Genomic DNA, 224523 nt, shown 5'->3' with positions numbered 1-224523 from the left:
CCGTAAGCTTCGCCGCACCCCGGCCAGACATAGAGATCGCTACCACAGAGAAGGTCGGCCACCGCCGCAGGCGCATGTTCGCCCGCCCAATCCAGCCGCTCCGCCGGAAACCCGGCAAACGCCTCTCGCACCTCCGCGCGCGATGGACCGTCGCCGACAATCGTCAGCGTCCACGGAATGTCGGCAACCAATCGCAGGGCGGCCGCGAGCATCCGATAGCTGTCCATCTTGTCGCCTGGACGCATCATGGCAACCGCGATCAGGCGGGCCTCGTTCGGTTTCGGGCCCGACGGGATCTGAAAACGCCCGACATCGATGAAAGGTGCCAACATGGCAAAGCGGCCGCCAGGTATCGCCTCTTCGAGCCCTTCGCGATCGCGTGTCGTAAAGCAGATGTTCACCGCCGCCTGCCTTGCGCCGGCTGCGACCGCGTTCTGCGCGAGCCTCCTCGCCCCTTCGTTGCGGCGCGACGAATGGGAGCTTTCCGCCGTCACATAGGGAATGGCGAATTCCGCAGCCAGGGCGGGGCCGATGAGGTCGGGGGCCTTGTAATAGGGATGGTAGCAGAACCAGGCATCCGGCGGCCCGTGCTTTGCCCAGGTCCGGCGAAGACGTGCGATCTCCGCATCCGCTTGCTGGCGCAAGCCCCAATATGCCGCATCCGACGCTTCACGCGAGAAGGCACGCAGTTGCGACGCGATATGGACGTCGTGTCCGGACAGCCTGAGCGCTTCGATCAGCATGCGCGCCATCTGCCTGTCGCCGGAAGGGACCGGGTGATCGGGAGATTTCAGCGGTGCGTAGAAGGCGATCCTCATTCGCCGCGACCTATCCCGCCTTACCTCTCCGATGTCAACATCACGGCGACTGCGGCCACCGGCAGCGCCCCAATCGACCTACTCCGCGGCCGCCTCCCCTCCCTGTGGCGCAGCCAAGGCGGCGTTCTTCTTGGCGATGGCATCGCGGGTTGCGGCGGCTGCCGCGGCCGCTTGCGTCTCATCGCCGGCGACCTGGACGGTCGGCGAGGCAAAATTGATACCATTGGCGTCAAACGCCTCCTTGATCATCGCCTGGGCGCGGCGTCTGATCTGGGTCTGGTGACCCGGCTTGGTGGTCATGGCAAAGCTCAAGGTGATGCCGTAGTCGCCGAACTGCTCGACGCCCTTCATCTTCACCGTTTCTATTATCAACGGACCAAGTTCTTCATCCTCGAGCAGTGCTGCCCCGACCCCCTTCACGACCTTCTTCACCTTGGCGACGTTAGTGTCGTAGGAGACGTTGATCTTGAACTTGTCGATGACCCAGTCGCGGCTCATGTTCTGGACGGCCCCGAGCGTGCCGAACGGAACCGTGAACACCGGTCCGCGGTGGTGGCGCAGCTTGACGGAGCGGATGCTGAAGGACTCGACCGTCCCCATATAGCTGCCGCTCTGGATGTATTCGCCGACCCGGAAGGCATCGTCCATCATGTAGAACACGCCGCTCAATATGTCCTTGACGAGGGTCTGCGAGCCGAAACCGATGGCGACGCCGAAAACACCGGCACCGGCGATCAGCGGACCGACCGCGACACCGAGGCCGGAGAGCACCATCATGCCGGCGACGACCGCGATGAAGACTGCGAGAAAATTGCGCAGGATCGGCAACAGGGTGCGCAGCCGCATGCTGCGGGCGAGTTGCACCGGGTCGGCAACATCGACGCTGGCCCGCTTGACGTGGAGATTGATGAACTCCTTCGTCAGTTGCCAGATCAGATCCGCGGCGAGCAGGATGACGATCCCGGAAAGTACGCCCCGGAAGACGCGGTTGAAGACGTCGTCTTGCATCATCGCGCTGCCGTTGAAGCGGAAGACGACTGCGAGCCAGGCGGCTGCGAGCGCGATGATGGCGAACCGCGCCCCGCGATCGATCATCACGTTGCGCATCACCCGGACGTTGTCGGCCGCTTCGGCGTCCAGCATGGTCCGCGTCGTGGCGCTGACGAAGCGCAGCAGCGGCGGCAGGCCAAGAACATAGACGCCGAGCCAGAAGAGCACCTTCATGCCGGCAACCCAGACGAACCACAGCAGGATAAGGAACGCGACGAGCAGCGCGTTGCGCAGGAAGCGTCGCCCGGCCGTGATTTCGGCGACGGGCCGGCGGAGCACGGTGTCGATGCCGATGCCGAGGATGATGAGCCCGAGACCGGCGGCGGTCAGATCCCGCACATCGGCGGGGAAGGAAAGGGCCTGCATCGTGTCCATGACCGCCCACACGAACGCGACCGCGCAGACGAACAGCACGAAGCGCCTGTGCCAGAACCTCGCCACATCCGGCGTTGGCGCCATGCCGACCTGCGGCGCACCGACTTCCTCCGCATTCTCGTCTGCCGGCCTCAAGGCCGCAGCGACCGCGATCAGCAAGCGAGCGACGATCCAGGCAATCAGCAATGGCGCGACGGCTGCCTCCAGACGCTTCGGCCAATCGGCGAGCACGAAAGCTGAAATTGCCGCGATCGCGAAGACGATGAGCGGGGCGATGCGTAACAGTGCGGCCAGGCCCGCTCCCGACGTCGCGGCACTTCGGCCGGCACTGCGGCGGAGGAAATAGCGCAGCAGCAATTCGGCGCCATAGCCGACGACGAGCACGAAGCCGAAAGCGCGCAGGATCGGCATCGACCCCTCGTGCATCTCGCCCGCGATCCGCTCTCTGGCAGCCATCCACTCGGGAACCATACGCGGTGCGGCATTGCGCATGCCGCCAAGATGGCTTCTGATTTGCGCCACCCATTGCGAGGCAACCCCGCCCGGCGGCACGTCGGCCACCGGCGGCGGCGTGGCCTGCTTGGCCGCCAGCCATTGCCGAACCTCCGGATCATCCAGCAACTCGATCATCTGCTGGACCTTGGGCGGCGGCGCCACCGCCGTAGCAGCCTCTTGAGCCGCCAGCGGACCGGCCAGGCCGAAAACCAGCTGAAGAAGGAATACGAACAGGACAAGGACTGCGCCTCGCCCGCCAAGCCTCAAGGTCGAACTCATGCAACCGCCCCCACGATAGCCTTGGATCATCGTGCAACGCCAACCATATCAAATATTTGCGGCGAACGTCAGGTCGGAAAACGCTCGGCCGCTTTCAGACCCGCAGCGCTGCTGCAGGAGATCGCCATCGACGCCGACAAGGGTGCAACCACCGCGCCAGGCCCTTCGGGAGGCGCTACCGCGATCGACTGTTAGGCATTCGTAAGTTCTTCTTCGATGCCTGCTTCAATACGCATGAGGCTAGCGCATCCCATTCGGCAAGTATCTGCTCGGGCATGTAACTTTGCGCGCTCGCAGCAGCCTTCGCCCCCAGTCGTTCCCTAAGCTCTCGATCTGCAAGCAGCCTGTCGAGTGCCTTCGCAAGGGCTTCGACATCCCCATTCGGCACCAGTATGCCGTCGCTCTCGTGCGTTATCATCACCCGAGGCCCCCAATCGCATTCAAAGGAAACAACGGGCAGTCCGGAGGCCATTGCTTCCAGCAAGACAATTCCCCATCCCTCGTAACGCGAGGACAGGACAAACGCATCTGCGGTTTCAATCCAAAGCCCCGGTCGTTCGGTGATCCCGGGCAGTTCTACGCGTTCCCGCAGTCCGAGCGCATCGCGCAATGCCTCGAGGCCACTCCGGTCTTCACCCTCCCCCCAAATGACCAATCGCCATTCGGGATGAGCCTCCGCGATCCTGGAGAAAGCGTTCAGCAAGAGGTCGAAGCCCTTCTGCTGGGTCAATCGGCCAACCGCTGCCAGAATGCTTTTTCCACGCCTATTCTGCCAATCCCGCGGCAGGTCGACCGGATTGGCGATAACCCATCCGTTTCGGCGAATGCTGGATGGAAAATGATCCAGCGCCCCTTGGGTCATCGTGACCAGACCGAATGCGCGAGGGTAAAGGCTTGCCTGCAGCCGCCGCCAAAATGGCCCGAAGGGCTGCGAGGCGGGATTGTTGCGCTCGGAAACGACGACCGGAATCGAAAAGCCGGTCGTCGCCAGGAGCGTCAGGACATTCGTTCGCGTCAGAAAGCTCAAGACGAAATCCGGCCGAGACCGTCGGATGGCGGACCGCAAGCGTGCAAATCGCTGAAATACAAGGAAGGCCGAGCGCAACTTCGAGGCTCTGCGGGGCGGCACACCCAGGCGGACGACGGCGATCCCGGGGTCAAAATCGTAGTAAGGCTGGGCGTCCGGCCGCTCCAGCGTGATGAGCGTCACCGTGCAGCCGATGCTGTTCCAATGGTTGGCAACGAGATTTACGACGTGTTCGGTACCGCCCGCGCCCAAGGCTGGAACGATGATCGTTATCCTTGCCCCGGCGATCCCCGGCAATCCGGGCACCCGAGAATCTTCACGCTTGTCCATCGCGAAATGCCCTCCCACCGTTGTCCAGAGATCGGAACGAAGACCACGCCTTGGCTGCTGTCGGCCGCTAGACGGATCCCCAGGGTTGCCGGCGGCGCCACGGCCCTGCTCGCGCGCCCCACGGCGCGATGGCAAGTGCGTTGTCGACAGAATGCGAACTTTTCATCTGATAATCAACTTGGAGAACCGACTTTCTCAAAGCTCTGCCACCGGCGCTGATCCTGGAAAGCTCTCAGGAACACCGAAATTCAATATCCGCTTCGCCTCAAGATACTCGAGGGCGAAGATGACCGCTCTGAGCCCATCCCTACCGGCGGGCGATCTGCTAAACTGGTCGAATGATGACAACCAATCAATACAGTTTTCGCAAGGTGACTCTCGATGATCTCGATATGCTCATGGGATGGCGATCGAACCCGCATGTCCGTGAATGGTGGGATTCAGATGAGCCATATGATGAAGCGGACTTGGCTGATCCTCGGGTAGCGCGCTGGATTGTTTCAAACGCCGAGCGCCCATTTGCGTTCATGCAGGACTACACAGTTCACGGGTGGGAAGATCACCATTTTGCCCATCTTCCCAAAGGCTCGCGGGGAATTGACCAGTACATCGGAGACCCCGAAATGGTCGGTGTTGGGCATGGATCAGCATTTATCAGCATGAGAATGCAGGCTCTCTTTGATGAGGGGGCACCTGTGATCGCGACTGATCCGCATCCAGACAATGCACGGGCGATAGCCGTCTACAAGAAGCTGGGTTTCGAGCCGTTTGGGCCACCTCAGGAAACACAGTGGGGTCTGGTCTTGCCCATGTTGGCTAAGAACTAAGCGTCGCGCATGCAACGGCAGCAATGTCCCGCGCTGCCGACATGCGCGGAGGATTGGTCAAACACGGCGGTATGCCGAAAGCCGACATCGGCTGGCTATCGTTTATGAGTACACGGCCTAGTATGCCGAGTGTTTCTACTGGCTGAGTCACTAAACGCATGATAGAAATACAGAACAATGACTTTGTAATTTATACGCGCTTGAATTTCTCGATAGCACGGCAGCTTACATCTCCCTGGCGCACAAAGAGCAATGCAGGTAGAGCGGGCCACAGCAGGGCCAGCATGTGTCGGCGAAGTGGTCGCCCGGCTGATCGACCGCTTCATCCAACATCCGCCGTCATCTGACCGGGCAAGACAACCCGATCGGAGCCCTCCGTTGCCTGCTGGCACCCAGCGGAAGGATCTGCCGGATCGCAATTCCAGGGCGATCTCATCCGATCGCGCGGAAAGGTGATAAGGCACATGAAAAATCTGATCATGCTGTTGGTCTCGCTGACCCTGTCGCTGGGCGCCGTGGAAACAATGCTGCGCATGTTTACACCGTTTCCGATCGGCACGCAGTCGCATCGGCGTATCGACGAGAAGTACGGCTATCGGCTCGATCCTGCCCTTGGCGACGTCGACGAGGACGGCTTCCGGAATCTGGCGGGCGCACATCACGGTTTCCAGGTCGCGGCTGTCGGCGATTCAATGACATATGGCAACAACGTCGACAGCGCTCATGCCTGGCCGGCGGCCTTCGCGGCAATGACAGGCGAACCCACCTATAATTTTGGCGTTGGTAGCTACGGAATTTACACGTACCACGCGCTCGTGCTCGACGCGCTGGCTGCCGGCGCGAAAGGCGCTATTGTCGCCGTTTTCCCCGGCAACGACTTCGCAATAGTATTTTCCGCGTGCGATATCATGGATGCACGTTCCGACTTCTGGCATGCGGAGCAGGACCGACTTCAGTTGCAGGCCCTCGCCGGTCGGGCCGGTGGCCCCTCGCAATGCACCAAGGCGCGGTCGGCAAGCCTCAAGACCAAGCTCTTCGAGAATGTCGCTATTCTGAGCGCCTACCACTATGCGGTAAGGGACTGGGCGAAGAGCCTGTACGCTCGCTTTTTCGCGGACGGTGATCGTCAATTATCCGAATACTATTTATTTCCGGACGGATGTCCGCCCGTGTCGAGGCGCTATGCCGCCGAAGCGGGTCAAATGGCCGATCTGAGCGCGCCCGAGATCGCCGCAATGTTTGCGGATTTTGAACGCTTTGCGGCCGATTGGGCCGAACGAGGGCGGGGCCGGGTCGGCCTTTTGGTTCTTCCGACAAAGGAGCGTGTGATCTACGAACATCTGCGTCGCCGGGGTCAACTTGCAAGCGCCGACCCCGGTTTCATCGATAGCGTTGAACGTCAGCTAGCGCTTGAAGAAAAAATCCGGGAGATCGCCGAGCGGCTTGATTTGCCCTATCGCAGTGCCGCTCCTGCAACTGCCGACGCGTTGCAGGACGCCATCCTGGCCGGACAGCGCTTTTATCCGGACAGCGATGGCCACCCGTTTGAATCCGGATACAAAGCTTTCGCAAATACCGCGTCGTCGCTGTGGGATGAAATGAAGGCGAAGGCTTCCGAGACGCGCCAGTAAGAATGCGCGGACACTGCATCGACTGCTTGCCAGCCAATGCTTCGGCCGTTGCGTCGCAGGGAACTATGACGTCCGGCGGCGCGCTTCTCTCGTCGGGCTGGCGCTTGCCATGACCTCACGCAGAACCTGTGCAGCCCTCCCCACGGCAGCCGTGTCGAGAGCGGGATCGACGAGGAATGCGAGGCTCGTCTCTCCGAGTTCCCGCGCGTTCGGCAATCGCTCAACCGGCCCCATGTCCAAGTTCACAAAAGCCTTCTCGAGGTAAATCTCCGAGCAGCTACCGGTGAAGCAGGCGACCCCGGCACCGTTGATCTCCCTGACGATCCGGTCCCTGCTCCATTCCGGCATCAGACGCTCCGGCCTCAAGAAAGTGTAGAACCGATACCAGGCATGCCGGGTTCCCGACGGCGGAAGGGGCGTACGCAGAGCATCGATCTCCTCGGCGGCCTTGGCGAGGATGGAAGCATTGTGCGCCCTGATGCTGCGCCATTGCTCGAGGCGTAGCAATTGTCGCGATCCCAGCACCGCCTGGATAGACGTCATGCGCCAGTTTGTCCCGATCGATTCGTGCAGCCAGCGGAACCCGGGTGCGTGCTCTCTGTTGTAGACGGCATCGAAAGACTTGCCGTGGTCCTTGCGGCTCCACGCCTTCTGCCAAAGCTCGTCGTCGTTCATCGCCACGAGCCCGCCCTCGCCTCCGGTGGTAATGATCTTGTCCTGACAGAATGAGAAGACGGCGATGTCGGCGAAGCTGCCGATCGGCCGGCCATCTATTTCGGCTCCATGCGCCTGGGCGCAATCCTCGATCACCCACAGCCCGTTTTCGCGCGCGAATGCCATGATCGCCGGCATGTCACAGGGCCACCCGGCAAGGTGGACGGCGATAATACCCTTGGTCTTCGGTGTCAGCTTCGCGCTGATCGTTTCCACGGTGATGTTCTGGCTATCGCGATCGACATCGGCAAAAACCGCGACGCCGCCCGCCATCGGCACCGAAGAAGCCGAGGCGATGAAGCTGCGTGGGGTCACGATCACCTCGTCGCCCGGCCTGAGCCCGAGGGAATACAGCGCCAGGTCCAGCGCCACCGTTCCGTTCGCCAGGGCCACCGCGTGTTTCACCCCAAGAAAGCGCTCGTAACGCTGCTCGAAATTGCGGACATGCGGTCCCGTCCAGGCATTCACCTCCCCTGATCGAAGGACCGAGACGACGTCCTCGATCTGCTCTTCGTCGTAGATTGGCCAGCGCCCCATGTTCCCCTCCCGCTCGTATTTCATCCGCCTCCGGCAGGGCCGGAAAGAGTGCATCGAAGGTCCAACGGACAATGCCGCGGTCAGTGGTCTCAGCTCAAACGACCTGTCGAACCAGAACGAAGGCTTCGGCCGCGGGGCGCATCACTGTCGCGCCGCGCAAAGTGGCGAGCGCACGCAGCGCCGCGATGGAACGCTCGTGCGGCGGTTCGCGCAGCTGCGATGCAAAGAGCTGCATTGCCTTGACCTTCGCCTCGAGATGTTCGGTGATGTCGACGAAAAAATTCGGCAGAAACCCCGGAGACAGGTACGGGGCATTCCAGTTCGTTTCCGAGAGCGTTTCATAGGCGAGGATCAGCTTCGGATACCCCGCTTCGTGCGGTCGGCAAGCAACCAGCGCCGAGGTGAAGGTCACCTGATGATCCATATGCATGTCGCCCACAAAGGGAATGAGCACGGTTTGGGGGCGCAGACGCCGAATAAGGTCAAGCAGCGCACTGTTGACGGACGCGTGCGCGGTTTCCGCAAGCTGTGCAGCAGGCAAACGAAGCCAAAGGGTTTCCCGCACGCCTAGGGCCTGGTGCGCCTCCCTCGCCTCGGCCTGGACTTTGGCGATAGTCGCGGCGTCGAAGGTCGGCGGCTTTCCCTCGGTTACGATCGCGACAAAAACCTCTTCGCCGCATGAAGCTAGCTTTGCGATTGTTCCGCCAGCGCCAAGCACCTCATCATCAGGATGCGGAGCGACGACCAATGTGCGTCCAAAAGAGAAATGCGAGCCGTCCATGGAACCTCCAACAGACCTTGCCGCCTTCCACGCGCACCCCGCGTGGCCAACAATACATATGTCCAGACTTTGCGCAGGACTCCCTTATCCCAAGCCGGCCCGAACCATCGCCTCTTTCACCGGACCTGCTGCCCAGCCCGCTATCGCATGATCACGCGTGCTGCAGACCGCGAGAATGACGTAAAAGAAAATCCTGAGCAACTTTTAGATGCATATCGTTTACGCGCTCGCCGAAAATGATTGTCCTTAGGGTCAACAGGAGAATTCGCACATCGAGCCAAAGACTCGCGTGCGCGACATACCAGAGGTCAAGCGCGATCTTCTCCTCGTCCGACAGCAACGTATTGCCATTGACCTGTGCCCAACCCGTCATACCTGGAGCGACCAGCGAGCGCAGGCGGCCAAGATCACCAAAGCTTGCAACCGTCGCCAACGGGAGCGGGCGCGGCCCTACGATCGACATGTCGCCCACCAACACGGCAAGGAGTTGCGGCAGTTCGTCGAAACGAAGTCTGCGAAGCACCGACGTCGCAGCCGTCTGGCGCATTTGGTCCGGCAACAATGCGCCGTCCGGTCCCCGCGCGTTGGTCATCGTGCGAAACTTCGTAATCGTGATGTCATGCATACCCGCGCCGGCGCGTGCCTGGGTGAAGAACAACGGCAGCCCAAGGCTCAGCCAAACGACGATCGCTGTTGCCGCCATCAGCGGCAGGCAGAGGACGAAAAGCACCCCGCCCAGCGCGCACTCGAGAGCGCGCTTGAGACGGTATGGTCCCGACGCGGCAGGCAAACGAAAAGCGAAGACTGCGTGCTCTCGAATGGGCTTCACTTCAGTGTCCTTGGGTCGTGGAGCGCGGTTCTCGCTCCCCCTTGCCTGCGAACCTTACATTCCGGCGATACTGACCACGACAACATCGCCCGGCAGCATTTCCGTGACGAGGGACGCTTCAAAGCTGGTCGGTTTGCCGCCAACCGGGTTCCGACGGATCTCGTAGGCAAATGAGACTTGGTTTTTTCTCGATTCATCCTTGGCCACGGCGGCCATGAGGAGGATTTGCTCTTCAGCGGCGTGTTGCTCCGAAATCAGTTTCTTGATGGCAATTTCACGCTCTTGGAGCTGGGTCAGTATGTCCTTCTTCCTGTCGGCGGCGAGCTTTGCCAGCTGCAGCTTCAGCTCGCTCAACTCCTGGCGCGTACGCGCGAGAGTCGCGAAGGTTTGCAGGAGTTGGGCCTTCTCCGTTCCCGCGCTGTTCTCCGCGCGAGAGAGCTCGCTTTCGGTGTTCAGCCCCCGCTTGCGCAGCGCGCCGATGCGCTCCACGTCCTCAAGGCTGTTGCTCACTATGTCCTTTTGCTGCTGCACGAGCTCGTTCAGGATCTCTATCCCGCCCTCGGCCTGGGCGATCCCTTCCGTCAGAATTTGCGCTTGCGATCTATAGGCGGCGAGATCCTCCTTGAGGATCTTCTCCTCGAGCTCGGTGACGCTATCAAACGGCAGGCCTTCGACATAGGTGCGGGCGATCTCCGGGACATCGTTCAGGTCGATCTTCTCGCTGGATTTCAACTGCGCCGAGAGCCTCGCCGCATAGACGGCTTCATGAACGATTTCGGCTGTTGCTGCTTCTACCTCCGCACGCAGGCGCGCGCGTGTGACGAGCCGGTCGGAGGCGTTCGACGCGACGATCTGCATACCGCCTGCAAGGCCGATGGCCTGCTCTACCGTCAGACCGCTGAAGAAAGGAAACGAACCGGGGGTCCTGACCTCACCGAGGACGAAAATTGGCCTGAAGGTCGAGATGTTAAGAGACAGCTTTGGATCGACGAGGATGTCGCGTCGGCGATATTCGTTGCCAAGCTTTTCCAAGGCCTCCGTTATCGTGAGACCCACGATGTTGACCCCGCCGATGAGCGGGAACTGTGCTTCGCCGTTGCCGGAAACGGTCGCGGTGATCGGCAGTTCGGCATCGTCGAGGAAGTCAAATGTCAGAACATCCCCGGTATTGAGCCGATAGTCACTGGCAGACGCACGCGCCGCCGGACCGATTAGAAGTCCGATTGCCAACAGCACGATCGCCAAAACATACGCGCCCCAAACCCGTAGGGGCAAGCTCATGGCCGTTAGCGGAGGTAATGTCCCCATCGCAACCGCCCTCCAAAAAGCAATAAAGAAAACGCTATCAAAATATCTCGCGCGACTATATTCTCCCACATACTGTCACGTCAAAGGATTTTAGGTATTTTTTGCGCCGGTAGTTGTGACCGACGAGGCGACTTCCTTGCCGCTCGCACACGACTGCGCCGAGGGGTGCTCGCGGGTGTTCTTGCCCCTGCGATGTCAGGCTCACCCCTCTAGATTTGCAAGGGCATCATGCCATGCCCGTAGGGCGGCGCCTTATTCATCAGGCGGCCTCGTTGGAGGCAGGAGGTCTCGTTTGCCGATTCGAAAAAAGTTGGCCAAAGATTTCAACCGCCTCCATAAGATATTCGCTCGGGAGAAAACCCTGAAGAGCCGCCTCGGGAACATAGGGCATCTCCTCACTGGAAACGCGCTTACCTCACTGTTGGGCCTCGTTGGCTTCGCCTTGACGGCTAGGGCGCTCGGTCCCGCCGAGTATGGCATCCTGGCGCTTTGCCTCACCTACACGAGCGCCGTGGAGCGGCTGGTGAACTTCCAGTCCTGGCAGCCACTGATCAAATTCGGCGCGCAATCGAAGAGCCCGGAAACCCTCGCTTCGTTGTTCAAGTTCGGCCTCATGCTTGACGTCTCCGCCGCGGCGACCGGATACATGATTGCCGTGGCGCTCGTGTGGGCCTTCGGTTCCTGGATCGGGATTTCGTCCGAGATGTCGGGGCTCGTCACGCTTTATTGTACCGTTCTGCCGTTTCAGATCACCGGCATGCCGATGGCCGTGCTGCGGCTGTTTGGAAAGTTTAGAACGATCGCCTATGGCCAGGTCGCTTCGAGCGTTTTCCGCATGGGATTGTGCGCGATCGGCTTTGCCATCGGCGGCACCTTGCATGAATTCGCCCTGATATGGATGGCAGCCCAGATCTTCGGATCGCTGACCGTCGTGTTCCTTTCGCTTGCGGAGTTGCGAAGACAAGGAATGCTGGCGAGCATGCTGACGGCTTCTGTTCGCGGCATTACGGCCCTGTTTCCAGGTCTCTGGAGATTCGCGATCTCGACGAACCTGTCGTTGACGCTGCGTTCGAGCGCCAACCAGCTCGACACGCTTCTCGTCGGATATCTGGCCGACCCGACTGCCGCGGGTCTCTATCACATCGCCAAGCGCATTGGCCGAATGACACTGCAAATTGGAGATCACGCGCAGGCCGTGCTCTACCCCGATTTGGCGCGGGCCTGGGCCTCGGGCGCAATCGAAGAGTTTCATCGGGCCGTCACACAAATGCGGGTTCTTCTTCTCGGCTTCGGCATATTGCTGGTCGGCGGGGTATATTTGGCGATCGATCCGGTGCTGAGACTAGCCGTCGGCTCGGAATTCGAGGCGGCAGGGCCGCTGGTCGTCGTTCAATCCATTGCCGTTACCATCATGTTGTATGGGACGGTTACCCGCGCAGCCCTCCTGGCCATGGGCCGGGAGGACCGGGTTCTGAGCAGCGTCCTCGTCGCAACGATTGCGTTTCATGCCACCGCGTTGACGCTGATCCCGCGGGTCGGCCCAATGGGCGCCAATTTGGCTCATATCGTCATGGCCACCATCTTGCTCTGGATGATGACCGTCGCGTATCGCCAGACACAGGCGAGACATTAGAAAGAACGCCGAGGTAGACTTGAGCGGTGCGCCGACTACTTGCCCAAGTTGAGCCCGTCCATTACTATGCGGCGGTCATGTTTTTGTAATTTCCTGATGCATTTTGGTCGTTTCGTTTGCACGATTTTTCCTACGAGAGGCGGTGCAGGTCGAGTTGAAGCCAGGCTGCGGGCGGACGATTTGCCAGCTTCAGCCCAATCTAAGTGATAGGCATTCGCGAACCTGTCGCGCATAGCTGTGCCCTTGTTCCCGGGCCAGCGCGAGCGCTGTGACGGAGGGAAATCCATGAAGTTGCACGACATCGATTTTCTGATTATCGGCGCGACAAAGAGCGCCACGACATGGCTCCAGCAATCACTGCAACAGGATCCGCACATATACATGCCGGCTCCGGAATTGCATTATTTCAGTCGTTACTACGATCGTGGAGACGAGTGGTACCTTTCCAACTTCGAAGGAGAGAAGGATGGAGGTCTCGTCGGCGAAAAATCCAACTCCTATATGGATACCGAGGGCGCAGCCGAGCGGATAAGCCGAAAACTTCCCAACGCCAGGCTGATCGCGCAATTGCGTAATCCCATCGAGCGCGCCTACTCGGACTACTGCATGCTATACCGCAGGGGCGAAGTCGGCCGCGACATCGCCCAATATCTCGATCCACGCCGCGGCGCCGGCGGACGCTTCCTGAACGGCGGGCTCTATTTTCAGCAGCTGCAGGCTTACCTTGATCGGTTTCCAGCCGAGCAGATACTCGTCGTTCTCTACGAGGATATGAATATCGATGCGTTTGGACAGCTCGATCGCATCCGAAAGTTCATGAGGATGACTGACAATCTGGCGCTGCGGCCGCTGGAGAAGAAAGTCAAAGACAAGGCGGAGCCGGTCGTCAACCCGACTTTGCGCCGTCTGCTGCGCCCGTTCAAGCCTATGGTCGCTCCTTTCAGGAACAATGCGGCCTTCAAGAAAATACGGTCATTCGCCGCAGCCGAAGTGGAGTACGCGCCGTTGTCCCGAGAGCTGCGGGAACGCATGAGCGATTTCTATGCCACGGAGATAGAGAAGCTCGGCACCATCGTCGGCAAGGACCTGAATGGGTGGCTGAGAAATGGGAGCGTTCAGCAATGAGGACCCCACTATAGCGCCCACGGTGAACTCACCTGCAGCCGTCAGCAGTTGCGGGGGCGCGAAAGTCCAGCACGAGCCTTTCAATCTCCGACCCCCCGCCCACGCGCTCCAGTGCGGCAAACGATCCGTTGCCGCTTAGCTCAAACAGGGTGCCAGCGTTTTCCCGAGCGCGGTTGGTGCGGGCGATCACGAGCAAGGCGCCCGGACCGCGGAGGTAGGAGTGAATGTTCGCAATCGCGGTACGAATCTGATCCGGAGAAAAGTATCCTGTATTCAGGATGTTGGCGGCGCGTACCATGTCGAATCGGCGGATAAAGCGCTCCGACCGACGCATAATGTCATTCTCGACGAATACGATTTCACCATTCGATGGCAATGACCGGGTAATCATTTGCACCGGCCTGCTCATACCGGCCTCTATGCGTTTGCGCAGGAATGGCCGTAGAACGATGCGCCCGAACATGAGTGGAATAAACGCAAGCGTCACGTAGTCCAGTTTTCGAACCCATGGACGAACTGCGACACCCCGGACGTCATACTGCAGCGGCCAGCCCTCCGGGTCGCAGAAAACTCTAAACCCTGGAAACACTTCGACGATGTGGGCCTCGATGAAGAGATCGGTTGCGACAATGCTGGCAGCACCGCCACAATCAGTCAGGAATCTGGCGAGTTCCACCGTTGTTATCCCGACGGAAACGCCCACGTCGAGGACCTCGCGAAGCGAACCCACGCGCTCCTCGACATAGGGCCGGAACGCCGCCTCCAGGTCCCGGAAGCGCGACGGTTGGGTCAGCTTGAAAGTGCCGTTTCGCATTTTGAGATTGGCGAAGAAGGCAGATTCCAGCGCCACGTCGATCGTATCCGTACCCGATGAATAGAATTTGCTGGCACTCAAGGTCATGACTTATCAACCCGTCGTATCCAGTGAACCAAACGAACACGCCCTCACGGAATTCCCGCGTGGCGCATTCAATGACATGTCTTTGTCCTTAAATCGAGGACGATTTAAGGACAAAGACATGCAGTAGAGCGCATCGCATTCAAACATATTCATGCGCTGCGCTTCAGGCTTGGTTCTGCAGGCCGCAAACCGCTGCACACTTTTGGGCGACATGCACTGGCTCATTGTTGACCCGGGGGCAGTTGGACATCGCCGCCTTCGGGATCGCCGGCCATGAAATGGAGAAACTCCTCCAGGTTTGTCCACCCATCGCCATCGATGTCCTGCTGACCATCATCGGCCTTCATAGGGTCGATGCCGTTTTCGAGCTCCCAATCATCTGATATGCCGTCCATGTCCGTGTCCTGGTACGGCGTTCCGGCTTCAAGCTCGGGCCACCCGCCCACGTTGCGCGGGTCGTTTTTCAATAGCTGCCCACTGCGACTCTTCACATCCTCGACAATGCGTCTGTCGACCCCGTCGCGCTCGGGCTTCGTGGCGCCGGCATTCGCCAAGACCTCGTCATAGGCCACCATCGGCGCAGAGGCGCGGACCATCGGCACCTCGAACGGTTTCGCCACAGCAAACCGTCTTTGTTCCTCGGCTAGAACCAAGCTGTCATCTTGGCCAGGTTCGGTACGATAGGGTTCGTCGTAGTTGTCCTTGACGTAGATCGAGTGCCCGAGCCCGCTTTCGATAAAGAGCTGCACGAGGTGGTCGTTGCGCAGCTTCTTCCCCGCGATCTTGTAATTGCCGATCACATTGGCCTGAATGTGCGTCCATTCATCGCCGAAGCTCACGACATATTGCCACACTGGCGAGAACATAACATTGTTGACGACATCCGCGATTGCGCCGGGATTCTTCATTTTTATCTGCGGATTTCTGAACTGGCCGAACGCAAACAGCGAGTGGTGCACCGAAACGTTGCCGCCTTTTGTGAACAACATGTTGCGTGCGCGATTATCTTTCCCCGGGCCGCCATTCAACAGCGGCTCACTGGCAATTCCCCATTGCCAGGTGAAATTGCTGGCATCTTCCGAGTCTACCGTCTCGTCCGATCCCCAGCTGGCGGAAATATGATCAAGCATGATATTTTTTGCCGCCTCGGAGTACATTCCAAGACCGCCGGAACAACAAGCCTTGCGCGCATGCGGGCCAGGGCGAAGGCGGATGTGCCTTATGATCACGTCGTTGGTGAAAATTTCAATTGAAGGACGAATTTGCCTCTCACCGTTGCGGATGGCGATCCCCCCGCCCGGGGCCGTCTCTCCGGCAATGGTCAAGAACGGATTTCGAACCACCAACGATTCCTCGCTCAGAGTAATCGTACCGCCCGTGCGGAAAATGCAAACGCGTGGCCCGGATGCTTCGACGCAATCGCGCAGAGATCCAGGTCCTGACTCGTTCGTGTTGTCGACATAGATCACCTTCCCGCCCCGCCCTCCTACGGAAGCGGCGCCGAAGCCTTCGGCCGTAGGAAAGGCGCGCTGCCTACCGTCTGCAAGCTTGGGTGAAAGAGGCTCCCGGACTGCCGTTGCCGCCCCGGCCTCCCGCAAAGGCACGGTCCACGATCCAAGCAGCAGCCCTGCCAACATCAGAGGGCGAGCGACCCTGGCAGCAAATGCGCTTGCGTCCCGCGATTGAGTGATTTTCATCATCCTCTAGTGCCCACCTAATCGAGGCTGGTTATTCCTATTGTGGTCACGGAATTGCCGTTTGTCGGGCACTCGAATACACAGGAGCGGGGGCACGACAAAGGTCTGGGCCGTGCCAGTCTATCATTCTGGACCCTCGCGAGCGGCCAAACGCGCAGCCAGCACAACTCTCCCGCGCCCTTGGATGCTCATCGCTCAAAGATAGCCGTAGCGTCTGAGCATCCAGCCGCACAACCGCTCGAAGGAGACCTGCTGACCGGCGGGCATTCGTGCTCGCCACGACTCGTCTTTGGAGAGTGCGACAGACCCATTCATACGCAGCCGGTTCCCTGCGACCTGGTGCCCGGGACCAACGGGCTCCCCGTCTTTCAGAGAAGAACCGATTTGGTGAAGATCAAGGTCCAGAAACGCGCCGATTTGCTGCATGACGGCGACGGGGTCTGACGCGAAATCCTCATACCTCACGCGCATCACCTTCTCCGGGCCCAGCTTTCGTGACAGATACTCGACCGCAAGATTGACTACGCTCCATCGCAAAGCCGTCCTGAATACCGATTTTCGTCTGATCTCCTTTTGCAGCCCGGATTTCGTGTCACGCTCATAAGGTTTTAGCAGCGACCAGGCCACGCCGCGCCCGTCGCGCACCATGTGGATGACGCGCATGTCAATTCCCGGGATTTGTGCGAGTGCCATTGCCCTTCCCGGCAACTTCGAAGAATCGACGATTATTTGCTTCCCGGAACGGGACACCATCGCGTTTATCAGACGCTCGGTGTGACGCGCATACTTTGCAAAGCTCTTTCCAAGATCCAACCCGGAAAGCACTCTTATCAGGATGGATAGCCCCTCGAACTTCGTTTGAAGTGCACAATACTCCGACATAAGGTCGGGGTCCGGATTTGCGGACCATTCTTGGCAGACGGCGCTCCAGAAGCTGCAGTCGCGAATTGGATTACCGCATGCGCAATATTCATTGTTGCGCCAAACGTGCCGTGTGAGCGACGTTATCTCGCCCGCCCCTAACACGGCGCCGTGCTGGCCCAACGCAATGTCGAGTATGGTGGTGCCGCTGCGTCCATAACCTGCGATATAGGCAATACGAGCTGGTTGCGAGGGCATCATAGGAGCCTTTCATGTGCGACCGCTTGAGCTTGCCTTCCATTTCCCGCTTGCGCGGGTCAGGGGCCGGCTGGCGCATGTGGACTTTCACGTTCCCACCAGAAGATGGGGTTCCGACTGCAATCTTGCCGCAACGGCGCGTGCGTTTCGAGTATGTCAGAGCCGTGCCTACAGCGACCTTTGCGCGTCCGATTAGACGCACGGCCCTCTAGACAGATCAGAATGAAATCGCCGCAACCTCTTAAGAAATGACGCGAGCCGCGCGGGGCCGGTCACCTCCCAAGTGCATGCTGGGAATGACTGCCGACGCCTCACTCGACCAAACAAATGAACAAAGCAAATAAATGATAAGGCATCAGCCCAGGATTAGCAACCCTGGCAAAATTTACTATATTTCTTCCTTGACAATACTTCTCACCGTCGTCCGCCGACTATTTAATTTATTGCACTGGAGCACAGGCGAGTTCGGTACGCCTGCTCTTGAAAGAGACGGCCTCGGTTTCAGAAATTTTGCTCTATTCAAGGCTGTACTGTCCGCCGGAACTGCGCAAATCCGAGTCCGCAGCACAAGAAGACTGGGATCGTCCAATACCTCGCATACATGTGCGGATTGAACAGAGCGACCGTGAGAAAGACGACGAAAGTCGTAAACATCGCTGCCAGTGCCCTCTTATCTGCGCCAGCCTTCCTGAGCGTGATTCCATGCAGCACACCGACTGCTGAAAACATGATCCAGCCCATGAGCGCAAGCAGTCCGCCTTCGACCCAGAGGAGAAGATAAAGATTGTGAACGGGAGCCTTTTGTGCACTTCTCTCTCGGAATTGATCCGCGCCCAGACCCACCAGGGTAATCCGTTCATCGGACATCATTTGCAGTGCTTCCTCGATAAGCGCGGCTCTCGAGACGAAAGTTCCGGCTTCAGATATATCGCCCGAGGAAAGCGCACCGAGGACACGCGTCTGAAACGTCTTGGGCAACAGGTCCTTGTTTCCAAATCCCGCCACGACCGCAGCAAGTATTCCGGCTCCAAGCGCCAAACGCAACAACAACTTAGGCGTAGAAACGAACGCCGTGAAGACAGCCAGACAAAGCAATGTTACGAACAAACCGCTATTCGAGCTCGTAAGGATCACGGTGCCAATAAACAATGCCAGTATTGGCAAGGCCACATATGACTTGATCCGCCCTGTCGCCCAAAAAAAGAGCGGAATAGGTAGCGTCAAGGCATTCATCGCCGCAGCCAAATTCGGGTTTCGAAGGACTGTAGCCAAACGCCGCCCCCCGGTAACGACGCCCTTTCCTTCGCCAGGCACATAGCCGATCGCATAGAAGGTAATGATGCCATGTATATCTATGAGGATTATGCTGACCAAAAAAATAACCGCCAGACGATACGCTTCCTTGGGTTCCTCGCGGATCAGAATGAACAATAAGAATACGTAGGCGAACAAATACTGTGCCGTCACAATCAAGCCCCGGTCAGGGCTGTTCTGGGAGAGGCTGCCAATCATAAGCCCGACGAACAGGAGCATGAACGCGATAAGCCAAAGTGCCGTCGCTTCGCCGAGCGGTTTACTCCAAATCCGTCCGGTTATGAAAAGAAGAAGAAAACTCAAACAGAAAAAGAAATCACTGAACGTAAAGAATAGTTCGGAAAACCGCAGTGTTGCATAGGGCGCCAAAAAAACGCCCAAATAGAGGATAGCCCGCTCGACAGCGGACAAGGGCCCGTGCATGGCGCGCGGATGGTTGTCGGAATAACGTGTCGTTGTTTTGCCGATTTCTGACACTGTCGCCTCGCGCCGCATTTCGCACCCCGTCACCGGGTATGGACCTGTACCCTGTCGGCACCCCGCATATCGCCTGTGCGTAGTAAACCTTCGTAGACCGCCGTGATTGCATGTACGTGGCGCTCGATGCCGAAGCGGGCTTGTGCTTCATGACGAGCTGTTTCCACGATGTGCGCAAGATAGGCAGCATTACCGAACAACTTTAAGCAAGCTTCGGCGAATTCAGCGGGATCGTCCGGGCGAACGAGCATGCCCGTCTCGCCGTCCTCGACCACTTCGGGATTGCCTCCTGAATCTGATGCGATGACTGGCGTTCCCAGCAGCATTGCTTCGACAAGCGTCCTTCCGAGGGGTTCATTCACCGCGGTTACCAGAAGAGCATCCAGCCCTGCGATCCATGGTTCGCCCGGATAACGGAATCCCATGAAATGAATGCGGTCGCTCACACCAAGTGCTTCCGCCCGCGACCTGGCGGCGTCGTCAAGCCCGTTCACGGCGGTGCCAAGAAACAGCCCGGCAAATTCGACATCCGGCTCCAGCCGCTGCAGGGCTGCCAGCACTTCCACGAATACGATCGGCCGCTTGCGATCAACCAGGGTTCCCACATATCCGAGAAGCTTTGTTTCGGGCGGGCAGCCGATGGCGGCTATGACGTGTTTTCGGCTCTCTTCACGCTCGACCCCGACCATTTTCGTGACGTCGAATGGACTATGAACGACACTGCACTTGGACGCCGCGGAGAAAAGCCCAGGGCGCGGCGATGCAAATTTCGAAACGGCGACGAGACGGTTCGCAAGCCAGGGCGCGACGCGTCGCAACCCAAAGGAAGATGCATCGCCGCGGTGATGCCAGAGGTGCTTCGATCCCGCCAGCCGTGCTGCAAGACCCCACATGAGATGGGCGCGACCGTCGTTCGTGTGCACGATCGCGACGTTCCTGGCTCGCAAATATCTGACAAGCGCGGGAAGAGTTCGCGCGACGTTGAGCACTGCCGCGCCGTTGTGCGCGCCAAGCCGCTGCAAGCGGTTGGGAACGGGCGCTGGTTCAAAGTCGATGCCTTCCCGGCGAAACAGCTCTGCGACCGGGCCTTCGGTTTCGTGGAGGACAACCAACGGCGCGAAGGACTTGGGAAGGTTTCGTATCAGTCCGAGCGCGGACAGATGGCTTCCGCCGATGAAATCTCCTATGAAAGGAAAGCACACGGTCCGCTGCTCGCCGTTACTCATGTTGAATGCTCTCCCAAACTGTTTTCGAAGAGTTTCCGGACTTATGCTTGGATTTGTTTCTCAACTCCTACGGCCCACAAGCTCTTCTGGTTTGTGCAACAAGCGCTGATTCCGGGAACGAGGCGGCATCAGAAAGCTTCCTGCTTATTCAAAGAATGAGCGCTTCGGCTGGTGAGCCTTGTTCGATGTAAGCGACCGATACCGGATCATCGGCCAAACTATTGGCAACCACCATTACACGATGTTCGACGGAGATTTGGGCGCTGCTCTCGCCGAAAGCACGGGCGAAGTGGCCGCTTCCTTGGGCAGGCGGTCGGCGGTTGCACCATTGCCGCGGGAAAGGCTCCTGATCCAGCCACTGGTCGGGAAGCGCTTTGAGGTTATCACATAGCCTCCATAGCGGTGACGCTTATGAACTTCAGGATTGACTTGGTTGATTGCGGTACCAATCAGCGGCGCATGGTTCATCCGGAGCTGCGAAACAGCCGCCAGCAATTGGTCCTCGGTCGTCTCGCCCCAAGAGACCATGAGGATGACGCCGTCAACAAAGGGTGCGAGCCAAGTCGCGTCCCCCGATGTGAGGACGGGTGGAGCGTGAAGCACGATGAAATCATAACCGCTCTGCTTCAGCGCCAGGATCAGGTCGCATAGTTTGTCAGAGTCAATTGATCTGAACGGCTCCGTCATCGCCAACGTGGCGTCAAGGAAGCCCAATCCCGGCAAGGTAGGAATCGTCTGCACGACATCAGACAGGGTTGCTTCATTCTTGAGATAGCGCTCGACGAGTTCGGGGGAGCGCCCCATGCTTTTCAAATAGAGAACGCTGTGCTGATGGAAATCCAGGTTCACAAAAGCGGTGGGACGGCCGTCTGCTGCTGCGGCAGTTGCAATCCCCCAAGCTGTCGAGGCGTTTGCAATGTTGTGGCGACAGGACGTGATCATCACAACGCGATGCAGTTGCTTAGCCTCTGAGAAGCGGGAAGCCATATAGATCGACCGCTCCGCTTCTGCGGATGTCACGTTGCTCCAGTCCGGTATGCATGACGACCGCTTCGTGCCGAGGGAGGACAAATGCTTCGGAAGCTTGGGCACGTAGCCTAGGTTGGGTATGCGCAGAAGTTCTGCTGTGCGTTGTCCGCTGCGGATTCGCGTGTCAGTGGCTTCGAACAGGAGCGCGAGCAGAAAGGCCAACAAGGTCGAACCGGCGAATGCCGCCGGAACCATGATACTCGCCTTGGGAAACGATGGTGAATTCGGAAGTTCGGCCGCTGATACAATTCGAGCACTTGGCTTCAGAGATTCCGCTTCAAGGTCCAGCAGAATACGACGAACCTCCTCTTCGATCATCCTGCGCACGCCCGCAATCTGCGAATCTGCATCGATCATCTGAGGGTGGTTCTTACCGAACTTCGCGGCGATCTCGGCTCTCGTCTGCAGCAACCGGGCCTCTTCGGACCGCAATGTGACCAAAAGCGGCTGTGTCATGCTTTGCCGAAGGAACCCCACGGCGCCGCCCGTATTTAGGGCCCGCTGCTTGTCGGCGATCCGCTCGTCCTGTTTGAACTCGAGCGAAGATTCAACGTACAGGTTAGCGATCGTATTCGCTATTTGCTGGGCAAGTTTAGGTTCCGGATTTGATACGGTAATCCTAACCGCCAGGCTCTCACCAGTCCGGCTAACATCGAACTGGGGCAATAGTGACGAGATTGCCCGGTCCCGTTGCGTTTTCAGATCCGGCACATTTCTAACAGGATCGGGCGCCCGGTCGATTCCGAACATTCTTTGAAACTGTCTAAGAAGTCCGCCACCAATGTCCCGCGATTGCTTGGCCCCGCCAGCATAGGGGTTGAAGCTGGGGTTGTTGATGAGCTTCAATCTGTCGACCACACGGCCAGCGAACTGCCTGGACTGCAGAACATCCATTTCGGTTTCTGCCGCAGAACGATCGCGGTCAAGAGATGTCAATGAAGCATCGGTGGCAAATGGTCGAACATCTTTGCGTTCGAGCACCAGCTCGGAACTGGCGGTGTAGGTTTTCGGCAGCGTGAATGATGCTATGGCGGAGAGCAAGGTGCACCCGACAATCACCGACGCAAGAAGTCGCATGCGGCGTTTGACCAGGGCCCACGCATCGAGCAGTCCTACCGAATTCCCATTGCGCTGGACCGCAAGTTCGACACTTTCTCGGTAGTGGGCGCGAGCAGTTAGGCTGCCATCAGAACCGAATGTCATCATGGAAACCATCAAAAGCAACAAATTTCTCTATCGGGCTAGATTAGTGAAATGTTTAAAAAGGCGCAATAAATTAGTTCGCCCGTCGCCACCTGTGGTTTAACCGAAACAGGCTTAACCTATTCAAACCCCTCAACTTCTGCCGCTTCCTGCCGACGCGGCGAGTGCAGGATTTACCAGGGCACGGGTGCTCGAAACGCGCTCGGAAATCGCTGCCAGGGACTATTACGTTTCACAAAACGCCCTTTGCGTGTGCAGGGCAAGGGGGCAGCCGCCTTCTTCTCTTGCCGCGCAAATCGACGATGCGGTTGCGAGAGGATCTCGAAGATGTAGCGCAATCGTGGCGGGCTGCCGCTCGGTCGAGTAGCCTTGCGAATACTGCCGACAAACTGGCTGTTTCCTGCGCTGGACACCGCGGTCGTTATTGTGTTCAATGCAGCCCGCATTGCATCACGTCGTTTATTGCCGGCCGGGAGGACTCCCGGCGCTTTTCAATAGCTCGGCCGTTGTAGATCATGCGTATCGTGTTCGTCGGCGCCGTGGAGAGCTCCAAAATCGCTCTGGAAGCGCTCATAGGGATGGCGCGCGCTCCTGCACTGGTTGTCACCCTGCCACCCGAACTGGCCGGACGACACTCCGATTTTGCCGATTTGGGAGCCGTCGCGCGCACCGCCGGGTGTGCCGTTTGCTACACGACCGACATCAACCACCCTGCGGTGCTGGAGGCGATGGCGTCGGTTGAACCCGACCTCACCTTTGTCATCGGCTGGTCGCAAGTCTGCCGGAAGCCATTTCGAGATGTGGCGCCGCTGGGCACCATCGGGTTCCACCCGGCCGCCTTGCCGCGTTTGCGCGGTCGCGCGGTTGTTCCCTGGACGATACTGCGAGACGAGGATGTGACCGGATCAACGTTGTTTTGGTTGGATGATGGCATAGATTCCGGCCCCATCTTGCTTCAGCGACTGTTCACGGTCGCGGCCGACGAAACCGCTCAAAGCCTTTATGCCAAGCACACAACAAATCTGAGCGAGATGGTGATTGAGGCGGCAACGCTGGTCGAGACGGGTAACCCGCCACGGATAGAGCAGGATCATGATCAGGCAAGCTACTGCGCGAAGCGAACGGCCGAAGACGGCCTGATCGACTGGAATGCTCCTGCCGGCTCGGTGCTCCGGCTTATCCGTGCTGTCGGCGCGCCCTACCCCGGCGCATTTACCTTTTACGGCGGTGAGAGGATCCGTATCGACGCAGCGGTACCGTTGGAAAACTCTGGCCGCTTCATCGGATTGGCGGGCCAGGTTCAATGCCATTCGCAACGCGGTTTCGTCGTACTATGTGGCGATGGCGCGTGTATCGATGTGCTCGCCTGGGCCTCGGCCACTGGCAGGCGCCCGCCTGTACACGGCAAGTTCGATCGACACGCGCCTGAGGCCTGCGCGAGGGATTGAGGATCGACGAGAAGCAAGCCAGGCTCAAGTCGGTCCGCCCTGGTTGCAAAGAGGCGATCGAAGACCGAGCTCAGGCGCGACGCTTCGGTCTCGCCGGTTGCCATAAGGGGAGCACGGACGTTGCGCCAGGTGCGGTCGCCGCTGCGGTGAGCGACGAGCGCCTTTACGGCCGGGACGACCGGGTAACGAAGCACCTCATCCACCAGGCTATTGATCCGCTCGTCCCCTCGCCCGTCCTGCGCCAGAGGCAGCAGGAACTGCGGGCAGACGTTCGCCAGTCCGGAAATCGCCCCCTCTCCTCCCAGGCGCACGCCTTCAGCCAGATAGCGCTCATCGCCGATCAGGATGGCGAGATCCTTGTGGGCGGCAAGCAGCTTCTGCGTATAGCCCCAGTCGCCGGACGAATCCTTCACGCCGGTGACGACGCCGGGGAAAGCATGCCTCAGGCGGCCAACCAACTCGACCGACAGGGCGACCGCAGTAACCGAGGGGATGTTGTAGAGGATGACGCCGCCTGCCGCCGCTCCCAGTTTTTCCAGGACCTGGCTGAACCAGAAAAACAGCCCTTCGTCGGAAATTCCCTTGAAGTAGAAGGGCGGCGGCAGAAGAAGGCTGCGGCTGCCGAAGCCTGCGGCCATCCGCCCTTGGGCGACGGTTTCCTCTACGGAAGCAGCGGCAGCGCAGACGACGACGTCCTTCCCGTCGATCCCCGCGCCGGCAAGAGCATCCAGCGCCTGCTGGCGCCCGGCAATGTCGATCGAGGCGCCTTCCCCGGTCGTGCCGAAGGCGGTCACGCTGCTGCAGCCATTGTCCAGGCACCAACGCGCGTGGCGGGCGAAGCGGCCAAAGTCGATGGCGCCGTCCGGTCGAAACGGCGTCGTCATGGCGGCGGAAAGGCCAAACCGGCTGGATGTCTCGGGCATCATGATGCTTCCTCTTTCAGGCATTCGGCAGGGTATTGCCGGCGGTGCTGGGTTAGCGGAGCTTGACATAACATCCACGCTTGCTAAGGTACAGTACCTTACATACAAGAAAGAAGCCGGGATGCACAGTGTGGAGCGGGAGCGTCAGGGAGAGCATGCGCTGGAGGACTTGCGAGCCGAACTCGGGGCACAAGCGGTCCTGACAGGCAACGACATTCCCTTGCGCAACAGGAACGACTGGAGCAGCAAGCCTCCCGGCCAACCGCTTGCGGTATTGCGGCCCAGCAATGCTGCCGAAGCGGCGCGCGCTGTAGCCGCCTGCCGGGTGGCCCGGCTGCCTTTCGTGCCCCAAGGCGGCCTGACCGGCCTCTGCGGCGGCGCAACGCCCGAACCGGGCTGGGTCGCCATCTCGCTCGAGCGCATGGTCGGCATCGAAGAGATCGATCCCGCCAGCGCGACGATGACCGTCAAGGCAGGCACGCCGCTCGAGGTCGTGCAGAAGGCTGCCGATGAAGCGGGATTTCTGTTCCCGCTCGACCTCGGCTCGCGCGGGTCCTGCGCGATCGGCGGCAATCTGTCGACCAATGCCGGCGGAAATCGCGTCATCCGCTATGGAATGACGCGCGATCTCGTCCTCGGCCTCGAGGTGGTCCTGCCGGACGGAACGGTGCTGACCAACCTCAACAAGCTCTTGAAGAACAATGCCGGCTACGATCTCAAGCATCTCTTCATCGGATCGGAAGGCACGCTCGGCATTATCACCCGGGTGGTCCTGAGGCTGTTTCCCAAGCCGCGCTCCACCGCGGCCGCCCTCTGCGCCTTGTCGAGCTATGCGGATGTGGCGGCGCTCTTGGCCGGCGCCCGCAGCGGGCTCGGTCCTATCCTCTCCGCCTTCGAGGTAATGTGGCCCGATTATTGGCAGGTCATCACCGAGCGGCTGAACGTCCGCTCGCCGGTCGCTTCAGGCCACGGTTTCTACGTTCTGGTCGAAACGCACGGATCCGACGAGACGACCGACAGCGCGCGGTTCCAATCCTGGCTGGAGGAAATGATGGAGAGCGGCATTCTGGCCGATGCCGCGGTCGCCCAATCCCATGCCCAGGTAAAGGACTTCTGGGCGGTGCGCGACGCCTGCGCCGAATTCGGCACCGGGATCGGGCCGCATATCTCCTACGATATCGGGCTTCAGGTCGACCGGATGGACAACTTTGCCACTCGATGCAAGGCGGCCCTCGAGGAGGGCATTCCCGGCTGCGAAAGCGTCTATTACGGACACATCGGCGATGGGAACCTGCATCTGGTCGCCTGGGTAGCGGGACTGCCGCTTGGCCACCAACCCAAGGAGGCGATGGACACGATCATCTACGGCCTGGTGCGCGATTTGGGCGGCAGCATTTCGGCGGAGCACGGCATCGGCACGACGAAGAAGAAGTGGCTGGGCCACGCTCGCAGCGACGCCGAGATCGCGCTGATGCGGGTCCTCAAGGGTGCGCTCGACCCCGAAAATCTGCTCAACCCCGGCAAGGTCATTTCGCTATGAACCGGTTGTTCCAGGCCGTCGAGGCGCTGCTGGCCCTTTTGCTTGCAGCCATGGTCGTCATGGTCTTCGGCAATGTGGTGCTGCGCTATCTCTTCAACTCCGGCATCGTCGTCTCCGAAGAGCTCTCCCGCATCTTTTTCGTCTGGATCACCTTCATCGGCGCGGTCGTGGCGATGCGCGACGGCTCCCATCTTGGAATGGACACGTTCGTACGCGCCCTTTCGCGGCGCGGCAGGATCATCTGTTGCGTGCTCAGCCAGAGCCTGATCCTGGTCTGCTGTGCCATGTTGCTGCGCGGCACATGGCTGCAGCACGAGATCAATGCCAGCACTTTGGCGCCCGTGACCGAGATCCCGATGATCTGGGTCCATGGCGTGACCTATGTCGCGGCCCTTGGCATCGGCCTGCACGCGCTGGCCAAGCTCTGGCGTGCGGTGACGGGCCGGATTCTCGATAGCGAAATTCTCGAAATCAGCGAGAGCGAGGAGATCCCGCCGCTTTCCGCAGCGGAGAGGATCGACCGATGACCATCGCGATTTTTACCGGCTCGCTGATCGGCGCCATTGCACTGGGCGTGCCGATCGCCTTCGCCCTGTTGATCTGCGCCGTCGCGCTCATGCTGCTGCAAGGCAACATCGATACCACGATCCTCTCGCAGAAGATCATCGAGGGTGCCGACAGCTTTCCGCTGCTCGCCATTCCGTTCTTCATGCTGGCCGGCGAGCTGATGAATGCCGGTGGCATTTCGAAGCGGATCGTCACCTTCGCGCTCACCTTTGTCGGTCACCGTCGAGGCGGCCTCGGCTTCGTTGCGATTTTTGCCTCGGTGCTGATGGCCGCCATCTCCGGGAGTGCTGCGGCGGATGCGGCGGCGATCGGCGCGCTTCTCATCCCGATGATGCGCCGCGCCGGCTACGACGTGCCGCGCTCCGCCGGTCTGATCGCGGCCGGCGGCGTGATCGCGCCGGTGATCCCGCCCTCGATCGGTCTCATCGTCTTCGGCGTCATCGCCAATGTGTCGATCGGCAAGTTGTTTCTGGCCGGGATCGTTCCGGGATTGATGATGGGGCTTTCATTGCTGCTTGCCTGGGTGTGGGTTGCGCGCCGCGACAACACCAAAATCCTGCCGCGCCAGGACTGGGGTGCCCGGTTGCACGCCGGCATCGAAGGCATCTGGGCCCTTGTCATGCCGGCCGGCATCATCGGCGGGCTCAAACTCGGCATCTTCACTCCGACGGAGGCCGGTGTCGTTGCCTGTGTCTATGCCTTCGTGATCGGCGCCTTCGTCTACCGCGAGCTGCCGCTGCGCCAGCTTCACCCGATCCTCGTCGCCGCCGCCAAGAGCACCGCCGTCATCGTGTTCCTGATCGCCACCGCGCTGATTTCGGCCTGGCTGATAACCCTGTCGGAGCTGCCGGCGCAGGTCGAGGCGATGCTCAGTCCCTTCATGGACAACAAGATCCTGCTGATGGCCGTGATCATGATCATCGTCGTAATCGTCGGCACCGCGCTGGATTTCGCACCGACCCTGATGATCCTGACCCCCGTCCTGATGCCGGTGATCAAGCAGGCGGGCATCGATCCGGTCTATTTCGGCGTCCTGTTCATCATGAACAACGCGATCGGGCTGATAACGCCGCCCGTCGGCATCGTGCTCAATGTGATGTGCCGGGTCGCCAACATATCCATGGGCGATCTGATGAAGGGCCTGTGGCCGTTCCTCTGGGCCGAGCTCGTCGTTCTCTTCCTGCTCGTCCTTTTCCCCGATCTCGTCCTGGTTCCACTCGACTGGCTTACGCGCCGATAAAATTCATAGGGAGGATTGAAACATGCGCATGCTCATCACACGAACCGGATTTGCGGCGGCCATCGCCGTGACCGCCGTCTTTGCTGCCGGATCGGCCCATGCCGAGTTCGAAGAGCGGACGATCCGCGTCTCGAACGGCGTCAGCAAGGAACATCCCATGGGCAACGGCCTTGCCGCCATGGGAGCTTGCACGCTCGAGAAAACCGGCGACAAGATGACGATCCAGCCCTATTGGGACGGTGCTCTCGGAAATGACCTGACCGCGACCCAGAGCGTTCGCACCGGCTCGCTCGAGATGGTGCTGACATCGACGGCGCCGCTGACGTCAATCGTTCCGTCCTTCGGCGTCTTCGACCTGCCCTTCCTGTTCAACGACGAAAAGGAAGCCGACCAGGTGCTCGACGGCAAGGTCGGCGAATGGTTCTCGGACAAGCTGCCAGCAGTCGGCGCGGTCAACCTCGCCTGGTGGGAGAACGGCTTCCGCCACACCACAAATTCGCGCCATCCGATCACCAAGGTCGAGGACTTCCAGGGCGTGAAGATGCGCGTGATGCAGAACAACATCTTCATCGACACCTTCAAGGAACTCGGCACCAACGCCGTGCCGCTCGCCTTTTCGGAGATCTATTCGGCACTCGAGACCGGCACGGTCGACGGTCAGGAGAATCCCTTCAACAACATCGAGAACATGAAATTCTACGAGGTTCAGAAGTACCTGACGCTCACCAAGCACGCCTATAGCCCGACGCTCGTGCTGTTTTCCAAGAAGGTATGGGACGGGCTTTCGCCGGAGGAGCAGACCGTCCTCAAGGAATGCGCCCTCGTGGGCCAGAAGGAACAGCGCAAGGTCAACCGGGAGAAGTCCGAGGTGAGTCTCGCCAACCTCAAGGAGCAAGGAATGGAGGTGAACGAGATCACCCCCGAGGAGATGGAGCGGCTACGCGACAAGCTCAAGGTGATCTCCGAACGCCACGCGGCATCGATCGGACCCGAGACGCTCGACCTCGTCTTCGGTGAGCTCAAGCGCATCCGCGCAGATTGACCCTTCTTCGGGGCAATCCACACGGCGCCGGCCTTCTTGTCGCCGTCCGGCGCCGTGTATATATCTCTGGCATGCTGCCCACAAAACCCGGCCTAAATGGAGGCGAGTTTTTCTCGAACGGCGGCAAGCGCCTGCAAATGGATCCTGCCATGCCATCATTGAAGCTCGAGCCGTCACAATCTCTGGCCCAGAAGGTGGCATCGCGTCTCAGACAGGCAATCATCGAGGGCGAGTTCCCGCCGGGGGCCGTCATCGCCGAGGAGATGCTGGCGCAATCCTTCGGCATCAGCCGGACGCCGGTTCGCGAAGCCCTGAATCAGCTGCAGTTGCAGGGTTTGGTGGTGATCCGCCCGCAGGTCGGCAGCTTCGTGTTCAGCCCGGATGCCGACGACATCGCGATGCTCTGCGAGTTCCGGACGATTCTGGAGCCCCAAGCCGCAAGACTGGCTTACCGGAACGATCGGTCGGGCACGCTCGCGGCGCTCGAAACGGTGATCGGCGACATGGAGAAAGCCGTGGCGGCCAAGGACAAGGTCGCCTATGGCCGCGCCGATACCGCCTTCCATGAGACCTTCGTCAACCACTGCGGCAACCGCTACGTTCAGGAATCCTATCGGCTGGTGGCCGGGCGCGTTGCCGCCCTCAGGACGAACTACAGCGCCCCGATCGACGTGCAGACGCCCCGCTCCTTCAAGGAACACCGCGCCTTCGTCGAGCTTTTCGAGAAGGGCGCCTTCGAAGAATTCGACCGGCTGATGCGGATCCATGTGACCGACACCGCCAAGACATACACGGCGGCGCTTCGCCTGTGATCCTTTCACGCCTGCACCTGTGCAAGTGCGACGCCTGTTGCCGCAAAAGCAAACTTCGGCTGCCCGCCAACTGGGCAGCGCGAGAGGATCTACGCGACATCGACCGGCCAGGCGAGAAGCCGACCTACACCCGGTCAGCTTTTGAAGAACTTATAGTATGAGGCGATCTGGGCGGCCGTGTTGGATGAAAGCTTGAGTTTGATTCCGATACGATCCCCTCGGTTCCACCGAACAATGCCGGTGAGAAGCCCGAGCTCCGCGCTGCGGATCGTGACCTCCTGGCCGGTCCGGGCGCCGATGTCGAAAAAGAGCTGAAAGCAGATACCCTCCTCGGAAAGATCCTTGACGACCCCGTTGCTCGATCCGGTCTTGCAACTGACGTTTCCGGTTATCTGGGTCTGCGTTCTCGCAGAAACACGCTGAACACTGTCCTTGTAAGGCATAGCTTCCTCGCGGAGTTATTTTCGTTATTTAGAGGTAGCCGAAAAAAGTAAATCAACCCATAATATTTGCCGGTTTTCTCGGTATTGCGATAATATTAAATCTGTATCTGAAAATTTCAATTTGACTAATTTGATTCCTATATTCACGGCATCATTGAAAATTGCCGAAATATAGCAATCTGCATCCCTGGACTACCTATTCGCCGCGCGCTTCGACCATCCGACGGACCGGTCAGGCGACGCCCTCAGGCCGAGAGCCTGCCTGGCTCGATCAAAACCGTTTCCACATACCGCCGTGCGGCGTCCTGATCGAGCGGCTTCGACATGTGGAACCCCTGCACCAGCCGGCATCCCAACTGGCGAAGCGTCCGCAACTCATCTTCCGTTTCCACACCTTCGACAATGCAATCGATTCCCATCTCTCTTGCCAGCGAGAGCATCGACTTGACGATCTTGTAACCCGTCGTCCGTTCCTGCAGGTCGGCGACGAAGCAACGGTCTATCTTGAGTTTTGTAATCGGCAGCGTTTGAAGCTGGGTGAGGCTCGAATATCCGGTGCCAAAATCGTCCAGTGATATACCGCATCCGAGCGCCTTGAGGGCCTCAACCGCCTGCCTGGCGTGCGGGAAGTCGTGCATCATCGCGGTCTCGGTGATCTCGAAATCGACTCGCCTCGGGTCGAAACCACTTTTCAGGACGATGCTGGCAAGCCGGAGCGCACCGCCGGCCGAACATAGGTCCTTCGGTGAGAGGTTGAACGACAGCCGCAGGGGCTCCGGCCACTGTTGCGCCGCGCAAAGCGATTGCTCCAGAAGATGCCGCGTCAGTTCACTGACCAGACCAGCCTTCTCCGCAATGGGAATGAACTGTGCGGGCGAAACTTCACCGAGTTCGCGACTTTCCCACCGCGACAACGCTTCGAAGGCAGCGACGCGCCCCGTCTCCAGGTCGATGATCGGCTGGAACGCAACCGCGATCTCCGAACGCAGGTCCGCGTCGCGCAAAGCCTGTTCGATGCTTGCGTTTCTCAGGATCGCAAAGCTATGCTCCCTGCAAAACAGAACGGGCCGCCCGGTCCTGTTTCGCTTCGCCTCGTAGAGCGCGTAGTCGGCGTATTCGAAAACCAGATCGGGCGCGGCCGCGTGATCCGGATAGACGGCGAAGCCGACAGATGCGGAAATCAGGACGCTGATGCCGTCCAGCACATACGGCGCCGCGATTTCCTCGCAGATCCGTTCGCCGAGGTTGAGCAACCCGGCCTCTTCAGCATTCGCGACGATGATGGCGTATTCGTCGCCGCCCAGTCTGGCAAGGAAGGCGTCGCCTGGACAGGCGCGCTCCAGCCGGCGCCCGACCTCGACCAGCAGGCTGTCTCCCGTGGCATGACCATAGAGATCGTTGACGGCCTTGAACCCGTCGAGATCGAGCATGGCGACTGCCAATCGCGATTGCCTCGACGAAGCCGAGGCACATTCTGCCGTCAGTCGCGCAAAAAAGCTTCGTCGGTTCGGCAGATGCGTAAGGCTGTCGATATTCGCCAAGCGTTGGTTCTCTCGACCGAGCGCCTCCGTTCTCAGCTGAGCTTCGACCTGCGACGTAAACTCCCTGTAGTTGCCCACGAGAATAAGAAGAAAGGCCCCGGATACCAGAACGACATTCAGCGCCATTGTCAGGAAAACGATGTTTCCAGTCGGCACCAGAAAAGCGAAGAAGACAGCATTGGTCGCGAGGCCGACGACAATGGCCGCCGGCAGCAGATGCGTGAGGCAGGAAACACTGCCAATGATCGTTATCGCCATGAAGAAGATGATATGCGACTGAGCGTACCCGTCCCCAAATGGGAAAAGGGCCAGGGCCCAAGCGGAGAGTGCAAGGGTGATAAAGCCCGAAAACCGGCCCGCGCGAACCAACGCAATCTCTGCGACCCCATCCTCTGGAGTGCCAGCGCCAAGCTTCAGCCACGATATCGCCTGGCTTCCACAGAGCATTGTCAGAATCAACGGGCAGTATAGACCCAGGGTCAACGGCACATGATCAAACGCTGTAAAAGAGAGCGCCCACATGTTCACGATGCATATGACATGCATCAGTGGAACCTGCCTTGCTATTACTTTGCATCTGGCCCTAAGCAACGCCTCTTTATACTCAACAGATCTGGATAAACCCGCGTCCTGAATTAAATTGCTTTCGCACACAGGTTCGCCCCTACTCACCTATTCGCTAACACTGAATTGCAATTTTAGAATGCTTTAACTGTAACGTCGAAATCCCAATCGCCATCCTATTTGGTCGCTGAGCCCCGGTAGAGCATCCAATCTTTGCGAGCACCCCCGGCAGCAAAGAACACGACCTTTTCGCTCGTGCTGTCCGTGGCGCTCTGCAGCGCCTTTTCCGCATGCCCGACCAGTTCTGAAGCCGTGTTGGCGTCATAGGTGGTGCTGCAGCCAAACCGGGCGATGACGGCAGGCATCCTCGCCTGGCGGCTGTCGAATGCCGCAAGGCAGCTCTTTCGAAGGTGATCCGCCATTTTCTGGATCTCCGCCTCTGCGGTTGTCCAGACAAGGATGCCGATCTGCGGCCGCTCGAGCCAGGCGGCAAAGTCGGTAGCCTGGACGGTGCGGGCCACGGCGAAACCGAGGCGTTCGAGAACGGCTTCCTTTACCTTGATGAGTTCCTTGGCGTCAAAGGGCTCGAGCACAAGAAGATTGCAAAGCAGGAGCGAGACCCCGTCCGGATAGTGTTCGCCACCATAGAGCTCCGCCAGTTTCTTGTTGAAACCACGCCGGTTGGCGAGATTGGTGAGAAGGTGCGTGAACTTTGTCCGCTCGAACTCGTCGACATCGCTGGTAATCGCCGCAACGGCCGATATCTGGTTCGATACACGCTCGAGGATCTGCGTATTCGCCGAGCGCTGCACTTCTGTCATCTGACGGATCGCCTGAAGCTCCGACTGGATCGTGTTCGTGTCGCGCGGATCGACCGAGGAAATCTTGCCCGTCGCCTGGCCAAGCATCGTGGTGTAGTTGGACAGCGAATTCTGACCCGATAACAGAGACTCCTTGAGCGTCGTCAATTCGCTCTGCAGGCGATTTGCGGATTGGTCGTGGATCGACTTCCCGAAGTGATGGGGCAGATAGGCGCGCGCCAGGGCCTCGAGTTCCTCCTCGGAGATCGGCTTGCCCAGCCGCGCGAATTTTTCGCGCAGTTCCGGATTGTTGCCGCTGACGATCTCATACATCAGCTCGTAGTTTACCGGGGAAGCGTCGATTTCCAGCCGGTTCAGTGTAGCAAATACGCTGTAGAAAAGTTCCTTGCGATTTTGCAGCGCAAGCTGTTTGGAAGATGAATTCACAATTGCCATCATGCAGCGCCTTTAAAACAAGCGTCACAGGCAGCAAGCGCCTGCGGCGACGTCGAACAGGTAGGCGTGAGGTCAGGACCTCGCATAGAAATTTGCGGCGGCAGGAATTGTCGAGTCCGACCCGCGTTCATGCGGTTGTATTGGCGCTAGATGCGCCGATCAGACAACTCAGAGTAAAACTTGGCCGATTAAGAATTGGTGAAGTCGAGTGGCAGTATCGAACTTGAGCACCTACGGTACCAGGCGTTGAAGGTTGGATGCCCTCGAACTTCCTCACGCAAGTTCGTATTGCTCGCAGCCGTCTGGAAGGCGGGCGCTGCATTCCGGATGTCGACTGGCACGCTCGCGCGTGTTCAGCGCTGAACTCGGCAGCCGTCAGCCGGCGAAATCGCAGCCAACGCCGCTTTTTCGCGGAGACGCGTGTCGAGCATGTTGTGGGCACATTGCATGATGTCCAGGTCGTAGATGTGACCAATGGCCGCCAGTTCGCTCATCAATTCGCCTATGACCAGGTCAACGCGTCGGGGAGCTTCCGTGTCATCGCGCATCATGACGGCCTCAAGCTGCTCAAACGATCCACCGACAGCACGGTAGAGCTCCAGCGCCGAAAGTAGGAGTTTCCTCTGGCGCTCGACGAGATCGCTCACCGAACTTTCCCCACAGGCGGCCATCAGCCCAACGGCTTTGTTCTGAAATTCGCTCATCAATATCAACTCATACGGAAGTCAACTATGCTCGCACGAATATCTCCAAAAGTTGAACACTGTTTTAATTTCAACCACACCGGCACCCGAGATCAAGCGCCTCCTACGGTATAATCGATATGGCCTCCCTCAGACATCCTCTGGAGGCGCGAAGAAGCAGTTGACGTTATCCTCGGTCGGGTGAAGGCAGATGTGATACTCGCCGTCTCCGGACGGGATCTCGTCTCCGTAGGGAATGAAGAACCGGTGACTTCTGGTGGCGAGCGGATGATCCCCGGGGCGAAGGGTAACGGAGAATCCGCGAGCCCCTTTCCTGACATCAGCGGCGGGGATGGCCGCACAGTCGCCGCCGACGTCCTTGTCCTTGCAGCACGCGGGCGGGTAAGTCCAGCCGCTGCCTGCCTGGTGGGCGTTGCTTCGCACGGCAAGAAGCATCGAAAGTCCGGCAATGGTGATCACGGACATGACAAGCGATGCGGAAGTCATCGACGCTCCTCCGAACCCGCTGCCCTGATCCAAGGAAAAGAGCACAAATCCCGATCGCCTCGCGGGCGGAGCATAGCTGCTCCCTCGGGCTCGACTCCTGTCCCTGGGCCTGGTCGCTCCGCATATTATCCATACCTAATTTATCATGGTCCCGATTGTTTGGCAGCCCGAGTCCGCCCTTTGCGGGCCGCCGCTGCACCCTTGCAACGTGGCCTCGGGGCACAGCATTCGACCTTGGTATTAATCGCACCCGATTAAATCTAAACCGCTTGACACAATTCATCGCGCCATCTATTTAGATCGCATCCGCTTAATTCGGATGCGATCAACGAGGACAGATAAGGATTTCACCATGACTGAGAAGCTTCTTTTCACCGGCAAGACTCACAACACCGGCGGTCGCAACGGCGGCACCCGCAGCAGTGACGGCCAGCTCGATCTTCGACTGCCGCAGCCGCATCCGGCCGCCGAACAGCTCTTCGGTGCCGCCTGGTCAGCCTGTTTCATCGCTGCCGTTGGCGTTGCCGCCTCCCAGAGAAAGATCAAGCTCCCCGCCGATGCCGAGATCGATGCCGAGATCGACCTGAATGTCGACGACGGTTCCTATTTCCTCAGGGCACGCCTCAATGTCAGCGTGCCGGGCGTCGATCGCGAACTCGCACGCGAGCTGGTCGATGCCGCACATGATATCTGCCCCTATTCCAAGGCAACGCGCGGCAACATCGACGTTTCCATCAACCTGGTCTGATCGGGATCGGTCGGGTCTGCCTGCCTACCGTGCAGACCCGACCTCCACTGATCTGGAGAATAGGCGATGATCGGCGGCCACCTGCACGCAACACGGGCCCATAGCGAGTTTTCGCTCGTGCTCGATCCGTCCGTCTACGAGGCGGCGGTTACGCCAAAGCTGCCGAGATGATGGAGGCAAGTGAGCTTGCGATGGCGTCCTCCAGCTAGGCAAAATCTCTAAGCAACCGAACTGCTGTTGGATCGGTCCGGGCACGATGCTCGGTTACACACCGCGTTGCATCGACGCCATCACCGGCCCAAGAAACCATGAACCGTACGAAGAAGGGCGGATCTGCGTCTCTCTTTACCGGCCGGATTGCCTGTCATCGATGAGGTCTTCGTTAGGCCGGAAAGGTCGTTTTTGATTTCCGGGTGGTCTTTCAACAGAGATAGGAGAGCCGGCCCGCCAACTTCATACGCTTCGAGCACGGTCAGCGCTTCATATTGGATCCTATCGTCGGCCGTATCCATCTGAGCGCTTATGGCCCCCGGCGCGAGTCGTTCAACATCCTTGCCGTCGCCAAGTGCCGAGGCGGCGCCTGAGCGGACGACGATCAAGCTCGGTATGTTGTCATGGGCCAGAACGTCTCCGGGCGCGTAGCGCCGGAGCCTAGCCGAGGCTTCCAACTCTTGCAGTTCTTCCTGGCTAAGACCCGCAAATATCAGGTTGGACAACAACAATTCCTGCAACGTCTCTCCCCGGGAGGCATATCCGGTCTCGAGTTTTTCCACGAAGAGGGCGGATGACGCCGGCGGGGCGAGGGATATGCCCATCGCCCCGCATTGGCGGTAGGCGAGATCGAAAATCTCGTTTCGGGCAAGAGTTCTGTCAGCGGGATGCCTCACGTGGAATTGCAGTTCGATCTCTATGGCAAAGGCATCGACGCCGATGATCGCGACGACGGGAGCGGGATCATGCACGATGGTGTTTGCCCCGATCATTGCTTGCCGCATCGTCTCGGCGACAAAGGACGGAGTGCGCGTCGGTTTCACCCGAAGCATCAGGACCACCCGATGCGTCTCATCAGGGCGGCTGATGTTCGTCAGCCCGATCTTGGCCAGAAAGCTGTTCGGCAAGACGACGATGTTGTTGGCTGACGTCAGGATATGGGTTGAGCGCCAGGTGCTTTCGACGACCCGCCCCTCGGTGCCGTCGGTCAGCACAATCCAGTCGCCGATTCCATACGGGCGCCCCAGCGTCAGCGCCAGGCCGGAGAAGACGTCGTTCAGGGTGCTCTGCAGCGCCAGCCCGAGGATGATCGCGATGACACCGGAGGTCGCGAGCAGCGTCCCTATCGCAAAGCCACCCACGAAGGCCAGAAGCGACAGCGTCACGCCGAGATAGACCACGGCGATGATGAGGTCCTGCAACAGTCGGGCTTCGCGCGGTCTGCCATCGAGGACGATGTAGATGCGGACGAAGCCGATCACCGCCCAGGCCAGATGCACCCACCACAGGGTCTTGGCGGCGACGAGCATGCCGCCGCCCTCGCTCATCGGTTCGAACCTGTGCGGAGCAATCCCGTTTGCGTACATTATTGCCGTCATGGCACAGAAGAAGGCGATCTGGACCACGAGGCGCGCGTTCGGACGGCCACGCCCCTGCAAATGCCAGACGATGATGCCCACGACCCCCAGAGCGACAATCTGGAAATGCGGTGAGACGAACAGATCGTGCATGCTAGGGTCTCCCGAAGGTAGGGGTGCCGCCAACGACGGAGCTCCCTATGGCTTTCCCGGTTCGGCCCGCGAGCCACGCAGAAGATTGTCGCGCAGCTTCGCCACGCTCTGCTGCACGTCGTCAAAATCGTCTCCGAGCCCGGTGGCGTCCGCCAGTGACGCACCGGGATCTGTATCTACGAGGTTACGACCGGCGGGGGTCAGGCTCACGCGAACCTGCCGCTCGTCATCCGGGTCGCGACGACGACTGATGAAGCCGACCTGCTCGAGCTTCTTGAGGATCGGCGTCAGCGTATTGGATTCGAGGAAAAGCTTTTCCCCGAGCTCGCCGACAGTCTGGTCGTCCTTTTCCGAGAGCGCCACCAGGGCGATGTATTGCGTGTAGGTCAGGCCAAGCTCGTCCAAAATGGGCTTGTAGGCGCGGCCGAAGGCAAGGTTCGCCGAATAGATCGCGAAGCAGAGGAAATTTGACAGCTTCCTTCCCCCCTTACCTGCCTCCGGACGCTCGGACGCGGGGACGTTCGGGCTCTTTGCAGTCGGGGCGGTCGTCATAGGCAGATCCAATCCAGGTTCCGATTCGTTGACCCTCTATATAAATCGTATCCGATTTAATCGCAATGGTGGTGGCGCGGGCTCGAACGAGGCGCGTCACCGTGAACACAATCGGCCAGCGGATGTTGACTCACCATTGGGTGACGGCTGCAAACATAGCAGCAAACAACGCCTTTTAGGTGAATTTTGAATAGCCGCGAGTTTTGTGACGCAAAGCTTCGGATGCCCCTGATCCCTCACCCTGCACTTTCCAGTGCATCTAGGACCTTGGTCCGATAGGCGCCGGTAAAGGTCCGATGCCAGTTGTTGAAATCGTCACTGGGTGCAAAATTGAGGTTGCGAGCGCCAACGAACCAAGCCCCCACCCCCGCCGTTGGCGTGAGAGGTCCCAGAGCAGCGCCCGAATCCCTTTCTGCATCGCTCTGGGACCTTTGATCCCTGTCATTGCCAGGCGAAACGCCCCGGATCACTGCGGACCAGGCATCCTGACGTTACGCTCCCCGGGCCCTGCGCCGCTGCGCAAGGCCCGGGGAATGGGCTTACTGCGCCGTCGCCTCGAGGTCGACCTTGTCGAGAATCAGCACGGGGTTCTCGGAAGCCGCAACGAGGTCGAACGCCCCGATGCCGTTTTCGGCCTTGGATCTAACGGTCAGCGCGAAAGTCCCGGGCTTGGCGATGAAGCGTGAAAGCGCATCGACGGCGCCCTGCAGCTTCGGCTGGTCCGCCGCAAACTGCTGCAATACCGCCGCGGACATCATCGTCAGCATGCCGCGCGCCTGATCCTCCGTCATGCCGTTTTGTTCGGCGTAGAATTTGATGCCCTTGGCCATGCCGCCCCTGTCCTCGATCCTCAGCTTTATCTCCCGCGCAGTCAGCCCCAACAGCGCCACCTGAGTCATGGCGATATCGCCGGAGAAAAAGTCCTTGGTGAATCCGCCCATCAGGCCGGAAAGGGAGAAACCGCCCACATCCTTGCCGCTCAGCGAAATGTCCTTGATCACCAGATTCTGGTTGGGCTCGTCCCAAGCCGCTTCGAGGTTGGAGGAGACGACCAGCTTTTCGAAGCCCAGCTTGCGGAGCTCCGCGAAGGTTTCGTCCTGCCCTTCTGCCGGCACCGGCACGCTCAGATCCTCATAGCTGACACGGATATCCGTCGGAATGCCGTTATAGGGCTTGGTGAGCGCCAGCTCATAATTCTTGAGCCCGAAGCGGATGCGTTGCGGAACGGCGGCAGCAGGGGCTTCCTGCGAAGACTTGGCAGCCTCATCCGGCTGCTGATCCGCCCCATCCGCCTTTTCGGCCTCGGGCATAAGCCCTTCGGCAGCTTGCGTATCCGCTTCGTCGCCGTAGCCTTGTGCATCGCTGTCGGCTCCGGACTCTGGATTGGCCAAATCGACATCGATGCCCGCCACGCGGATCGTGCCGAATTCCGGCAACAGCGTCGTGAAGGGGAAGGTTTCAAGCTGCTCATCGTTGAGCCCTGCCATCTTCTTCAGCGCTTCCAGGGTGGAATCCCAGGAAAAGCCGGTAACGCTCGCTTCAGCGACCTTGACGTAGTCCGCGCCCTCGCCCATCGACATGCCGTGCAGGGACGAGTCGAATTTCCGTCCGTCCAGTCTCACCACCATGCGATCGACAGCGAGCCCGATCTTCTTGCCCTTGTCTTCGGCTTCCCTTTTCGGCGTGTCGATCCTGAGCCCGAACATCTCCATATCGCCCTTGCCGATCATGTCGACCAGCGACAGGATCCGGACAAGGAACGCTTGGCGCTCCTTCGGCGCAAGGTCCTCGGGGTTCGTGACCGTCTTCAGCTTCTCCAGCGTTTCGAGAAGCGGCTCGGCCGGCATGCGCAGACTGAACCCATTGCTGCGCATCTCGTCATAGGCGAAATGCGACTCGCTGTCCGCGAAGGTGATTGCCTTGGCGGAAAGCGGACCGTAGAGCGGCTTCGGCTCCTTGTCTTCAGGACCGGCCTTTTCCGTGTAAAGCCGGGCCATATAGGCCGCATCGAAGTCCTGGCCCGTCATTGCGCCGATCGAACCGGTCAGGCGCTCTTTCTTCGTTCCACCGAGCCCGTCGGGAATCTCCATGGCGAATTCGAAGCTGGCGCCGCCGGCGGAATAGCGGGAGACGCGACCGTTCGCGATGTCGTCCAGGCTCACATTCCTGTAGACCGTCTTCTGCTCGCTGCCGGCGATCGCCTGGGTGATGGCAATCTCGGGTACGGACACGCGCTTTGCCGCAAAGCGTTCGATGCGTTTCGACAGCGGGGCAGTGTTCGTCCTGCTGAAGATCTCGGCCAGCGTGCCAAGCTCGAAATCGGCGTCTTCGATGCTTGCATGCGGTACGGAGACCTTGCCCGTTGCAGCCGCCATGTCGACGCCGTTCACCTCGGCCATCCCATTCAGGAAGAGGACTTTGGGTCGTCCAGCGACCGACGCTATGTGGACGTTGACGCCGTCGGCGACCGGCAGCGTCACGTCGCGCAGATGAATTCGCCCAAGGAAATCGACCTCGATGGCGCCCGCCTTGCCGCCACGCTTGGCGACGAATTCCTCGACTTTCCTTTCGACCACCATCTTGCCGCCGGCGCCCCCCGCTGCAGCGATTGCGACCACCGCGACCGCTGCCCACAGCCACTTGCGCCCGCCCTTGCCCGTTTCCGTCCCTGCCTCTTCCACGATTTTCGTCCTTTCACGACGCGAATGATTGAAACTTCGTGCCCGCTGACTAGACATGCGCAGTTGTCTTCGCAAGTTTTGCGGTAGTGCTTTTCACCGATTTCTTCTATGGGCTGCAGTTTGATCGCCACGGAAATCGGTTTACGCATGCAACCTGTCCGGACGGTGCGTCCTTTGCGCGAGAAGCCTGTTGCGGATTTGCAGTGACATCAGAAGAGGTAGCATGAGAACCTTCGCCACAATCCCCTCGGTCATCATAGGTCTCGTCGCGCTTGGCGCGCTGAGCATCATCTTCGGCTCCTGGTACACCATCGATCAGGGCGAACGCGGCGTCGTGCTGCGTTACGGCGCAACCGTCGGAACTGCGGATCCGGGGCTCGGCCTGAAACTGCCGCTGATCGATTCCATCGTGCGTATTTCCGTGCAGTCGAAGGCTGTCGTCTACGAGAATATGGAGGCCTACAGCCGGGACCAGCAACCCGCCACCGTCAAGCTGTCGGTCAACTACCGCATTCCGATCGATCGAGTCGCGACCGTCTATGAACTCTATGGCTCCGAAGACGGCTTGCTGAGCCGTCTGGTCGAGCGCAAGGTCTTCGAGGAAACCAAGACCGTCTTCGGCCGCTTCAACGCGGTCACCGCCATCCAGGAGCGCGGCCGGCTGAATCAGGAAGTCGCGGCAGCCATTCAGGAAAGTGTCAGCGGGCCGGTCATGATCGACAGCGTGCAGATCGAGAACATAGATTTCTCGGATGCCTATGAGGCCAGCATCGAACAGCGCATGCTGGCAGAGGTCGAGGTGCAGAAACTGCGTCAGAATGCAGAACGCGAGAAGGTGCAGGCGGAAATTACCGTCACCCAGGCCAATGCGCTTGCCGACGCGCGTCGCGCCGAAGCGCAGGCACAAGCGGATGCCGTCCGCCTCCAGGCGCAAGCCGATGCCGAGGCCATCAAGGTGAAGGGTGAGGCCGAGGCAAAGGCGATCAAGGCGCGCGGCGATGCGTTGCGGGACAATCCCGGCCTCGTTTCCCTGACCCAGGCGGAGCGATGGGACGGACGCCTGCCAAGCACCATGCTGCCGAACGGCGCGCTGCCGATGATCGACCTGAAGGCTCCGTCGACGGCGGAGGGCGAATCCGGCTTCACGCAATGAGCCGCGGGTGAAAACCGTCGGCGACTTGGTGATTTTCATCTTTCCGGGCGGGGCGCCGCACCTTGCCCACAACGGGAGGAAAGCACGTGCGAAACCGCGTCCTTAAATCTTTCATGGTGCCGGTCCTGGCCTTTGGCATAATTTGTCCCGGCACGCCTGACGCCGTGCATGCTGAAACGAGCGCCACGACTGTCGTCCAGACCTATCTTGCCAACGGCCAGATCGGCGAGGCGGACGAGCAACTGCTGGCGCTGACCGCGGCGGCCACCGGCAATGCCGATGCACAGCTCGGTCTCGGGCTGGTTCGAGCAGCGCGGGCATTCGAGAAACTGTCGCAGGCGCTCTATCGTGTTGGCTTCGCTTCAAAGGCCGAGGGCTATCAATCGCTCTTCGGCCTGCGCGCACCAATTCCGCTCAATCCGAATCCCGAGCCGGTCACCTATGATGCGTTTCGCGCCATGTTGGCGGCGTTCATCGCCGATCTCGAATCGGCCGACCGGGCCCTGCAGGCGGTTGGCGATAGGCCCGCCAAGCTCAGCGTCGATCTTTCCGCCGCGCGTTTCGACTGGAATGGCGACGGCAGGCTCGGTCCCGAGGATCATTTCGGCATGGCCATCTCCGATATCGACGAAAGCGGCCATGCGAAGCCGTTCGTCGTGGGTTTCGACACCGCCGACGCCAAATGGCTGCGCGGCTACTGCAACCTCCTGATGGCGGTGACCAAGGCCTGGCTGTCTCATGATTTCTCAGAGAGTTGGGATTACAGCTTTCCCTTGCTGTTTCCGCGGGCCGTGTCGACAATGGCGGCGGCCGAGGGTGGCGATGTCCACGGCAGCACCGCGTTCGGCCTGGAGAAGCAGCAGGCCGATGACCTCGCCGACCTCGTCACACTCTTGCATACCATCCGATGGCCGGTGAAGGACAAGGTGCTGTGGGCCGAGGTACGCGACCACCTCAAGTCCGTCATTGCCCTCAACCGCGAAACGTGGGCCTTCATCGGCAAAGAGACCGATGACGATCATGAATGGCTGCCCGGGCCGCGACAGACATCGGGCGCATTGCCGTCCTTGAACGTTACCGAGGAACGGGTCCAGGCCTGGCTCGGTCTGCTCTCCCGTTTCGAAGCGGCTCTCGATGGCAAGCTCCTGATCCGGCACTGGCGTTTCGCAAAGGGCATCAACGCTGCCAAACTGTTCGAGGAGCCGAAGTCATTCGACTTGATCCTGTGGGTAACGGGGCCGGCGGCCCTGCCCTATCTCTCAGACGGACCGGTGATGGACGGCGATGAATGGAACCAGATTCTGGCGATCTTCGAAGGAAATTTCGCCGCCTATGCCTTCTACTTCAACTGAGGGCGAGCGACGGCAGCGCGCCGACCTTCTGGTGCTCCCAGTAGCGGCGGCATTGGGCATGCGAGGACTGAAATACATATGATGACTTTCAGTTCAAAGTGCTCTTAGCGGGATGTGCCTGGATTTTTGGTGCTCTGATCTAAGGTTCGGAGCTCCACGCCGCCCCGGGGCGCTTCCCCGGAAAAAGTGCGAAGAACGATATGTTAGCATCGGCTGAGCGCGTCAGGTACGGCCGCGTTCTACGCGGTTGACTCTGTCTCGATGTCATCATATGACTGCCAATCACATCATATCAATTCATGGAGAAGGTCCTTTGTCGCCAGATGAGATCAAGTCTCGCATCGCTTCGGGACTATTGTCGTTTCCCGTCACCCACTTCCACGAAGACCTAAGCCTCAATCTCGAAAGCTATCGTGGGCATGTCGAGTGGCTAGCCGGCTTCGGCGCGGCGGCCCTCTTCGCCGCCGGCGGCACTGGCGAATTCTTTTCCCTCTCGCCGGAAGAGGTCGGTGATGTGACACGCGCGGCGAAGGAGGCTTCGGGGGATGTGCCGATCATTGCCGGCTGCGGCTACGGCACGGCGCTTGCCAAGGAAACGGCCCGCCGGGCCGAAGCGGCGGGAGCCGCCGGTCTCCTGCTGCTGCCGCACTATCTCATGGAAGCGCCGCAGGAGGGCATCTACCGGCATGTGAAGGCCGTCTGCGAATCGACCGGCCTCGGGGTGATCATCTACAACCGGGCGAACTCGGTGGCCAATGCCGAAACCGTCGCCCGTCTCGCCGACGCCTGCCCCAATCTCATCGGCTTCAAGGACGGCACCGGCAAAGTCGATCTCGTCCGCCACGTCACCGCCAAGCTCGGCAATCGCCTCTGCTACATCGGCGGCATGCCGACGCACGAGCTCTTTGCCGAAGGCTTCAACGGCGTCGGGGTGACGACCTACTCCTCGGCTGTTTTCAACTTCGTGCCCAAGCTGGCGCAGCGCTTCTACAAGGCCATGCGGGCCGGCGACCGCGCCACGATGGAAGAGATCCTGCACAGCTTCTTCTTCCCCTTCGCGGCCTTGCGCGACCGCGAGCAGGGCTATCCGGTATCGATCATCAAGGCGGGCGTCGAACTCATCGGCCGGACACCGGGACCGGTGCGTCCGCCGCTGACCGACCTGAAGCCGAAGGAAAAGGAACTGCTCTGGGCGCTGATCGACAAGGTCGCAGCATAGCAGCCAGGGGTCTTCCACAACCGGTGACATGCAACTCCGGGCGGCGTGGCCCACCCGACACCGGTCGGGTGGGCAACTGTCATTGAAGGGAAGCTTCCGCAGACTTTGCCTTGCCGGCCGACCTCAGCACTTCATCGAGGATGAGAGGCAGGAGACCGCCGGCCTTGAGCGTGCGGATTTCGACATTGGTTTCTACCGCCGCGCCTGCCTCGAAGGAAAAGCTAGAACCGTCTTTCCTCAGGATCGTCACCGGCACCGGCCAACGGGGAGAAATCGTCGCCGGGTCCGCCGAGACTTCGACAACGTCTCCCGGCTGCAGCTTCAGCCGGCCGGGACCGAACTCCGCCGGCAATCGCAACGGCAAGATCCCCATGCCGATCAGGTTGGAGCGGTGGATGCGCTCGAAGCTTAAGGCGAGCACGGCGCGCACACCGAGCAGCGAGACGCCTTTCGCCGCCCAGTCGCGCGAAGAGCCCATTCCGTAGCGTTCGCCGGCGACGACGACGACCGACTGGCCGTCGGCGCGATAGCGGCGTGCCGCGTCCAGGAGCGGCAGGACCTCGCCCGACGACGCGTGAATGGTCGAGCCCGGCGGCACGTCGCCGAGCATGTTGCGCACCGTCTTGTTGGTGAACAGTCCGCGCACCATCACCTCCCAATTGCCGCGCCGCGAAGCGAAGACATTGAGGTCCGCCGGGTTCTCGCCGCGCTCGACGAGATGTCGGCCGGCCGTGCCGCTCGCGGGAATCGCGCCCGCCGGCGAGATGTGGTCGGTGGTGATGTCGTCGCCGAGCACAAGGAGCGGATGCGCCTCGTAGCGGCCGAGCAAGGTGCCGTCGCCGAAACCGGCAAAGGGCGGTCTGCGGATATAGGTGGAAGCTTCGTCCCACGGAAAGAGTGTCGTCACCGGCGCACCGAGCTTGCCCCAGACCGGGCTTGCCTCCGCCTCCTCATAGGCCGGCTTGAAGTCGCGCGCACTGGAAGCCTGCGCCAGGACTTCGTCGATCTCGGCGCCGGTCGGCCAAAGCATGGAGAGGGTGATCTTCCTGCCATCGGCGGTCGTTCCGACCGGATCGGTCAGAATATCGAGCCTCACCGTACCGGCGAGCGCGAAGGCGACGACCAGCGGCGGCGAGGCAAGGAAGCCGGCTTCAAGCTGCGGATGAACGCGGCCCGGAAAGTTGCGGTTGCCCGACAGCACCGCGACCGGCACGATGCCGCGCTCTTCCATGGCAGCGGCGATCGGCACTGTGAGCGGACCGGAATTCCCGATGCAGGTGGTGCAGCCATAGCCGACGATGCCGAAGCCGACGGCTTCCAGGTCTTGGAGCAGACCGGCGCGCCTGAGATAGCGCTCCGCCGTCGGCGAGCCGGGTGCGAGCGAGGTCTTCACCCAATGGGGCGGCTTCAGTCCGAAACTCCGCGCCTTGCGGGCAAGAAGCCCCGCGGCGACGACGAGCCGCGGATCGGAGGTGTTCGTACAGCTGGTGATCGCGGCAATCGCCACCGCGCCGTCCTGCGGCCCATCCGTCCGCTCCTCCGTGCCGCGCCCCGCGAGCATGGGCTCGATTGCCTGGAGGGTGGCGCCGGCGGGAAGCCGGTCCTGCGGACGTGTCGGCCCGGCGAGGCTGACTTCCACAGTCGAAAGATCGAGCTCCACGACGGCGGTGTAACGGGGGTCCGTATGCGGATCGAACCACAGGCCGGCGCGCTTTGCATAGGCCTTGACGAACTCGACCTGATCGCGGGCGCGCCCCGTCACTTCGAGATAATCGAGCGTCTGCTGATCGATCGGGAAGTAACCGCTGTTGCCGCCGAACTCCGGCGCCATATTGGCAACGACGGCGCGGTCTCCGGCGGTCAGCGTCGACAAACCGGGACCGAAGAATTCGACATAGCGGTCCTGCAGGTCGACTTCGCGCAGCATTTCGGTGACGGTGAGCGCCAGATCGGTCGCCAGCACGCCGCTCGGCAACGCTCCGGTGAGTTTCACGCCGACGACGTCCGGGACCCGGAGCGTCACCGGCATGCCGAAGAACACGCTCTCCGCCTCGAGCCCGCCGACGCCCCAGGCAAGCACGCCAATGCCGTTGATCATCGGCGTGTGGCTGTCGGTGCCGATCAGCGTGTCGGGCATCGCCAAGCGGACGCCGTCGACGCACTTGCTGGTCGCAACACTTGCGAGCCTTTCGAGATTGAGCGTGTGCATGATCCCGGTACCGGGCGGGTGCACGGTAAAGCTGCTTAGCGTGTTCGTCGCCCATTTCATGAAGCGGTAGCGCTCGGCGTTGCGCTCGAACTCGCGCGCCATGTTCCTTTCGAGCGATCCCGCCTGACCGAAGAAATCGACGCCGACGGAGTGGTCGGTCGAAACGTCCACCGGCACGACGGGATTGAGAAGGGCGGGATCGCCGCCGGCCTCCGCCAACGCCGAGCGCATGCCGGCGATGTCGACCAGCGCCGGACCACAGGTGGTGTCGTGCATGAGGACGCGATTGGGGAGAAAGGGGATTTCGCGCTCGCTCGTGCCGGTATCGAGCCAGTCCAGGATCGCCCCCTTCGCCCTCGCACCATCATCGCCGGCAGTACGAAGCACATTCTCCAGCAGGATGCGGTGGATATAGGGAAGGCGCTTCAACGCCTCGCCTGCCTCCGCGGGAAGATCCACGATTGTATAGTCAACGCCGTCGACGCGGAGATGTGCCAGCTTTGTCCCGGGCATTGATAGCCTCCCGCTTCGAGAACGAGTGGCCCTTAAGGGCTCAGCGGAAAATTACATATTATAATTATAAAATGCAATATCGATTGCATCGCAAGAGGTGCGCGCTGTCCTCCTTTCGCAGCGCCGCCGATATCCGGTCGGAACATACCCGCGCAGAAGTCCGTTTGATTGCTCATGAAAGGAGTGCGCGATGAATCAGATAATCTACTTGGTCGGACTGGTTGTGGTCGTGATCGCCATATTGTCGTTCTTTGGCCTGGGCTGATCAGCAGGAACGGCGCATGCGATCGGCTGACTAACGCCGGGCGCCAACGCGGCGACACTGAAGGCAAGTAGAGGGGCAATCAGAGCCGCGGACAGAGAAGCCTTCGAGGAAGATCAAAACTGTTCAGACGCGCGACGCCGGAGAACAGGCCGCGTCCCTGCGGTCTTAAACCCGCGGCGTCTTTATCCGGCTTGCGCCCATGATGTGGGTGTACAGAAAGGCCGCCGCTTCCGTCCGGCGTCCGGCCTCGACGAGGTCGAGAATATGCAGGTGCTCGCTCGTCTGCCGGGGCAGCCGGCTTCGGTCGATGGTGATGTGATACTCGATCAGACGACGCAGCCGGTTGATGCGCTTGATCGCATCGAGGAAGAAATCGTTCTGCGAGCAGGCGACGAGCATTTCGTGAAATTCGTTGTTCGCCTTGAAGATCTCGGCGCGCGACCAGGTCTCGTAGCCGCCCTCTCCCAAGGCGGTCTGCACGGCGCGCGCCTTCCTGAATTCTTCCTCGTTCGGCTGGAACGTCGGCAAGAGCATCGCCTGCTGCTCGATGACCGCGCGGAAGACGTAGCCCTCCTCGTAGCTCTTGCGCGACGTCAGCGTCTCGCGGAAAGCCCAGCCGTTGCCCGGCAAGCGTTCCATCCAGCCCTCTTCGGCGATCCGGTGGAGCGACTTCAACAGCCGGCTGCGGGCGACGTCATAGAGGCGCATCAACTCGTTCTCGCTGACGCGCTCGTCAAGCTTGCCGGCAAGGCGGTCCTCGGCAATGCGGAAATAGAGCGGATCCTCCTCCTCGCGCTGAGGCTCGCCCTCGGGTTTCGCCGTCTCGACCTTCGCCGCGTCCATGGCGAGGAAGTAGCCGCGGTTCGGTTCCGCCCGAACGATTCCCATCGTCTCGAGCTTCTTCAAGGCGGCATTGACCGGCGCGCGGGAGACGCGAAACGCATCGGCGAGCATTTGACAGGGCAGATGCTCGCCGGCGCGCATCTCGTTGGTTTTCACGAATTCGAGAATGTTTGCCGTGATCTGCGGGGATACGCTTTGTCTTGCCATGGTTCGTCGTATGGTTTCGGCTCGGTAGCGAGCGCGCTCAACGTCGATTTATGCATTCGCCATCGCGTTTGCAAAAGGCGTTTTTCTGTCCACCTCAATCCTCGTCCTGCTGGAAGCGCGACAATCCCTTGAAGACGAAAGGGGCGATCAGCGCGATGGTGGCGACGGCGATCATGATGGCCGAGCTTGGATGCTCAAGGAAGACCATCGGATCGCCAAGGCTCATCTGCACCGAGCGCCTGAGGGCGTTGTCCGCCAGGGGGCCGAGAATCAGTCCGACCACGGCCGGCGCCACCGGGTAATCGTAGCGCCGCATCAGGAAGCCGACGACGCCGAATGCGCTGAGCAGCAGTAGTTCGACGACCGACGGATTGGCGGCGATCGTTCCCATCGAGGCAAACACCAGGATTCCGCCATAGAGCCAGGGGAGCGGGATGCGCAGCAGCTTCACCCACAGGCCGACGAGCGGCAGGTTCAGCACCAAGAGCATCACATTGGCGATGAACAGGCTGGCGACGAGGCCCCAGACGAGATCGGCGTGCTGGGTGAAGAGCAGCGGCCCCGGCTGGATATTGTACTGCTGGAAGCCCGCGAGCATGACGGCGGCGGTCGCCGAAGTCGGCAGGCCGAGGGTCAGGAGCGGAACCAGAGTGCCGGCGGCCGAGGCGTTGTTCGCCGCCTCCGGGCCGGCCACGCCCTCGATCGCACCCGAGCCGAATTCCTCGGGCTTGCGGCTCAGCTTCTTCTCCATCGTATAGCTCAGGAAGGTCGGGATTTCGGCGCCGCCGGCCGGCAGGGCGCCGATCGGAAAGCCGACAACCGTCCCGCGCAGCCAAGCCTTCCAGGAGCGCGACCAATCTTCCCCGGTCATCCAGATCGAGCCTTTGACCGGAATGGGCTTTTCCGGCTTGTAGAGGTGGCGCGAGGCGACATGAAGGGCTTCGCCGATGGCAAACAGTCCGACCGCGAGCGTCGTCACCTCGACGCCGTCAAGCAGCTGCGGCACGCCGAAGGTCAAGCGCGCCTGCCCGGTCAGCTGATCGAGCCCCATCAGGCCGAGCCACAGGCCGAAGGCGAGGCTGGTGAGGCCGCGGAGCGGCGAGGAACCGAACGTTGCCGAGACGGTGACGAAGGCGATCAGCATCAGGCCGAAATAGTCCCAGGGGGCGAACTTGACCGCGACCTTGACCAGCGGTGGGGCCAGGAACGCCAGGGCGAAGGTGGCGACCAGCGCGGCCACGAAGGAACCGATCGCGGCCGTCGCCAGCGCCGGGCCGCCGCGGCCGGAGCGGGCCATCTTGTTGCCCTCGAGCGCGGTGACGACGGCAGCACTTTCGCCGGGCGTGTTCAACAGGATGGCGGTGGTCGAGCCGCCATACATGCCGCCATAATAGATGCCGGCGAACATGATGATCGAGCCGCCCGGATCGAGCTTGAAGGTCACCGGCAGCAGGAGCGCGACCGTGAGCGCCGGACCGATGCCCGGCAGCACGCCGACGGCCGTTCCGATGAACACGCCGATCGCCGCGAAAATGAGGTTGGCCGGCTGGATCGCCAGCGAGAAACCCTCGATGAGCAGATTGATTGCGTCCATGACCCCGCCCCCTAGAACAGCCGCTCGAACGGACCTTGCGGCAAGGCGAGGCTCAGCAGCTTGTTGAACAGAAGGAAGACGACGAGGCCCATGACGATGCCGATCACGAGGTCGACGATCAGCGCCTTGCGGCCGAAGGCGCGCGCGGTAAAGGCGAACAGCAGGGCCGAGCCGAGGGTGAAACCGGCGCCGAGCCAGATCGAGCCGATCAGCCCCGAGAGGGCGACTGCGATCCAGCCGATCGCTTTCCAGTCGGCATCTTCAGCTTCAATGGGCAATGCTTGGAAAGCGGCGAACAAATGTCCGATACCCAGCACGGCCAGGAAGAGACAGATGAAATAGGCGGCGGCATTGGCGTCCATGCCATAGGTGGCGCGGGCGGTCATCCGGCTCGCATCCCAGTAGGTCACCGCCGCCACGGAGAACAGCACCATCGCAACGACCACCGCCGGGCGGTTTGCCGGTTTCAAGCTTCTCTCGATCATGATTTCCTCAATCGCGCAGTCGGGGGAGACGATCGCCTCCCCCGTGCCATCGTTACTGCGCAAGGCCGATCGACGTTAGGATCGCGCGGACCCTTTCGGTTTCGGAGGCGATGAAGCCCTTGAATTCGTCGGACGGAGCATAGTAGTCGGTCCAGCCGCGCGCCTTGACGATGTCCTTCCACTGCTGCGACTTGACGGTGTTGTCGACAGCCGCTTTGAGCGCATCGAGATCCGCGCCTTCGACGCCCGGAGGCGCGAAGATGCCGCGCCAGTTGACGAGCTCGATGTCGAGCCCCTGGGCCTTCAGCGGCTTGGCTTCGACGCCTTCGATCGGCTCCGGATAGGAGATGGCGAGCGCCCTGAGGTCGCCCGACTTGATCTGCCCCTCCCATTCGCCGTAGCCGGAGACGCCGGCGGTCGCCTGACCGCCGAGCATGGCGGCCAGCGCCTCGCCGCCGCCGGAATAGGCGACATAGTTGATCTTGCTCGGATCGGCACCCGCCGACTTGGTGATCAGCGCCGCCAGGATATGGTCGGCCCCGCCGGCCGATCCGCCCACCCAGATTGTGGTCGCCACATCCTTCTTGATGGTCGCGAGCAAGTCGTCGATCGACTTGATCGGCGAGTCCCTCGGCACCACGACGACGAGGGGATCGCCCGTCAGGCGCGCCAGCGGGGTCACCTGGGTAAGGTCGACCGGCGAATTGTTGGAGATGCTCGCACCGACGAGCGTGATGCCGGCGACAAGCAACTGATCGGCCGCACCCTTGGCGCTGCCGACGAACTGGGCGAGACCGACCGTGCCGCCGGCACCGGGTACGTTGACGACCTGGACGCTCTTGGCCTCACCCGTCGCCATCATCGCCTCCTGCAGCGAGCGTGCGGCCGAATCCCAGCCCCCACCCGCCCCGGCCGGCGCCGTGATGGTCAGTTCGAGGTCGCTGGCAGCCGAGGCGCCCGGAAAAAAGGCGGTTCCGGCCAAAGCAGCCAAGCAAAGGGCGGTTCTCAGAAATTGTCGCATGCGATTGCTCCTCCCAGATGGAAAATGAACGGCGAGCCTCCTGGCCGTTGCGCAGCAAGCTGCATTAAATAATTATAAAATGCAATAGTGGGCTAAAAGAATGGACCGACAAGATCCTGGCAGCCCCAATGACCAGCTCTGCGACGCCGGCAACGGTCGCGCTTATTTTCGAAATTCTTGAAGAGCGGACTATCGGTCGGCGCGGTCATTGCTATTTCGACCCGACCTTTGCCGAGTCGCTCGGTCCGATCGGCGAGCACTAGAGCGACATGCTTGACTTCACCGCCTCGCCGCGCCGGCCGGAGAGCCGGCTGAGTTGTCAGGTCCGCATCGCCGACGCGCTCGACGGCATGACGGTGCACATTCCGGCCGTGCAGTAGGGAGAGCGGACCGAAGGGAGGACACGATCGGCGACCTCGAAGCGATCACGCTGCATATCGCCGCCGGCAAGCGCACCTTGATCGTCGGCGGCGGCTATATCGGACTGGAGGTCGCCGCGGCGGGTATCGCGGTCACGCTCGTCGAGCTGCAGGAGCGCATCCTCGGCCGCGTCGCCGCCGCCGAAACCTCCGCCTATTTCCGGACGCTGCACGTCGGACGCGGCGTCAAGCTTCTCGAAGGCGTCGGGCTTGCTGCCCTCGAGGGCAGCGACCGCGTCCGTAAGGCACGGCTTTCGGATGGGTCTTCGATCGACGTCGATCTCGTGATCGTCGGCGTCGGCGTCCGCCCGCGCGTGGCGCTTGCCGAGGCAGCCGGACTGGCGGTCGAGAACGGCATCTCGGTCGATGCCCGGGGCAGGACGTCCGAGGCCGGGATCTGGGCGGCCGGCGACTCTGCCTCCTTCCTGTGGAAAGGTCGACGCCTGCGCATCGAAAGCATGCCGCATGCGATCGACCAGGCCGAGGTCGTCGCCGCCAACATCCTCGGGGCGGACCGCGATTATCGCCCGAGACCGTGGTTCTGGTCGGATCAGTTCGACGTCAAGCTGCAGCTCGCCGGGCTCGACAGCGGCTACGACCGGATCGTCGAGAGAAAGGGTGCCAAGCCGGGCTCCTGCTCCTATTGGTATTTCGCCGGCGAGACATTGTTGGCCTGTGACGCGATCAACGATGCGCGCGCCTATATGACGGCCAAGAAGCTGATCGATGCAGGCCGATCGCCCTCGCCGGCCGATGTAGCCGACGGCGTGCTCGCCTGACCCAAGCCGACGTCAAGAGCTATGGGGACGCGATGCCTTCACGCGCAAGCGCGGGAGAAGATCGGGCAGGCTGACCGGCCGCAGGTCTCTGGCATCGACGCCTACGTCGAACTGCCGCGGCAGCGGTTTCAAGCGGCCATGGGAATGGCCGTGCAGGTTGATCGAGTGCTTTCCCATCTGGTTCCAGGTCCGAAACGGATAGTGGCAGAGAATGAGACGCTGGCCGTCGACGGTCAGTTCCGCATAGTGTTGTATGCTCCGCCAGCCGCTCGCTTCGACGGTGCCGGGCGAATCGTTGTTGCCGACGATCAGGTGCTTCCTGCCGTTCAGCCGCGTAAGCAAATCTTCCGCAAAGCCCTTCTTCTTCGACGCGAAATCGCCGAGGTGCCAGATCTCGTCCTCCGGCGAGACCGTGTCGTTCCAATTGGCAACGAGCGCAGTGTCGTGCTCCGCCAGGCTGGAGAAGGGCCGGCGATCGATGTTGAGCACCCGCGGCTCGCCGAAATGCGTGTCACTCGTGAAATAGATCATCCTGGCAACCCGCGACCTTCCGGATGCGACGCTAGTCGGAAGTCACAGGAACGAACATCCCGAGCTTCACGTCCTTCAGCACGACATTCGTGTGAATTCGCTTGATCTGAGGATTCTGCGACATGATCTGCGCGGTGATCTCGTCGTATTGGGTGACGTCCTGGGCGGTGATGATCGCCACGAGATCGACGGACCCAGTCACGTAATAGACCTGCTGGATGTGATCCTGCTTGTCGACCCAGGTGCGGAATTTCGCGAGCGCATCGTAGTTCTCACGCTCGATCTCCATGCCGGCGATGAAGGTCATCGGATTTCCGGCGACCTTGCGGTCGACGAGGGCGATCTCCGCGGAAATGATGCCGTCCTCCCGCATCCTCTTGAGGCGGCGTTGAACGGCAGACGCCGACAGGCCGATGATGTCGCCGATCGCCTCCGCCTTGAGCTGACAGTCGCGCTGGACGATCTCGAGGATCTTCCGATCGAATTGATCCACTGGCTCCGTCATGGCTTCCCCGTCTCGGTGATTTGCCGCAGCTTAATATCTCATTCGCACGGCGTGCCGTATACGAACGGACGCACTGTCCCAATGCAAAATCAGACACTAGGACCGCGGCACGCCCGCATCTTTCTGGCGTTAATGCGGAAAATCCGCATTGCTGATGAAAAAGCGCGGCAAAGCCGCAGAACGAGACAATATTATCGCGGACCAAATAACCAGAAAAGCCGCCAGGAACAACCGAATGATGCGAAGCGCCGCCGCCCTGCTGGTGGAAGACGTCCATAAGAGCTATGGGCAGCACCAGGTGCTGAAGGGCGTATCGGTAGCGGCGCAAAAAGGCGATGTCATTTCGCTGATCGGATCCTCGGGCTCCGGGAAGAGCACCTTTCTGCGCTGCATCAACTTTCTGGAGATCCCCGACCGTGGCCGTTTCGTCTTCAGCGGCGAAGAGGTCCTGATGAAGCCGGGCCGAGAGGGGCGCACGCATCCGGCCAATTGGCGGCAGATCGAGCGGCTCCGCACCGGGCTCGGCATGGTGTTTCAGAGCTTCAACCTGTGGGCCCATAGGACCGTGCTCGAAAACGTCATCGAGGCGCCCATTCATGTGCTGCGGCAGAACCGCAGGGAAGCGACCGAGCGGGCCGAGGCGCTTCTGTCCAAGGTGGGCCTTTACGACAAGCGACACGCCTATCCCGCATTCCTATCGGGCGGCCAGCAGCAGCGCGCCGCGATCGCCCGCGCGCTCTGCGTCGATCCGGCGGTGATGCTGTTCGACGAGCCCACATCGGCGCTCGATCCCGAGCTTGTCGGCGAGGTGCTGAAGGTCATCCGCGACTTGGCGGAAGAAGGGCGGACCATGCTGCTCGTCACTCATGAGATGAAATTCGCCCGCGACGTCTCCAGTCACGTGATCTTCCTTGATCGGGGCCGCGTTGAGGAAGAGGGGCCGCCCGCCCAGGTCTTCGGTGCGCCGCTCAGCGCGCGCTGCCGCGAGTTCACCGGCAGTCTCAGCCATTGATCCGTTTTCCATTCCGACGAAAATAGAAGGGGTAGTCGAATGAAGTTGATGTCCATCCTGATGGCCGGCGTGGCCTTCTCACTCGCAGGTGCGGCCAGTGCCGAGGTGCGCTTCGGCATCATGAACGAAGCCTACCCGCCCTTCTTCACGAAGGACCCGTCCGGCAAGTGGGTCGGTTGGGAAATCGAACTGATGGACGCGGTCTGCGCCGAGATGAAGGAGACCTGCTCCATCGTCGACATGTCCTGGGACGGCCTCATTCCGGGTCTCGAGGCGAAGAAGTTCGACGTCATATGGTCGTCGATGTCGATCACCGAAGAGCGCAAGAAGACGATCGACTTCACCGACAAATATTACAACACCCCGAGCAAGCTGATCGGCGCCAAGGACGGCAAGTTGGGAGCGGCGCCCGATAGCGTCGCCGACAAGACCATCGGCATCCAAGTCTCGACGATCCAGTCCGAGTATTACAAGAAGTATTTCGCCGACAAGGCATCGGAACAGACCTATGCGACGCTCGACGAAGCCTTCCAGGACCTGGCTGCCGGCCGTATCGACTATGTCTTCGGCGACGCCATTCCTCTGGCGGAGTTCCTGAAGTCGGACTTCGGCAAGGATTGCTGCGAAGACAAGGGCAACGTCAAGGACGACCCGGCGATCCTCGGAACCGGCATCGGCGGCGGGCTACGCAAGGACGACACTGCATTGCGCGACAAGCTCGACGCAGCGATCGCCGCCGTCAGAGCCAGCGGCAAATATGCCGAAATCTCCAAGAAGTACTTCGACTTCGATCCCTATGGCGAATGACCGAAGGAGCGATCGGCGCGTGACGCGTCATGCGCCGATCGCCCTTTGCCTATGAACTCGATCAGATAGACCCCTGATGTCGTCCAGCCAATCGCTCCTGGAACTGCTCTCCCCCTATCCGCCCGGCTGGGGAGGCGTGCTGCTTGCCGGCGCGCTCTCGACCGTGCTGATTTCGCTTGGCGCCTATCTCGTCGGCATCGCCATCGGCCTCGTCGGCGCGGTTGGCAAGCTGAAGGGTAATCGCCCGGCTCGCTTCGTCCTCGATCTCTATACGACGGCCGTTCGCGCCATCCCGGAACTGATCCTGATCATCGGCCTCTATTATGCGGGGACCGACGGGCTGAACCGCATCCTCTCGGCCCTTGGCCTGCCGGCGATCGAGATCAACGGCTTCGTTGCCGCCGTCGCGGTGCTCGGCATTGTCCAGGGCGCCTATATGACCGAGGTGTTTCGCGGGGCGATCCTCGCCATTCCGGTCGGGCAGATCGAAGCGGCGGCCGCCTTCGGGATGAGACCTCGGCTGCGCTTCCGCCGCATCGTCCTGCCGGCGCTCATGCCGAATGCGCTGCCGGGTCTTGCCAATTTGTGGATGTCGGTTACCAAGGACAGCGCGCTGATCGCCGTGGTCGGCTATCAGGAACTGGCGCTCGCGACCCGCATCGCCGCCGGCAACACCAAGCACTATTTCCTGTTTTTCCTCGCCTCCGCCGCCCTCTACCTCGCCATAACGCTGATCTCCAACGTCGCGTTCGCGGCGCTCGAAAGCCGCTTCCGGCGCGGCCAGCCGACGACCGCATAGGAGGCGCGCGTGGATTTCTCTTGGATCTTTTCCTATTGGCCGCTGCTTGCCGCAGGCGCGGTCCAGACCGTGCTCCTGCTGGTGATTTCGGTCGGCTTCGGCTTCATTCTGGCGATCGGCCTCGCGCTGGCGCAGGTGATCGGCCCGCGCTGGCTCAAGCCCTTCGCGCGCGGCTATTGCACCTGCCTGCGCGGCACGCCGCTGCTGATCCAGCTGTGGCTGCTCTATTACGGGGTCGGCTCGCTGCTGCCGATGATCCCGGGCCTGCGCGCCAGCTTCCTCTGGCCGATCCTGCGCGAAGGCTTCTTCTTTGCAGCGGTGAGCTTCACCCTCAACTATGCCGCCTACGAGGCCGAGGTGCTGCGCGGCGCGCTGCTCGCCGTTCCGAAGGGCGAGCTCGAGGCCGGCCGGTCCTTCGGCATGTCTCCCTTTACGCTGCTCAGGCGAATCTGGCTGCCGCGCGCCATCCGCATCGCCTTGCCGACGATCGCCGGCGAGGTCGTGCTGCAATTGAAGGCAACGCCTCTCGCCTTCACCGTGACCGTGATGGACCTCTATGCCGTGGCCTACAAGGTGAGGCAGGACACGCTGCTGGTCTACGAGCCGCTGATGGTCGTGACCGTCTTCTATGTCTGCCTGACCCTCCTCATCACCCGCGCCTTCAAGATCGTCGAGGCGCAGGTTCCGGTGCGGCGCTAGCACGATGAACTGTTTGATGGATTTGGCGGCGCCCGAAGCCCAGATCGCGCCTTTTCTCGGCGGATCGGCAGCCGCTGAGCGGCCAAAAACATTCGGAGAACACTAGAGTCGCCGCCGAACGCATCTCGAAAGGTCTTCCATGCCCCTCAATCGATCGAGCACCATTGCCGTAGTGGATCGCCACAGCCAAGCGACGGCCCGGCCGCATTCTGCCGGCCGCCCGCTGCATTGGGAAACCCTGGCGCTCGACGCCGGCCTGGTCATCGATCCGACGACGAAGGCGATCGCCCCCAATATCTCGATGTCGGTCAACAATCTGCTTGCCCCGGGCGATGGCGCCTTTTCGGCCGACGGCGTCGAGGATCTGACGGCGCTGCCATATCTCTATGCGCGCTGGACCAATCCTACCGTGCGGCAGCTCGAGCAGCGGATGGCAGCGCTCGAAGGCGCCGACGACGCGCTCGCGACCGCCACCGGCCTCGCGGCGATTGCCGCCACCTTCCTGACCTGTCTCAAGGCGGGCGATCACGTGATCATCAGCGATGTCTGCTATGCGGGCGCCAGCGAGTTGGCGCGCCGGATCCTGCCCGACTACGGCATCGAGGTGACCGCCGTGAACATGTCGCGCCTGGACGCGGTTGCCGCGGCCTTCCGGCCAAACACCCGGCTCGTCCATTGCGAGAGCCCCTGCAATCCGATCCTGCGGTTGACCGATCTTTCCGCCGTGGCGGTGCTCGCGCACCAGCGCGGTGCACTCGTTTCGGTCGATTCCACCCTTGCCACGCCGGTCGCGACAAGGCCGCTCGCCCTGGGCGTCGATCTCGTCATCCACTCGCTGACGAAGTTCATTAATGGCCATGGCGACGCGCTCGGCGGAATCGTCTGCGGCCGCAAGGAACTCATCGAGAAAATCCGCTCGCGCGCCGGCGTCTATCTCGGCGCGTCGCTTTCGGCCCAGAATGCCTGGCTGATCATGCGCGGCATTGACACGCTCTTTCCGAGGATACGGGCAGTGTCGGAATCGGCGATTCAGGTCGCCCGGTTCCTTTGCGATCATCCAAGCGTCAAATCGGTCACCTATCCCGGATTGGAGACGCATCCGCAGCACGCGCTGGCGAGGCGCCAGATGAATGTCTTCGGCGGCATCCTCACCTTCCAGACGGACGACCCGCAGAAAATGGCGGTGCAACTCGCCGGCCGTCTGCGCCTGGTGCACTACGCCTTCTCGCTCGGCCACCAGCGCAGCATCGTCGTCCTTCTCGACACGAATGAGATGATGAAGGCGACCTATGAGCTGCAGGGAGCGCAGCTCGGCGACTACCGCGCCTTCGCCGGCGACGGCGTCTTCCGCATTTCGGTCGGCCTGGAGTCCGTCGACGACATCATCGACGACCTCGATCAGGCGCTCCGATGAAGACCCGCAACAAGATCTTGTCCGAACACCCTGGAGCGGCTGACCGAAATTGCGGCGGCGGCGGCCATCCCGTGCTGAATCACAAAATTGGAGTCCATCATCAATGAGTCAGATACGCATTCTCGACGGCGGCATGAGCCGGGAGCTGATCCGCCTCGGCGCCGAACTCAGGCAGCCGGAATGGTCCGCGCTGGCCCTGATGGACAGCCCCGAGATCGTCGGACGCGTTCACAGGGAATTCATCGACGCCGGCGCCGACGTGATCACCGCCAACAGCTACGCGCTCGTGCCATTTCATATCGGCGAGGCGCGTTTCCACTCCGAGGGACGCTCGCTCATCGCACTCGCCGGAAAGCTCGCGCGAGAAGCCGCCGATGACACGACCGATCGCGAGATCCTGGTCGCTGGTTCGCTGCCGCCGATCTTCGGCTCCTATGAGCCGGAGCGCTTCGACCCGTCGCGCGTGCACGACTATCTGAAAGTCCTCGTCGACGGCTTGGCGCCTTATGTCGATGTCTGGCTCGGCGAAACGCTGAGCCTGATCGCGGAAGCGGATGCGGTGCGTGCCGCCGTTGCCGCGACCGGCAAGCCGTTCTGGATCTCGTTTACCCTGGCGGACGACGCAGGCGCCTTGGAAGGTGGCGAGCCGAAGCTCAGATCCGGGGAAACGGTGGCCGCAGCCGCCGGCTGGCTGGCCGGATCCGGCGCCGAGGCGCTTCTGTTCAATTGCAGCCGTCCGGAGGTCATGGCGCGCGCTGTGGCTGTCGCGGCCGGCACGTTCCGCGAAAGACAGGCGAATATCGGGATCGGCGTTTATGCCAACGCCTTCGAGACGGAAGAAGCCGAGGGCGCCGCCAACGAAACGTTGCATCACACCCGCACCGACCTGACCGCCGATCGCTACTCACGCTTTGCCTGCGATTGGGTCGAGGCCGGCGCCTCCATCGTCGGCGGCTGCTGCGGCATCGGCGCACGCCACATTCACAACCTGGCACGCAGCTTCAAGGGCTAAACGGATTGAACGGCGAAAATCCGGAGAACGGGTGATACCCCCTCGCCGGGCCTCTCCCCCACAAGGGTGGAGATTGGCAAGTGGCTATGTCCCGCCGTAATCGAATGCATGGATCTCCATGTGCCGTGATTTCGGCATGCACAGGTTGGCCCTGGGGCAGAGCGGTATTTCCAGCCAATCTCCCAACCTGTGGGGGAGATGCCCGGCAGGGCAGAGGGGGTGCCTCCGATTCGGCAAATGCTTGAACCAGACGGCTACCCGCCCCCGGCTTCCCACGCCTCTCGGCGGTTTGCCGGAGCAGCGCGGCTCGCCGCTGCGATGCCGATCGCAATGACGACCAGCAGCGTGGCGACGGCGAAGGTGGCACGCATGGCGGCGGCAGTGGCTGCCGCAGTCTCGCTCGCCGCGGAAAAGGAGAAGACCGCTCCCATCATCGATGCGCCGGTGATCAGCCCGAGATTGCGCGAGAGGTTCAAGAGCCCGGCGACGGTGCCCCGCTCCTCCGGCTTCGCGTCCTTCATCACAGCGGTATTGTTCGCCGCCTGGAACAGCGCATAGCCGCCGGTGAGGATGACGAGCGGCATCACATAGCCGGCGACACCGAGCGCTTCCGGAACGAGCGAGAGTGCGAGGCAACCCGTCACCATCGTCGCAAGACCGGCGACCGTCATGCGCCCCGCGCCGAAGCGATCCACCAGCCGCCCCGCCGGGATTCCTGCCAGCGCCGAGACGATTGGCCCCGCCGACATCGCCAGGCCGGTGAACGCTGCGCCGAGCCCCAGGCCGCGCGACAGGTAGAAAGGCCCGACCACCAGCGTCGTCATCATGACGGTCGCGACGAGCATGCTCGTGACAAGGCCCGAACGCAGCCGTGGCTGCTGGAGCATGCCCATATGGACCAGGGGTGATGCCGCCCGGGATTCCACGAACAGGAAGAGGCAAATGCCGATGAGCGCCGCCAGCAACAGTACCAGGTTGGTCGTGCCGAACGTCCCGCGGCCGACCGTCATGGCGAGCGCATAGGCGCCGAGCGTGAAGACGAGCAGTAGCGTCCCGATAACGTCGAAGCCGGGCCGGACGGCCGTCGGTGCCGGACGATCCTCAGGCAGGGCGCGGTAGGCGACATAAAGGGTCAGGAGTCCGGCGGGCACCATGACCAGAAAGATCGCCCGCCAACCGAAGCCGGTAATCAGAACGCCGCCCAGCGAAGGGCCGAGCGCCGTGCCGATCGCGGACATAGTGCCGAGAAGTCCCATGGCGCTGCCGGTCTTTTCCTTCGGCACGACTTCGCCGACCAGGGCCATGGCCAGCGCCATCATCACCGCAGCGCCCAATCCCTGCATAGCCCGCGCTGCGACGAGAACGGACAGAAGCGGAGCGGCGGCGCACAGGGCCGAGGCCAGCGTGAAGAGTGCGATGCCCGCCAAGAGCAGCTTGCGGTGGCCGGCGATGTCGCCAAGCCTTCCGACGCCGATGATCAACGTCGTGATGGCGAGGAGATAGGCGAGAACGACCCATTGCACGTCCTGGAACGAGGCGGAGAAGGCCTGTGCGAGTATGGGCAGACCGACATTGGCAATGCTGGTTCCGAGAGATGCCAGCAATATGGAAAGCGAGAGACCAGCCAGCGTCCGGCGAACGGAGACGGTTCGCCCCCTGCCCGTCGCAATCGTATCCTGAAGGTATGATGTCATCGTCGGCGTCCCCTCGAAAAGCGTCGTCAAACAGGTAGACCCGTGACAGACATGGCGGAAGACGCACCGCTTGCACTTTATTCATGCACCCGACGCACCACAGCATGTCAAAGTGCTACAGCAACCTTTGCGCGCTCTATAGGACGCGCGGCGCTGTAGTTGCGCTCGACCCGAAGCGTTTCAGCGATGACGATGGGACGACTCATGCCGGGCGCGCCGTGGCGCTTCTGAATGCAGTGGAGTTGCAAGGCGCAGGATTGCCGTCAAGAAATCCCTTGAGCTCAGCATTGAATGCCAATGCGGATTCGACATTGACGATATGCCGTCCCGGCAATGACACATGATGACCCCTCTGCACATGCGCGGCAATGCTCTCCAAATCGGACGGCAGACACACCGGATCGTCTTTGCCGGAGACGGCAAGCACGGGATTGGCGATCCGGGCGATTTCCTGCCGCAAATCCGCGCCGGCCAGAGCTGCGCAACAGCCGATATAGCCGCCGACGTCTGTCGCGGCGAACGTGTCGAGGATCTTGCGGGCGATGCCCGGTTCAGCGGCACTAAACTCGGGCGTGAACCAGCGTTCGGCGGTGGCCCCAGTTAGCCCGGCAAGGCCATTTTCCCGCACGCCCGCAATGCGCGTGAACCAGCTTTCCGGGGTGCCGATCTTGGCGGCCGTCGCGCACACTACAAGCTTGTCCAGGCGTTGTCCGGCATGAATGCCCAGCCACTGTCCGGTCAGGCCGCCAATGGACAGGCCGCAGAAATGTGCCCTCTCGATCTCGAGCGCATCGAGCAGCGCGATGACATCGTGGCCAAGGTCGGACAGCGCATAAGGGGGCGGGGGCGCCGACGACAGGCCGTGACCGCGGCGATCGTAGCGCAGCACGCGATACTGCCGCGAGAGCGCGGGCACCTGCGCATCCCACATGCGCAGGTCGGTGCCGAGCGAATTGCACAGGACAAGCCAGGGCTTGCCGGCAGCGTCCGCGCCGCCGTCGATGCGGTAATGGAGATGGTGGCTCTTGAGATCGAGAAAGCGCATGGCTCGAGGGTTTTCGGTTGTGAGAGAATTAGGCGTGGCCTCCCGACAATCCGGCGTCGGCAGCAACGTGGGGAGCGGCGCCGAGCCGCTCACCACTCCCTTACGCTGCAGCGAGCTGGACCGCCTCGGCGCGGCGGGCGTTGCTGATCGCGAAGACCAGCATGGCGAGCGCCGAGACCGCCGCCGGGATCGCGAAGATCAGGAAGTTCTGCTGGAGCGGAAGTTCCTGCGCCAGAAGGACGCCGCCGAGTGTCGGGCCGACGATGGCACCGATGCGGCCCACGCCGGAGGCCCAACCCAACCCGGTCGAACGCACCGAGAGATTGTAGAGCTGCGCTACGCTCGCATAGAGCAGGATCTGCGTGCCGATCGTCGTGGCGCCGGCAACGAAGACCATCAGGAACAGCAGCCCCGCCGGCAGGTTGAAGCCGATCAGCGCGATAGAGGCCGTCGCTGCAACGAAGAAGGCGACCACCACTTTCGGCAGGCCGAAGCGGTCGCCGAGCCAGCCGCCGGCGATCGCGCCCGCCATGCCGCCGAAGTTGAGCGAGAAGAGGCTGAGCAGGCTCGCCTTTTCGGCATAGCCGGCTTCCTGCAGGACCTTCGGCAACCAGGATGAGAGCAGATAAACGAGCAGCAGGCAGCAGAAGAAGGCGAGCCACAGCATCAGCGTGCGCAGCGTACGCTGGTGACGGAACAGTTCGGCGACCGACGCAGACGCCCCCTTGGCTTCGGAGAAGACCAGCCTGTCGTCACCGCCAAGGCGCGCGGACGGGACGATCTTCGCATAGATTCGCTTGGCCTTTTCCTGTTCGCCCTGGCGAATGAGGAAGCCGAGCGATTCCGGCAGCTTCCACAGGATCACCGGCAACAGCACCAGCGGCAGCGCGGCGACGAAGAACATCGGCTTCCAGCCGAATTGCGGGATGAGGCCGATGCCGAGGCCTGCCGCGACCATGCCGCCGACCGAATAGCCGGAGAACATTAGCGCCACCATGGTTCCGCGAAGGCGCTTCGGCGCATATTCGTTCATCAGCGCCACGGCATTCGGCATCAGCCCGCCGCAGCCGAGGCCGGCGAAGAAGCGGAAGACCTTGAACTGTTCCGGCGAATTGGCAAGGCCGGTGAGAAGGGTCGAGACGGTGAACAGCAGGAAGCTGATCGCAATGCCCTTCTTCCGGCCGATCCTGTCGGCCAACGGCCCGAAGAAGAGGGCGCCGAACATCATGCCGAACAGCGCCCAGGCCTGCAACGCGCCGGCCTGCGGCTTGCTCAGGCCCCATTCCGCGATCAGCGTCGGCAGGACGGTGCCCGCGACGAATACGTCGTAGCCGTCGACGATCAGCAGCAGGGCGCATAGTCCCACCACCAACCACTGAAAGTTCCCGAATGGATTGTTGTCTATTGCTTCATTCACATCGATAGTGCGCATCATCGCTCCTCCCCGAGTCGTTACGCAGTCAGTCTTGAGATGTCAGCCGGTATCGCCGCCAGCCACGGGCAGCACGCTGCCGGTGATGTAGGACGCCTCGTCCGAAGCCAGGAACAGGATCGGCGCCACCTGTTCCTCGATGGTCCCGTAGCGCTTCACGAAACTGGATTGCTTCACCTGGTGGACGACCTCGGCCATCCAGCGCTTCTCCGCCTCCGTATCTCCGCCGGCATTGCGCGGAATGCGCCGCGGCGGCGCTTCCGTGCCGCCCGGGGCGGTGGCGACCACGCGGATGTTGCGCTCCGCCAGTTCCATCGCCAGCGACTGGGTGATGGCGTTGACGCCGCCCTTGGCCGCCGAATAGGGCACGCGGTGAATGCCGCGCGTCGCATTCGAAGACACATTGACGATGGTGCCGCCGCCGCGCGCGAAGAGATGCGGCAGCACCGCGTGGCAGCAGTAGAGCGTCGGCATCAGCGAGCGGCGGATCTCCGCGTCGATCTGCTGCGGTTCGAATTCACCGTAGGGCCGCATGCGGATCGCCCCGCCGACATTGTTGATGAGGATGTCGATGCCACCGAAACGCTCCTCGGCAAAGCGCATTGCAGCAGCCGCGCCTTCGTGGGTTTCCAGGTCAGTCTTGAAAGCCGCGGTTTCGGCGTCGCGCGCCTCGGCTGCCACATCGGCGACGAAATCGGCGCGATCGACGAAGACGACCCGTCCGCCCTCCTCCGCGGCGCGAATCGCCACGGCGCGGCCGATACCCTGCGCCGCGCCGGTTACCACCAGCACCTTGCCGGCAAAGCGATCCGCGAAGCGCGTCCCGTTCATGCAGCCTCCCTCACGGCCGCATTCGGCGTGAACTTCTCATAGTGAAAACTGTTCGGCTTCACGCCGTTGTCGTCGAAATGCCTGCGTACGGCATCGACCATCGGCGGCGGACCGCAGAGATAGACGTCGACATCGCCGCCGTGAAGCACCTCGGCGGGCATATGCTCCGTGACCCAGCCCTTGCGCGGATGGCTGGACGTTTCCTCGGCAACTACGGTCGCGAAGCTGAAGTTGGGCAGGCGCGCCGCATAGGCCTCGATCTCGTCGAGGAGAACCAGATCGAGATCGCGGGTCACGCCATAGATCAGGTGGATCTTCTGCTGCGAATTCTCGCGGGCCAGAGCCTCCAGCATTGATAGGAATGGCGCGAGCCCAGTACCACCGGCTAGGAGCAGGAGCGGACGGCCGACCTCGCGCAGGTAGAAACTTCCGAGCGGTCCCGTCAGCTCGAGCTTCGTGCCGACCTCGGCGCGCTCCAACCAACTGCTCATCAGGCCGGCGGGTATCTTCTTGATGAGGAAGCCGATGCGGCCTTCGCCGGGCGCCGAGCTGAACGAGTAGGAACGGTTCTGGCCGCTGCCCGGCACCTCGATATTGACGTACTGGCCGGGCAGGAAGGCAGGCGCGGCATCCATGTCCAGCTCGAGCACGATCGCCGCATCGTTGTGCGGGATGACGCGCGCCACGGTCGCGGAGAATTTCTGCTGTCCCGTCTTGCAGGCCACCGATGTCGTCGGCACCGCGATCACGCAATCCGAAGTCGGCTTCATCTGACAGGTCAGCACAAGGCCGCTTTCGGCCTCATCCGCCGTCAGCGCATCGTCGATGAAATCGTCACCAAGGTCGTAGCTGCCGCTCTCGGTCCGGCACTTGCAGGTGCCGCACACGCCGTCGGAACAGTCCATCGGCAGGTTGATCTTGTTGCGGAAAGCCGCATCGAGGACCTTCTCGCTGTCCTTGCACTCGATGAAGCGGGTCACCCCGTCCTCGAAGTTCAACGCAATTCTGTAGCAGGCCATAGAATCCTCCTCATCATTTCCGTGCCAGCCGGCAACGCCCCTCAGATGTGGTAGACGTCGATGACCTGGCGGATGTAGTCGTTCTTCAGCACGATCTTCTTGCTGGAGATCAGCAGCCCGTCTGTGCTCTTGCGCAGCGTGATGAACATGGTGCCGAAGAACTGGTCGGTGACCTTGTAGCGATGGTTCAGCGTGTGGAAGTTGTAGCGCACGTCGACTTCATCGCCCCGGACCTCCACGACTTCGACATTGGTCACGTTGTGGCTGGTGCGCGGCTCCGGCGTCGAGGCGCCGGAACGCTCGGTCTTGATGCGGAACACCCGGTCTTCCAGACCATCGCGGTTCGGATAGTAGATCAGCGAGATCTGCGACTGCGGGTCTTCGGTGATCTGGTCGTCATCGTCCCAGGCGGGCATCCAGTAGGTCACGTCCGACGCATAGCAGGTCAGCCATTCGTCCCACGCGCGATCGTCCAGAAGGCGGGCCTCCCGGTAGAGGAACGCGCAGATGGCCTCGTAGGAAATGCTCATGCGACGACTCCGTTCTTCTCAGCGGTCAGCGCCTCGCGCATCACCTTGGCCCAATATTCGTGCTGGCGGACGAACAGGCCCTCGTCCTCGCTGCGCTCGCCGGACAGGAGCGGCTCGATGCCCATTCGCTTCGCGTTTTCGTCTGGTCCGTCGATCCAGAGCGGTGCGCCCCGCGACAGGTCGTTCCAGAGCGCCGCGGTGCCGGCATAACCGGCCTGGCAGGCACGGAATTCCTCGAGGTCGTCGGCCGTGCCCATGCCGGACACGTTGAAGAAGTCCTCGTATTGACGGATGCGCAGCGCGCGGTCGGCCGCGCTTTCGCCCTTGGGTGCAAAACAGAAGATGTTGATCTCGGTCTTGTCGACGCTGATCGGGCGGTTCACGCGGATCTGCGTCGAGAACTGGTCCATCAGGAAGACGTTCGGATAAATGCAGAGATTGCGGGTCTGGTTGACGATGAAATCCGCCTTGTCCTCGCCGACGCGTGCGGTGATCTCGTCCCGGCGATTGTAGACCGGGCGGACCTCCGGGTTCATCGTGTTCGTCCACAACAGGATGTGGCCGTTTTCGAAACCGTAGACACCAGCGACGGAGCGGCTCCAGCTATTGGCATCGACCGCCTTCGTGCCCTCCTCCTTGCGGCGGCCCATCGTCGCGGCATAGTTCCAGTGCACGGAGCTGACGTGATAGCCGTCGCAGCCGTTTTCCATCTGCAGTTTCCAGTTGCCGTCGTAGATGTAGGACGAATTGCCTCGCAGCACTTCCAGTCCGTTCGGCGCCTGGTCGACGATCTGGTCGATAATGACCTTCGTCTCGCCGAGGAACGCCTCGAGCGGCGCCACGTCCTCCTTGAGGCTGCCGAACAGGAAGCCGCGATAGCTTTCGAAGCGCGGCAAGCGCTTCAGGTCGTGCGAGCCGTCCTTCGCGAACTGCTCCGGATATTGGGTGGACTTCTCGTCCTTGACCTTAAGCAGCTTGCCGGTGTTGGAAAAGGTCCAGCCGTGGAAGGGACAGGTGAAGCTGCCCTTGTTGCCGTGCTTGCGCCGGCACAGCATCGCCCCGCGATGGGCGCAGGCATTGATGACCGCGTTGAGTTCGCCGTTCTTGTCGCGGGTGACGACCACCGGCTGGCGGCCGATATAGGTCGTGTAGTAGTCGTTGTTTTCCGGAACCTGGCTCTCATGGGCGAGATAAACCCAGTTGCTTTCGAAGATGTGCTTCATCTCCAGTTCGAACAGATCTTCATTGGTGAAGATGTCGCGGCGGCAGCGGAAAATTCCGGCGTCCTTGTCGTCCTGCACAGCAGTGGCGAGCAGATGATCGAGGTCCCGGGCTTTGTCGATAGTCGCAGACATGACCTATCTCCCGCAAAGTGCGCGCTACCCGGCGCAGCCTTTGCACACAAGTCGTTGATGACGATGGTTGTCGGGTTGGCGGCTCCCTCGGGCCGCCTACCTTCTTCAGGCGGCGGCGCGCTTGCGCAGCTCGTTGATCTGGTTGTCGATGCCGTTGACCAGCGCTGTCAGGTGAATATCGAACTTGATCTCGGCGAAGGGCCCGCTCAGGCTGTTCGCCTTGATGCTGGACTCGTCGGTTCGTTCGACCAGGGTCGGAACCAGGCCGTCGCGCGTCGCATAGGCAAAATCGTCATTGACGAGCGGATCGCCTTCGATGTTGATCTGGGTCGTCAGCTTGCGGTGGCCGTCGGCGCTGATGAAGAAGTGGATGTGCGCCGGACGCTGGCCGTGACGGCCGAGTGCCGATAGCAACTGCTCGGTCGGGCTGCGTGGCGGCACGCCATAGCCGTGCGGCACGATGCTCCGAAACCTGTAACAGCCCTTTTCGTCGGCAATGATCGTGCGACGCATATTGAACGGCGCCTGCTTGCCTGTCGGGTCGAAGTGCGAATAAAACCCGCGCGTATCACAATGCCAGACTTCGACCATAGCACCCGGCAACGGCCTGCCGTCGGAACCATGGACGGTGCCGTGCATGATCAGGGTATGGCCGTTCTCGTCGGTGCCGTCGTCTAGTCGGGCAAAGCCATGCGACACGGGGGCGCCTGCCACGTAGAGCGGACCCTCGATCGTGCGCGGTGTCGGGTTTTCGATGCCGAGCGCCGCGTCGATCGCATCCAGGCGCTCGTCGATGAAGTGATCGAGACCGAGGCCGGGCGAGATCAGACCAGCCTGACCGGTAGCGCCGATTTCGTTAAGCCAGGCGATGCCGGCCCAATATTCGTCCGGGGTGATGTCGAGATCGTCGATGGCCTTGAACAGGTCCGACATCATCCGATGGACGATCTCTTTGACGCGCGGATTGCCGCCGTCCTTGTCGAGGCCGCTCAGGACTTTGAGAAAGCTCTGAATGTCGGGCCTGTCGAAAATCTTCACGCTCATTTTATCCTCCTCTTGAGCTCGGAAAGTCTGATGCGGCTCCGTTCACCGCAATCATGGTTCTAGGTGTCGTCCTCGCGGATCGCGGAGGGATGCCGGCAGAGCGGCGTGACCTTTATCGCCATGAAGGGAAAGAGCGGCAGCGCGGACAAGATCTCGTGTAGTTCCGAAGGCCCGCTCACGTCGAAGACGCTTACATTGGCGTAGCGCCCCGCCATGCGCCAAAGGTGGCGCCATTTGCCGCTCCGCTGCAGTTCCAGGGCCCGCTCCCGTTCGGTGGCCTTGAGCTCATTCGCCACCTGCGACGGCAAATCGTGCGGGATGTTGACGGTCATTTCGACATGAAACAGCATGATCTCACCCCACCACCCGGAGCCCTGTTGCCGACTTGCCATCTCTACGGAAGCGGTTGACGGCGTCGTCGTTGAGCGCGATGCCGAGGCCGGGCCCCTGCGGCAACGTGAGCTCGAAGTCTTTGAATAGCAGCGGCTCCTGGAGGATCTCTTCCGTCAGCAGCAGTGGACCGAAGAACTCCGTGCCCCATTGCAGATCCTTCACACCGGCCATCAGCTGCGCAGCGGCGATCGTGCCGATCGGTCCCTCCAGCATCGTGCCGCCATAGACGCTGATACCGGCCGTCTCCGCGATGGCGATGACCTTGGCGGCGGCGAACAGGCCGCCCGCCTGCTCGATCTTGATCGAGAAGACGTCGGCTGCGTGCGCCATCGCCGCTTCGAGCGCGCTTTCCGGACCGACCAGCACTTCATCGGCCATGATGGCGATCGATGAAGTCCGGGTCAGCCGGGCAAGCGGCGTGATGCCTGAGACCGGCTGCTCCACCAGCACGCAACCGGCGTCGGCCAGGGCCGCGATCGCATTGCGCGCCTCCCGCTCCCGCCAGGCCATGTTCACGTCGACACGGATCGACGCGATGTCCGGCAGCGCCTTGCGGATGGCAGCGACGTGGCGGATATCCTCCTCGATCGACTTGACGCCGATCTTCAGCTTGAAATCCTTGTGACGACGCCGGTCGAGCAGCGCCTGTGCCTCATCGATATCCTTTGCCGTCTCCCCGGAGGCGAGTGTCCAGGCAATCGGCAAGCTGTCGCGGCGTCGGCCACCGAGCAGTTCCGACATCGGCACGCCGAGGCGGCGGGCCTGACAATCGAGCAATGCGGATTCGATGGCACATTTGGCGAAATGGTTGCCCTTAACCGCCTTGCGCACCCGATCCATCGCGGCCTGCACCCGCGTCGCATCGCGGCCCAGCAGCAGAGGCGTGATATATTCGTCGATCGTGAGCTTCATGCCTTCCGGGCTCTCCGGCCCGTAGGCGAGCCCACCAATGGTGGTGCCCTCGCCGAGGCCCTCGATCCCGTCTGAGCAACGCACCCGTACGATCGTCATACTCTGCCGGCTCATGGTGACCATTGAGAGCGTGTGAGGCCGGATGGTCGGCAGGTCGAGTATAATAGCCTCGATCGAGACGATACGAACTTCCACGGACACCGCACTTACTCCCTTTATTTGCAGGAAGGCTAACGCTCGATTAGTGTCGGGTCCAAAACTATATAAGTCGAACTTTATACCCGGGAGGTATAATAGGGATGGAACTTCGCCAACTCCGCTACTTCGTAGCGGTCGCCACCGAACGCAATTTCTCGCGCGCGGCGGAAATCCTCCACATTGCCCAGCCGCCGCTCAGTCGGCAGATCCAGCAATTGGAGGAGGAATTGGGCGTGCATCTGATCGACCGGTCCAAGCGACCGCTGAGCTTGACGGAAGCGGGACGGTTTTTCTTCGAGCAGGCCTCGCAGATCATGGCCCGGCTCGACCATATCCGTGACCAGACCCGGAGAATTGGAAAGGCGCAGCGTGAGCGCTTCATCATCGGCTGCGTCGGCTCTACCCTCTATGGAGGCATGCCGGACCTCGTGAGACGCATGCGGCAGCGCTGGCCCGATCTCGATATCGAGATCCGCGAAATGATGTCGACGGAACAGGTGACGGCGCTCAAGGAGCGACGCATCGATCTGGGTTTCGGCAGGGTGCGCTTCAACGACAGGGAAGTCGAACGGCTGACGCTCCGGGAGGAGCGGCTGGTCGTCGCCTTCCCCAAGGGCCATCCGAACTCTGTTAGCAAGGAGCCTATCGCCCTTTCCGAACTCGAGGGCGAATCGCTGATCATCTACCCCTCAGCGCCCAGGCCGAGCTTCGCGGATGAGACCCTGAACCTGCTCGGTGAGATCAACATCCGTCCCCGGCATATCGAAGAAGTTCGCGAAATTCAGACCGCACTCGGTATGGTGGCCGCGGGCGCCGGCCTGTGCATCATTCCCGCCGCCTCGCAACGCCAGCGGCCGGACGATGTCTGCTATCGCATGATCGCCGACGAGAAGGCCACCTCCCCCGTGATCATGAGCTATCGGCGCAACGAGGCCGGCGGTCGGATCGAATCGATAAAGCAGATCATCCGCGAGATGTATGCCGACAATCCGCCATGGCTCCAGCTCTCCAACGTTCGTCTGGATGCGCCCGAGGATTGAGATCGGGGCGGGTTCTGCGTCATTGGGACTTGCTCATCGGTCGGCGCGAACTGTGTTATCGTCGCGCACATGTCGCGCCCCGATCTCAATCTCCTCGTCACTCTCGATGCATTGCTTGCCGAAGGAAGCGTCGTCCGCGCCGCTCGAAGGCTGCGGCTGAGCCCCTCCGCCATGAGCCGCCAACTGGCGCGATTGCGTGATGCGACCGGCGATCCATTGCTCGTGCGGGCCGGGCGCGGTCTCGTTCTGACGCCACGCGCCCTCGAGCTGCGCGAGCGGGTCGGCAGACTGGTGGAGGAGGTGGAAGCTGTGCTCAGGCCTGCCGATCGGCTTGATCTCGGCCAGTTGGTCCGGAGCTTCACGCTCCGCACCAGCGACGGCTTCGTCGAGAATTTCGGACCGGCCCTGATCGCCAAGGTCGCCGCCGAGGCGCCGGGCGTACGGCTGCGCTTCGTCCCGAAGCTGGACAAGGACAGCACGCTCTTGCGCGAGGGCAGCGTTGATCTGGAGACGGGCGTCCTGGGCAGGAACCAGGGCCCGGAGGTGCGCACGCAGGCTCTGTTCAGGGACCGTTTCGTCGGCGTCGTACGCGTCGGGCACGGGCTTTCCCAGGAGGAAATCACCCCTGCCCGCTACGCCGGCGGGCAGCATATTCTCGTCGCCCGGCACCGGTTCGAAAAGGGACCGATCGATGATGCTTTGGAAGCGCTCGGACTGGAACGCGAGATCGCGGCGACTGTCGGTGGCTTCTCACCCGCGCTGGCCCTGGCGCGAAGCTCGGATATGATCGCCACTGTTCCCGAGCGTCACACCGGCAATCTTCGTGCCCGCCTCTTCAGCTTTTCGCTGCCGGTAGCCATTCCGGAGATCACCGTGTCGATGCTCTGGCACCCTCGCCTCGATGCCGATCCCGCCCATCGCTGGCTGCGGGAATGCGTTCGGGCAACATGCGTCAGGGCGCCCGCTCGCCGGCCGTCGGAATGAGAAGGCGTGGCTCGTCGTACCTACGGCCGGCGGATCCGAAGCGCGACGGCTACTGGTGCCAGGATCGCTCAAGGAGGTGCGGCCCGGACGATACCGGGCGATGTCTTCGCTTGAACGCTTTCGCGCTGCGCGAATAGATGGGGGGCAGAGTTGGCTCCGAAAGGAGAAATCCCTGCACATGCGTCGCTCCGGCGATCCTGGCGGCCTCAAGCTGATCGTATGTTTCGATGCCTTCGACAACCACGGTCGGTACCGTACAGGAGGCCAGAGCGACTATGTCACGCAGCTTCAGCGCTGCGCCACTCCGGTGGCGCTCGGCGAAACACGCGTCGATTTTCACGAGATCGGCCGGGACCGACAAAGGCGAATTGCCGGTTCCGAACTTGTCTGTTGCGATTCGGTAGCCGATCGCGCGAGCGCTCCGGAGGAGGTCCGTAGCAATCGAGCGCGTTCTCAGCGACGAACTTTCCGGGACTTCGAGAACCAGCCGCGTGGCTAACGCGGCATGCCTGGAAAGGAAATCGTACAGCACCCGGCACATACGCTCGTCGCCCAGGATCTCGGACGAGATATCGCAACCAAGTGCATCCGACGGATGACACGCGAGCCATTCAAACGCCAGTTCGAGAAGGTCGAGGCCAAAGGCCAGATCAACCCCCGAGGCTTCGGGGAATGCTGAAAACTCTCCGCGGGTTCTGACCGTGCCGTCAGGCTCCACGAACCTCCCGAGGCATTCGGAGTAAAGGACATCGCTCGAGTCATTGACGGCGTTGATCTGCTGCAGCGAAAAGCCGATCCGCCCGCGCTGCATCGCCCGCACGGCACCGGCAATTGCGTCGTCACGTGTCTCCAACTTCATGGATCAAGCCGCCCCATCCAGATTATCGGACGAATGCCGACCGCTGCCGGCACCGTCCGCACTCAGCTTCACTCCGCAACACCCAGGTCGTCAGTGGTCGTTTCCGGCAGCGTCTCGCGTATCTCGTCGATCTTGCCGAATGTCGGTCCAACGCCGAGGATCTCCTTGGCCTCGGCGAGGTCGTCATCGGTCACGACGCCGTCTTTCGAGAAACCTTCAAGGGCCTCGCGGAGCGCTTCGTCGCTCAAGTCCGGATCGGTCGGGATGGCATCGGTGCCATTCTCGGCCTCGAACTCGGCATAGTCGATCGCATAGGCCGAGACCGCCGCCAGGCGCGGGTCGTTGGAGTTGAGATAGGCGTGATAGTTCCTGTTCAGCGAACTGAACCCGGGACGGGGCCCGGCGGCCTCAAGTTCCTCGTCAGGCAACGGGTCCGAAGGGTCCGAGACGTCCGAAGTGTCCGAGACATCCGCGGTGTCCGAGTCGTCCAGGTCGTCTAGTTCGTCCGAAGTATCAGGCAACGTCTCGCGTATCTCGTCGATCTTGCCGAACGCCGGGCCGACGCCGAGGATCTCCTTGGCCTCGAGAAGGTCGTCGTCGGTCACGACGCCGTCTTTGGTGAAGCTTTCGAGCGCCTCGCGGAGCGCTTCGTCGCTCAACGCAGGATCGGTCGGAATGGCGTCGGCGCCATTCTCGGCCTCGAACTCGGCATAAGCGATCGCATAGGCCGAGATCGCCGCCATTCGCGGGGAGTTGGAATTGAGATAGGCGTGATAGTTCCTGTTCAGCGAGCTGAACCCGGGACGGGGGCCGACGATTGCAGGTTCGACGATTTCAGGCTCGATGACTTCAGGCTCGACGCTCTTTGGCTTGATCTTGGCGACGTTACCGGTCTTCACCGGTTTTACTGCCTTGATCGTCTTCTTGGATTTGGTGCCGCGCGAGAAGAGCGACTTCAGGAGGTTATCGCCATTGCTCTTGCCGGCCCGCTCCTTGCTTTGCTTGCCGCTGCCGGAATGCGATTTGCCCTGACTTCCTCCGTGGCCGTTGCCGCCGCCATTACCGCCGCCGTTCCCACCACCATTGCCGCCGCCGTTCCCGCCGCCATTGCCGCCTTTGGCAAGAGCAACGCCCGAGGTCGCGAAGGTGGCGCTTGCCAGCGGGGCGATCGCGATGGCGAGTGCGACGACGCTCCGCCCGATTGTCTTGGAAATAGCCATGGCCGGCCTCCTTTGGTAAATACTCGCCCTGCTAGCAAGGGCGTCAAATTTCAAACCAGAGTGACGGTAGCTTGCGCGGCGTCGCAGCACCACGGCCGTCAGACTATTGCGCTGGCAGGTAGGACCTAGGTCTGATAGACCGTCACAAAAAGTCCGACCGACCATCTGGGAACATGGCGCGCCATTGACCCCTTGACCGGAGGCGATAATTTATCGACCTCAGTCGAACCGATGTGCCGCCAGCGAATCGAGCGGACAAGCCCGAGATTTGTCGTGCGAGCCAAAGACTTGATCACACGATGGAACGCGCAGCCGTTGGCCAAGCAGTTCCTGACGGCCGGCGGCATCGTCGCGACTGCGGCGATGCTGGTGGTCGGCGCATTCGTCACCAGTCTCATAGAGGACGCCGTCACCCGAAACTCGGCGGCGACCACCGCACTCTACGTCGACAGCGTCATCGCGCCACTCCTGCCAGACATGCAGACAACCGAAGTTCTCGACGATGCCGTCTCGCGCGCGCTTGACGAGACGCTGGGACAGGGTGCGCTCGGTAACCGCTTGCTGGCGTTCCGCCTCTGGCGTTCCGACGGCACCATTCTCTACGCCAACGAGGAGGAGATGGTTGGAAAGCGGTTCGGGCTCAGTCCCGAGTTAAAAGCCGCATTCGATGGCCAAATGGTCGCCCAATTCACGCCGGTCGACGACCTGGACAAAGAGACCGAGCGTTCGGCCAACAAGCCGCTCCTCGAAATCTACAATCCTGTGCTGCAGCCCTGGTCGGGACAGGTCGTCGCCGTTTCGGAATTCCATGAAATTGCCCATGATTTCCAGCTCAGCCTGGGCCGGGCCAGAATCCAGACGTGGCTGGCCGTTGCGGGATTTACGCTCGCATTCTTCATTGTGCTTTCCGCGATCGTGATGCGCGGCAGCAGAACCATCGATAAGCAGCGCCTGTCGCTCAAACAACGCATCGAGGAACTGTCTTCCCTGCTGTCGCAGAACGAGACGCTTCGTGGGCGCCTGCAGCAATCCTCGCAACGAGCAACTGCTCTGAACGAGCAGATGCTGCGACGCATCGGTGCTGACCTGCATGACGGCCCGGCGCAGCTCCTCGCATTTGCCTCGCTGAGGCTGGACAGCGATGCTGTGATGAACCCCTCGGCATCCTTGGAAAAACGCGAGCGCGAGGTCGCCGCCATCAAGGCAAGTCTCGACGAGGCGATGCATGAGATCCGGACCATATGCAGCGGCCTCGTCCTGCCGCAGATCGAAACCGCGAGCCTGTCGGAGATACTCGAGCGCTGCATTCACGCACACAAGCAGCGAACCGGTTCGGCAGTGGATTTGTCGCTGTCACGTCCGCCAGATCGCCTTTCCCCATCGGCGAAGATATGCATATACCGCTTTGTGCAGGAAGCGCTCAACAATGCTTACCGGCATGGCGGAGGCATTGGGCAGCGCGTGATGCAGAGCATCGACGGCGACAGGGTGCGGATCGAGGTCGCCGATGGCGGGCCCGGTTTCGACCCGAGCAAGATAAGGTCGACGAGCCTTGGGCTTGCCGGTCTGAGGGAACGGATAGAAAGTCTTGGCGGAACGTTTGAACTGAACGCGGCCGCTCCGGGAACGGTTGTCCGGATGTCGCTCGGCGTCGAGGAGATTGAGCAGATATGACGATTCGCGTTGCAGTGATCGACGATCATCCTCTGTTTAGAGAGGGCGTAACGAGAAGCCTGTCGGAGATCGACGGCTTCGAGATCATAGCCGAAGGGGGCTCGCGCGACGACGCGCTGAGAATTGCCGAGAACCTGGCCCCTGACGTGATGCTGCTCGATATTTCCATGCCCGGCAGCGGGATCGAGGCGGTCCCGCTTATTCTCCAGATCGCGCCGTCACAGAAGATCGTCATGCTCACCGTTTCGGAGGCTGGCGATGACGTCAAGGCCGCCTTGCAGGGCGGCGCCAAGGGGTATGTGCTCAAGGGGATCGGATCGAGAGCGCTGGCGGATGTCATCCGCACCATCGCCTCCGGCGAGAGCTACGTGGCGCCGGCACTCTCGGCCAAGCTTTTGTCCAGCAATGCACCGGCGCCCACAAGCAAGTTCGACGGTATCCACGACCTGACCAATCGCGAGCGCGAGGTTCTCAACCTTGTCGCATCAGGGATGAGCAACAAGCAGGTCGCACGGGAACTCAACCTTCACGAAAAGACGATCAAGCACCACATGACGCAGATCATGGCAAAGCTCGACGTCGCCAATCGGACCGAGGCCGCGATGGTGCTGCGCGACGCGCTTGACCGCCCGCTTTAGTCAATGAGGGATAAAAGCCGCTTCTGATCAGCCGAGGTGGCGCGCCGGTTTACGATCGTGCGTCCGCGGGCATCTTTCATGATGTAGCGGCCGTTCTTGATCTCCTCGCTGATACCCTCGACATGACGGACTTTCAGGACCGAGCCGAAACCTCCGACGGCCGAGCCTTTTGCGCTCGCCCCGCTCGAACTGCTGCTGCTCGAACCGCCTCCCTTGCCGTTGCCGTTGCCGTTGCCACCGCCATTGCCGTTTCCACCACCATTGCCATTGCCGCCACCATTTCCGTTTCCGCCGCCGTTCTTGGCAAGGGCGGATTGAACGGAGAGCTCAAGCGCAGAACCGGTAATGGTTGCCTTATAGGGAAGGCTCGCAGCGACCAAGCCGATCGTCGCCGTGCATAGCGCCGCCACGAACTTTCGCCTGTTGGTTTTCGCATTGCTCCGCAGCAAAATCATTGGCGCACCATTCGCCTGGCAGTTACCCAAAATCTGATGAGCAAAGGCCGGCTGATATCGAGTTCGGTGGAGTCGAGCCAATCCGGCGATCTTTGTCCTCGCCTTTCAAGTTACATTGCCCACGGCGCAAATCGATCGTCAACCCGTGGCGCGCCGGATCAGGCCTAATTGGACCTTTCTCACATCACGGCCGGACATTCGCCCAGTCCCGATCGGACCAAGGTCCTGCGAGAGCCGGTGGTCTCAGACGCCACGCCGGGGCCCGACAAAGGCAAAGAGAGCTCGCCGGACCGGACCGACGAGCTAGACCCCGCGCAGGAAGGGACGGCGCTGCGCGAAGACTTGCGGCAAGAACAGTTCCTTCGCCTGAAAGTTCCTTCTCGAGACGTCGCTCAGACCTATGCCACGCGCCGGTCAGACCAAGGGGCCGATGCACGTCAAGACTTTGAGCGGGCGCGCTGCGGAACACGTCAAAACACTGAAGCCCGGCGCGATCTGTACATCGCAACCGGGCTCCCAGTTAAAGGCAGCAGACGGGTTTGCTATTGCAGCGCCGCAGCGAGGGCTGCGTCGAGGCGCTCCCGCGCCTTTTTCGGCAGCTTGACGCCTTTCACCTTCTCGACATTGGCGGGGGCATCCCCGACGATGACGGCACCGACCATGCCCATGCCGACATGCGGCGCGCATTTGACGGCGTAGACGCCTTGCACATCGAATGTCACCTTGTAGGTCTCGTTCATCTTGCTCTTGAAGGCAGCAGCGCCGTCGGGAATCATGTCCTTGATGGTCTCGACATTGTGGCCCTTGTCGGTCGGGACGAAGGTGACGCTGTCGCCGGGATTGACCTTGACGAAAGCCGGCTCAAACACCATCGCACCATCGGCGCCCTTGTTCAGCATGTGAACCTCGAAATCGGCGGCGAATGCGGTACCGGTGAAAGCGGCAAGAATTGCGGCGACTGCCATGCCCTTTGCGAATGTGCGCACTTGAAATTCTCCTTGGTTTCAGAACCATTGGGTTCCTACGGCAAGGAAATAGGACAGAAACGGCACCCGCTCTTTGATGCTTGTCAAACAATTGCGGAAAGATGCTTCAGTCCCGCCCGCCTTCGGCGAGTGACGCCAGCCCCGGCAGATCGCAGATGATGAGCTTCTGGCGGCCACCCTCGACCAGCCCCTTGGCCTCCCAGGCACTGAGGATCCGCGACACGGTGTGCAGCGTCGTGCCGGTCATTTCGGCGATGTCCTGGCGGGAGATCGGAAAGTCGATGCGAATGCCGCCTTCTTCCTGCTTTCCCGCCTGCCGCGACAGGCGCAGCACCGCATGGGCGACGCGCCGCTCCACCTCCTGCGTCGACATCTCGCGGATGCGCGTGTGCGCCTCCTCGAGCCGCTGGCCGATCGTCTGCATCGTGCTGACGGCGAGGTGCGGGTTTTGCTCGACGAATTTCGGCCAAAGATCGGTCGGCCAGGACAGGGCGAGGCTTTCGGTGACCGCCGTCGCGGTACCCGGATAGTCCGAACGCTGCAGCGCCTTGGCAAATCCGAAGAGGTCGCCCGGATGGACGACGCGCACGATGATCTGCTGGCCGTCCTCGGTCACCTGGGTGACTTTCAGCCGGCCATGCAGCAGGAGGAAGAAGTGGCTGGCCGTCTGGCCCTGCTCGAAAACAGCATCGCCCTGCGGCACGCGCCGCCCCGTCGCGTGGCCGAGCAGCCTGTCCAGATCGGTGTCGCTCATCCTGTCGAACAGGGAAAGCGACCGCACGACACTCCGGTCGATCTTCATTCGAACTTCCTAACGCATGATCCCTCGGAACCGACTTAAGCACAAAACCATGCGGCAACCTACTGCATGTCTCCTTAAATCGACCTCGATTTAAGGACAAAGACATGCAGCAATTCAAAGTGCTACAGCGACCTTTGCGCGTCTGATAAGACGCGCGGCGCTGTAGAAATCTACAGCAGCCTCGGCGCGGCTCGACAGGCGAATGGCCGTAATTCCTGTGCGCATCCCTCGCGCGCAGGAAGAAAACCGCGGGTCCGCTTCGGAAAGGCCTTCTTCAAACGTCCAAGCCCTTCGACCTCAGTGTTGCAAGCAGAGGCGCGTACCACCGCGTATCCTTCACCAGGCGAAAGCCCACATTGTCCGGCGGCGCGCCGACGGCACAGCCGCCCCCCTTCGGCTGACGGACGAAGGAACTGAGGGCCGCCCGGTGCTTGCCGGTGGCGATATAGATCCCGCAGGAGGACGCATCGCTGGTCACGCCTCCCGCCCTGTCCAACACGACGCGCCGGCTGCAGGTCGTCGTCCATTCCCAGACATTGCCGGCGAAGTCCGCCAGCCCGTATTCGCTCTCGCCAAACTGCCCGAGCGGTTGCGGTTTCGGCTCTGCCGATGCCTTGCGCGCCGTCTCGCGGCGATAATCGGCGAGCCACCGCAGGGCGGGATTGGAACTATCGGCATCGACGCCGAGCGCATCGTCGGGAAAGCGCGAGCCGGCGGCAAAGGCGAGCTGCTCGTCCGCCGGCAGCACCCAGACGTCTCCCGTCCGCCGGCTGAGCCAGGCAGCATAGGCCTCCGCATCGTCGAAGCTGACGCCTGTTGCCGGGATCCGCTCAGGATCGCCCGGCACATGCTCGGGCTCGGCGGGCGGACAGGCCCCTTCCGCGACGCAGCGTGCATAGTCGGCCGCCGTCACCTGGTATTTCATGATGGTGAGCGGCGCGTCCATTCGCACGGTCACCATCGGGCCGTCCACGGCATAGCCGTTCTTGAAGTATTCTCCGGCGACGCGGTAGTCGAAATCCCGTGGAGCGATGACGACGACGGCCGGCTTGGCGACCGGGGCACCGACCGGCTCCTTGCCGATCAGTCCCGTTTGCTTGGCGAGGAGGCCGGCCAGAAGAAGGAGGAGGAAGGATGGGATCGCAAGCGAATTGGAAGTGACGTCTTTGGTTTCAGAAAACGCGGCCATGTCGGCCTCCTTGCGATGATCTCTTCCGCCCGCGCTGTGGCGGGGCGACGTGCGCCCCGGCGGTGCGGGGCGCACGCTGCTACGACTGCGTCAGGTACCCGAGGGGGCACGAACCGCGGTCATGAGATCGTCGTTCCAATCACCGGTCACAGTGAAATGGGCCGCGGCGCCGAGTTCGAAGGCTTCGATCAGGTTGTGGTTCACATAGGCGTAAATACCGGGCTGCTCGAAGGTGTAGAAGGCTGCGCCCGCGGTGCCGCCGGGGATGAACCAGGTTTCCTGGTCGCGGTCCGGGGGATTGCGGAACTTGCCGGTAGCCCAGACATAGTCGCCGTGGCCGCCGATCAGATGCGGGCGCGTGTCGCGGTTGGCCTGCGAGTGGACGATCAGCACTTTTTCGCCGACGGCCGCCTTCAACGCATTGTCCCCGGTGAGCGCCCCCACAGCACCGTTGAAGACGATGTGGGTGGGGGTGAGCGTGCGCATCACTTCCAGCGTATCGGCATAGGCATCGCCGGCGCTTTCGTATTTCTTGAAGTTGCCTTTCTCGTCACGCGGCACGTAGAAGTCCTGCTCGCCGACATAGTAGACCTTGTCATAGGTGAGCGACTTGCCCTCACCGTCGGTCAGGCCCTCGCGCGGCAGCACCATGATCGCGCCGTTCATCCCCGAAGTGACATGCCAGGGGACCATGCCGGGAGGTGCGCAATGGTAGACGAAGACGCCCGCCTTGGTTGCCTTGAAGCGCAGCACCGTGCTTTCGCCCGGATTGACCACCGTCAGCGCCCCGCCGCCGAGCGCACCGGTTGCCGAATGAAAGTCGATATTGTGCTGCAGCGTGTTGGTATCCGGATTGATGAGGGTCAGTTCGACATAGTCGCCCTGGTGGACCACCATCATCGGACCGGGCACCGAACCATTGAAGGTCATGGCATTGACCTCGGTCCCCTGCTCGTCGACGATGATCTTCTTTTCCTCGATCGTCAGCGTGAACTGGACCACCTTCGGACCGCCTTCGGCCCTCTGCGCGTGGACGTGCACGAAGGGCGGCTTCACCAGATCAACCTTGACGCGCGGCAGCGACGCGACGTCGACGGGGGGAGTCTTGGCGACCGCTTCTTCGGCATGCGCGGCCGCCGCACCGACCAGCGGCGTCAGCGCCCCCGCGATCGCCGCGCCGGCCAGCATGTTGCGGCGTGTCATCTGGAATAGCTCAGACATGGAACCTCTCCTTGAAAAGGACGGAGCGAATGTCGCCCGGTCGTTGTCATCCTAGGAGGGTTGGGGACCCACTCTTTGAGGTGGAGCAAATACCCAATTTCCACTGGTGCGACATTTTGGCAAAAAATCGCCACAACGGCGCCCGGCAGTCGATCCGGACCAGCCTCGGCACGCAGCCGAGCCGGTGTTTGCCAATTGTCAAAGAACCGCCGAGGCAACTCCGGTAGTCAGGAGCGAACCAGTCATCAGGAGTTGAATCATGAATGGATCAAAGACGGCAGAGCGGCCCGGCCACGTACCGCGCGGCCTGGCCCGCACGGGCCCGGTGCTCTTTTCCTACGGCTTTCGTCCCTTTTTCCTCGGCGCCGCGATATGGGCGATCGTCGCCATGAGCCTGTGGATTGCCGCGCTTGCGGGCCACATCGACCTTGGCGGCAGCTATGGCGCCCCTGCCTGGCACGCGCACGAGATGCTGTTCGGCTTCGCCTCGGCTGTCCTTGCCGGTTTCCTGTTGACGGCCGTGCCGAACTGGACGGGCCGGCTGCCGGTTTCGGGCTGGCCGCTCGCCGGATTGTTCGCGCTCTGGGTGGCGGGACGCGCGGCACTCACATCGCCGGATGCGATCGGCCTTTCGGTCGCCGCGGCCATCGACAGCCTCTTTCTCCCGGCCCTGCTCTTGATCTGCGCCCGGGAGGTGATTGCCGGCCGCAAATGGAAGGATCTGAAGGTCCTCGGCGGGCTGCTGGCACTGTCGCTTGCCAATGGCTGCTTTCATGTCGCGGTGATCACCGGAGACCATGCCCATATCGCCATGCGTCTCGGCATCTCCGCCTATGTGGCGCTCGTCACCATCGTCGGCGGGCGGATTCTGCCGAGCTTCACCCGCAACTGGCTGAATCGCTTCGGCCGGACCGACTTTCCGGTCCCCTACAACCGCTTCGACACGATTGCCATTCTCGCAGGCATCGTCGCCCTTGGCGCCTGGACGTTCGCTCCGGAACAGCCGGCAACGGCCCTTGCCGGCCTCGTCGCGGCGTCGCTCCATGCTGTCCGGCTCGCCCGCTGGCGCGGCTGGGCCACCTGGCCGGAAATGCTGCTCGTCATCCTGCATATCGCCTATGCCTTCGTTCCTCTCGGCTTTGCCGCCATCGGTTTCTCGGCGCTCGGCCTCGTCGAGGAACATTCGGTCATGCACGTGCTGACGGTCGGCGCCATTGCAGCAATGATGCTTGCGGTGATGACACGGGCAAGCCGCGGCCATACGGGCCACGCGCTGACTGCCTCGCCCCTGACCACCGCCGCCTATGCAGCCATCGTATTCTCGGCGCTGCTTCGTCCGCTGGCGGAGATGCTCCCGGAGCTGGCGGCCACCCTCTATGCCGCCTCGGGCAGCCTGTGGGTCGCCGCTTTCGGGCTATTCTTGATCGAATATGGTCCGATCCTCGTCAGCAAGCGGCGTGCCCTGCGCTGATCGCCGTGCAGTCCAGAAGCCAGAACGGCCCGGGAAGGATCCCGGGCCGTTTTCATGTCCGTCTTGCGGCAGTCGTCTCAGGCGCTCATCATCTCCGGCGTCCAGGCCGGCTCATACGTAAGCCGAACTTCGGCATATTCCACGCCCGGCACATACCAGACGCAATTGCGAACGGCCTCCTTCAGATATTCGCTGGCGGGGCAGCCCTTTGTCGTGGTCGTCATCGTCACCTGGGCGATCCCGCAGTCGTCGACGGCAACCTCGTAGATCAGCCCGAGATCGACGATGTTCTGGCCGATCTCCGGATCGATGATCGTGCGCAGGGCGTCGCGAATGGCATCCCGGACGGCTTCGTTCGTCGCTTCGCTCATCGTCTCACGCCTTCGGCGTTCCGACGCGGACGAACATGCGGAAGGTGGTGCGCGTCTCGTCGAAATTGCCGGCCCATTGATGCCCGCGCTTGGCGAGCTCGGGAAAGAGGAAGATCGGTTCGCGCGAAAGCAGCGCGAACAGGACGTCTCCCGGCCGCAGCCGCTCGGCGGCCGCGAGAATCCGGACCATCGGTTCCGGCGGATCGAGTTCGGTCAGGTCGAGATGCTCGACCGGGTCGGACCACACGCTGAGATCATCGGCGTCGGCGGAGGCCTCGACCGGAGCACCTGTCTGCCTCGGTGTGAACAGAACTTCCCAGTCGCCGCCTTCGATCTCCTGCGCCTCGTGGGCGAAGCCGCGGCCCTCCATCACCTTGAACAAGGGCTGCGGGCGGAAGGGCGCGAAGAGCCGGAAGGCCTGTCCGGGCTTCAGCCCGTTCACCGCCTCCATGATCGCCCGGAACGGTTCGCCGCCGCTCCGCAATATCGGCCGGACGTCGAGTTCCCTTGGCACGAGGGTCTGGGGCGTTAGGGTTTCGGACGCGGGGGTCATTGATTGCTCCTGTGATCGAGAGATCGGAAGAAAGAAATGGAGCTAGGCGCTCCGGCTGGATAGCGCATCGGCGGGGCGACCATGGAAAGCGCACGAGCGCGGACGAGTTCCACGATCAGGCCGACCGTCGCGCCGAACTGCGCCACAAGGGCGATCCGAAACACCGCCGGGCTGTCGGTAAAGAGCGAGAGCGTCGCCGCGGCGACGGCGCCATAATAGAGGCAAAGCCACACGCCTGCCCGCTTTTCCTCGACGAGGTCCTGCACGCGCGGCACCGCGGCCCGGCCGAGCACGGGACCGTAATATTCGAGCCAAGTCAGAAACGGGACGATCTTGTAGAGCTGCGCGAGGCCGAGGCCGGTCAGCCAGCCAAAGACGAAGAGATAGACGATCGCCGCGGCGCCTTCGCCGGCCGCCGATCGCGTGGTGGGAAGGGCGAACAGCACGGCGGCGAAGAAAAGCGCAGCGAAGGCCGCGTAGCTGGCGCGGATGTTGAGCTCCACGCTCTTGCGGCGGCGCGCGCGAAACAGGAGCACGAGATCGGTGGAATAAAGAACGACGGCGAAGACGGCGAAAAGTGCCGCGAGCGCAAGGGCCCATTTCACGGCCGCGCCACCCAGGGCAATTGCTGTCACACAAGCAATCACGAGCGCCAACGCCGCGGCACCGGTCCACCAGACGGCCCTGCTGGTTGCCCGCGGTTCATCGGGTGCAAGCATGAACATCGGCAGCAGACGGTAGCTGACGCCGATCGCGGTGAAGCTCAGCCATCCCGCCAGGCCTAGCGCCGCATGAAGCGGCACCGCATCGAGAACAAGCGCAATCGCCGCATCATGGGTAACCGCGCCCGATAGAACGAGAGTGAAGATGGCGCCGACAAGGATCGTTGCGACCAGCGCGCCGAGACCCACCGCGATGAAGCGGGCGGGAAGCGGCAGCGGACGTGCCGCAAAGAGTGTGGCTGCGATCATGATGGTGACCAGACCGAAGCCGGTCACCAGCAGCAGGCCCCCGAACGGCAGCAAGCCGGGTGACATTCCTTCGACGCCGGCAAGAGCCGCGAAACCACCGACGAGCAGAAGAAGTCCGAGAATGAGAAAACCCAGCGCCGGCAGTGCAAGCCGCCGCCCGCGAAGCGGAGCGGCAACGAGCACCGGCACGAACTGCAGCAACGCCCCTACCATCAGCAGGCCAAGCCAACCGATGGCGAGAATGTGCACCACGGCCAGAGTGACGGGGGCGTGGACATCCGCAGCGGGATAGCCGTAGCCGGCCGCCATCATGCCCTGGCCGATCACCAGGAAGAGGCAGGCGGCGGAGAAATAGGACATCGTCCATGGGGAAAGCGTTGCGCCTGGCATCTCATATCACCATGCTCGCGAGCGGTCAGTTCCGGGAAAAACGGATCAATGATCGGACCCGCAGCAGCACTCGCAGCCAGAGCCGTCCTCAAGCCGGGCGATCTCGACCCGCCAGACTTCCGGGCCCGCCTCCAGATAATCCCAACCGAACTGTCCCGGGAAATTCGTCTCCAGCTGATAATGCAGCGGGCGCGGATCGTGGTCGCTGGTAATCAGCATCGAGCCGCCGGGCACAAGGGCGCCGAGCATGCCGAAGATTCTGGGGTGGCGCTCGCGCGGCGGAACGGTACGGACGTCGATGGAGGGCTTGGCCTGTGTTTCCGTCATGGTCTTTTGATCACTCTCTGGCCGCCCCTCATGCGCTCCGATGCGGCGGCGGCTGGAACCGGATCGGAACTTGAGCGACCCTATCCCCAAGGCGGGTTTCGCAATTTGACCGTGAGCAAACAATTGCGAGAACGGTCTTTGTCGCATTCCTTGACATTGCTCAAAGAGAACGACCCGGCGCCTCTCTAGGATGCGGCCTGACTGTTTCCGCACCAGAAGGATATTCTCATGCAACCGGCTCTTGTCGCAAAATATGGCGAAGCACGCCTGCCCCGCTATACGAGCTATCCGACCGCGCCGCGCTTTTCGCCAGCCGTCGACGTCGGCACCTATGGCGACTGGCTTGCTGCCGCCTCGCCGCAGCAGCCGGCTTCGCTCTACCTGCATATTCCCTTCTGTCGTTCCATGTGCTGGTACTGCGGCTGCCATACGACGATCACGCAGCGCGACCAGCCGATCCTCGACTATCTCGACATGCTGCGTGAGGAGGTCCGCCTCGTCTCGGCAAAAACGCAAGCGCCGCTCACCATCGACCACGTCCATTTCGGCGGGGGAACCCCGACAATCATGCAGCCGGAGGAGTTCTTGGCGCTGATAGGTCTGCTGCGCGAGCATTTCGATTTTGCGCATACTGCTGAGATTGCGGTCGAAATCGATCCGCGCACCCTGGAACCGGAAATGGCAAAGGCTCTCGGCGAAGCCGGCGTCCGCCGGGCGAGCCTCGGCGTCCAGAGTTTCGACCCGGTCGTACAGATGGCGATCAACCGCATCCAGAGCGAGGAGCAGACCATGAACGCGGTCACGCGGCTGCGTGCGGCCGGCGTCGACAGCATCAATTTCGATTTGATCTACGGCCTGCCGCACCAGACGGTCGCGTCCTGCATCGCGACGGCAGAAGCCGCCATCCGCATGGGACCCGAGCGTTTCGCCGTCTTCGGCTATGCCCATATCCCGACCTTCAAGAAGCATCAGAAGCTGATCGACGAGAAGGCGCTTGCCGATGCCGAAGGTCGCGTCGCCCAGGCCGAGGCGATCGCCGCGACCCTCGTCGCCGCCGGCTACCGCCGCATCGGCCTCGATCATTTCGCCCGCCCGGACGACAGCCTGGCGATCGCCGAGGCGAACGGTCGATTGCATCGCAACTTCCAGGGCTACACCACGGACGCCTGCGAAACGCTCATCGGTCTCGGCGCCTCGTCAATCGGTCGGATGAAGGACGGCTATGTGCAGAACGAAGTGCCGCCCGGGCTCTACGCCCAGCAGATAGCCTCGGGGCGGCTCGCCACGGTGAAGGGCTACCGGCTGACGGACGAGGATCGGCTCAGGGCAAGCATCATCGAGCGGCTGATGTGCGACTTCGGCGTCGATGTCCCAGCGCTCGCCACCGCCCACGGCTTCGATCCGCAAATCCTGCTCCGCGACAACGCCAAGCTCGCAATGCTCGAAGACGACGGCATCCTCGACAATGCCGACGGCGTCATACGGCTTCGCGAGGGAGGACGCTTCCTCATCCGTGCCGCCGCCGCCGCCTTCGACGCCTATATCGAGCAATCGGGGCGCACGCACAGCAAGGCGGCGTGACTGGGGTTGGTTCGGGTAGAGGGCGAAAAGATACCCTGAGTGCCACAGCGACGTTTCACGCTACGGGATGCCAGCTTTGGGCACACAACAGTCGGTGGGCGGGCACTTTGTGAACGGCAAGCTGCGAGCGGGGCGTCGCCATCAGCCATAGGACGCCACCGCCTCGGAGTGCGTGACGATTGGCGCGCCGTTGAAGCAGGAGCCGACGAGCCGCCGCCACGCCTGGAAATCGTCCGAGTTGCGGAAATCGACCAAGTGATTGTCGAGCGTTTCCCACTTGACGACTAGGCGGTAGACCAGCGGCGTCTCGACAACTTGGTGCAGCGACAGTCCATAACAGCCCTTGGCTCTGAGGAAGAGCGGGGCGGCCTGACGGACGCCATCCTCGAAGACCTTCTCCGACCCTGCTTGACGGTGATTTCTGCAACCTCGATGATCACATACCCCTCCCGCGCCTTGCTGATGGTCATGTTCGGCGTCGATCGCCCGCTCCTCGCCGGTCGCGATCATCGTCCGGGTCGCATCGATCGAGGCGTAGATCCAGAAGATGCGCATCGGCTCGCTCGCCGAGGCGTTGATGAAGCGGTGCGGCACGTTCGCCGGGATCCAGGTCGTGTCATTGGGCCCGAGCTCATGCTGGACGCCGTCGATCTCGGCGATCGCCCTGCCGTCGAGAACCATCACGCACGCTTGACGCAAGAAGATCTCGCAACCAGACAGCGCCGGTGTCGTCGTGACTGCGTTTGTGCCACACCATCCGATAGCCGAACGCGCGCAACTCCAGCGGCGCCTCGACAAGGGTCAGACTTCTGCCCGCTGCAAGAGTGGAGGCGACGCGGCTCGGCAGGACCGCGATCAGATCGGATGCCGCGCAAACGAAGGCCGCCGTCGCGAAATAGGGTAGCTTGAGCGCAATACGCCGTTGCCGCCCAAGCTGCGCGAGGACCTCATCGACGTGGCTCCGTGGCTGGCCGGGAATGCCGACGTGGGCGTGCGGATAGGTCGTGAACTCGTCCAGGCTCAAACCTCCCTGGGCGTCGCGCTCACACGTCTCCAGCACCGGATGGTCGGCGCGCAGCAGGCAGGTGAGGGTCTCATTATAAAGCGTGCGCGTCATCAGTCCGTCCGGCACCGGACGATCACTATAGAGAACGAGGTCGAGGGGCCCGTTCTCGAGCTGGCTAAATGTATCGGTCGAGAACGGCACGATCTCAACGCTTGCGAAAGGCGCCTCTCGCGCGAATGCCTGCATCAAGCCCGGGAGCATGATGATCGCCGCTTGGTCGGTCATCGCGATCCGGAACAGGCGATGCGTTGTGCCCGGGTCGAACACGGCCGGCGTCACGAAACTGGTCAGCTGGTTCAGAAGACTCGCAAGCGGGACTGACAAGCTTTCGGCGCGAGACGTCGGCGTCATTCCGCCTTTGGACTTCAGCAAGAGCTTGTCCCCCAGGAGCGTGCGCAGTTTCGACAACGCACGGCTCACAGCAGGCTGGCTCATGTTCAACTGCTTCGCGGTGTGAGTGACACTGCGCGTTTCGAGAAGCGCGCGCAGCACGACGAGAAGATTGAGGTCGATGCCGCGAAAATCCGGCTGCCGCATAACGTACATCCATATTATTCAATCGACGCAAGATAGCGCACCCTCTACTGTGCCCGCAACGCACCGTGGGAGAGGCCGACTGCTCCCGTAACCTTCCGCCGGGCACAGCGATGGATGAAGTCAAAGAGGAATTCCGCCTTGGACCAGATGTTTCGCCAATGGGTGCTCTCAAAGCCTTTGGAAGGTCCGCTTGAACCGGATCACTTCCAACTGCGCGAGGTGCCGCTTCCCGATCCCGGGCCGGGACAAGCCCTTGTGCGTGTCCTCCTCGTCAACATCCACTCTGCCACGCGCAAGCGCATGGTCGCGGGTGGCACGAAGGTCGGCGCCACCGATCCGACCAACTTCGCCTGTGGCGTTGTCGTGAAGTCGCGCGATCCGGCCTTCCAGGAGGGCGACGTGATCCACTGCCAGGCCGGTTGGCAGGAGTATCAGTTGGTCTCGAGCGATGATGCCGCCATCGGCTATCCTCCGGTCAACGAACTCGTGAAGGCGACGAACGGCACCAACTCGCCCTTTCTCTATGTCTTCAGGCCAGCGCTCGTCCGGATGTGGTCGCCGTCCGTCCTGATGGACGTGCTAAGCACGTCCGGCTTGACGGCCTACTTCGGCTTGCGCGAGTGCGGCCCGCTGATGCCGTCCGATCATGTTGCGGTCGCCGGAACCAGCGGTTCGGTCGGGTCGATGGCGGCGCAACTGGCGAAGATCGCGGGCGCCCGGGTCATGGGCTTTGCCGGCGGAGAAGAGCGATGCCGTTGGGTGGTCGACACGCTCGGGATCGACGGCTGCGTCGACTACAAGGCTGACGACCTCGATGCCGAACTGCAAGCCCGCTTTCCGCAGGGTATCGACTTCTTCTCGGACGGCGTGGGCGGCCGCGTGTCGGAAGCTGCTCTGAAGCTGGTGAAGCCGAACGGCCGCATGTTCTCGTACGGCTCGGCCTCTGCGCTTTATGGCGAAGGTTCAGGAACTGGTGGACCTGCCCCTTCGATACGGCACATGATGGGCATAACGGACGAGGTGGAGCAGAAACTGCGCCAGCGAAACATCAAGGCCGAAGCGTGGATGGTCATCGACTTTTACCATGAGCGGATGAGAGCCGAGGACGACCTGTCTCGGTTGATGTTCACCGGCAGGCTGAAGCCGATCACGAACCTCGTCGAAGGCTTTGACAAGCTGCCGGGGGCCATTGCCGATCTCTATCGCAAGCGGCGTTCCGGCAAGCTGCAGGTCCAGTTCGGAACGCTCTAGGAGCCATGGCGAGGACCCCAAACGAAAGGCATCTTGCAGGAGGAAGCCGACCGATATTCAGTGTCTGGTCGCGCTGCATCGGTTGACCCAATGCCGCAAATCTCCGCGAACCAGACCCGATGGCCAATGGTCAGCCATTTGCCGAGCGTACGAACATGCGTCGGCGCTCGCTGTTGGCAGCGAAACGTTCAGTCGCTGAATAAAACCCGACCCGAATGCTGGAGTCGTTTTTCCTACCAACCACAGTCGTTTCTATATCCGGCAAGGTAGAGCGTTCATTCTACCATCGGCGGCATGAACACGACAAAACAGAAGATCGCGAGTGACCTCGACCGGCAGTTTGCCGAACAGGGTTTTGCCGAGCAAGGCGTGGAAGCGCTGCGGGCGGGAGCCGACGTGTCCTTGAGGACGCTCTACAAGCATTTTCCAAGCCGCGAAGCCATGGTGGTGGGAGCGCTGGAGCACCGTGACAAGGCCTATTTCGATTGGCTTGCGGGTGGACCAGAGAACGGCATCGATCACGTCCTTTATCCGATCATCCGTCTCGGCGACTGGTTGAGTGAAGTGGCCAACACCGGTTGTCTCTTTCTGAATGCCTTGGCGGAGCATCCCGACAGCATCGCAATCCGCGAGATCGTCACGGATCACAAGGCTCGGCTGGCCGATGAGTTTCGGATACGCCTCCGCGCCATCGCTCCCGACAGGGATGTCGAGCAACTCGCCGAGACACTTTTCCTTCTTCACGAAGGCATGACGCAGACAGCGCGCCTGCACGGGCGGGATCGGGCAACGGCTGCGGCCCTTCGAGCGGCGAAAGCAGCGCTTGCGGCCGAAGGTATCGCCTGAATTCTCTCCACCAACTCTAGGTCCCTGGGAGCCTGACACGTGAAGATCAAGGAAATCCATATCTATAGTCACGACCTGCCCGTGAAGAACGGCCCCTATATGATGGCGAATGCAAAGGTCTGGTCGTTGAAGACGACACTGGTTCGTCTCGTGGGCGAAGATGGAACGGAAGGATGGGGTGAGACCTGCCCTGTTGGCCCGACCTATGCCGAATCCCATGCCCATGGTGCACTCGCCGCGCTCACGGAAATGGCTCCGGGGCTCGTAGGCTCGGAAGTGTGGCCGCTCTCTCTTCAGCGCAAGATGGACAGCCTGCTGAACGGGCACAATTACGCCAAGGCAGCTATCGATATCGCCGCTCACGATCTTATCGGCAGGAAGCTGGGTTTGAGCGTCGCCCAACTGCTGGGTGGTGCGGCAAACGACAAGGTGCCGTCCTACTACGCGACCGGTGTCGGCGCTCCCGATGACATTGCCCGCATTGCCCGCGAAAAGATGGAAGAAGGCTATCCGCGGCTGCAGGTTAAGCTGGGCGGTCGTCCGGTCGAGGTCGATATCGAAGTCGTCCGCAAGGTGTGGGAAGTTATCAAGGGATCAGGCATGCGCCTCGCCGTCGATGCCAATCGCGGCTGGACCACGCGCGACGCGCTCCGCGTAAGCCGTGAATGCCCGGATGTTCCGTTCGTCATGGAGCAGCCGTGCAACACGCTTGAAGACCTCCAGAATATCCGGCCGCAGGTGCACCACGGCATCTACATGGACGAAAATGGCGTCAACCTGAGCACGGTGATTACAGCGGTCGGCACCGGCCTCGTCGACGGCTTCGGCATGAAGGTGACGCGCATTGGCGGTCTGCACAACTTCGCGACCTTCCGCGACATCTGCGCTGCCCGCAGGCTGCCGCATACCTGCGACGACGCCTGGGGTGGCGATATTCTCGCCGCCGCCTGCGTGCAGGCCGGTGCGACCATTGACCCCAAGCTCTGCGAGGGCGTGTGGATCGCGGCTCCGTATATCGAGGGTAATTACGACAGCAGGAACGGTATCCGTATCGAAGGCGGTCACATTGCACTTCCGAAGGGCCCGGGTCTCGGCGTCACACCCGATGCGGAGATCTTCGGCAACCCGGTCGCAAGCTTCTGAACGAATGGAGTGTAAGATGAAATTTTCGGGAAAGCTCGCTCTTGTAACCGGGGCTGCCGGTGGCATCGGCGGTACGATCGTGAAGCAGCTTCGGGCCGAGGGAGCCCGGGTGGCCGTTGCCGACCGCGACGTGTCGGGCGTTGAGGCTGATGCCCATTTGCCCGGCAACCTGCTGGAAGCATCCTATGCCGACGGCTTGCCTCAGGCGGCTCTCGACGCGCTCGGCGGGCTCGACATCGTGATCAACAATGCCGGTGTGATCACCCGCGGCAAGGTGACCGAAACCACCGATGCCGATTGGGATCTGTCGGTGGGCGTCAACGTCCAGGCGCCGTTCCGGATCTGCCGCGCCGCCATCCCGCTGCTTGCCGCCCGCGGCGGCGGCGCAATCGTCAACACCGCTTCATGCTGGGGCCTTCGTCCCGGCCCGAACCATGCAGTCTATTGCATGACCAAGGCAGCAATCGCCTCGCTGACCCAGTGCATGGGCATGGACCACGCGCACCAGAACATTCGCATCAATGCCGTCTGCCCGAATGAGGTCAATACGCCTATGCTGCGCACCGGCTTCATCAAGCGCGGCTTTGATCCGGATACGGCGGTGGCCGAACTCGGCAGAACCGTGCCGCTCGGACGCATCGCCGAGCCGGAAGATATCGCCGATGTCGTGCTCTTCCTTGCCTCCGATGCCGCGCGCTACATGTGCGGCTCGCTGGTTGAGGTCAATGGCGGAAAGGCGGTGGCCTGATGCGGTTCGAAGGCAAGGTTGCGCTGGTTACGGGTGGCCGTTCCGGCATCGGCCGGGCGATCGCCTCGAGGCTCCGGGACGAAGGCGCACGCGTGTTCACCGCCCAGCGCGGGGAGGACGTGGAATTCGAGGGCATTCCGGCGGATTTCGCTGATCCGGGTTCGGCCGGAAAAACCGTCGAAGCTGTGGTGGCCAAGGGCGGGCGGCTTGATGTGCTCGTCAACAATGCGGGCATGATGCAGGAAGCGCTGGTCGAGGACATGTCGCTTGCCGACTGGGAACGGACCATCGCCGTCAACCTCACCACGCCCTTCATGCTGATCAAGGCCGCGATGCCACATCTGAGGGCGTCAAATGGCGCCATCGTCAATATCGGCTCCATCGAGGGGCTGGGATCGAACCCGAAGCATGCGGCCTATTGCGCGTCGAAGGCCGGCCTGCATGGGTTGACCCGCGCCGTTGCAATCGATCACGGGGCCGAGGGTGTCCGCTGCAATGCGGTCGCACCCGGCTGGATCGACACGGATCTCAACGTGGATTTCGTCGAAAGCATGCCGGACCCGGCGGCCTTCCGCCGCGGGATCGGCCGCATCCATCCGGTCGGGCGCACCGGCAAGCCGGAGGAGGTCGCAGCGCTTGTCGCCTGGCTCGCCTCGCCGGAAGCAGGCTTCGTCACTGGACAGGTCTGGACAATCGATGGCGGTCGCATGGCAAAGCTCAGCCTGCCCTGAACGGCATATGGATGGCAGCAACAAAAAAAGCCATCTGTCTGCCTCCGCGACAGTCCGATCGAGGCGGTCGTGACGCTGCCGCACGGACGCGACAGCGTCCAGGCGATTACTTCGAGGCCTTGGCTTCCGCGATCCACTTATCCCAGTCGGCCTTGTGGGCGGCAATCCAGTCCTTGGCGTGCTTCATGATCTGCTCGTTGGATTTTTCGCCGTCGGCCACTTGCTTGTTCTCGGCGTTGATGTCCTCGACTGGAATTTTCACCAGCTCGAAGAACTTCTTGGCCGACGGGTTGGCGTTCACGAAGGCAGTGTTGGCGATGACCATTTGGTCATTGACCGGGAAACCAAGATTGCCAAGTCCTTCGACCGTGGTGTTGCCGGCCTGGCCATCGGGAAGCGACGTTTCCTTGACGTTTAGCCACGTGACGTCCTTCCCCGGCTGCAGGACGGCCGACACCCAGAGAGGCGTCCAAGTGTAGTACAGCACAGACTTGCCTTCCATCACCCGCTCGATCGCATCGGGAATGATGGTGAAATAGCCACCCTGCTGGTGTTCGACCGTATCCCGGAGCCCGTAGGCATCGAGCTGATGTTCGATGACGCGCTCACAGCCCCAGCCGGGCTCACAGCCGTAGAGGTCGGCCTTGCCATTGCCATTGGTGTCGAACAGCTTTGCCTTTTCCGGGTCCTTCAAGTCTTCAAGGTACTTGATGCCCTCACCATCAGCCGTCATTTTGTCGATCAGGTAGCCCTGGAGACTGTTGGAGGTGAGCTTGCCGAGCCGAACAAGCCTCTCGTCGCCGCCGCCCTCTTTCCAATAGGCTTCGTGCAACGGCTCCCAATGAGCTGCATAGAATGTCAGGTCGCCATTGGCGACGGCGACATGCGCGAGTTGAACCTGGGTCTGGGTCGGCTCGCTCACGTCGTAACCGAGCTCTTTCAGTCCCTCGGACACGATAAAGGTCTGAAAGAGTTCTTCCGTAATGCCGGACCAGGCGGCTTTCACCTGATCGGCTGCGGACGCAACGCTGGTCATCGCCAGCAATGATGCGCCCAAAGCAGCAATAGTCTTGATCTTCATGATGTCGGTTCCCTTTTTGATTGACGCTCACCCCCGAAACCGCGCAGCGCTCGGCGTCTACACGCTCTGCGTCAAGCTTGTCCTCCCGAGGATTAGTGAAATTCGTAACACAGGTTTTTCAAACGCCACGCCGCAAAAAAGTAGACCGCCAGGTGACTTTAATGCACTGATCTGATTGAGTTGTTGCCTCCGAAATCGCGCAAAATCTCGAGCCTCGCGCACCCGTCGCGAGACTGCCTCTGAACGCGCATTTGCATGACACGCGGGACCAACTGCCCGCGGACTTGACCCAACCGCCGCTTGCGTTTTTACACGGAGTCCGCGTACCGTGCTTTCTTCGGTGAGCGCATTCGGTTCATACGCGAGAGCCTCGTTTGGGTGGGGCTGCACCCGAACTGAAGGCGGTAGCATTTGGTGAAGTGGGTGGCCGAGACAAAACCGCAGGCCACCGCGACCTCGACGATCGGCTTGTTCGTCGATTCGACGAGCTGCCGGCCGCGATCCAGCCTCAGCTTGACATAATACTTGTAGGGCGAGGTACCGAGATAGGTATCGAAAAGGCGCTCCAACTGCCGCCGCGAGATCATTAGCGTATCGGTTATTTCCTCGAGTGAAAGCGGGTCCTCGAGATGTCTCTCCATCAAGCCGATCGCCTGGGGCAGTCTGTCGCTCGTGCAATATGCGCTCCACGGAGACCAACCGGTCTGACGATGCGTCCGGTCCCTGGCTCCTTCTGCAACGTTGCGCTTGCAGATCTCCGCCGTCAGGTGCGGGCCGAGGGTCCGCTCGAGAAGGGCTATCGCGAGATCAAATGCCGAAGTTTCGCCAGCACAGCTCCAAATACCGCCGTCGCCTGTGTAGATGGCGTCGGTTACCCGCGGCCCGGTGAAAGTTTCGGCAAAGGCCGCCATCCTCTCCCAGTGGATCGTGCACTCGGTATTCGTCAGCGCCCCCATTTCGGCAAGAAGCCATGATGCCGTACCAATGGCGACGACCGGAATGTTCTGCCGGATGCAAAGGCGTATCGACCCCGCCAATTCCCTCGGCACGCCCGGCTCTACGGCGCCGTCAGCAACCATAACCACCATCCTCGTGCTGTCGGAAAGCGGTATTTTCGGCATGACCTCCGAAAAGCGAAGCGGAGCGGGCATTGCCAGTCCAAGGCTGCAGGTTTCGGAAACGCCTGACCTGCTGGCAAATGTCCAGCGGAACCTCTGCCTGCCCAGGATGGCGTTCGCCTTCTCGAACGGTGCGAGAAAGGACGAAAGGCTTAGGAGCGAGAAGCCGGGGAACAGAAGGATCGCGATCGCGGCCGTTTCGTCACACGCGGTCGAGGTGCCTTCACAGGGAATGGCCGCTCCGTCCGCCGAGTGAGCGACCACTCCGTCCTTCCATTCCTCATATGTCATGTCTCTCCTCACCAGTCACAACGCGGCAAGGTCCGCCGACGCGTCAGTGATCCTCATTCAGCGCGTCGACAGCGGGGATTTCGCGGCTCCGCCGATCGATGTAGGCGCGAAGCTCCTCGTCGACAGCTTGATCGAGTTTGGGTTCCTGGTACTCGGACAAGAGATAGCGGGCCTGCTCGAGTGCGCGCTGCTTTATGTCCTTGGAGCCGTCGACGACCCATTGTTCGATCGAGTTGTTGTCGAAAAGCTTCGGGATGAAGAACGCTTTCTCGAAGTTCGCCTGGGTATGCGGATGACCGAGGTAATGACCGCCGGGGCCGACATCGCGAACCGCAGCGAGCGCCTCGTCGAAGTCGTCCCACTTGATGCCTTCGGCCATGCGGTAGCCCATCGCACAGACTTCGGAGTCCACCATGAATTTTGCGATGGAGCAGTGCATTCCGGCCTCGTTCCAGCCGGCCGAATGCCAGATGTAGTTCGCCCCGGACATCAGGACGGCCATCATCGTCATGGCACTTTCATATCCCGACTGTGCGTCGAATATTTTCGCACCGCCAAGCAGGTTCGACGTTCGCCAGGGAACGTTGTAGTGGCGGGCCATCTGGCCGATCATGAAATTCATGAGAGAAATCTCTGGCGTTCCGGCCATCGGCGCACCCGACTGCATCGATACGGTCGACAAATAGTGTCCATAGATCGCAGGGCATCCGCGGCGCACGACCTGCGTATAGGCGAGCGCCGAAAGGGCTTCGGCGTTGAGCTGGGCGACGGCAGCGGCCGTGGATGCGGGGGTGTTTGCGCCGCCGAGGACGAACGGAGAGCAGAGGACCGGCTGGTTTCGGCGATTGAAAGCCCGCATGGCTCCCAGCATGGTCTGGTCCCAGACCAGTGGAGAATTGCCGTTGCAGTTGCCGGTGGCGACGGCATGCGTTTCGAGGAAGTCCGCGCCGAACAGGATGGCGCACATGTCGAGCACGTCCTCGGCGTTCTTGGGCGACGTCGTCATACCCATGAACATCTTGTCCGAGTGCTTCATCGATGAATAGGTGATGTGAAGATGGCGGTGGGCCACCACGATGTCCATCGGCTCGACGATGTGATGCGCTGATGAGTGCAGCGCCGGCATCATATGCGCCAGCTTGTGGAAGGTGCCGAGGTCGGCGATCGTCGGGCCGCGCCGGACATCGTCGAGGTCGCGCATATAGGGAGCGCCCGTCATCGGCACGAAGATCGACTTCTTGCCTCCCAGTTCGACGTTGTTCTCGGGGTTGCGGGCATAATATTTGATCTCCGGCGGGATCGTCTTGATCAGGTCCATGACGAGCGCCCGGTCGAGATGGACGCGCTCGCCCCGGACGTCCGCGCCGGCGCGCTTCCAGTCCTCCAGCGCGATCGGGTCGCGGAACACGACGCCCACTTCCTCGAGGATGTCCATCGACGCGTTGTGAATCCGCTCGATCTGCTCCTCGTTCATGGGTGCCGTGTCGGGGAGCCCTCGGCTGAGCGTCGGCAACATCTGGAATTTCGGGGTGGTCCGAAGCACACGACGGGCGTCTCGCCCGCCCCTTCTGGCCGCGTTGGCTTGCACGTTCATAGCGCTGTTCTCCCTGCAATATTTCTGCTGTGCGGAAAGGGTTCGACGTCGCGCACGGACTAGACTAAAGACCGAGCCGTCTGGAATAACCAAATGCAAAAGTCTCACGCGGCAGTTGACTATTATGCTAGCGTGCGGCGTTCCTATAGATCCGGGAGTTGGGCCAAATGGTTCGTAGGTTCTACGACCTTCCGTCACTCACTACGCTTGCCGTTTTCGAGGCGTCAGCGCGCCATCTAAGTTTCAAACTGGCGGCAAGCGAATTGAACGTGACGCCCGGCGCGATCAGCAGACAAGTAAAGGCGATCGAAGAAGAGGTTGGCGTGCCGCTGTTCGTGCGGAACGCAAAGGGCGTCGCGCTCACCCCGGCAGGGGAAGAGCTGTACAGTGTCTTGGCGAGCGGTTTTTCCAAGGCGTCGGATGTCGTGCGCGCCATCAAACGCGGCGACCGAGCCCGCAATGTAACGATCGCCTGCAGTGACGCCTTCGCGACCATGTGGCTGATCCCGAGAATGCCGGATTTCTGGCGGCGATACCCGGATATCGCGGTCGATCATCTAATTTCCGACAATGCCAAGGATTATCGGCGAGCTGAGGTGGAACTGCGGATACGCTACGGTTACGGTGCATGGCTCGACGAGACGGCCGAATTGCTGTTCGACGATATGATTTATCCCGTCTGCGGGCCGGGGTTTGCGGCAAGACACGAGGGCGTGACCGCCGCAGAGCTGGCGGAATTACCCCATCTGCATGTGGATTGGGCCGATCCGGACTGGGCAGGATGGGAAGAGGTGCTGTTGCGGGCCGGGATTCCCCACGCGCTCAGCAGTGGCCGGAGGTTCAGCAAATTCAGCGTCGCCGTGCAGGCCGCCATGGCGGATCAAGGTGTCGCCGTAGGCTGGGATCGGCTGGTCCGCCATCTCATTGACGACGGGAAGCTTGTCAGGCTCACGGAGCTGACGATCCCGGCACCGGGCGCGTACTACCTGACGACCAACAACAACCGCGAACTGTCTTCCGCGGCCGGTGTTCTTCGGGATTGGCTGCGCGAGGTGGCCGAACAGGAACGCAAGATCGCGCCCGACCAAATGGCCTCAGCCAAACGACATGCTTGGTGAGGCGAGCGACAGCGTGTCCGGCGTGATACCCAGGCCCGGTCCGGTCGGTACCTGATGCTTCCCCCTCAATGCGGACGGGGTGCTTCTCGTCATAATTGCCTTCGATAAAAGGCCGGGCGATCCAACTTCCCTCGAACTTTGTCCGAGCGACGGTCGCACCGACTTGCGGCCGCGGCGATGATGTCGCCGCCCGAGACATCGTCGCAGGGAGGCGGCGGGCTGCGCCCCTCGCAAATATCCCTGACCGCCCTCCTCGATGATCCGACCGAATGGCGCTTCGATCGCGCGACGGCAGCCGAAATTAAGTCACGTGTGACGCTACTTTTTTGCGCCGGGTAACCAGGTCTCGATGTGATATTCAGGAGCATAAGCAAGCACTAACGAAAGAGGGAACAGATGGCAGAATGCGGATATCTCGATCCTTTCGCCTGTGGAAAGCTTCCGCTTGCCGACTGGATGACAGACGGCCTGCGCTGGGCCGTCGACAACTACCGCCCGTTCTTCCAGGCTGTGAAGGCACCAGTCGATTCAATGTTGCTGTCCTTCACCGCCGCCTTGGGAGCCGTGCCTCCGATGGTGGTGATCTTGGTCGTCGCGCTCGTCTCCTGGCAGATAGCCGGAGTGAGGCTCGCCCTCGGACTTACCGCCATTTTGCTCTTTGTGGGTTTCATCGGCGTGTGGCCGGAAACGATGCTCACATTGGCGATCGTCCTGACCTCGCTGCTCTTCTCGCTCGCATTGGGCATTCCGCTCGGCATATGGGCCTCACGGTCGGAAACGCTCTACGCGGTCCTGCGGCCGCTCCTTGACGGCATGCAGACCATTCCGGCTTTCGTCTACCTGGTCCCGGTGGTGATGCTCTTCGGCATCGGCAACGTACCCGGCGTCATCGTTACCGTCATTTTCGCCGTCGCACCTGTGATCCGACTGACATATCTCGGGATGAAACAGGTTCCTGGCGACGTGATCGAAGCGATGCGCGCCTTCGGCGCCACGGAATCGCAGCTCCTGTGGAAGGCGCAACTGCCCCTGGCGATGCCGACGATCATGGCCGGCGTCAATCAGACCCTTATGATGTCGCTGTCGATGGTGGTGATCGCCTCGATGATCGCTGTCGGCGGACTTGGGCAGATGGTGCTTCGCGGTATCGGCCGGCTCGACATCGGCATCGCGACCGTCGGCGGCGTCGGGATCGTCGCTCTCGCGATCGTGCTGGACCGCCTGACGCAGGCGCTCGCCAAGCCGCGGAAGAAAGGCGAATGGCTCAGCAGAGGCCCCATCGGGCTCGTGCGCTCCGTGGCCAGAACGTCCCGGACGGATTCAGCACAGCAATTGCCGTCGTCGGCCATCAAGAACTGAGGAGTCCAGCATGACTGATGCGGTCATCGAATGCAGGAACGTGTGGAAGATTTTCGGCGACAAGTCGAAAGAAGCGCATTCGGCGGTCACCGAACGCGGCTTGAGCAAGAAGGAAATCCTGGAGCAATATCGCTGCGTCGTGGGCGTAGCGGACGTCTCCTTCACCGTCGGAAAGGGCGAGATCTTCTGTATCATGGGGCTTTCCGGGTCCGGAAAGTCCACGCTCGTTCGCCATATCAACCGGCTTGTCGAACCGACAGCGGGCGTGATCCGCGTAGCCAACCAGGACGTCAACGCCCTTGAAGGCCCGCAACTGAGGCAGTTGCGCTCGCAAAGCGTGGGCATGGTGTTCCAGAACATGGCTCTGCTGCCCCACCGGACCGTCATCGACAACGTCGCCCTGAGCCTGGAACTGCGCGGCATGACCCGGGCTGATCGCCACGATATCGCGCTCGAAAAGCTGCGCCTGGTGAGCCTCGACGGCTGGGGCGACCGTTATCCCGATGAGCTTTCCGGCGGCATGAAGCAGCGGGTGGGGCTCGCCCGCGCGATGGCTGCCGATCCCGAGATTCTCCTGATGGACGAGCCATTCTCGGCGCTCGATCCTCTCATCAGGCGGCAGCTTCAGGAGCAATTCCTGGACCTCTCGAAAGTCCTCAACAAGACGACCGTCTTCATAACGCATGACCTCGACGAAGCGATCCGGTTGGGAACGCATATCGCCATCATGAAGGACGGCCGGTTCGTGCAGGTGGGAACCGCCGAGCAAATCGTGACGGAGCCCGTCGATGACTACGTCGCCGATTTCGTGAAAGGAATCTCCCGCCTGGAACTGGTTTCCGCCGGCAAGGTAATGCAACCCCTTGCCGACGGGCAGTCCTCAGCACTCTTCGGTCCCTCCGTCCTTGCGACAGACAAACTGTCGAAGCTCCTGCAGGTCGCGAAAGAGCACGATGGCGTTATCACCGTCTCCGATGGCAAACGGCCCGTCGGCGTGATTTCACGATACGATCTCCTGAATGCGGTCAGCGGATGAGTTTGAGGTTAGCAGCTTCCCCAAACTTGTCGGGTCACCTCCTGTTCCCGGCAAGTCCCTTCGCTGGCAATGACCCCGTCATTGCCAGCATTTTCCTTAGAACGGTGAAGGCGATACGGTCAGGCTTTGATGTAAACCCAAGCCTTGGTCCCGGATGCCAGAATGGTCTCAACCCGCTTGTAGTCCGAAACTTCGTAGGCGTCGGCAGCCGCCAACTCCGCTTCGGTAATCTGGAAGACAGTGCCTGAAATGGCGTCCGCAGGATCGGACGACGGCACGACGATCGGATGGTATTTCTCGCCGCTCTTTGCGATGACATCGGGATCCGTGATCTCGACCAGCTCCTTCTTGAAGCCGGGCATCGCATCCCCGCGACCCACCAAGAGGCGGCCAAAGGATGCCATCTGGACATTTTCCTGCTGAAGAGTGCCGTATGAGAAAAGATGGATGTGATCCCGGTCCATTATGGGTTCCAATCGATTCAGTTATTGCCGTCCGTGAAAGCCCAAGTCGAATAGTGCCCGCCTCGCCGCAGCATCTGGAGGGATGAATTTCCCGCGGTCGATTGGCCTATTCGAGATCGCTCGCTGCGACGTAGATCGCGGCAAGCGCCTCGAACCCAGCCTGGTCGTCGGCATCGAACCGGCCGGGGATCGGGCTGTCGAGATCGAGCACGCCAAAAATCCTGTCGTCCTTCATCAGCGGGATCACCAGTTCCGAGCGGGAGGCGGCATCACAGGCGATGTGTCCTGGAAATGCGTGAACATCCGGAACCAGCATGGAGCGGGCTTCCACGACGGCGGCGCCGCAAACGCCCTTGCCGGCGGCAATCCGCACGCAAGCGACTCTCCCCTGAAACGGGCCGAGCACCAGCTCGCTATCGGATTTCAGGAAATAAAAGCCCGCCCAGTTCAGATCGGGCACCAGATCAAAAACCAATGCGGAGAGATTTGCGGCATTGGCGACCGCATCGCGCTCTCCCTCAAGAAGCCCGCGAAGCTGACCGGCGAGCTCGCGATAGAAGGTGTCCTTGTCGTCCTGAGCGATGGTTTTCGTGACATACATGATGCAGTCCTCCATGCTTTCGAAGGACTATGCCATCCGGCAAACAAGGACGCTACCAGACCCCTCCTCATCGCCCTGCAAACAATGGAGCGACGGTCTCAAGGATGATCGACAGGACACGTTGGTCGTCCTTGACGTGATGCCTAAGCCGCTTGCATTATCGCAGCGATATGTCTATTCTGCAACCAGTTGCAAATAGCAATCACTCGAGAAGGAGTCGGATCGATGAAGCTATACTCTGCGCCCGGTTTCACCAGCTTGGCCGACCATATCGCGATGCTGGAGGCAGGCATCGAGTTTGACGTGGTCAAGGTCGACATCGAGACTAAACAGATTGAAGGGGGCGGCCGCTACACCGACATCAATCCGACGGGCTATGTGCCGGCCCTTGCGTTCGACGATGGCGAGGTGCTGACCGAAAATGTCGCGATCCTGGCATGGGTCGCCGATCGCACACCTAAGCTGGCGCCGCATGGCCATCTGGGCCGTTACCGCTTGCTCGAGATGTTGAGCTTCATCGCGACCGAGATTCACAAGCGGTTTCCCACCTACCTGTCGCTTCCGGAGGAAGTCAGGGAGCCGACTGGCCAGCAAATAGTACACTGGTTTGGCTTCGTCGCGGGCCGATTGGATCGGGGCTATCTGTTCGGAGAGACCTTTACGGTCGCGGATGCCTATCTCTTCCAATTGGCGTGGGGTGCGGTGCAACTCGGGTTCCCTCTGCCCGAACCGTTTGGCGATTACATCGCGCGGATCGAACAGCGGCCTTGGGTGCAAGCCGCGCTGCGCCGGGAGGGCCTCGCATGAGTGAACTCGTGATCCGCACTGATGGGGTCGAACTCGCGACGCAGGGCTTCGGCAATCCAACCCATCCACCGCTACTTCTCATCATGGGCGGGATGGCGTCCATGCTGTGGTGGCCAGACCAATTCTGTTGTCGGCTTGCCGAGCGGGGCCGTTTCGTCATCCGCTATGACCAGCGCGATTCCGGTCTTTCGACGAAATATCCCCCCGGTCAGCCGGGCTACACCTTCGACGACGCCGTCGATGACGTTTTCCGAGTGCTCGACGGCTACGGGATTTCGAAAGCCCATATCGTCGGCTTTTCCCTCGGCGGCATGGTGGGCCAGGTGGCTGCGCTGAAGAGGCCGCAGCGCGTTTCTTCCCTGACGGCGATCAGCACCTCACCGGTCGGAGTGGACACGTCCGACCTTCCGGCCAGCGGCGAGGATTGGATGGAACATATGTCCGTGGAGGCGGACTGGTCGGACCGCACAGACACGGTCACGTACCTGGTCGAGGACGCCCGCCTGACGGCGGGGACAGCGCATCCGTTCGACGAAGCCGGGACCCGCGCCTTCATCGAACGGGATTTCGACCGGTCCGGAGGCTATCTCAGCGCGGTCAACCATAGCGTCCTCTTCGAGGTCGGCGAGACATGGCAGGGCCGGCTGAACGAAATGAAGGTACCGCTTCTCGTCATTCATGGCACTGCCGATCCGGTTTTCGCAGTTGAGCACGGCGAGGCGCTCGCGCGCGCTGTAACGAATGCGAAGTTCATGAAAATCAAAGGTGGAGGCCACGAAATTCATCCCGGAGATTGGGAAGAGATCATTTCCTCTATCGACGAACATGCCAGAGCACGAACGTCCGCCGCGTGAACGAGACAAATGCCAAGGGAGGGTGGCAATAGATCGTGCCGATCGCAGATTCTCGGCGGATTTGAACAGAAGCCGAAGGGGACAGTATGTCGTTTACCGTACATTTCGATCCACCGTGCATCTTTCCTTCAGGGGATCGCGCGGCGAAACCTAACGCATATTGTTTTCACGACAATGCACTAAACGTCCTCCAATCTCTCCCGGCGATAGCGACTTGGCGGCGCAGCGTTGTGCTCGGCCCAGACCCGGCGCAAATGCCGGGTCGAGGAAAAGCCGGCGCGTTCGGCCACGCTTTCCATGTCGAGACGGCTCTGGGCGAGCAGGTCGCGGACCAATGCTACACGCATGGTGTTGACATAGGCCGTCACCGACAGGCCCGTATGTTCGCGAAAGAGCCGCGTCATGTGACGTTCGCTCAGCGCCCCGAGTCGCGCCAGATCGCCAAGCTTCCAATCGCGCGCGGGATCGCCCATCACTGCGTCCTGGATGCGGTGGATCGCCGGATGGATGTGATTTCGCCCGGAAAGCCAGGGCGACAATTGCGGATCCGAGCCGCTGCGCCTCAGATAGATCACCATGCGCCGGGCGACGGCAAGCGCAACTTGCGCGGAGGTCAGGCGTGCCACCACATGCAGCATAAGGTCGATGCCGGTCGAAATGCCGGCGCTTGAAAAACGGTTGCCGTCCTCAACATAGAGCCGATTCTCCAACACCGATGCGGATGGCGAAATCGCTCGCAATTCCTCGATGCAATCCGAGTGCGTCGTGCATTGTCGTCTGTCCAGCAGGCCGGCCGCAGCGGCGAGCAACGCGCCGGAGCAGATCGTCACCAGCCGGGTATCCGTGGTCACAGCCTTGCGCAGCCAGTCGCGCAAGTGCTGCAACTGAGGGCAAGCATTAAGTTCGGCTTGCCCTACCGAGAGACTGCCGGAGATAACCAGCATCGCCCCCGGCGGGAGTCTTTTCGGCAATGTCTCCAGACCGTCCAGCCTGAGCCCGATCGAGGTCGTCTGGCCTGGCGTCGCAGAAATGTAGCGGCAGTCGAAGCGGAGTAATTGCTGTTCGAGATTGGCGTAGCGCAGCACTTCAAGCGGCCCGGCGATGTCGATCAGCAGCGCCTCCGGCGGCACCAGCGTGTATACCGGAATGATCTGCGGTTCGTTTGCCGGGCCGGCCCTGCTCATGCGGCGAGCGCCTTTCTTCCCAGCGCTTCCTCGACCGTCGCGATCCGGGCGAAACGGCCGGAAAGCATCAGTTCCGTGCGTTTGCGGATCGCCGCGGCATCGAAGGTCTCCCCCGAGGCATGGGCCATCGGGAAGGTCAGCGTCGCTTCCGAGACGAAATCAACGTCCCAGCCGAGGTCGGAGGCATGTCGCGTGGTGGTCTCGCAGCACTGCTCAGTGCGGATACCGGAGATAATCAGGCGGCGGATGCCGTTCTCCACCAGCCAGACATCAAGGCCGGAACCGACCAGCGCCGAGTGGCGATGCTTGTGGAACGTGACGTCGGATTCGAGCCGCAATTCCTCGAGTGTGCGCACATAGCCGCTTTCGAGCGTGAAGGGCGCCTCGTCATCGACATGGAAGATCCGCACGATCGGGATGCCTGCGGCACGCGCGCCGTCGATCAGCGCTTGCTGGCGCTCAAGATAGAGAGGCACCTCCGCTGGATCCCAGTAAGGTCTCTGGCGGAAGGATTCCTGGGCGTCGATGACAAGCAGCGCCGATTTCTGTTCGGACATTTCTCGTACTCCTGAGTTTTGACGATAACCCAGGATAGCGCTTGCGATACAGGGGAAAAGCACGTCTTTGGACGCATTGCGGACATATCCGGCCAACTTGAGGGGGAGTGCTGTCTCCATCAGCCGATCATGGGTGCTACGCGCCTTTTTGCTGCAGAGCCGAGCGTTTTTGCCTCTGCCTCCTGTTCTCGATGATGGGGGGCCTAGGGCGAGAAGAACGTTGCTGCCGATGCGGCAGACAGAGTACCCTCTGATGCCGGGCACCTTGGAGGAAGCGATGCAACGGGAGCAAATCCGCCTCACCGGCGCAAGGGAGACCCTGCTGATCACGCTCCAAGCCAAGGCAACCGAGAGCGCCATGCCGGATTCGCTGCTGCGCGACCGCTTCGCCGCAGATGCCTTGCACCGTATCGATCAGGGCAGTCGGCACCTCACGGTTGGTCACGACATGACCATCGGCATTGCGCTGCGCGCCTATATGCTTGATCGCTGGACGGAGGCGTTCCTTGAGCGCTGCCCGGAGGCGACTGTTGTCCATCTCGGCTGTGGTCTCGACAGTCGTGTCTTCCGGATCGATCCTGGGCCGGGAGTTCGCTGGTTCGAACTGGATTTCCCCGATGTCATCGCCTTGCGTCAGCAGATCTATCCCGACCGTAGGGGCTGCGCGATGATTGCCTGCTCGATCGTCGAGGACGGCTGGATTGCGAAACTTCCTGCCGACAGGCCGGCCATGATCGTCGCCGAGGGCGTCCTGCCCTATTTGAAGGAATACCAGGTTGCGCAGGTTCTGCGGCGGATCGCCGGCCACTTTCCCTCGGGCGAAATAGCCTTCGACGCCTATAGCAGTTTCGCAATCCGACTGTTGCGCTTCAATCCGGCAATTCGCGCCACCGGTGCCTGTCTCCATTGGGCGCTCGACGACCCGGCAGAGATGGAGCGGCAGGTACCGGGGCTAAAGCTCATCGAGGATCGGTCGGATTGGGACACCGGACAGGTGGCGCGGATGTCACCGCCCGCCCAGATCGCCCTGCAGCTGTTCAGCACCATCCTCACTCCCTATCGTATGGGGCGCCTGGTTCGGTATGGTTTCTGAGACGTTCGCACCATAGCCAGGCAGCGCCGCGCCTCCAGGAGACCGAGGAGCTTGAGCTCTTCTGTGCGAGTTGATGTGCCGTCCGAAGGCGCAAGGCGGCCTGAGCGTTCCCATCGAGACCCGCTTGAGGGGGTCCCGAAAGGCTGACTTGCACAGAGCCGAGAAGCAGCGCACCATCATAAATAGTAAAACTTCCGTCTCCTGCTCCGATCGAGGACATTCGTTATTCCCGGTTGGCGATCGGGCGGCATCAACGACTGCGGTGGCAAGGCTGAATGGAGTTTCGCGATGAAGACGTTTGACAGACCAGGTTTGGCCGCGGACCGAGCGGCGGAAGCAAGGTCGATCAACGCGATAGCGGCTCAATCGACGCTGCCACACGAAGACGAGGTCTCGGGCGGCGAAGCATTCCGGGCGATCGATCGGATGCGTGAGGCGCTGAGTGGAATGGCGACGGGAGGTCTTTCTCCTGCCGCGTTGACACTCGCCTTTTTCGACTGGTCGATCCACCTCGCATCGGCTCCGGGCAAGCGCATGGAACTCGCCGACAAGGCAGGACAGAATTGGGGCCTTCTGCTGGCTTACATGGCCGCAGCCGCCACGCGTCCGGACGCGCCGCCCTGCATCGAGGCGCTGCCGGGAGACAACCGGTTTCGCGCCGAGGGCTGGCAAAAGCAGCCCTACACCGTCTGGGCGCAGAGTTTCCTGCTGTGCCAGCAGTGGTGGCACAATGTCACGCGCAACGTGCCGGGCATGACACCGCACCACGAGGACGTCGTCTCCTTCGCCGCGCGCCAGCTGCTGGACATGTTCTCGCCGTCCAACATTCCCTTTGCCAACCCGGAAGTGATCCACAAGGCAATGGAGACGGGCGGGGCGAACTTCACGCAGGGATTCCGCAATTGGCTCGAAGACGTCGGCCGGCTGGCGATGAAGCAACCTCCGGTCGGGACGGAAGCGTTTCGCGTAGGAACCGATATTGCGGCCACGCCTGGAAAGGTCGTCTACCGAAACCACCTGATCGAGCTGATCCAGTATGCGCCCGCGACGGAAGACGTCCTGGCCGAGCCAATCCTGATCGTGCCTGCCTGGATCATGAAATACTACATCCTCGACCTTTCACCGCATAATTCCCTGATCCGCTATCTCGTGGCGCGGGGCCACACCGTTTTCTGCATCTCCTGGCGCAATCCCACAGTGAAGGACCGCGACCTTACCCTCGACGATTACCGGCGATTGGGAGTGCTGGCCGCGCTTGATGCCGTCAGCGCCATCGTCCCCGAACGCAAGATCCACGCAACGGGCTACTGTCTGGGAGGGACGCTTCTGGCGATCGCCGCGGCCGCGATGGCGCGCACCGAGGACCAGCGTTTGGCTTCGGTCACGCTGTTTGCCGCCCAGACGGACTTCTCCGAACCTGGCGAACTGGCGCTGTTCATCGATCACAGCCAGCTGCATTTTCTCGACAGCATGATGTGGCATAGTGGCTGTCTCTCCGCCGATCAGATGGCGGGGGCATTTCAGCTGCTGCGCACCAACGATCTCGTGTGGTCGCGCCTGGTCCATGACTACCTGATCGGCAAACGCACCCCGATGACCGATCTCATGGCGTGGAACGCGGACCCGACCCACATGCCCTACAGGATGCATGCGGAATATCTGCAGCGCCTCTATCTCGACAACGAACTTGCCGCCGGCCGTTTCATCGTTGACGGACGCCCGGCTCACCTCCAGGACATCCGCGTTCCGATGTTCGTCGTCGGGACGGAGCGAGACCATGTCGCACCGTGGCATTCCGTCTACAAGATTCATTATCTCACCGACACCGACGTCACTTTCGTGCTGACCAGCGGGGGGCACAATGCCGGCATCGTCTCCGAGCCAGGCCATCCCCGGAGAGGGTTTCGCATCGCATTGACACGTGAGATCGATGCCAGCGTCAGTGCGGACGAATGGGCCGCGGCAGCCACGTCGAAGGACGGCTCATGGTGGCCGGACTGGGTCGAGTGGCTTGCCAGCCATTCAGCGCCCGAACGGGTGGCGGCGCCGATCTTCGGCGCCCCGAAAAAAGGCTATCCCCCGAGCGATGATGCGCCCGGCACCTATGTGCATCAGCGGTAACGCCTTTATCCAGGGGGATCGGCACCGGTTAGCTAAAGCAATTCCAAGAAAAGTGTTGTAACGGTTTTCCGTCCGGAATTGCGTAATTTCAAAGAGTTGGATCATTTCACCGGTTCAATGAAACGATGAAATGCTCTAAAGACAAGCGAAGCTTAGTCTCGTCGATCCGGCGTACGGCGCCGTCGGCTTGTCTCGGAAAAGAGGGTCAAAGAGGTAAATCGGCCGAGCCGTTGTGAAGCCGTGTAGGTGCACGGTCGTGCCCATGCGGCCCGTGATTTTCGCTCAGGTCACGAATGGGCGTAGCGGCTGCGAGTGCGAGATCGAGATGCTTTGTCCGGCGATCCAGCGCGCCAAGAAAGTCGTCGACCCTCGTATGGAGGTCACGGATGTCCTTCTTCATTTCTACCTGGAAGCGCTCGTCCCTCCGCCGCCGGAGGCCGCCGATCGCGACGACGGTTGCCATTCCGAAAAGAAGCAGGGCGAATACGGACTCTCCCTGGCCCACCACAAACGAGAGCAGAAGACCGAGGACGAATGCCTCGACAATGCTGGCAGTGTTACGGGAATACAGAGCGATCAATAGCGGCAAAGCAATCATCGAGGCAAGGACGAATGAATTGTAGGGTTCCAGATACGCGACGAGCGAGCCTGCCCACTCTGTCGCTGCTGTAAAATCCATCTTCGACTTTTCCACCGCGCCCACCGTTGTCCTGCTGTATCGTTCTTACAAGCGCTCCGTCTGCAGCCGAAAAAATAGCAGCGAACTGACTGGGCTGTCCTTGATGATACCGTAGTCTGTTGTTTCGCACAGCGTGCAAAGGGCGAATAGGCGATTATTTCGTATTACATCCAAATTGCTACCGGCAAGAAAAATTCCGAACGGCTTTGTTATATAGCAATCCTCACCAGTGGATATACAAAGGTGAATACTGATATGTCCCACAAGGTTATCTAAACAATTCTTCTGCGCTGTCGTATGATTGCCTCTTCAACGCCCAGGTGAGGGACATGCGGAGCGTCAATGCTAAAGCCAGATGAACTTGCACCGCCATCGGTTATCCTGCTCATGGACGACCTGCGCCTTCGTCGTGCCGCGGTTGAATCCTTGCTGACGCCTTGGGCCGAAGGCTTCGGCGCCATCATCGAGCTGGGGCAAATAGCCAGCATCGAGGGCACGGCGAAACCGCTTGGCGACCGGGCCATGATTCTGATGAACATCGGCAACGTATCGGTATTCCGCGCGGGGCTAGACGTCTCGCTCCGGCAATTTGTCGACCGAGCTATGGGGATACCTGTCGTTGTCATGTCCGATCGCAGCGACCCCGGGGAGATGGCCCGAGTATTCGAGGCCGGCGTGAGAGGCTTCGTGCCGACTAGCATCACGCCGGAACTCGCGCTGAAAGCGCTTACCTTCATTCTGAACGGCGGACACTTCTTTCCGCCGTCTGTGCTGCAACCGACGTCGCGACGCACTCGGCACACACTCTCGGCTCATAGCTCGGATTTCCCTTGCAAGCCAAGCAAAGGTTCCACTATGCGGTCAGGTCCGAACCGCGCGCCACGCATGCGGCCAGTTCTCATCCGCTCCTTGCGGGTGCCTGCACGCTCCCCAGGTCAACATCGCGCCAGACGACCGGAGGTCGCAAGACGGGTACAGCTCTCTGGTCAACGACCTCAGCTTTCCCGCAAGCCTCTGCGAAAGGCCGCACGGAAAGGTTCGACCAAATAGTCGAAGGCGGTTTGCTCGGCCGTTACGACCAGGACCTCCGCGGGCATTCCCGGAACCAGGACAAGTCCCTTGTCGAGCGAGGAAAGCTCGCCATGCGACACCTCCACGCGCGCGAGGTAGTAGGCCTGACCTGTCGCCTCGTCGACGATGCGATCGGCAGAGAGGCTTCGGACCACGCCTTTCACGCGCGGCAGGCCCCTGCTTGAAAATGCGGTGAGGTGGACAGTCGCGGTAAGCCCCACCGTCACGACATCGATATCGCCAGGAGCTATCCGCGCGTCGATGAGCAGCCGCTCCTCGGTCGGTACGATATCGAGGATCGGTTCGCCGGCGAGGACGACGCCGCCGACCGACTTGAAACGTAGGTTCACGACCTTACCGCTGACCGGAGCGGTCACAGTCGTTCGATCCAGAATGTCCTGGCTTGCATTGAGGCGTTCGGACACACTGGCGAGCTCTGCGCGCACTCTTTCGAGCTCCGTCGAGGTTTCCTCAGAGCGCGCGGCGCGGAGTGAGATGCGTTGGGTCGAGATCTCGCCGATCTTCTGCCTGATCTCGGCGATCGAACCGAGATACCGACCGCGTTCGCCCTGGAGGGCGGCTTGGAAGCGCTGGAGCGTCAGCATTTCTGGTTCGGTGACAAGGGCCTTGCGGAGCAGCTGCGCCTTTCCCGCGAGCTCCTTCGCGATAAGTTCGATCTGTCGCTCGGCGCTTTCCACTTGTGCTTTCAGGGCGCTGATTTGCTCCCTGAACTGGTTCTCCCGGTCGTCGAGAACCTGCAACTGAGCCGCGAATGACGCGCGGCGCATTTCAAAGATCGAAATCTGCCCCTGAACGACCTCGCGCAGCCCGCGATCGCCCTCGGCCAACATTTCGTTCGGAAAGAGGACCGCATCGTTGCCCGCCTGTTCCGCAAGCAAACGCAGGCGCGTTGCCACAAGGGTTCTCGATTGCTCCAGAAGCAGTTCGTTCGCCGCGGCCGCCTGAGTGCTTTGAAGGACTACGATCGGCTCGCCGGCCCGCACTAAATCCCCGTCCCGGACTTTTAGCGCCTGGATAATGCCGCCTTCCAGGTGCTGGACGGTCCGCCGGCTTCCGTCCGGGCTGATGATGCCGGGAGCTATCGCTCCGGCCGCGATCGGGGCAAGCAGCGACCACGCAAGGCCGCCGAGGACGAATATGACGATCACGGCAAAACCAAGCCGGACCGGACCCTTGACCACCTCGCGCACCGTGAGTGGTTCCGGCAAGATCTCTTGGCGTGGCGTCCTATTACCCGGAAGCGCAACTACGTTCGACCTGCTGTTTGTCACGGGATTGCCTTTCCATTCGAGGATTGAGAGTTCAGCGAATCCTTGTAACGGCTTATTCGCCGAGCATTTCAGTGACGCGCGGCATGCGTACTGGAGCCGCGCCGACATCGCGCAGTTGCGGCTCTAGGTGCTTTGACGCGGCGCCCGCCAACCGAAGCCTGCCGAGGACATCCTCGCGCGGGCCGAAGAGTTCGACGCGCCCTTCACGGAGCAACAGGATTTTGTCGGCCTGGGCCAGGGTCGACGGGCGGTGGCCGACAATCATGAGGGCGGCGCCGCGCTCCTTCAGCGCCCTTACCGCGGCGGCGAGCGCTGTCTCGCCGGACTGGTCAAGGTTCGCGTTGGGTTCGTCCAGGATGATGGTCTTGGGATTCCCGAACACGGCGCGCGCCAAGCCGATGCGCTGCCGCTGGCCACCTGACAACCGGGCACCTGCATCTCCAATCGGCGTCTCGTAGCCCTGCGGGAGGCGCTGGATCATCTCGTGGGCGTGCGCCAGCATCGCTGCCTGAACGACTTCGTCATCGTTCGCCCTCGTCATGCGCGAGATGTTATCGCGGACGGAGCCGGAAAACAGCTCCACGTCCTGCGGCAGGTAGCCGACATAACGGCCCAGCTGTTCTGGGTTCCAGTGGTGGAGTTCGGAGCCGTCGAGCCTGATTTCTCCACCCGACGGTGCGGCAATTCCTGCAAGCAGGCGGCACAACGTGCTCTTGCCGCTGGCCGATGGTCCGATCACCGCCAAGGCCTCGCCAGGCGTCAGCCGGAAGCTGACATTGTCTATCACGTGCGCCTTGGTCGCGGGCGCGGAATAGGAGACATTATTGAGGGAAATGTACCCATAGGGTTCGGGCAAGTGTATCCGCTGGGCCTCGGCGGGGATGGCCTGCAGGCGAGATTTTAGGCGATCATAGGCAATCCGGGTCGACAAGAAATTCCGCCAGCTTCCCATCGCGAGCTCGATCGGAGCGAGCGCTCGGCCAAGGAGAATCGACGACGCGATCATGGCGCCGCCAGTCACTTCGCTCTGCAAGACAAGATAGGCGCCAAGCCCGAGCGTGGCCGATTGGACGAAGAAGCGTAGGAACTTGGTGACCCCAAGTATCGCGGCGCTGCGTTCCGCCGAGGAGCGGGTTGCATCGAGCGAGGAACCGTTGCTCGCCCGCCACCGTTCGAGCAATCCGGGGAGCATTCCCATCGCCCGCACCACTTCGGCATTGCGGATCGTCGCCTCAGCTTGTTGGAAAGCCGCTATCTGCTTGGTGCTGGCGGCCTGGGACGCACGCCGGGTCGTCAGTTCGTTGAGCAGGCCGAGCAGCACCAGCAGCAGTGCGGCACCGACGGCAAGGATTCCCAGCGCAGGATGGAGCAACCAAATCAGGGCGAGGAAGACGGGCGTCCACGGCGCGTCGAAGAGCGCCGTCAGCCCTTGCGAGGACAGGAAGGACTGCACCTGGGCGAGATCGCGCAGAGGCTGTGCTCCGGCGTTGTCGCCGACCAGCCGGGCACGCACGCCACCCGAGATCAGCACTGGCCCTAGCCTGTCGTTCAGCCAGCATCCCATCCTAATCATCACCGAGCTGCGCAGGCTGTCGAGCACGCCCAGGACGAGTAGCGCACCTCCGGCGAAAACCGTCAGCATAGCGAGCGTCTCTACCCGGCCGGACACGAGAACGCGGTCGTAGACCTGCAGCATGTAAAGCGGCGACGTCAGCATCAGCAGGTTGATGGCGAAGCTGAATATCGCCAGCACCAGGAGAGACGAACGAATCTGTCCAGTCGCGTAGTCCAAATCCGTCTTGCTGCGCCGACGCTTGTCGGCCGATGCTTTTGCGGCCATTCCCAATCCCCTTATTGGTTCGGTCTCAGGCGATCAGAGCCGGATCGATGAACAGGTCGTTCGCAATGAGCGTATTGAGCGCCGCGGCCGCCTGGGCCTGGCTGACCGAGCCCTGGGCGCCCAATGCGACGTATGTCTGGTGGGTGCTACCAGTAAACCGGCCGGCCCATGTTGCCACGCCGCCGATGCTGATCGCGGTGAGCGCAATGCCCCCTGTTGCGTTGAGACTGTTCAGGAAGAGATCTTCACCGGTTTGATAGTCTGCAATCACATTGCCCGCGCCGCCGAGAATCCGGAACGTATCCTGACCGGCCACGCCGCCATCGGCGATTCCATCGCCGTACATGACCTTGGCCCCGGTTCCCGTTGCCGAAATATTATCGGCGCCGCTGCCACCCCGCATCTGGTCACTGCCGGAACCGCTGACCAGCTTGTTGCTCGCCGTGCTTCCGAACAATTGATCGTTGAAATTCGACCCGATGACGTTTTCCATCTGCAGGAGCAAATCTCCGTCGGCTTCGCCCCCTTGGCTGAGACTTCCGGACGTTCCGCTGAAGAGGCGCGCCAACACTCCGCCCGTGGAGGCGGAATAGTCGATCATGTCGATGCCTGCTCCGCCGATGATGAATTCTGCGATCCCGCCCGCGGACGAGCCGCCCGCACCGCTGCGGAAAGTGTCGTTTCCGCTGCCGCCCTCGAGGCGGTTCACGCTGCCATTGCCGACCAGAAGGTCGTCGAAATTGGAGCCGATGAGATTCTCGATCGTACTGAGTTGGTCGCCTTGCGCATCGCCGCCGACGCCGAGCGCCGCGCCCGTATTGTCGAGGACGATTGTGACGCCGGCGCCGGAGGTCTGATAGAAAGCGGTGTCGGTTCCAGCGCCGCCAATGAGCACGTCCGCGCCCGCGCCGCCTATCAGCACATCGTTTCCCGCGTCACCATCCAGCCGGTTGGTGGCCGATGCACCAAATAGCTGATCATCGAACGCAGAGCCAATGATGTTCTCCATTGTGACGAGAACGTCGTTCTGCGCGTCGCCACCGGTCGAAAGCGCCCCACTGGTTTGACTGTCCGACAACCTGGCGATCACGGCAGTGCCTGAAGTCGAATAGTCGGCCGTATCGATGCCTTCGCCGCCGATGAGGAATTCGGTCCCCGTGTTGGTGCCGCCGCGTATAAAATCGTTACCCGCACCGCCGTCGATGCGGTTCGTCAGGGCGTTGCCGATCAAAGTGTCGTCAGCGCCCGAGCCGGTCAGGTTCTCGATCGAGGTCAGTATATCGCCTTCGGCGTCACCGCCGACGCCGAGCGCAGCGCCCGAGTCGTCCAGCGTTATCGAAACGCCGGCAGCGGACGAAGAATATTCGGCGGTGTCTGTCCCGATACCGCCATTGATGAAATCCGCGCCGCCGCCGCCCATGAGGGTCTCGTTGAGTTCGCCGCCGTTCAGCGTGTCGATGAAGGCCGAGCCGATGATCCGCTCGATGAGCTGAAGCATATCCCCCTCGGCATCGGAACCGGTCCCGGTTCCGATTGCCAAGGGATCAACCACGGTCGTATTCAGGTTGATGGTGACGCCGGCCGCTGAGGTCGAGTAGTCGGCGGTGTCGAATCCGCCCTGGCCGATGATCTGGTCGGCCCCGGCGCCACCGGTGAAGGTGTTGTTGTTGCCGTCGCCGACCAGAATGTCGTTTTGGCTCGAGCCGGTGATGCTCTCGATGTTCACCAGGACGTCGCCGACCGCCGCGCCGCTGACTGCGCCAGTTCCCAGATTGATGCCGACGGCCCCGCCAGTGGCATAGCTCACGGTGTCGTTGCCCGCGCCGCCATCCATCTGGTCGGCTCCGTTGCCGCCCATCAGAGTATCGTCGCCGTTGCCACCGTCGAGGATGTCAGCCCCGTCACCGCCATCGAGGGAATCGGCTCCGGCCCCGCCGAGCAACGTGTCGTCGCCGCTGCTGGCGATCAGGTTGTCATTGCCGTCGCCGCCGTCAAGGGTGTCGCTGCCGATCGAGGCGTTGAGGAAATCATCGCCAGCACCGCCGCGCAGGATGTCATTGCCAAGGCTCGCGACTAATGTGTCATTGCCCTCGCCGCCGTCGAGAATGTCGTCGCCGTCGCTGGCGTTGAGGAAATCATCGCCATGACCGCCACGCAGCACGTCGTTGCCGAACCCACCATTGAGCGTGTCGTCGCCGCCGCCGCCGTAGAGGCGATCGTCGCCAAAGCCGCCATCGAGGAAATCGCTGGCCCCCGCCTGATCCTCTTCCACCTCGTCCGGGACGCCGTCCATGTTCTCGTCGTCTGGCACACCGTCCAAATTGACGTCGACCATGTTGTCGCCGATCAGGAGATCGTTGCCGTCCATGCCGCGCAGGATATCCTCCCCGGCGTTTCCGACGAGCTGGTTGTCGATCCCGTTGCCGCTGAGCTGGTCATCTCCGGCTGAACCGATCAGGTTCTCGATACTGCTCAGCGTGTCGCCAGCGGCGTCGCCTCCCGAACCGCGCGATGTCCGGCTGGGGTTCGACGGAAGCGAGACCGTGACTGCAACGGCGGAGGTGGAATAGTCGGCGGTGTCGATGCCCGCCCCACCGTTGAGCATATCCGCGCCAGCGCCGCCGCGCAGGATATCGTTGCCCGCATTGCCGTTCAGTATGTCGCTGCCAGCGCCGCCGTCGAGAAAATCATCGGTCCCGGCCGCGTTCAGCTTGTCGTTGCCAGCGCCGCCGTCGAGATAGTCATTGCCCGTGCTTGACGCTGCCACGGTGATGTCGTCGTTGCCGTCGAGGCCCTCTATCCGGAAGCTTCCATCGGCCGCATGGGTATAGCTGTTACCGTTGTTGTCCAGCTGGACGAGGCTATAGGCGGGCGACGAAAGCAGTGCGGACGTCGTGGCGAGGCTCGTGAAGGATTCCTGTGCCGCCGGACCGTCCTTGGCGGACAGTGTATTGACCGATGGCGATGCGCTGTTGTGGGACGATACGGTAGACGACCGACGGGAATTCGAACTGCGAGCCATTCTGCCCTCCTATATGCCGATGTGGCTTGCGGCGTAGCTTCTCGACATATGCTAGGGGGCATTTGCCCGAACTAACACAACGCGTTGGTGGACCCTTCTTCGGGCGTACACCCTTGGTCGGTGACTGCTCCACAGCCGCGCCACGGGCAAGTCATGACCGCCACCAGAGGTGGGCGTTTAGTTTGCTTGCAAAAAAGGGACCCTGCCAAAAACAGGGTCCCTTGCGCTCTGGAGAGTTGGGTAGCCTTTTCCCGGAGCGACTTTAGACGCTCGGCATCGCTTAGGCGACCGCGGCGTGGCCCACGGCGGTGATCGACGACAGCTCGTCTTCGATCACGAGGACAACGAGGTCCAGCTCGGCGGAGGTATCTTCGCCGATGGCCTCGACGTCGATTGCATAGGTCGCTTCGTTGCCGTCGATGTCGACGTCGACGCAATAGTCGACGTTGATATCAACGTCTTTGTAGTAGTCGATGTCGACGTCGGCTTCGAAAGCGAATTCCACTTCGACTTCGATTTCCTTCTCGTATTCGAATTCATTGGGGTCGTAGAAGCTCATAGTCTCACTCCTTTAGCGTGATCTGGCCAGGCTTTTGCTCTGACCATGGGAAGCTTAAGCCTGGCGCCAAGCAGAGGCAAAGTGGCAACCGACGTACAAAACTAAGGGAGTATGCGAATGCTCATAATACTATCGAGGAATTATTCTCATAAGCTCATGAACTTCAATCAAAATTCATTAGGATTCAACCCATGAAGATCTGAATGCAACGCAATTATATTTTGCGTATACATCATAGGTACCGAAAGAGCGCCTTTCAGAATCGCGCATGAAGCGGTTTATGCGATGGCGGCGACGACGACTGCCGTAACAGTAGATATCTGATCCTCCACAACGAACGCATCGGCGGACACGTCAGCCAGCGTGTTCGGGCCGAACGCATTGGCCTCGATGTCGAATGCCGCGAGGTTTCCGTCGATCTCGATGACGTAGCCAAGGTCAGGTTCGCCGCAGCCGCATTCAGGCCCAGGGTAAGGCGGCGGCTCCTCCTGGGGAGGCTGGGTTTCGGGAACGTACTCCGGAACCGGTTGCTGGGAGCCGGCACCTCCGCCGGCTGAAAACTGCAGCGCATGAACGCTGGCCGAGACTTCCGACACGGTCGTCGACCCGGTTTCGTCCTGTACCGTATAGGTAATCGAGCGAGTGCCGCCATAATAGACGTCGGCCCCGCCATAAACCTCCACCAGCGCAGCCGCGGCCGCATAAGCAAGGTCGTCGGGCGACTGCGCGGCCGCCACAGCCCTCACGGAGGCCGAGGCGGAATCAACATAGGTGCCGTCGGAAACGGTCGCGGTCACCTCAAGCTGGGCCAGCGTATCGGTCCCGACGGCTGTGGCGTCGGCTTGAACGCCGACGCCGAGCCCTCCGCCGTCGACGTTTAATAAATCCCCGACGAAAACCGTGGTCTCGGAGACATAGGAGGCTTCGGAATAGGTTTCGTCGCCAGCATCTCCGGTCGATGTCGAAACGCCGATGCTTACGCTCGATGTACGGGTCGCGGACATGTTTACCTCCACTATTTCGTCCAAAGTCGTCAAGGCACCATACACCGGGCGTTCGTCACTATCAGACGTTCAAATGATGGATAGTCCAATGGTCCTGGAAGAGCCCGAGGCTCGGAAGTGCTATAGATCGTTGGGGCAGCGTCAGGCGAAAGTAGCACTGTCTCTGGGGCGGCAAGGCCGCTTCGCTCGGGCGTACGGAAGCCGCCGTGCGGGCCGCTAACCGAGCAAGGACAAATGGTCGCCCAGTTGCAGGAGCAGTTGAGCCTCCTGACCAATCTGACGGTCGTCGGCATCAAGCGAGAGCGTCCTGAGCAGCGCTCCCGCCTGAGCGTCGCTGAAGGTTCCCCTGCGTGGCATGCCACCATAGCCCTGGTTGAGTGCGAAGAATTCGTCCAGCGTCAGCTCGGAGCGGCGGTCAAAAGTATCGAAGGTGATCACCAGGTCGTCCGCATCGCCGGACGAGCGCTGCATCGTGAACGCGCCTCGCCCGAGCGCGGCGACCCCGTCCAGTTCGGAAATGGCAAGGCGGTCGCCTTGTCCTATCGAGAAGTCCTGGATCACGTCGCCGCCGAACCCGCCGACGAGAAGGAAAAGATCGCTGCCGCTCCCGCCACTGTGGACGTCGCGGTCGTCGCCGCGCTGAGCGCCAAGCCGGAAGATGTCATCGCCAGCGCCGCCATCCAGGCAGTCGCGGCCCTCGCCGCCGCACAGGATGTCGTTCCCGGCTCCGCCGTTCATTGTATCGTCGTCGTCGCCGCCAAGGAGAAGGTCGTCTCCGTCGCCGCCGCAAACCGTGTCGCCGCCCTCGCCGCCGAACAACCAGTCAGCGCCTTCGCCGCCGTGCAGTCGGTCCGTGCCACCTTCGCCAAGGAGGGTGTCGCTTCCCGCCCCCCCTTGAACCGTGTCACGGCCCCGGCCTCCGAAAATCCAGTCATCCCCGGCGCCTGCCAGAACATTGTCGTCGCCGGCCCCTGAAAAGACGAGCGTGTCGCCGGGTCCGGTGCTGATCCTGTCCGGCCGCGACGAGCCGACGATCTCCGTGTAGGCCACTTCGCCGCTTACGGCTGCGCCCGCGGAGACCGTGACAGTCGAAAGCGCGTCCTCTACCGCCATCACGTCGGCCTGAACGTCCACGAAACTGTTCTCGCCCACCGCTACGGCATCGACGTTGAAGAACGCCGTATTTCCTTGCAGCGCCCCAATGTTCGCATCGTCCGAGACGTGAGATTCAGCCCTCTCGACCTGAACTTGGCGATCGAGATCGAACATCAAGTCTAGAGCGACGAAGCTCAGCCTCGTCGTTTCAGCCATTTCATCGGAACCGCTGCCACTCGCTCCGCCTGTCACCGTTTGCGCAGACACGATAGACAGATCGGCGCCAGCTATGGCCACGCCTGCATACGCTGACGCGAAGGCTGAGTCACCGCGTGCCGCCGCGGTGAAGCTGGCGCCGCCGATGGCGAACGCCGCGAGTCCTCGGTCCACCAGCTGAAGCCTGCCATTGGCACTGGCCGTGGAGTCCAGTCCGAATGCGTCGGCCCCGCCGAAGATGGTCACGGCAAGCGCGCTTTCGGCTGTCACCGACCTTGTGACAACCGGCGGACCTTCCCCCCGGCCGCTGGCGCCAAGGGGTTCGATCCAATGCGCATCGCGGCTGCTGACGTCGTACGAAGTAAAGTGACGGAACAGTGACGACCAGATGCCTCCGAACGTGTACGCTGGCATGTTTGCATATCCCCATTGGTTATTTCCAAGGTAAAGCCGGCGTCGCGGGAAAGCATCCGTTCAATCAGCCATCATCCCGAGTGAGAGCACACCATCGGAAGTATGATCGCTCAAATCGCAGTGTGCGTAAGAGTTTTGGAGTAAAGCTGAGAACAGAGACATCGGCGAAGGAGCACCTGCGCCTTCGTCTTCCAGGCGCTATCGGGCGCCAGGTCGCCGTAGCGCTTTGAAAAGCCGCCTAATTTCTTGAATCAGATGGGATTAAAGGAATTACGCGGTAGTGCCTCGTCTGAAATTATGACGGTTCCGGCGGCCTGCTGGTGATTGGCCCGCTTCCGGCGGCACTTGCGCCCCCGCCAGGTTGTTCGATCGCGATGCCCCTGCCCGCAAACGTGGCCGGAGCAACGCTGGACTGGACGCCGTCCTGAACAGGCGCGGCGCCAAGTCCCTTGTCCATGACCGCCGCGCCGAACAGAGCCGCCTGCGTCCTGTTTGAAGCGCCAAGTTTTCGCATTATCTGTCGGACATGCACCTTGACCGTCGATTCCTCCATCGCCAAGTCACGCGCTATATGCTTGTTGGACCTGCCTTGCCGTAGCCGCTCGAGCACCTCGTTCTGGCGCCGCGTCAGTCCCTCATTTTCATTCTTATGTTCCGGCGCCTGGCTCCTCACGGAGCGCGCCGTCGATGGGTATTGGTGAAGGAGGGCCTCGCGAGGAAAGAACGTTCCACCACCAAGGATAAAAGTCAGCGCCTGGCGAGCGATCCCAGGCTCCATGCTCGTGGAGAGGAAGGCCTGTTTGCCAATCTGGGCGGCCACGATCGCCTCCTCGGCTTCCATTCTGTCGGAAATGATTGCGCGTGGCGCGTTCGGAAACAACTCCCGCGCGCTCTTCGCCCAATTCTGCAGAACCCCCTCGCGAAGGGACGAGCCTCCTACGCTCAATATGACAAATCGCACGACCTCTCCTAACTGACTGTGCGCGGGCATCTCGTCAGGAGAAATTCCAACGGTTTCGAGACCGATCGCACCAGCCCACTCGTCGACCAGTGATGTAATCCCCGCTCGGCGTAACTCCAACGCGTCGATGACGAGAACGATTCTTCCTTCTGATTTTTTGGACATTGTCCGTCTCCATCTACATTGTGAAAATATCAAGTAAAAATTCTCTCTATCATAAATGGTATTATTCAGCCATAAATACTTTGTGTTGCGACGTGCTTATAATTCATTACAGTAATTTATCTTCAGTTTATGGCGTATCAAACATATATAAATAAATCAGTGATATATAAATAGATTTTTACTTATAGACTTACTCGAATATTTGTTGTATTACGCCAATATTAACAAAACAACTTGTATCTAACATAGGATGTGATTGATATCAACTTCGATTGCAAGTAGCATTATCCTGCAAAGAAGTGGTCGACACCCTACGTTCGCCATACCCGTCTAAAATGAATGCCACCTTCTTTGCCGTGGACGCTTTGGCGTCGCATCCTGTTTTAGAACCTCCGCATAAGAGTCTTGTGACAGTTTTGTATCTGCCACCCCGGTTGCTTAGGGATCGAAGAAGGGCTGCTGGACGAATTGGTCCGCCGTCGCCATCAGGTTCGGACACGGAGACCGCGCGTTCGTCAGCGTCCTGTGAACTGCTTGGGCAATGAATTCCGTAACCGATTCAAGCGGTATTCGGAACGAAGTCGGCGAGTACACTCTGCGAAACTTCCCGGATCGCACCAACGATTCGAGCTAATACGTCGTCGACCCTCGCCTCCACCGAGTTCCGACGAATTTGGTACGGTTCCCGCCACACGTGCGTCGCCAAGCCCCGCCCGTCGTCATCAAACTGTAACATGAAAGCGTATAACTCTGCCGGCGGAGTTCAACCGCCGGGCGCATGAGGCGTCGCGACCCACCTTCTGTTGGTATTTCCCCACTTCGAAAAGCCCGGTGTCGTTATGCGTTTGTCCGCGAAGCTTCCCCTCGCAGCGGCGGTTCTCGCCGTGTCCTCCATTGCCGCAACCAGCCTTGCCAGCCTTACCGTCAGCGCCGGTATCTCATCGCGCGCTGCAGTCGAAAAGCTCGAAGCGCTGGCCGACGCCCGCCGCAACGAGCTTCGCCATTACCTGACGACGATCGAAAACGACCTGCGCAATCTCCAGACGCAGAAGCCGGTCGCCAAGGCGCTCAGTGAGCTGAACACCGCCGCAGGGACCGGCGACAAGCCCCTTGCCGAGTTGCAGCAGCGCTATGTGACAAACAACCCCAACCCTGAAGACCGGCGCGCCCTCTACGGCTCCGCCGGGAAGGACGAATACGACAAGCTGCATGGCCGCTACCATCCCTTCTTTCGCCGCTTCGCGGAAGCGCATGGTTACAGGGACGTGCTGCTGGTCAATCTCAACGGCGACGTCGTCTATTCGCTCAGCAAGAAGGGCAATTACGCCGTCAATCTGATGGGCGACGCATGGCGGGAGAGTGGGTTGGGTCGGATCTTTCGGGCCGCGGCCGAAGGGACCGACAAGGACAGGCTCGCCTTTGCGTCCTACGAGAGCTACGCCGCGCTTGGCGAAAGACCTTCGGCATTCATCGCCATTCCGCTCGAATCGCTCGACGGCAAGATCGGCACGCTGATCCTCGAAATGCCGGACGCGCTTATTGGCGAGATCATCGGCAACAGAACCGGTCTCGGAGAAACAGGCGAGACACTCTTGCTGGATGGTAAGGGATTTTCCCTGACCGACAGCGCTCGCACGGCCGAGAACGACATTCTCAAGGCCCGGATCGACGAGGCAAGCGGGACGGCTACGAGTGGTATCGTCAGCAGCGGGCTCGACGATTTCCGGGGAGAAGAGGCGCAGATGGCCGCGACCAGCCTCGATGCGTTCGGCACGCGCTGGACCGTGGCAGCGGTCATGACGTCGCGCGAGGCATTTGCGGCGGTGACGGCCCTGCGCAACTGGACCGTGCTGGCTGCCCTGGCCGTGCTCGCCGCCGCAATTTTGGTCGCCATCTGGTTCTCGCGTCGCCTGACGCGGCCGATCAGCAGCCTCGTCGGCGACATGAGCCGGCTCGCCGGCGGTGACACGGCGCTCGCCTGCGCTGGCAGGACCCGCACAGACGAAATCGGTGACATGGCCCGCTCGGTCGTCGTCTTCAGAGATGCGCTCCTCGATCGCAGGCGCCTTGAGAACGAGGCCGAAGAGACGCGGATCATGATCGAACAGGAACGACAGGCCCGTGACGTTGCGCAAATGGACGTGTCTCGCCACATCAACGAAGCCGTGGAAATGCTGGCGACCGGGCTTGAGCGACTTTCACATGGCGATCTTACCGCACGGATTGACCGGCCTTTTGGCGAAGGCCTGGACCGTTTGCGCTCCGACTTCAACCTGTCGCTTGAAAGACTGGCGATCACGCTTGGCGATGTGAAGGCAAGAAGCGCCCATATCGAGGGCGACGCCGGTGAAATGCGCAACGCCGTAGGCCAGCTTGCAAGGCGCACCGAACAGCAGGCGGCAACACTGGAGGAAGCCACGGCGGCGCTGAACACGATCACCGTGACGGTGCAACGAACCGCCGAGCACGCCGCCTCGGCCACCAGGATCGCGGCAGCAGCAAAGTCCAGCTCGGATCGCTCGAGTGACGTCGTGAGCAATGCCGTCAGCGCCATGGGTCAGATAGAGGCGGCCTCGTCCTCGATTTCGCAGATCATCGGCACCATCAACGACATCGCCTTCCAAACCAATCTTCTGGCGCTGAATGCCGGCGTCGAGGCGGCACGCGCCGGTGAGGCCGGCAAGGGATTTGCCGTCGTTGCACACGAGGTGCGGGAGCTGGCCCAGAAATCGGCGCTCGCCGCGCGCGAGATCAAGGCGATCATCACCGCTTCCGGAGATGAGGTCGCGAGAGGGGTCTCGTTGGTAAGGGCGGCTGGCGACACCCTGAATGAAATCTCCCATCAGATTCATGCCATAAACGATCAGACATGGCAGATCGCGGGCGACGCCCGCGACCAGGCAAACGACCTGCGGCACATCAATCAGACGATGCTCGAGCTCGACGCGGTCACTCAGCAAAACAACACCATGGTCGAGGACAGCACCGCCATGACGCAGCGGCTCTCCAGCCAGGCCTCCGGTCTGTTCGAGCTTGTGGCGCGGTTTCGTACAGCATCCGGTGATGGGCTTCGCATTGCCGGATCGCCTCCAGAGGATCCAAGCCCCTCACGGACTGCTGCTTAAAGGGCGCGATGTGATCGAGCCGAGACGAGATACGGTTCAAGGTTTCAATTCGCGGCGCCTGGCGTCCGCGATAACCCCGAAATGGCGCCCGGACATGGAACGGAGACGCCGCTAAGCCCCTAAGCTATCCAAAAACGGCAGAAAGATCGGGATACATTTTTTCAGCCAAGCAAAGAAGGAGATCGCGGAGCCTTGGGTGCGACACCGCATCGGCCGCGGTTTCAAGCGGCGTCCATTGCAATTTCCGGACTTGCTTTTCCGGGAAGTCTACAAGCGTCTCCTTGACCTCGAGCAAATGGACATCGAGGTGGAATGCAAAATTGCTGCTGTCCTTGGTGTAGACGAACGAGCCGATCGTATCATTTGAGACGATGCCTCTGACACCCGCTTCTTCCAACGCCTCACGGGCCGCTGCAACCCCGGAGCTTTCCCCCGGTTCGATGCGTCCCTTCGGGATTCCCCAGCGACCGTTTCTGCGGCTCGCGACAAGCAATACCTCAAGAGAACTATCGGCGGACATTCGATAACAGATCGCGCCTGCTTGTTCGACGCGCGCTCGCGAACAACCGACGGCATCCGGTCGGTTAAGCATGCCTAGCGGAAGGAATTCCTCTCCCATCGCTCAAGGTCCCCAGCGAGATGGTCCAGACCTGCCGCAGCAGCTTGCTGCCGTTTATGACAGTTTTATGACTGACTGTGCAAGGAGGAAACATCGACGGGGGCAGCATGGCTTGCGGCCGGGCAAGCCGCTCAGCGGCGATCAAAGCGCCGCTCGGTCGGGCGACGCCGTTTCGTCTCAACGATAACGGTCCTGTCGGCCGCCAGCTTGGTCTTGTTCGCCGACACCTGTGTGGAAAGAGATTTCGGGGGTTGCTCTGGCTCCGCCTTCGGATTCTTCGGTTTCGCGGTTACTTCTTTCGCACCACGGACGCGCAGCCAGGCCTGCGCGGTCGTTGCATCGCCTTCCGACACTTCGCCGGCGGGATTGCCATTGAGATCGACGCGCGCTGCGCCGGCGCGCATGTTCGCGAGGTACTTGTCCGTCCTGGTGTAGGCGCGCAAGGCCCTGCCCAGTTCTTCATCCGACAGTTCGCCGTCGAGTGCGCGAATGTCTTGCCGAATGCCGATCTTCAAGGGCTTTGGTAGTTTCGCATTGAAGGCATTGGGCCACTTTTCCGACAGATGGCGGAAGAGTGCTGACGCTGATTTCGAGTGTTTTTCGGTCGGCACCATAGAGCTCCGCCAGTTTTGTTTCGACCGTCGATCGGCTCCTGTTAGCACAAGTGTGTGTAGGTAATCCGGCAATGGCCGCTGGTTGGCGTCTTTGCCTGCCACGCATTTGGTCCGACGCGGAAGGCATGCCGTCTCTGCCGCGAGCGCCTCCGCTGCTCCGCCCTTGCTGCTCCATCGGAGAACCGATGGCTCATCCGCGCGCAGCTTCAGCCTACGCGGAACAATATTCCAAGTTAATGCATCTGGGTCTCCAAAAGAGGACAGCGCCGGCCAACCTGGGACGCCAGAGCGCATTCCGTGCCCGCTCGTCCGGCCGCGCGACTTTGGACGATCCCGTTCATCGCAACTTCCGGGCTCGAGCGGAAACCAGCGGGTTTGCGGGTTACCGGCCTCAATATTTGGACGGCACATAGAGTTGCGGCGGCAGCACCTTGCGCTCGTAATCGGGATTGAAGACACGCTCCGGCAGAGAGATATCCTCGTGCGGCACATCCTCATAGGGGATCTGCTTCAGGAGGTGGTCGATGCAGTTGAGCCGCGCCCGCTTCTTGTCGTTGCCCTCGACGATGTGCCACGGTGCTTCCGAAATGTTGGTGCGCGCGAAGGTCTCCTCCTTCGCCTTGGTATAGGCCTCCCAGCGCACGCGCGACTGCAGGTCCATCGGCGACAGCTTCCACTGTTTCAATGGGTCGTGGATACGCATCAGGAAGCGCATCTGCTGCTCCTCGTCGGTGATCGAGAACCAGTATTTGACGAGGCGGATGCCGGAGCGCACCAGCATGCGCTCGAATTCCGGCACGTCGCGGAAAAATTCCTCCACCTCGTCCTCCGTCGCGAAGCCCATCACCCGCTCTACGCCTGAGCGGTTGTACCAGGAGCGGTCGAAAAGGACGATCTCGCCGCCGGCCGGCAGATGTGGGACATAGCGCTGGAAGTACCATTGCGTCTTCTCGCGGTCGGAGGGTGCAGGCAACGCCACGGTCCTGACGACGCGCGGGTTGAGCCGCTGCGTGATGCGCTTGATGACGCCGCCCTTGCCAGCGGAGTCGCGTCCCTCGAAGATCACCACCACCTTCTGCCTGTGGTAGACGACCCAGTCCTGCAGCTTGATGAGCTCGGCCTGCAAAGCGAGCAAGGCGCGGAAATAGTCGAGGCGTGGGATCGTCGGCGGATGCGTCTTGCGATAGATCTTCCGGATTTCTTCCGACAGGGCCGGTTCGGAAAGCTCAAGCTCGTAGTCTTCGTCAAGCGTGTCGGCCAGTTCGGCTTCCAGCCAGTCCGGGCGTTCCGCTTCGTCGTTTGGTCTTGTCATGACATCCTCCCTTCATCATCCCACACGGCAGAATAGCACCATCGCATGAGACTGATTTGACGGCGCGGAACGAGGCCGGGTTCGCGCGCAAGCTCGAACCAAAAGAAGCGCGTGGAACCGGTGCATTCCTGTGACGTTTCCCCAGCGGCACATCATTGGAGAACGACCATGGCCAAGAAGAAGCGCATTCCGAAAAAGATCGCGGGCGTGAAGGTTCCAAAGGGGCTGCGGCAATCGAAGATTTTGAGAACCATGATGGCCAGCAATGTCGGAAGAGATTTGCTCGCCAAAGCCATCACCGCAGGCGCAGGCGCAGCCGCCGCGGTGCTGGTCGACCACCGCGACGAGGTGATAGACGCCGGTGAAACGACCACCAGGAAGGGGAAAAAAGCCGTCGGCTTGGCCCGCCGGGCAATGCGAAGCGGCTTCTCCGCGGCAATGGATTCGATGAAGGACACCGTGTTTCCGGCCGGTCACAAGAAGAAGAATGCAAACGCCGAAAGCAAGCGACGCAAACGGGCCGCATTGCATTAGGTGATGCCAGCGAAACGTGGGGAAGAGACGATCGCCGTGCTCAGTCATCACGGTTGGATCGGTCCGTTCGCGCGTCGACGTCGGGGACCAGCGACTGCCTGGGCGTCGCCCTTTCTGAAACTGTCTCCCGCCCATCGTCCTGCTGCCCGCCTTTGTTCACGTAGTCATATATGTCGGCAATACCCACCTGTGCTGCCCGGGTAAGGCCGACACCCAACAGCCGCGCTGCGATCAAGGGGTGTTCGCGGATCAGCACGGCGATGGCGCGCACACTCGCTGCCACGATCAAGCGCGACGTGATGTTCTCGCCGTACTGGCGGACAAGAAAACGCTCGATGAACTCGATACCGTCCCCTTCTCCGTCGTCGCGTGATGCCGCGTTCGCCGGCGCGGAGCGATGCGCAGGAACCGGTTCCTTACCCCGTCTGGGTAAATCGCGGTCGTGAAGCACGCTCACTGCAGCGGAAAACGCGTCCTGCAGCGCGTTTCCCAAAAGACCGGCAGATTTGGCGCCCTTGCGGGTTGCTGCCTTGGCGGCAACGGCCATTCCTTGCTGCTTGCCGATAAGCACAGCCGCCGCCGCGCCGGCGCCTGCGGTAAGTGCATGGGCCAACAGGTCACGGCCAGGACTTGTTTTCAGCAACCTGCGCAGAACCTTCGATTTGCGCCAAGTCTTGGGAACCTTCACGCCCGCTATCCTCTTCGGGACCCGCTTCCTCTTGGCCATAGTCGTCCTCCTTGCGTTCTCCAACGAACAGCGAGGACGGTGGTTCCAGCAGCGAGTTAACCGGAGGAAGTTGGAATACGGCAAAGGCCACGCCAACGGGTTTGACTCTGGCGCCCGTCGCATCTCCAGAACAGAAATAAACCTGCTCTCGGAGGTGAACCGCAGCGCATCGTCCTCCCTTTGTTGCCCTGGGAGCGCGGAGGAGATCGCCTGACTTCGATTGGCTTCGGTTGCGCGTGACTGACGCCGGTGACCTCGTGTCTACGCCGCTCACCGCCAGAAACGCTTGGCCTCCGCAAAAGTGCCGTGTGCTTCGGCGGCATCGTGCAGAAGCTTCACCTTGTCATCTGCACAGAAAAGGTCTTGCGCACCCGGCACATCTGCAACGTCAAGTTTCGAGAGCATATCGGGAGCGGTCGCAAGATCGTTCAGGCTGCCGAGTTGGTCCTGAAGCCCCTCCATCGCCCCGATGAATCTCTTGTGACGCCTGATTTCCTTCTTGCTCTTGTAAAGCGGGCCGAAAAACTCCGCCGCATAGCGCAGTTTCTTTGCGGTGATGCGCAGTTCATGTCGGGACTCGTCATCGAGGTCGATCAGGTTGCGGCCACCCTTCACCAGTTTTTTCCAAAGCTTGTCGAGGACGCGCGAGGCGAAACGCTTCGATGGCAGGACAAGCACCGCCTCGCCCGCTTCGTCGCTTCGCCAGTCTCTCATCGAAATCCATTCGGCGAGGTCGATCATCAGCGCGCGGGCGCGCACGGAGGAGAGAGCCGCTTCAACCGCGCCATAAGCGTCGCTGCGGGCCTCCTGAAGACGGCTTGAAAGCTCTTCGCTTGTCGTGTTCTTGAGTATGACGTCGATGTTGCGCGCATCACCCAGTTCCGAGGCGAGCCAACGCAATTCGTCGCGCATGTGGTCGAACCGGCTATCCGCGAACAGTGATTTGCTGATGGAGAAAAGCGAGCGCAGTCGCCGCAGCGATACTCGCGCCTGGTGCAAGGCATCTGTATCGTCTGACCAGGACAAGGTCATTTCGTTGAGACGAAACTGCCTGATACACGCTGCCGCGATTTGCGCAAAGGCCGTTGCTGCGTTCATTTCCGCCGATAGCGGAGTGATAGTTGCTTTTGTGGCACCGGTCGCAGGGCCAAGCAGACGATAGCCGCGGTCCGCTTTGCTCAGCACTCCGATATGAGCGGGCGTTATCAGATTGAGTTTTCGGGTGAGTGCAAACAGCGCCGCCAGTGAGCCCGTCTTCATTTCAAGTTCGATTTCGCAGAGCGGTGCCTCGCGGTCCGCTGCAACGACTTTTCCAATATCCAGGGCGACTTCGATCGTGGCGTCGCCCTCCGCCACGTTCCAACGATGCCTCTTGACATGAACCTCGAACACGGGCGCGAGGCTTTCGTCAGTCCCTGCCACCAAGGGCAGGATCTCAGGATCGTCGATAACCGGCGTTTCGGCAGTGACCGGTCGTGGCCACTCGTCGCGTGTGAACGATTCGGCCGCGGAACCGTCGCCAGATTTGACCGTCTGGATCCGTTCATTGCCACTTTGCCGGATGCACAGCGATACGCCGCGTTTAGACAGATCCCGTCCTCCGGTGTCGAAGAAAACGGACCTTTGCCGAACTATCGTGGGTGAACTGTCGAAGGGATTTTGCTTCAGGAGCGACGACGCGCCTGATTGCGACAGCTCCAGCTTGAGTTCCGTTTGCTGCATGGTTGTCCTCGCCGGCCTCCCGAAGAACCGGGAGGAGGCATCGGATGGTCCACCATTAGGCTGTCACAAACAATCCTCAAGACCGGCGTCGGTCATCGCCGGAACAACTATAACTTTCCTTTTGCGAGGGAAGTCAGTCGCGCCGCGATGCCAGTTCCACCCATGGACGAGGCCGAGTGCCTGCAAGTAGGCAGCGCTAACGATACGATTGGCGATGGCCAACACGCTGTGATCGGCAACAGGCCGAAGCCACGTGTCGATTCTGATATTCCTTTTATTTCTGCCACTTAGCTCCTGTCATTCATGTGTCACGGTCGCTGGCTAATCACGAGCGGTAGCCTGAATTCCAACGCGCGAGGATCTCCATGCGTAAACTACTAACCGCTCTTGCCGCCGCCACCATGCTGGCCGGCGCTGCCGACGCAGCCACCGTCTATCCGCTCGATCGTGCGACGATCCTCGTCGGCTCGCCATTCGACTTCAAGGTCGAGTTCGACGGCGTCGTCAAGCAGGAGGACGTGAAGGTCACCATCAACGGCGAGGACGCCAAGTCCGTTCTCGGCGCCGACTTCGATTTCGTGGCCGAGGAAAAGGACAAGGAAGGCAAGAGCCTCGGTTCTGCCGTGATCCTGCGCGCCGCCAAGGTTGCCAAGGCTGGCGCCTACAAGGTGGAAGTCAGCGCCGGCGACGAGACGAAGACCGTAACCTGGGACGTCTTCGGCACCTCCGCCACGCCGAAAGCCAAGAACATCATCTTCCTGCTCGGTGACGGCCTGTCGGTTGCCCATCGCACCGGCGCCCGCCTGATGTCCAAGGGCATGACCGAAGGCAAGGCGAACGGACGTCTCTTCATGGACGACCTCGACCATATGGCCTTCATCGGCACCTCCGCGACGAATGCCGTCGCCACCGACAGCGCCAACACCATGTCGGCCTATATGACCGGCCACAAGACGGCGATCAATGCCCTCGGCGTCTATGCCGACCGCACGACGGACAGCCTTGACGACCCGCGCGTCGAAAACATCGCCGAAGCCGTACGACGGCTGACCAAGAAGTCGATCGGCGTCGTCTCCACCGCCGAAATCGAGGACGCCACTCCGGCTGCCGTTATCGCCCACACCCGCAAGCGCGGCGACAAGGCCGACATCGCTGCCATGTTCCTCGACACCAAGCCGGACGTCATCCTCGGCGGCGGCTCGGCCTATTTCCTCTCCAAGGACGTGGCCGGCTCGAAGCGCAAGGACGACAAGGACCTGATCAAGGCCTTCAAGGACGACGGCTATGCGCTGGCGACAGACAAGACGGAGCTCGCCTCCGCCGCCGGCACCAACAGCGGCAAGATCCTCGGCCTGTTCCACACCGGCAACATGGACGTGACGCTCGACCGGGAATTCCTCAAGAAAGGCACGGTCGGCAAGTTCCCGAACCAGCCCGGCCTCATGGACATGACCAAGGTCGCGCTCGAACAGCTTTCCAAGAATCCGGAAGGCTTCTTCCTGATGGTCGAAGGCGCTTCGGTCGACAAGATGTCCCATCCGATGGATTGGGAACGCGCCCTGGTCGAAACCATCGAATTCGACCAGGTGGTAGGCATGGCCCGCGAATTCGCCGCGACCAACCCCGACACGCTGATCGTCGTGACCGGCGACCACTCCCATGGCGTTTCGATCATCGGCACGATCGACGACGAAAAGCCGGGCACCGAGATGCGTGAGAAGGTCGGCGTCTACGCCGATGCCGGCTTCCCGAACTACGAGGACAAGAACGGCGACGGCTTCCCCGACAAGGTCGACGTGACCCGCCGCCTCGCCATCTTCGCCAACAACCATCCCGACTACTACGAGACCTTCCGTCCGAAGATGGACGGTCCGTTCGAGCCGGCGATCGAGAACGAGAAGAAGGAATACGTCGCCAATCCGGCCTATAAGGACGTCCCCGGCGCCGTGCTGCGCGAAGGCAACCTGCCGCGCAATGCCGATACCGCCGTTCACGCCGTGGACGACGTCGTGCTGCAGGCCACCGGTCCGGGCGCCGAGGGGTTCAAGGGCTATATGGAAGAGAGCGACGTCTATCGCGTGCTTGCCGATGCCTTTGCGCTCGGTGGCGACGAGAACATGTAATCTTCTCCGACACCTTTGTTCCGGGCGGCGCGAGCCGCCCGGAACTGCCATTTTGCGAACCAAGACGAGATCCCTGCCATGGGCAAGATTCGATCCGGCTACGGGTTCAGCCGGCGTGATGTTCTGGCGATGATGTGCCTGTCGTCGATCCTCCCGGCTGCCAAGCCCGCCCTCGCCGCGCCAACGCAACTGGGCTTCGACGAGCTCTATGGCAAGATCAGTCCGCTCGGGCTCGAATTTTCCGACAAGGTCAAGTCGCTCGATGGCCAGGACGTCGAAATGAGCGGTTTCATGGCGCCGCCCCTGAAGGCCGAGGCGAAATTCTTCGTGCTGACCGAAATCCCCATGTCGATCTGCCCCTTCTGCTCGACCGATGCCGATTGGCCGGACAACATCATCGTCATCTATCTCGACGAAGCGCAGACCTTCGTGCAGCCGGGCGTGCGCATCGCCGTCGCCGGCAAGCTCGAAGTCGGCTCCTGGACCGACCAGGAAACCGGTTTCTTAAGCCGGCTCAGATTGCGCAACGCCAGCTATTGGGTCGCTTGAAACCGCATGTTGTCTCTCGAACTCGCAGATATTTCCGTCACCTTTCCGGGACTGGCCGCGCCGGTGCTGGCGATCGAACGATTGAGCATTCCAGCCGGCGGACGGGTGGCGATCACCGGCGCCTCCGGTTCCGGCAAGAGCACCTTTGTCAACATCGTCACCGGCCTCGAACGAACACACCGGGGCCGCATCGACTGGAGCGGCACGGATCTGAACCGGCTCGCCGAAAGCGGCCGAGACCGCTGGCGGGCCGCACACGTCGGCCTGGTGATGCAGGATTTCCATCTGTTTGCCGGACTGTCGGCACTCGAGAACACCTTGCTGCCCGCAAGGCTCGCGCGCGCGGCATCCGCCGAAATTGTCGAGCGGGCGCACTATCTGCTGCAGCGGACAGGCGTGCAACGGCCCGAGCAGAGGATCGAGACCATGTCGCGCGGCGAAATGCAACGCGTTGCAGTGGCCCGGGCGCTCCTGCGGAAGCCGGGTGTCGTCATCGCCGATGAACCGACCGCCAGCCTCGATATCGAAAGCGGCGAAGCGGTGGGCAGCCTGCTGCTCGAACTCGCCGACCAGGAGCAGACGACGCTCGTCGTCGTCTCGCATGACAAGCGGCTGACGGACCGGCTGCGGCGCAAGATCACGTTCGACCTCGGACGGATCGTCGGCGATACCGGGCTGATGGAGCAGGCCGCATGATCCGCTTCATTGTCGCAGACCTTCGCAAATACTGGCTCGGCTCGACCGTGGTCGTGCTGATCGTGGCGCTCGCCGTGGCGCTCGGCGTTGCCGTTACGCTTCAGGAAAGGGCGCTAAGGCTCGGCAGCGCCCGGGCCGCCGACAAATTCGACCTGGTGATCGGTGCTGCCGGCAGCGAGAACCAGCTGGTGCTCTCCTCGGTCTTCCTGCAGGCCTCGCCGTTGCCATTGATGGATGGCCACGTGCTGGCGAAGCTCGCCGCGGATCCGCGCGTCGCCTGGGCGGCTCCGATCGGCTTCGGGGATTCGTTCACGGGTTATCCGATCGTCGGCACGACGACCGCGCTGGTGCACAATCTCGCCGATGGCCTGGCGGAGGGCCAGGTCTTTGCAAGGGAGGGCGAAGCGGTGATCGGCTCCGGCGTCGCCCTCAAGCTGGGTGATGTGATCAAGCCGATGCACGGTTCTGCAGAGGAAGGCGGGCATACCCATACCGAGCTCGCCTATCATGTGGCGGGACGCCTGAGGCCGACCGGCACGGCCTGGGATCGTGCCATCCTGGTGCCGATTGAGGCTGTCTGGGATATTCACGGGATGAGCGATCACGAGGAGGCCGAGGCAGAACCCGATCACGACCACGAAGCGGCGGCCGACGAGCACGAGCATCATGCCGATGCGGACGCTGCGATCACTGAAACCTGGGACGCCGACGTGCCCGGCCTGCCGGCGATCCTGGTGAAGCCCAAGACCATCGCCGATGCCTACAAGCTCAGACAGGAGTACCGCGCCGGCGCGACCCAGGCGGTGTTTCCCGCCGAGATACTGACACGGCTCTATGCGACCCTCGGCGATGCGAAGCGGGTATTGTTTGCGGTCGCCATCGGATCGCAGGTCCTGGTGGCGGCGTCCTTGCTGCTGGTCACGGTCATGCATGTCGCGCAGAGGCGGCGGCAGATTGGAGCACTGAGGGCCTTCGGCGCGCCGCGCGGCGCCCTGCTTGCGATCGTCTGGCTGGAACTCTTCGTCCTGGTGGCCATCGGCATCGCCACGGGATTCGGCGTCGGTTATGCCGCGGCAATGGTGATTTCCCAGGCGGTGGTCGATGGCAGCGGCGTCGCCATGCCGGTCGGATTCGCTCGCGAAGACATCGGCTTCGCAGTAACGTTGCTCGGCTTTTCGGCGCTGATCGCATCCGTTCCCGCCATCCTTGCCTATCGTCAGTCGCCAGCGTCCGCACTGCGTGGATGAGCCTAAACCTTTCCCTGGTAGGCCGATCGATCTGCGCCCCCGCCTGGGGGGGTGCGGTGGTGGAACCTCGATGCCGGATTGATGGGGGCAGGCAACGCTCGAACCGACGATAATCGATCAGCCCTGGGCTCGCACCGCTGGCATACGCCGCGTCGAGAGCAGCGATCACCCCTTCGGCCATTCACATGTTTGCGAGATCGATGGATTCGGCGATTCACCAGATCAGCCGGGTGGACATGTCAGGACCGGGCCGCTCGCTCCAGGACTGCGAGTAAACGCCGCTCCTCTGTCGGCTTGCCGACATTGGCCGCTCCGGCCAGAATCTCTCCGCCGACAAGCTCCGGCTTGCTGTACGCGCTTGCCACGACGAACGGTACGCTCTGGGCACGGAGCGCCTTCGCGACCGGGGTCACGCTGCCGTCCCTGAGGGTCACATCAAGGAGTGCGACGGCAGGCAATTCCTCGTCCAAAAGTCTGATCGCCTCTTCGGCCGTCGCGGCTGGTCCCAGCACGCGCCAGCCGCAACGCTCAAGCAAGAGTTTGAGATCCATCGCGATCAGGAACTCGTCCTCCACGATAAGCACGGTCTTGTGCATGAGACCAGTCTCGCATCATGAGACCGATCCTAACGGGGCGACGATCTCGACTAGCAAACCCGCCGGGGCATAGTTCAGTTCCACCCGCCCTCCCAATTCGCGGCTCACAGCGAACTCGATGAGCTGTGAGCCGAACCCCGAAGAGGCCGGCGGTTCCACCGTGGGGCCGCCGCTTTCTTGCCACATCAGCCGAAGACTTGGAGCGCTCGCTTCCTCGACCTCCCAGNGGACATGAATCTGTCCGGTGGGTGTCGAAAGCGCGCCATACTTAATCGCATTGGTCGCGAGTTCGTGCAGGATCAGGCTCAGCGACATGATTTGCTTCGGCGCGAGCGGGACGGCCGGCCCCGATTCGATGAGGAACCCTGTCGAACCCTCTGAATAGGGCGCAAGCGCTTGCTCAACGACCTCTCGAAGATCGGTCTCGACGGTTTGCGAGTAAGCTTTGTCGTGGGCCTGCACGAGCGCATTGAACCGGCCGATGAAAGCGTCCCGATATTCCGCGCCGGAGCGGCCGTCGGCCGTGGTCTGGCGGGCGATGGCCTGGACCAAGCCAAGCAGGTTCTTCATTCGATGCCGGAGTTCGCCTAGCAGCACATCCTTCTCGGCCTCACGTTGGACACGCTTTGTAGCATCCACGATGGAGAGCACCAGGGTGCGGCTGTTGTTGTCGGGATGGAACAGCCGGTGCGCACTGACGAGCATCGTCCTGCGACCGATGCTCGGAAAGTCGTGGTGCACCTCAAAGTCAATGACCGCTGTGCTCTTCGGGATCACTTCCTCGAGCAGGCGCCGCAGCTCAGGAATGTCCCATTGCCGATTGCCGAGTTCGTAGACGTGCTGTCCGATTGTATCGTCGCGGTCGACTTTGAAAGTCGTGAAGAACGCCCGGCTGGCAGACTTGACGCGCAGGTTCTCGTCAAGCACGAGCAACGGATCGGGGACTGTGTCGATTATGCCTTGCGCCTGGACGTGGCCATTCCGCAAGAGGCGATAGAGATCTTCCAGGTTCATCGCTATTCCCGCAGGCTCAACTTTTTCAGAAATATTACAGCATGCGTTGGTAGACATGCAAAGCGCCAGGTGCGACCAGACCGTCATCGTCATCCGGCAGGATGAATGGCACGGTTTGGTGGATACTAGCCGTCGCGATCCGCCTGATCAAACGTCCGCTACCCACCCCTCTCGCGACGGATGGAACCGGAAAGATCGGTAGAGTCGAGGTGTGGCGCGGGTTGCTGTAGGTCGAGCATATCTGTTTCCGCCCCTTTCGTCTGGCGGTGCCTTAGCGGCTCGACCGTGACTCCCGTTTCCACACCCCGCTCATCGAACCGGACATGCAGATCTCCCGCATCCGGCTCTCGGACAAGCTCTCACGCCTTCACCCACGGCACGCCACGTCCAAGTCGGGCGACGGAACCTCGCATAGCGGTTCCGCACATGTTGCCTTCGGCATGTCTGACTGCCTCGGCCCCTGCGATATCACGAATTTCGTGGCTCAATCCCACACCCCACACGATTGCTGTGTACGCTTCGCCGTGGTCGTCGCCTTCCACGTCGCAACACTCACTACCGGGCGGGCGCTACCCCTTCCCCGGACCGGACTTGCACCGGATGGAACGCGCCAGCTTTCCTGGCGCACCAGACATGTCGTCTCCTCCACGCCTGCTCCGATTGCTTCCGGATGGAGCGGTTGCCGGGTGGGACTTGCACCCACTGGAAAGCGCCGCCTTGGCACGGCGCACACCCTTTGCGGTCATGCGCGGCGCAGCGACCGATGCCTCGTTTCCCCTAGTGAAAGCGGAAATACCAGATGAGTCTGTGATCGGTCACTACGCGCCTAGTATGGCACCCCCACCAGCGCAACTGATGACAAGCCCGGGTGTGAGATAGCGCGCTTACACGATTAGAACGCCCCCGCACACGATGTGAACGGGGACTTTTTGGACGTTTCTCGGGATGTGGTGAGGCTTATCGTCCCCGGCCTTCAATCTCTATGAACAGCTTCACATCATCCCCGATCATGCCAAGCGCGGTCTTCAGTCCGAAATCGCTTCGCTTGACGGTTGTTTCCGCGCTGAAGCCGACGACGTGGCTCTTGTCCCAAGGGTTCTCCCCTTCCTTGTTGAAGGTGACGTCGAGGGTGGCTGACTGGGTAATTCCGGCGATCGTGAGATCCCCGACGATTTTGCCGGTCTTCTCCCCGGTCCGCTTGTATTCCTTTCCAGCGAAGGTGATGTCCGGGAACTCGCCTGCATTGAACCAATCGGCGCCTTGAATGTCGCTGTCGCGTTGCTTGTTGTTGGTGGAGATGCTCTCAACCTTGACCGTCACGTCGAGCGCACTCGCTTCAGGCTTGGCAGGATCGAATTCGAAGCTCCCTCCGAAGTCCCGCGCGACCCCGACCACACGCGAAAAGCCGAGATGGTCGATGAAAAACACGATGTTGGAGTGAACGATGTCGATATCGTAGGTTCGTGCCTGGGCCGGCCCGATTGATAGCGCGGCCGCCATGAGAACCGATACGATATAGGCGCATGCAAGCTTGATCATTGACATTCCTCCCTTGTCAAATTGGAAAGCTCGAACCGTATGAGATGATGGCGATGGCTATCCCGCTCGCCGCGGGCACCGCGCAGAGCAGCCCGAATGCGGCGAGACGCGCCATGCGGCTTTGAAGGCGGTCGATCCATCTCGTCCGCCTGGCGACCTCGGGGACGAGGAAGACGAGCGCAAGAATTGCAAGCGCGAGGAGATCAGCCTTGCGGGTGATCAGCGTCACCGCATAGACGACCGACAACATCCCTCCGGCCCCGCCCAGCAGGGCGGAGGTGGCGAAGGGATTGTCATCGCTTCCGAGGCTCCAGGCGACGACTGCCAGAAGCGCTATCGCGAACATCAGGCAAAGCTGCAGGCTCGACGACGATGCGCCGAGCAGGGCGATTGGAGCAAAGCCGGCAGAGAAGATGGCGAGAAGAAGCGTCCGCTTCGCGCCGTCCTCGGCGGCCGAACCGCCGAACTCCCGTTGCAGCAACGTCATCGACAACATGCCGACGGCCGCCGCGAAAACCACTTCCTGAGGGGCGGTGGCCAGCCGGCTCTGTCCGATGTACGAGGCTGCCGCCAGCGGCTGCATTAGCGCCAGCCAGCCCGCAAGGCGTGGACGATCGGCGAGATCGGTGGCGAAGCCAAGTAGGGCGCCGGCCAGGGATAGGTAGAAGATCTTGTTCACTGCGCCGACGGGCGGGAGCGGCGGAATCTTCTGGTAGACGAGGAAATACGAGGCCAGAAACGCCGTCGAAATGATCAGTCCGATCCAGGCGGCGTCGAGGCCCAGAATGCGGCGAAGTCCAGCCAACGCGAAGGCGGCTACTGAAACCGCAATCGTCCCGATGAGGATGGCTTCCTGCGGGGTGTCTCCCATCGAAGTCACCCTGTCAGCGAAACGAATTGGATTCGTGATTGCTGCAATACCGTTCTCCTCCCAGATCGGCGACAAAGCCCAACGGTCACTCGAATACCAATTGGTCTTTGAATTCTATTAAGTATCTAGTCTCCGAGTTTGTCAATTCCCTTTGGCTCACGGACGAAAAGCGCGCCTCAGCCGAGCCTTTCGGCGTGCCACTTCAGGTGATCGTCCATGAAGGTCGAAATGAAGTAATAGGAATGGTCGTAGCGCTCGTGCATGCGAAGCGTGAGACCGATGCCGGTGCCCTTCACCGCCTCTTCGAAGAGCCACGGGCGCAAGCCGTTTTCGAGGAAGCTATCCGCCTTGCCCTGGTCGACCAGGAATTCCGGGAAGCGCGCCCCGTCCTGGACGAGAGCGCAGGCGTCGTATTTTCGCCAGGCGGCCTTATCGGAGCCGAGATATTTCTCGAAGGCGCCGACCGACCAGTCGGCGGACGACGGCGCGACGATCGGGGCGAAGGCCGAGCAGCTCCTGAAGCGCCCGGGGTTCTTGAGCGCGATGGTCATCGTGCCGTGGCCGCCCATCGAATGGCCGAAGATCCCCTGGCGGTCCATGTCGACACGGAACTGCTCGCGGATCAGGGCCGGCAGTTCCTCGGTGATGTAGCTGTACATCTGGTAGTGCTCGGCCCAGGGCTCCTCCGTCGCATCGAGATAGAAGCCGGCGCCCTTGCCCATCTGCCAGTTGGTGAGCTCGTCCGGCACGTCGGCCCCGCGCGGGCTGGTATCCGGGCAGACGACGATCAGCCCGAGCTCCGAAGCCATGCGGCGGTACTCGCCCTTTTCCATCACATTGGCATGGGTGCAGGTGAGGCCGGAGAGATACCAGAGCACGGGGCGCGGCCCGCGCGTCGCCTGCGGCGGCACGTAGACGGCGAAGGTCATTTCGCCCTTGCAGGCCTTGGAGTCATGGGCGAAGACGCCCTGCATGCCGCCGAAGGCGGTGTTCTGCGAGATGATTTTCATGGAACCTCCTGAAGGGGTCGGGCGTCGAACACTTCACCGCACCCTTCCATCTGCCGCGCAACGCCCGGCCTGCACCGCGTCAGGCAAACGCCCTCTCGAGATAGGAAGCATCGAAGACGCCGGCCGCCGACCGGCGATGGTCCTCGTCCAGCAGCCTGGCGCGGATCATCAGGTCGATGGTGGTTTCAAGCGCCCTGTCGGGGATGGCGAGTCCGTTCGGCCACATGCCCATGTCGCGCATATAACGCAAGCCGCGGAGTGCAAGTTCGGCATCATCCGGGACGGTGATGCGCTCGAAGATCGGCAGGGCGATACTTTCCTTGGAAGGATCGTTGGTGATCCGGTAAGCCTCGACAAGCGCCTTCAGGAGCTTGCGCACCGTCTCGCCGTTGGCTTCGAGCCAGCTCGTTCTGGCGATGAGCGCGGCAAAGACGATTTCCGGAATGGCGTCGTTGACTTCGCCGATGAGATTGTAACCCGCCGCTTCCGCAATGAAGTTCCAGGGGGCCGGCTGCGGGGCGCAATCGATGTCTCCCGCCTGAAGCGCTTCCCACCGGCTTGTGTGAACGCCTGCAAGCACGAATTCATAGTCGCCCGGATATCTCAGCCCCTCGCGGGAAAGCAGCATCTGCGTGTAGATTGCCGTTCCTTCGGTCAGCGACGAGGTGCCGATTTTCTTGCCCTTGAGCCCGGCGATCGACCCGATCGCCGGCCCCGCGACGAGCGACATCGGCAGGCGGTTCGAGTTAGACGCAACGACGCGGAGCTCACCGCCCTTGACGTAGTTCGAGACAGCCCCTTCCGGCGGCGTGATCGCCAGATCTGCCGCCCCTTCGACGACCGCGGTCGTGGCCTTGTCGACGCTGCCCATGCGCAGATATTCGATCTTCAGACCGTGCTTCTCGAATAGGCCCTGATCCTCGGCCACGAAGACCGGCAGCCAGTTGAACCCCTGGGCACCGCCCGCCAATTTGACGATTGTCATGAACGTTCCTCCAATATAGCGGCGGCGAACTAGCGGTTCTGCGCCGTGAGCCTTTTATCGAGCAAGGGATAGACGCGTCGCGCATTGCCCTCGAAAATCGCGTGCCTGTCGTCGGCGCTCAGGGCGAGCGCGTCGATATAACGCTTGGTGTCGTCGAAGCTGTGCCCCGTCTCTGGATCCACCGCCTTCACGGCGCCGAGCAGTTCCGAGCCAAACAGGATGTTCTTCTTGTCGACCACCCGGAACAGAGTGTCGATGCCGGCCTGGTGATAGACGCATGTGTCGAAGAACAGGTTGTTCATCAGGTGCTCGGCAAGCGGTGGCTTCTCCAGCATGATCGACAGACCCCGGTATCGGCCCCAGTGATAGGGCGCCGCACCGCCGCCGTGCGGGATGATCAGGCGCAGCTCCGGGTGCCGTTCGAAAAGGTCCCCCTGGATGAGCTGCATGAACACGGCCGTGTCGCCATTGATGTAGTGGGCGCCGGTCGTGTGCAGACAGCGCTCGCACGAGCCCGACACGTGGATCATCGCCGGCACGTCGAGCGCGACCATTGCCTCCCACAGAGGATCCCACCACGCGTCGTAGACCGGCGGTGCACTCCACCGGCCGCCGGAAGGGTCCGGATTGAGATTGCAACCGACGAAGCCCTGATCGACGCAGCGCTCGAGCTCGGCAATGACCGCCTGCAGGTTACCGTCGACCGTCTGCGGCAACTGGCACACGCCGGCGAAATTCTCTGGAAACATGTCGACGATACGTTTGACATTGTCGTTGGAGATACGCGCCCACTCGCCGGCGATCTCCGTATTGCCGATATGATGCCCCATGCCGGAAGCACGCGGACTGATCACCGTCAGATCCGAGCCGCGCTCCTTCTGGAGTCGCAACTGGTTGGCCTCGATGATCGCGACCAGCTCCTCGTCGGATATGCCCGGATAGATCGGCCGTTCGCTCGCGCTGCCCTCCGCATAGGCGACCTGAGCCTTGCGGAAGTCATGGTGTTTCAGCGGCTCGGTGGTGAAGTGGCCATGACAATCGATGATAAGGGTCATCACGCATCCCACTTCGCGGGAAGAACGTTCACGCCGCGGAAGCGCCAACCCTTGGCCTTGATTTCCTGATCGGGGTCGAGACGCAGGTTCGGCAATTGCTTGAAAGCCTCTTCCAGCGCGATCTCGCCCATGGCGCGCGACAGGAAATGTCCCGAGCAGAAATGCGGACGGAAGCCGAAGGAGACGTGCTGCTTCTTCTTGCGGAACATGTCGAACTGGTCGGGATTGTCGAAGCGCGCTTCGTCGCGGTTCGCGGAACCCATGACGATCGCCACGGATGACCCCGCAGGTATCGTCGTGCCGGCGATCTCGAAATCTTCCCTGGCGACGCGCGGCGTCACGCCGATCGGCGCGATCCAGCGCAGGCCCTCGTCGAAAGCCTTCAGCGCATAGGCGGACGGATCTTCCGCCATGACCCTGGCCTGCTCCGGATTCGATAGCAGCCCGGCGCAGGCGTTTGCGGCCGCATGTCCAGGCTCCTGCAGGCCGCCGAGGATGATAACGCGCATGGTCGGCGAAATCTCTTCCAGGCTGCGCGCCGTGCCCTCCGGCATGCCGCCATGCATGACGTGGCTCAATAGCGTATTATTGGGCTTTGAAAGCGCCGCGTCATAGAGCGCGCCAAGCTGGTTGTCGATGTCCTCTAGAGCGGCGTCGAGCCGATCCCAGACGGCCTGATCGTTGGAGACGTTCTGGAGGCCCAGCGCCATGGCGTGGAACCATTCCACCAGATTATCGTTCGACGTTCCCGTCAACCCGATGAAGTCGCCGATGCAGCGCACCGAAATCGGCTCGAAAAGCTCGGTCGTGAGGTTCGCTTCGCCCTTCGGCTTGAGCTCGTCGAGGAACCGCTGCACGACAGGCCGGGTGAGACGCTCGACATAGGATCGCACGCGCTCCTGCGTGAGATTGAGGTCGATCCCTTCGCGCAGGCAAGCATGCTCCTCGCCTGACATGGTCAGGACATTCGGCATGCCCATGACGCGCGCTTCGGGCCGGTCCGACGCCCCCGACGGCCCGAAGATCTTGTCGTTCGCCCCGACCGTTCGGCAATCCTCGTAGCGCGTGACGAAGTACTCGTTGGTCCCCTCGAAGAAGGCGACCGGAGCTTCTTTGCGTAGTCGCGCGTAGACCGGATAGGGATCGCTGTAGAGATTCGTTCCCGTCAATGCAGACGCGTCGTTTGCCATTTTTATCCTCCCACAGAAAAACCGCTCAGACGCCAGCGCCGGACTCGGCGCCACTCCTTCCGTCTGACGGGACAGTTTCCAGTCGACCTCGAGACGCCGCGCACCTCAGGGCATTCGCATACCATTTGGATTTCAGATACTCATTAGTATTCCAGTTTTATATCTGTGTCAACGCGCAGAATCGACCAGACTCGCCCGACGTCGAAATCTCGGGGTTTGAACTGCATCCGGCGCACAGAAAATCCCCGCATCTCGTTCCCTGCGGTTCGGCTGAGCTTCTCACTCGCCGCACCGCCTCGGCGGGTACGGATATCCGGCGCAGGGCGCTTGCACTTTAGGATACCCTCTGGTATTTAGAAACTGTGCGGTATTTAACCGCTGCATGAATGTCAAACGAACTGGGAGGAAGTCATGGCGCAGACGATGCGCGCCGCGCGGCTGCACGCGGTCGGCGAACCGATGAGCATAGATCAGGTGGAGAGGCCGATTGCATCCGGTACGGACGTCGTCGTCCAAGTGAAGGCCTGCGGCATGGTGCCAAACCTCGGCAATGTGCTTGCGAACTGGGAAACGTGGTACCCGCAGATGCCGTTGCCGCCGCGACCTGCAATCCACGGCCTCGATCCTTCGGGCATCGTCCATCACGTCGGCGAGCAGGTCGTCTCGCTGAAGCCGGGGGACCGGGTCTACGTCAACCCGGGCCGCTTCTGCGGAGCCTGCCACGCCTGCTCCTCGGGCCATCCTCAGGCCTGCCAGCATTGGACGCTCGGCGGCTATTTCGGCTACAACCCGAAGAGCCTGGAAATGTTCAAGCGCTACTCCTATGGCGGATTTTGCGAATACATGCTGGCGCCGCAGGCGCAAATCGTCAAAATCCCGGAGAACATGTCCTATGTCCAGGGTTCGCGGATGGGCTATCTCGGCACGTCTTACGCGGCCCTGAAGAAATGCGGGCCGTTGATGGGGCGTTCTCTGATCATCAACGGCGCCACCGGAACGCTCGGCGTCGGCGCGACGATCTTCGCCTTGGCGATGGGCATCGGCAAGATCTACGCGGTCGCACGCGGCGACGAATTGCTCGCCCGTCTGAAGGCGCTTGCGCCGGACAGGATCGAGACCTTCTCCAACCGGACGGGCTCGAGCGCCGAGTTCGTCAGAGCCAAGACCAATGGTGTCGGTGCAGATCTGATGCTCGACACGCTCGGCGCCAAGGCACCGCTCGAGTCGATGCTCGACGCGATGAAAGGCGTGCGACGAGGCGGCCGGATCGTCAATATCGGCGGTACGGCCGGCGATCTGCCCGTCGATGTGAAGTGGTGGATGGATGAGCAGATGGCGCTGATCGGCTCGGTCTGGTTCACCGCCGCCGAAGGGATGGAAATCGCCGCCATGGTGGAGAGCAGGGTCATCGATCTCTCGGTCATGGAAGCCATGGTCTGGCCGCTCGAAAAGATCAACGAGGCGATTTCCGGCGTCACCAAGGGAGACGGCGGTTTCACCTACTACGCCGTGACGATCTAGCGCGGCACGCCGGCAGCGGCTGGTAACCAGCAGCCGCCGTGATCTTCGGAGCACGTTGCCGATCCAGGCTCAGGAACCATGGAACCCGCCCGGTCCTCCGGGCGGGTTTTGCTTATCTCAGCGACCGCAAAGTCCTCTGCAGCCCTCAACTCGCATTGGGCCGTATTTGACCCGTCACCTGCAGCACATCATCTTGGCGGACGATACCGCTCTATGGGAACGCGGCATCGCGGGCGCGCGTGCGGTCATCCGCATCGCATCCATACCGCTATCGGCGCTTGACTGCGCCTGTACCCTGAGATTGAAGCGGGCTCATACGCAGGCGGAATTGGCTTCACCGCTTGCATGACGGCTGAAAACGCGAATGCCCGCCTGGGTGAGGCGCGCATTCAGATCGAAAAAATACGGCGTCACGCCTCAGTGGTTGATCGCCTTGACGATCTCCTCAGTGACCTTCTTGGCGTCGCCAAGCAGCATCATCGTGCCGTCCTTGTAAAACAGCGTGTTGTCGATGCCGGCATAGCCGGAGCCGAGCGAGCGCTTGACGAACAGGCAGGTCTTGGCCTTGTCGACGTCAAGGATCGGCATGCCGTAGATCGGCGAGGTCTTGTCGTCGCGCGCCGCCGGATTGGTGACGTCGTTGGCGCCGATGACATAGGCGACGTCGGCCTGGGCGAATTCCGAGTTGATGTCCTCGAGCTCGAACACCTCGTCATAGGGGACATTCGCCTCGGCCAGCAGCACGTTCATGTGGCCGGGCATGCGGCCGGCGACCGGATGGATCGCGTACTTGACCTCGACGCCGGCCGCCTTCAGCTGGTCGCCCATTTCCCTGAGCGCATGCTGCGCCTGCGCCACCGCCATGCCGTAGCCGGGCACGATGATCACCTTCGAGGCGTTCGCCATCAGGAAGGCAGCGTCGTCGGCCGAACCCTGCTTGACCGTGCGCTGGACGCCGTCGTCGCCGCCGGCCGCGGCCGTCTCGCCGCCGAAGCCGCCGAGAATCACCGAGATGAACGAACGGTTCATGCCCTTGCACATGATGTAGGAAAGGATCGCACCGGAGGAGCCGACCAGCGCCCCGGTGATGATCAGCGCCAGGTTGCCGAGCGTGAAGCCGATGCCGGCCGCCGCCCAGCCGGAATAGGAGTTGAGCATCGACACCACCACGGGCATGTCGGCGCCGCCGATCGGGATGATGATCAACACGCCGAGGACGAGCGACAGAAGGACGATCAGCCAGAACACCGTGGTGCTCTCGGTGAAGACCAGCATGATCACCAGCGCGACGAGTGCCGCCGCAAGGCCGGCATTGACGAGGTGGCGTGCCGGCAACAGGATCGGCTTGCCGGACATGCGGCCATCGAGCTTCAGGAAGGCGATGACCGAGCCGGTGAAGGTGATCGCGCCGATGGCCACACCCAGCGACATTTCGACCAGCGCCTGCGAATGGATGTCGCCGATGGTGCCGATGCCGAAGCTCTCCGGCGCGTACATCGCCGCGGCCGCCACCATCACGGCGGCGAGGCCGACCAGCGAGTGGAAGGCGGCGACGAGCTGCGGCATCGCGGTCATGGCGATGCGCCGCGCGATGACGGCGCCGACACCGCCGCCGATGGCAAGGCCGACGACGATCATGACAAAGCCGCCGAACGACGGCAGGGCGAGCAACAGCGTCGTGACGATGGCGATACCCATCCCGATCATGCCGTAAGCGTTGCCCCTGCGGCTGGTGGTCGGATGCGACAGGCCGCGCAGCGCCGTGATGAACAGCACGCCGGAGACGAGATAGAGGAAGGCTGCGAAGTTAGCGTTCATCGGCCCGCCTCACTTGTCTTTTTTCTTGTACATGGCGAGCATGCGCTGGGTGACCAGGAAGCCGCCGAAGATGTTGACCGCGGCCAGCACCAGGGCGACGAAGCCGAAGCCGGTGGCAAGCCCGGAGGCGGAGATGCCGACCGCCAAGAGCGCGCCGACGACGATCACCGAGGAGATCGCATTGGTGACCGCCATCAAGGGCGTGTGCAGCGCCGGCGTCACCGACCAGACGACGTAGTAGCCGACGAAGATCGCCAGCACGAAGATCGCCAGCCGGAAGACGAACGGATCGATCGCCCCGCCGGTGGCGCCATGCGCCACCGCGCCGGCCGCGTCCGGCACGTATTCGGCCGCCGTCCTGACCGCCTCGACCGCCCGTTCGAGGTCGGTCAGCGCCTTGTCCAACAGTTCGTTCGCCATTTACTTGTCCCCCCCATTCGCGCCGCCAAAGGCCGGATGCACCACGGCGCCGCCGTGGGTCAGCGCCGTCGCCTTGACGAGCTCGTCGTCCATGTTCAGCGCCAGCGCCTTCGTCTCCTTCGAGACCATCGTCTCCAGGAAGGTGACGAGGTTCTTGGCATAGAGCAGCGAGGCGGAGGCGGCGATGCGGCCCGGCACGTTCAGATGGCCGACGACCTTGACGCCGCCGAGTTCGACGACCTGACCGGCTTCGGCGCCTTCGACATTGCCGCCGCGCTCGACGGCGAGGTCGACGACGACCGAGCCGGGCTTCATGGCATCCAGCATCGCGCGGCTGACGAGGCGCGGCGCCGGCCGGCCGGGGATCAGCGCCGTGGTGATGACGATGTCCTGCTTGGCGATGTGCTCGGCGACGAGCGCCGCCTGCTTGACCTGGTATTCCTTCGACATTTCCTTGGCATAGCCGCCGGCCGTCTCGGCCGCCTTGAACTCGTCGTCCTCGACGGCGATGAACTTGGCGCCGAGCGAGGCGACCTGCTCCTTTGCCGCGGGACGGACGTCGGTGGCCGAGACCATGGCGCCCAAACGCCGCGCCGTGGCGATCGCCTGCAGGCCGGCGACGCCGGCGCCCATGACGAACACCTTCGCCGCCGGCACCGTGCCGGCCGCGGTCATCATCATCGGCAGGGCCCGGTCGTATTCGTGGGACGCATCGATCACCGCCTGGTAGCCGGCAAGATTCGCCTGGCTGGACAGGACGTCCATCGATTGCGCGCGGGTGATGCGCGGCATCAGTTCCATGGCAAAGGCGGTCAAGCCCGCTTGCGCCATCCCGGCGATCGCTTCCTCGTTGCCATAGGGATCCATGATGGCGATGACGATGGCGCCGGATCGGTAGCCGGCAATTTCCTCGGCCGTCGGCCGGCGCACCTTGAGGATGACGTCGGCGCTCCCGGCATCGGCGGCGCTGCCGATCCGGGCGCCGGCCTTCTCGAATTCCTGATCCGGCATGCGCGCCCGCGCGCCCGCGCCGGCTTCGACGACGACGTCGAAACCGAGCGACTTCAGCTTCTTGACGCTGTCGACAGAACCAGCGACGCGCGGTTCGTCGGGACTGCTTTCCCTTGGAATGTACAAACTCAAACTCACCGCCACCTACCTCCGGCCGGACTGATCACTGAATCGATTTCTGCGCGACTGTTCAGTCTTCCGGCGCCAGCGTGATGATCATGCCGGCAAGCTCCGGCGTGAACGGAATCTGGCAGGAGAGCCGCGATTGCGGCCGGCGATGGTCCGAACTGTCGAGCAAGTCGTCTTCGTCCACGGAGAGCGACGGCAGATGCGGCTGGACGTCGTCGTCGACATAGATGTGGCAGGTGGCGCACGAACAGCAGCCCCCGCAAAGCGCCAGCAATTCGTCCACTCCTGCGTCGCGAATATGCTCCATCAACGAGATGCCGGCCCGCCCTTCGACGGAGACGACCTGTCCGTTTCGCGAGATCACTGTAAAGTTCGACATTTCACCCTCCCATTCGCTTTCTTACTCATGCAGCCAACAGAGATTTCAACCTGATGCCGCTGTTGGCCAGCACCTCGGCGCTGACTCGCGCGCCTCTTTCGACCAGCATCCGACCCTCGACGTAGTCTCTGGCGGAGTTGATGCAGTCCAAGGCGATCACCGCGCCGGCCTTCAGATAGATGAGGCTGAAGCTGCGCGCTGCCGGATCGCCGCGGACGATCGTCTCGTCGAAGCCGACGGAAAGCCCGACCGTCTGAAGCCGCAGGTCGTATTGGTTCGACCAGAACCAGGGTGTCGCCCTGTAGGGCGTCAGCTCTCCGCAAAGGGTCCTTGCCACCGCCATCGCCTGGTCATGGGCGTTCTGCACCGACTCGATCCGCAGCCCATGCGCGCTCGTGACCCGGGCGCAGTCGCCGATCGCGAAGATGTCCGGCAAGCTGGTACGGCAATATTCATCGACGTCGATACCATTGCATCCAGCCGCTCCGGCCCCGATCAGCGGGTCCACACAAGGCACTATGCCGATGCCGACGATGGCGATATCCGCCGGAAGCGTCTCGCCATCCTGCAGCACCACGCCAGTCAGGCGCCCTTCGCTGCCGATGAAGCCTGCAACACCGGCCTTGAGCCGGATTTCAACGCCATGGTCGCGATGCTCCTGCTCGTAGAACCTCGAGAGCGGCTCGGCGGCCACACGGGCCAGCACCCGATCCAAGGCTTCAAGCACGACGACCGACTTTCCGAGATTCGTCAGGGCGGCCGCAGCCTCGAGGCCCACATAGCCCCCTCCGATCACGACGACGCGTCGGGCATCCGCCAGGTCGCCGACGAGCCCGTCGACGTCCGCTCGATTCCTGATGGTATGGATTCCGGAGAGGTCATGTCCCGGAGAACTCAGGCGACGGGCACGCCCCCCAGCGGCCCAGATAAGGTGGCCGTAGCTGAAAGTCGCCCCACCGGCACAGACGACCTGTTTCTCCTCCGCGGCAATCTCGATCACCTTTTTGCCCAGCAACAGGTCGATATTGCGCGATGCCCAGAACTCCGGCGGCCGGATGAGGATGCGCTCGAAAGTCTTGCTGCCGAGCAGATAGTCCTTGGACAGGGGCGGACGTTCATAGGGCGGATCCTGCTCCTCGCCGAGGAGCCCGATCCTGCCTTCAAAACCATGTTGACGGAGTGATGTCGCCGCCTGGGCGCCACCGTGTCCGCTGCCAACTATCAGGCAATCGTAGTGCATCGCGCCCTCCTCCGGCCGCGTTAATTGCGGGTAGTTCTTGCTTCCACTGTTAAGGTTGCGCGCCCCAGCTCAGGTCCGCCCGGCCCCAATCAGGACGAAAGCCATCGTTGCCGGCGCCGTTCCCTTGTTTCGCCAGGCGTGGCGCGTGCCGCACTGGATCGCCACGTCGCCTTGGCTGAGATGCACCTCAGCCCCGTCATCGAGCTCCAGCCAGATCTCGCCGTCGAGAACGATGTCGTAGTCGATCGAATCCGTCGTGTGCATGCCGGGATTTTCACGCTCGAAGCGTTCTGCAAGGCCCGGCAGATGCAGGCGCTGCTCGGCGTCCGCCGCCGCCGGGTCGAAGGACGGATCGGCCATCACCGAGTCCGGCGGGAAGCGAACGATCATCAGGCGCGTCTCGCCGACCGAAGGGGTAATCCGGACATCGGGCAAGGCAGGGTCCGAGCCGTCCAGCGGCAATTCCGGACGGGCCTGCGTCGCCCAGCAGACCGACGTCATGAAACCGGGAATCGACGCGTGCAGGTGCGCGTTCGGCACGAGGCCGTCGCTGACGAAAACGGAGCGACCATTTCGGATGCCGGTGACAACCCGCCGCGGCAAGCCTGAATTGCTGTCAGTCGACATAGACGAGACCCTCCGCCAGAAGCTTCGGGCGCATGTTGTTTACGTCGAGGCTGAGCTCTCCCGCCGCGTAGCGCAGGCGCTTCTCCTCTTCCATCTGCTCCCGTTGACGCCCCTTCTCGAGCACTTCTGCCGCGTTGTCAGCAGGCACGACGCAGACACCGTCGTCATCGGCAACGATGACGTCTCCGGGTCGGACCAGGCAGCCGGCACAGACGACCGGAACCTGGACATTGGCCAATGTCGCCTTGACGGTTCCCTGCGCGAAGATCGCCTTCGACCAGACCGGAAACTGCATTTCCGTAAGCACCGCGATGTCGCGCACACCCGCATCGATGATGAGGGCGCCAATGCCGAGCGCCTTGGCGGACGTCGCCAGGAGGTCGCCGAAATAGCCGTCGTCGCAGGGCGAAGTCGGGGCGACGACCAGGATGTCGCCGGGGCGCGCCTGCTCGAGCGCTACGTGGATCATCCAGTTGTCGCCGGGCGCGACCTCGCAGGTCAATGCGTTGCCGGAAAGCTTCGCGGGACGGTAGATCGGGCGCATGTAGGGGGCGAGCAACCCTCGCCGGCCCTGCGCTTCATGAACCGTCGCAACGCCGAGTTCGCCAAGGCCGCGGACAATCGCCTCGTCGGTCCGTTTTGTGTTTCGCACTACCTTCGCCATGACGTTCCTCCCGCGGCGGTCGCAGCGACCATCAACGCAATATGTCGATCGTCCCTGCCGTTATCAGATACTAAATAGTATCTGAATTCTAATTGGAATGTCAATACTCGTCATCATGGGAAACCAGGTTAGATGCGCAAAAAAAGGGGCGCCTGCGCGCCCCCCAGCTGTCTGCCGAACATCATTCAATGCGAGGGTGTCTTCCCCTCGAAAGACATCAACTGGCCCAGCGGCTTATAGGCACTGCCATCGAACTGGAAAAGCTGAAGGCTCTCGATCGGGTAAACATCTTCTCCGCTCTTGGTGTTCAAAGCGATGCCGGATCGGAGAAGATCCAACTCGACGCCCTGGAGGTTTCGGGCGGTCTCCATCATGGACTCCCGGGTGGGAGCCTTCATCGATTCGAGCACCTTCACCAAGGCGTTGCCCGTCGTATAGCCGACCTGACCAAGCGCATCATCAATGGCAAACTTCGCCTTTGCCGCGTCGTGATCGGCGATATAACGCTTGACCCCGGCGTCATCTTCAGGCGCAGCGGCATTCACCTGCTTCAGATACTGGCTGGTGATCACTCCAGTTGCGTTCTCGAGGCCGGCGGGCTTCAGCGAGGCGACCGAGGCCGCGATGTTCGAGACGAGTGTCGTCGGCTTCCAGCCGCTTTCCGCCGCAAAGCGCACCGCTTCCGCGCCCTGCTTCGGGCCGGTGATCACCACCAGCGTGTCCGCTCCCGAGGCCTTCAAGGTCGACAGCTGCGTTTCCACCGTCGGATCGGCCGATGTCACCGGCTGGGCGGCGACGATCTTGATGCCGGACATGCTGATCGCGTCCTCGAGGGCCTTCTGGAAGGTCTGCCCCGTCTCGGTGTTGAGATAGAGGAGTGCGATTTTCGCCTCTGGCTTGGCCTCGATCAGGTAATGCGCGAAGACAGCGGCTTCGGTCGTGAAGGAAGGAACGAGGCCGATCTCCCATTCGGGACCGGCAAGCTCGTGGACGCCCGAATACATGAAGAGATTGGGCACGCCGCGTTGGGTGATATAGCGGCCGATCGCCTGGTTGTTCGGCGTGCCGGCCGTCGCGAGCACGGCGAACACCTCCTCGCGCTCGACGAGCTTGCGCACATTGGTGAGCGTGCGCTGCGGATCGAGCCCGTCATCCTCGACGATAAGTTCGATCTTGCGCGTCTTGCCGTCGCCCATCTTGACGCCGCCTGCGGCATTCATCGCGTCGATTTTCGTCCGGACGCCATCGGCGATCGCGCCGAGCGCCGCAACCGGACCCGTTAGCGGTCCAGAAATGCCGATCCTGACGGCGTCGTCGGTAATGCCGGGGGTCTCCTGCGCCTGCGTACCTCCCGCGATGAGCCATGTAAAAGCGAGGGCCTTCAGCAGGCTGGAAGATTTTCCTGGAACGCGTATCGGCATGTCATTCTCCTCCCAATTGACCGGGCACGGCGCCCGGGAAGCGTGACGAACTCTTGAATTTGAAGACACCCAGAATGGCCGCCGGAAGCTTCTCCATCCGCAATCCGGCAATGCCCTGGCGCGCAATCATCATCATGCCGATCAGGCAAAGCCCGTAGATCAGCCCGCCGAGCGCGGGATTGATATCGGTCGTGAAGCCCGGCACGAAGACGACGAACAAAGCCCCGATGAAGGCGCCGGCAATGCTGGTGATGCCGCCGACAATGCCGCCGATCAGGATGTCGATCGATTTCATCGGAAGGAAGGACTGCGGGCTGATGAAGCCGTTGAGGATGCAGAAGAGGCCTCCGCCAAGCCCCGCCAGCGCCGAGCTCACGGCAAAGGCGGCCAGCCGGCCCTTCGTCAGGTTGACCCCCAGAGCTTCGGCGATCACCGGATTGTCGCGCAGCGCCCGCATCATGCGGCCGGTATCGCCGCGCAACAGGCGCGTGACCACCACGATGGAGATGGCCGCACAGATCAGTGACAGCCCGTAGAGCCAGGCCTCTTGGCTGCCGGGAAACCATTTCGGGGCAAACGGCTGGTCGGTCGCAAGACCCGTCACGCCGCCGGTAAGCGTGTCCATCTTCAACAGCAACTGCGGAAATGCCGACGCCACGCCGAAGGTGATGATCGCCAACTGCAGTCCCTGCAGCCTCAAGGCGGGAAGGCCGATGATCACGCCGATTAGCCCTGCCGAGATGGCGGCAAATGGGAGCGTCGCAACCGGATCCCAGCCGAAACTGACATTGAGAATGGCCGTCGTATAGGCACCCACCCCGAACAACGCACCCTGTGCCAGGCAGATCTGCCCGGTAAAGCCGAGGAGCAGGTTGAGGCCGAGGATGGCAATGCCATAGGAGACGGCGATGCTGATCTCGAACAGCAGGAAGTCCGGAACGAAAAGCGGCAGGCCTAAGAGAGCGGCTACAAGAGCCGCCGGGGCGAATCGAAGAAGTTGCGTGCTCATAGCTTGACCACCGTGCGAGTACCGAAGAGACCGACCGGCCGAACGAGCAGGACGACGAGAGTGACGAGGATCGGGATCACCACACGCAGATCCGCACCGATGAAGGGCAGAAACGTTGCGCCCAGGCTTTCGGCCACGCCGACGATCAGACCGCCGATCATCGCCCCGAGCGGACTGTCCCAGCCGCCGAGGGTGGCCGACGCCAGGGCGTAGAGCAGGATCGGCATCATCATCGTGGGGCTCAGGAACAGCCGAGGCCCGACCAGAAGCGCCGCGACAAAGCCGATCGCTGCGGCGAAACCCCAGCCGAGCATCAGCATCCGTTCGACCGGAATGCCGACGAGAAGGCTCTTCTCGCCGTCATAGGCAGAGGCTCGCATGGCGAGGCCCAGCCGCGTGAAGCGAAAGACCACCCCCGTGAGCGCGGCGAGGCAGATGAGGACAGCGATCATGCCGGCAGCGCTTGCGGTTAGGCGCACGCCGCGAATATCCCAGCCGACATTCGGGAACATCGAGGGAAAGGCGCGCTGGTCGGAGCCCCACAGCCACAGCGAAAGCGCCTGGAAGACCACGAAGAGCCCGAGCGTCGCGACGACGACGGCTTCGACGGGAGCCGTGGAGACCGGCCTGATGACAAGGCGGAATACGCCGATGCCCAGCAGGAACGCCAGCACGCCGGCGACGAGAAAGGAGAGCATCATCGGCACGCCCCATTCACAGAGCTGCCAGGCACAATAGGCGGAGAAAGTGGCCATCTCGCCTTGCCCGAAATTGACGATGCGCGTCGCGCGAAAGATCAGAACCAGTGCCAGCGCCAGCGAAGCGTAGATGGCACCGGAAGCGAGCCCGTCGACGACGAGTTGGAAGAAAAGGACCATCTCACACCCCCAGATAGGACTGCTGCACAGCTTCATTGCCAAGCAGTTCCGCAGCCGCGCCGCTCACCGTGAAGGATCCGGACTCGAGCACGTAGGCCGTGTCCGCGAACTGGAGCGTGAGGTCGGCATTCTGCTCGACGATCAGCAGCGTCATGTCGTGCTCCCGATTGAGCGTCTTGAAGATCTCGAAAATCTCTTGGGTGATGGCCGGCGCCAGCCCGAGCGAAGGCTCGTCGCACATCAGGAGCTTCGGCCGCGACATCAGCGCCCGGGCAAGGGCCAGCATCTGCTGCTCGCCGCCACTGAGGCTGCCGGCCTGTTGGCGGCGGCGCTCGGCGAGACGCGGAAAGGCCGCGTACCAACGCTCCATATCTTGGGCGATCTGTCGCCTGTCGGTGACGGTGAAGGCGCCGGCCGCAAGGTTCTCTTCGACGGTAAAGTCGCCGAACGTGCCGCGGCCCTGCGGTATGTGCGCAAGGCCGAGCGCTACCCTTTGTGCGGCGTTGCAGCGGCTTACGTCTTTACCTCGGAAGTGGATTGTTCCGCGCGCCGGGACGAGGCCGGACAGCGCCCTCAGGATCGTCGTCTTGCCGGCGCCGTTGGCCCCGAGCAGCGCCACGATCGTGCCCTGCTCGACCGTGAAATCGACACTATGGAGAACATCGGCTGCACCATAACCGGCAGAAAGACCCTGTATCTTGAGCATCGTCATCGTGCCCTCCCGAGATAGGCGTCGATGACATCGGGGTTGGCTTTGACCTCTGCCGGTGTTCCGCTCGCCAGGTTGCGGCCAAGGTGGAAGACCTCGACGCGATCGCAAAGGCTCATGACAAGCCCCATATGGTGCTCGATTAGCACGATCGTGACGCCATGATGATCGCGGACACGGGAGACGAGCTCGCCGAATTCGGCGACTTCCCCATGGGTGAGGCCGCCCGCCGGCTCATCGAGGAGAAGCACTGTGGGTCGCGAGGCAAGTGCGCGGGCGATTTCCATGCGCTTTTGCGTCGCATAGGGCAGCGAGCCCGCCGCCGCCTCGGCAACCCCGGAGAGATTGAAGTCCTCCAGGATCGCCCGACAGTGCTGCTCCGTCTCGCTTTCCACGCGACGGGCACGCCCGGGTCGAAGCATCGCCTCGACAAAGCGGCCGCCGGTCAGGTGGTGGGCGCCGAGCATGACGTTTTCGAGAACCGTCATGGCGCCATAGATGCCGAGATTCTGAAATGTGCGCGCAATGCCGAGTCCGATGATCCGGCGCGCTGGCACGGCTTCGATCGCCCGTCCGTGAATACGGATTGAACCGGCGGTCACGGTGCTCAGCCGGGTAATGGAGTTGAACAGCGTTGTTTTACCGGCGCCGTTCGGGCCGATCAGGCCGCAGATCTCGCCGGCATTCACTGTCAGTGAAACGCCCTTGAGCGCGTGAATGCCGCCAAACCGGACATCGACATTTTCGATGGAAAGCACCGGGCCGCCGCCGGCGGCCTGCAGATCCACAGCCATCCTATCCTCCCCTGGGGCTGTTCACTCACTCCCGAGCCTGTCGGCGCGCCACTGCTCCTCTGCGGGCCGCTTGACAATTCTCAAGATACCGCAAAGTATCTGAAGTCCGATCGGTATGTCAATGCCTACTTTGAAGTGTAGGAACACGCCGCCGGATGCGGGGATCCAAAGCTCGCTTATCCCGCGTTGCCCATCCCAAGAGATTCCCCGGGCGGACCGCGCGGAATGCAACAGACCATAGCAACAGGAGACACACAGATGATCGATTCACGCTCTGCCCCTTACGCCATCCTCATGCTGCGGGTGACACTCGGGCTACTCTTTCTCGCCCATGCCGGTTTGAAGATCTTCGTCTTCACGCCGGCCGGAACGGCCCAGTTCTTCGCGAGCCTCGGCCTGCCGCCCGCCCTTGCCTATCTGGCGATCGCTCTCGAGACCGTGGGCGGCCTCGCCCTTGTCGTCGGCTTCTTCGCGCGCCTTGCCGCATTGGCGCTCATTCCGGTGTTGGTCGGCGCGATCACCACAGTCCATGCCGCGGCAGGCTTCTTCTTCACCAATCCGAATGGCGGCTGGGAGTTTCCGGCACTGTGGATTGTCGGTCTGGCCGCAGTCGTTCTTGCGGGTGATGGAGCGTTTGCAATACGCCCCACTCTGCGGATCAGTGCTGCCTCCTGAACGCCTTCCGCCTGGTCCGCGTCCGCAAAGTCGGATGCGGGCCACGCCGGGCCCGTGCATGCGATCAGCAGCCGGATATCAAGACACGAGATTGACGACCAGCTCAACACTCAAAACCCGATCGCGCGGCGTGGATTGTAAGCCTCTGGCCGCAACGATTCCGTAGGGCTGGCTGCGCTTACCGGCAGGATTTCGCTCGAGGCAACTTGTGGATGGTTCGGTGCGCTTTATCGCGGGAACGGTCCTTCGACGTCACGCAGGCGCGACATCTCACTGCGCCGTTTCCCGGATACCATAGGCTTCGTACATCGACGTCAAGGCAACTTTCACAAGTTCTCCAACCGTCGGCCCATTGGTGAAACTCGAGGCGGCGCCATAGGTGAGCTCGAAGACGATGCCGCCGAGCGCCGTCGGCCCGGCGGGCGCCTTGCCTTCGGGGAACAGCCGGAGCAGGATCCTGCCGAGACCTTCCCACTGCGCACGGAACAGGTTCGAATGGCGTTCGCCGAAGGTGGCGTTGCGTCTCGCATGGCGGAAAAGTTCCAATGCAAGCATTCCCCAGCTCGGGTCGGTGGAGCGTTCCTGCGCCCAATTGCTCAAGGTGTCGATCAGCTCGCGGGCGTTTTCGATCGGCCCGAGAAGCTTCTGAAGCTCGATCACGTCTTCGCCGGCATGCGTCTCGAGCAGGTAAAGGAAAATATCTTCTTTGCCATTGAAATTGGAGTAGAAGGCACCCTTGCTGAAGCCCGCCTCCTCGGCGATGCGCTCGATGGTGGCGCCCTCGTAGCCTTCGCGGGCGACGACCTCGCGCGCGGACGACAGCAGTTTCGCTTTCGTCCGTGCCTGACTCTGTTCCCGGGTCAATCGCGCCAAAATTACTCTCCCTGATTGCTATCGCACTCGGATACCCCTCAGTATCTTGAAAACGCCCGAACGTCAAATCAAAGCACGACCAGAACGCAGGTTGCCGACCAGAACACCATGAATTCCGGCCCCTGTTTCTGCCATCGCCAGTTCCATCCGTTTATGCGAAGGACGGCATAGCTGGCGCCAAGCAGAACGGCGACAGCCAGGCCTGCGGCGAACTGCGGAAAGATGTTGAGAACCAGGCCGGCGCCGGCAATCAGTTCCACGATGATGGTGATGATCACGAATGCGCCGGCCGGATGGAACCCGGCCTTGGCGAAAGTCGCCGAGGCTGGCCCGACATTGCGCATCTTTCCGAGACAATGAGGTATGAACCACAGGCCGCACAGCACCCGGAGGATTGATGTTGGTTCGAACAGGACATCCATTTCCACGTCCCCCTAGGCTGCCGGCTGCTTGAAGAGGCGTTTGTCGCTAGCGGCCGCTGTCGACTCACGCGCGCTTGCACCAGCCTCTTGCAGGTTTGCCTTGTCGGCACCCACGGCAAAGACCGATCCTCTTACTTCCATCCGCTCACCGCCCCGCGGCTGCTCTCCAGCAACGTCAAACATTCGAACCCTCCCTGTCTACGTCATTCAGCCGATCGCCGGGCCGCTTATCCGAGGCGACCGTCAGATCGTGGTGAACATCATTCCGAAACCGCATCTTGCTATTTCAGATACCAAATAGTATCTACAAACCGATACGAACGTCAATGCCGCAATTCGGCCATATCGAGCGAGGACTCCACATGAAATCACGCGCCGCGGTCGCTTGGGCTGCGAACAAGCCACTGTCGATCGAAACAATTGACATCGGCGGCCCCAAGGCGGGCGAAGTCCTCGTCGAGATCATGGCAACCGGCGTCTGCCACACCGATGCCTACACGCTTGCCGGTCTCGATTCGGAAGGCAAGTTCCCGGCGATCCTCGGGCATGAGGGCGCCGGAATCGTCAGAGAGGTCGGTCCCGGCGTCATGTCGCTGAGGCCGGGCGACCACGTCATTCCGCTCTACACGCCGGAATGCCGCGAGTGCAAAACCTGCCTGTCGCGCCGTTCCAACCTCTGCACTTCCATCCGGGCGACGCAGGGTCAGGGGCTGATGCCGGACAGAACGACCCGCTTCTCCTGCGACAGCGGCGAGATCTTTCATTACATGGGTTGCTCGACCTTCTCGAACTTCACCGTCCTCCCCGAGATAGCCTTGGCCAAGGTCCGCGAGGACGCCCCCTTCGACAAGATCTGCTACATCGGCTGCGGCGTGACGACCGGCATCGGCGCGGTCGTCTACACCGCAAAAGTCTGGCCGGGCGCGAATGTCGCGGTCTTCGGCCTCGGCGGCATCGGCCTCAACGTCATCCAGGGCGCCCGCATGGTCGGCGCCGACCGGATCATCGGTGTCGATCTCAACCCCGCCAAGGCCGAGATGGCGCGCCGCTTCGGCATGACCGACTTCATCAACCCGAACGAGGTAGGGGCCGACAAGGTCGTGGAGGCCATTCAGGATCTGACCGGCGGCGGCGTCGACTTCTCTTTCGATGCAACCGGCAACACCAATGTCATGCGCCAGGCGCTTGAATGCTGCCATCGCGGCTGGGGCGAGTCGATCATCATCGGCGTTGCCGAAGCCGGCAAGGAAGTCTCGACGCGGCCGTTCCAGCTGGTGACCGGACGCGTGTGGAAGGGAACGGCCTTCGGCGGCGCTCGCGGCCGCACCGACGTGCCGAAAATCGTCGACTGGTACATGGAAGGCAAGATCAACATCGACGATCTGATCACCCACAGCATGCCGCTCGACGAGATCAACACGGCCTTCGACCTGATGCACGAAGGCAAATCCATACGATCAGTCGTTCTGTTCTGAGGACGAAAGCCGCCGACACACATCGTTATCGCATTGCGTAACAAGGAGGATGCATGACAAATTCCATCTCTATCCACCCCCTTCTCGATCGTGGCGTCACGAGAACTGCCGAGGCCTTTGCCGGCGGCGTGCTCGTCTGCGCCTGCATAGAACGTCCTGTCAAAGTCAGGGTCGAGGGGCCGATCGCGCACAATCATGTTTGCGGTTGCACCAAGTGCTGGAAACCTGAAGGCGCGGCGTTTTCGATGGTCGCCGTCGCACCGCACGATAAGGTGACGGTCCTGGAAAACGGCGACAAGCTTACCGTTGTCGATCAGTCGGCACTGATCCAGCGGCATGCTTGCACGGAATGCGGCGTGCACATGTATGGGCCGGTCGAGCGCGAGCATCCCTTCCAGGGCCTGGATTTCATTCATCCCGAGCGTTTTCAGGAGAATGGCTGGCAGGAACCCGGATTTGCGGCTTTCGTCTCGTCCATCATCGAGGCGGGTGTAGATCCCGAAGCGATGGGCGGGATCCGGCAGCGCCTCATCGAGTTGGGGCTTGCGCCATACGATTGCCTCTCCCCGGCGCTGATGGACTACATCGCGTCCTGGACGGCGGCCAGAACCAACAGGGCGCAGCACAGCTAAGAGGACCGTCGGGGCCGGCCCGCTAAAGGCAGGTTAGCCCTGACGACCATCGAGCGCCGCCAGCAGCCGCGAAAGGCAACTAACCAGGAGTGATCATGGCTTCTTCAGGCTACACCTACGAGATATCGCTGAAGCTTGTTCGCGCACGGGACGGCAGCGTTCCGAGCGAACCCGCGTCGCTGACGTTCGAGCACGTCAGCCATGACGACATTCTCGCCATTGTCGAACGGGTGCGCCACCATTCCGGTCTCGGTCCGGACGCGTCTGCCGCCGTGGCTGTCGGGACAAAATTGCTCGGCGAAGTCATGATAAGCGACAAGAGGAATCCGTTGTTCGATCCGCTGCGGGCTGGACTTCACGCGTTTATCGCGTCGTTGAAACAGAAGACCACAACATAAGTGCCGGCGAAGGTCGTGACGACGCGTTCCTTGAGGAAGGATTAGGTGAAGTGAGCGGCCGCGATGACAGACTACAGTTACAGAAACGATCCCGCTGTGCCTCCCTTCCCTGACGATAAGCCCGTCTTCGTCTTCGACGGCCAATGCGGGTTCTGCTCTGCTTGGGTCCAATTTGCCCTGAAGCGCGACAGGCACCGAAGATATCGGTTCCTGTCCGCACAATCGGAGATCGGCGCAGCACTCTATCGCCACTACGGCCTTGAGGAGCGCTTGTACGAAACCAGCCTTCTCCTTGAAGCCGGCCGGCCTTATCTGCGCCTGCACGGCATCATCCGGCTTCTAGCGGGTCTTGGCTTCCCTTGGACGACAAGCCACGCTATCAGCCTCATTCCACGGCAATGGGCTGATGCGCTCTATGACCTTGTCGCGCGTAACCGCTATAGAATTGCAAGGAAATCGATCTCCTGTTTCGTGCCCAACCCGGTGGACGCTGATCGATTCATCTAGCACGTGGACTGCAAAACAGACCTTAGAGCCCATCATACGATACCTGTCTTTGCAGTTGAAAAGAATCGAACCGCAAACCCGCTCGTCACCCCGTCAAAGTGCCGGATGGCTGCGTGGCACTGGTAAACGCTAAAGCTTTTTCGGGCCCGGGCTGCTAAAGACTTGATCACGCCCATTCCTTCATCTGACTATTACGCCTCTCTACTCGCCGAGCTTAAGGACAGGATCCATACAGCTCGTCTGAAGGCGGCCGTCGCTGTCAATCGAGAACTCATCTTGCTCTACTGGAGCATCGGCAGCGAGATCTTGGCACGCCAAATCGCCGAAGGATGGGGCGCCCGCGTCATCGATCGGCTCGCCGCGGACCTTCGGCGCGATTTTTCCGAGATGACGGGCCTTTCGCCGCGAAACCTCAAGTACATGCGCGCCTTTGCTCAGGCATTCCCGGACGAGCAAATTGTGCAACAATTTGTTGCACAACTGCCCTGGGGCCATAACGTCAAACTCATGGAGGCATTGAAGAATCCTGAAGAGCGGCTCTGGTATGCTCGCCAAGCCGTAGAGCACGGATGGAAATTCAACCGCCACCTTGCATCCCGGACGGGCGGCATCTAAATTGGGCAGATGCTTGACCGTTCGTCCCGTTCCTCTTCGCCGCCAAATATCCCAATGGATGCGCTGAGCGAAGTCCTACGAGACTTTCGCTTGAGTGGCGTCAACTATGGCCGCTGCGAGCTCCGACATCCATGGAGCATCGCCTTTCCGCAACAATCGTCGCTTCGTTTTCACTTCGTGAGCCAGGGGCCATGCTGGATCCATACGGAAACGCATGACTGGCAGGAGTTGCACGATGGTGATCTGGTGCTGCTGCCGCAGGGCATCGCCCACCGGCTGGCCAGCGCGCCCGGTGTCGTCGACGACTCGCTCAAGAGTTGCCAAGTGACCAAGTTGGGTAGCAACGTCTGCGAAGTGGTGCGGGAGGGAACGGGTGAGACCAGCACACTTTTCTGCGGCTCCATGGCCTTGGGCGCCGGTGCGCTTAACCCCTTGATCGCCTTGATGCCCTCGATCATCAAGGGCTGCGATGTGGCCGGCAATGACCCGATTGTTGGTCCCCTGCTAGCGGCTATGACAGCAGAGGCCGCACAGCCGCAAATGGGCAGCGCAACCGTTTTATCGCGTATGGCGGACCTGCTCGTCGCGCGGCTCATCCGCTGCTGGGTTAATTGCAGCGGAGCCTCGACCACCGGCTGGCTTGCCGCGATCCGCGACCCGCATATCGGTCGCGTCCTGGCCGCCATGCACCGCGACCCCGGACATAACTGGACCCTCGAAAGCCTCGCCGGCGTGGCAGGTCAATCGCGCTCGATCTTCGCCGAGCGCTTCAGCGCTATTTTAGGGGAAGGTGCGGCACGTTATCTCGCTCGTCTGCGAATGCAGCTCGCCCGCGAGTTATTGGGGCAAAGCGGCATGTCAGTTGCCGAGGTCGCAACCCGTTTAGGCTATGAATCCGAGGCGTCCTTCGCTCGGGCGTTCAAGCGCATCACCAACGTCTCGCCGGGCGTTGTGCGTCGCAGCATTTCCGGACGAACGGACATGGATTTCGGATTCTAAGGCACATATCATCCTGCAAGACTGGTCTAAGAAGATCTCCCCACCCTTGGAGATGCTTCAATGACGGATACAACATCACAGTTTGACAGCGCGCTGATAGACATTGATGCCGTTGAGCCGGCCGCCTGGAGCGCGGCCACCTGGTTCGCCGTCCTCTCGATGGCGGCTACCAGCTTTGCCCTTGTGTCCGCCGAATTCCTGCCGGCAGGTCTGCTGACGCCAATGGCGAGCGATCTCGGCATTAGTAAGGGAACGGCCGGACAGGTCGTCACCGCCACCGCTTCCGTTGGCGCGGTGACAGCCTTGTTGAGCAATGTTCTCATCGGCAGATTGAACCGCAAGACTGTGCTGGTCGGTCTCAGTGCCTTGGCGATCGGCTCCAATATTCTTGCGGCGCTGGCGACCGATTTCTGGCTATTGCTGTTGGGCCGCGCCGGGTTGGGCATCGCGCTCAGCGGTTTCTGGGCCCTTTCAGTTGCCGTCGTGGCGAGGCTGGTCGGCACCAACGCGACGGGCCGGGGCATGGCGGTCGTCACCCTCGGCGTCTCGCTCGCCACCATTGCGGCGCCCTCGATGGGCGCGTTGATCAGCGACTGGCTGGGCTGGCGCTGCGCCATGGCCATGACAGCGGCGCTTGCCGCATTTGCCATGCTGTTGCAGGTTCTTAGCCTGCCGACGCTGCCTGCGAGCACAAGCAATAGCGTTGCCGATGTCTTCCGGCTGACACGGCGGCGTGGTGTTCAACTGGGAATGCTTGCTATCCTTTTGCTGATGACGGGGCATTTTGCCGGCTCGGTCTATGTGCGCCCTTTCCTCGAGCAAGTGACGCTCCTTGAAACCTGGCCGATTGCTCTCGCGCTGCTCGGGTTTGGCATTGCCGCAGTGATCGGCAATATTGCCGGTGGCCGAATGGCTGACGCTGATATCCGCACTGCCCTCATGGTCACCGCGGCGTTAATGGCGTTTGCCACCCTCGCTTTGGTGCTTTGGGGCGCGCATATCGTCGTCGCCTTCGGCTTCGCTACGCTTTGGGGCTTCGCTTTCGGCATGGCGCCGGTGGTGTTGCCTACCAATCTGTCCCGCGGGGCACCCGACGCGCTTGAAGCAGTGGGCAGTCTGATGGTCGTCTCTTTCCAGGTCGCCATCAGCATCGGCGCGGTGTTCGGCGGCTACGCCGTGGACAACTATGGCGCTACCGGGCCCTTAACCCTTACCGCCGTCCTTGCCGCATCGACGGTCGCCCTGGCGCTGCTGCAGCCCCGCGGTTAATAGCTTAATATTGCTCTGGCGGCTAACCAGGGCGCCTTGGCCTTGACATGCTTGCGGATGCGGCGAAAGCTCGGCGCATCCGCAAGGTGTTCCGGAATCGTATCGAGCGCGTGGGCGGTTCCTCGATCCCAGCTCGACCTCGAAGTGTGACAGTTGAGGGTAGGACTTGAGCCAATTCTTGTCCGCAGTGCGCCCAAACGTCGTCATGCCAACAGCGACTCGACCCAGATAATGCTCCCGCATCCTGACCGACCGCCCTGAGAGGATTAGAACTGCGGACCCGCCCATTGTGGGGGGGAACGTCGTCAAAGTGGTCGGATGGCTGCGCGTCGTTTGATCTTCGCCCTAGCCTGTTAAAGACTCATTTATGAGCACGCTCATTCCTTCATATGACGGTTACGCCTCTTTGCTCGCCGGCTTAAGGACAGAATCCGAACAGCCCGCCTGAAGGTGGCCGTCGCTGACGATGAGTTGTGCAAAGTTTGCGTTGACCGTTTCCGATCGAAGGGGCAGCGGCTCCGTCGATGCTTTCGGGTGCCTGCGTTCTCTACGTGCTTCATCGTTTCGGTAAAACAGCGAAATGATCAAATGATGACGTAGTCAATGGCTGTGGATCGCCACCAAGTCAGCATAAGCGGTTGGATTGCTGGCTAGCACTGGGTGGCCCTTAAACAAGGCTTCGCGCTCTGTCGGAAAGGACAGATAGTTGCCACCGGCCTCCTTGACGAGGCAGTAACCAGCCATGCAGTCCCAGGCGTGCATGTGCGGCTCGTAATAGCCGACGAGACGGCCGGCGGCGACATAGGCCAGCATCAGCGCACCGGAGCCATTGCGAATGAAGTTGCCGCCAATGCCGAGCAAAGCGGCGATGATCTGACCCACCCGCTCCGGCTCGACATAGGTGTTGCAGCCTATTCCGGTCATACCGTTCTGGATCGTGCGAGACGGATCGAGGTTCAATTTTATCCCATTGAGGCTCGCACCCTTGCCGGCGGCCGAGGCATAGAGTTCTCCATCGCAGGGCACATGGATCACGCCGACCACCGGCAGACCGCCATGCAGCACGGCGATCGACACGCACCACGTCGACATGCCATTGATGAACGGCGCGGTACCGTCGATCGGGTCCACGACCCAAGTATAGCCCGACGCATCCTCCACGTAGCCAAATTCCTCGCCGAGGAACCCGTCGTCTGGAAGTTCGGCGGCGACGCGCTCCCGAATCAGCACCTCGACATTCCGGTCGGCGATCGAGACAACATCCTGTAGATCGCGCTTGGTCTCGATCACCAGGGTGTCGCGCTTGTTGAAGTAGTCGAGCGCGAGCGCCCCCGCCTCCTGGGCAACTGATTTCGCTAGGGCAAAACGCCGATCGAGATCCTCTTCATGCATGCTCATGGTTTTTCCTTTCATGATAGGAGAAGATACGTCGCGATCGGCGCAACGATTAGGCACACTCTTTCGGAACGGCCACTCACTTAGCTTTCGATCGCGATACGGGTGTAAGCTTCCGGCGGAGCATCGTTGGCGCGCATGAGATCCTGCAGGAGGCGCGCCATTGCGTGCTCGATATCTGGCAAGAAAAGGGGTGTATTCTGCCCTGGATCGTCAGCGAGATCGTAGAGCCGGCTTTCACTCTCAAGGAGCGCGCCGGGACCGTAGTTCTCGAACATTGGCGACCGGTCGATAACCGGTACCTTGAGGATCGGCGCTCCCTTGGTGAAGGGCATCGGCTGCGCAAGCGAGGCTCCGGCGAGTTCCTCAGGCGTGAACGGCTCCCAGATATGCGTTGGCATCAATGTATATTGGTAAAGCTCCTGCGACCTAGGGTTGGGCGGGAAGCGGTGATAGGTATAGCGTCCGTCCGTCACGTTGATCGCACCGCCGAAATAGCCGAACAGAGCACCATGCCGAAGCGAGCGATCGGCGTCGAGCAGCGGCAGCAGCGAATGCCCCTGCATCTCGGCAGCGGCCGGCACTTCGAACAGATCGAGGAACGTCGGCGCGAGATCGATGGTCTGGGTCAGAGCCGACCGCCGGACGCCGGCGCCTGTCGGCCGGCGCGGATCATGGACGAAAAGCGGAATGTGCACGATCTCCTCGTACATGTTCATCCGGTTCTTCGCCCAGAAATCATGCTCGCCGAGAAGAAAGCCGTGATCGGTGGTGACGACGAGCGCGGTGTCGCGCCAAAGGTCGTGCGCATCGAAATAATCAAGAAGCTGGCCGATGAGGAAATCGCAAAGCGCGACGACGGCGTAGTAGTTGGCGCGCAGTTCCTCGCACTCTTCCGGCAGCTCGTCGACGCGGCCGTAGCGCGGCCAGTCGCGAACGGGACCGTTCCAGCCCGTCCTGGATTCTGCGCGAAACCGCTCGGGCGCGGTGAAAGGTTCATGCGGGTCGAAGGTCTCGATTTGCAGGAGCCAATTGTCTGCCTTTCGGTTCCGCTCGAGGAACTCCAGTCCCGCGGCGAAGCAGCGCACCGACGGGAACTCGCTCTCTTCCCTGATGAATTCGCGGTTGACGATGTTGCGCCGAAACTTGTCGCGTGCCGCCTGGCTGAATTGCCGATCATGATACATCTGGCGCAGGCGTTCCCATGGCGGCTCAACCATGGCTTTCCACGGATCGCCCTCCTGCCCGCGGATGAACTCGTAGCTGTCATACCGGGTGTGATAGGTCGCGCCGCCATCCTCGAAATAGTGGAAATGGTCGGTGACGAGATGGCTGTAGGAGCCGGCCCGGCGCAGCAGCTCGGGAAAGGAATTGTCGAAGGGCTCGAGCGGTCCCCAGCTCCTGTGGAGGAAGCTCAGCCGTCCCGTCTGCATGTCGCGGCGCGCCGGCATGCAGGGCAGGCTGCCGACATAGTGACGCTCGAATGTTGCGGTGCGCTCAGCCAAGCGGGTGAAATTCGGCGTCGGAACCCGCCGTCCCCCGTATGGCGCGAGCACGTGGCGGTTGAGCGAGTCAAAGAGTACGAAGACGGCCTTCATCGATCGGCTGTCCCTCATTCAGAGCTGCCGAATGCAGTACGGCGTTTGAGCATGTCGATCCCGTCCCGCGGCCACAGGAAAGCAGCGTCCCGGGCGCGCATACGTTCGTGCAGGCCCCCCATTCTCGCTGAAAAGAACCCGGCTGCAACTGGATTGTGAATAACCCCGAGCGCCGGTGCAGGCGGTCAGCCAGAGCTATCGGTCGTGGCGGCCCCACCTCGAGCAGGCCTCAGCCGGCGCGGCCGGCGCGCCTGACGAGCATGGAAATGAACGGCACGTCGTCACCCGATATCGTGTCGATCAGTCCATCGGCGATCCACTGCACCAGGTCCGGCAAGGGATCGCGTCCAGCCCGCCAATACTCGGCGAGCACGTCGGGGCGAGGCACGTGCACGCGGTTGCTGAAGCCCGCTTCGTGCAAGGCTTTCGCATCGTCGGGGTGGAACATGTCGAACTCGATCGACACCGACTTCGCGCCGCATGCTTTCAACACGCCAACAGGATCGGCTTGGCGGGCGTGGGTGATGGCTTCGGTCCTGAGGCCCGCATGGCGCTCGACCGCACGCTTCAGCGCCACATGGTCGAAGCTGATGACACTGACCCGGTCGACGGTGCCCGTTGATCGCAACAACGCAGCCACGCAATCAATGGCGACATCCGCCCGCTCCGCCTCCTTGATCTCGAGCACAACCCCCATGTCGTCCGCCTTCGCCCAATCGAGAGCCTCCGCCACCGTCGGTATCTTCGTTCCGGCGAAGGCGGGATGAAAGCGAACCCCTGCGTCGAGTCTACGGATCTGCTCAAGGCTGAGGTCCGCTGCAAAGCCGTGACCGTCTGTCGTCCTGTCGACGGTCAGGTCGTGAAGGATGATCGGCTCGCCGTCGGTGGTCAGCACGACGTCGATCTCGACCGTGGTCGCCCCGGCGGCCTTTGCCGCTTTCAATGCCGGCAAAGTATTCTCCGGGTAGTGGAGGCTGTAGCCGCGGTGGCCACAGACATGGACGCGTCCCGCTTCGCGGGCAAGGAAGCTGAAGGCCATATTCGACGTCTTCCTTCATCGTTGGAGCACGACCTCCTTACAAGCGCGCTCTGACAGTTTTGCGAACAACGAGCTCTACTGGGAAGTAGACCGAAGTCGGCGGCGAGTCGGGATTGGCGAGGCGCCGGTCGAGGATCGATACAACCTCGCTCGCAATCCGCCAAGGATCTTGCCGGAGCGTGGTCAGACTGTAGGAAGACCATGCGGCGATCGGCACATCGTCAAAGCCGACAATCGAAACGTCGTCGGGGACGCGCAGGCCGGCGTCGCGAAGGTGATCGAGCGTCCCGAACGCCATGAGGTCGTTCACGCAGAAGACCGCGTCGGGCGCCTGGTCGCTCGCCAGCAGGCGTCGCGCCGCCTCTTTCCCGCCATCATAGTCGGCGCGTCCGGTCCGCACGACCTTGGCCTCGAATCCGGAAGCGGCGGCAAATTCGACAAAGGCGTGCTCGCGAGCGGAGAGGCTAGAGCTCGGGTTCGCCCTGTTGATCACGGCGAAACGAGAGGCTCCGGCCATGCGCAGGACCTCAAAGGCCTGCTGCGCACCGTCCCTGTCATCGCAATGGACGCTGTCGAGGCCGGTCTCGGCTCGATTTACCAGGATCAGTGGCTGGCCGTTCCGCCGCGTGAGTTCGACAAGGCTGGCTGGCGGCGAGCCTGAGAGGAAGACGGTCGCCTCCGCCCGATAGCGCAGCAACTGGCGGCTGGCATTCGCAACGTCGTCCGCCGTGGGCCCGACGCTGATGATCGCCGGGATGTTGGAGCGCTCGATCAAGGCATGCGAGAGGGCGGCAATCATCTGAGCCCGGAATGGAGCGTCGGCGTCGGAGGTCACGAGCCCCACCAGCCGGCTCCGATTGGCATGAAGCCCGCGGGCGAGATCATTGACCTGATATCCGAGCGCCGCGGCTGCTTCCCGCACCTTGGCCAGCGTCGCCGGTGCGATGCTTGCGCCGGGGGTGAACGCCCGCGAAACCGCCGATCGGGACACGCCTGCGCGCTCGGCGACCGCCTGGGCGCTCACGAAACGGCCCTGATTGCTGTCTCTGCTATCCGACATCGGCCTGACCCCGCTGGACATTCCCCAAAGCGCCTTCATAATCATGTTGCACAGCTTTGCAACAACAATGACGGCACGATGAAAAGGGTGCCGCGGCACGGGAGAAAATCAGGATGATTCACTGGAAAATCGGAACTGCTGCGCTTCTGAGCGCGGCGTTGGTGAGCGGCTGCGCGGCCTTCCTTGCGGCGACGCCGCTCTTCGCGCAAGAAACCGTGAAGCTCGAACTCTGGTCGCGCCAGGATCCCTCTGGGCCGTTGCGCCCCGGCAACGTGATCAAGGCTGCCGAGCGGCTGAACAAGGAACTCGAGGCCGAGGGCTCCCCGAAACGCGTCGAGGTTGCCGTGCGCGAGAGTCCCGCCAAGGGCTTCGACGACGACGCACTGCAACTTCTCAAGGTCTTCGGCGTCGGCGAAGGCCCCGATATGTTCATCGCCGCGCACGAGTGGATCTGCGCTTTCCAGGAGGACGGCTTCGCTCTCAAGCTTGACGACTATATCGCCAAGTACCCTCAACATTTCGGCACGATCTTTCCGTCGCTCTGGTCATCGGCGAAGTGTCCCGATGGCACCTACGCGATTCCGCAGGACGCCGAAGCCAGGATGTTTTTCTACAACAAGAAGCTCCTGCGCGAGGCCGGCTACGACGCTGCCTTCGTCGACGCCATGCCGGAGCGGGCGTTGTCGGGCGACCTGACGTTGGACGAGGTGCTGGAGATTGCCAAGCAGGTCGTCGACAAGACAAAGGCGCAATACGGTGTCCTTCACCGGCCGAACAAGGGGCCCGACTACATCATGGTGTTCCAGGCCTATGGCAGCGACTTCGTCGATCCGGCAACCGGCAAGCTGCTCCTCGAGCGCGACAAGCTCGCCGCTGCCTTCGGCTGGTTCGAGCGCGGAGTGAAGGAAGGCGTCATTCCGGCCAACAACACCGCGATGGAGTTCGATGCGCTGCGGAAGGAATTCTACACCGGCAACGCCGCATTCTTCATGTACGGCATCTGGGACCTCGGCAGCGTCGCGTTCCCGACCTACGGGCTGCCGCAGGAGGAGAAGGCTTTCTTCGCTGATTGGGGCTGGATCGCCGGGCCGGCGCCCCAAAAGGGCGGCTCGCCGGTCAGTCTGACGCACCCGATCGTCTATGTGATTGCTGCCGACACGAAGGAGCCGGAACTCGCCGCCCGCCTGCTTGGCCACGCTTCAGCGGCCGACCTCAACACGGATCACGCGGTCACGACGACGCATATCGGCATCAAGCCCGAGCAACTCGAAGACCCGCGCTATGCCAAGGCCTGGCCGCTCGCCAGAGCAACCGAACTGCTGAAGATCACCAAGTTCCTGCCGAACAACTCGCAGTTCGGCGACCTCAACGGTATCATCTATGCCGGAATTCAAGGCATAGAGTCGGGGCGGTTGTCGGCGGAGCAAGCGGCAGACTTCGTCATCGAGGAAGCCTCGTCCTCCCTCGAGGACGTGATCGTCAAATAGGTCCAATCGGTCTCGCGACCGTCGATCCGGACGTGCCGGGTCGACGGTCGCGAAGCCCGCCCTGCGAGCCAAACGATGACGACGATAGCGGATCAACTCACGATCGAGCGGCGCGGCCATGCGGGATCAGCGGCGCGAAGGCGCACGAACTTCGTGATCTTTCTCGGCCCGGCGATCCTGCTGACGGTCTTCTTCTTCGTCGTCCCCGTCATAATCGATATCACAGTGTCGTTTACAGACCTCAGCCGCTCGCTCCGTATCAGCGAGTTCACCACCGAGCAGTACGAGAAGGTCTTTCGAACGGATCGCCGGTTGTCGCAGGTCATAGGGCTGACCTTCATCTATGTCTTCGGCACGCTGGCGATATTCAACGTCACCTTTGGCCTGATCCTCGCCATCACCACCACGGCGATCCGGAATGTCTCCGGCAGCTTCTTCCGGGGTGTGTGGCTGCTGCCGCGAATGAGCCCTTCAGTCCTCTATATTCTGCTCTGGCTTTGGGCGGTGAGCCCCACCGAGGCCGGCCTCGTAAACCAGGTCTTCATGCAGGCGTTCGGTCTCGACGCGCCGCTCGATCTGCTCACTTCGGCACCGATCGCTCTCATCATCATCTCGAACGGCTTCATCGGCGCTTCGATGGGCATGATCATCTTCACCGCCGCGATCCGCGGCATCCCGGAGCACCTGTTCCACGCGGCGGCAGTGGACGGCGCCGGGACCTTCGCAACGATCCGCTTCATTACGCTACCGGCGCTGCGTTGGCCGATCAGCTTTGTGACGATCTACCAGACACTTTCGCTGCTGGTCAGCTTCGAATACATCCTGCTCCTCACCAAGGGCGGTCCGTTCTATGACACGACTGTCTATGCGCTCTATGTCTACCGTCGCGCCTTCGAGAGCGGCCAATATGGCTACGGAGCCGCGCTGGCGCTTTTTCTGATCGTCATCGGGGTCATCGTCGCGCTCCTCGGCTGGCGCTTCTTCGATATGGAACGCCTGCTGCAGCGCCCGCGCATCGAGGTGCATTGAGATGGCCGCTCAGACAATCCCCCTGGCTTCCACGACGACAGCCGAACCGGCGGCCGACTGGGATGCATTGGCAGCGCAGGCCCGTGCCGTCCGCCGCACCAAGGCGGTCGTCCTCTACGCATTCCTGATCGCGGTGTCGCTGCCGATCATCCTGCCTTATTTCTGGCTCGTCACGATCGCCTTCTCGGCCAAGACAGGCGTTGCCGAGACCGCGGTGCTGTGGCGCTCGATGGCCGTGGTGGTGCCGGCCGTCGTCGCCTTCTGGCTGACTGCCGCGCTCGCGCAAGGCCGGCGCCAGCTGTGGATCGGCATTGCGGCAGTCGCCGCGTTCGCCGTCTTCGCCTTCGCCCTCCTGGTCGGCCCCGACCTCCACCTCGGCAATTTCATCTTTCTCTGGGAGCCGGACTTCGCCTCGGTGGTGCGGTCGCGGATCGGGGAAGTCAAAGGCGCGGTGCAGTTTCCCAATGTCTGGCATGCCTTCGGCAACTCGATCCTGATCGCCGGCGCGCAAACGGCCATCGTCGTCACCGTCGCCTCATTGGCGGCCTACTACCTGTCGCGCTTCCAGTTCCCCGGCCGCTCCTCGATGCTGCGCTCGCTCCTGGTGCTCCACGCCTTCCCGGTGCTGACGCTGATCGTGCCGATGTTCCTGATGCTCTATTGGATCGGGCTCCTCGATACGCTTTCCGGGGTGATCCTTGTCCTTGTCGCCTTCGAGCTGCCGTTTGCGATTTTCATCATGAAGGGCTTCTTCGACGCAGTGCCGTGGGATATCGAGATGAGCGCGCTGACCGACGGTGCATCACGGCGGCAGGCATTCGTGAGCGTGGTGCTGCCACAGGTGAGAAACGGCATCCTCGCCATCGCAGTCTTCACCTTCATCCGCGGCTGGGAAGAGTACATCTTCGTGTTCACTTTCCTGATCAGGAACAGCAACTGGACAATGAGCCTCTACATGTACTGGGTTCGCGATGACGTCATGGGCGTCGACTACGGTGTCGTCTCTGCGGTCGGCGTCTTTTACCTTGTCCCGAGTCTGATCCTCTACATGGCCGCGCAGCGCTACCTCATGCAGATGTCGATTGGCGGCGTGAAGGGCTGACGGCGATGGCGAAGATCGAATTTCGTAACGTGGTGAAGCGGTTCGGCGCCGTCGAGGTGATCCCCGACATGAACCTCGTCATCGAGGACGGCGAGTTCGTCGCGCTTCTCGGCCCATCCGGCTGCGGCAAGTCGACAAGCCTGTTCATGCTCGCCGGCATCTATCTTCCGAGCGGCGGCGAGCTGCTCTTCGACGGTCATGTCGTCAATGAGGTAGAGGCACGTGACCGCAATGTCGGCATCGTTTTTCAATCCTACGCGCTCTACCCGCACATGAGCGTGCGCGACAACATTCTGTTTCCGCTGCGCTTCAAGAAAACGCCGCGCGACGAAGCGCTCACCAAAGTGAAGGCCGTCGCGGATCTTGTCCGGGTCGCGGAGCTCCTCGACCGTCGCCCCGGCGAGCTTTCCGGCGGCCAGCAACAGCGCGTCGCCCTTGCGCGCGCCCTCGTGAAGGAGCCGCAGCTTCTGCTGCTCGACGAGCCGCTCTCCAATCTCGACGCTTCGCTTCGGCTTTCGATGCGGACCGAGATCAAATCGCTGCACGAACAGCTCGGCGTCACGACCGTCCTCGTCACGCATGACCAGATCGAGGCGACGACCATGGCCGATCGCATCATCTGCATGCGCGCGGGCCGGATCGAGCAGGTCGGGACGCCGGATGACCTCTACCTCAGGCCTTCGAGCCTGTTCGTCGCCAGCTTCATCGGCTCGCCGCCCATTAATCTCATTGCCGGCGAAGCCGAGGGCGGCACGGTTACGGTGAACGGCGTCAGATTTCCGGTCGATGGCGCGTCGGGGTCGCTGACCATGGGGCTGAGGCCGGAGCTCCTCAGGTTCGGAGATACCGGCTTCGCCGGCCGCATTGCGCAGATCGAGCCGATGGGCCGCGAGATCCTGTATGTCGTCGAAACTGGCATGGGCGCCGTTCGTGTGCTTGAACAGGGTTCGTCCGCCGGGCACTCGCCAGGTGAGGAGGTGAAGGTCAGTTTCCTGCCCGAGAATTCACTTGTGTTTGAGACGGAGCGACAGAAACTCATCGCGGGCGCACATGTCCGTGCGCCTGGTTGATGGAAATCGAGCGACAGCCGCCCACTTTCTCGAGCGGAGAGGAGCGCACGGTGACAGCATTCGATGTGAGCAACCGGATGTCGCCCACTCCGGTGGCAGTCGAGGGTCCATATGGCCCCATCCGGCTCAAATGGCACAAGCTGCGGACCGACCTCGCCGAAGCGCCCTTCAAGCGTTCTAACCTCGCCCTCGGCTGGCAGCTCGGCGCGAGCCTCGAGGTCGACATACTCGCCACCCCCGATGGCCACTTCGCGGTTCTCCACGATCCGACGCTCGGTCCCTCGACGACCGGCCACGGCCGCGTGTCGAGCATGCCGATCGCCTCGATGACGGAGGTTCTCCACCGGGACGCCAACGGCGCCCCCGATCCCGACGCGCCGGTCCTGTCGCTCGCCGAACTGGTGGCCCCGCTTCGAGGGCTGCCGAGAGCGCCATCGGCCAACCTTCAGCTCGACCTCAAGCTACTCAAAGGACACAGGCTTCCGGATTCTGCGATCGCCGATGCGGCAGCGGCCGTCGTCGGGCTGGAGGATGCCATCGTTGTCGGATCGCATCATCTGGATGAGGCACGCCGTCTCGTCGCCGCCATCCCCGGGGCCAGGCTGGGGTACGATCCGATGCTGGCGGTATCCCGCCAGAGAAGTCTGCGCGACCCGGAGCGGCTGCTGCGCCACATCGAGCGGCGCAGGACCGGCGTGAGCCTCGCCTACCTCCAAGTCGATTCTATCGTTGCCTCGGAGAAACAGGGAGGCTTCCCTCTCGTCGCGCGTCTGTTGGAACTTGGCATAGAGACGGACGCCTGGACGGTTAATCCCGGCCAAGACATCAGCGATGCCGTCCTGCATACTCTGGTGGAGGCGAAGGTGCGCCAGATTACGACCGATGTTCCCGGCGAGATCTTTCGCCTGATCCGCTCGCTTTTTGACCATGTCGGAGAGCGCAGTCTAGTGTGAACGCACGCACCGTTCTGGTGTTTCAAGAATTCCCACGCCCTTCCGCCCAATCAGGGCCGTGATATATCCAAGGTGGCCGTATCATTTTCGCCAGAAATACGCACGCCCCCCACCGTGACCGAACCTTCCGAAGTCCGCTTTGCGGTCGAGAGCTGTCATTAGACGGCATGGAACCGCGGAAAAACCATATGCCGCGTCCTTAAAGCTGCTGTTCCCGTTGATACAGTATGCGATTTTCAGCACAGAAAGAGAACGTGATCGCCCCAACCGCCAAGGTTAGTTCGGGAAAACTGATGCCGTTTCGGCGTAAGGTTAGGTCGCGCGGACCACCCCTCGCGCAACCTCGTAAGACAGACTACGCAGCCCGAGCTTCGTCAGCCGTCAGCTCCATTTCGACAAAGGTGATCAGGTCTCTGATGGTGACGAGCGGGAGGGAATGCATCTCGGCGAACATCACGAGCTCGGGAAGCCGGGCCATCGTTCCATCGTCGTTGGCTACTTCGCAAATGACGCCCGATGGGGACTTACCGGCGAGGCGTGCAAGTTCCACCGCCGCCTCCGTGTGCCCTGGCCGGCCGCGTACGCCGTTCGGATGCGCCCGCAACGGAAAGATGTGCCCAGGCCGAGCAAAGTCCGCCGGACGCGCGTCGGGATTCACCAAAGCCTGGACCGTCGCGGCCCGATCGGCTGCCGAAATGCCGGTGGTGGTCGCGGGTAGGTAGTCGACGGAAACTGTGAAGGCGGTCTTGTGCAGTTCCGTGTTCTGCGGGACCATCAATGGGATATCGAGCGCATCGAGACGCACTCCTTCCATCGCGACGCAGATCAGCCCGCGGGCGTGCTTCATCATGAAGGCGATCGTTTCGGGCGTCACCGCGTCCGAGGCGACGATGATGTCGCCTTCATTCTCCCGGTCCTCGTCGTCAACGACCACCACCATGCCGCCGCGCGCCAGGGCCGCGATTGCGTCTTCAATTTTCGAGATTGCCATTCCATTGCCTTTCAAGGGTAGCCAGCATCGGCGTCAAGCCGCGGCGTTTCGGCCGCTATCATCCCTTGGGCGAACAAGTCCGCGCCGCTCGACAAGGAGCGGTATGCGGACATTGTCCTCTTCCATCCGGACTGTAACCGTCGGCCCCGGCCTCTCACCGGGTCTGCTGACCTTCCGCATCCGCGGAAGCGCTCGCGGGCTCCCGGATCGCTCCGGATACCGCCGGTGGGGATTTTCACCCCGCCCTGAGAACAAACTTAGATAAGGAATTTCTGCGGCAAAAAGCAAGAGGCCAGTTCTCGGGCTGCCCTCGTGATATTTACCAGCAGCAGAAGCCGCCATCGACCAGGAGGTCGACGCCGGTAACGAAGCTTGCCGCATTCGAAAGAAGGAAGACGGCGGGCCCGACCATCTCGTCCACCGTCGCCATGCGCTGCATCGGCGTCTGCTCCTCGAACAGCTTGGTCTGATGCACCATTTCCGGGCGGGTGTTCATCGGCGTCGCCGTGTAGCCGGGGCTGATCGTGTTGACGCGGATGGCGCGGCCCACCCATTCCATCGCCATCGACTTCGACATATGGATGACGCCGGCCTTCGAGGCGTTGTAGTGGCATTGGCTGAGGCCGCGGTTGACGATCACGCCGGACATCGAGGCGATGTTGACGATCGACCCGCGGCCGTTCTTCAGCATTGCCCGGGCTTCCGCCTGGCAGGAGAGGAAGACGCCTTTCAGGTTGATGTCCATCATCGTCTGGAACTGGCTTTCCTCCATCTCCTCGGCGGGATTGGCATTGGCGATGCCGGCCGCGTTGACGGCAAGGGCAAGCGGGCCGAGTTCCGCTTCGGTGCGAGCGACCGCCTCGTTGAGCGCCCCGCCATTGGTCACGTCGGCGGCGATCCGGATGCTGCGGCGCCCCGTGCCGGCGATGAATTCCGCGGTCTTCGCCAGTCCATCGTCGGTGCGGCGGTCGAGCAGCGCAACGTCGGCGCCGCACTGCGCCAGCCCCATGGCGATGCGTTGCCCGATGCCGCTGCCCGCTCCCGTCACGAAGGCGACGTTGCCGGAGAGATCGAACAATTTCAGCGCGTTGAGCGTGATTTCAGACATGAATTTCTTCCTCGTTCAAATCGTAGCGAGTTCCATGACCGAGACGTCGTTTGCGTCCTCGCGATCAAGGATACCGGTCTGTCTGCCTTGGGCCATGACCATGATCCGGTTGGAGACGCCGAGCACCTCTTCGAGATCGGAACTGACGACGATCACCGCGACCCCCTGGCGGGCGAGATCCATGATGAGATCGTAGATCGACGAGCGGGCGCCGACGTCGATGCCGCGCGTCGGTTCGTCGAGCACGACCACTTGCGGCTTGCGCGCCAGCCACTTGGCGAGCACCACCTTCTGCTGGTTGCCCCCGGAAAGCTCGCCGGCGTTCTGGTGCCCGCGGCCCTTCACGCCGAATTTCCTGATGCACTCGTCGGCGAACTGTTGCAGACGCCGGGAGGAAACCCAGCCGTTGCGGGCGATGGCGCCGAGATTGGCATAGCCGATGTTCTCCGCGATCGAATGATTGAGCACGACGCCCTGGAGCTTGCGGTCCTCCGGCACGAGAACCATGCCGTTGCGAATTGCGTCGATCGGCGAGCGCGGCGTGACGGCCTTGCCATACAGGAGAATCTCGCCAGCGGAAATCGGATCGGCGCCGGTGATGGCGCGCACGAGCTCGGTTCGGCCGGCGCCCATGAGGCCGGCGATGCCGAAGACCTCGCCCTTCCGGACTGAAAAACTGATATTGCGAAATGCTTTCGTCGGCGAGGTGAGATCGCGGACCTCAAGCGTCACCCCTTCCCGAGGCGTCGGCAGGGCCGGGAACATGCGCTCGAGCGAGCGCCCGACCATGGCCTCGACGATGGTGCGGATCGGCACGTCGCCGCTGTCGAATTCCTGCACCTTGGCGCCGTCGCGCATGACGACGACACGGTCGGCGATCTGCCGGATTTCCTCGAGACGGTGCGAGATATAGATGATGCCCACCCCGTCCGCCTTCAGCCGTTCGATCTGCTGGAAGAGGAGCTGGGTTTCCTCGCCGCCGAGCGCGGCGGTCGGCTCGTCGAGGATCAGCAGGCGGGCATTGAGCGTCAGCGCCCTGGCAATTTCGATGAGCTGCTGCTTGCCGGTCGAGAGCCCTTCGACGAGGCGGTCGGGCGAGATCTCGAGACCGAGCCGCTTGAGGCCGCTGCGCGCACGTTCCCCCATCGCCCTGCGGTCGACCCGGCCCGCCTTCATCGGATAGCGGCCAACGAAAACATTCTCGGCGATCGAGAGCTTCGGGAGCAGTTTCAGTTCCTGATGGATCATGCCGACCCCATCGTCCATTGCGGCACGGGGATTGGCGGGAGCATAGGCTGCCCCAAGCCAGGTCATTTCGCCGGCGGACGGCTGCACGGTGCCGGAAATGATGTTCGACAGGGTCGATTTCCCGGCACCGTTTTCGCCGAGCAGCGCCACGACCTCACCCGGATAGATGTCGAGGTCGACACCGTGCAGGACCCTGATCGGACCGTAGGACTTCTGGATCCCACGGAGCGAGAGGATGGGAGACTGGGTGGTCATGGCGCTGCCTTTCGGGCATCGAGACAGTTTATGGATGGCTCTTCACGAACTCCGGAGCATTGTCGCAGGTGGTCAGCACGGCGTTCGGCGTCTGGCGCTCTTCGACCTTCTGGCCGGCGGCCACGGCAAGCGCCGATTCGACCGCGAGGACGCCCATTTTCTGGGTGCTTTGCGTGGCCGTGGCGATGAACGGCCCCTTGCACTTGGCAAGATATTCGAGCGCCGAGACGTCGCCGTCATAGCCTCCAATGATCACCTTGTCGGAGAGGTTGGCAACGTCCACGGCTTTCGCCGCACCCATCGCCAGGCCGTCCGCCTGGCCGAAGATGATCTTCAGGTCGGGGTTTGCCTGCAACATGTTCTGGGCGATCGAGAAACCCTCGTCCGCCGACCACATGTTGCTCCACTGCTGGGCGACGAGTTCCACGCCCGGAGCCTCGTCGATGGCGCGCTTGCAGCCGGTGAACCGATCGACTTCCGGCGTCGTGCCCTTCTGGCCGTGGATGATCGCCATCTTGCCCGAGCCGCCGGCCTTTTCGATGATGTGCTTGCAGACGGCATAGGCGGAATCGACGCTTTCGCCGGCGATGAAGGTATCGCCTGGCGCGCCCTCCGGAACACGGTCGACATTGATCACCGGAATGCCGGCTTCACGGGCAAGGCGGGTTGGCACGGCGGCCGCGGCAGCACCGGCCGGAATATAGATGAACGCGTTGATATCCTGCGTCATCAGGTCCTGAACCTGGTTGACCTGCGTGGCCGTATCGTTCTTCGCGTCGACCACAACGACGTCGATGCCCTTTTCCTTAGCGTATTTTTCGACGCCGAGCTTGATCTGGTTGAAGAAGTCCGCCTGAAGGTTCGGAACGGCGAGGCCGATCTTCTTGACCTCCGTCGCCGATGCACCGAGGGGGGACATCAGCACCGCAGCGGTGGTTGCCGCCAGCAGCAGGTTGGACTGTTTCATGGGGTTCTCCTCCGAGTTGCTCTGTGGATTTCCTGCCTTCACAGGATTCCACCTCCCTTTTGCCGGCCCGCACCATTGCTGACCGTTTTTCGCTTCCCCGCCGGCGTCTGCGCAAGCGGGACGAACAGTGGCTATTTCCGCTTGCGATAGGTCTCGGCGGTGACGGCCAGCACGATGACGCCACCGATGATCACCTGCTGCATGAAGGGGGATACGCTCAGCAGGTTGAGGCCGTTGCGCAGGATGCCGATGATCAGTACGCCGATGATCGTGCCGCCGATGCCGCCCGTGCCGCCGGAGAGCGACGTGCCGCCGATGACGACCGCCGCGATGGCGTCGAGCTCGTAGGAGACACCGGACGAGGGTTGGACCGAGTCGAGCCGCGCCGCCAGCACCATGCCCGACAGCCCCGCCAGGAAGCTGCACACCACATAGACAAGCACGGTCGCCCGCTGGACGTTGATGCCGGCAAGCCGCGCCACTTCGGCGTTGCCGCCGATGGCATAGAGGACGCGACCTCCATGGCGGTAGCGCTGATAGAGGAGGCCGACGGCGAAGACCACCAGCATGACCGCCACGGTCAGCGTCAGGAAGCCGCCGAAGCGCACGATGGCCATGGTATTGAACCAGGCCGGAAAGCCGATGATCTGCTGGCCGTCGGTGATCATGTTGGCGAGGCCGCGGGCGATCGACATCATGGCAAGCGTCGCGATGAAGGCCGGCACGTTGAAGCGCGTGATGAGAAGGCCGGCGATCAGGCCGTTCAGCGAAGCGACCAGCAGGGCGAGCGGAATGGCGATCCACATCGGCACGCCGGCAACGACGTTCAGATAGCCGAGCACCATCATCGCCAGCGCCATGACCGAACCGACGGCAAGGTCGATGCCGCCGATCAGGATGACCATCGTCATGCCGACGGCCATGATGCCCAATACGGTGATCTGATCGAGCACGTTCAGGAAGTTCCTGATCGAAAGGAACTTGTCGCTGGCGAAGGTGAGAAACAGGCACAGGACGATGAGGCCGATAAGCGGACCGGTGGCCCCACGCATCGACGCAAACATCCCGCCCGCGAACCCTTGCCGCTCCGTCGCTGTCGCAAGCATGGCGCCCTCCTCCCGCTACTCCGGGTTCCTCATTAGCACGCAGCATAATTATTCATTGCTGTGTGTAAATTCGTACATGATGGGCCAGCATGGTGTCAACACGGTTTGAGGGTCTTTTTCTTGCGGCCGGAGCTTGACATGCCGCCGTGGCGTGCAATTATATATCTGACTGTATATTTATTCATAACGAGGGATTCATGCAGCCGAACGATCTCGACCGCATCGCTCGACAGATCCGACTTCGCGATCTACAGGCGGTTTTCGAAGCCGGCGCCGGCCATATCGGCGGGGAAATGTCCGCCATCGACATTCTGACGGCGCTCTATTTCCGCGTGCTGCGCATCTGGCCCGATCAGCCGAAGCATCCGGACCGCGACCGTTTCGTGCTGTCGAAAGGCCATGTGGCGTTGGCGCTCTATGTGACGCTCGCCAAGCGCGGCTTCCTGCCCGAGGAAGAGATCGGTACCTTCCTGAAGCCGCATTCGCGGCTGAACGGGCACCCGAATTGCACCAAGGTCCCGGGCGTCGAGACCAATACCGGGCCGCTCGGCCACGGCCTGCCGGTCGCGGTCGGCATGGCCAAGGCCGCCAAGCTGACCGGCGCCGAGTACCACACCTATGTCCTGACCGGCGACGGCGAGATGCAGGAAGGGTCGAACTGGGAGGCGATCGCCGCCGCGGCGCAGTTCGGTCTCGACAATCTGACGCTGATCATCGACCACAACCGCTTCCAGCAGGGCGCCACGCTGGAGGACACAAACAACCTCGCCCCCTTCCCCGCCAAGCTCGAAGCCTTCGGCTGGGACGTCACCGAGATCAACGGCAATGCCATGGACGAAATCGTCCCGGCACTGGAGCGCCGCGGCAACCGTCCGCACGCTATCGTCGCCCATACCAACAAGGGCCACGGCATTTCCTTCATGCAGGACAAGGTCGACTGGCACCACAAGGTGCCGAATGCCGAACAATATCAGATCGCCCTGGCCGAGCTTTCGGAGACCCTGTGATGAAAGACGTGATCACCTCTCCCAAGCTGCACGACTGCCGCGACGCCTTCGTTGCAGTGCTGGAGCGTCTCGGCGCGGACAATCCCAAGATAGTGGCGGTCTGCAACGATTCCGTCGGCTCGTCGAAGCTCAACGGGTTCAAGTCCAAATGGCCGGAACGGCTGGTCAATGTCGGCATTGCCGAGCAGAACATGGTGGGCGTGGGCGCCGGGCTTGCCAATGGCGGTCTGCTGCCCTTCGTCTGCGGCGCCTCCTGCTTCCTGACCGGACGGTCGCTGGAGCAGATCAAGGCCGACATCGCCTATTCCAACGCCAATGTGAAACTCATCGGCATTTCCTCCGGCATGGCCTATGGCGAGCTTGGGCCCACGCACCATTCGATCGAGGACTTCGCCTGGACCCGCGTGCTGCCGAATCTGCCGGTGATCGCACCCTGCGACTCGATCGAGACCGCCGCGGCGGTGGAATGGGCGGCCCATTACGAGGGACCGGTGTTCCTTCGCCTGTCGCGCGTCGGCGTTCCGGACCTGCTGCCCGCCGGACACAGGTTCGAGCTCGGAAAGGCCAACTTGCTTCGTGACGGCGACGCCATCACGCTGATCGCCAACGGCACGCTGACTCACCGCATGCTGAAGGCGGCCGACCTCCTCTCCGAACAGGGGATCGAGGCCCGGGTGCTGAACATGGCGACGGTCCGCCCGATCGACGTCGAGGCCGTGGTGGCCGCCGCCCGCGAAACCGGGGCGATCCTGAGCGCGGAAGAGCATTCCACCTTCGGCGGCCTCGGCTCGGCCGTCGCCGAAGTCGTCGTGGCCGAAGCTCCGGTGCCGATGAAGATCCTCGGCGTTCCAGGCATCTTCGCCCCGACCGGCTCGGCCGAGTTCCTGCTTGGCGAATTCGGCATGTCGCCTGCGGCCATCACCGAGGCTGCCATCGCTTTGATTGCACGGAAGTCTTCTCGCGTTTGATACTGCGCGTCTAGAGTCCGTGCCGGGCGCGGCAAACCCTCCCTATCGCCGCGCCCCCAATTCATGCCTGCCGGAGTTGCCATGACGACCGCCATTCTCGCCATCGACCAGGGCACCACGAATTCCAAGGCCGTGCTTGTCTCTACGGCCGGCGAAATCCTGTCGCGCGGCTCGTCTACGGTCGGCATCGAACATCCGCAGCCCGGCTGGGTGGAGCAGAGCCCGCTGCGCATCTGGGAATCGGTCAGAGAGGCGATTGCCGCCTGCCTGCAGGCCGGCCCTGATGTCGACATCCTCGGCATCGCGATTTCCAACCAGCGCGAGTCCGTCACCATCTGGGATGCCGCAACGGGCAGGCCACTCGGGCCGGTGGTAAGCTGGCAATGCCGCCGCAGCGCACCGGCCTGCGCCGAACTGGTCGGGGGCGGCCACGCGCCCCACGTCCAGGCGCTCACCGGGCTGCCCATCGACCCGATGTTCCCCGGCCCGAAGATGAAGTGGCTGCTGGATCGCTTGCCTGCGGGACCCGAAGTGCGGCTCGGGACGATCGACGCCTGGCTGATCCATTGCTTCACCGATGGCGCGGTCCATGCCTGCGACGCTTCGAATGCCGCCCGCAGCCAGCTTTACGACCTAAACCGGCAGGCCTGGAGCGACGAGCTCTGCGAACTGTTCGGCGTGCCGAAATCCGCCTTGCCCGAGGTGCGAGACAGCGCGTCGCGCTTCGGCGTGACCCGAAACGTGCCGGGCCTCAGGGACGGCATCCCGATCGCCGCGGCGATCGGCGACAGCCATGCGGCGCTCTTCGGGCATGGCGCCTTCCGTCCCGGCGACGGCAAGGTGACCTTCGGAACCGGCTCGTCCGTGATGACGACGCTGCCCTGCTTCATCGCGCCGCAGCAGGGAATCACCACGACGATCGCCTGGTCGATCGACGGCCGGCCGACCTATGCCTTCGAGGGCAATATCCTTGTCTCGGCCGCGGCACTCCCCTGGATGGTCGAAATGCTTGGCCTGCCTGACGTGCAGGCCCTGACCGACCTTGCCGCAGCCGCCGAGCCCGGCGGGCCTGGCTTCGTACCGGCCTTCGTGGGCCTCGGCGCGCCCTATTGGCAGTCCGATGCACGGGCGCTGTTTTCCGGCATCACCTTCAACACCACCCGCGCCCAGATGGCCCGCGCGGTGACCGATTCAATGGCCTTCCAGGTTCATGACGTCTTCAAGGCCATGTCGGCGCAATCGCCGACGCCGCTCGGCCGCCTCTACGCGGATGGCGGGCCGAGCAAGAACACCTTCCTGATGCAATGCGTGGCCGACACGCTGAACCATGCCGTCACCCAGTGCGACGCGCCGGAGGCCTCCGCCCTTGGCGCGGCCTATCTGGCGGGGCTTTCGCTGGGCGTCTGGCTGGATCTTGCCGCCATCGCTGCCCTGCCGCGCGCCGGCAATCCTATTGCGCCGCGTTTTTCCGACGCGACAGATCGCCTCCGGGTTTGGCAAGACGCAATCTACCGCTCGACCGTTCCGGGCCCTTCCACTATGAGTGAATAAAAATTCACACTTGGAGGATTCCATGGGACGGCTCAACGAGCTGCGACTGATCGCACGAGTTGCTCAGATGTATCATATCGAGGGCAAACGGCAGGCAGAGATCGCCGAGGTCATGCGCATGTCGCAGGCGACCGTGTCGCGCATGCTGAAGCGGGCCGAGCAGGAAGACATCGTCCGGACCACCGTCATTCCGCCGCCGGGCACCTTCGCCGATCTCGAAACCGCGTTGCGCGACCGCTACGGCCTGACGGAGGCGATTGTCATCGACTGTTCCGAGGACCGCGACGGGGCGATCATGGCGCGCATCGGCGAGGCGGCCGCCCATTTCTTCGAGGTTACCCTGCAGCAGGACGAGATCATCGGCGTCTCGAGCTGGAGCCAGACGATCCTGCGCATGGTGGACAACATCCACCCACTCAAGACAGCCAAGGCCAAATATATCGTGCAGATTCTCGGCGGCATGGGGGACGCCTCGGTCCAAACCCACGCCACGCAGCTGACGGCGCGCCTTGCGCGGCTCACCGGCGGCGAACCGCGGCTGCTTCTCGTCCAGGGCATCACCTCGTCGCGCGAGGCAAAACTCGTCATGCTCGCCGACCCGGTCGTGCGCGAGACGATGGACCTGTTCGGCCGCCTCAGCCTGGCGATCGTCGGCATCGGTGCGGTGGAGCCGTCCGAGCTCCTCGCCCGCTCCGGCAACACCTTCTCCCGACAGGAAATGGCGATGCTACACGAGGCCGGCGCCGTCGGCGAGATCTCTTATCGGTTCTATGACAGGGACGGAAAGCCGGTCGAAACGCCGCTCAACGACCGGGTCATCGGCATTTCGCTCGAAGACCTCAGGAAGGCCGACCGCGTCATGGCGCTGGCGGGCGGAGAATCGAAGACCGAAGCCATTGCGGGCGCCCTGAAACTCGGCGTCATCGATGTGCTTGTCACCGACAAGTTCACCGCGGCTCGGCTCACGGCCTGATCTTGCCCGAGATCAGCCTTCGGCCTGCTGCGCATTATGGAGGAAAGACCATGAGACGTTTTGCAGGCCAGACGGTTTTCGTCACCGGGGGCAACAAGGGGATCGGTCGCGGCATCGCCAAGCGCTTTGCCGAGGAGGGGGCCAAAGTCGCCATCGCCGCAATCGAGAAGGACACGCCGGCAGCCGCCGAGGCGCTCGCCAATGAGACCGGCGCGGACGTGATCGGCATCGTGCTGGACGTGACCGACGCGGCGGCCGTGCGGGACGCCTACGGCGCGGCCGAAGCGAAGCTCGGCGCCATCTCCGTATCGGTGCAGAATGCCGGGGTCATCACCATCGCCAAGGTCGAGGACCTGACCGAGCGCGAATGGGACCTGAACCTCGACGTCAATACGAAGGGCGTCTTCCTGTGCTGCCAGGAGGCGATCCGCCGGTTCCGCGCCAGCGGCTCGAAGGGCCGCCTGATCAACACCGCCTCGGGCCAGGCGCGGCAGGGCTTCATCTACACCCCGCACTACGCCGCCTCGAAGTTCGGCGTCGTCGGCGTGACACAGAGCCTCGCCAAGGAACTCGCCCGCGAGGGCATCACGGTGAACGCCATCTGCCCCGGCATCATCCACACCGAAATGTGGGACTACAACGACAGGGTCTGGGGCCAGATGCTCGGCGAATACGGCCCGGGCGAACTCATGGCCGAATGGGTCGAAGGCATACCGATGGGCCGCGCGGGGACGCCCGCCGAAGTCGGCGCCCTCGTCGCCTTCCTGGCTTCGGAAGACGCAGCCTACATCACCGGCCAGACAATCAATGTCGATGGCGGATTGATCATGTCGTGAATCAACTGAGTGCCAAATGCGCTCTGGAAGATCGGCAATATTCAGCGGGTAATCGACGACGTCAACGAGCGGCTCAAACCAGGCGACGCGGAAATGAGGCAGCCGTCATCGAGATCGTAACTGATCGAGATCGGCCTCTTCCCCCACGGCGGAACTGACGGTTGATGGCGGGACCGTCTCGGGTACGATGGATGCGGGGCAGCGATGGATTGGCTCGTCGCTCAATGCGGATAGCGATGTCTTCTCACCGTCTTAGCCAGAGGTGAATGTTCATTCCTCGCCTTGAGCCGATTCAAACCTCAGACCAGCGGAGGAAGGCAAGAGCCCCAAGGTTCAGTATCTTTGGATTTATTTGTTATTCCAAGGATTTACGACGGCAAGTCCCGCCGCTTCAAAGGGGCTGATGTCGCGCGTAGCTATGATAAATCCCTTGGAGGCGGCAATCGCGGCGATATATCCGTCCGGGGTCGGGAAACCCCTGCCGGCCGCTCTGGCCTTCACCGCCAAGCCGGCGTAGTGCCTAGCAGCTTCCACGTCGAACGGCAAGACACGATCGCCAAACAGTTCAAGCACGCCGTCAAGCGTCTCGGCTAGAGCCTTCTTGCGCCGACCGTCGGGCAACGCACCGATGCCAAACAGCAGTTCAGCCAACGTCACACTTGACAGATACAGCGTTTCAGCGGCCTGTTCGTTCAGCCAAGAGCGGACGGCTAGATTGGGTTCTGGTTTCATCGCCTCGGAGACGACATTCGTATCCAAGAGGATCATTCAAACCTCATCGGCTCCGCCGGTGCATCATCACGTACCTGGTCAAACACGGCGAAATCATCATTGGTCAGCCCCTGCCGTCGGCCGAGCTCTGCCAAGGCATCGCCCATACGGACGCGCTGCTCCGGCCTCACTACACTTTCGAGAATGTCGCGGACTTCCGCCTCGGCGCTGCGGCCGTGCATCGCGGCCCGCACGCGCAAAGCTCGATGCACCTCATCGGGCACATTCCGCACTGTCAGAATTGCCATCGTCAAATCCAGAGCAGAGAGAAAGCGTCCCGCTCCATTTAGAAGTGCCATGAAACTAATTTAGTATTGCTGCATAATGTTTTTCTCTCTTCTTTGCAGGAGGGTACGATGGAGAGTTCTCGCGATCCAACAGCCTTTCGTGATTTCGAACATACCGGGTGGGAAGCTGGCAGGATCGTACCCGAGCGCGCGGGCATTTCCCGAGTCAGGCTGCTGGTTCATTTCCTCGCCGGGAGAATAGCCGGCATGCCGGGGATCGAGTAGTCGGCCTCACCCTACTTAGACGTGGTGCATGCCCATCGCGTTGCAGTCGCCGCAGTCAGGAAGCGGAAGAATCGACCCGTTAAGGACATTCGGCCGGGGAATCTGAAGGGGAAGCTTTGACCCTATTCAGACCTCGACTGGGGACCCGACGTCAGTCTGGAGAGTAGACCCTCGACAACCTGGATGACCCTCGGGCGGTCCTCTGGCGACAAGCGGGCAAAATCGACCTCGATCTTGATGCCGTCCTGCTGATGACGAACGATGTTTCGTTGGTCGATGAGATCATCGCAGATGCCGAGAATGCGGTAGGTCCTGATCGGCTGCGCAAAGCCCTTGACGCGAATGGACTGAAGTTCCTCGGCGGGGATATCGTCCTTTACCAGGGAATAAGTCTCATGAGCGACGAGGATGCCGCCGAGTTCGGCGTGTGCCTGCAAACGCGATGCCAGGTTCACCTCGCCGCCGATGATCGTGTAATCCATCCGGTCTTCGCTGCCGAAGTTTCCGACGGTGCAAAAGCCCGTATTGATGCCGATCCGCAGCTGGAACGGTCTCTCCGTGCCCACATCCGACCACTCGGACTGGAGCTCCCGCATGCGGCGCTGCATAGCAATTGCCATCCTCACGCAGGCGAGACTATCCTCTCGAACACCCCGGGTATCCGGGTCGCCAAAGAACGCGAGGATGGCGTCGCCGACATACTTGTCGATCGTGGCGCCATACTCGAGGGCGATCTTCGACATCTCCGTGAGATAGCGATTGAGCAGCCCAGTCAGCTCCTCTGATTCGAGGTTGTCGGTCGTCTCGGTGAAATCGGCGATGTCGGAGAAGAAGATCGTCAGCTTCTTGCGCCGCGAGGAGATCTCGACACTCTGCTTGCCCGTGAAGATCGAGGCATAGACCTGCGGCGACAGGTATTTCGAGAGCTTCGTCGACAACGATTCGAGCATCCGGTTCTGCTCGCCGATACGCTGGCTCGCCTCCTCGGCGCGGTGCCGTGCCTCCTGGGCGGTCATGAAGAGGCGCGCATTGTCGAGAGAGATCGAGGCAAGCTGCGCGAAGCGGCTCAACAGCTCGACCTCCTCCTGGCCGAAGCGCAGATCAGGCGTGACATAGGCCATGCCGAGCACGCCGATGACACCGTTGCCGGAGTTGAGCGGCACGCCCATGCAAGAGCGCACGGTCATCTCCAGCTTCGCTGCTGCAGCTGCGCGTCCCTCCCAGGTGTCATAGTCGTTGATGACCAGCGATTGCCCGGACTGCCAGACTCTGCCCGCTACCCCCTCGTTCGACCGCAGCTTCTGCCCGATCGACGCCGCGTAGACGCCGACCCCGACGCGGCGCTCGATTGCCGTGCCGGTCTCATCGACAAGATAGATGAACCCGTGCTCCGTGCCGAGCAGCTGGCCGGCCCGGGCAACAAGGTCCGACAGCAGCTCCGTCAGGTCGAGACGCCGGATGAGGCCCAGCGTCGTATCGTGCAGCGCACCGAGATACTCGCTGTGGCGCCTAAACTGCGTCGCCAGTGCCTCCTGCTCGTTCCGCCGCCGCTCCAGATCGTCCAGACTCTCGCCCAGGCGCACCGTCATCTTGTTGAAGGTCGAAGCCAGGTTGCCGATCTCGTCGGAGGATTCGACCGCCGCCCGCGCCGCCAGATCCCCTGCCCGGATCCGCTCGGCGATCGCCGTCAGCCGCCGCACCGGACCGGCAATGTTCTCCCGGAAGATGAAGGCCAGCGCCAGGCCGAGTATCACCGCGGCGACGCCACCCAGCAGGATGGCCTGCTGGGCCGTCGCCAATTGGTTCCGGCCGCTGGCGAGATCCTCTTGCAGCAGGCTCTGTTCTTCAGCCGCGGTGTCGCTCAGGAGCTTGAGCATCTTCTCGGCCAGCGGCACGGCCTCGGTCCGAAACAGATATAGGTCCTCGCGCGCATGCTCGCCCTCAACCGCCGAGAACATCTGGGGCGGCAGGAGCAGGAAGGCATCGCGGTCATGGGCGATCTTGTCCAGCCTCGTCTTCTGGGTCGGATCGAGCTGGGCCTGCTTCCGCGCGAGATTCTCCCACGCGGTGTTGTTGATCGTCAGATTCGATTCATACTCGTACTTGAATGTATCGCGCTTGGTCGTGACGTAGCCCCGCAAACCGGAGACCATGGCGAAGAAGGAGCTCTGAAACGCCGCCATATCCGCCAGCAAAGCCATATTCGCTGGCGTGGCCTCCCGGCGCTGTTGCGTAGCGATGATGGCCTTGGCGCCGACCACGACAGAGGCGATGAGCGCATTGCCATCGACGATCAGGATGCGGAGCGCCGGTTCGCGGCGCAGCTGATCGTTGCGCAGGTTGAACATCCGGTCCGGCAGCTCGCGCCACTGGTCGAGCGAAGCCTTCAGTGCAGCCAGGTTGTGATCCACGCGCGATGCGGCGGCGGCCGCCCGCGCCGCGGGATCCTTGTGCAGCAGCCCTTCGAGGATCTGGAGATCCGCGTTGAAGGCGTCGCTGGCTTTCCGATAGCCGTCACGATAAGCCTCGTCGCCCAGGGCCAGATAGCCGCGGACCTCGCCCAGCATGCGCAGCAGATCGGCCTGGGCCTGCGCGGAAGCGAGTGCGCTCGGCGCGCGCAGGTCGCTCGTCCGATTCATGTTGGTGACGGCCTTGAAGCTGCCGAGATAGTTGAGGCCGACGACAATCAGCGTGAGCGCCACGAGAATGCCGAATCCGAGGGTCAACTTGCCGCCGATTTTGAGCCGACCGAGAAGCCGCCCGCCGACGACTGTGGCGCGCGACCGCGACAAGTTCGATCCCGGGTCGAAGCCTATCGAAGCTGGGCTGGGCTGGGTCATCGACCGGTCCACGCGATCCCTTGCGACCAAGGCGCACAGGCGGTTAGCATTCTCCCGACGGAACCGGCCAAGCGCTTCATGGTTTGCGATACCAGTCGGCGATGTTCCAGGTCTCGGAGTCCCAGGGCGTCCCGTCGAAGCCCTCGATGTCCTTGCCGAGCCCTGTGACGTCGGCCCAGTACACGATCGGCACGACAGCAGCATCCGCGATCAGCAGGTCGTTCATCTGCACGAACAGCTGCCGCCGCTTCTCCGGATCCACCTCCGTCATGGTTTGCTCGTAGAGGGCATCATAGGCCGGGTTACAGTAGCGGCTCCAGTTCTCGCCTGCCCAGCTGTTCTTCTGCTGCGCGGCTTCCGAGCAGATCCAACCGCGCATATAGGCGCCCGGATCTGGACTCTTGTTGCCGTAGGCATACTCCTCGATATCGGAATAGAAGTGCCGGCGGGTATTGGTGTTGTCGTTGCCCGAGCCGAGAAAGATGCTGGAGTCGGTCACCTTGTTCTCCACTAGGACCCCGATCGATTCCAGATCGCGCTTGACGATCTCCTGGGTCTGCTGGCGGACCGGATTGACCGTCGTCTGATAGAGCACGCGGAGTTGAATGCCGCCCTTGTCGCGAACCCCATCGCCATCGCTGTCCACCCAGCCCGCCTCGTCGAGCAGCGCCGCGGCCTTCGCCAGGTCGAAGTTGAAGCTCGTGTTGGGAGAGATGTAGATCGAAGGCGCCATCAGGATATTGGCCGTGGCGCGGCCGGTCCGGCCATAGAGCGCGGCGATTTTCTCCCGATCGACGGAATCGGCAAAGGCCTCGCGGACCAGCTTGTCCGTGAGGAAGGGATGCGGAAACTGCGTGCTCGAGCGCTCGCCCTGGTCGGTTTCGCGGTTCGGATCCGTGAAGTTGAGCATGATCCGCTCGATGTAGGATCCGAACGAGAAGGCCACCTTGCCCACGCCCTTTGCCTCCAGGCCCTTCAGCACATCGTCGTCCACCTGCAGGTTCCAGGCATAGTCGACCACGCCGTCGCGCAGCACGGCGTTGGCCGCCACGTTGGCGTCGCCGCCGCCCTGGAGCGTCACCTGCTTGAACCGAAGCTTCTCCGGGTCGCGATAGAAGGGGTTTGGCTCGTAGATGATCTTGACGGTGTTGACGACGTCCTCGCCGATCATCAGCACATCTTCAGCGCGGAATTCGTTGGCGATGTAGGGCCCGGTGCCGACGGGCGCGAGATTGGCAGGCGCCGATGCGATGTTGACGTTGTTGTAGTCCGCGAAGACATGCTCGGGGATGATGCTTCCCCGCACGCCGACGAACGGGTACGACCCGATCGGCGTCGGATCCTTGAATTCGATCTTCACGGTATGGTCGTCGATCACCTCGACGCTCGTGACCGACTTGTAGTTTGGCGCGCTCGACGAGCCGACATCGGGATTGGTGATGAACCGATAGGTGAACAGCACGTCCTTGGCCGTGAACGGCTTGCCGTCGGACCACTTGACGCCCTGCCTCAGCTTCCATGTCACCGATTTCCCGTCTGGTGCCACGTCCCCGTTCTCGATCGATGGGGCCTCCGCGGCGAGGAAAGGAATGAGCTTGCCATTCTTGTCAAACGTGGCGAGTGGCTCGTAATTGATCCGGCTGGCCAACTGATCCTTGATGCCCGGCGCCAGGTGCGGATTGAGCGTGGTCGGCGCCTGCCAAAGCAACAGGCGCAAGGTGTCCTTTGGAAGATCGTCGGCCTTTGCAATAGCTATCGTGGCCACTGCCAGCGCGACGAGGAGCATGATCGACGGTGAAGGGCCAATCCAGGCCGCAGTTCGACTCGCCGTCCCGAGCAGCGGCGATTGCCACATGTGCTTCCTCCCCATGCCTGGACCGAGGGAGGGGTACCTGGGGGTACTAAATCAAGATGCGATCCCGTGCCCTAAACCAGGTCGTTGCCGATGTTCTTGGGTCGGTGTCCGCTCGTTCCCTGCCTGTTTGCGACCTCCAAACGCACCCTGCCTCGAACTTTATCATTTCATTATGGCTTCTCATTATTGCTCCGAGAACGCGCCAAACCGCAAGGGGGGCTGATCGGAAAACCGTCATCGAGGCGGACTATTTGGAGCCAAGACTCACGCCGGCAGCCCAGTCATCGATGAGCAGCATGTCGGTGGGCTGTTTGCCGAACGGTAACGATGGCGCACGTGGCCCCTGGATGTCTGGCCTTGGCGCTACTTGCTCGTTCTGGTCAACCAGACGTACGACAGGAAACCACCCTCTCGCGACGGATTGGAACCGAAAAGATCAACCACCGCGACGCTGATGAAGGCGAATTCTCGACCCGAGGACGAAGCCGCTCGCGCGGCACTGGCGCCCGTGGTGAGGGTGCAGGAATGATCTGAACGGCGTGCATTTGCAGGTGTGCGGTCCTGGCTGACGATTGAGGTGTTCTCAATCTTCAGACAGGAGGTTGCCATGACGGAGGAGAGGACGACCCCGCTGCGCGAGCGGATGATCGAAGACATGCGCATCCGTGGGATGGGCGACAAAGCTCAGCAGGCGCATATCCGAGCCATCAAGGATTTCGCCGGGTTTCTGAAGCGATCACCGGACACCGCCACAGCCGATGACCTGCGCGCCTACCAACTGCACATGACCAATGCGGGCATCNCCCCGCCGACCTTCAACGCCCGCATCGTGGCGCTGCGGTTCTTTTTCGCCACCACCTGCGGCCGCGAGGAGATGAAGCGGCATATGCAGTTCCGTCGGCAGCCGCAGACGTTGCCCGTGGTCTTGAGCATCGAGGAGGTCTCCGACCTGCTGATGGCGGCTCCAGGGCCGGGCCTGAAGTATCGGGCGGCACTCAGCATCTCCTATGGCGCCGGACTGCGCGCCTCCGAGGTCTGCAACCTGAAGATCAGCGACATCGACAGCGACCGGATGCTGATCCATGTCGAACAGGGCAAGGGGCAGAAGGACCGCAAGGTGATGCTGTCGCCCGGGCTGCTCAAGCTGTTGCGCGACTATTGGCGCGAGGCGCGACCACAGGGGTGGCTGTTCCCGGGCAAACCGAAGATCAACCCGATCTCGCCGCGGCAGCTCAATCGCGCCTTTACCGCCGCCAAAACCATGGCCGGTATCGGCAAGCCCGCGACGCTGCACAGCCTGCGGCACAGCTTTGCCACCCACCTCTTGGAAGCGAACACCGATGTCAGGGTCATCCAGGTCCTTCTCGGCCATGCCAGGTTGGTGACCACCGCCCGCTATACCCATGTCGCCACCAAGACGATCCGCGACACCGTCAGCCCGTTCGAGACCCTGCAGACGCTGCAGGACCAAACGCTCCGACGCGGACTGGAGTAGCGCCGGTGCGGTGATCCGGCCGAGACTGGAGATCGGCGACATCTTCCGTGCCTATGGCCCGGCGTGGCGGCGGGCCAATGCCGGGCATGTCAGCCTCACCCAGCTCAAGGTCATGGCGGCCATCGAAGCCTGCCGAACCGAGGCGCTCGGCGGGCATGTGGCGGCCTGTGCCAAATGCGGCCACAGCCACATCGCCTATAATTCCTGCAAAAACCGACACTGCCCCAAGTGCCAGGGGCCTGCCGCGCGGGACTGGATGGGCGCCCGCGCCGAAGACCTGCTGCCGGTCGAGTATTTCCACGTGGTTTTCACCCTGCCGGCCGAGATCGCCCAAATCGCCTACTGGAACAAGAAGGCTGTCTATGACCTGCTGTTTCGGGCATCGGCGGAGACGTTGACCACCATCGCCGCCGATCCCAAGCGGCTCGGCGCGCGCATCGGCATGACCAGCGTGCTGCACACCTGGGGATCGGCGCTGACCCATCACCCGCATGTGCACATCATCGTACCCGGTGGCGGACTGTCGCCGGATNGCACGCGCTGGATCTCATGTCGCCCCGGGTTCTTCCTGCCGGTAAAGGNTCTGTCGCGTCTGTTCCGGCGGCTGTTTGTCGAAGGACTGAGGGCACTGCATCAATCCGGCAGCCTCGCCTTCTTCGGGGCTCTCGCCGGACTTGCACAGGCGAAGGCCTTCGCTGCCTGGCTTGCCCCGTTCCGCAAATCCGAATGGGTCGTCTACGCCAAGCCCCCGTTCGGCGGTCCCGAGGCGGTCCTGGCTTATCTCAGCCGCTACACCCACCGCGTGGCGATCTCCAACAGCCGCCTGATCAGCGCCGACGCCGAGACGGTCTCATTCCGCTGGAAGGATTACCGGATCAAGACCGGTGACCGGCAGAAGGTGATGCGGCTGGCCACCGACGAGTTCATCCGCCGTTTCCTGATCCACGTGCTGCCCGACGGATTCCACCGCATCCGCCATTACGGTCTGCTCGCCAGTGCAGGCCACAAGGCCAATGTCGCAAGGATCAGGAAACTGCTCGGGGCGCAAACGCCATCGCAGCACGACGCACCAAACGCCGAGGTCACGCCGCTCACCCTGAGAGAGCCATGCCCGGTTTGCGGCGGCCCGATGCGCATCGTCGAGATCTTCCGCCGCGGCCAACAACCCAGATGCCGCGCGCCACCCCGAAAGGACGCCGCATGACGAAATCCATCTCACATCAGCCGAGGCTGGTCCGCATCGACGAGGCGTTCCGGGGTGGCGCCGGTCAGCCTAAGGCAACCCAGCACACTGAAAAATCGCCGGCGCGAACCTACCAAAGACCTGTGACCCCGATCCCGATCGGCTCATGCAAACCTTCGGGGCTACACCTTCGCACCCGACGCTGCCGCCGATAGCCCCCTTGAAAAACCGCAGCCGCACGCTTTCCCCATAGGCGCTCTACCCAGCCCCCGCGGCCTCCTCCTTGGGAGGTTTGTCAACGCGGGCCGACACAGGCCCAGCCACCACCGTCGCGCCGCGGCCCGCATCGAAAAACCTTCGCCGAAGCTGGCGTTCGTCGACATCGCTCGGGATTTCCGGTGCTGGCTCCTTTTGCGGACATTCAACGCGAATGCAAGAAATCGATCTCAGGTCTCTTCCAAAGTCATTTTCTTGGCCAGTTCGCCGATTGTCGATCGCAACCACCTGTGGGCCGGGTCGTGGCGGTAGCGAACGTGCCAAGCCATCTGAACCGGGAAAGTGCCGAGGTCGACGGGCGCCGGTAGTACCTTCAGGCGCGGATCCCGCTCAAGACTCCGACAGATCAGGCCAGGCAGCGTTGCGCAGTAGTCCGTGACGGCAAGCATCTCAGGCACGGCAAGGAAGTGCGTGACAGAAACGGCAACCTCTCGCTTGAGCTTTTGTTGCCCCAATGCCTGGAACAGGCCCGCGCGCAGCCGGCCCGGTGGGAGCACGTTCACGTGTTTGAGCCGTTCGTACTGTTCTCGGGAAATACGGTCTCGAATGTCGGGATGGTCCCTGCGCACCACGCAGGCGAGCCCATCGTCCATGAGATGCTGGACGACAAGGTTGTCCGGCGGATCGACGATCCGGCCAAGCACCATGGCCGTGGTACCGGAAATGACGCCGGTCTCGGCGAGATCATTGCCAAATGCTGTCATGCGGAGCTTGATACCCGGTGCCAGCTCACGCGTCCTCGCGACGAGGGCTGGCATCAACACAAGCTCCACGTAGCTGTTGGGGGCAAGCGTGAACAGTCGTTCGGCCTTTGCTGGCTGAAACACCTGCTGATTCAAAATAAGATCGTCCAATTGCGCCAGCGCTGCTTCGATTGTTGGGGCGATCTCCTCGGCCAGTTGCGTCGGCTTAATGCCGTACCTTTCCCGGATGAACAGCGGATCCCGCAGGGTGTCGCGCAGGCGGTTCAACGAGTTGGACAGCGCCGGCTGGGTGATGCCCAGTCGCGCGGCTGCCCGTGTCACGCTCCGCTCCTCCATCAGGGCCAGGAACACCGGGAGCAGGTTCAGATCGTATCTCATCGAGATATAATCTCATATGAATATCTGAAATCAAAGAAGTAAATTTCTGAAATATGTCGGCGGGTGCCATTATCAGCGCATCGACAGGCCGATGCGGCTGATCGAGCTCCAAATCAACCGGCGGCGACGCCTCACGGCGCGCCATCATCTGACGAAAGGATGTAATCGATGAAAGTCCTCATGGTGCTCACCTCCCATGACACTCTCGGCAACACCGGCAAGAAGACCGGCTTCTGGCTCGAAGAACTGGCAGCGCCCTACTACGTCTTCAAGGACGCCGGCGCCGAGATCACCCTCGCCTCGCCGAACGGCGGCCAGCCGCCTCTCGATCCGAAGAGTGACGAGCCGCTGTTCCAGACCGAGCTTACGCGGCGCTTCAACGCAGACGAGGTTGCGAAGGCGCAGCTTGCAGAAACGGTGCGCCTGGACAGCATCGACCAGAAGGACTTCGATACGGTCTTCTACCCCGGCGGCCACGGCCCGCTGTGGGATCTCGCCGAAGATCCGAATTCGATCAAGCTGATCGAATCCTTCGTCGCGGCCGGCAAGCCGATCGCTCTCGTCTGCCATGCACCGGGCGTCCTGCGTCACGTGACCAATGCCGACGGCACCCCGTTCGTTCAAGGTCGCTACGTCACCGGCTTCACCAATAGCGAGGAGGAGGCTGTGGGTCTCACGAAGGTCGTGCCGTTCCTGGTCGAGGACGAGCTGATCGGCCTCGGCGCGGTCTTTTCCAAGGTCAAGGACTGGGGCGTGCACACAGTGGTCGACGGCCAGCTCATCACCGGTCAGAACCCGGCGTCATCGGTTGAGGCAGCGGAGGCGCTTGTAGCTGCTCTGAGCCAGATGAAGACCAACGCCGCCTGAGCAGGCTGGAACATCGTGATCTGCCGGCGGCTCGCGTCGGCAGATCACCTTCGAAACCGGAGTTTGTCATGTCCTTCCTTATTGCAACGATATTGCTGTCGGACGCCCAACAGATGATCGAGAGGTCGATCGCCGCCGCCCGCGCGCTGGATGTCCCCTGCTCAATCGCGGTCGTCGACTCGTCTGGGCATCTGCTGTCCTTTGTTCGCCAGGACGGGGCCATGGCCGGGTCAGCGGAGCTTGCCGTCGATAAGGCCTTTACCGCTTACATCTTCAACAACCGGACGGACACGCTCGGTGCACTGACCCAGCCTGGCGCCGAGCTCTACGGCATCCAGCACTCGCATGGTGGTAGGGTCGTGGCTTTTGGAGGCGGCATTCCCATCCGATACGAAGGGCGGACGATCGGCGCAATTGGCGTGAGCGGCGGGACTGTCGCCGAAGACATCGCCATCGCCCAGGCCGGCTCGGCAGCCTGCTCGTAATTTCCGGGAAGCGCTTGCCGCCGAATAGAGCCGACGCGCCCCCTGCTCAGTTATCAAACCAACTACTCACCGCGCTTCGAAGACTGGACATCCAGCCAAGGGCTTCGTGCGCCCTGCGAGTAGTTCGTCAATATCGGGAGAAAGCCAATGAATGGAGCTGATTGCGATAAGGAAGAGGACCGAAAGTCCTCTGAATTGACTATGGCGGTCGCCATCACCTGTGTGGTGCTGGTCGCTATCGACCTGCGACCGGCTATTGTGTCGGTCGGTCCTCTTCTTCCTTCTATCCGTGACGAGTTTGCGATTTCGAACGCACAGGCATCATTGCTGACCGCAATCCCTGCACTGTTGATGGGGCTGTTCGCCTTCCCGACACCCTGGCTTGCCCGCCGCTTCGGGCGCGACAAGGTGATGCTGATCGCGCTCGCCACCCTTACCATCGCCACTCTCGCGCGTGCATTCGCCGACAGCGTTGCCTCACTCTTCACTGCGACGGCGGGTGCGGGGGCGGGAATTGCCGTTGCCGGAGCCTTGGTCGCGGGCTTTATCAAAAGCAACTATCCTCGCCATGTGGCACTGTTCACGGGCATCTATGCCTCGGCGATCGGGCTCGGGAGCACAATATCTGCGGCGCTGGCCGGGCCTCTGGCCGAAGCAAGCGGCGGATGGAGAGTTGGTGCAGGCATCTTCACCTTTCCTGGTTTGATCGCGATCGGCGCCTGGATGGTCATTGCGCGAGCCGAACGGCGAGCCGAGACGGTTCGGTCGGACACGCTTGCTCCCCAGAAGGGTAGCGCACTCCCGTTCACAAGCCGGATGGCTTGGCTGGCTGCGCTTTATTTCGCGCTCAACAACTTCCTGTTTTTTGGTCTGATCGCCTGGACTGCGCCGATGTATATCGAGCGCGGCATGAGCGGCGCGGATGCGGCCTTACTCCTCGCCAGCTTTACTGCCGCATTCATGACAGCAAACGCGCTTGCCGGTTTCTTCAGTCGGAAAAACGATCGGCGGCGCCTGATTGCCCTGTTCGCGTCCACTTCTCTGTTGGGCATCTTGGCGATCGCTCTCCTGCCGGCGATGCCGCATCTCTTCATTCCCCTGATCGCCTTTGGCGTCGGAGGTTCCTTTACGCTGGGCATGGTCCTGCCGCTCGATCACGCACGTGATTCAAACGAGGCGAACGCCTGGACAGCCTTTGTGCTAGGCATTGGTTACTTCGCCGGCGCCGTGGGTCCTTTCGTGCTTGGCTTGGCGCGCGACAGCACCGGGGGCTTCACTGTTCCGGTCTGGATGCTGGTTATCGCTGCGTTTCTCAAACTGTCACTAGCCCCGCTCCTTCACCCCCGCCGCCTGTAGGCGGGGGGGAACCCGACACCCGATTTGGTCCGCGGCGCTGCCAGCCTCACCTCTACCGGAAAGATCGACCCGTTGCCGTCATCCGGCAGGCCAGGCGCGTTGGCAGGTCCTTGGCCGCAAAGCAGACGTTGCGCGCGAGAGCACAAATGGACCTACGAAACCTTGAAGCCCGTCGCCACGGGCTTTCGAGGCTTGCCCGTCACAAGCCCTTGACTGAACCCTTGACCGCGCGCGGCGAGGAGATGTGGACCAGAAGTCGTCTGGGTAGGCCCAGGAAGCTCATGGTGAAATTCCGGAGCTTCCATGGACCGCTCGCTTTTTTCACAACTGTATCTCGAGGCTCGGACTGTTTCTCGCGATAATGTCCGCGAGGCGGAACGTAAATATTGCCTTGGTCTCGGGAAAGGATGGTCAACGTCGTAAGCATCTGCTCCGTCCTCATCGCGGTCAGTCGCGTTGGGAACAGGCTCGATCAACGACGTCCTTCCTGTCTTGAATCGCCCTCGGAAAAATTCCGAAGTCTTCTAAATTGTCAGCCTTCCTCGAGGCCCGCCCTCCGCAGCCCTTCGAGCAAGGCGGCAATCCTCTTCGGATCCTTGGCAGGCTGCCCTGTCTTGATGCGGACGATTGTAACTGCCGGAGTGAGCCGCTTGAGCGCGCGGAGATAGCGATGTGCTTCCTCCATGCAGCCGAGATGCGCATTGGCAGCGATCAGCACCCAGAGGGTCGGGTCAAAGTTGGGGTTGCTTGCGAGTGCGCGAGCAGCCCAAGATGTGGCTTCGTCGTAGTCGCCGCGGATCATGTGCACGTCCGCGATCCCGCAGAGCGAGAAGTGCGCGCCTCGATCGCCGGGGCTCAGCCGGTTGGCCCTCTCGAAATGCGCGAGCGCCTCGTCAAGGCTGCCGCAATGAAGATGTGCAAGGCCCGCCCTGACAACGACCATCAGGTTGTTCGGATTGGCTTCCGCCGCAGATTGCAGGACCGCCACCGCCCAATCGTACTCTTTGGCGGTCTGCAACATCGCGACGCCGCAATGCGCCATCACAATAGCATCTCCCGCTGCGTGTTCGAGGCCGCGGCGCGCCAGCGCCGCGCATTCTCCCAGGTCGTCCTCGCCGAGGGGGGGCCAGCCCATCGTGTGCCGATGTTCGAGAGCCCAGGCGGCATGGGAAAGTAGGAGGGCGTTGTCGGGTTCGGCCTCCAGCCCCTTCATCAGGAGCGCGTAGGCTTCGGCGTTATCGCGTTCGGCCTCTGTCGAGATTTTGGCCAGGGCCTGCAGATAGATGTCGTAGGCGGCGATGCTTCCCGACCGCTCCCGCCGCGATCGCTCGATCTCGGCGGTCTGGATATGCGGTTCGACCCGCGTCGCGACGCTCTCGGTTATCCGGTCCTGGAAATTGAACAGGTCGCCAATTTCACCGTCGAAGCTCTGGGCCCAAAGGTGTATTCCACTGTCGCCGTCGACGAGTTGCGCCGAGATCCTCAGCCGGTTTCCCGACCTCCTGACGCTGCCTTGGAGGAGGTAGCTGACGCCGAGTTCCTTGGCGACCAGGCGCACATCCGGAAAACTCCCCTTGTACGCGAACGAGGAATGGCGGGAGACTACTGCGAAGCTCCTGAAGAGGCTGAGCGCCGTAATGATGTCGTTGACTACGCCATCCGCAAAATAATCCTGGTCAGGCCCGCCATCGAGATTGGTAAAGGGCAGAACCGCAAGCGTGGGCCTCGTCGGCAACAAATCGGCGGCCCTTCCCGGCCTGGCAGATGCAATAACAAGCCGATAGCCGGTACGCGGGATTGTTGTGATCCATTCCCTCCCGTCGGGTGCGGGTCCGAGCGCCTTGCGCAGAGCCGCGATCTGCACGGTGAGATTGCTTTCTTCGACAATCGTGTGCGGCCAACCACGCTCCATCAGCTCGGCCTTGGATACGACCCCTCCTCGGGCCTCCAGCAATGCTTGAAGGAGCCTGAGGCCGCGATGGCCAAGGGCGACGGTTTCGCCATTTCGCCGCAGCAGACCGCGGTCGGGATCAAGCAGAAAGTCACCGAAGGCATGCAAAGGCTCCACCATGACGAGAAGATAGCCGATAGCTCAACACTCGGGAACCGTCGTGACGTAGGATCGTCACCAGACGCGCCTGCGCGGCATGCAAGAGACCGTTGGCAAGGTGTGAACGGTCGCGCGTCCTCAAGGCGATCACGGACGTTGGCACTGCGCCCTCAGGTGACGCGTCTTGTATGCGGCCACCAGGTATCGTCCTTCATCGAAAGAAGACAAACCAGGCGGCAAAAGCCAATACCCAAAGCAGGACGTAGTAGAACGCTTGTCCCTCGATCATGGCGGCGACCCTCATCCACCGATGGCTTGCACATTAGCATTAGCGCAACTAAAGGGTAAGACGTCGCGCCAACTCAGCGCTCGCCGAGAAGCGCGCTGAGGGCCGTCAGGTCGATATTGCCGCCGCTTAACAGAATTCCGACCCGCTTGCCTGCACAGGCGATTGCGCCATGCAGAACGGCCGCCGCCGCCAGGCAGCCGGTGGGCTCCACGATGATCTTCATGCGCTCGGCGAAGAAACGGACGGACTCCACGAGTTGCGCATCGGTAACGGTTACGATGTCGTCGACGCAGTCTTTCAGGATGGGAAAATTGAGTTGGCCGACATGGGTGACAATCGCGCCGTCAGCGATGGATTTCGGCACCGGAATGTGGACGATCTCCCCCTTGCGCAATGATTGCTGGCCGTCGTTGCCGGCCTCGGGCTCGACGCCAATAATGGTGCAGGCCGGTAATAGCGCTCTGGCGCTGAGCGCACTGCCGGCAAGAAGACCGCCGCCACCCAGCGGCACGACGAGGAGATCGACATCGCGGACATCCTCGATTAGCTCCAGCGCAGCAGTCCCCTGTCCCGCAATGACGTCCGGATGATCATAGGGTGGAATCAACGTTGCGCCCCGTTCCGCCGCGAGGCGCTGGCTTATTTCCTCACGATTTTCCGTGTACCGATCATAATAGACGACTTCGGCTCCATAGCCCTTGGTCGCCGCAACCTTTATCTCCGGAGCGTCTCGCGGCATGACGATCGTCGCCGCAACCCCCTGGAGCTTGGCGGCATAGGCAAGTGCCTGCGCGTGATTACCAGATGAGTAGGCGACGACACCATTTAGCCGTGATAGACCGTCCAGTGCGGCGATGGCGTTGTAAGCCCCGCGAAACTTGAATGCGCCGGCCCGCTGAAGATTCTCTGCCTTGAAGAAAACGGCCGCGCCGGTTCGTGCGTCCGCAGTTCGCGACGTCAATACGGGCGTGTGGTGAGCAAAGCCGGAAATGCGTACCCGCGCGGCCCGGACATCATCGAAGGTCGGGATGCGCAACGAAGCAAGTACCGATGAACGGTTGGACACCTGACACTCCGTCATCCCCACGGCACTCCCTGATTGTGCAAAAACAGGGAAACCGTAGCATCGCGTGGGCATTTCCGCGAGTGAGGCCCAATACATAGCCGCTCGGTCAAAACGGAGCGAATGACCGCATCCCACCCGATCTGCCACTTTACAGCGCACCGCGCGGGGTGAGCTTCCGATGGGGAGCAGCATGCCATCTCATTTTTGCGAAATCGCTGAATTCAGCAGATCAGCTGAGTGGCATATAAGTCAGGATCGAACCGCCTTCTCCAGGACTGCGAGTAAGCGGCGCTCCTCCGTCGGCTTGCCGACGTTCGGAGCTCCGGCGAGGATCTCTCCGCCGAGAAGCTCCGGCTTGCTATAAGCGCTTGCCACCACAAACGGTACGCTCTGGGCGTTGAGCACCTCCGCCACCAGGGTCACACCGCCGTCTCTGAGGGTCACATCGAGGAGTGCCACGGCAGGCAATTCGTCGCCCAACAGTTCGAGCGCTTCCTCGACCGTCGCGGCTGGTCCGAGCACGCGCCAGCCGCGACGCTCAAGCAAGAGCTTCAGATCCATCGCGATCAGGAACTCGTCCTCCACGATAAGCACGGTCTTGTGCATGAGACCAGTCTCGCATCATGAGACCGATCCTAACGGGGCGACGATCTCGACCAGCAAACCCGCCGGGGCATAGTTCAGTTCCACCCGCCCTCCCAATTCGCGGCTCACAGCGAACTCGATGAGCTGTGAGCCGAACCCCGAAGAGGCCGGCGGTTCCACCGTGGGGCCGCCGCTTTCTTGCCACATCAGCCGAAGACTTGGAGCGCTCGCTTCCTCGACCTCCCAGCGGACATGAATCTGTCCGGTGGGTGTCGAAAGCGCGCCATACTTAATCGCATTGGTCGCGAGTTCGTGCAGGATCAGGCTCAGCGACATGATTTGCTTCGGCGCGAGCGGGACGGCCGGCCCCGATTCGATGAGGAACCCTGTCGAACCCTCTGAATAGGGCGCAAGCGCTTGCTCAACGACCTCTCGAAGATCGGTCTCGACGGTTTGCGAGTAAGCTGTGTCGTGGGCCTGCACGAGCGCATTGAACCGGCCGATGAAAGCGTCGCGATATTCCGCGCCGGAGCGGCCGTCGGCCGTGGTCTGGCGGGCGATGGCCTGGACCAAGCCAAGCAGGTTCTTCATTCGATGCCGGAGTTCGCCTAGCAGCACATCCTTCTCGGCCTCACGTTGGACACGCTTTGTAGCATCCACGATGGAGAGCACCAGGGTGCGGCTGTTGTTGTCGGGATGGAACAGCCGGTGCGCACTGACGAGCATCGTCCTGCGACCGATGCTCGGAAAGTCGTGGTGCACCTCAAAGTCAATGACCGCTGTGCTCTTCGGGATCACTTCCTCGAGCAGGCGCCGCAGCTCAGGAATGTCCCATTGCCGATTGCCGAGTTCGTAGACGTGCTGTCCGATTGTATCGTCGCGGTCGACTTTGAAAGTCGTGAAGAACGCCCGGCTGGCAGACCTTATGCGCAGGTTCTCGTCAAGCACGAGCAACGGATCGGGGACTGTGTCGATTATGCCTTGCGCCTGGACATGGCCATTCCGCAAGAGGCGATAGAGATCTTCCAGATTCATCGCTATTCCCGCAGGCTCAACTTTTTCAGAAATATTACAGCATGCGGTGGGAGACATGCAAAGAGCCGATTCCGACGCGACCGACATCGTCATCAGGCAGGATGAATGGCGCGGTTTGGTGCATACCAGCCGTCGCAATCCACCTGATCGAACTTCCGCTGTCACCCAACCACGACGCTGATGAAGGCGAAGAACCGACCCTCTGCGGGCATTGGCATGCGGCCCATGAATGGCACAGTTGTGGCCCTCAGCGGACGCTGGCGAAAAAAGGCCTGCCACAGTGGGCAGGCCAATCCGCTCTAGGAGTAGAGAGCGGGGGGAACAACGTTCGAGGCTATCCGCCTACCGAAGCTCGTGTCGACTCGGGCTAACGATCATTCCGCCGCGGGTGCCGGAGCAGCCACGTGGCGTTACGGGACTACTCGTGCGCTACAGCTTCCTCGGGGGCAGGCCGCTTATTGGCCACTGCCAGAGCGAGACCGCCTAAGATCAGGACGACGCCCGCTGCGAACATCAGGCCGAGCTGATCGCCGAAGAGAAACGACGCAGCGGCAATCCCGAAGACCGGCTGAAGATACTGGACGCTCGCCGCGACTCGGGCCGGAACAACCCGCAGCAGATACAACCACAACAGCAGGCCCGCGACCGTCACCATGGCACCGAGATACACGGTCGCCCATACCGCTTGCATCGTGATCTGCACCGGCTCGTGCGACATCTCCCAACCGGCCAGAGGCAGGATCGCGACTAGGCCGGCCACAGAGTTCCATGCCGCCACGGGCAAGGTGCCGTACTTTTCGGTGAGTTCGGCGCTCCAGATGTAGTAGAAGGCGATGGCAACCGCCGAGAGAAGCATCCAAGCCACGCCGGCGACCGTGGTCCTGGACAGGTCGTCAACTCCCGATCCGCTTCCTACGGCCACCAGGGCAATGCCGCCGAAGGCTGTGAGCAATCCAATCCACTGCCGACCCGCCACGGGTTGCTTGAGACGGAGCGCCGCGAAGATCACGATAATGATCGGAATTGTCGCGGACATGATCGTTCCGACCGACGCCGATGTGCCTTGCACACCGAACGACTGGGCGACATTGCCCAGCGTAATGCCCATCACGCCGAGCGCTATGATGCTGGGGACGGCTTGCCACGGCACACGAAGCCGACCTGCCGCCAAGAACAGAAACAATGGGACCGCCACCAGGAAACGCATGGCGGTGAGCGTCAAAGGCGGGATCGTCTCGAGGCCCAGCTTGGTGATCGGAATTGAAAGGCCCCACATGATCGCGAGCAACAGCATTGCGCCGAGACTCTTCACGGAGAAAGATCGGGCGGGCCCAGCGATGTTGGAGAGGACAGCGAAGTCGGTGGCGTTCATGGCGGTTTCGCTTTGATGTGATTGGCAGGTGCGTGCATCCGTGTCATGTATACAAGCGCTCGACCGCCTTCGACAAACCATTATTCCTCACGGGATGCGTGAGCACCAATCACACATAAGAGCCGTATGCCCGACCAACTTCCTCCCCTGCAGACTCTTCGCGCCTTCGAGGCGGCAGGGAGAAGGCTGAGCATGACGCTGGCAGCGGAAGAGCTGCATCCCACCCACGGCGCGGTCAGCCGTCAGATCAAGGCACTTGAGGATCATCTGGGGGTCCAGCTCTTCCGCCGCATGACTCGGAGGATCGAACTGACCGACGCTGGCATCTCGTTCTTCAGTGCCGTCACCCGTCTGCTCTCCGAACTCGCACGCGAGGCGGAAAACGTTCGCCGCAAGAACGACACCACGCGCCTCGTCGTCAGCTCGGGCGTTTCCTTCGCAAGCAAATGGCTGACACCGCGACTGCACAGGTTGATGGCTCGGTATCCGGATTTCGACGTCCATCTCGAAGTGACCGACGCTTCGATCGATTTCGCGGCAGGTCACGTCGATGTGGCCCTGCGTTATGGGGCCGGCCAATATCCCTTCGCGACCGCCGAGCGCATCATGAACGAGACAGTGTCCCCGGTCTGTGCGCCGGACTATCTCGACCGCATCGGTGGGCTTCGATCTCCCAGCGAGCTTGCCAAATGCCAGCTCATCCACGAGATCGGCATGACCACGACATGGGAAAGGTGGTTCGCGATGATGGACTTGCCATATCCAAGGACCCGGGGTCCCGGATACAGTCACGGCAGCATGTCCATCGAGGCGGCGATCCGGGGTGAAGGCGTGGCCCTGGGGCGGAGCGTTCTGGTCGCAGAAGACCTTGTGGCAGGCCGCCTTGTGTCGATATTCCCGCAAGCCATGCTGGAGGTCGAATGGGGATACGATCTTGTTTACCAGATAGGCGATCAAGATCACCCGAAGGTTCGCGCATTCAGGCATTGGATTGCCGACGAAGTACGGGAATTCATGGCCGCAAATTTCTAAAAGTGCATGTTGAGTATGACTGCTGTTCCGACTGAGACGTAATCTGAAACGGAACGATCGACCCGAAGGAGACGCTCAAAGACGGTGTCATGATTGGCCGCTGTACGCCCTCATCTGGGTCGTCCATGGCCGCCTCGTCAACTCTCGTGTGCAGACGTTCGTTCGGCCGCCGAGCATCACACAGACGATGCAAAATGGCCGATTACGCCGCTGCTGAGCTGCCGATCGCCTGCCTGAGCTGCCGCATGTCGCGCACCGGCGATGCGCCGAAGTGCCTGAGATATTCGCGACTGAATTGCGAGGCGCTTTCGTAACCTACTGCGAAGGCGACATCTGAAGCGGTTCGGTCACCGGAGAGTAGCAGTTGTCGCGCCTGCTGCAGGCGAAGCTGCTTCTGATACTGGATCGGGCTGAGGCCCGTCAGCGCCATGAAGTGCCGGTGCAGGCTGGCGCGGCTCATGCCGCTTGCTTCGCACAAGGCCTCGATACGCAGCCGCTTGTTCTGGTGGTCGCGGATCCATTCGACGGCACGCCGGATTCGGCCGAGTGCCCCCTCGGGCCGGGCGATATGGCGCAGCAGCCGTCCCTGCGGTCCCTGCAGGAGACGATAGAGCAATTCGCGTTCCGCCATCGGCGCCAGAACCGGAATGTCACCCGGCGTGTCGAGCAAGGCCAGCAGGCGCAGCAGTGTGTCGCGCAGCGGCGGGGTCATCGGATTGATCGCGATGCCCATGCCGGGCGTATCGGCGTCGCGCACCGGCGGCATGGCGGACGCGACCTCGGCCAGCAGTGCGGGGTCGAGGACCAGCGATACCGCCACATAGGGCCGGCCGTCATCGGCATTGTAGATCTGGCCGCTCAGCGGCAGATCCAGTGCGCTGACGAGATACTGCGCGGAGTCGTAGCGCATCAGAGTGTCGCGAATCACGACATCCTTCGACCCCTGCAGGATGAAGCAGATCATCGAGCGATACAGGCACGGCGACGTGCCGGAAGTGGTTTGCCCCACGCCGATCTCAAGTCGCGGGATCGGCGTTATTGTTACTCCAGATCGCGCGTGACGCAGGGCGATGTCTATATGTGGCTGGAGATGCTCGGTCATGAGCCTTCTATAGCATTGCATATTCGCGCGAGCAAACACCTTGAGACGATCAGGCAAGAAGTTGAGAGCATTGGGCGGGCGGACGCGGCCCGCTCCGCCTATCTGGTTGGCATCGGAATGACGCCGCAGCGGTGCGGCATTCCGGCGAGACCATTCCACGAAGGACGGACAGACCATGACCAAGCAGATCGCACTCATCACCGGCGCCAGCCGCGGCCTCGGCCGCAGCATGGCGCTGCACCTTGCAAAGCGCGGCGTCGCCATCATCGGCACCTATCGCAGCGGTGCGGCAGAGGCAGATACGCTACGCCAGGAGATCGAGGCACTGGGCGGCATTGTTGCGATGATCCCGCTCGACAGGGCTGATTTCGGCATGGTCGATGCGGTCTACGCCCCGCTCTTCCGCTATCTCATGATTATCGACCCGGCGGTGTCACAACCGATCTTTGAGGGCCTCCCGCGGGTTTCGGCATGGCGCGGGGCGCTGGCCGCACGTGCCAGTGTCAAGGACGCGGTGGTTGCGGACTATGCCGACCGCTTTCGCGTTCATCTGCGTCAGCACGGCGCGTTCATCGCGGTCTGACCCCAGCATCCAAAACTTCATTCTAGACAAGGAAAACCATCATGACCGACCACGCCGTTAATGCCGCCGCAGAAAAGAGCGCGCTTATCCTCATCGAATATGTGAATGACTGGCTTGCGCCCACCGGCGGCATCAACGGGCAGTTCCAGGACCGCGAGCAGTTCGATTTGGCCGTCGCCAATTCGAAGGAGGTTCTCGAAGAGGCCCGTCGCCGCAACATGGACGTCATCCATGTCACCGTGCGGTTTGAGCCGACGTACAAAGTGCTTGGAGAAGGCAAGTACGGCCTGCGCAAGATGATGCTGGACTATCGCTCGTTCCTTGGCGAGCAGGCCGATTTCTTCCCCGGTTTCGAGCCGCAGGACGGTGAATTTGTCGTCAGCGAGCGCCCCGGCGGCAGCAGCGCCTTCGCCGGGACGACGCTCGACAGCTACCTGCGCAACAACCGGATCTTCGACATCTACGTCATGGGCTTCGCTCTGCGGCAGTGCGTCGAGTCGACCGTGCGCAACGCCCACGACCTCGGCTATCACACCAACGTCATCTACGATGCGTCGGCGGCCTTCACCAGGGAGCAACAGACCTCGTTCCTGAGCGACATCGCGCCGTTTTACGCAAATGCGCTCACGACGCGGGAACTCCTGACGCAAGCCTAAGGCGTCCCAATGCCTGGCTCCACTGAGGTGGCGCTGGGCATCATTTGTCCGAAGGCAGTGCGCACCAACGAGGCGGGCAACCAACTGGGTGAACTGCTCAATTCCCGCCTTCGGTCCGACGCCTACATTCAAGCCTCCTGAACCTTTAATTGGCCGATCAGGCAGAGAAGACGACGCTTGTCACCCATGGACGCGTGCGAAATGACCGTTGCTGGCGTATCTTGCCCATTCAGCCCCCGTCGTCGAATTTTCGCTCACCATCCGAAAGGTCACTTCCATAAGGATTACCATTGGGCCGCTTGAAGGTTGAGCGCTGCGGCAGCGGAGGGTGGCTCATGGGAGCAAGGCTATGTCTAGTTGGAGCTCCGGCCGCATCATCGGCCAGAAGCCTCCATTGAAGCCGAAGGAGGTCTGGGCCATCCAAACCCGCCTGCAGATGTCGAGTGCGGTACGCGACCTGGCACTGTTCAATCTCGCGATCGACAGCAGATTGCGGGCTTGTGATCTCGTCGCGATCTCAGTTGCCGATGTTGCAATTTCCGGAAGGATTCGCGAGCGGGCGATCATCATCCAACGGAAAACTGGCCGACCAGTGCAATTCGAACTGACCGATCAAACGCGGGAGGCTGTCGGTGCCTGGATCGGACGTCGCAGGCTCGGTGAACGGGATTACCTGTTTCCCAGCCGCGTGCACGCAAAGCCGCACCTGTCGACGCGGCAGTATGGCAGGATCGTCGAACGCTGGGTGTCGAGCATCGGGCTTGATCCGAAGCGCTACGGCACACATTCGATGAGGAGGACGAAGGCGGCCCACATTTATAAGAAGACAGGTAACCTGCGCGCCGTCCAGCTCCTGCTCGGCCACAAAAAGCTGGAGAGCACCGTGCAGTACCTCGGAATAGAGGTCGACGACGCCTTAGCCATTTCTGAGCAAGTGGAGCTGTAGCACTCAAGGCCGGCGCTTCGCCTCAAAGCGCCGGCCGCTGGCCTGCTGAGCGAAAGTTCGACCCTGAGGAGACCCTGCTTTCTTCAAGGTTAAATGACCGCTTTGCTCCCCGAAACTCGGCGGTTGACTATCCGCGGCTCCCGACCTGAAACCCGACTTCCTCCACCAACGCTGGCAATGCATAGGGAGGAGTTTCAGGAGTACTCAGTGAACGGCGCCTATGAAGAAGTCACAACAATTGCGGTTGAGATTTCCTTGCCTTCGCGGCGGTAACTGTGCGGAACGCTAGAGTCAAAATATACAGCGTCCCCCGGATCCAGCACTGCCTCCTTGCCATCCACATTGACTACAAGCCGACCGCTGAGCAAGTAGATGAACTCAGCGCTGCCATGTTGATGCGGCTCTGAGGGCGGCGCATCGACCGGGAACTCGGCGTAGAACGCCTCCATGCGGCGGTCAGAAGCGGGATAGTCCAGGCTTTCGAAGAGAAAGGCCGGGTGCTTTTCGCCCGGCGGGCTTGGAAGTTTGAGACGCTGCTGCTTTCGGACGACCGCGATGAGCGGCTCCTCCCTGTCGGCATTGAAGAAGTGATCGAGGCCGACGCCGAAAACCATGGCGATCCGAAGCAACGTGGGCAGCGTTGGAAACATCTGCCCGCGCTCTATCTTCGAGAGCATCGCAGGCGAGAGCCCTGTATGCGCGGCCAATTGCACCAGCCCCAGCTTCTTTCTCAGACGTAGTGCCTTGATATGAGGGCCGATCGCGTACCGCTGGAGCTCATTGGACAGCGTTTCCGAGAGCACGTCGTAAACTCCTTTTCGTTTCAGGAAACTATCAGACGACAATTGTCTTCACAAGAGAATTCTATTTCTTTTCACGATAATTTGAGTGGAACGAAAATCATTTTTCTCCAAATGAAAGACACGAGGTGCATCTCGCACCCGTCATAGAGAGGAGAAATGCCATGAAGTTGAAAAGCCTTTTGTTCGCTGCAGCGATCACGCTCGGCAGCAGCGTCAGCGCGTTCGCCGCGGAGAAGGATGTCGTCGACACCGCCATGGAGGTGGGTCAATTCAAGACGTTGGGTGCCGCGCTCGAAGCGGCGGGCCTGGTCGCCACTCTCAAGGGAACGGGTCCGTTCACGGTCTTTGCTCCGACTGACGAAGCCTTCGCCAAGTTGCCGGCCGGTACCGTCGAAAACCTGCTGAGGCCGGAGAACAAGCAAAAGCTGACTGAGATCCTCACCTACCATGTCGTCGCGGGGAAGGTGATGGCTGCGGACGTGGCCAGTACCGATGAAGCGAAGTCGGTAAATGGCAAAATGATCGACATCGAAGTCGACGGCTCCACCGTCAAGGTCAACGACGCCGCCGTCACTGCTGCCGACATTGCTGCCTCGAATGGGGTCATCCATGTCATCGACAAGGTGATCATGCCGCCGGAAGGCTGACCCTCATCCCTCGACCCTGGAGAAGAACCATGAAATTTATTAGCATTTTCACGCTCATCCTCGTCATCGTAGGCGGGCTGAACTGGGGGCTGGTCGGACTGTTTAGCTTTGACCTCGTGGCCGACATCTTCGGGGCTGGCTCGGGGCTCTCCCGGATCGTTTACATCCTGGTAGGTGTATCGGCGGCCTGGCAGATCATCCCCCTGTTTTCTGCAATGGCCTCCGGCGAGTTCGCTGCTGGCCAGAACCGATAGGGCTTCGGAGGGACCCGCTTGCCTCGTCGGCGGTTCCCTCCGTCTTTTGCCGGATGGACATGCATTCCCCCCTTGTGCTGGTCGTCTTCGAGGTCGCGAGCTTCGCTGCGGCGGCTACCGGCGTGATCTTTAGGCCAGGCGACTGGTACAAGCAGCTCGACAAGCCAAGATGGCGCCCGCCCGATTGGCTGTTCGCCCCGGTCTGGACGGTTCTCTATGCATCGATCGGAGTGTCGGTCTGGCTCGTATGGCTAGAGGCAGGCGTTGCCGGTGCAGCACTGCCTCTCAGTGTCTATGCAGTCCAACTTCTGCTCAATGCTGCGTGGACGCCGATCTTTTTTGGACTTCACCGACCCGGCCTGGCCGTGGTGGAGATCATGGTGCTTTGGGCTGCGATCCTGGCGACGATTATAATGTTTCACCCCGTGAATGCGGCTGCTGCTTGCTGCTTGTTCCTTACCTGGCGTGGGTGAGTTTCGCAGCGGCACTTAACTTGTCCATCTGGCGGCGCAACCGCTCGAAACCACTGTCGCAGGGCGCCCGATGAGACCCCGGTGGGTCGTCGTCAATGATCGGATGCAGCAAGGCTACCGGTACGCGCTCCTTGCGCCAATTGGCCGTGACTTTCATCCCGATTTCCGGCCAGACTTGACACCCGCCGAGATGCTCGCGCTCGGCGTGTTCGGCGGCAAGTACATGACCGATTGTCGCGACGAATTCCCCAAAAGCTGGTTTGCAGAGGCCCGGCTGTCGTCGCTGCGAAAAGATCCGTCACTTAACTGGTTCGGTGTCGACGCCAGCCAACCGCTCAGCGTCTGGCGAGCCAAGGGATGGATACATCCCGACGATCCGCGTGGCTGGTTCCAGTGGTACTGCCGCTACCACCAAGGTCGTCGCATGCCCGGCGAAGACGAGCGACAGATCGCCCGTTGGAAAGCTATTCGCCGCCATATCACTCAGCTTCGTCGAGCCTGCGAGCCTGGGGATTGCTGGTGCCGGCCGCGCCAGCGCCAGGCTCTGCTGCATTGGGCATATGACAGCCGTTCAATTTAACTAGTATGCCGCTGCTGTGGTGAAAACTCCGGTATCTTGCTTGCCAGGCTAGAGTCTGCCGGGCAGCACACGGTGAGACCTACAGGAACGAGCAGAGTCGACCCTATGCGGTCATAGCCTGAGACACGAGGAATGGCACGGTTTGGCCCCGTTGCGGACATCAACACGGATGCTAGAAACCATCTCTGGTCTCTTCCGTGCGACACTCCGTTGGTCAGGACGCGATGTCACCGGCTCATCAAGACCCAAGAAGAGGCTGTGGGTTCTCACGAGGGCCGTGCCGTTCCCGGTCAGGACGAACTCATCAGCCCCGGCGCAGCCTTCTCCAAGGTCAAAGATGGGGCGTGCATACCAGGGGGTGCAGGCTGGTACGTGATTTGCCAATGGCTCCCCTCGCGGGGCAGATCGCCACGGGGCGCATGCAAGAAAATGCCCGATGCGTTGGCACCGGGCGAATTGGCGGGAAGCAGCACCACTTCCCGCAGGGGAACTTCTCCAGGATTCGCGCGCAACCGAGGCACTTTCCAACTCGCCGGATTTTCTGCAGCGTTCGGCCATGGTCCGCCGCGAGTGCGCCGATGTGAGCACGGCACTCGGCCTTGCCAGGAGTGGACGCACCGCGGTTCGCGGGACTCCCCAAGTGGATGATCACGGCACCCCGCTTCTTCAGTGAAGTGCAGAACGCCGACCCTCGTGAAGCTCGGGGGCGAATAGGCATGCGGCACTGTGGCCAAATGAGAGGCCGTGCGCCGCCGGCATCTTCCGAGAGCAGCTCTCGACGGCAAGAGGGCAGCGGGTCCTGAACCTGCAGCCGGAGGGCGGATTCGTCGGACTCGGCACCTCCCCCACCAGCAGCGGCCCATTGCGGAGCTTCTCGACACGCGGATCCACCTCTGGAACCGACGCAAGCAGCATCTGCGAGTAAGGATGGCTCGGGTGGTCGTAAAGCTCCTGGGAGGGTCCCTGCTCCACGATCTTGCCGAGATACATTACATAGACCCGTGAGGCCGCCTGTCTTACCAAGGCAAGATCGTGGGCGATGAACAGGCACGCCACTCCCAGATCCTTCTGCAGCCGCAGGAACAGGTTCATCACCTGCGCCCGAATGGAGAGATCCAGGGCGCTCACCGGCTCGTCGCAGATCAGCACTCTTGGATTGACGGCAAGCGACCGGGCAATCGCAACGCGCTGGCGCTGGCCGCCCGAGAGCTCGCGTGTGTGGCGGTCCTTGACGGCGTTCGCAAGGCCGACCTGATCCAGCAGCTCCTTGGTACGGCGATCACGTTCATCTTGCGAGCTGCGCCCGTCGATGAGTAGGGCTTCATCGATAGCTTCGCCGACCGTCTGGCGATCGTTCAGACACGAATAGGGATCTTGGAATACATATTGCAGTGCCCGGCGGCTTTTGCGTAGTGCTGCGCCTGAGAGAGTGCTGAGGTCAACTCCGTCGAGCAAAACGCGCCCGGCGCTTGCCTTCTCGAGTCCTACGATAGTTCGGCCGAGCGTCGACTTTCCGCAACCGGATTCGCCAACCAGGCCGACGATCTCTCCCGGATAAAGCTCGATCGAAACGTCGTCGACCGCATGGATGAATTTACCCCGCTGTACGCTCTTGAAGCGGGTTTGAAGGTTTTCGACCTTGAGGACAGGGGAGTTCGTCATGCGGCAGCCTTTCCTTGATTGACGACTGGGCAGGCCACAGAAACATTGCCGTCACCAGTCGGCACCATTGGCGGCCGGTTACGTGAGCACGTGGCCACAGCGAGTTCGCAGCGTGGTGCGAAGGCACAGCCCCTGATCGGTGCGCCCAGAGTCGGGGGTACGCCCGGAAGGCCGCGGAATTCGGAACCTATCGGATCCTCCTTCCGCGGAATCGCGTTGATCAGGCCCTTCGTGTAGGGGTGACGGGGGTTTACGAGAACCTTGTCGACGGGGCCGCATTCGGCGGCGCGTGCAGCATACATGACGACGATATTGTCCGCCGCTCCCGCAACCACGCCCATGTCGTGGGTGATCAGCACCATCCCCATGTTGAGACGACGCTGTACGTCCTTCAGCAGCCGCAAGATCTGCGCCTGAACCGTCACATCGAGCGCGGTCGTGGGTTCGTCAGCGATCAGCAACTTCGGCTCGCCCGCAAGCGCAATGGCGATGACGATGCGCTGCCTCAACCCCCCGGAAAGCTCGTGCGGATACTGCCGGAGCCGTGCCGCAGGGTCGGATATCCCGACGAGCTTTACGAGCTCCAGGGCGCGCGCCTCGGCCGCCCTGGGCGTCATGGTGAGGTGCAGCTCGGCCATCTCGGCAATCTGCCGCCCAATTCGGCGCACCGGGTTGAGTGCGCTCATGGGGTCCTGGAAGATGAAGCCGACCGACTTGCCGCGGAGCTTCTGGATCTCGGCCTCGGGCAAGCCGATCAGTTCCCGCCCCTCGAGTTTGACGGAGCCCGACAGAATTGTCGTTACGCCCGTCGGCATCAGGCCGAGCGGCGCGAAGTTCATCACCGTCTTGCCGCTGCCGCTCTCGCCGACGATTGCGAGACATTCGCCCTGCCGGACCGAGTAGCTGACGCCGTCGACGGGGCGGACCGCCGATTTCGCGGTCAGCAGATTGACCGTCAGATTGCTGACATTCAGGAGCGGTTCGTCATGCATCGGAATTCTCCTTGCTCCAGCTTGCGACCTCGGCCCGACGGGCCGCGAGCATGCGTCGCGTGAGCGGTTTCGGAACCCGGTTGAGGGCTATGGATTCCCCGAGGGTGTTGAAGCCGATGACGGCCGCCGTGAGGGCAAGGCCTGGCAGGAGAACCTGACGCGGATCGGATTCGAGATAGGGCAACGCGTCCACAAGCATCTGGCCCCATTCTGGCGTCGGCGGTTGAATGCCGAGGCCGAGGAAGCTCAAGGTCGCGACGGCCAGGGCGGCCGTGCCGGCATCTGCCGTCGCATAGACCATGACCGAACCGATCGTGCCGGGGAGAAGATGGCAGAAATAGATGCGCCAGGGGCTGGCGCCCAGCACCCGCAACGCCTCGATATGCGGCTTGCTCATGATGCTGACAGCAACCGCACGGCTGATGCGGCCGCTCATCGGCCACCAAGCGAGCGCGAGTGCCAGCACCATGGTCCAGTAGCCCGGACCGACGATGCCGATGACCGCCAGAGAGATGATCAGGCTCGGGACGGACAGGCCGACGTCGACGACACGCATCAGAACGTCGTCCACCCAGCCCCGATGGTAACCGGCGATCGTTCCGAGCAGGATGCCGATGGTCATGGCGATGCCGAGAACGGAGCCGACGCTGACGAGCGAGGTGTTGGCAGCGATGATGAGGCGGCTGAACGTGTCGCGCCCGAGATGGTCCGTGCCGAGCCAGTGAGCGGCACTCGGCCCGAGGCCGGCCTCCAGCAGGTTCTGGGTGCTGGGGTCCTGGGGCGCGAGCCAGGGCGCGAAGGTACCGAGGGCAACGAAGAGACCGATGGTGATCAGTGCCGCGCGCGGCATCTTGTTCAATCGGGCCAGAATAGGATTGAGCATGTTCATGATCAGCTCCATTGGCGGCGGATGCGAGGATCGGTCAGGAGCACTGCCAGATCGACGATCAGGTTCACCACGATGAAGAATGTGAGGAAGATGAGCAGGCATGCCTGCACCACCATGAAGTCGCGAAAGCGCACGCCGGCCAGGAAGTAGTCACCCACGCCCTGCCATGCGAACAGCGGCTCGACGATGATCGCCGTCGCGGTCATCAGTCCGACCTGGGTGCCGAGTGCATTGATGAAGAGGGGCGTAATGTTGGGCAGCGCCTCGCGAAACAATATGGTGGTGCGACCGAGACCCTTGCTTTTGGCTGTCAGAACAAAGGGGCTGGCCATCGCCTCCTCCAACCCGACCCGCACGACACGACTGAGGACGGCGGCCGGCAGAACGGCAACGGTGAGCCATGGCAGGATCCAGCTTTGCGGCCCGGCGAAACCGAACGACGGCAGGAGCTGGAAGGTGACGGAGAACGCGTAGATCATTAGCGCGCCGACGAAGAATGTTGGTGTCGATGCGCCGAGGAGCGCCAGACCGCGCGACGCGCGGTCCGGCAGTTTGTAAGGCCAGAAGGCACCAAGGAACCCCAGAGCCAGGCTGATCAGGGTGGCGATCGCAGCCGAGCCCGCAATCAGGATACCCGTCACGAGCATTCGGTTCGCGAGGTCCGCGCTGACGTCCTGCCCCGTCCGATAAGAGATGCCGAAGTCTCCGCGAACAGCATCGCCGAGCCAGTCCACGTAGCGCATCAGCAGTGGCTTGTTCAGTCCTATCTCTTCGGCAACCTGTTCGACATAACCCGGTGTGGCGACCGCCCCGCGAAGCTCGGCGATCAGGACGGCGACATTGCCGGGTGCCGACACCACGAGTGTGAAGCAAACCAGGGACGCCAGGAACAAAAGGACCAGGGAATGCTTCAGCCGCTTGCTGATGAAGTGGATCAAGGCACCCTCCCGCTATTCGGCCAAGACGATGTTTTCGTATGGCATGTCGTATTCGGTGACTGGGCTCGTGAAGCCCTGGACCCGCTTGGAGTGCGCCCAGATGCTCGGCACATAGACCAGCGGTGCGATCGCATCATTGTCCCGCAGCCAGTCGTAGACCTTTTGAATCGTCGGCTGGATCTGATCCCCGGTCGCCGCCGTCGCCGCATCGATCAACGGATCGAGATTGACCGGATCGGTGACCAGCTTGCCCTCGACATCGTTGTGGAAGGTCGACAAGCACAGGCCCACGATCGAGCCGAACGGATCGTAGGGAGCACCATAGGTCAGGAAGAAGCCGAGATCGTACTTCTGCTCCAGCATGTCGGTGTGCTTGGAGGCATGGTCGACCGAGCGGATGACCAGATCGATGCCGATCTCCTTCATCTCGGACTGGATGACCTCGGCGATCACACGCGACCCCGGCACTGCGTCCGGGCTGACGACCAGTTCGAGCGTCAGCGGCTTGCCGTTCTTGGATCGGATGGGACTTCCCGTCCAACCGGCATTTTCGAGCAACGCCGATGCGGCCGCAGCATCGCGCACGGGCGCATCATATTGCGTTCCGGCATAGGGCAAAGCCCCCGAGAACATGTTGCCGGCGGGCTTCGCGTAACCATGGTAGAGCACCTTAGAGATAGCCGCGCGATCGATGCCGATACTGACGGCTTTACGGACCTGCGGATCCTTGAGTGCCTCGGCACGGTCAGGATTGAATGCCATCACCAGCGTGACGTTGCCCGGATCGACGACGACGTTGAAGCCAGCCGCCTCGAGCTGCTTGCCTTCTTCCGGGGTCAAGGGCGCAATCCAGAAGCCGCCGATCAGGTCGATTTCGCCGGAGCGCAATGCCGCAACCCGCGAACGTGCATCGGGGATGACCTTGGCCTCGAGACGCTCATAGGTCGGCTTGTCGCCCCAATAGCCGTCGTAGTGCTCGAAGACGCTCTGGGTGTCGTCCGCGCTGATCTGAATCCATGGTCCGGTTCCAACCGGCTCCTTGAACTTGCCGTCAGCGCCAACCGATTTGGGCGAGAGGAAGCGCGTCGGCCGCGTGTAGGAGAGCTCCTGCATGAGGGCGAGGACCGGCTCCTTGAAGTGCAGGGTGATGTGGTAGTCGTCGACCACGTCCAGCGACTGGAAGTGCTTGGAGCAATTCATCCAAGTGAACTGCTTGTGACCCATCCAGCGCTCGAGGTTCCATTTGCAAGCGGCGGCGTCGAACTTGGTGCCGTCCTGGAACGTGACGCCCTGGCGCAACGTCAGATGCAGCGTCTTGCCGCCTTCCTCGATCTTCCAGTCGGTTGCCAGACATGGCTCGATCTGGCCGCCCTTGCCGTACTTGACGAGCGGCTCGAACATGAGGTCCTGGATGGCCCAGATCGCGTAGTGGCTCTGGGGGTCGAGGTTGCCGGCCGGTTTTGCGATGGCGACCCGCAAAGTGCCCGACGCACCCTGTGCGTAGGCAATCTTCGACAATGCGCCCTGCGCCAAGGCCAACGCCACGGCGCCGCCTGCTCCCTGCAGGAAGGTACGTCTGTTCACTGACATGCGATGCTCCTCCTCTTTTGATGCTCCCCGGCGCGTCAACCGCCATCGGCTTTTGGCGCCGTTCTTGTATAGACAAGTCGACTGTCTCATGTATACAATCCGTGGTCAAGATTGTATTTTCATTTTTGTTGACGAACCCCCACGAGGCTGCGTGAGGAGGGACCGAGTATGGAGGATGGTATCGTGCGCAGCGGCCGTATTGCGCCAAAAGGTGAGAAAAGACGCCCAGAAGCAATCTCATACCCACATGAGGCTATGAGATTGCCTGTAGACATCGCATTCAATTGTGTTACTAATTGTATACAAAGAGGTTCGAATGCTCATCAAACTCATAAATCCAAACACGACTGCGGCCATGACGGAACTCATGGGGCAGACCGCTCGTAAGGTCGCAGCGGCTGATAGCGAGATTGTCCTTGCGACGTCTCGCTCTGGCGCAGCATCGATCGAAGGGCACTACGACGAGGCCCTCAGCGTGATAGGAGTCATCGACGAGATACGGCGAGGCGTGCCGGCCGACGCCTATGTCATAGGCTGCTTTGGGGATCCGGGGCTTCTCGCTGCGCGTGAAATTACTGCGTCGCCTGTCTTGGGGGTCGCCGAGGCTGCAATGCACGCGGCGACTTTTTTGGCGACCAGCTTTTCCATCGTGACTACGCTTGAGCGTACACGGATCATGTCGGAGCACCTGGTTCGCAGCTACGGCATGCAGAACCATTGCCGACGGGTACGTGCCACCGATGTACCCGTGCTCGAACTCGAAAACCCCGATTCAAACGCGCGCGCCATCATACTTGCCGAGTGCGAGAAAGCCGTTCGCGATGACCAGGCGGAAGCCATCGTGCTCGGGTGCGCCGGCATGTCGAATCTGGCGAAGCACCTGCAGGAAAGGCTCGGCCTTCCAGTCGTCGATGGTGTGGCCGCCGCGGTAAAGTTCGCCGAGGCCATTGTGGGGATGGGACTGCGCACCTCGAAGATCGGTGATTTGGCGTTTCCACTGCCAAAATCCTACGCCGGAAAGCTCGCCGAGTATGCTCCAGCCGCACTGGTCCTGGGCATCGATCATCAACTTGCCGGCCGCACTGCAGCCGAACGGAGCTAGCCATGGATTTCGATTTTGCCGAACTCCCGGAAAAGGACCGCTACCGCCTCCTGTGCAGCTTCGTAGGGCCGCGGCCGATCGCGCTCGTCACCACCGTTGACGAGCACGGTGGCAACAATGCCGCTCCAATGAGCTTTTTCAACGTATTCTCACACGATCCGCCGCTGCTGATCCTCGGCATGCAAACCCGGCCTGACGGCAGTTCGAAGGACACGGTGGCCAATATACGCCGCTCGGGTGAGTTCGTCGTTCACATGGTCGACATGGCGATCGCCAAGGAGATGATTGTCACCGGCATCAATTTCCCCAGCGATGTCGATGAGATCGCAGTTTCAGGGCTGACGAGCGTGCCATCGCTCAAGGTGGCGGCATCCCGCATCAAGGAATCGCCCTGCGCCATGGAATGCCGCGTGTCGCAAATCCTCGACTACGGCCGCCGCACGATTGTGATCGGCGAAGTCGTGCAGATGTATGTCCGCGACGAGTGCCTGGACGAACGTGGCCGCTATGTGCTTCCTGAGGTCTACCAGCCAATCGCGCGCCTGCATGCTGACAACTACATCGTCGCCGACAGCCAGTTTGTGCTGAGAAAGCCCGCCGAACTTGCTCACCACGACATTACTGCGGGTTATGGCGAGCCGCCGCCTGTCAAGAGCCGCGCTACCGAGATCGGCACCCCGCCCGACCAGGATGGGAACCACTCCGCTCAGAAACTCGAAGGCTAGGCGACGCTCAGATGTCAGGATTCCTACTCAAAAACATCCGACCCTTTGGCGCTGCAGCCACGAACATCCTGGTCCGCGACGGACGAATTGTCTCAATTGGCAGCGGCGAAACCGAGAACGTCAAGGTGGAAGACGGGGGCGGCGCGATCGCTATTCCAGGGTTTGTCGAGGCGCATGCGCATCTCGACAAATCCCTGTGGGGCATGGGATGGCACGCCCACCAGGCTGGGCCGACGCTCGAGGACAGAATATCAACCGAGCGCCGCCTGCGCCGCGAGCTCAACATCGATCCGCACCGCCAATCGGCGCGGCAGGTGGCCCTCGCCGTCACGCACGGCACCACGGCCATCCGGAGCCACGTTGACGTGGATACCGACCAGAAGCTCTGGTGTTTCGAGGGTGTGGCAGAGACGCGCGAGCGTTTCCGCGATATCGTCGACATAGAAATCGTCGCCTTTCCGCAGTCCGGCCTGATGATCCGTCCGGGCACGCTGGAACTCTTGGACGCCGCACTTGCCGCCGGAGCCGACGTCGTCGGCGGCCTCGACCCCTGCGGCATCGACCGGGATCCGAAGGGCCAGCTCGATGCTGTTTTCGGCCTTGCAGAGAAGCACGGCAAGCCGATCGACATTCATCTGCATGAGCCCGATGCCCTTGGCGCGTTTTCGTTGGAGATGATCATCGAGCGCACGCGCGCGCTCGGCATGCGGGGCAAGGTGACAGTCAGCCACGCGTTTTGTCTTGGCATGAGTGATCGTTTCCGCGTCAACGCCTTGGTCGAGCAGTTGGCGCGCGAAGACATCGCGATCGCTACCACGGCGCCGGCTGGTTGGCCCGCTCCAGCAGCGGACGAACTGCGCCGAGCCGGCGTCCGCCTTTGCGCGGGCTCCGATGGCATTCGCGATACCTGGGGTCCCTACGGGAATCTCGACATGCTCGAGCGCGCGTTGTTTATCGGCCTGCGCAACAATTTCCGCAATGACAGCGACGTCGAATACGCCTTGCACGTCTGTACACAAGGTGGTGCCGACGTGCTGAAGCTCGAAACCTACGGACTCCACGAGGGGGCCTATGCGGATCTGGTGCTGATCGATGCCGAGACGATACCGGAAGCAGTCGCGGCCCGTCCCAAGCGCAAGCTTGTGCTCAAGCGGGGTCAGCCGATCGCACGCGACGGGCAGGCATTGTTTACAGTCGAATGAGTGAAGCAGGGGAATTTTGCCAAGGAATTGCTGCTCGATGGCGCATTGGTTTTTAGCCCACTTCGGCCATTCGTTCCGAAGGCCAACTTCGCCGGGAGTGAGGTACACCAGTAGACGCAATGAGAATTCGATAATAAATCCCAGGTTACCGACGCTATGGAAGCAACTCAATGTTTAACGAGGACAGATCAGCGGAGAAACAGACCAGTTGGTGGCCGATCTATATCGCCCTGCGCGATGCGATCGTCAGTCACAGGCTGACACCTGGCACCAAGCTTCCGGAAGACGAGCTCGCGTCGATCTACGCCGTTAGCCGAACCGTGGTCCGGTCAGCGCTTCAAGCGCTGACCCATGACCGGCTCGCGCGTCTGCAGCCAAATCGCGGCACATTCATTTCGAGCCCCAGCAAGGCAGAAGCGCGCGAAGTCTTTGAAGCGCGCATACTGATCGAACCGAAAGTTGCAGCAATTGCCGCCGAGGCCGCAAAGAAGTCAGACATCGCCAAGCTGCGCAAGCACATGCACGTCGAACACGAGGCTGTGAATTCAGGCGACACGAGCCAGGCGATCGCCGCATCTGCACAATTTCACATCGAAATTGCCGAGATCGCCAACCATACGGTCCTGACGGATTTCGTCCGCGAGCTGGTTTCCAACTCGTCGCTGGTAGTGGCGCTTTACTGGAAAAGGCGCGAGACGACCTGCGAGAGCCATGCGCACGAAGCTTTGGTCGAAGCGATAGAAAACGGCAACGGATCAGAAGCAGCCTCCCTGATGAAGAGGCATCTGGAGGATGTCTTTTCGGGCATGGATCTCGGCCCAACGGAGAGAAAGCAGGACCGGCTGGCGGACATTCTTCGGTTGCGCTAAGCGAATGAGCTACCTGTTGCTGCTGCTCTGCTTGAGGGCCTCGGTTGCCGTAATTGAACTGGCCACCAGGAGCGGCTTTCCAGGGCGCTGTGACGTTGGGACAATCAACCGTACAAACTGCTGGCGTCCGGAGACAAATAGGATGTAGAGGCGGGAGACCTGCGGCGAACGCCTTTCTTCCGCGATCTTCTCGGCATCCGTGCGCGTAAAGAAACCCTTCTGAAACGCTTCCGGATCGATGCCGGGCAAGGCCAGCGTGCATGTGTGGACAGGTTTCCCGCCGACGGATGCTGTGGTGAAGCCGATTATGGTTCCCGCAGGAAGACCTTATCTGCATCGGTTGTTAGCCATACCCGCACCATCTCGGGTTCGGCGATGGGGGCGAGATCATCAAAGGCTACTTCCGGGAGCATCTCCCAGTCGCGATCATAGGCCTCCTGGCTCATCCGCAGGAAGTCTGGGCCTTTGACCAGGCATATCTGGTGGAACTCTTCTACGGCCTGGTCGACTTCGGTTCCGGACTGAGCCGCTAGCGGTGCCAACGCGAGGAGGATGGCCACAAGTATGGCTGTTCGACGGCGCACGGCTGAACTCATTTCCTGTGAGTTGAGCAATGATGCCTAACGCCTGCCTCCTGTCTTGGTTCCTCGAAGCTCCCGTCGCCCGAGCTTCCGCACTCTGCGGCGTTGATTGTGCTTGGATGTCGCCGGCGTGTCCGCCGGCGACATCCGGCTCGTTTACATCATGCGCTTGACGTCCGAGTAGGCTCCGTCGGTCTTCAAGGTGACGGTCACCGCTTCGCTCGTGCGGTTACGCCAGAACCAGCCGTGATTACCATCGAACGCAGCTTCCAGGACGCCGCTATCCTCGGCCACGCCGCGCCCCTTTTCATAGCTGATGCTTTCACCGTTACCGTCGCCATGCTTGTCGAAGTTCACCTTGGAACCGTTGGCGGTCCACACGTAGTTTGCCTTCGCGCCCTTCGCCATGACGAGCTTGATCTCCGCCCCTTCACCCGGCTGAAGCGTCAACGATAGTTCATCCCGGCGGATTTCTTGGGCGTAGGCGCTCGAGACACCGAACTCGCGGATAATGCGTTGCAAAAGGCTGGAGCCTTGCTGCGGTTCCTGACCCATTACCGGCGTCGCGGCATTGTTCTGATCAAGCTGCCTGTCGCGTTCGGCTTCCTCGGAGAGCTGCGTCTTGATCTCGCCCATCTCGGTCAGACCGAGTGCAGAGCCGGCTCCAGTTGGGTCGATGCCGTACTCGGACGGCAGCACGACAGCCACGAGTATCGCGGCGGCTGCGGCGGCGGCAAGAACGGTCGAGCGGAAAAGCTGGCCGGAGGTCGGCAGGTCTTCGGGAGCGGGCGCTTGTGAATTGAACATATTCTGTCTCTTTCTTGGGAGGTTAGGACACGAAATAGCCGGTGAGCTGATAGCCGATCAGCACAAAGCCGGCGGTCATCATCAGCACATTGGCGGTGTAGGCGTGGCGGAGGAAGCTTCCGGTCTTCCGCCAATAGCTCATGGCGATCAGGATCATCGCAAGGGCGATAAGCTGGCCGATCTCGACCCCGACATTGAAGGCGAGAAGGTTGGGAATGAGGCCGTCCTCGGCGATCTCGTATTCGAGAATCTTGGTCGCCAGGCCCAGCCCGTGGAAGAAGCCGAAGATCAGCGTCGCGAGCTTGGTGTCCGGCTGGTAGCCGAACCAGCGCTCGAAGGCCCCGAGATTGTCGAGCGCCTTGTAGACGACCGACAGACCGATGATGGCATCGATCAGATAGGAACTCACGTTCCAGCCGAAATAGACGCCGAGCAGCATCGTCGTCGAATGACCGACGGCGAAGAGGCTCACATAGATGGCGATATGCTTCAGCCTGTAGAGGAAGAAGATCACGCCGAAGAGAAACAAGAGGTGATCATATCCGGTCACCATGTGCTTCGCGCCGAGATAGATGAACGGCACCAGATGGACGCCGGTGATCTCCTGGATGTAGCCCTTGTCGCCTTCCGCGACGGCATGGGCGGCCGCGGTGCCTGCAAGTGCAAATAGCGACAACGCGGCAACAAAGAATTGGAATGCGAGCGAACCGGGCGCAACGCCACGCGTGCCGCCTCCAAGAGGTGGTTGCTTCATAGGTAAATTCCGTGATTTTCGTTGAACCGGCCGCCGGAGCGGCAATTGTCAGGTCAACGTCACGGCGCGTGGCGGCCGCTCGATGCCGTAGGGCGGTCCCTCAATCAGGCTAACCGTTGCAACGAAATAAATTGGACTGGCCGACACTTGGGATCCGGCCTCCGTTGCCGCCACGAGTTCGGCCTTCTCATGGGTATGGTCGGCATGGTGGTGATCTGTGACATCTCCTGCCGCATCGGCAAGCTCGAAGTCGTCATGGGAATGGTCGCCGTGATCGTGATGCTTGCCAGCATCCATCATCTGGGCACTGGCGGCATGCAGGCGCGGTGAATGGGAGGCCGGCGCCGACAACGTGTACATCAGCATGGCGATGACGGCCGCAAAGGCGGCGATAATTGTCTGCAGTCGCAGGCCGGGACGAAGCAACATGGCCGCACTGATAACGGTGTTCGCGCAGTCAGGCAAGGCTGTGCGGTTGAACTATCCCCTCCAGGAGGATAGGAAGGAACCATGACAGAGCACAGACACGAAACCCATCCGGAAATCGTCAAGCGGCTGAAGCGGGCCGAGGGACATCTGAAAAGCGTGATCGCGATGATCGAGGGCGGCCGGCCCTGCCTCGACATCGCCCAGCAGCTCCACGCGGTGGAGAAGGCGATCGCGCAGGCGAAGCGGACGCTGATCCAGGACCACCTGGATCACTGCCTCGAAGAAACGGTCGGCGCACTTCCGCGCGACCAGCGTCAATCGATCGACGAGTTCAAGTCGATCACGAAATATCTCTGAGGTCTGCCTATGCCCGCTTTCGCCGATCTGATTGCGCAGGGGGCCGCCCATGCCTGGCTGTTCATTCCGAGCGCCATCCTGCTCGGCGCCCTGCATGGGCTGGAGCCCGGCCATTCGAAGACGATGATGGCCGCCTTCATCGTCGCCATCCGCGGCACGGTCGCCCAGGCGGTCCTGCTTGGCATCGCCGCGACAATCTCGCACACAATCATCGTCTGGGGCATCGCCTTCGCGGGCATGTACCTCTGGCGGGGTGTGGATTCGGAAGCCGTCGAACCCTACTTCCAGCTCGCTTCCGCGGCGATCATCATCGCCATCGCACTTTGGATGCTTTGGCGGACCTGGCAGGACCAGCAGCGGGCGAGAGCAGCAGCCGGGCAGACACACGGAAACGCCAGTCACGGACACCATCATCACGATCACGGCCATTCGCACGGCCACGGCCACGATCATGGTCACGGCGACATCCGGCGGATCGACACCGGGCACGGCGTCATCAGCGTCGAGGTCTTCGAGGACGGCGTGCCGCCGCGCTGGCGTATCCGTTCGGAAAGCGGCCACCACTGGGCGACGGCCGCTGACGTCAGTGTCAGCACCGAACGACCGGATGGTTCACGGCAACGCTTCGCCTTCGTTAAAAAAGGCGGATACCTCGACGGCTATCTCGAATCCGTCGACGAGATCCCCGAACCGCACGAGTTCATGGCGCGGGTGGTCCTTGGTCACGGCAATCACACCCAC

At 61.7% G+C, this 224523-nt stretch carries 208 protein-coding genes, 4 pseudogenes and 1 riboswitch (2 of these 213 cut by a window edge); of the genes and pseudogenes, 85 read left to right on the top strand and 127 right to left on the bottom strand.

Going from position 1 to position 224523, the window contains the following annotated elements:
* From RHIBR816_RS0113280 to RHIBR816_RS0113270, 3 genes are all read right to left on the bottom strand, one after another.
* Nucleotides 1–818, bottom strand: the 5' portion of a protein-coding gene (locus tag RHIBR816_RS0113280) for a glycosyltransferase family 4 protein (protein ID WP_018237040.1). It extends 280 nt beyond the left edge of the window; the window shows 818 of its 1098 coding nt (coding positions 1–818); the start codon lies at nucleotides 816–818; the stop codon falls past the left edge of the window.
* A gap of 78 nt (nucleotides 819–896) precedes the next feature.
* Complete coding sequence (locus tag RHIBR816_RS0113275) at nucleotides 897–3017, bottom strand: mechanosensitive ion channel family protein (protein ID WP_026186951.1); 2121 nt, start codon at nucleotides 3015–3017, stop codon at nucleotides 897–899.
* A gap of 175 nt (nucleotides 3018–3192) precedes the next feature.
* Entirely contained in the window at nucleotides 3193–4374 is a 1182-nt protein-coding gene (locus RHIBR816_RS0113270) for a glycosyltransferase family 4 protein (RefSeq protein WP_018237038.1), read from the bottom strand.
* A 338-nt stretch (nucleotides 4375–4712) separates the two neighbouring features.
* On the opposite strand from RHIBR816_RS0113270, the gene RHIBR816_RS0113265 reads away from it, so the two are divergent.
* Nucleotides 4713–5201, top strand: coding sequence for a GNAT family N-acetyltransferase (locus RHIBR816_RS0113265; RefSeq protein ID WP_018237037.1), 489 nt, complete (start codon nucleotides 4713–4715; stop codon nucleotides 5199–5201).
* A gap of 464 nt (nucleotides 5202–5665) precedes the next feature.
* Complete coding sequence (locus RHIBR816_RS0113260; RefSeq protein ID WP_018237036.1) at nucleotides 5666–6832, top strand: hypothetical protein; 1167 nt, start codon at nucleotides 5666–5668, stop codon at nucleotides 6830–6832.
* A gap of 63 nt (nucleotides 6833–6895) precedes the next feature.
* Here RHIBR816_RS0113260 and RHIBR816_RS0113255 read toward each other — a convergent pair whose 3' ends face one another.
* The 4 genes from RHIBR816_RS0113255 to RHIBR816_RS0113240 form a co-directional block, all read right to left on the bottom strand.
* Nucleotides 6896–8083 (bottom strand): DegT/DnrJ/EryC1/StrS family aminotransferase, encoded by a 1188-nt coding sequence (locus RHIBR816_RS0113255; protein WP_018237035.1) that lies wholly within the window; start codon nucleotides 8081–8083, stop codon nucleotides 6896–6898.
* Between the two features lie 94 nt (nucleotides 8084–8177).
* A complete protein-coding gene (locus RHIBR816_RS0113250) occupies nucleotides 8178–8864 on the bottom strand; it encodes a PIG-L deacetylase family protein (RefSeq protein WP_018237034.1) in 687 nt (228 codons plus the stop codon).
* A gap of 151 nt (nucleotides 8865–9015) precedes the next feature.
* Nucleotides 9016–9693: a sugar transferase gene (locus RHIBR816_RS0113245; RefSeq protein ID WP_018237033.1), complete on the bottom strand. Its 678-nt coding sequence runs from the start codon at nucleotides 9691–9693 to the stop codon at nucleotides 9016–9018.
* Between the two features lie 54 nt (nucleotides 9694–9747).
* A complete protein-coding gene (locus RHIBR816_RS0113240) occupies nucleotides 9748–11001 on the bottom strand; it encodes a polysaccharide biosynthesis/export family protein (RefSeq protein ID WP_026186950.1) in 1254 nt (417 codons plus the stop codon).
* A gap of 292 nt (nucleotides 11002–11293) precedes the next feature.
* Here RHIBR816_RS0113240 and RHIBR816_RS0113235 point away from each other — a divergent pair, with 292 nt between their 5' ends.
* Both RHIBR816_RS0113235 and RHIBR816_RS0113230 read left to right on the top strand, forming a co-directional pair.
* Nucleotides 11294–12634: a lipopolysaccharide biosynthesis protein gene (locus RHIBR816_RS0113235; RefSeq protein WP_026186949.1), complete on the top strand. Its 1341-nt coding sequence runs from the start codon at nucleotides 11294–11296 to the stop codon at nucleotides 12632–12634.
* Between the two features lie 285 nt (nucleotides 12635–12919).
* Nucleotides 12920–13759, top strand: coding sequence for a sulfotransferase (locus RHIBR816_RS0113230; protein WP_018237030.1), 840 nt, complete (start codon nucleotides 12920–12922; stop codon nucleotides 13757–13759).
* A gap of 28 nt (nucleotides 13760–13787) precedes the next feature.
* On the opposite strand, the gene RHIBR816_RS0113225 is transcribed toward RHIBR816_RS0113230, so the two are convergent.
* From RHIBR816_RS0113225 to RHIBR816_RS0113200, 6 genes are all read right to left on the bottom strand, one after another.
* Nucleotides 13788–14660: a hypothetical protein gene (locus tag RHIBR816_RS0113225; protein WP_018237029.1), complete on the bottom strand. Its 873-nt coding sequence runs from the start codon at nucleotides 14658–14660 to the stop codon at nucleotides 13788–13790.
* A 221-nt stretch (nucleotides 14661–14881) separates the two neighbouring features.
* Nucleotides 14882–16360: a pectate lyase gene (locus tag RHIBR816_RS0113220; RefSeq protein WP_026186948.1), complete on the bottom strand. Its 1479-nt coding sequence runs from the start codon at nucleotides 16358–16360 to the stop codon at nucleotides 14882–14884.
* 192 nt (nucleotides 16361–16552) lie between these two features.
* The gene (locus RHIBR816_RS0113215; protein ID WP_018237027.1) at nucleotides 16553–17479 is read right to left on the bottom strand and encodes a sulfotransferase; all 927 of its coding nucleotides are present in this window, start codon (nucleotides 17477–17479) and stop codon (nucleotides 16553–16555) included.
* A 516-nt stretch (nucleotides 17480–17995) separates the two neighbouring features.
* Complete coding sequence (locus RHIBR816_RS0113210; RefSeq protein ID WP_026186947.1) at nucleotides 17996–19267, bottom strand: O-antigen ligase family protein; 1272 nt, start codon at nucleotides 19265–19267, stop codon at nucleotides 17996–17998.
* A 29-nt stretch (nucleotides 19268–19296) separates the two neighbouring features.
* The gene (locus RHIBR816_RS34105; RefSeq protein WP_018237025.1) at nucleotides 19297–20493 is read right to left on the bottom strand and encodes a glycosyltransferase family 4 protein; all 1197 of its coding nucleotides are present in this window, start codon (nucleotides 20491–20493) and stop codon (nucleotides 19297–19299) included.
* Nucleotides 20494–20727: 234 nt separating this feature from the next.
* Nucleotides 20728–22728 carry a tyrosine-protein kinase domain-containing protein gene (locus tag RHIBR816_RS0113200; RefSeq protein WP_026186946.1) on the bottom strand — a complete coding sequence of 667 codons (2001 nt, stop codon included), beginning with the start codon at nucleotides 22726–22728 and terminating at the stop codon, nucleotides 20728–20730.
* A gap of 512 nt (nucleotides 22729–23240) precedes the next feature.
* On the opposite strand from RHIBR816_RS0113200, the gene RHIBR816_RS35905 reads away from it, so the two are divergent.
* The gene (locus RHIBR816_RS35905) at nucleotides 23241–24173 is read left to right on the top strand and encodes a methionyl-tRNA formyltransferase (protein ID WP_084811063.1); all 933 of its coding nucleotides are present in this window, start codon (nucleotides 23241–23243) and stop codon (nucleotides 24171–24173) included.
* A 35-nt stretch (nucleotides 24174–24208) separates the two neighbouring features.
* Here the strand turns inward: RHIBR816_RS35905 and RHIBR816_RS0113190 are convergent.
* Nucleotides 24209–25096 (bottom strand): annotated as a pseudogene (locus RHIBR816_RS0113190) (dihydrodipicolinate synthase family protein); the annotation flags it as partial.
* Between the two features lie 121 nt (nucleotides 25097–25217).
* On the opposite strand from RHIBR816_RS0113190, the gene RHIBR816_RS0113185 reads away from it, so the two are divergent.
* The 5 genes from RHIBR816_RS0113185 (at nucleotide 25218) to RHIBR816_RS0113165 (ending at nucleotide 30297) form a co-directional block, all read left to right on the top strand.
* Nucleotides 25218–26636: an FAD-binding oxidoreductase gene (locus RHIBR816_RS0113185; protein ID WP_018237021.1), complete on the top strand. Its 1419-nt coding sequence runs from the start codon at nucleotides 25218–25220 to the stop codon at nucleotides 26634–26636.
* Nucleotides 26633–27163, top strand: a complete 531-nt coding sequence (locus RHIBR816_RS0113180) for a TRAP transporter small permease (protein WP_018237020.1) — start codon at nucleotides 26633–26635, stop codon at nucleotides 27161–27163. The genes RHIBR816_RS0113185 and RHIBR816_RS0113180 overlap by 4 nt, the downstream gene beginning before the upstream one ends.
* Nucleotides 27160–28443 (top strand): TRAP transporter large permease, encoded by a 1284-nt coding sequence (locus RHIBR816_RS0113175; RefSeq protein ID WP_018237019.1) that lies wholly within the window; start codon nucleotides 27160–27162, stop codon nucleotides 28441–28443. The genes RHIBR816_RS0113180 and RHIBR816_RS0113175 overlap by 4 nt, the downstream gene beginning before the upstream one ends.
* 22 nt (nucleotides 28444–28465) lie before the next feature.
* On the top strand, nucleotides 28466–29485 hold the full coding sequence (locus tag RHIBR816_RS0113170) for a TRAP transporter substrate-binding protein (RefSeq protein ID WP_018237018.1): 1020 nt from the start codon (nucleotides 28466–28468) through the stop codon (nucleotides 29483–29485).
* Nucleotides 29486–29634: 149 nt separating this feature from the next.
* A complete protein-coding gene (locus RHIBR816_RS0113165; protein ID WP_026186945.1) occupies nucleotides 29635–30297 on the top strand; it encodes a GntR family transcriptional regulator in 663 nt (220 codons plus the stop codon).
* A gap of 134 nt (nucleotides 30298–30431) precedes the next feature.
* Here the strand turns inward: RHIBR816_RS0113165 and RHIBR816_RS0113160 are convergent, their stop codons facing one another.
* The 5 genes from RHIBR816_RS0113160 to RHIBR816_RS0113140 form a co-directional block, all read right to left on the bottom strand.
* Nucleotides 30432–30740, bottom strand: a complete 309-nt coding sequence (locus RHIBR816_RS0113160; RefSeq protein ID WP_018237016.1) for a PilZ domain-containing protein — start codon at nucleotides 30738–30740, stop codon at nucleotides 30432–30434.
* Between the two features lie 245 nt (nucleotides 30741–30985).
* Entirely contained in the window at nucleotides 30986–32935 is a 1950-nt protein-coding gene (locus RHIBR816_RS0113155; RefSeq protein ID WP_026186944.1) for a bifunctional diguanylate cyclase/phosphodiesterase, read from the bottom strand.
* Nucleotides 32936–33021: 86 nt separating this feature from the next.
* Nucleotides 33022–34104, bottom strand: coding sequence for a diguanylate cyclase domain-containing protein (locus RHIBR816_RS0113150; RefSeq protein ID WP_026186943.1), 1083 nt, complete (start codon nucleotides 34102–34104; stop codon nucleotides 33022–33024).
* A 350-nt stretch (nucleotides 34105–34454) separates the two neighbouring features.
* Complete coding sequence (locus RHIBR816_RS0113145) at nucleotides 34455–34805, bottom strand: hypothetical protein (protein ID WP_034815292.1); 351 nt, start codon at nucleotides 34803–34805, stop codon at nucleotides 34455–34457.
* A gap of 129 nt (nucleotides 34806–34934) precedes the next feature.
* Nucleotides 34935–35291: a hypothetical protein gene (locus RHIBR816_RS0113140; RefSeq protein WP_018237012.1), complete on the bottom strand. Its 357-nt coding sequence runs from the start codon at nucleotides 35289–35291 to the stop codon at nucleotides 34935–34937.
* A 352-nt stretch (nucleotides 35292–35643) separates the two neighbouring features.
* Between RHIBR816_RS0113140 and RHIBR816_RS0113135 the strand changes: the two genes are divergently transcribed.
* A complete protein-coding gene (locus RHIBR816_RS0113135) occupies nucleotides 35644–36039 on the top strand; it encodes an organic hydroperoxide resistance protein (RefSeq protein WP_018237011.1) in 396 nt (131 codons plus the stop codon).
* Nucleotides 36040–36329: 290 nt separating this feature from the next.
* On the opposite strand, the gene RHIBR816_RS34100 is transcribed toward RHIBR816_RS0113135, so the two are convergent.
* The 3 genes from RHIBR816_RS34100 to RHIBR816_RS0113115 all read right to left on the bottom strand — a co-directional run bounded on the left by RHIBR816_RS34100 (nucleotide 36330) and on the right by RHIBR816_RS0113115 (nucleotide 40993).
* Nucleotides 36330–37760: a mechanosensitive ion channel family protein gene (locus RHIBR816_RS34100; RefSeq protein WP_018237009.1), complete on the bottom strand. Its 1431-nt coding sequence runs from the start codon at nucleotides 37758–37760 to the stop codon at nucleotides 36330–36332.
* 45 nt (nucleotides 37761–37805) lie between these two features.
* Entirely contained in the window at nucleotides 37806–38312 is a 507-nt protein-coding gene (locus RHIBR816_RS0113120) for a MarR family winged helix-turn-helix transcriptional regulator (RefSeq protein WP_018237008.1), read from the bottom strand.
* A gap of 539 nt (nucleotides 38313–38851) precedes the next feature.
* The gene (locus tag RHIBR816_RS0113115) at nucleotides 38852–40993 is read right to left on the bottom strand and encodes a hypothetical protein (RefSeq protein WP_018237007.1); all 2142 of its coding nucleotides are present in this window, start codon (nucleotides 40991–40993) and stop codon (nucleotides 38852–38854) included.
* 223 nt (nucleotides 40994–41216) lie between these two features.
* On the opposite strand from RHIBR816_RS0113115, the gene RHIBR816_RS0113110 reads away from it, so the two are divergent.
* The 3 genes from RHIBR816_RS0113110 (at nucleotide 41217) to kdgD (ending at nucleotide 44717) form a co-directional block, all read left to right on the top strand.
* Nucleotides 41217–42146 (top strand): prohibitin family protein, encoded by a 930-nt coding sequence (locus RHIBR816_RS0113110; protein WP_018237006.1) that lies wholly within the window; start codon nucleotides 41217–41219, stop codon nucleotides 42144–42146.
* 86 nt (nucleotides 42147–42232) lie between these two features.
* Complete coding sequence (locus tag RHIBR816_RS0113105) at nucleotides 42233–43498, top strand: hypothetical protein (protein WP_026186942.1); 1266 nt, start codon at nucleotides 42233–42235, stop codon at nucleotides 43496–43498.
* A gap of 313 nt (nucleotides 43499–43811) precedes the next feature.
* Complete coding sequence (kdgD, locus tag RHIBR816_RS0113100) at nucleotides 43812–44717, top strand: 5-dehydro-4-deoxyglucarate dehydratase (RefSeq protein ID WP_026186941.1); 906 nt, start codon at nucleotides 43812–43814, stop codon at nucleotides 44715–44717.
* Between the two features lie 79 nt (nucleotides 44718–44796).
* On the opposite strand, the gene acnA is transcribed toward kdgD, so the two are convergent.
* From acnA to RHIBR816_RS0113075, 5 genes are all read right to left on the bottom strand, one after another.
* The gene (gene acnA, locus RHIBR816_RS0113095) at nucleotides 44797–47439 is read right to left on the bottom strand and encodes an aconitate hydratase AcnA (RefSeq protein ID WP_018237003.1); all 2643 of its coding nucleotides are present in this window, start codon (nucleotides 47437–47439) and stop codon (nucleotides 44797–44799) included.
* A 430-nt stretch (nucleotides 47440–47869) separates the two neighbouring features.
* Nucleotides 47870–48754: a GntR family transcriptional regulator gene (locus tag RHIBR816_RS0113090; protein ID WP_018237002.1), complete on the bottom strand. Its 885-nt coding sequence runs from the start codon at nucleotides 48752–48754 to the stop codon at nucleotides 47870–47872.
* A gap of 94 nt (nucleotides 48755–48848) precedes the next feature.
* A complete protein-coding gene (locus tag RHIBR816_RS0113085) occupies nucleotides 48849–50348 on the bottom strand; it encodes a tripartite tricarboxylate transporter permease (RefSeq protein WP_018237001.1) in 1500 nt (499 codons plus the stop codon).
* 11 nt (nucleotides 50349–50359) lie between these two features.
* Nucleotides 50360–50833: a tripartite tricarboxylate transporter TctB family protein gene (locus RHIBR816_RS0113080; RefSeq protein WP_018237000.1), complete on the bottom strand. Its 474-nt coding sequence runs from the start codon at nucleotides 50831–50833 to the stop codon at nucleotides 50360–50362.
* A gap of 52 nt (nucleotides 50834–50885) precedes the next feature.
* Nucleotides 50886–51854, bottom strand: coding sequence for a tripartite tricarboxylate transporter substrate binding protein (locus RHIBR816_RS0113075; RefSeq protein WP_026186940.1), 969 nt, complete (start codon nucleotides 51852–51854; stop codon nucleotides 50886–50888).
* A gap of 128 nt (nucleotides 51855–51982) precedes the next feature.
* Between RHIBR816_RS0113075 and RHIBR816_RS38870 the strand changes: the two genes are divergently transcribed.
* From RHIBR816_RS38870 to RHIBR816_RS34090, 3 genes and pseudogenes are all read left to right on the top strand, one after another.
* Nucleotides 51983–52117, top strand: coding sequence for a hypothetical protein (locus tag RHIBR816_RS38870; protein WP_018236998.1), 135 nt, complete (start codon nucleotides 51983–51985; stop codon nucleotides 52115–52117).
* Nucleotides 52118–52120: 3 nt separating this feature from the next.
* Nucleotides 52121–52234, top strand: a pseudogene (locus tag RHIBR816_RS34095) (ferredoxin); the annotation flags it as partial.
* A gap of 26 nt (nucleotides 52235–52260) precedes the next feature.
* On the top strand, nucleotides 52261–53052 hold the full coding sequence (locus RHIBR816_RS34090) for an NAD(P)/FAD-dependent oxidoreductase (RefSeq protein WP_256375050.1): 792 nt from the start codon (nucleotides 52261–52263) through the stop codon (nucleotides 53050–53052).
* Between the two features lie 12 nt (nucleotides 53053–53064).
* Here the strand turns inward: RHIBR816_RS34090 and RHIBR816_RS34085 are convergent, their stop codons facing one another.
* Both RHIBR816_RS34085 and RHIBR816_RS0113055 read right to left on the bottom strand, forming a co-directional pair.
* On the bottom strand, nucleotides 53065–53583 hold the full coding sequence (locus RHIBR816_RS34085; protein ID WP_018236995.1) for a metallophosphoesterase family protein: 519 nt from the start codon (nucleotides 53581–53583) through the stop codon (nucleotides 53065–53067).
* 31 nt (nucleotides 53584–53614) lie between these two features.
* Nucleotides 53615–54088, bottom strand: a complete 474-nt coding sequence (locus RHIBR816_RS0113055) for an Lrp/AsnC family transcriptional regulator (RefSeq protein ID WP_018236994.1) — start codon at nucleotides 54086–54088, stop codon at nucleotides 53615–53617.
* Between the two features lie 235 nt (nucleotides 54089–54323).
* Here RHIBR816_RS0113055 and RHIBR816_RS0113050 point away from each other — a divergent pair, with 235 nt between their 5' ends.
* The 6 genes from RHIBR816_RS0113050 to RHIBR816_RS0113020 all read left to right on the top strand — a co-directional run bounded on the left by RHIBR816_RS0113050 (nucleotide 54324) and on the right by RHIBR816_RS0113020 (nucleotide 59831).
* Nucleotides 54324–55100 carry an ABC transporter ATP-binding protein gene (locus tag RHIBR816_RS0113050; protein WP_026186939.1) on the top strand — a complete coding sequence of 259 codons (777 nt, stop codon included), beginning with the start codon at nucleotides 54324–54326 and terminating at the stop codon, nucleotides 55098–55100.
* Nucleotides 55101–55139: 39 nt separating this feature from the next.
* Nucleotides 55140–55907, top strand: a complete 768-nt coding sequence (locus RHIBR816_RS0113045) for a transporter substrate-binding domain-containing protein (protein WP_018236992.1) — start codon at nucleotides 55140–55142, stop codon at nucleotides 55905–55907.
* A 76-nt stretch (nucleotides 55908–55983) separates the two neighbouring features.
* Nucleotides 55984–56706 (top strand): ABC transporter permease, encoded by a 723-nt coding sequence (locus tag RHIBR816_RS0113040; RefSeq protein WP_018236991.1) that lies wholly within the window; start codon nucleotides 55984–55986, stop codon nucleotides 56704–56706.
* Between the two features lie 9 nt (nucleotides 56707–56715).
* Nucleotides 56716–57405: an ABC transporter permease gene (locus RHIBR816_RS0113035; protein ID WP_018236990.1), complete on the top strand. Its 690-nt coding sequence runs from the start codon at nucleotides 56716–56718 to the stop codon at nucleotides 57403–57405.
* A gap of 139 nt (nucleotides 57406–57544) precedes the next feature.
* Nucleotides 57545–58819: a PLP-dependent aspartate aminotransferase family protein gene (locus RHIBR816_RS0113030; protein WP_018236989.1), complete on the top strand. Its 1275-nt coding sequence runs from the start codon at nucleotides 57545–57547 to the stop codon at nucleotides 58817–58819.
* A gap of 103 nt (nucleotides 58820–58922) precedes the next feature.
* Nucleotides 58923–59831 carry a homocysteine S-methyltransferase family protein gene (locus tag RHIBR816_RS0113020; RefSeq protein WP_018236988.1) on the top strand — a complete coding sequence of 303 codons (909 nt, stop codon included), beginning with the start codon at nucleotides 58923–58925 and terminating at the stop codon, nucleotides 59829–59831.
* Nucleotides 59832–60085: 254 nt separating this feature from the next.
* Here the strand turns inward: RHIBR816_RS0113020 and RHIBR816_RS34080 are convergent, their stop codons facing one another.
* The 10 genes from RHIBR816_RS34080 to RHIBR816_RS0112970 all read right to left on the bottom strand — a co-directional run bounded on the left by RHIBR816_RS34080 (nucleotide 60086) and on the right by RHIBR816_RS0112970 (nucleotide 70287).
* A complete protein-coding gene (locus RHIBR816_RS34080; protein ID WP_018236987.1) occupies nucleotides 60086–61525 on the bottom strand; it encodes an MFS transporter in 1440 nt (479 codons plus the stop codon).
* Nucleotides 61526–61727: 202 nt separating this feature from the next.
* A complete protein-coding gene (gene pcaD, locus RHIBR816_RS0113010; protein ID WP_018236986.1) occupies nucleotides 61728–62570 on the bottom strand; it encodes a 3-oxoadipate enol-lactonase in 843 nt (280 codons plus the stop codon).
* 100 nt (nucleotides 62571–62670) lie between these two features.
* Nucleotides 62671–64005 carry an MFS transporter gene (locus tag RHIBR816_RS0113005; RefSeq protein WP_018236985.1) on the bottom strand — a complete coding sequence of 445 codons (1335 nt, stop codon included), beginning with the start codon at nucleotides 64003–64005 and terminating at the stop codon, nucleotides 62671–62673.
* Nucleotides 64006–64044: 39 nt separating this feature from the next.
* Nucleotides 64045–64833 (bottom strand): benzoate diol dehydrogenase BenD, encoded by a 789-nt coding sequence (gene benD, locus RHIBR816_RS0113000; RefSeq protein WP_018236984.1) that lies wholly within the window; start codon nucleotides 64831–64833, stop codon nucleotides 64045–64047.
* A complete protein-coding gene (gene benC, locus RHIBR816_RS0112995; RefSeq protein ID WP_018236983.1) occupies nucleotides 64830–65852 on the bottom strand; it encodes a benzoate 1,2-dioxygenase electron transfer component BenC in 1023 nt (340 codons plus the stop codon). The genes benD and benC overlap by 4 nt, the downstream gene beginning before the upstream one ends.
* A 41-nt stretch (nucleotides 65853–65893) precedes the next feature.
* On the bottom strand, nucleotides 65894–66382 hold the full coding sequence (gene benB, locus RHIBR816_RS0112990; protein WP_018236982.1) for a benzoate 1,2-dioxygenase small subunit: 489 nt from the start codon (nucleotides 66380–66382) through the stop codon (nucleotides 65894–65896).
* Nucleotides 66379–67737, bottom strand: coding sequence for a Rieske 2Fe-2S domain-containing protein (locus tag RHIBR816_RS0112985; protein ID WP_018236981.1), 1359 nt, complete (start codon nucleotides 67735–67737; stop codon nucleotides 66379–66381). Before RHIBR816_RS0112985 ends, benB begins: the two co-directional genes overlap by 4 nt.
* 105 nt (nucleotides 67738–67842) lie before the next feature.
* Complete coding sequence (gene catA, locus RHIBR816_RS0112980; RefSeq protein ID WP_018236980.1) at nucleotides 67843–68781, bottom strand: catechol 1,2-dioxygenase; 939 nt, start codon at nucleotides 68779–68781, stop codon at nucleotides 67843–67845.
* Between the two features lie 59 nt (nucleotides 68782–68840).
* Nucleotides 68841–69131 (bottom strand): muconolactone Delta-isomerase, encoded by a 291-nt coding sequence (gene catC / locus RHIBR816_RS0112975; RefSeq protein WP_018236979.1) that lies wholly within the window; start codon nucleotides 69129–69131, stop codon nucleotides 68841–68843.
* Nucleotides 69132–69135: 4 nt separating this feature from the next.
* Nucleotides 69136–70287, bottom strand: coding sequence for a muconate/chloromuconate family cycloisomerase (locus RHIBR816_RS0112970; RefSeq protein WP_026186936.1), 1152 nt, complete (start codon nucleotides 70285–70287; stop codon nucleotides 69136–69138).
* A 98-nt stretch (nucleotides 70288–70385) separates the two neighbouring features.
* Between RHIBR816_RS0112970 and RHIBR816_RS0112965 the strand changes: the two genes are divergently transcribed.
* Nucleotides 70386–71324: a LysR family transcriptional regulator gene (locus tag RHIBR816_RS0112965; protein WP_018236977.1), complete on the top strand. Its 939-nt coding sequence runs from the start codon at nucleotides 70386–70388 to the stop codon at nucleotides 71322–71324.
* A 69-nt stretch (nucleotides 71325–71393) separates the two neighbouring features.
* A complete protein-coding gene (locus RHIBR816_RS0112960) occupies nucleotides 71394–72308 on the top strand; it encodes a LysR family transcriptional regulator (protein ID WP_018236976.1) in 915 nt (304 codons plus the stop codon).
* Between the two features lie 49 nt (nucleotides 72309–72357).
* On the opposite strand, the gene RHIBR816_RS0112955 is transcribed toward RHIBR816_RS0112960, so the two are convergent.
* Both RHIBR816_RS0112955 and RHIBR816_RS0112950 read right to left on the bottom strand, forming a co-directional pair.
* Nucleotides 72358–73167 (bottom strand): EAL domain-containing protein, encoded by an 810-nt coding sequence (locus RHIBR816_RS0112955; RefSeq protein WP_018236975.1) that lies wholly within the window; start codon nucleotides 73165–73167, stop codon nucleotides 72358–72360.
* Between the two features lie 68 nt (nucleotides 73168–73235).
* The gene (locus RHIBR816_RS0112950) at nucleotides 73236–74387 is read right to left on the bottom strand and encodes a hypothetical protein (RefSeq protein WP_018236974.1); all 1152 of its coding nucleotides are present in this window, start codon (nucleotides 74385–74387) and stop codon (nucleotides 73236–73238) included.
* 231 nt (nucleotides 74388–74618) lie between these two features.
* Between RHIBR816_RS0112950 and RHIBR816_RS0112945 the strand changes: the two genes are divergently transcribed.
* Together RHIBR816_RS0112945 and RHIBR816_RS0112940 are read left to right on the top strand one after the other, a co-directional pair.
* The gene (locus RHIBR816_RS0112945; RefSeq protein WP_034815276.1) at nucleotides 74619–76061 is read left to right on the top strand and encodes a sensor histidine kinase; all 1443 of its coding nucleotides are present in this window, start codon (nucleotides 74619–74621) and stop codon (nucleotides 76059–76061) included.
* Complete coding sequence (locus RHIBR816_RS0112940; protein ID WP_018236972.1) at nucleotides 76058–76699, top strand: response regulator transcription factor; 642 nt, start codon at nucleotides 76058–76060, stop codon at nucleotides 76697–76699. The genes RHIBR816_RS0112945 and RHIBR816_RS0112940 overlap by 4 nt, the downstream gene beginning before the upstream one ends.
* Here the strand turns inward: RHIBR816_RS0112940 and RHIBR816_RS0112935 are convergent.
* From RHIBR816_RS0112935 to nirK, 5 genes are all read right to left on the bottom strand, one after another.
* A complete protein-coding gene (locus RHIBR816_RS0112935; RefSeq protein ID WP_018236971.1) occupies nucleotides 76696–77154 on the bottom strand; it encodes a hypothetical protein in 459 nt (152 codons plus the stop codon). The genes RHIBR816_RS0112940 and RHIBR816_RS0112935 overlap by 4 nt on opposite strands.
* 542 nt (nucleotides 77155–77696) lie before the next feature.
* Entirely contained in the window at nucleotides 77697–78140 is a 444-nt protein-coding gene (locus tag RHIBR816_RS0112930; protein ID WP_026186934.1) for a pseudoazurin, read from the bottom strand.
* 106 nt (nucleotides 78141–78246) lie between these two features.
* Entirely contained in the window at nucleotides 78247–78942 is a 696-nt protein-coding gene (locus RHIBR816_RS0112925; protein ID WP_018236969.1) for a Crp/Fnr family transcriptional regulator, read from the bottom strand.
* A gap of 274 nt (nucleotides 78943–79216) precedes the next feature.
* A complete protein-coding gene (locus tag RHIBR816_RS0112920) occupies nucleotides 79217–80131 on the bottom strand; it encodes an SUMF1/EgtB/PvdO family nonheme iron enzyme (protein ID WP_018236968.1) in 915 nt (304 codons plus the stop codon).
* Nucleotides 80132–80221: 90 nt separating this feature from the next.
* Nucleotides 80222–81352, bottom strand: a complete 1131-nt coding sequence (nirK, locus tag RHIBR816_RS0112915; protein WP_018236967.1) for a copper-containing nitrite reductase — start codon at nucleotides 81350–81352, stop codon at nucleotides 80222–80224.
* Nucleotides 81353–81611: 259 nt separating this feature from the next.
* Between nirK and RHIBR816_RS0112910 the strand changes: the two genes are divergently transcribed.
* Nucleotides 81612–82823, top strand: a complete 1212-nt coding sequence (locus RHIBR816_RS0112910; protein ID WP_018236966.1) for an NnrS family protein — start codon at nucleotides 81612–81614, stop codon at nucleotides 82821–82823.
* 77 nt (nucleotides 82824–82900) lie between these two features.
* Here the strand turns inward: RHIBR816_RS0112910 and RHIBR816_RS0112905 are convergent, their stop codons facing one another.
* From RHIBR816_RS0112905 to RHIBR816_RS0112890, 4 genes are read right to left on the bottom strand one after another with little or no spacing between them, the layout of a single operon-like run.
* Entirely contained in the window at nucleotides 82901–83194 is a 294-nt protein-coding gene (locus tag RHIBR816_RS0112905) for a metal-sulfur cluster assembly factor (RefSeq protein WP_018236965.1), read from the bottom strand.
* Between the two features lie 4 nt (nucleotides 83195–83198).
* A complete protein-coding gene (locus RHIBR816_RS0112900) occupies nucleotides 83199–83747 on the bottom strand; it encodes a DUF2249 domain-containing protein (RefSeq protein ID WP_018236964.1) in 549 nt (182 codons plus the stop codon).
* Entirely contained in the window at nucleotides 83744–85108 is a 1365-nt protein-coding gene (locus tag RHIBR816_RS0112895) for a hypothetical protein (protein ID WP_026186932.1), read from the bottom strand. The genes RHIBR816_RS0112900 and RHIBR816_RS0112895 overlap by 4 nt, the downstream gene beginning before the upstream one ends.
* 45 nt (nucleotides 85109–85153) lie before the next feature.
* Nucleotides 85154–85435, bottom strand: a complete 282-nt coding sequence (locus tag RHIBR816_RS0112890; protein ID WP_018236963.1) for a DUF2249 domain-containing protein — start codon at nucleotides 85433–85435, stop codon at nucleotides 85154–85156.
* A 228-nt stretch (nucleotides 85436–85663) separates the two neighbouring features.
* Here RHIBR816_RS0112890 and hemN point away from each other — a divergent pair, with 228 nt between their 5' ends.
* Nucleotides 85664–87016 carry an oxygen-independent coproporphyrinogen III oxidase gene (gene hemN, locus RHIBR816_RS0112885; RefSeq protein WP_018236962.1) on the top strand — a complete coding sequence of 451 codons (1353 nt, stop codon included), beginning with the start codon at nucleotides 85664–85666 and terminating at the stop codon, nucleotides 87014–87016.
* Between the two features lie 141 nt (nucleotides 87017–87157).
* Here hemN and RHIBR816_RS34075 read toward each other — a convergent pair.
* The 3 genes and pseudogenes from RHIBR816_RS34075 to RHIBR816_RS0112870 form a co-directional block, all read right to left on the bottom strand.
* A pseudogene (locus tag RHIBR816_RS34075) lies at nucleotides 87158–87364 on the bottom strand (antibiotic biosynthesis monooxygenase); the annotation flags it as partial.
* A gap of 96 nt (nucleotides 87365–87460) precedes the next feature.
* Nucleotides 87461–87700, bottom strand: a pseudogene (locus RHIBR816_RS34070) (cupin domain-containing protein); the annotation flags it as partial.
* On the bottom strand, nucleotides 87648–88619 hold the full coding sequence (locus RHIBR816_RS0112870; protein ID WP_026186931.1) for a LysR family transcriptional regulator: 972 nt from the start codon (nucleotides 88617–88619) through the stop codon (nucleotides 87648–87650). The gene RHIBR816_RS0112870 and the pseudogene RHIBR816_RS34070, both read right to left, overlap by 53 nt.
* Nucleotides 88620–88766: 147 nt before the next feature.
* Here RHIBR816_RS0112870 and RHIBR816_RS0112865 point away from each other — a divergent pair, with 147 nt between their 5' ends.
* The 5 genes from RHIBR816_RS0112865 to RHIBR816_RS0112845 all read left to right on the top strand — a co-directional run bounded on the left by RHIBR816_RS0112865 (nucleotide 88767) and on the right by RHIBR816_RS0112845 (nucleotide 93338).
* A complete protein-coding gene (locus tag RHIBR816_RS0112865) occupies nucleotides 88767–89870 on the top strand; it encodes an NADP-dependent oxidoreductase (RefSeq protein ID WP_245262718.1) in 1104 nt (367 codons plus the stop codon).
* A 294-nt stretch (nucleotides 89871–90164) separates the two neighbouring features.
* Nucleotides 90165–90716 carry a TetR/AcrR family transcriptional regulator gene (locus RHIBR816_RS34065; RefSeq protein WP_018236959.1) on the top strand — a complete coding sequence of 184 codons (552 nt, stop codon included), beginning with the start codon at nucleotides 90165–90167 and terminating at the stop codon, nucleotides 90714–90716.
* Nucleotides 90717–90755: 39 nt separating this feature from the next.
* Nucleotides 90756–91859 (top strand): mandelate racemase/muconate lactonizing enzyme family protein, encoded by a 1104-nt coding sequence (locus RHIBR816_RS0112855; protein WP_018236958.1) that lies wholly within the window; start codon nucleotides 90756–90758, stop codon nucleotides 91857–91859.
* Nucleotides 91860–91875: 16 nt separating this feature from the next.
* A complete protein-coding gene (locus RHIBR816_RS0112850) occupies nucleotides 91876–92607 on the top strand; it encodes an SDR family NAD(P)-dependent oxidoreductase (protein WP_018236957.1) in 732 nt (243 codons plus the stop codon).
* Nucleotides 92607–93338 (top strand): SDR family NAD(P)-dependent oxidoreductase, encoded by a 732-nt coding sequence (locus RHIBR816_RS0112845; RefSeq protein WP_018236956.1) that lies wholly within the window; start codon nucleotides 92607–92609, stop codon nucleotides 93336–93338. Before RHIBR816_RS0112850 ends, RHIBR816_RS0112845 begins: the two co-directional genes overlap by 1 nt.
* A gap of 106 nt (nucleotides 93339–93444) precedes the next feature.
* On the opposite strand, the gene proX is transcribed toward RHIBR816_RS0112845, so the two are convergent.
* The 3 genes from proX to RHIBR816_RS0112830 all read right to left on the bottom strand — a co-directional run bounded on the left by proX (nucleotide 93445) and on the right by RHIBR816_RS0112830 (nucleotide 97422).
* Nucleotides 93445–94419 (bottom strand): glycine betaine/L-proline ABC transporter substrate-binding protein ProX, encoded by a 975-nt coding sequence (proX, locus tag RHIBR816_RS0112840; protein WP_018236955.1) that lies wholly within the window; start codon nucleotides 94417–94419, stop codon nucleotides 93445–93447.
* Nucleotides 94420–94727: 308 nt separating this feature from the next.
* Nucleotides 94728–95828: a GlxA family transcriptional regulator gene (locus RHIBR816_RS0112835; protein ID WP_018236954.1), complete on the bottom strand. Its 1101-nt coding sequence runs from the start codon at nucleotides 95826–95828 to the stop codon at nucleotides 94728–94730.
* A gap of 43 nt (nucleotides 95829–95871) precedes the next feature.
* Nucleotides 95872–97422 (bottom strand): trimethylamine methyltransferase family protein, encoded by a 1551-nt coding sequence (locus tag RHIBR816_RS0112830; protein WP_026186928.1) that lies wholly within the window; start codon nucleotides 97420–97422, stop codon nucleotides 95872–95874.
* A 167-nt stretch (nucleotides 97423–97589) separates the two neighbouring features.
* On the opposite strand from RHIBR816_RS0112830, the gene RHIBR816_RS0112825 reads away from it, so the two are divergent.
* From RHIBR816_RS0112825 to RHIBR816_RS0112815, 3 genes are all read left to right on the top strand, one after another.
* Nucleotides 97590–98540, top strand: a complete 951-nt coding sequence (locus RHIBR816_RS0112825; protein WP_018236952.1) for a LysR substrate-binding domain-containing protein — start codon at nucleotides 97590–97592, stop codon at nucleotides 98538–98540.
* 396 nt (nucleotides 98541–98936) lie between these two features.
* Nucleotides 98937–99899 carry a proline/glycine betaine ABC transporter permease gene (locus tag RHIBR816_RS0112820; protein ID WP_018236951.1) on the top strand — a complete coding sequence of 321 codons (963 nt, stop codon included), beginning with the start codon at nucleotides 98937–98939 and terminating at the stop codon, nucleotides 99897–99899.
* A gap of 10 nt (nucleotides 99900–99909) precedes the next feature.
* Nucleotides 99910–100935: a glycine betaine/L-proline ABC transporter ATP-binding protein gene (locus tag RHIBR816_RS0112815; protein ID WP_018236950.1), complete on the top strand. Its 1026-nt coding sequence runs from the start codon at nucleotides 99910–99912 to the stop codon at nucleotides 100933–100935.
* Between the two features lie 119 nt (nucleotides 100936–101054).
* On the opposite strand, the gene RHIBR816_RS0112810 is transcribed toward RHIBR816_RS0112815, so the two are convergent.
* Together RHIBR816_RS0112810 and RHIBR816_RS0112805 are read right to left on the bottom strand one after the other, a co-directional pair.
* On the bottom strand, nucleotides 101055–101399 hold the full coding sequence (locus RHIBR816_RS0112810) for a gamma-glutamylcyclotransferase family protein (protein WP_018236949.1): 345 nt from the start codon (nucleotides 101397–101399) through the stop codon (nucleotides 101055–101057).
* 106 nt (nucleotides 101400–101505) lie between these two features.
* Nucleotides 101506–102000, bottom strand: a complete 495-nt coding sequence (locus RHIBR816_RS0112805; protein ID WP_026186927.1) for a GAF domain-containing protein — start codon at nucleotides 101998–102000, stop codon at nucleotides 101506–101508.
* Nucleotides 102001–102225: 225 nt separating this feature from the next.
* Between RHIBR816_RS0112805 and RHIBR816_RS0112800 the strand changes: the two genes are divergently transcribed.
* Together RHIBR816_RS0112800 and RHIBR816_RS0112795 are read left to right on the top strand one after the other, a co-directional pair.
* The gene (locus RHIBR816_RS0112800) at nucleotides 102226–102807 is read left to right on the top strand and encodes a glutathione S-transferase N-terminal domain-containing protein (RefSeq protein WP_018236947.1); all 582 of its coding nucleotides are present in this window, start codon (nucleotides 102226–102228) and stop codon (nucleotides 102805–102807) included.
* Nucleotides 102804–103661: an alpha/beta fold hydrolase gene (locus tag RHIBR816_RS0112795; RefSeq protein ID WP_018236946.1), complete on the top strand. Its 858-nt coding sequence runs from the start codon at nucleotides 102804–102806 to the stop codon at nucleotides 103659–103661. The genes RHIBR816_RS0112800 and RHIBR816_RS0112795 overlap by 4 nt, the downstream gene beginning before the upstream one ends.
* Nucleotides 103662–103840: 179 nt before the next feature.
* On the opposite strand, the gene RHIBR816_RS0112790 is transcribed toward RHIBR816_RS0112795, so the two are convergent.
* Both RHIBR816_RS0112790 and RHIBR816_RS0112785 read right to left on the bottom strand, forming a co-directional pair.
* A complete protein-coding gene (locus RHIBR816_RS0112790; RefSeq protein ID WP_018236945.1) occupies nucleotides 103841–104845 on the bottom strand; it encodes a GlxA family transcriptional regulator in 1005 nt (334 codons plus the stop codon).
* Entirely contained in the window at nucleotides 104842–105402 is a 561-nt protein-coding gene (locus RHIBR816_RS0112785) for an isochorismatase family protein (protein WP_018236944.1), read from the bottom strand. The genes RHIBR816_RS0112790 and RHIBR816_RS0112785 overlap by 4 nt, the downstream gene beginning before the upstream one ends.
* Nucleotides 105403–105679: 277 nt before the next feature.
* On the opposite strand from RHIBR816_RS0112785, the gene RHIBR816_RS0112780 reads away from it, so the two are divergent.
* Nucleotides 105680–106495, top strand: a complete 816-nt coding sequence (locus tag RHIBR816_RS0112780; protein WP_026186926.1) for a class I SAM-dependent methyltransferase — start codon at nucleotides 105680–105682, stop codon at nucleotides 106493–106495.
* 288 nt (nucleotides 106496–106783) lie between these two features.
* Entirely contained in the window at nucleotides 106784–108616 is a 1833-nt protein-coding gene (locus tag RHIBR816_RS0112775; RefSeq protein ID WP_026186925.1) for an alpha/beta hydrolase, read from the top strand.
* 205 nt (nucleotides 108617–108821) lie between these two features.
* On the opposite strand, the gene RHIBR816_RS0112770 is transcribed toward RHIBR816_RS0112775, so the two are convergent.
* The 8 genes from RHIBR816_RS0112770 to RHIBR816_RS0112735 all read right to left on the bottom strand — a co-directional run bounded on the left by RHIBR816_RS0112770 (nucleotide 108822) and on the right by RHIBR816_RS0112735 (nucleotide 120934).
* Nucleotides 108822–109295 carry a hypothetical protein gene (locus RHIBR816_RS0112770; protein WP_018236941.1) on the bottom strand — a complete coding sequence of 158 codons (474 nt, stop codon included), beginning with the start codon at nucleotides 109293–109295 and terminating at the stop codon, nucleotides 108822–108824.
* Nucleotides 109296–110290: 995 nt separating this feature from the next.
* Nucleotides 110291–111595 carry an HlyD family type I secretion periplasmic adaptor subunit gene (locus tag RHIBR816_RS0112765; RefSeq protein ID WP_157628166.1) on the bottom strand — a complete coding sequence of 435 codons (1305 nt, stop codon included), beginning with the start codon at nucleotides 111593–111595 and terminating at the stop codon, nucleotides 110291–110293.
* Nucleotides 111596–111710: 115 nt separating this feature from the next.
* Complete coding sequence (locus RHIBR816_RS0112760; protein ID WP_018236939.1) at nucleotides 111711–113498, bottom strand: type I secretion system permease/ATPase; 1788 nt, start codon at nucleotides 113496–113498, stop codon at nucleotides 111711–111713.
* Between the two features lie 25 nt (nucleotides 113499–113523).
* Nucleotides 113524–116520 (bottom strand): calcium-binding protein, encoded by a 2997-nt coding sequence (locus RHIBR816_RS0112755; RefSeq protein ID WP_018236938.1) that lies wholly within the window; start codon nucleotides 116518–116520, stop codon nucleotides 113524–113526.
* 280 nt (nucleotides 116521–116800) lie between these two features.
* Nucleotides 116801–117079: a hypothetical protein gene (locus RHIBR816_RS0112750; protein WP_018236937.1), complete on the bottom strand. Its 279-nt coding sequence runs from the start codon at nucleotides 117077–117079 to the stop codon at nucleotides 116801–116803.
* A 278-nt stretch (nucleotides 117080–117357) separates the two neighbouring features.
* Nucleotides 117358–118083 (bottom strand): hypothetical protein, encoded by a 726-nt coding sequence (locus RHIBR816_RS0112745; RefSeq protein ID WP_018236936.1) that lies wholly within the window; start codon nucleotides 118081–118083, stop codon nucleotides 117358–117360.
* A gap of 216 nt (nucleotides 118084–118299) precedes the next feature.
* Entirely contained in the window at nucleotides 118300–119640 is a 1341-nt protein-coding gene (locus RHIBR816_RS35275; protein WP_157628164.1) for a calcium-binding protein, read from the bottom strand.
* A 463-nt stretch (nucleotides 119641–120103) separates the two neighbouring features.
* Nucleotides 120104–120934: a response regulator transcription factor gene (locus RHIBR816_RS0112735; protein WP_018236934.1), complete on the bottom strand. Its 831-nt coding sequence runs from the start codon at nucleotides 120932–120934 to the stop codon at nucleotides 120104–120106.
* A gap of 839 nt (nucleotides 120935–121773) precedes the next feature.
* Here RHIBR816_RS0112735 and RHIBR816_RS0112725 point away from each other — a divergent pair.
* Nucleotides 121774–124059: a methyl-accepting chemotaxis protein gene (locus RHIBR816_RS0112725; RefSeq protein WP_018236932.1), complete on the top strand. Its 2286-nt coding sequence runs from the start codon at nucleotides 121774–121776 to the stop codon at nucleotides 124057–124059.
* Nucleotides 124060–124183: 124 nt separating this feature from the next.
* Here the strand turns inward: RHIBR816_RS0112725 and RHIBR816_RS34055 are convergent, their stop codons facing one another.
* The 3 genes from RHIBR816_RS34055 to ppk2 form a co-directional block, all read right to left on the bottom strand.
* Nucleotides 124184–124678 (bottom strand): NUDIX hydrolase, encoded by a 495-nt coding sequence (locus RHIBR816_RS34055; RefSeq protein ID WP_245262583.1) that lies wholly within the window; start codon nucleotides 124676–124678, stop codon nucleotides 124184–124186.
* Between the two features lie 131 nt (nucleotides 124679–124809).
* Nucleotides 124810–125292: a ProQ/FINO family protein gene (locus RHIBR816_RS0112715; RefSeq protein WP_018236930.1), complete on the bottom strand. Its 483-nt coding sequence runs from the start codon at nucleotides 125290–125292 to the stop codon at nucleotides 124810–124812.
* Between the two features lie 391 nt (nucleotides 125293–125683).
* Nucleotides 125684–126604, bottom strand: coding sequence for a polyphosphate kinase 2 (ppk2, locus tag RHIBR816_RS0112710; protein WP_018236929.1), 921 nt, complete (start codon nucleotides 126602–126604; stop codon nucleotides 125684–125686).
* 168 nt (nucleotides 126605–126772) lie between these two features.
* Here ppk2 and RHIBR816_RS0112705 point away from each other — a divergent pair, with 168 nt between their 5' ends.
* Nucleotides 126773–127138: a hypothetical protein gene (locus RHIBR816_RS0112705; RefSeq protein WP_018236928.1), complete on the top strand. Its 366-nt coding sequence runs from the start codon at nucleotides 126773–126775 to the stop codon at nucleotides 127136–127138.
* Nucleotides 127139–127178: 40 nt separating this feature from the next.
* Here RHIBR816_RS0112705 and RHIBR816_RS38375 read toward each other — a convergent pair whose 3' ends face one another.
* Together RHIBR816_RS38375 and RHIBR816_RS0112695 are read right to left on the bottom strand one after the other, a co-directional pair.
* The gene (locus tag RHIBR816_RS38375) at nucleotides 127179–127865 is read right to left on the bottom strand and encodes a hypothetical protein (protein ID WP_018236927.1); all 687 of its coding nucleotides are present in this window, start codon (nucleotides 127863–127865) and stop codon (nucleotides 127179–127181) included.
* 270 nt (nucleotides 127866–128135) lie between these two features.
* Complete coding sequence (locus RHIBR816_RS0112695; RefSeq protein WP_018236926.1) at nucleotides 128136–129587, bottom strand: inorganic triphosphatase; 1452 nt, start codon at nucleotides 129585–129587, stop codon at nucleotides 128136–128138.
* A 365-nt stretch (nucleotides 129588–129952) separates the two neighbouring features.
* Here RHIBR816_RS0112695 and RHIBR816_RS0112690 point away from each other — a divergent pair, with 365 nt between their 5' ends.
* From RHIBR816_RS0112690 to RHIBR816_RS0112675, 4 genes are all read left to right on the top strand, one after another.
* Nucleotides 129953–131710, top strand: a complete 1758-nt coding sequence (locus RHIBR816_RS0112690; RefSeq protein ID WP_026186924.1) for an alkaline phosphatase — start codon at nucleotides 129953–129955, stop codon at nucleotides 131708–131710.
* 78 nt (nucleotides 131711–131788) lie between these two features.
* Complete coding sequence (locus RHIBR816_RS0112685; protein ID WP_018236924.1) at nucleotides 131789–132259, top strand: hypothetical protein; 471 nt, start codon at nucleotides 131789–131791, stop codon at nucleotides 132257–132259.
* A gap of 6 nt (nucleotides 132260–132265) precedes the next feature.
* Nucleotides 132266–132955, top strand: a complete 690-nt coding sequence (locus tag RHIBR816_RS0112680) for an ABC transporter ATP-binding protein (RefSeq protein WP_018236923.1) — start codon at nucleotides 132266–132268, stop codon at nucleotides 132953–132955.
* Entirely contained in the window at nucleotides 132952–134202 is a 1251-nt protein-coding gene (locus RHIBR816_RS0112675; protein ID WP_018236922.1) for an ABC transporter permease, read from the top strand. Before RHIBR816_RS0112680 ends, RHIBR816_RS0112675 begins: the two co-directional genes overlap by 4 nt.
* A gap of 239 nt (nucleotides 134203–134441) precedes the next feature.
* Here RHIBR816_RS0112675 and RHIBR816_RS0112670 read toward each other — a convergent pair whose 3' ends face one another.
* The 8 genes from RHIBR816_RS0112670 to RHIBR816_RS0112635 form a co-directional block, all read right to left on the bottom strand.
* Entirely contained in the window at nucleotides 134442–134798 is a 357-nt protein-coding gene (locus tag RHIBR816_RS0112670) for a response regulator (protein WP_018236921.1), read from the bottom strand.
* A gap of 15 nt (nucleotides 134799–134813) precedes the next feature.
* Nucleotides 134814–135812, bottom strand: coding sequence for a PAS domain-containing sensor histidine kinase (locus RHIBR816_RS0112665; RefSeq protein ID WP_018236920.1), 999 nt, complete (start codon nucleotides 135810–135812; stop codon nucleotides 134814–134816).
* Nucleotides 135813–136769: 957 nt separating this feature from the next.
* Nucleotides 136770–137351 carry a YceI family protein gene (locus RHIBR816_RS0112660; protein WP_018236919.1) on the bottom strand — a complete coding sequence of 194 codons (582 nt, stop codon included), beginning with the start codon at nucleotides 137349–137351 and terminating at the stop codon, nucleotides 136770–136772.
* A gap of 16 nt (nucleotides 137352–137367) precedes the next feature.
* Nucleotides 137368–138222, bottom strand: coding sequence for a hypothetical protein (locus tag RHIBR816_RS0112655; RefSeq protein WP_018236918.1), 855 nt, complete (start codon nucleotides 138220–138222; stop codon nucleotides 137368–137370).
* A 176-nt stretch (nucleotides 138223–138398) separates the two neighbouring features.
* The gene (gene fghA / locus RHIBR816_RS0112650; protein WP_018236917.1) at nucleotides 138399–139232 is read right to left on the bottom strand and encodes an S-formylglutathione hydrolase; all 834 of its coding nucleotides are present in this window, start codon (nucleotides 139230–139232) and stop codon (nucleotides 138399–138401) included.
* A 79-nt stretch (nucleotides 139233–139311) separates the two neighbouring features.
* A complete protein-coding gene (locus tag RHIBR816_RS0112645) occupies nucleotides 139312–140217 on the bottom strand; it encodes an ABC transporter substrate-binding protein (RefSeq protein WP_018236916.1) in 906 nt (301 codons plus the stop codon).
* 29 nt (nucleotides 140218–140246) lie between these two features.
* Complete coding sequence (locus tag RHIBR816_RS0112640; protein WP_018236915.1) at nucleotides 140247–141272, bottom strand: amidohydrolase family protein; 1026 nt, start codon at nucleotides 141270–141272, stop codon at nucleotides 140247–140249.
* A complete protein-coding gene (locus RHIBR816_RS0112635; protein WP_018236914.1) occupies nucleotides 141272–142462 on the bottom strand; it encodes a cytochrome P450 in 1191 nt (396 codons plus the stop codon). Before RHIBR816_RS0112635 ends, RHIBR816_RS0112640 begins: the two co-directional genes overlap by 1 nt.
* Nucleotides 142463–142873: 411 nt before the next feature.
* On the opposite strand from RHIBR816_RS0112635, the gene RHIBR816_RS0112630 reads away from it, so the two are divergent.
* On the top strand, nucleotides 142874–143983 hold the full coding sequence (locus RHIBR816_RS0112630; protein ID WP_018236913.1) for an alcohol dehydrogenase catalytic domain-containing protein: 1110 nt from the start codon (nucleotides 142874–142876) through the stop codon (nucleotides 143981–143983).
* Between the two features lie 417 nt (nucleotides 143984–144400).
* Here the strand turns inward: RHIBR816_RS0112630 and RHIBR816_RS0112625 are convergent, their stop codons facing one another.
* The 12 genes from RHIBR816_RS0112625 to RHIBR816_RS0112570 all read right to left on the bottom strand — a co-directional run bounded on the left by RHIBR816_RS0112625 (nucleotide 144401) and on the right by RHIBR816_RS0112570 (nucleotide 155082).
* Nucleotides 144401–145801, bottom strand: coding sequence for an NAD(P)(+) transhydrogenase (Re/Si-specific) subunit beta (locus RHIBR816_RS0112625; RefSeq protein WP_018236911.1), 1401 nt, complete (start codon nucleotides 145799–145801; stop codon nucleotides 144401–144403).
* 9 nt (nucleotides 145802–145810) lie between these two features.
* Nucleotides 145811–146221, bottom strand: coding sequence for an NAD(P) transhydrogenase subunit alpha (locus RHIBR816_RS0112620; RefSeq protein WP_018236910.1), 411 nt, complete (start codon nucleotides 146219–146221; stop codon nucleotides 145811–145813).
* Nucleotides 146222–147370 carry a Re/Si-specific NAD(P)(+) transhydrogenase subunit alpha gene (locus tag RHIBR816_RS0112615; RefSeq protein ID WP_026186922.1) on the bottom strand — a complete coding sequence of 383 codons (1149 nt, stop codon included), beginning with the start codon at nucleotides 147368–147370 and terminating at the stop codon, nucleotides 146222–146224.
* A 52-nt stretch (nucleotides 147371–147422) separates the two neighbouring features.
* Nucleotides 147423–147740 carry a 2Fe-2S iron-sulfur cluster-binding protein gene (locus RHIBR816_RS0112610; protein WP_018236908.1) on the bottom strand — a complete coding sequence of 106 codons (318 nt, stop codon included), beginning with the start codon at nucleotides 147738–147740 and terminating at the stop codon, nucleotides 147423–147425.
* Between the two features lie 25 nt (nucleotides 147741–147765).
* Entirely contained in the window at nucleotides 147766–148980 is a 1215-nt protein-coding gene (locus RHIBR816_RS0112605; protein ID WP_018236907.1) for an NAD(P)/FAD-dependent oxidoreductase, read from the bottom strand.
* Between the two features lie 69 nt (nucleotides 148981–149049).
* The gene (locus RHIBR816_RS0112600) at nucleotides 149050–149607 is read right to left on the bottom strand and encodes a cupin domain-containing protein (protein WP_018236906.1); all 558 of its coding nucleotides are present in this window, start codon (nucleotides 149605–149607) and stop codon (nucleotides 149050–149052) included.
* Nucleotides 149597–150271, bottom strand: a complete 675-nt coding sequence (locus RHIBR816_RS0112595) for a 4-carboxy-4-hydroxy-2-oxoadipate aldolase/oxaloacetate decarboxylase (RefSeq protein WP_018236905.1) — start codon at nucleotides 150269–150271, stop codon at nucleotides 149597–149599. The genes RHIBR816_RS0112600 and RHIBR816_RS0112595 overlap by 11 nt, the downstream gene beginning before the upstream one ends.
* Before the next feature lie 185 nt (nucleotides 150272–150456).
* On the bottom strand, nucleotides 150457–151692 hold the full coding sequence (locus tag RHIBR816_RS0112590; protein ID WP_018236904.1) for an ABC transporter substrate-binding protein: 1236 nt from the start codon (nucleotides 151690–151692) through the stop codon (nucleotides 150457–150459).
* Between the two features lies 1 nt (nucleotide 151693).
* On the bottom strand, nucleotides 151694–152701 hold the full coding sequence (locus tag RHIBR816_RS0112585) for a branched-chain amino acid ABC transporter permease (RefSeq protein WP_018236903.1): 1008 nt from the start codon (nucleotides 152699–152701) through the stop codon (nucleotides 151694–151696).
* Complete coding sequence (locus RHIBR816_RS0112580) at nucleotides 152698–153579, bottom strand: branched-chain amino acid ABC transporter permease (protein WP_018236902.1); 882 nt, start codon at nucleotides 153577–153579, stop codon at nucleotides 152698–152700. The genes RHIBR816_RS0112585 and RHIBR816_RS0112580 overlap by 4 nt, the downstream gene beginning before the upstream one ends.
* 1 nt (nucleotide 153580) lies before the next feature.
* Nucleotides 153581–154291: an ABC transporter ATP-binding protein gene (locus RHIBR816_RS0112575; protein ID WP_018236901.1), complete on the bottom strand. Its 711-nt coding sequence runs from the start codon at nucleotides 154289–154291 to the stop codon at nucleotides 153581–153583.
* A complete protein-coding gene (locus RHIBR816_RS0112570; protein ID WP_018236900.1) occupies nucleotides 154288–155082 on the bottom strand; it encodes an ABC transporter ATP-binding protein in 795 nt (264 codons plus the stop codon). The genes RHIBR816_RS0112575 and RHIBR816_RS0112570 overlap by 4 nt, the downstream gene beginning before the upstream one ends.
* Nucleotides 155083–155340: 258 nt before the next feature.
* On the opposite strand from RHIBR816_RS0112570, the gene RHIBR816_RS0112565 reads away from it, so the two are divergent.
* Nucleotides 155341–155757, top strand: a complete 417-nt coding sequence (locus RHIBR816_RS0112565; protein ID WP_018236899.1) for a DoxX family protein — start codon at nucleotides 155341–155343, stop codon at nucleotides 155755–155757.
* Between the two features lie 270 nt (nucleotides 155758–156027).
* Here RHIBR816_RS0112565 and RHIBR816_RS0112560 read toward each other — a convergent pair whose 3' ends face one another.
* The 3 genes from RHIBR816_RS0112560 to RHIBR816_RS37485 all read right to left on the bottom strand — a co-directional run bounded on the left by RHIBR816_RS0112560 (nucleotide 156028) and on the right by RHIBR816_RS37485 (nucleotide 157235).
* A complete protein-coding gene (locus RHIBR816_RS0112560) occupies nucleotides 156028–156630 on the bottom strand; it encodes a TetR/AcrR family transcriptional regulator (RefSeq protein WP_026186921.1) in 603 nt (200 codons plus the stop codon).
* A gap of 68 nt (nucleotides 156631–156698) precedes the next feature.
* Entirely contained in the window at nucleotides 156699–157052 is a 354-nt protein-coding gene (locus RHIBR816_RS0112555; protein ID WP_026186920.1) for a DoxX family protein, read from the bottom strand.
* A gap of 12 nt (nucleotides 157053–157064) precedes the next feature.
* A complete protein-coding gene (locus RHIBR816_RS37485; RefSeq protein WP_018236896.1) occupies nucleotides 157065–157235 on the bottom strand; it encodes a hypothetical protein in 171 nt (56 codons plus the stop codon).
* Between the two features lie 179 nt (nucleotides 157236–157414).
* On the opposite strand from RHIBR816_RS37485, the gene RHIBR816_RS0112545 reads away from it, so the two are divergent.
* The 7 genes from RHIBR816_RS0112545 to RHIBR816_RS0112515 all read left to right on the top strand — a co-directional run bounded on the left by RHIBR816_RS0112545 (nucleotide 157415) and on the right by RHIBR816_RS0112515 (nucleotide 162947).
* Nucleotides 157415–158527 (top strand): S-(hydroxymethyl)glutathione dehydrogenase/class III alcohol dehydrogenase, encoded by a 1113-nt coding sequence (locus RHIBR816_RS0112545; RefSeq protein ID WP_026186919.1) that lies wholly within the window; start codon nucleotides 157415–157417, stop codon nucleotides 158525–158527.
* 53 nt (nucleotides 158528–158580) lie between these two features.
* Complete coding sequence (gene gfa, locus RHIBR816_RS0112540) at nucleotides 158581–159159, top strand: S-(hydroxymethyl)glutathione synthase (RefSeq protein WP_018236894.1); 579 nt, start codon at nucleotides 158581–158583, stop codon at nucleotides 159157–159159.
* A 95-nt stretch (nucleotides 159160–159254) separates the two neighbouring features.
* Complete coding sequence (locus tag RHIBR816_RS0112535; RefSeq protein WP_018236893.1) at nucleotides 159255–159557, top strand: DUF3861 domain-containing protein; 303 nt, start codon at nucleotides 159255–159257, stop codon at nucleotides 159555–159557.
* 63 nt (nucleotides 159558–159620) lie between these two features.
* Nucleotides 159621–160064 carry a thiol-disulfide oxidoreductase DCC family protein gene (locus RHIBR816_RS0112530; RefSeq protein ID WP_018236892.1) on the top strand — a complete coding sequence of 148 codons (444 nt, stop codon included), beginning with the start codon at nucleotides 159621–159623 and terminating at the stop codon, nucleotides 160062–160064.
* 162 nt (nucleotides 160065–160226) lie between these two features.
* Nucleotides 160227–160679, top strand: a complete 453-nt coding sequence (locus RHIBR816_RS34045) for a DUF1016 N-terminal domain-containing protein (protein ID WP_245262581.1) — start codon at nucleotides 160227–160229, stop codon at nucleotides 160677–160679.
* 9 nt (nucleotides 160680–160688) lie between these two features.
* A complete protein-coding gene (locus RHIBR816_RS0112520; RefSeq protein ID WP_026186918.1) occupies nucleotides 160689–161678 on the top strand; it encodes an AraC family transcriptional regulator in 990 nt (329 codons plus the stop codon).
* Between the two features lie 60 nt (nucleotides 161679–161738).
* Nucleotides 161739–162947: an MFS transporter gene (locus RHIBR816_RS0112515; protein ID WP_018236889.1), complete on the top strand. Its 1209-nt coding sequence runs from the start codon at nucleotides 161739–161741 to the stop codon at nucleotides 162945–162947.
* A gap of 600 nt (nucleotides 162948–163547) precedes the next feature.
* On the opposite strand, the gene RHIBR816_RS0112510 is transcribed toward RHIBR816_RS0112515, so the two are convergent.
* From RHIBR816_RS0112510 to RHIBR816_RS0112495, 4 genes are all read right to left on the bottom strand, one after another.
* Nucleotides 163548–164345, bottom strand: a complete 798-nt coding sequence (locus RHIBR816_RS0112510; RefSeq protein ID WP_018236888.1) for an inositol monophosphatase family protein — start codon at nucleotides 164343–164345, stop codon at nucleotides 163548–163550.
* An 80-nt stretch (nucleotides 164346–164425) separates the two neighbouring features.
* A complete protein-coding gene (locus tag RHIBR816_RS0112505) occupies nucleotides 164426–165940 on the bottom strand; it encodes a sulfatase-like hydrolase/transferase (protein WP_018236887.1) in 1515 nt (504 codons plus the stop codon).
* Between the two features lie 229 nt (nucleotides 165941–166169).
* Nucleotides 166170–166979, bottom strand: a complete 810-nt coding sequence (locus tag RHIBR816_RS0112500; RefSeq protein WP_018236886.1) for a glycerophosphodiester phosphodiesterase family protein — start codon at nucleotides 166977–166979, stop codon at nucleotides 166170–166172.
* A gap of 37 nt (nucleotides 166980–167016) precedes the next feature.
* A complete protein-coding gene (locus RHIBR816_RS0112495; protein ID WP_018236885.1) occupies nucleotides 167017–168039 on the bottom strand; it encodes a LacI family DNA-binding transcriptional regulator in 1023 nt (340 codons plus the stop codon).
* Nucleotides 168040–168152: 113 nt separating this feature from the next.
* On the opposite strand from RHIBR816_RS0112495, the gene RHIBR816_RS0112490 reads away from it, so the two are divergent.
* From RHIBR816_RS0112490 to RHIBR816_RS0112470, 5 genes are all read left to right on the top strand, one after another.
* The gene (locus RHIBR816_RS0112490) at nucleotides 168153–169526 is read left to right on the top strand and encodes an ABC transporter substrate-binding protein (protein WP_018236884.1); all 1374 of its coding nucleotides are present in this window, start codon (nucleotides 168153–168155) and stop codon (nucleotides 169524–169526) included.
* Between the two features lie 75 nt (nucleotides 169527–169601).
* Nucleotides 169602–170555, top strand: a complete 954-nt coding sequence (locus RHIBR816_RS0112485; protein WP_018236883.1) for a carbohydrate ABC transporter permease — start codon at nucleotides 169602–169604, stop codon at nucleotides 170553–170555.
* Nucleotide 170556: 1 nt separating this feature from the next.
* Complete coding sequence (locus RHIBR816_RS0112480) at nucleotides 170557–171657, top strand: carbohydrate ABC transporter permease (RefSeq protein WP_018236882.1); 1101 nt, start codon at nucleotides 170557–170559, stop codon at nucleotides 171655–171657.
* Between the two features lie 5 nt (nucleotides 171658–171662).
* Complete coding sequence (locus tag RHIBR816_RS0112475) at nucleotides 171663–172727, top strand: ABC transporter ATP-binding protein (protein WP_018236881.1); 1065 nt, start codon at nucleotides 171663–171665, stop codon at nucleotides 172725–172727.
* Between the two features lie 50 nt (nucleotides 172728–172777).
* On the top strand, nucleotides 172778–173680 hold the full coding sequence (locus tag RHIBR816_RS0112470) for a glycerophosphodiester phosphodiesterase family protein (protein ID WP_245262580.1): 903 nt from the start codon (nucleotides 172778–172780) through the stop codon (nucleotides 173678–173680).
* Nucleotides 173681–174035: 355 nt separating this feature from the next.
* On the opposite strand, the gene ribB is transcribed toward RHIBR816_RS0112470, so the two are convergent.
* The 5 genes from ribB to RHIBR816_RS0112440 form a co-directional block, all read right to left on the bottom strand.
* Nucleotides 174036–174671, bottom strand: a complete 636-nt coding sequence (gene ribB, locus RHIBR816_RS34040; RefSeq protein ID WP_018236879.1) for a 3,4-dihydroxy-2-butanone-4-phosphate synthase — start codon at nucleotides 174669–174671, stop codon at nucleotides 174036–174038.
* 110 nt (nucleotides 174672–174781) lie between these two features.
* A riboswitch (FMN riboswitch) is annotated at nucleotides 174782–174928 on the bottom strand.
* A gap of 62 nt (nucleotides 174929–174990) precedes the next feature.
* On the bottom strand, nucleotides 174991–175779 hold the full coding sequence (locus RHIBR816_RS0112455) for an SDR family oxidoreductase (protein ID WP_018236877.1): 789 nt from the start codon (nucleotides 175777–175779) through the stop codon (nucleotides 174991–174993).
* Between the two features lie 15 nt (nucleotides 175780–175794).
* Entirely contained in the window at nucleotides 175795–177282 is a 1488-nt protein-coding gene (locus tag RHIBR816_RS0112450) for a sugar ABC transporter ATP-binding protein (RefSeq protein WP_018236876.1), read from the bottom strand.
* 28 nt (nucleotides 177283–177310) lie between these two features.
* Nucleotides 177311–178249 carry a substrate-binding domain-containing protein gene (locus tag RHIBR816_RS0112445; protein ID WP_018236875.1) on the bottom strand — a complete coding sequence of 313 codons (939 nt, stop codon included), beginning with the start codon at nucleotides 178247–178249 and terminating at the stop codon, nucleotides 177311–177313.
* Between the two features lie 131 nt (nucleotides 178250–178380).
* Nucleotides 178381–179355, bottom strand: a complete 975-nt coding sequence (locus tag RHIBR816_RS0112440; RefSeq protein WP_018236874.1) for an ABC transporter permease — start codon at nucleotides 179353–179355, stop codon at nucleotides 178381–178383.
* Nucleotides 179356–179552: 197 nt separating this feature from the next.
* On the opposite strand from RHIBR816_RS0112440, the gene RHIBR816_RS0112435 reads away from it, so the two are divergent.
* From RHIBR816_RS0112435 to RHIBR816_RS0112415, 5 genes are all read left to right on the top strand, one after another.
* Nucleotides 179553–180362 carry a transketolase gene (locus RHIBR816_RS0112435; protein WP_018236873.1) on the top strand — a complete coding sequence of 270 codons (810 nt, stop codon included), beginning with the start codon at nucleotides 179553–179555 and terminating at the stop codon, nucleotides 180360–180362.
* The gene (locus RHIBR816_RS0112430; protein WP_018236872.1) at nucleotides 180362–181330 is read left to right on the top strand and encodes a transketolase family protein; all 969 of its coding nucleotides are present in this window, start codon (nucleotides 180362–180364) and stop codon (nucleotides 181328–181330) included. The genes RHIBR816_RS0112435 and RHIBR816_RS0112430 overlap by 1 nt, the downstream gene beginning before the upstream one ends.
* A gap of 81 nt (nucleotides 181331–181411) precedes the next feature.
* A complete protein-coding gene (locus RHIBR816_RS0112425; RefSeq protein ID WP_018236871.1) occupies nucleotides 181412–182881 on the top strand; it encodes an FGGY family carbohydrate kinase in 1470 nt (489 codons plus the stop codon).
* A gap of 22 nt (nucleotides 182882–182903) precedes the next feature.
* Nucleotides 182904–183854, top strand: coding sequence for a sugar-binding transcriptional regulator (locus RHIBR816_RS0112420; RefSeq protein ID WP_018236870.1), 951 nt, complete (start codon nucleotides 182904–182906; stop codon nucleotides 183852–183854).
* A 50-nt stretch (nucleotides 183855–183904) separates the two neighbouring features.
* Nucleotides 183905–184690 carry an SDR family oxidoreductase gene (locus RHIBR816_RS0112415; RefSeq protein WP_018236869.1) on the top strand — a complete coding sequence of 262 codons (786 nt, stop codon included), beginning with the start codon at nucleotides 183905–183907 and terminating at the stop codon, nucleotides 184688–184690.
* Nucleotides 184691–185038: 348 nt separating this feature from the next.
* Here the strand turns inward: RHIBR816_RS0112415 and RHIBR816_RS0112410 are convergent, their stop codons facing one another.
* The 4 genes from RHIBR816_RS0112410 to RHIBR816_RS0112390 form a co-directional block, all read right to left on the bottom strand.
* Nucleotides 185039–185458 (bottom strand): type II toxin-antitoxin system VapC family toxin, encoded by a 420-nt coding sequence (locus RHIBR816_RS0112410; protein WP_018236868.1) that lies wholly within the window; start codon nucleotides 185456–185458, stop codon nucleotides 185039–185041.
* Nucleotides 185455–185709, bottom strand: a complete 255-nt coding sequence (locus RHIBR816_RS0112405) for a plasmid stabilization protein (protein ID WP_026186917.1) — start codon at nucleotides 185707–185709, stop codon at nucleotides 185455–185457. Before RHIBR816_RS0112405 ends, RHIBR816_RS0112410 begins: the two co-directional genes overlap by 4 nt.
* Before the next feature lie 386 nt (nucleotides 185710–186095).
* Nucleotides 186096–188813 carry an adenylate/guanylate cyclase domain-containing protein gene (locus RHIBR816_RS0112395; RefSeq protein WP_085929565.1) on the bottom strand — a complete coding sequence of 906 codons (2718 nt, stop codon included), beginning with the start codon at nucleotides 188811–188813 and terminating at the stop codon, nucleotides 186096–186098.
* Between the two features lie 76 nt (nucleotides 188814–188889).
* The gene (locus tag RHIBR816_RS0112390; protein ID WP_018236864.1) at nucleotides 188890–190668 is read right to left on the bottom strand and encodes a peptide ABC transporter substrate-binding protein; all 1779 of its coding nucleotides are present in this window, start codon (nucleotides 190666–190668) and stop codon (nucleotides 188890–188892) included.
* A 607-nt stretch (nucleotides 190669–191275) separates the two neighbouring features.
* On the opposite strand from RHIBR816_RS0112390, the gene RHIBR816_RS0112385 reads away from it, so the two are divergent.
* Both RHIBR816_RS0112385 and RHIBR816_RS0112380 read left to right on the top strand, forming a co-directional pair.
* Entirely contained in the window at nucleotides 191276–192163 is an 888-nt protein-coding gene (locus RHIBR816_RS0112385; RefSeq protein WP_026186916.1) for a site-specific integrase, read from the top strand.
* A gap of 10 nt (nucleotides 192164–192173) precedes the next feature.
* Nucleotides 192174–193367, top strand: coding sequence for an IS91 family transposase (locus RHIBR816_RS0112380; RefSeq protein WP_018236862.1), 1194 nt, complete (start codon nucleotides 192174–192176; stop codon nucleotides 193365–193367).
* Nucleotides 193368–193792: 425 nt separating this feature from the next.
* Here the strand turns inward: RHIBR816_RS0112380 and RHIBR816_RS0112375 are convergent, their stop codons facing one another.
* On the bottom strand, nucleotides 193793–194704 hold the full coding sequence (locus RHIBR816_RS0112375; RefSeq protein ID WP_018236861.1) for a LysR family transcriptional regulator: 912 nt from the start codon (nucleotides 194702–194704) through the stop codon (nucleotides 193793–193795).
* A gap of 168 nt (nucleotides 194705–194872) precedes the next feature.
* Between RHIBR816_RS0112375 and RHIBR816_RS0112370 the strand changes: the two genes are divergently transcribed.
* From RHIBR816_RS0112370 to RHIBR816_RS0112360, 3 genes are all read left to right on the top strand, one after another.
* Nucleotides 194873–195571 carry a type 1 glutamine amidotransferase domain-containing protein gene (locus RHIBR816_RS0112370; RefSeq protein WP_026186915.1) on the top strand — a complete coding sequence of 233 codons (699 nt, stop codon included), beginning with the start codon at nucleotides 194873–194875 and terminating at the stop codon, nucleotides 195569–195571.
* Nucleotides 195572–195639: 68 nt separating this feature from the next.
* Nucleotides 195640–196056 (top strand): heme-binding protein, encoded by a 417-nt coding sequence (locus RHIBR816_RS0112365; protein ID WP_018236859.1) that lies wholly within the window; start codon nucleotides 195640–195642, stop codon nucleotides 196054–196056.
* Between the two features lie 147 nt (nucleotides 196057–196203).
* Complete coding sequence (locus tag RHIBR816_RS0112360) at nucleotides 196204–197412, top strand: CynX/NimT family MFS transporter (protein WP_157628162.1); 1209 nt, start codon at nucleotides 196204–196206, stop codon at nucleotides 197410–197412.
* A gap of 532 nt (nucleotides 197413–197944) precedes the next feature.
* On the opposite strand, the gene RHIBR816_RS0112355 is transcribed toward RHIBR816_RS0112360, so the two are convergent.
* The 5 genes from RHIBR816_RS0112355 to RHIBR816_RS0112330 all read right to left on the bottom strand — a co-directional run bounded on the left by RHIBR816_RS0112355 (nucleotide 197945) and on the right by RHIBR816_RS0112330 (nucleotide 203809).
* Nucleotides 197945–199483, bottom strand: a complete 1539-nt coding sequence (locus RHIBR816_RS0112355; RefSeq protein ID WP_018236857.1) for a winged helix-turn-helix domain-containing tetratricopeptide repeat protein — start codon at nucleotides 199481–199483, stop codon at nucleotides 197945–197947.
* 341 nt (nucleotides 199484–199824) lie between these two features.
* The gene (locus RHIBR816_RS0112345) at nucleotides 199825–200832 is read right to left on the bottom strand and encodes a threo-3-hydroxy-L-aspartate ammonia-lyase (protein ID WP_085929539.1); all 1008 of its coding nucleotides are present in this window, start codon (nucleotides 200830–200832) and stop codon (nucleotides 199825–199827) included.
* Nucleotides 200833–201066: 234 nt separating this feature from the next.
* Nucleotides 201067–201423, bottom strand: coding sequence for a response regulator (locus tag RHIBR816_RS0112340; protein WP_018236854.1), 357 nt, complete (start codon nucleotides 201421–201423; stop codon nucleotides 201067–201069).
* 15 nt (nucleotides 201424–201438) lie between these two features.
* Nucleotides 201439–202437 carry a sensor histidine kinase gene (locus RHIBR816_RS0112335; RefSeq protein WP_018236853.1) on the bottom strand — a complete coding sequence of 333 codons (999 nt, stop codon included), beginning with the start codon at nucleotides 202435–202437 and terminating at the stop codon, nucleotides 201439–201441.
* A 418-nt stretch (nucleotides 202438–202855) separates the two neighbouring features.
* On the bottom strand, nucleotides 202856–203809 hold the full coding sequence (locus tag RHIBR816_RS0112330) for an EamA family transporter (protein ID WP_018236852.1): 954 nt from the start codon (nucleotides 203807–203809) through the stop codon (nucleotides 202856–202858).
* Between the two features lie 126 nt (nucleotides 203810–203935).
* Between RHIBR816_RS0112330 and gcvA the strand changes: the two genes are divergently transcribed.
* Nucleotides 203936–204841: a transcriptional regulator GcvA gene (gene gcvA, locus RHIBR816_RS0112325; protein ID WP_026186913.1), complete on the top strand. Its 906-nt coding sequence runs from the start codon at nucleotides 203936–203938 to the stop codon at nucleotides 204839–204841.
* A 202-nt stretch (nucleotides 204842–205043) separates the two neighbouring features.
* Here gcvA and RHIBR816_RS0112320 read toward each other — a convergent pair whose 3' ends face one another.
* The gene (locus RHIBR816_RS0112320; RefSeq protein WP_026186912.1) at nucleotides 205044–205943 is read right to left on the bottom strand and encodes an AraC family transcriptional regulator; all 900 of its coding nucleotides are present in this window, start codon (nucleotides 205941–205943) and stop codon (nucleotides 205044–205046) included.
* A gap of 175 nt (nucleotides 205944–206118) precedes the next feature.
* Between RHIBR816_RS0112320 and RHIBR816_RS38865 the strand changes: the two genes are divergently transcribed.
* From RHIBR816_RS38865 to RHIBR816_RS0112305, 3 genes are all read left to right on the top strand, one after another.
* Nucleotides 206119–206526: an SDR family NAD(P)-dependent oxidoreductase gene (locus RHIBR816_RS38865; RefSeq protein ID WP_018236849.1), complete on the top strand. Its 408-nt coding sequence runs from the start codon at nucleotides 206119–206121 to the stop codon at nucleotides 206524–206526.
* Nucleotides 206527–206567: 41 nt separating this feature from the next.
* Nucleotides 206568–207182: an isochorismatase family cysteine hydrolase gene (locus tag RHIBR816_RS0112310; RefSeq protein WP_018236848.1), complete on the top strand. Its 615-nt coding sequence runs from the start codon at nucleotides 206568–206570 to the stop codon at nucleotides 207180–207182.
* A 349-nt stretch (nucleotides 207183–207531) separates the two neighbouring features.
* Nucleotides 207532–208128 carry a tyrosine-type recombinase/integrase gene (locus RHIBR816_RS0112305; protein ID WP_018236846.1) on the top strand — a complete coding sequence of 199 codons (597 nt, stop codon included), beginning with the start codon at nucleotides 207532–207534 and terminating at the stop codon, nucleotides 208126–208128.
* A 218-nt stretch (nucleotides 208129–208346) separates the two neighbouring features.
* Here RHIBR816_RS0112305 and RHIBR816_RS0112300 read toward each other — a convergent pair whose 3' ends face one another.
* A complete protein-coding gene (locus tag RHIBR816_RS0112300) occupies nucleotides 208347–208931 on the bottom strand; it encodes a helix-turn-helix domain-containing protein (RefSeq protein ID WP_018236845.1) in 585 nt (194 codons plus the stop codon).
* Between the two features lie 161 nt (nucleotides 208932–209092).
* Here RHIBR816_RS0112300 and RHIBR816_RS0112295 point away from each other — a divergent pair, with 161 nt between their 5' ends.
* The 4 genes from RHIBR816_RS0112295 (at nucleotide 209093) to RHIBR816_RS0112280 (ending at nucleotide 210885) form a co-directional block, all read left to right on the top strand.
* A complete protein-coding gene (locus RHIBR816_RS0112295) occupies nucleotides 209093–209578 on the top strand; it encodes a fasciclin domain-containing protein (RefSeq protein WP_018236844.1) in 486 nt (161 codons plus the stop codon).
* A 29-nt stretch (nucleotides 209579–209607) separates the two neighbouring features.
* Nucleotides 209608–209832, top strand: a complete 225-nt coding sequence (locus tag RHIBR816_RS0112290) for a DUF378 domain-containing protein (protein WP_018236843.1) — start codon at nucleotides 209608–209610, stop codon at nucleotides 209830–209832.
* Between the two features lie 59 nt (nucleotides 209833–209891).
* Nucleotides 209892–210305 (top strand): TspO/MBR family protein, encoded by a 414-nt coding sequence (locus RHIBR816_RS34030; RefSeq protein WP_371259051.1) that lies wholly within the window; start codon nucleotides 209892–209894, stop codon nucleotides 210303–210305.
* A 70-nt stretch (nucleotides 210306–210375) separates the two neighbouring features.
* On the top strand, nucleotides 210376–210885 hold the full coding sequence (locus RHIBR816_RS0112280; RefSeq protein WP_026186910.1) for a hypothetical protein: 510 nt from the start codon (nucleotides 210376–210378) through the stop codon (nucleotides 210883–210885).
* Nucleotides 210886–211551: 666 nt separating this feature from the next.
* Here the strand turns inward: RHIBR816_RS0112280 and RHIBR816_RS0112270 are convergent.
* From RHIBR816_RS0112270 to RHIBR816_RS0112250, 5 genes are read right to left on the bottom strand one after another with little or no spacing between them, the layout of a single operon-like run.
* Nucleotides 211552–212547 carry an ABC transporter ATP-binding protein gene (locus RHIBR816_RS0112270; protein ID WP_018236840.1) on the bottom strand — a complete coding sequence of 332 codons (996 nt, stop codon included), beginning with the start codon at nucleotides 212545–212547 and terminating at the stop codon, nucleotides 211552–211554.
* Nucleotides 212544–213539: an ABC transporter ATP-binding protein gene (locus tag RHIBR816_RS0112265; RefSeq protein ID WP_018236839.1), complete on the bottom strand. Its 996-nt coding sequence runs from the start codon at nucleotides 213537–213539 to the stop codon at nucleotides 212544–212546. Before RHIBR816_RS0112265 ends, RHIBR816_RS0112270 begins: the two co-directional genes overlap by 4 nt.
* Entirely contained in the window at nucleotides 213532–214440 is a 909-nt protein-coding gene (locus RHIBR816_RS0112260) for an ABC transporter permease (protein ID WP_018236838.1), read from the bottom strand. The genes RHIBR816_RS0112265 and RHIBR816_RS0112260 overlap by 8 nt, the downstream gene beginning before the upstream one ends.
* Entirely contained in the window at nucleotides 214431–215366 is a 936-nt protein-coding gene (locus tag RHIBR816_RS0112255; RefSeq protein ID WP_018236837.1) for an ABC transporter permease, read from the bottom strand. The genes RHIBR816_RS0112260 and RHIBR816_RS0112255 overlap by 10 nt, the downstream gene beginning before the upstream one ends.
* A gap of 12 nt (nucleotides 215367–215378) precedes the next feature.
* On the bottom strand, nucleotides 215379–216956 hold the full coding sequence (locus tag RHIBR816_RS0112250; protein WP_018236836.1) for a nickel ABC transporter substrate-binding protein: 1578 nt from the start codon (nucleotides 216954–216956) through the stop codon (nucleotides 215379–215381).
* Between the two features lie 316 nt (nucleotides 216957–217272).
* Here RHIBR816_RS0112250 and RHIBR816_RS0112245 point away from each other — a divergent pair, with 316 nt between their 5' ends.
* The 4 genes from RHIBR816_RS0112245 to RHIBR816_RS0112230 all read left to right on the top strand — a co-directional run bounded on the left by RHIBR816_RS0112245 (nucleotide 217273) and on the right by RHIBR816_RS0112230 (nucleotide 220854).
* A complete protein-coding gene (locus RHIBR816_RS0112245) occupies nucleotides 217273–218058 on the top strand; it encodes an aspartate/glutamate racemase family protein (RefSeq protein WP_018236835.1) in 786 nt (261 codons plus the stop codon).
* A gap of 2 nt (nucleotides 218059–218060) precedes the next feature.
* Nucleotides 218061–218783: a flavin reductase family protein gene (locus RHIBR816_RS0112240; protein WP_018236834.1), complete on the top strand. Its 723-nt coding sequence runs from the start codon at nucleotides 218061–218063 to the stop codon at nucleotides 218781–218783.
* 11 nt (nucleotides 218784–218794) lie between these two features.
* Nucleotides 218795–219985 (top strand): amidohydrolase family protein, encoded by a 1191-nt coding sequence (locus RHIBR816_RS0112235; protein WP_018236833.1) that lies wholly within the window; start codon nucleotides 218795–218797, stop codon nucleotides 219983–219985.
* A 170-nt stretch (nucleotides 219986–220155) separates the two neighbouring features.
* The gene (locus RHIBR816_RS0112230; RefSeq protein ID WP_018236832.1) at nucleotides 220156–220854 is read left to right on the top strand and encodes a GntR family transcriptional regulator; all 699 of its coding nucleotides are present in this window, start codon (nucleotides 220156–220158) and stop codon (nucleotides 220852–220854) included.
* A gap of 9 nt (nucleotides 220855–220863) precedes the next feature.
* On the opposite strand, the gene RHIBR816_RS0112225 is transcribed toward RHIBR816_RS0112230, so the two are convergent.
* From RHIBR816_RS0112225 to RHIBR816_RS0112205, 5 genes are all read right to left on the bottom strand, one after another.
* The gene (locus RHIBR816_RS0112225; RefSeq protein WP_018236831.1) at nucleotides 220864–221103 is read right to left on the bottom strand and encodes a hypothetical protein; all 240 of its coding nucleotides are present in this window, start codon (nucleotides 221101–221103) and stop codon (nucleotides 220864–220866) included.
* A gap of 56 nt (nucleotides 221104–221159) precedes the next feature.
* Entirely contained in the window at nucleotides 221160–221468 is a 309-nt protein-coding gene (locus RHIBR816_RS0112220) for a hypothetical protein (protein WP_157628161.1), read from the bottom strand.
* 123 nt (nucleotides 221469–221591) lie between these two features.
* Nucleotides 221592–222242 carry a hypothetical protein gene (locus RHIBR816_RS0112215; protein WP_018236829.1) on the bottom strand — a complete coding sequence of 217 codons (651 nt, stop codon included), beginning with the start codon at nucleotides 222240–222242 and terminating at the stop codon, nucleotides 221592–221594.
* Nucleotides 222243–222264: 22 nt separating this feature from the next.
* Nucleotides 222265–222996, bottom strand: a complete 732-nt coding sequence (locus RHIBR816_RS0112210) for a HupE/UreJ family protein (protein ID WP_018236828.1) — start codon at nucleotides 222994–222996, stop codon at nucleotides 222265–222267.
* A gap of 48 nt (nucleotides 222997–223044) precedes the next feature.
* Nucleotides 223045–223425 (bottom strand): hypothetical protein, encoded by a 381-nt coding sequence (locus tag RHIBR816_RS0112205; RefSeq protein ID WP_018236827.1) that lies wholly within the window; start codon nucleotides 223423–223425, stop codon nucleotides 223045–223047.
* Between the two features lie 81 nt (nucleotides 223426–223506).
* Between RHIBR816_RS0112205 and RHIBR816_RS0112195 the strand changes: the two genes are divergently transcribed.
* Nucleotides 223507–223782, top strand: coding sequence for a metal-sensing transcriptional repressor (locus RHIBR816_RS0112195; protein WP_018236826.1), 276 nt, complete (start codon nucleotides 223507–223509; stop codon nucleotides 223780–223782).
* Nucleotides 223783–223791: 9 nt separating this feature from the next.
* A protein-coding gene (locus tag RHIBR816_RS0112190) for a nickel/cobalt efflux transporter (protein ID WP_018236825.1) crosses the window boundary here: on the top strand, nucleotides 223792–224523 show its 5' portion. The gene runs 513 nt beyond the window's last position; only the first 732 of its 1245 coding nucleotides appear in the window; the start codon lies at nucleotides 223792–223794; its stop codon lies off the right edge, out of view.

Origin of the sequence: Ensifer sp. BR816 (assembly GCF_000378985.1) — a bacterium.
In the GTDB taxonomy this organism is placed as follows: domain Bacteria; phylum Pseudomonadota; class Alphaproteobacteria; order Rhizobiales; family Rhizobiaceae; genus Sinorhizobium.
The sequence above is the reverse complement of the archived record's forward strand: the minus strand, read 5'-3'. Positions and strand labels throughout refer to the sequence as shown.

What these genes read in the sequence shown, in the direction of transcription:
- RHIBR816_RS0113275 (WP_026186951.1), bottom strand. Translation starts at nt 3,017, where the DNA reads ATGAGTTCGACCTTGAGGCTTGGCGGGCGAGGCGCAGTCCTTGTCCTG.
- RHIBR816_RS0113270 (WP_018237038.1), bottom strand. Translation starts at nt 4,374, where the DNA reads ATGGACAAGCGTGAAGATTCTCGGGTGCCCGGATTGCCGGGGATCGCC.
- RHIBR816_RS0113265 (WP_018237037.1), top strand. Translation starts at nt 4,713, where the DNA reads ATGATGACAACCAATCAATACAGTTTTCGCAAGGTGACTCTCGATGAT.
- RHIBR816_RS0113260 (WP_018237036.1), top strand. Translation starts at nt 5,666, where the DNA reads ATGAAAAATCTGATCATGCTGTTGGTCTCGCTGACCCTGTCGCTGGGC.
- RHIBR816_RS0113255 (WP_018237035.1), bottom strand. Translation starts at nt 8,083, where the DNA reads ATGGGGCGCTGGCCAATCTACGACGAAGAGCAGATCGAGGACGTCGTC.
- RHIBR816_RS0113250 (WP_018237034.1), bottom strand. Translation starts at nt 8,864, where the DNA reads ATGGACGGCTCGCATTTCTCTTTTGGACGCACATTGGTCGTCGCTCCG.
- RHIBR816_RS0113240 (WP_026186950.1), bottom strand. Translation starts at nt 11,001, where the DNA reads ATGGGGACATTACCTCCGCTAACGGCCATGAGCTTGCCCCTACGGGTT.
- RHIBR816_RS0113230 (WP_018237030.1), top strand. Translation starts at nt 12,920, where the DNA reads ATGAAGTTGCACGACATCGATTTTCTGATTATCGGCGCGACAAAGAGC.
- RHIBR816_RS0113225 (WP_018237029.1), bottom strand. Translation starts at nt 14,660, where the DNA reads ATGACCTTGAGTGCCAGCAAATTCTATTCATCGGGTACGGATACGATC.
- RHIBR816_RS0113220 (WP_026186948.1), bottom strand. Translation starts at nt 16,360, where the DNA reads ATGATGAAAATCACTCAATCGCGGGACGCAAGCGCATTTGCTGCCAGG.
- RHIBR816_RS0113215 (WP_018237027.1), bottom strand. Translation starts at nt 17,479, where the DNA reads ATGATGCCCTCGCAACCAGCTCGTATTGCCTATATCGCAGGTTATGGA.
- RHIBR816_RS34105 (WP_018237025.1), bottom strand. Translation starts at nt 20,493, where the DNA reads ATGAGTAACGGCGAGCAGCGGACCGTGTGCTTTCCTTTCATAGGAGAT.
- RHIBR816_RS0113200 (WP_026186946.1), bottom strand. Translation starts at nt 22,728, where the DNA reads ATGATGACATTCGGTTCTGATGGCAGCCTAACTGCTCGCGCCCACTAC.
- RHIBR816_RS35905 (WP_084811063.1), top strand. Translation starts at nt 23,241, where the DNA reads ATGCGTATCGTGTTCGTCGGCGCCGTGGAGAGCTCCAAAATCGCTCTG.
- RHIBR816_RS0113185 (WP_018237021.1), top strand. Translation starts at nt 25,218, where the DNA reads ATGCACAGTGTGGAGCGGGAGCGTCAGGGAGAGCATGCGCTGGAGGAC.
- RHIBR816_RS0113180 (WP_018237020.1), top strand. Translation starts at nt 26,633, where the DNA reads ATGAACCGGTTGTTCCAGGCCGTCGAGGCGCTGCTGGCCCTTTTGCTT.
- RHIBR816_RS0113175 (WP_018237019.1), top strand. Translation starts at nt 27,160, where the DNA reads ATGACCATCGCGATTTTTACCGGCTCGCTGATCGGCGCCATTGCACTG.
- RHIBR816_RS0113170 (WP_018237018.1), top strand. Translation starts at nt 28,466, where the DNA reads ATGCGCATGCTCATCACACGAACCGGATTTGCGGCGGCCATCGCCGTG.
- RHIBR816_RS0113165 (WP_026186945.1), top strand. Translation starts at nt 29,635, where the DNA reads ATGCCATCATTGAAGCTCGAGCCGTCACAATCTCTGGCCCAGAAGGTG.
- RHIBR816_RS0113160 (WP_018237016.1), bottom strand. Translation starts at nt 30,740, where the DNA reads ATGCCTTACAAGGACAGTGTTCAGCGTGTTTCTGCGAGAACGCAGACC.
- RHIBR816_RS0113150 (WP_026186943.1), bottom strand. Translation starts at nt 34,104, where the DNA reads ATGATGGCAATTGTGAATTCATCTTCCAAACAGCTTGCGCTGCAAAAT.
- RHIBR816_RS0113145 (WP_034815292.1), bottom strand. Translation starts at nt 34,805, where the DNA reads ATGAGCGAATTTCAGAACAAAGCCGTTGGGCTGATGGCCGCCTGTGGG.
- RHIBR816_RS0113140 (WP_018237012.1), bottom strand. Translation starts at nt 35,291, where the DNA reads ATGACTTCCGCATCGCTTGTCATGTCCGTGATCACCATTGCCGGACTT.
- RHIBR816_RS0113135 (WP_018237011.1), top strand. Translation starts at nt 35,644, where the DNA reads ATGACTGAGAAGCTTCTTTTCACCGGCAAGACTCACAACACCGGCGGT.
- RHIBR816_RS34100 (WP_018237009.1), bottom strand. Translation starts at nt 37,760, where the DNA reads ATGCACGATCTGTTCGTCTCACCGCATTTCCAGATTGTCGCTCTGGGG.
- RHIBR816_RS0113120 (WP_018237008.1), bottom strand. Translation starts at nt 38,312, where the DNA reads ATGACGACCGCCCCGACTGCAAAGAGCCCGAACGTCCCCGCGTCCGAG.
- RHIBR816_RS0113110 (WP_018237006.1), top strand. Translation starts at nt 41,217, where the DNA reads ATGAGAACCTTCGCCACAATCCCCTCGGTCATCATAGGTCTCGTCGCG.
- acnA (WP_018237003.1), bottom strand. Translation starts at nt 47,439, where the DNA reads ATGCCCGGGACAAAGCTGGCACATCTCCGCGTCGACGGCGTTGACTAT.
- RHIBR816_RS0113090 (WP_018237002.1), bottom strand. Translation starts at nt 48,754, where the DNA reads ATGGCAAGACAAAGCGTATCCCCGCAGATCACGGCAAACATTCTCGAA.
- RHIBR816_RS0113085 (WP_018237001.1), bottom strand. Translation starts at nt 50,348, where the DNA reads ATGGACGCAATCAATCTGCTCATCGAGGGTTTCTCGCTGGCGATCCAG.
- RHIBR816_RS0113080 (WP_018237000.1), bottom strand. Translation starts at nt 50,833, where the DNA reads ATGATCGAGAGAAGCTTGAAACCGGCAAACCGCCCGGCGGTGGTCGTT.
- RHIBR816_RS0113075 (WP_026186940.1), bottom strand. Translation starts at nt 51,854, where the DNA reads ATGCGACAATTTCTGAGAACCGCCCTTTGCTTGGCTGCTTTGGCCGGA.
- RHIBR816_RS38870 (WP_018236998.1), top strand. Translation starts at nt 51,983, where the DNA reads ATGACCAGCTCTGCGACGCCGGCAACGGTCGCGCTTATTTTCGAAATT.
- RHIBR816_RS34085 (WP_018236995.1), bottom strand. Translation starts at nt 53,583, where the DNA reads ATGATCTATTTCACGAGTGACACGCATTTCGGCGAGCCGCGGGTGCTC.
- RHIBR816_RS0113055 (WP_018236994.1), bottom strand. Translation starts at nt 54,088, where the DNA reads ATGACGGAGCCAGTGGATCAATTCGATCGGAAGATCCTCGAGATCGTC.
- RHIBR816_RS0113050 (WP_026186939.1), top strand. Translation starts at nt 54,324, where the DNA reads ATGATGCGAAGCGCCGCCGCCCTGCTGGTGGAAGACGTCCATAAGAGC.
- RHIBR816_RS0113045 (WP_018236992.1), top strand. Translation starts at nt 55,140, where the DNA reads ATGAAGTTGATGTCCATCCTGATGGCCGGCGTGGCCTTCTCACTCGCA.
- RHIBR816_RS0113040 (WP_018236991.1), top strand. Translation starts at nt 55,984, where the DNA reads ATGTCGTCCAGCCAATCGCTCCTGGAACTGCTCTCCCCCTATCCGCCC.
- RHIBR816_RS0113030 (WP_018236989.1), top strand. Translation starts at nt 57,545, where the DNA reads ATGCCCCTCAATCGATCGAGCACCATTGCCGTAGTGGATCGCCACAGC.
- RHIBR816_RS0113020 (WP_018236988.1), top strand. Translation starts at nt 58,923, where the DNA reads ATGAGTCAGATACGCATTCTCGACGGCGGCATGAGCCGGGAGCTGATC.
- RHIBR816_RS34080 (WP_018236987.1), bottom strand. Translation starts at nt 61,525, where the DNA reads ATGACATCATACCTTCAGGATACGATTGCGACGGGCAGGGGGCGAACC.
- pcaD (WP_018236986.1), bottom strand. Translation starts at nt 62,570, where the DNA reads ATGCGCTTTCTCGATCTCAAGAGCCACCATCTCCATTACCGCATCGAC.
- RHIBR816_RS0113005 (WP_018236985.1), bottom strand. Translation starts at nt 64,005, where the DNA reads ATGATGCGCACTATCGATGTGAATGAAGCAATAGACAACAATCCATTC.
- benD (WP_018236984.1), bottom strand. Translation starts at nt 64,833, where the DNA reads ATGAACGGGACGCGCTTCGCGGATCGCTTTGCCGGCAAGGTGCTGGTG.
- benC (WP_018236983.1), bottom strand. Translation starts at nt 65,852, where the DNA reads ATGGCCTGCTACAGAATTGCGTTGAACTTCGAGGACGGGGTGACCCGC.
- benB (WP_018236982.1), bottom strand. Translation starts at nt 66,382, where the DNA reads ATGAGCATTTCCTACGAGGCCATCTGCGCGTTCCTCTACCGGGAGGCC.
- RHIBR816_RS0112985 (WP_018236981.1), bottom strand. Translation starts at nt 67,737, where the DNA reads ATGTCTGCGACTATCGACAAAGCCCGGGACCTCGATCATCTGCTCGCC.
- catA (WP_018236980.1), bottom strand. Translation starts at nt 68,781, where the DNA reads ATGAGCGTGAAGATTTTCGACAGGCCCGACATTCAGAGCTTTCTCAAA.
- catC (WP_018236979.1), bottom strand. Translation starts at nt 69,131, where the DNA reads ATGCTGTTTCATGTCGAAATGACCGTCAACATCCCGCACGATTTGCCG.
- RHIBR816_RS0112965 (WP_018236977.1), top strand. Translation starts at nt 70,386, where the DNA reads ATGGAACTTCGCCAACTCCGCTACTTCGTAGCGGTCGCCACCGAACGC.
- RHIBR816_RS0112960 (WP_018236976.1), top strand. Translation starts at nt 71,394, where the DNA reads ATGTCGCGCCCCGATCTCAATCTCCTCGTCACTCTCGATGCATTGCTT.
- RHIBR816_RS0112955 (WP_018236975.1), bottom strand. Translation starts at nt 73,167, where the DNA reads ATGAAGTTGGAGACACGTGACGACGCAATTGCCGGTGCCGTGCGGGCG.
- RHIBR816_RS0112950 (WP_018236974.1), bottom strand. Translation starts at nt 74,387, where the DNA reads ATGGCTATTTCCAAGACAATCGGGCGGAGCGTCGTCGCACTCGCCATC.
- RHIBR816_RS0112945 (WP_034815276.1), top strand. Translation starts at nt 74,619, where the DNA reads ATGTGCCGCCAGCGAATCGAGCGGACAAGCCCGAGATTTGTCGTGCGA.
- RHIBR816_RS0112940 (WP_018236972.1), top strand. Translation starts at nt 76,058, where the DNA reads ATGACGATTCGCGTTGCAGTGATCGACGATCATCCTCTGTTTAGAGAG.
- RHIBR816_RS0112935 (WP_018236971.1), bottom strand. Translation starts at nt 77,154, where the DNA reads ATGATTTTGCTGCGGAGCAATGCGAAAACCAACAGGCGAAAGTTCGTG.
- RHIBR816_RS0112925 (WP_018236969.1), bottom strand. Translation starts at nt 78,942, where the DNA reads ATGAAGATCGACCGGAGTGTCGTGCGGTCGCTTTCCCTGTTCGACAGG.
- RHIBR816_RS0112920 (WP_018236968.1), bottom strand. Translation starts at nt 80,131, where the DNA reads ATGGCCGCGTTTTCTGAAACCAAAGACGTCACTTCCAATTCGCTTGCG.
- nirK (WP_018236967.1), bottom strand. Translation starts at nt 81,352, where the DNA reads ATGTCTGAGCTATTCCAGATGACACGCCGCAACATGCTGGCCGGCGCG.
- RHIBR816_RS0112910 (WP_018236966.1), top strand. Translation starts at nt 81,612, where the DNA reads ATGAATGGATCAAAGACGGCAGAGCGGCCCGGCCACGTACCGCGCGGC.
- RHIBR816_RS0112905 (WP_018236965.1), bottom strand. Translation starts at nt 83,194, where the DNA reads ATGAGCGAAGCGACGAACGAAGCCGTCCGGGATGCCATTCGCGACGCC.
- RHIBR816_RS0112900 (WP_018236964.1), bottom strand. Translation starts at nt 83,747, where the DNA reads ATGACCCCCGCGTCCGAAACCCTAACGCCCCAGACCCTCGTGCCAAGG.
- RHIBR816_RS0112895 (WP_026186932.1), bottom strand. Translation starts at nt 85,108, where the DNA reads ATGCCAGGCGCAACGCTTTCCCCATGGACGATGTCCTATTTCTCCGCC.
- RHIBR816_RS0112890 (WP_018236963.1), bottom strand. Translation starts at nt 85,435, where the DNA reads ATGACGGAAACACAGGCCAAGCCCTCCATCGACGTCCGTACCGTTCCG.
- hemN (WP_018236962.1), top strand. Translation starts at nt 85,664, where the DNA reads ATGCAACCGGCTCTTGTCGCAAAATATGGCGAAGCACGCCTGCCCCGC.
- RHIBR816_RS0112870 (WP_026186931.1), bottom strand. Translation starts at nt 88,619, where the DNA reads ATGCGGCAGCCGGATTTTCGCGGCATCGACCTCAATCTTCTCGTCGTG.
- RHIBR816_RS0112865 (WP_245262718.1), top strand. Translation starts at nt 88,767, where the DNA reads ATGTTTCGCCAATGGGTGCTCTCAAAGCCTTTGGAAGGTCCGCTTGAA.
- RHIBR816_RS34065 (WP_018236959.1), top strand. Translation starts at nt 90,165, where the DNA reads ATGAACACGACAAAACAGAAGATCGCGAGTGACCTCGACCGGCAGTTT.
- RHIBR816_RS0112850 (WP_018236957.1), top strand. Translation starts at nt 91,876, where the DNA reads ATGAAATTTTCGGGAAAGCTCGCTCTTGTAACCGGGGCTGCCGGTGGC.
- RHIBR816_RS0112845 (WP_018236956.1), top strand. Translation starts at nt 92,607, where the DNA reads ATGCGGTTCGAAGGCAAGGTTGCGCTGGTTACGGGTGGCCGTTCCGGC.
- proX (WP_018236955.1), bottom strand. Translation starts at nt 94,419, where the DNA reads ATGAAGATCAAGACTATTGCTGCTTTGGGCGCATCATTGCTGGCGATG.
- RHIBR816_RS0112835 (WP_018236954.1), bottom strand. Translation starts at nt 95,828, where the DNA reads ATGACATATGAGGAATGGAAGGACGGAGTGGTCGCTCACTCGGCGGAC.
- RHIBR816_RS0112830 (WP_026186928.1), bottom strand. Translation starts at nt 97,422, where the DNA reads ATGAACGTGCAAGCCAACGCGGCCAGAAGGGGCGGGCGAGACGCCCGT.
- RHIBR816_RS0112825 (WP_018236952.1), top strand. Translation starts at nt 97,590, where the DNA reads ATGGTTCGTAGGTTCTACGACCTTCCGTCACTCACTACGCTTGCCGTT.
- RHIBR816_RS0112820 (WP_018236951.1), top strand. Translation starts at nt 98,937, where the DNA reads ATGGCAGAATGCGGATATCTCGATCCTTTCGCCTGTGGAAAGCTTCCG.
- RHIBR816_RS0112815 (WP_018236950.1), top strand. Translation starts at nt 99,910, where the DNA reads ATGACTGATGCGGTCATCGAATGCAGGAACGTGTGGAAGATTTTCGGC.
- RHIBR816_RS0112810 (WP_018236949.1), bottom strand. Translation starts at nt 101,399, where the DNA reads ATGGACCGGGATCACATCCATCTTTTCTCATACGGCACTCTTCAGCAG.
- RHIBR816_RS0112805 (WP_026186927.1), bottom strand. Translation starts at nt 102,000, where the DNA reads ATGTATGTCACGAAAACCATCGCTCAGGACGACAAGGACACCTTCTAT.
- RHIBR816_RS0112800 (WP_018236947.1), top strand. Translation starts at nt 102,226, where the DNA reads ATGAAGCTATACTCTGCGCCCGGTTTCACCAGCTTGGCCGACCATATC.
- RHIBR816_RS0112795 (WP_018236946.1), top strand. Translation starts at nt 102,804, where the DNA reads ATGAGTGAACTCGTGATCCGCACTGATGGGGTCGAACTCGCGACGCAG.
- RHIBR816_RS0112790 (WP_018236945.1), bottom strand. Translation starts at nt 104,845, where the DNA reads ATGAGCAGGGCCGGCCCGGCAAACGAACCGCAGATCATTCCGGTATAC.
- RHIBR816_RS0112785 (WP_018236944.1), bottom strand. Translation starts at nt 105,402, where the DNA reads ATGTCCGAACAGAAATCGGCGCTGCTTGTCATCGACGCCCAGGAATCC.
- RHIBR816_RS0112780 (WP_026186926.1), top strand. Translation starts at nt 105,680, where the DNA reads ATGCAACGGGAGCAAATCCGCCTCACCGGCGCAAGGGAGACCCTGCTG.
- RHIBR816_RS0112775 (WP_026186925.1), top strand. Translation starts at nt 106,784, where the DNA reads ATGAAGACGTTTGACAGACCAGGTTTGGCCGCGGACCGAGCGGCGGAA.
- RHIBR816_RS0112770 (WP_018236941.1), bottom strand. Translation starts at nt 109,295, where the DNA reads ATGGATTTTACAGCAGCGACAGAGTGGGCAGGCTCGCTCGTCGCGTAT.
- RHIBR816_RS0112760 (WP_018236939.1), bottom strand. Translation starts at nt 113,498, where the DNA reads ATGGCCGCAAAAGCATCGGCCGACAAGCGTCGGCGCAGCAAGACGGAT.
- RHIBR816_RS0112755 (WP_018236938.1), bottom strand. Translation starts at nt 116,520, where the DNA reads ATGGCTCGCAGTTCGAATTCCCGTCGGTCGTCTACCGTATCGTCCCAC.
- RHIBR816_RS0112750 (WP_018236937.1), bottom strand. Translation starts at nt 117,079, where the DNA reads ATGAGCTTCTACGACCCCAATGAATTCGAATACGAGAAGGAAATCGAA.
- RHIBR816_RS0112745 (WP_018236936.1), bottom strand. Translation starts at nt 118,083, where the DNA reads ATGTCCGCGACCCGTACATCGAGCGTAAGCATCGGCGTTTCGACATCG.
- RHIBR816_RS0112735 (WP_018236934.1), bottom strand. Translation starts at nt 120,934, where the DNA reads ATGTCCAAAAAATCAGAAGGAAGAATCGTTCTCGTCATCGACGCGTTG.
- RHIBR816_RS0112725 (WP_018236932.1), top strand. Translation starts at nt 121,774, where the DNA reads ATGCGTTTGTCCGCGAAGCTTCCCCTCGCAGCGGCGGTTCTCGCCGTG.
- RHIBR816_RS34055 (WP_245262583.1), bottom strand. Translation starts at nt 124,678, where the DNA reads ATGGGAGAGGAATTCCTTCCGCTAGGCATGCTTAACCGACCGGATGCC.
- RHIBR816_RS0112715 (WP_018236930.1), bottom strand. Translation starts at nt 125,292, where the DNA reads ATGGTGCCGACCGAAAAACACTCGAAATCAGCGTCAGCACTCTTCCGC.
- ppk2 (WP_018236929.1), bottom strand. Translation starts at nt 126,604, where the DNA reads ATGACAAGACCAAACGACGAAGCGGAACGCCCGGACTGGCTGGAAGCC.
- RHIBR816_RS0112705 (WP_018236928.1), top strand. Translation starts at nt 126,773, where the DNA reads ATGGCCAAGAAGAAGCGCATTCCGAAAAAGATCGCGGGCGTGAAGGTT.
- RHIBR816_RS38375 (WP_018236927.1), bottom strand. Translation starts at nt 127,865, where the DNA reads ATGGCCAAGAGGAAGCGGGTCCCGAAGAGGATAGCGGGCGTGAAGGTT.
- RHIBR816_RS0112695 (WP_018236926.1), bottom strand. Translation starts at nt 129,587, where the DNA reads ATGCAGCAAACGGAACTCAAGCTGGAGCTGTCGCAATCAGGCGCGTCG.
- RHIBR816_RS0112690 (WP_026186924.1), top strand. Translation starts at nt 129,953, where the DNA reads ATGCGTAAACTACTAACCGCTCTTGCCGCCGCCACCATGCTGGCCGGC.
- RHIBR816_RS0112685 (WP_018236924.1), top strand. Translation starts at nt 131,789, where the DNA reads ATGGGCAAGATTCGATCCGGCTACGGGTTCAGCCGGCGTGATGTTCTG.
- RHIBR816_RS0112680 (WP_018236923.1), top strand. Translation starts at nt 132,266, where the DNA reads ATGTTGTCTCTCGAACTCGCAGATATTTCCGTCACCTTTCCGGGACTG.
- RHIBR816_RS0112675 (WP_018236922.1), top strand. Translation starts at nt 132,952, where the DNA reads ATGATCCGCTTCATTGTCGCAGACCTTCGCAAATACTGGCTCGGCTCG.
- RHIBR816_RS0112670 (WP_018236921.1), bottom strand. Translation starts at nt 134,798, where the DNA reads ATGCACAAGACCGTGCTTATCGTGGAGGACGAGTTCCTGATCGCGATG.
- RHIBR816_RS0112660 (WP_018236919.1), bottom strand. Translation starts at nt 137,351, where the DNA reads ATGATCAAGCTTGCATGCGCCTATATCGTATCGGTTCTCATGGCGGCC.
- RHIBR816_RS0112655 (WP_018236918.1), bottom strand. Translation starts at nt 138,222, where the DNA reads ATGGGAGACACCCCGCAGGAAGCCATCCTCATCGGGACGATTGCGGTT.
- fghA (WP_018236917.1), bottom strand. Translation starts at nt 139,232, where the DNA reads ATGAAAATCATCTCGCAGAACACCGCCTTCGGCGGCATGCAGGGCGTC.
- RHIBR816_RS0112645 (WP_018236916.1), bottom strand. Translation starts at nt 140,217, where the DNA reads ATGACAATCGTCAAATTGGCGGGCGGTGCCCAGGGGTTCAACTGGCTG.
- RHIBR816_RS0112640 (WP_018236915.1), bottom strand. Translation starts at nt 141,272, where the DNA reads ATGACCCTTATCATCGATTGTCATGGCCACTTCACCACCGAGCCGCTG.
- RHIBR816_RS0112635 (WP_018236914.1), bottom strand. Translation starts at nt 142,462, where the DNA reads ATGGCAAACGACGCGTCTGCATTGACGGGAACGAATCTCTACAGCGAT.
- RHIBR816_RS0112630 (WP_018236913.1), top strand. Translation starts at nt 142,874, where the DNA reads ATGGCGCAGACGATGCGCGCCGCGCGGCTGCACGCGGTCGGCGAACCG.
- RHIBR816_RS0112625 (WP_018236911.1), bottom strand. Translation starts at nt 145,801, where the DNA reads ATGAACGCTAACTTCGCAGCCTTCCTCTATCTCGTCTCCGGCGTGCTG.
- RHIBR816_RS0112620 (WP_018236910.1), bottom strand. Translation starts at nt 146,221, where the DNA reads ATGGCGAACGAACTGTTGGACAAGGCGCTGACCGACCTCGAACGGGCG.
- RHIBR816_RS0112610 (WP_018236908.1), bottom strand. Translation starts at nt 147,740, where the DNA reads ATGTCGAACTTTACAGTGATCTCGCGAAACGGACAGGTCGTCTCCGTC.
- RHIBR816_RS0112605 (WP_018236907.1), bottom strand. Translation starts at nt 148,980, where the DNA reads ATGCACTACGATTGCCTGATAGTTGGCAGCGGACACGGTGGCGCCCAG.
- RHIBR816_RS0112600 (WP_018236906.1), bottom strand. Translation starts at nt 149,607, where the DNA reads ATGTCGACTGACAGCAATTCAGGCTTGCCGCGGCGGGTTGTCACCGGC.
- RHIBR816_RS0112595 (WP_018236905.1), bottom strand. Translation starts at nt 150,271, where the DNA reads ATGGCGAAGGTAGTGCGAAACACAAAACGGACCGACGAGGCGATTGTC.
- RHIBR816_RS0112590 (WP_018236904.1), bottom strand. Translation starts at nt 151,692, where the DNA reads ATGCCGATACGCGTTCCAGGAAAATCTTCCAGCCTGCTGAAGGCCCTC.
- RHIBR816_RS0112585 (WP_018236903.1), bottom strand. Translation starts at nt 152,701, where the DNA reads ATGAGCACGCAACTTCTTCGATTCGCCCCGGCGGCTCTTGTAGCCGCT.
- RHIBR816_RS0112580 (WP_018236902.1), bottom strand. Translation starts at nt 153,579, where the DNA reads ATGGTCCTTTTCTTCCAACTCGTCGTCGACGGGCTCGCTTCCGGTGCC.
- RHIBR816_RS0112575 (WP_018236901.1), bottom strand. Translation starts at nt 154,291, where the DNA reads ATGACGATGCTCAAGATACAGGGTCTTTCTGCCGGTTATGGTGCAGCC.
- RHIBR816_RS0112570 (WP_018236900.1), bottom strand. Translation starts at nt 155,082, where the DNA reads ATGGCTGTGGATCTGCAGGCCGCCGGCGGCGGCCCGGTGCTTTCCATC.
- RHIBR816_RS0112565 (WP_018236899.1), top strand. Translation starts at nt 155,341, where the DNA reads ATGATCGATTCACGCTCTGCCCCTTACGCCATCCTCATGCTGCGGGTG.
- RHIBR816_RS0112555 (WP_026186920.1), bottom strand. Translation starts at nt 157,052, where the DNA reads ATGGATGTCCTGTTCGAACCAACATCAATCCTCCGGGTGCTGTGCGGC.
- RHIBR816_RS37485 (WP_018236896.1), bottom strand. Translation starts at nt 157,235, where the DNA reads ATGTTTGACGTTGCTGGAGAGCAGCCGCGGGGCGGTGAGCGGATGGAA.
- RHIBR816_RS0112545 (WP_026186919.1), top strand. Translation starts at nt 157,415, where the DNA reads ATGAAATCACGCGCCGCGGTCGCTTGGGCTGCGAACAAGCCACTGTCG.
- gfa (WP_018236894.1), top strand. Translation starts at nt 158,581, where the DNA reads ATGACAAATTCCATCTCTATCCACCCCCTTCTCGATCGTGGCGTCACG.
- RHIBR816_RS0112535 (WP_018236893.1), top strand. Translation starts at nt 159,255, where the DNA reads ATGGCTTCTTCAGGCTACACCTACGAGATATCGCTGAAGCTTGTTCGC.
- RHIBR816_RS0112530 (WP_018236892.1), top strand. Translation starts at nt 159,621, where the DNA reads ATGACAGACTACAGTTACAGAAACGATCCCGCTGTGCCTCCCTTCCCT.
- RHIBR816_RS0112520 (WP_026186918.1), top strand. Translation starts at nt 160,689, where the DNA reads ATGCTTGACCGTTCGTCCCGTTCCTCTTCGCCGCCAAATATCCCAATG.
- RHIBR816_RS0112515 (WP_018236889.1), top strand. Translation starts at nt 161,739, where the DNA reads ATGACGGATACAACATCACAGTTTGACAGCGCGCTGATAGACATTGAT.
- RHIBR816_RS0112510 (WP_018236888.1), bottom strand. Translation starts at nt 164,345, where the DNA reads ATGAGCATGCATGAAGAGGATCTCGATCGGCGTTTTGCCCTAGCGAAA.
- RHIBR816_RS0112505 (WP_018236887.1), bottom strand. Translation starts at nt 165,940, where the DNA reads ATGAAGGCCGTCTTCGTACTCTTTGACTCGCTCAACCGCCACGTGCTC.
- RHIBR816_RS0112500 (WP_018236886.1), bottom strand. Translation starts at nt 166,979, where the DNA reads ATGGCCTTCAGCTTCCTTGCCCGCGAAGCGGGACGCGTCCATGTCTGT.
- RHIBR816_RS0112495 (WP_018236885.1), bottom strand. Translation starts at nt 168,039, where the DNA reads ATGTCGGATAGCAGAGACAGCAATCAGGGCCGTTTCGTGAGCGCCCAG.
- RHIBR816_RS0112490 (WP_018236884.1), top strand. Translation starts at nt 168,153, where the DNA reads ATGATTCACTGGAAAATCGGAACTGCTGCGCTTCTGAGCGCGGCGTTG.
- RHIBR816_RS0112485 (WP_018236883.1), top strand. Translation starts at nt 169,602, where the DNA reads ATGACGACGATAGCGGATCAACTCACGATCGAGCGGCGCGGCCATGCG.
- RHIBR816_RS0112480 (WP_018236882.1), top strand. Translation starts at nt 170,557, where the DNA reads ATGGCCGCTCAGACAATCCCCCTGGCTTCCACGACGACAGCCGAACCG.
- RHIBR816_RS0112475 (WP_018236881.1), top strand. Translation starts at nt 171,663, where the DNA reads ATGGCGAAGATCGAATTTCGTAACGTGGTGAAGCGGTTCGGCGCCGTC.
- ribB (WP_018236879.1), bottom strand. Translation starts at nt 174,671, where the DNA reads ATGGCAATCTCGAAAATTGAAGACGCAATCGCGGCCCTGGCGCGCGGC.
- RHIBR816_RS0112455 (WP_018236877.1), bottom strand. Translation starts at nt 175,779, where the DNA reads ATGTCTGAAATCACGCTCAACGCGCTGAAATTGTTCGATCTCTCCGGC.
- RHIBR816_RS0112450 (WP_018236876.1), bottom strand. Translation starts at nt 177,282, where the DNA reads ATGACCACCCAGTCTCCCATCCTCTCGCTCCGTGGGATCCAGAAGTCC.
- RHIBR816_RS0112445 (WP_018236875.1), bottom strand. Translation starts at nt 178,249, where the DNA reads ATGAAACAGTCCAACCTGCTGCTGGCGGCAACCACCGCTGCGGTGCTG.
- RHIBR816_RS0112440 (WP_018236874.1), bottom strand. Translation starts at nt 179,355, where the DNA reads ATGCTTGCGACAGCGACGGAGCGGCAAGGGTTCGCGGGCGGGATGTTT.
- RHIBR816_RS0112435 (WP_018236873.1), top strand. Translation starts at nt 179,553, where the DNA reads ATGCAGCCGAACGATCTCGACCGCATCGCTCGACAGATCCGACTTCGC.
- RHIBR816_RS0112430 (WP_018236872.1), top strand. Translation starts at nt 180,362, where the DNA reads ATGAAAGACGTGATCACCTCTCCCAAGCTGCACGACTGCCGCGACGCC.
- RHIBR816_RS0112425 (WP_018236871.1), top strand. Translation starts at nt 181,412, where the DNA reads ATGACGACCGCCATTCTCGCCATCGACCAGGGCACCACGAATTCCAAG.
- RHIBR816_RS0112420 (WP_018236870.1), top strand. Translation starts at nt 182,904, where the DNA reads ATGGGACGGCTCAACGAGCTGCGACTGATCGCACGAGTTGCTCAGATG.
- RHIBR816_RS0112415 (WP_018236869.1), top strand. Translation starts at nt 183,905, where the DNA reads ATGAGACGTTTTGCAGGCCAGACGGTTTTCGTCACCGGGGGCAACAAG.
- RHIBR816_RS0112410 (WP_018236868.1), bottom strand. Translation starts at nt 185,458, where the DNA reads ATGATCCTCTTGGATACGAATGTCGTCTCCGAGGCGATGAAACCAGAA.
- RHIBR816_RS0112405 (WP_026186917.1), bottom strand. Translation starts at nt 185,709, where the DNA reads ATGGCAATTCTGACAGTGCGGAATGTGCCCGATGAGGTGCATCGAGCT.
- RHIBR816_RS0112395 (WP_085929565.1), bottom strand. Translation starts at nt 188,813, where the DNA reads ATGACCCAGCCCAGCCCAGCTTCGATAGGCTTCGACCCGGGATCGAAC.
- RHIBR816_RS0112390 (WP_018236864.1), bottom strand. Translation starts at nt 190,668, where the DNA reads ATGTGGCAATCGCCGCTGCTCGGGACGGCGAGTCGAACTGCGGCCTGG.
- RHIBR816_RS0112375 (WP_018236861.1), bottom strand. Translation starts at nt 194,704, where the DNA reads ATGAGATACGATCTGAACCTGCTCCCGGTGTTCCTGGCCCTGATGGAG.
- RHIBR816_RS0112370 (WP_026186915.1), top strand. Translation starts at nt 194,873, where the DNA reads ATGAAAGTCCTCATGGTGCTCACCTCCCATGACACTCTCGGCAACACC.
- RHIBR816_RS0112365 (WP_018236859.1), top strand. Translation starts at nt 195,640, where the DNA reads ATGTCCTTCCTTATTGCAACGATATTGCTGTCGGACGCCCAACAGATG.
- RHIBR816_RS0112360 (WP_157628162.1), top strand. Translation starts at nt 196,204, where the DNA reads ATGAATGGAGCTGATTGCGATAAGGAAGAGGACCGAAAGTCCTCTGAA.
- RHIBR816_RS0112355 (WP_018236857.1), bottom strand. Translation starts at nt 199,483, where the DNA reads ATGGTGGAGCCTTTGCATGCCTTCGGTGACTTTCTGCTTGATCCCGAC.
- RHIBR816_RS0112345 (WP_085929539.1), bottom strand. Translation starts at nt 200,832, where the DNA reads ATGACGGAGTGTCAGGTGTCCAACCGTTCATCGGTACTTGCTTCGTTG.
- RHIBR816_RS0112340 (WP_018236854.1), bottom strand. Translation starts at nt 201,423, where the DNA reads ATGCACAAGACCGTGCTTATCGTGGAGGACGAGTTCCTGATCGCGATG.
- RHIBR816_RS0112335 (WP_018236853.1), bottom strand. Translation starts at nt 202,437, where the DNA reads ATGAATCTGGAAGATCTCTATCGCCTCTTGCGGAATGGCCATGTCCAG.
- RHIBR816_RS0112330 (WP_018236852.1), bottom strand. Translation starts at nt 203,809, where the DNA reads ATGAACGCCACCGACTTCGCTGTCCTCTCCAACATCGCTGGGCCCGCC.
- gcvA (WP_026186913.1), top strand. Translation starts at nt 203,936, where the DNA reads ATGCCCGACCAACTTCCTCCCCTGCAGACTCTTCGCGCCTTCGAGGCG.
- RHIBR816_RS0112320 (WP_026186912.1), bottom strand. Translation starts at nt 205,943, where the DNA reads ATGACCGAGCATCTCCAGCCACATATAGACATCGCCCTGCGTCACGCG.
- RHIBR816_RS38865 (WP_018236849.1), top strand. Translation starts at nt 206,119, where the DNA reads ATGACCAAGCAGATCGCACTCATCACCGGCGCCAGCCGCGGCCTCGGC.
- RHIBR816_RS0112310 (WP_018236848.1), top strand. Translation starts at nt 206,568, where the DNA reads ATGACCGACCACGCCGTTAATGCCGCCGCAGAAAAGAGCGCGCTTATC.
- RHIBR816_RS0112305 (WP_018236846.1), top strand. Translation starts at nt 207,532, where the DNA reads ATGTCTAGTTGGAGCTCCGGCCGCATCATCGGCCAGAAGCCTCCATTG.
- RHIBR816_RS0112295 (WP_018236844.1), top strand. Translation starts at nt 209,093, where the DNA reads ATGAAGTTGAAAAGCCTTTTGTTCGCTGCAGCGATCACGCTCGGCAGC.
- RHIBR816_RS0112290 (WP_018236843.1), top strand. Translation starts at nt 209,608, where the DNA reads ATGAAATTTATTAGCATTTTCACGCTCATCCTCGTCATCGTAGGCGGG.
- RHIBR816_RS34030 (WP_371259051.1), top strand. Translation starts at nt 209,892, where the DNA reads ATGCATTCCCCCCTTGTGCTGGTCGTCTTCGAGGTCGCGAGCTTCGCT.
- RHIBR816_RS0112280 (WP_026186910.1), top strand. Translation starts at nt 210,376, where the DNA reads ATGAGACCCCGGTGGGTCGTCGTCAATGATCGGATGCAGCAAGGCTAC.
- RHIBR816_RS0112270 (WP_018236840.1), bottom strand. Translation starts at nt 212,547, where the DNA reads ATGACGAACTCCCCTGTCCTCAAGGTCGAAAACCTTCAAACCCGCTTC.
- RHIBR816_RS0112265 (WP_018236839.1), bottom strand. Translation starts at nt 213,539, where the DNA reads ATGCATGACGAACCGCTCCTGAATGTCAGCAATCTGACGGTCAATCTG.
- RHIBR816_RS0112260 (WP_018236838.1), bottom strand. Translation starts at nt 214,440, where the DNA reads ATGGAGCTGATCATGAACATGCTCAATCCTATTCTGGCCCGATTGAAC.
- RHIBR816_RS0112250 (WP_018236836.1), bottom strand. Translation starts at nt 216,956, where the DNA reads ATGTCAGTGAACAGACGTACCTTCCTGCAGGGAGCAGGCGGCGCCGTG.
- RHIBR816_RS0112245 (WP_018236835.1), top strand. Translation starts at nt 217,273, where the DNA reads ATGCTCATCAAACTCATAAATCCAAACACGACTGCGGCCATGACGGAA.
- RHIBR816_RS0112240 (WP_018236834.1), top strand. Translation starts at nt 218,061, where the DNA reads ATGGATTTCGATTTTGCCGAACTCCCGGAAAAGGACCGCTACCGCCTC.
- RHIBR816_RS0112235 (WP_018236833.1), top strand. Translation starts at nt 218,795, where the DNA reads ATGTCAGGATTCCTACTCAAAAACATCCGACCCTTTGGCGCTGCAGCC.
- RHIBR816_RS0112230 (WP_018236832.1), top strand. Translation starts at nt 220,156, where the DNA reads ATGTTTAACGAGGACAGATCAGCGGAGAAACAGACCAGTTGGTGGCCG.
- RHIBR816_RS0112215 (WP_018236829.1), bottom strand. Translation starts at nt 222,242, where the DNA reads ATGTTCAATTCACAAGCGCCCGCTCCCGAAGACCTGCCGACCTCCGGC.
- RHIBR816_RS0112210 (WP_018236828.1), bottom strand. Translation starts at nt 222,996, where the DNA reads ATGAAGCAACCACCTCTTGGAGGCGGCACGCGTGGCGTTGCGCCCGGT.
- RHIBR816_RS0112205 (WP_018236827.1), bottom strand. Translation starts at nt 223,425, where the DNA reads ATGTTGCTTCGTCCCGGCCTGCGACTGCAGACAATTATCGCCGCCTTT.
- RHIBR816_RS0112195 (WP_018236826.1), top strand. Translation starts at nt 223,507, where the DNA reads ATGACAGAGCACAGACACGAAACCCATCCGGAAATCGTCAAGCGGCTG.